Origin of the sequence: Streptomyces sp. NPDC017943, assembly GCF_044328425.1 — a bacterium.
GTDB lineage: Bacteria > Actinomycetota > Actinomycetes > Streptomycetales > Streptomycetaceae > Streptomyces > Streptomyces djakartensis_A.
In genome coordinates, this window is sequence record NZ_JBIRHH010000002.1 from 429941 (window position 1) to 650921 (window position 220981).

232 protein-coding genes, 4 pseudogenes and 1 riboswitch (1 of these 237 only partly in view) are annotated in these 220981 nt (G+C 73.7%); of the genes and pseudogenes, 153 read left to right on the top strand and 83 right to left on the bottom strand.

Going from position 1 to position 220981, the window contains the following annotated elements:
* Nucleotides 1–678 (bottom strand): HAMP domain-containing protein (locus tag ACH4C6_RS06755; protein WP_398107431.1); only part of this gene is annotated, 678 nt, incomplete at its 3' end.
* Nucleotides 679–1013: 335 nt separating this feature from the next.
* Between ACH4C6_RS06755 and ACH4C6_RS06760 the strand changes: the two genes are divergently transcribed.
* Nucleotides 1014–1670, top strand: a complete 657-nt coding sequence (locus ACH4C6_RS06760) for a class I SAM-dependent methyltransferase (RefSeq protein WP_398107432.1) — start codon at nt 1014–1016, stop codon at nt 1668–1670.
* Nucleotides 1671–1709: 39 nt separating this feature from the next.
* On the opposite strand, the gene ACH4C6_RS06765 is transcribed toward ACH4C6_RS06760, so the two are convergent.
* A complete protein-coding gene (locus ACH4C6_RS06765; protein ID WP_398107433.1) occupies nt 1710–2414 on the bottom strand; it encodes a GNAT family N-acetyltransferase in 705 nt (234 codons plus the stop codon).
* Nucleotides 2415–2556: 142 nt separating this feature from the next.
* Here ACH4C6_RS06765 and ACH4C6_RS06770 point away from each other — a divergent pair, with 142 nt between their 5' ends.
* Nucleotides 2557–3162, top strand: coding sequence for a dihydrofolate reductase family protein (locus ACH4C6_RS06770; protein ID WP_398107434.1), 606 nt, complete (start codon nt 2557–2559; stop codon nt 3160–3162).
* Nucleotides 3163–3169: 7 nt separating this feature from the next.
* Here ACH4C6_RS06770 and ACH4C6_RS06775 read toward each other — a convergent pair whose 3' ends face one another.
* On the bottom strand, nt 3170–3808 hold the full coding sequence (locus ACH4C6_RS06775; protein WP_398107435.1) for a 1,4-alpha-glucan branching protein: 639 nt from the start codon (nt 3806–3808) through the stop codon (nt 3170–3172).
* A gap of 216 nt (nt 3809–4024) precedes the next feature.
* Between ACH4C6_RS06775 and ACH4C6_RS06780 the strand changes: the two genes are divergently transcribed.
* The 6 genes from ACH4C6_RS06780 to ACH4C6_RS06805 all read left to right on the top strand — a co-directional run bounded on the left by ACH4C6_RS06780 (nt 4025) and on the right by ACH4C6_RS06805 (nt 10053).
* Entirely contained in the window at nt 4025–4279 is a 255-nt protein-coding gene (locus ACH4C6_RS06780) for an EF-hand domain-containing protein (RefSeq protein WP_398107436.1), read from the top strand.
* A gap of 409 nt (nt 4280–4688) precedes the next feature.
* A complete protein-coding gene (locus tag ACH4C6_RS06785; protein ID WP_398107437.1) occupies nt 4689–5024 on the top strand; it encodes a hypothetical protein in 336 nt (111 codons plus the stop codon).
* A 107-nt stretch (nt 5025–5131) separates the two neighbouring features.
* Complete coding sequence (locus ACH4C6_RS06790; RefSeq protein ID WP_398107438.1) at nt 5132–6280, top strand: hypothetical protein; 1149 nt, start codon at nt 5132–5134, stop codon at nt 6278–6280.
* A gap of 91 nt (nt 6281–6371) precedes the next feature.
* Nucleotides 6372–6902 carry a (2Fe-2S)-binding protein gene (locus tag ACH4C6_RS06795; protein ID WP_398107439.1) on the top strand — a complete coding sequence of 177 codons (531 nt, stop codon included), beginning with the start codon at nt 6372–6374 and terminating at the stop codon, nt 6900–6902.
* Entirely contained in the window at nt 6899–7903 is a 1005-nt protein-coding gene (locus ACH4C6_RS06800; protein WP_398107440.1) for an FAD binding domain-containing protein, read from the top strand. Before ACH4C6_RS06795 ends, ACH4C6_RS06800 begins: the two co-directional genes overlap by 4 nt.
* Complete coding sequence (locus tag ACH4C6_RS06805; protein ID WP_398107441.1) at nt 7900–10053, top strand: xanthine dehydrogenase family protein molybdopterin-binding subunit; 2154 nt, start codon at nt 7900–7902, stop codon at nt 10051–10053. The genes ACH4C6_RS06800 and ACH4C6_RS06805 overlap by 4 nt, the downstream gene beginning before the upstream one ends.
* A gap of 3 nt (nt 10054–10056) precedes the next feature.
* Here the strand turns inward: ACH4C6_RS06805 and ACH4C6_RS06810 are convergent, their stop codons facing one another.
* Entirely contained in the window at nt 10057–11640 is a 1584-nt protein-coding gene (locus ACH4C6_RS06810; protein WP_398107442.1) for a hypothetical protein, read from the bottom strand.
* A gap of 246 nt (nt 11641–11886) precedes the next feature.
* Here ACH4C6_RS06810 and ACH4C6_RS06815 point away from each other — a divergent pair, with 246 nt between their 5' ends.
* The 3 genes from ACH4C6_RS06815 (at nt 11887) to tgmB (ending at nt 13521) form a co-directional block, all read left to right on the top strand.
* Nucleotides 11887–12198: a YkvA family protein gene (locus ACH4C6_RS06815; RefSeq protein ID WP_398107443.1), complete on the top strand. Its 312-nt coding sequence runs from the start codon at nt 11887–11889 to the stop codon at nt 12196–12198.
* Nucleotides 12199–12330: 132 nt separating this feature from the next.
* Nucleotides 12331–12522, top strand: coding sequence for a putative ATP-grasp-modified RiPP (gene tgmA, locus ACH4C6_RS06820; protein WP_333933193.1), 192 nt, complete (start codon nt 12331–12333; stop codon nt 12520–12522).
* Between the two features lie 15 nt (nt 12523–12537).
* Nucleotides 12538–13521, top strand: coding sequence for an ATP-grasp ribosomal peptide maturase (tgmB, locus tag ACH4C6_RS06825; protein ID WP_398107444.1), 984 nt, complete (start codon nt 12538–12540; stop codon nt 13519–13521).
* Nucleotides 13522–13536: 15 nt separating this feature from the next.
* Here tgmB and ACH4C6_RS06830 read toward each other — a convergent pair whose 3' ends face one another.
* Nucleotides 13537–13740: a hypothetical protein gene (locus tag ACH4C6_RS06830; RefSeq protein WP_398107445.1), complete on the bottom strand. Its 204-nt coding sequence runs from the start codon at nt 13738–13740 to the stop codon at nt 13537–13539.
* Nucleotides 13741–13890: 150 nt separating this feature from the next.
* Entirely contained in the window at nt 13891–14361 is a 471-nt protein-coding gene (locus ACH4C6_RS06835) for a hypothetical protein (RefSeq protein ID WP_398107446.1), read from the bottom strand.
* 200 nt (nt 14362–14561) lie between these two features.
* Between ACH4C6_RS06835 and ACH4C6_RS06840 the strand changes: the two genes are divergently transcribed.
* Nucleotides 14562–15533 (top strand): GlxA family transcriptional regulator, encoded by a 972-nt coding sequence (locus ACH4C6_RS06840; RefSeq protein WP_398107447.1) that lies wholly within the window; start codon nt 14562–14564, stop codon nt 15531–15533.
* Nucleotides 15534–15577: 44 nt separating this feature from the next.
* Here ACH4C6_RS06840 and ACH4C6_RS06845 read toward each other — a convergent pair whose 3' ends face one another.
* Nucleotides 15578–15829 carry a DUF5133 domain-containing protein gene (locus ACH4C6_RS06845; protein WP_398107448.1) on the bottom strand — a complete coding sequence of 84 codons (252 nt, stop codon included), beginning with the start codon at nt 15827–15829 and terminating at the stop codon, nt 15578–15580.
* A 446-nt stretch (nt 15830–16275) separates the two neighbouring features.
* On the opposite strand from ACH4C6_RS06845, the gene ACH4C6_RS06850 reads away from it, so the two are divergent.
* Both ACH4C6_RS06850 and ACH4C6_RS06855 read left to right on the top strand, forming a co-directional pair.
* Entirely contained in the window at nt 16276–16506 is a 231-nt protein-coding gene (locus ACH4C6_RS06850; protein WP_333933201.1) for a hypothetical protein, read from the top strand.
* 70 nt (nt 16507–16576) lie between these two features.
* Nucleotides 16577–16990 (top strand): VOC family protein, encoded by a 414-nt coding sequence (locus tag ACH4C6_RS06855; RefSeq protein WP_398107449.1) that lies wholly within the window; start codon nt 16577–16579, stop codon nt 16988–16990.
* Between the two features lie 50 nt (nt 16991–17040).
* On the opposite strand, the gene helR is transcribed toward ACH4C6_RS06855, so the two are convergent.
* Complete coding sequence (gene helR, locus ACH4C6_RS06860) at nt 17041–19200, bottom strand: RNA polymerase recycling motor ATPase HelR (RefSeq protein ID WP_398107450.1); 2160 nt, start codon at nt 19198–19200, stop codon at nt 17041–17043.
* Between the two features lie 203 nt (nt 19201–19403).
* On the opposite strand from helR, the gene ACH4C6_RS06865 reads away from it, so the two are divergent.
* The gene (locus ACH4C6_RS06865; protein WP_398107451.1) at nt 19404–20303 is read left to right on the top strand and encodes a Gfo/Idh/MocA family protein; all 900 of its coding nucleotides are present in this window, start codon (nt 19404–19406) and stop codon (nt 20301–20303) included.
* Between the two features lie 77 nt (nt 20304–20380).
* On the opposite strand, the gene ACH4C6_RS06870 is transcribed toward ACH4C6_RS06865, so the two are convergent.
* On the bottom strand, nt 20381–21277 hold the full coding sequence (locus ACH4C6_RS06870) for a GNAT family N-acetyltransferase (RefSeq protein ID WP_398107452.1): 897 nt from the start codon (nt 21275–21277) through the stop codon (nt 20381–20383).
* A 364-nt stretch (nt 21278–21641) separates the two neighbouring features.
* On the opposite strand from ACH4C6_RS06870, the gene ACH4C6_RS06875 reads away from it, so the two are divergent.
* Both ACH4C6_RS06875 and ACH4C6_RS06880 read left to right on the top strand, forming a co-directional pair.
* Nucleotides 21642–22838 (top strand): glycoside hydrolase family 64 protein, encoded by a 1197-nt coding sequence (locus ACH4C6_RS06875; protein ID WP_398107453.1) that lies wholly within the window; start codon nt 21642–21644, stop codon nt 22836–22838.
* 103 nt (nt 22839–22941) lie between these two features.
* Complete coding sequence (locus ACH4C6_RS06880) at nt 22942–24063, top strand: PP2C family protein-serine/threonine phosphatase (protein ID WP_398107454.1); 1122 nt, start codon at nt 22942–22944, stop codon at nt 24061–24063.
* A 103-nt stretch (nt 24064–24166) separates the two neighbouring features.
* On the opposite strand, the gene ACH4C6_RS06885 is transcribed toward ACH4C6_RS06880, so the two are convergent.
* Complete coding sequence (locus ACH4C6_RS06885; protein WP_398107455.1) at nt 24167–24403, bottom strand: chaplin; 237 nt, start codon at nt 24401–24403, stop codon at nt 24167–24169.
* Between the two features lie 203 nt (nt 24404–24606).
* Between ACH4C6_RS06885 and ACH4C6_RS06890 the strand changes: the two genes are divergently transcribed.
* Nucleotides 24607–24813: a hypothetical protein gene (locus ACH4C6_RS06890; protein WP_398107456.1), complete on the top strand. Its 207-nt coding sequence runs from the start codon at nt 24607–24609 to the stop codon at nt 24811–24813.
* A 130-nt stretch (nt 24814–24943) separates the two neighbouring features.
* On the opposite strand, the gene ACH4C6_RS06895 is transcribed toward ACH4C6_RS06890, so the two are convergent.
* The 4 genes from ACH4C6_RS06895 to ACH4C6_RS06910 form a co-directional block, all read right to left on the bottom strand.
* Complete coding sequence (locus ACH4C6_RS06895; RefSeq protein WP_398107932.1) at nt 24944–25435, bottom strand: DUF5709 domain-containing protein; 492 nt, start codon at nt 25433–25435, stop codon at nt 24944–24946.
* A 139-nt stretch (nt 25436–25574) separates the two neighbouring features.
* Entirely contained in the window at nt 25575–27065 is a 1491-nt protein-coding gene (locus ACH4C6_RS06900) for a hypothetical protein (RefSeq protein ID WP_398107457.1), read from the bottom strand.
* A gap of 154 nt (nt 27066–27219) precedes the next feature.
* Nucleotides 27220–29574 (bottom strand): glycoside hydrolase family 65 protein, encoded by a 2355-nt coding sequence (locus ACH4C6_RS06905; protein ID WP_398107458.1) that lies wholly within the window; start codon nt 29572–29574, stop codon nt 27220–27222.
* Nucleotides 29571–30311: an HAD family hydrolase gene (locus tag ACH4C6_RS06910; RefSeq protein WP_398107459.1), complete on the bottom strand. Its 741-nt coding sequence runs from the start codon at nt 30309–30311 to the stop codon at nt 29571–29573. Before ACH4C6_RS06910 ends, ACH4C6_RS06905 begins: the two co-directional genes overlap by 4 nt.
* A gap of 112 nt (nt 30312–30423) precedes the next feature.
* Here ACH4C6_RS06910 and ACH4C6_RS06915 point away from each other — a divergent pair, with 112 nt between their 5' ends.
* Together ACH4C6_RS06915 and ACH4C6_RS06920 are read left to right on the top strand one after the other, a co-directional pair.
* On the top strand, nt 30424–31080 hold the full coding sequence (locus tag ACH4C6_RS06915; RefSeq protein ID WP_398107460.1) for a nucleoside/nucleotide kinase family protein: 657 nt from the start codon (nt 30424–30426) through the stop codon (nt 31078–31080).
* Nucleotides 31081–31147: 67 nt separating this feature from the next.
* Nucleotides 31148–31639 carry a GNAT family N-acetyltransferase gene (locus ACH4C6_RS06920; RefSeq protein ID WP_398107461.1) on the top strand — a complete coding sequence of 164 codons (492 nt, stop codon included), beginning with the start codon at nt 31148–31150 and terminating at the stop codon, nt 31637–31639.
* A gap of 112 nt (nt 31640–31751) precedes the next feature.
* Here ACH4C6_RS06920 and ACH4C6_RS06925 read toward each other — a convergent pair whose 3' ends face one another.
* Together ACH4C6_RS06925 and ACH4C6_RS06930 are read right to left on the bottom strand one after the other, a co-directional pair.
* Entirely contained in the window at nt 31752–32153 is a 402-nt protein-coding gene (locus ACH4C6_RS06925) for a DUF3662 domain-containing protein (RefSeq protein WP_398107462.1), read from the bottom strand.
* A 49-nt stretch (nt 32154–32202) separates the two neighbouring features.
* A complete protein-coding gene (locus ACH4C6_RS06930; RefSeq protein ID WP_398107463.1) occupies nt 32203–32364 on the bottom strand; it encodes a hypothetical protein in 162 nt (53 codons plus the stop codon).
* Between the two features lie 158 nt (nt 32365–32522).
* Here ACH4C6_RS06930 and ACH4C6_RS06935 point away from each other — a divergent pair, with 158 nt between their 5' ends.
* The 5 genes from ACH4C6_RS06935 (at nt 32523) to ACH4C6_RS06955 (ending at nt 37188) form a co-directional block, all read left to right on the top strand.
* On the top strand, nt 32523–33440 hold the full coding sequence (locus ACH4C6_RS06935) for a MurR/RpiR family transcriptional regulator (protein WP_398107464.1): 918 nt from the start codon (nt 32523–32525) through the stop codon (nt 33438–33440).
* A 266-nt stretch (nt 33441–33706) separates the two neighbouring features.
* Entirely contained in the window at nt 33707–34084 is a 378-nt protein-coding gene (locus ACH4C6_RS06940; RefSeq protein WP_398107465.1) for a hypothetical protein, read from the top strand.
* Nucleotides 34085–34127: 43 nt separating this feature from the next.
* Nucleotides 34128–34547, top strand: a complete 420-nt coding sequence (locus tag ACH4C6_RS06945; protein ID WP_398107466.1) for an antibiotic biosynthesis monooxygenase — start codon at nt 34128–34130, stop codon at nt 34545–34547.
* 3 nt (nt 34548–34550) lie between these two features.
* Nucleotides 34551–34694, top strand: a complete 144-nt coding sequence (locus ACH4C6_RS06950; protein ID WP_398107467.1) for a hypothetical protein — start codon at nt 34551–34553, stop codon at nt 34692–34694.
* Nucleotides 34695–34800: 106 nt separating this feature from the next.
* The gene (locus ACH4C6_RS06955; RefSeq protein WP_398107468.1) at nt 34801–37188 is read left to right on the top strand and encodes a SpoIIE family protein phosphatase; all 2388 of its coding nucleotides are present in this window, start codon (nt 34801–34803) and stop codon (nt 37186–37188) included.
* 387 nt (nt 37189–37575) lie between these two features.
* On the opposite strand, the gene ACH4C6_RS06960 is transcribed toward ACH4C6_RS06955, so the two are convergent.
* Both ACH4C6_RS06960 and ACH4C6_RS06965 read right to left on the bottom strand, forming a co-directional pair.
* Nucleotides 37576–38064 carry a flavin reductase family protein gene (locus tag ACH4C6_RS06960; protein WP_398107469.1) on the bottom strand — a complete coding sequence of 163 codons (489 nt, stop codon included), beginning with the start codon at nt 38062–38064 and terminating at the stop codon, nt 37576–37578.
* Between the two features lie 48 nt (nt 38065–38112).
* Nucleotides 38113–38826: a peptidoglycan-binding protein gene (locus ACH4C6_RS06965; RefSeq protein ID WP_398107470.1), complete on the bottom strand. Its 714-nt coding sequence runs from the start codon at nt 38824–38826 to the stop codon at nt 38113–38115.
* Nucleotides 38827–39029: 203 nt separating this feature from the next.
* Between ACH4C6_RS06965 and ACH4C6_RS06970 the strand changes: the two genes are divergently transcribed.
* Both ACH4C6_RS06970 and ACH4C6_RS06975 read left to right on the top strand, forming a co-directional pair.
* On the top strand, nt 39030–39785 hold the full coding sequence (locus tag ACH4C6_RS06970) for a TetR family transcriptional regulator (RefSeq protein ID WP_398107471.1): 756 nt from the start codon (nt 39030–39032) through the stop codon (nt 39783–39785).
* Between the two features lie 174 nt (nt 39786–39959).
* Nucleotides 39960–40373 (top strand): Zn-ribbon domain-containing OB-fold protein, encoded by a 414-nt coding sequence (locus tag ACH4C6_RS06975; protein ID WP_398107472.1) that lies wholly within the window; start codon nt 39960–39962, stop codon nt 40371–40373.
* A 39-nt stretch (nt 40374–40412) separates the two neighbouring features.
* Here the strand turns inward: ACH4C6_RS06975 and ACH4C6_RS06980 are convergent, their stop codons facing one another.
* Both ACH4C6_RS06980 and ACH4C6_RS06985 read right to left on the bottom strand, forming a co-directional pair.
* Nucleotides 40413–40793 (bottom strand): PPOX class F420-dependent oxidoreductase, encoded by a 381-nt coding sequence (locus tag ACH4C6_RS06980; protein WP_398107473.1) that lies wholly within the window; start codon nt 40791–40793, stop codon nt 40413–40415.
* A 43-nt stretch (nt 40794–40836) separates the two neighbouring features.
* The gene (locus tag ACH4C6_RS06985) at nt 40837–42015 is read right to left on the bottom strand and encodes a MalY/PatB family protein (RefSeq protein ID WP_398107474.1); all 1179 of its coding nucleotides are present in this window, start codon (nt 42013–42015) and stop codon (nt 40837–40839) included.
* A 198-nt stretch (nt 42016–42213) separates the two neighbouring features.
* Between ACH4C6_RS06985 and ACH4C6_RS06990 the strand changes: the two genes are divergently transcribed.
* Nucleotides 42214–43569, top strand: coding sequence for a S1 family peptidase (locus ACH4C6_RS06990; RefSeq protein WP_398107475.1), 1356 nt, complete (start codon nt 42214–42216; stop codon nt 43567–43569).
* 106 nt (nt 43570–43675) lie between these two features.
* Here ACH4C6_RS06990 and ACH4C6_RS06995 read toward each other — a convergent pair whose 3' ends face one another.
* The gene (locus ACH4C6_RS06995; RefSeq protein ID WP_398107476.1) at nt 43676–43861 is read right to left on the bottom strand and encodes a hypothetical protein; all 186 of its coding nucleotides are present in this window, start codon (nt 43859–43861) and stop codon (nt 43676–43678) included.
* A gap of 162 nt (nt 43862–44023) precedes the next feature.
* Nucleotides 44024–44719 (bottom strand): L,D-transpeptidase family protein, encoded by a 696-nt coding sequence (locus tag ACH4C6_RS07000; protein ID WP_398107933.1) that lies wholly within the window; start codon nt 44717–44719, stop codon nt 44024–44026.
* 250 nt (nt 44720–44969) lie between these two features.
* Here ACH4C6_RS07000 and ACH4C6_RS07005 point away from each other — a divergent pair, with 250 nt between their 5' ends.
* The 4 genes from ACH4C6_RS07005 to ACH4C6_RS07020 are packed head-to-tail and all read left to right on the top strand — an operon-like array spanning nt 44970 to nt 47685.
* The gene (locus tag ACH4C6_RS07005; protein WP_398107477.1) at nt 44970–46052 is read left to right on the top strand and encodes a glycosyltransferase family 2 protein; all 1083 of its coding nucleotides are present in this window, start codon (nt 44970–44972) and stop codon (nt 46050–46052) included.
* 18 nt (nt 46053–46070) lie between these two features.
* The gene (locus ACH4C6_RS07010; protein ID WP_398107478.1) at nt 46071–46244 is read left to right on the top strand and encodes a hypothetical protein; all 174 of its coding nucleotides are present in this window, start codon (nt 46071–46073) and stop codon (nt 46242–46244) included.
* Between the two features lie 57 nt (nt 46245–46301).
* Nucleotides 46302–46928, top strand: coding sequence for a class E sortase (locus ACH4C6_RS07015; protein ID WP_398107479.1), 627 nt, complete (start codon nt 46302–46304; stop codon nt 46926–46928).
* A gap of 40 nt (nt 46929–46968) precedes the next feature.
* Nucleotides 46969–47685, top strand: a complete 717-nt coding sequence (locus ACH4C6_RS07020) for a TetR/AcrR family transcriptional regulator (protein ID WP_398107480.1) — start codon at nt 46969–46971, stop codon at nt 47683–47685.
* 27 nt (nt 47686–47712) lie between these two features.
* Here ACH4C6_RS07020 and ACH4C6_RS07025 read toward each other — a convergent pair whose 3' ends face one another.
* The 3 genes from ACH4C6_RS07025 to ACH4C6_RS07035 all read right to left on the bottom strand — a co-directional run bounded on the left by ACH4C6_RS07025 (nt 47713) and on the right by ACH4C6_RS07035 (nt 50434).
* The gene (locus ACH4C6_RS07025; protein ID WP_398107481.1) at nt 47713–48627 is read right to left on the bottom strand and encodes an SDR family oxidoreductase; all 915 of its coding nucleotides are present in this window, start codon (nt 48625–48627) and stop codon (nt 47713–47715) included.
* Nucleotides 48628–48716: 89 nt separating this feature from the next.
* Nucleotides 48717–49346 (bottom strand): MBL fold metallo-hydrolase, encoded by a 630-nt coding sequence (locus ACH4C6_RS07030; RefSeq protein WP_398107482.1) that lies wholly within the window; start codon nt 49344–49346, stop codon nt 48717–48719.
* Complete coding sequence (locus tag ACH4C6_RS07035; RefSeq protein WP_398107483.1) at nt 49346–50434, bottom strand: S-(hydroxymethyl)mycothiol dehydrogenase; 1089 nt, start codon at nt 50432–50434, stop codon at nt 49346–49348. Before ACH4C6_RS07035 ends, ACH4C6_RS07030 begins: the two co-directional genes overlap by 1 nt.
* 162 nt (nt 50435–50596) lie before the next feature.
* Between ACH4C6_RS07035 and ACH4C6_RS07040 the strand changes: the two genes are divergently transcribed.
* On the top strand, nt 50597–52351 hold the full coding sequence (locus ACH4C6_RS07040; protein WP_398107484.1) for an ABC transporter ATP-binding protein: 1755 nt from the start codon (nt 50597–50599) through the stop codon (nt 52349–52351).
* A gap of 58 nt (nt 52352–52409) precedes the next feature.
* Here the strand turns inward: ACH4C6_RS07040 and ACH4C6_RS07045 are convergent, their stop codons facing one another.
* Nucleotides 52410–52697 (bottom strand): hypothetical protein, encoded by a 288-nt coding sequence (locus ACH4C6_RS07045; protein ID WP_369192854.1) that lies wholly within the window; start codon nt 52695–52697, stop codon nt 52410–52412.
* A 173-nt stretch (nt 52698–52870) separates the two neighbouring features.
* Between ACH4C6_RS07045 and ACH4C6_RS07050 the strand changes: the two genes are divergently transcribed.
* Complete coding sequence (locus ACH4C6_RS07050; RefSeq protein WP_398107485.1) at nt 52871–53236, top strand: nuclear transport factor 2 family protein; 366 nt, start codon at nt 52871–52873, stop codon at nt 53234–53236.
* A 21-nt stretch (nt 53237–53257) separates the two neighbouring features.
* Here ACH4C6_RS07050 and ACH4C6_RS07055 read toward each other — a convergent pair whose 3' ends face one another.
* Both ACH4C6_RS07055 and ACH4C6_RS07060 read right to left on the bottom strand, forming a co-directional pair.
* Complete coding sequence (locus ACH4C6_RS07055) at nt 53258–54355, bottom strand: CU044_5270 family protein (protein WP_398107486.1); 1098 nt, start codon at nt 54353–54355, stop codon at nt 53258–53260.
* Nucleotides 54356–54516: 161 nt separating this feature from the next.
* Nucleotides 54517–55083 carry an RNA polymerase sigma factor gene (locus tag ACH4C6_RS07060; protein WP_398107487.1) on the bottom strand — a complete coding sequence of 189 codons (567 nt, stop codon included), beginning with the start codon at nt 55081–55083 and terminating at the stop codon, nt 54517–54519.
* Nucleotides 55084–55189: 106 nt separating this feature from the next.
* Between ACH4C6_RS07060 and ctaD the strand changes: the two genes are divergently transcribed.
* Both ctaD and ACH4C6_RS07070 read left to right on the top strand, forming a co-directional pair.
* The gene (gene ctaD, locus ACH4C6_RS07065) at nt 55190–56800 is read left to right on the top strand and encodes a cytochrome c oxidase subunit I (protein ID WP_398107488.1); all 1611 of its coding nucleotides are present in this window, start codon (nt 55190–55192) and stop codon (nt 56798–56800) included.
* Nucleotides 56797–57156 (top strand): hypothetical protein, encoded by a 360-nt coding sequence (locus ACH4C6_RS07070; RefSeq protein WP_398107489.1) that lies wholly within the window; start codon nt 56797–56799, stop codon nt 57154–57156. Before ctaD ends, ACH4C6_RS07070 begins: the two co-directional genes overlap by 4 nt.
* A 353-nt stretch (nt 57157–57509) precedes the next feature.
* Here ACH4C6_RS07070 and ACH4C6_RS07075 read toward each other — a convergent pair whose 3' ends face one another.
* Nucleotides 57510–58169 (bottom strand): TetR/AcrR family transcriptional regulator, encoded by a 660-nt coding sequence (locus ACH4C6_RS07075; protein WP_398107490.1) that lies wholly within the window; start codon nt 58167–58169, stop codon nt 57510–57512.
* A gap of 144 nt (nt 58170–58313) precedes the next feature.
* Between ACH4C6_RS07075 and ACH4C6_RS07080 the strand changes: the two genes are divergently transcribed.
* Entirely contained in the window at nt 58314–59567 is a 1254-nt protein-coding gene (locus ACH4C6_RS07080) for a YncE family protein (protein ID WP_398107491.1), read from the top strand.
* A gap of 133 nt (nt 59568–59700) precedes the next feature.
* Here ACH4C6_RS07080 and ACH4C6_RS07085 read toward each other — a convergent pair whose 3' ends face one another.
* The gene (locus ACH4C6_RS07085) at nt 59701–61674 is read right to left on the bottom strand and encodes a GTP-binding protein (RefSeq protein ID WP_398107492.1); all 1974 of its coding nucleotides are present in this window, start codon (nt 61672–61674) and stop codon (nt 59701–59703) included.
* Nucleotides 61675–61862: 188 nt separating this feature from the next.
* On the opposite strand from ACH4C6_RS07085, the gene ACH4C6_RS07090 reads away from it, so the two are divergent.
* Entirely contained in the window at nt 61863–62969 is a 1107-nt protein-coding gene (locus tag ACH4C6_RS07090) for an XdhC family protein (protein ID WP_398107493.1), read from the top strand.
* Nucleotides 62970–63155: 186 nt separating this feature from the next.
* On the opposite strand, the gene ACH4C6_RS07095 is transcribed toward ACH4C6_RS07090, so the two are convergent.
* The 6 genes and pseudogenes from ACH4C6_RS07095 to ACH4C6_RS07120 form a co-directional block, all read right to left on the bottom strand.
* Nucleotides 63156–63692 (bottom strand): metallophosphoesterase family protein, encoded by a 537-nt coding sequence (locus ACH4C6_RS07095; RefSeq protein ID WP_398107494.1) that lies wholly within the window; start codon nt 63690–63692, stop codon nt 63156–63158.
* A 107-nt stretch (nt 63693–63799) separates the two neighbouring features.
* The gene (locus tag ACH4C6_RS07100; protein ID WP_398107495.1) at nt 63800–64603 is read right to left on the bottom strand and encodes a class I SAM-dependent methyltransferase; all 804 of its coding nucleotides are present in this window, start codon (nt 64601–64603) and stop codon (nt 63800–63802) included.
* Nucleotides 64590–65477, bottom strand: a complete 888-nt coding sequence (gene rfbD, locus ACH4C6_RS07105) for a dTDP-4-dehydrorhamnose reductase (protein WP_398107496.1) — start codon at nt 65475–65477, stop codon at nt 64590–64592. Before rfbD ends, ACH4C6_RS07100 begins: the two co-directional genes overlap by 14 nt.
* A 137-nt stretch (nt 65478–65614) precedes the next feature.
* Nucleotides 65615–65701 (bottom strand): annotated as a pseudogene (locus ACH4C6_RS07110) (sugar phosphate nucleotidyltransferase); the annotation flags it as partial.
* 104 nt (nt 65702–65805) lie between these two features.
* Nucleotides 65806–65988, bottom strand: coding sequence for a hypothetical protein (locus tag ACH4C6_RS07115; protein ID WP_398107947.1), 183 nt, complete (start codon nt 65986–65988; stop codon nt 65806–65808).
* 176 nt (nt 65989–66164) lie between these two features.
* Entirely contained in the window at nt 66165–67100 is a 936-nt protein-coding gene (locus ACH4C6_RS07120) for a LysR family transcriptional regulator (protein WP_398107497.1), read from the bottom strand.
* A 159-nt stretch (nt 67101–67259) separates the two neighbouring features.
* On the opposite strand from ACH4C6_RS07120, the gene ACH4C6_RS07125 reads away from it, so the two are divergent.
* Nucleotides 67260–67955, top strand: a complete 696-nt coding sequence (locus ACH4C6_RS07125; protein WP_398107498.1) for a type 1 glutamine amidotransferase domain-containing protein — start codon at nt 67260–67262, stop codon at nt 67953–67955.
* A gap of 18 nt (nt 67956–67973) precedes the next feature.
* Here the strand turns inward: ACH4C6_RS07125 and ACH4C6_RS07130 are convergent, their stop codons facing one another.
* Nucleotides 67974–70433, bottom strand: a complete 2460-nt coding sequence (locus tag ACH4C6_RS07130; RefSeq protein ID WP_398107499.1) for a SpoIIE family protein phosphatase — start codon at nt 70431–70433, stop codon at nt 67974–67976.
* A 226-nt stretch (nt 70434–70659) separates the two neighbouring features.
* Between ACH4C6_RS07130 and ACH4C6_RS07135 the strand changes: the two genes are divergently transcribed.
* A complete protein-coding gene (locus ACH4C6_RS07135) occupies nt 70660–72807 on the top strand; it encodes a SpoIIE family protein phosphatase (protein ID WP_398107500.1) in 2148 nt (715 codons plus the stop codon).
* A 119-nt stretch (nt 72808–72926) separates the two neighbouring features.
* Here the strand turns inward: ACH4C6_RS07135 and ACH4C6_RS07140 are convergent, their stop codons facing one another.
* Nucleotides 72927–74324 carry a S1 family peptidase gene (locus ACH4C6_RS07140; RefSeq protein ID WP_398107501.1) on the bottom strand — a complete coding sequence of 466 codons (1398 nt, stop codon included), beginning with the start codon at nt 74322–74324 and terminating at the stop codon, nt 72927–72929.
* 651 nt (nt 74325–74975) lie between these two features.
* Here ACH4C6_RS07140 and ACH4C6_RS07145 point away from each other — a divergent pair.
* The 4 genes from ACH4C6_RS07145 (at nt 74976) to ACH4C6_RS07160 (ending at nt 81164) form a co-directional block, all read left to right on the top strand.
* Nucleotides 74976–75191, top strand: coding sequence for a type A2 lantipeptide (locus ACH4C6_RS07145; protein WP_398107502.1), 216 nt, complete (start codon nt 74976–74978; stop codon nt 75189–75191).
* Nucleotides 75192–75305: 114 nt separating this feature from the next.
* Nucleotides 75306–76112, top strand: a complete 807-nt coding sequence (locus ACH4C6_RS07150; protein WP_398107503.1) for an HlyD family efflux transporter periplasmic adaptor subunit — start codon at nt 75306–75308, stop codon at nt 76110–76112.
* Nucleotides 76109–78337 carry an NHLP family bacteriocin export ABC transporter peptidase/permease/ATPase subunit gene (locus ACH4C6_RS07155; protein ID WP_398107504.1) on the top strand — a complete coding sequence of 743 codons (2229 nt, stop codon included), beginning with the start codon at nt 76109–76111 and terminating at the stop codon, nt 78335–78337. The genes ACH4C6_RS07150 and ACH4C6_RS07155 overlap by 4 nt, the downstream gene beginning before the upstream one ends.
* A gap of 1 nt (nt 78338) precedes the next feature.
* Entirely contained in the window at nt 78339–81164 is a 2826-nt protein-coding gene (locus ACH4C6_RS07160; RefSeq protein WP_398107505.1) for an NHLP bacteriocin export ABC transporter permease/ATPase subunit, read from the top strand.
* 3 nt (nt 81165–81167) lie between these two features.
* Here ACH4C6_RS07160 and ACH4C6_RS07165 read toward each other — a convergent pair whose 3' ends face one another.
* Both ACH4C6_RS07165 and ACH4C6_RS07170 read right to left on the bottom strand, forming a co-directional pair.
* Nucleotides 81168–81695 carry an SRPBCC family protein gene (locus ACH4C6_RS07165; RefSeq protein WP_398107506.1) on the bottom strand — a complete coding sequence of 176 codons (528 nt, stop codon included), beginning with the start codon at nt 81693–81695 and terminating at the stop codon, nt 81168–81170.
* A 6-nt stretch (nt 81696–81701) separates the two neighbouring features.
* The gene (locus tag ACH4C6_RS07170) at nt 81702–82043 is read right to left on the bottom strand and encodes an ArsR/SmtB family transcription factor (protein WP_398107507.1); all 342 of its coding nucleotides are present in this window, start codon (nt 82041–82043) and stop codon (nt 81702–81704) included.
* A 102-nt stretch (nt 82044–82145) separates the two neighbouring features.
* On the opposite strand from ACH4C6_RS07170, the gene ACH4C6_RS07175 reads away from it, so the two are divergent.
* The 5 genes from ACH4C6_RS07175 (at nt 82146) to ACH4C6_RS07195 (ending at nt 85406) form a co-directional block, all read left to right on the top strand.
* On the top strand, nt 82146–83153 hold the full coding sequence (locus tag ACH4C6_RS07175; protein ID WP_398107508.1) for a Ppx/GppA family phosphatase: 1008 nt from the start codon (nt 82146–82148) through the stop codon (nt 83151–83153).
* A 31-nt stretch (nt 83154–83184) separates the two neighbouring features.
* Entirely contained in the window at nt 83185–83373 is a 189-nt protein-coding gene (locus ACH4C6_RS07180; RefSeq protein ID WP_398107509.1) for a hypothetical protein, read from the top strand.
* A gap of 163 nt (nt 83374–83536) precedes the next feature.
* Entirely contained in the window at nt 83537–84544 is a 1008-nt protein-coding gene (locus ACH4C6_RS07185) for an iron-containing redox enzyme family protein (RefSeq protein WP_398107510.1), read from the top strand.
* Nucleotides 84545–84565: 21 nt separating this feature from the next.
* Nucleotides 84566–85219 carry a HemK2/MTQ2 family protein methyltransferase gene (locus ACH4C6_RS07190; protein ID WP_398107511.1) on the top strand — a complete coding sequence of 218 codons (654 nt, stop codon included), beginning with the start codon at nt 84566–84568 and terminating at the stop codon, nt 85217–85219.
* A complete protein-coding gene (locus tag ACH4C6_RS07195) occupies nt 85200–85406 on the top strand; it encodes a CDGSH iron-sulfur domain-containing protein (RefSeq protein WP_398107512.1) in 207 nt (68 codons plus the stop codon). The genes ACH4C6_RS07190 and ACH4C6_RS07195 overlap by 20 nt, the downstream gene beginning before the upstream one ends.
* Nucleotides 85407–85564: 158 nt before the next feature.
* On the opposite strand, the gene ACH4C6_RS07200 is transcribed toward ACH4C6_RS07195, so the two are convergent.
* Nucleotides 85565–85999, bottom strand: a complete 435-nt coding sequence (locus ACH4C6_RS07200; protein WP_398107513.1) for a protease inhibitor — start codon at nt 85997–85999, stop codon at nt 85565–85567.
* Between the two features lie 424 nt (nt 86000–86423).
* Here ACH4C6_RS07200 and ACH4C6_RS07205 point away from each other — a divergent pair, with 424 nt between their 5' ends.
* Entirely contained in the window at nt 86424–87593 is a 1170-nt protein-coding gene (locus ACH4C6_RS07205; RefSeq protein ID WP_398107514.1) for a lactate 2-monooxygenase, read from the top strand.
* A gap of 31 nt (nt 87594–87624) precedes the next feature.
* Here the strand turns inward: ACH4C6_RS07205 and ACH4C6_RS07210 are convergent, their stop codons facing one another.
* The 5 genes from ACH4C6_RS07210 to ACH4C6_RS07230 all read right to left on the bottom strand — a co-directional run bounded on the left by ACH4C6_RS07210 (nt 87625) and on the right by ACH4C6_RS07230 (nt 93458).
* Nucleotides 87625–89241, bottom strand: coding sequence for an RICIN domain-containing protein (locus ACH4C6_RS07210; RefSeq protein ID WP_398107515.1), 1617 nt, complete (start codon nt 89239–89241; stop codon nt 87625–87627).
* 339 nt (nt 89242–89580) lie between these two features.
* Nucleotides 89581–89958 carry a toxin Doc gene (locus tag ACH4C6_RS07215; protein WP_398107516.1) on the bottom strand — a complete coding sequence of 126 codons (378 nt, stop codon included), beginning with the start codon at nt 89956–89958 and terminating at the stop codon, nt 89581–89583.
* A 3-nt stretch (nt 89959–89961) separates the two neighbouring features.
* Nucleotides 89962–90207, bottom strand: a complete 246-nt coding sequence (locus ACH4C6_RS07220) for a hypothetical protein (protein ID WP_333933272.1) — start codon at nt 90205–90207, stop codon at nt 89962–89964.
* Between the two features lie 134 nt (nt 90208–90341).
* On the bottom strand, nt 90342–91133 hold the full coding sequence (locus ACH4C6_RS07225) for an alpha/beta fold hydrolase (protein ID WP_398107517.1): 792 nt from the start codon (nt 91131–91133) through the stop codon (nt 90342–90344).
* 69 nt (nt 91134–91202) lie between these two features.
* Entirely contained in the window at nt 91203–93458 is a 2256-nt protein-coding gene (locus tag ACH4C6_RS07230; protein ID WP_398107518.1) for a glycoside hydrolase family 9 protein, read from the bottom strand.
* A gap of 259 nt (nt 93459–93717) precedes the next feature.
* Here ACH4C6_RS07230 and ACH4C6_RS07235 point away from each other — a divergent pair, with 259 nt between their 5' ends.
* A complete protein-coding gene (locus tag ACH4C6_RS07235; protein WP_398107519.1) occupies nt 93718–96105 on the top strand; it encodes a SpoIIE family protein phosphatase in 2388 nt (795 codons plus the stop codon).
* Nucleotides 96106–96379: 274 nt separating this feature from the next.
* A complete protein-coding gene (locus tag ACH4C6_RS07240; RefSeq protein WP_398107520.1) occupies nt 96380–97609 on the top strand; it encodes an SLC13 family permease in 1230 nt (409 codons plus the stop codon).
* A 90-nt stretch (nt 97610–97699) separates the two neighbouring features.
* On the opposite strand, the gene ACH4C6_RS07245 is transcribed toward ACH4C6_RS07240, so the two are convergent.
* From ACH4C6_RS07245 to ACH4C6_RS07265, 5 genes are all read right to left on the bottom strand, one after another.
* A complete protein-coding gene (locus ACH4C6_RS07245) occupies nt 97700–100144 on the bottom strand; it encodes a ricin-type beta-trefoil lectin domain protein (protein ID WP_398107521.1) in 2445 nt (814 codons plus the stop codon).
* Nucleotides 100145–100581: 437 nt separating this feature from the next.
* A complete protein-coding gene (locus tag ACH4C6_RS07250) occupies nt 100582–101550 on the bottom strand; it encodes an aldo/keto reductase (RefSeq protein ID WP_398107522.1) in 969 nt (322 codons plus the stop codon).
* 143 nt (nt 101551–101693) lie between these two features.
* Nucleotides 101694–102233, bottom strand: coding sequence for a flavoprotein (locus tag ACH4C6_RS07255; protein WP_398107523.1), 540 nt, complete (start codon nt 102231–102233; stop codon nt 101694–101696).
* Nucleotides 102234–102263: 30 nt separating this feature from the next.
* A complete protein-coding gene (locus tag ACH4C6_RS07260) occupies nt 102264–102464 on the bottom strand; it encodes a ferredoxin (RefSeq protein WP_398107524.1) in 201 nt (66 codons plus the stop codon).
* Nucleotides 102465–102477: 13 nt separating this feature from the next.
* A complete protein-coding gene (locus ACH4C6_RS07265; protein ID WP_398107525.1) occupies nt 102478–103674 on the bottom strand; it encodes a cytochrome P450 in 1197 nt (398 codons plus the stop codon).
* A gap of 350 nt (nt 103675–104024) precedes the next feature.
* Here ACH4C6_RS07265 and ACH4C6_RS07270 point away from each other — a divergent pair, with 350 nt between their 5' ends.
* A complete protein-coding gene (locus tag ACH4C6_RS07270; protein WP_398107526.1) occupies nt 104025–104657 on the top strand; it encodes a LysE family transporter in 633 nt (210 codons plus the stop codon).
* Between the two features lie 104 nt (nt 104658–104761).
* Nucleotides 104762–105211 (top strand): nitroreductase family deazaflavin-dependent oxidoreductase, encoded by a 450-nt coding sequence (locus tag ACH4C6_RS07275; protein ID WP_398107527.1) that lies wholly within the window; start codon nt 104762–104764, stop codon nt 105209–105211.
* 126 nt (nt 105212–105337) lie between these two features.
* Here the strand turns inward: ACH4C6_RS07275 and ACH4C6_RS07280 are convergent, their stop codons facing one another.
* Complete coding sequence (locus ACH4C6_RS07280; protein ID WP_398107528.1) at nt 105338–106258, bottom strand: cation diffusion facilitator family transporter; 921 nt, start codon at nt 106256–106258, stop codon at nt 105338–105340.
* Between the two features lie 140 nt (nt 106259–106398).
* Between ACH4C6_RS07280 and ACH4C6_RS07285 the strand changes: the two genes are divergently transcribed.
* Nucleotides 106399–107430, top strand: a complete 1032-nt coding sequence (locus tag ACH4C6_RS07285) for a glutathione S-transferase family protein (protein ID WP_398107529.1) — start codon at nt 106399–106401, stop codon at nt 107428–107430.
* A 112-nt stretch (nt 107431–107542) separates the two neighbouring features.
* Nucleotides 107543–107839, top strand: a complete 297-nt coding sequence (locus tag ACH4C6_RS07290; RefSeq protein WP_142156611.1) for a DUF4235 domain-containing protein — start codon at nt 107543–107545, stop codon at nt 107837–107839.
* A 129-nt stretch (nt 107840–107968) separates the two neighbouring features.
* On the opposite strand, the gene ACH4C6_RS07295 is transcribed toward ACH4C6_RS07290, so the two are convergent.
* On the bottom strand, nt 107969–108361 hold the full coding sequence (locus ACH4C6_RS07295) for a VOC family protein (protein WP_369192811.1): 393 nt from the start codon (nt 108359–108361) through the stop codon (nt 107969–107971).
* Between the two features lie 88 nt (nt 108362–108449).
* Entirely contained in the window at nt 108450–109400 is a 951-nt protein-coding gene (locus ACH4C6_RS07300; protein WP_398107530.1) for a GlxA family transcriptional regulator, read from the bottom strand.
* A gap of 71 nt (nt 109401–109471) precedes the next feature.
* On the opposite strand from ACH4C6_RS07300, the gene ACH4C6_RS07305 reads away from it, so the two are divergent.
* The 4 genes from ACH4C6_RS07305 to ACH4C6_RS07320 all read left to right on the top strand — a co-directional run bounded on the left by ACH4C6_RS07305 (nt 109472) and on the right by ACH4C6_RS07320 (nt 112682).
* Nucleotides 109472–110422: an NADP-dependent oxidoreductase gene (locus ACH4C6_RS07305; protein WP_398107531.1), complete on the top strand. Its 951-nt coding sequence runs from the start codon at nt 109472–109474 to the stop codon at nt 110420–110422.
* 341 nt (nt 110423–110763) lie between these two features.
* Nucleotides 110764–111144 (top strand): anti-sigma factor antagonist, encoded by a 381-nt coding sequence (locus ACH4C6_RS07310; RefSeq protein ID WP_398107532.1) that lies wholly within the window; start codon nt 110764–110766, stop codon nt 111142–111144.
* Nucleotides 111145–111237: 93 nt separating this feature from the next.
* Entirely contained in the window at nt 111238–111900 is a 663-nt protein-coding gene (locus ACH4C6_RS07315) for a DUF4230 domain-containing protein (RefSeq protein WP_398107533.1), read from the top strand.
* 236 nt (nt 111901–112136) lie between these two features.
* A complete protein-coding gene (locus ACH4C6_RS07320) occupies nt 112137–112682 on the top strand; it encodes a VanZ family protein (protein ID WP_398107534.1) in 546 nt (181 codons plus the stop codon).
* A gap of 122 nt (nt 112683–112804) precedes the next feature.
* Here ACH4C6_RS07320 and ACH4C6_RS07325 read toward each other — a convergent pair whose 3' ends face one another.
* The 3 genes from ACH4C6_RS07325 to ACH4C6_RS07335 are packed head-to-tail and all read right to left on the bottom strand — an operon-like array spanning nt 112805 to nt 114921.
* Nucleotides 112805–113041 carry a hypothetical protein gene (locus ACH4C6_RS07325; protein WP_398107535.1) on the bottom strand — a complete coding sequence of 79 codons (237 nt, stop codon included), beginning with the start codon at nt 113039–113041 and terminating at the stop codon, nt 112805–112807.
* Nucleotides 113042–113083: 42 nt separating this feature from the next.
* A complete protein-coding gene (locus tag ACH4C6_RS07330) occupies nt 113084–114100 on the bottom strand; it encodes a DNA topoisomerase IB (protein ID WP_398107536.1) in 1017 nt (338 codons plus the stop codon).
* An 11-nt stretch (nt 114101–114111) separates the two neighbouring features.
* Nucleotides 114112–114921 carry an SDR family oxidoreductase gene (locus ACH4C6_RS07335; RefSeq protein ID WP_398107537.1) on the bottom strand — a complete coding sequence of 270 codons (810 nt, stop codon included), beginning with the start codon at nt 114919–114921 and terminating at the stop codon, nt 114112–114114.
* 124 nt (nt 114922–115045) lie between these two features.
* On the opposite strand from ACH4C6_RS07335, the gene ACH4C6_RS07340 reads away from it, so the two are divergent.
* The 4 genes from ACH4C6_RS07340 to ACH4C6_RS07355 all read left to right on the top strand — a co-directional run bounded on the left by ACH4C6_RS07340 (nt 115046) and on the right by ACH4C6_RS07355 (nt 119451).
* Nucleotides 115046–116074: a PHP domain-containing protein gene (locus ACH4C6_RS07340; protein ID WP_398107538.1), complete on the top strand. Its 1029-nt coding sequence runs from the start codon at nt 115046–115048 to the stop codon at nt 116072–116074.
* Nucleotides 116075–116112: 38 nt separating this feature from the next.
* The gene (locus ACH4C6_RS07345) at nt 116113–116769 is read left to right on the top strand and encodes an HAD family hydrolase (protein WP_398107539.1); all 657 of its coding nucleotides are present in this window, start codon (nt 116113–116115) and stop codon (nt 116767–116769) included.
* Between the two features lie 169 nt (nt 116770–116938).
* On the top strand, nt 116939–118120 hold the full coding sequence (locus ACH4C6_RS07350) for an aromatic acid exporter family protein (protein WP_398107934.1): 1182 nt from the start codon (nt 116939–116941) through the stop codon (nt 118118–118120).
* Nucleotides 118121–118422: 302 nt separating this feature from the next.
* Nucleotides 118423–119451: an SDR family oxidoreductase gene (locus tag ACH4C6_RS07355; RefSeq protein WP_398107540.1), complete on the top strand. Its 1029-nt coding sequence runs from the start codon at nt 118423–118425 to the stop codon at nt 119449–119451.
* 120 nt (nt 119452–119571) lie between these two features.
* Here the strand turns inward: ACH4C6_RS07355 and ACH4C6_RS07360 are convergent, their stop codons facing one another.
* The 3 genes and pseudogenes from ACH4C6_RS07360 to ACH4C6_RS07370 form a co-directional block, all read right to left on the bottom strand.
* Nucleotides 119572–119859 carry a hypothetical protein gene (locus tag ACH4C6_RS07360; protein WP_398107541.1) on the bottom strand — a complete coding sequence of 96 codons (288 nt, stop codon included), beginning with the start codon at nt 119857–119859 and terminating at the stop codon, nt 119572–119574.
* 94 nt (nt 119860–119953) lie between these two features.
* A complete protein-coding gene (locus ACH4C6_RS07365) occupies nt 119954–121243 on the bottom strand; it encodes an ROK family protein (RefSeq protein WP_398107542.1) in 1290 nt (429 codons plus the stop codon).
* 152 nt (nt 121244–121395) lie between these two features.
* Nucleotides 121396–124574, bottom strand: a pseudogene (locus ACH4C6_RS07370) (cytochrome P450).
* Nucleotides 124575–124726: 152 nt separating this feature from the next.
* Between ACH4C6_RS07370 and ACH4C6_RS07375 the strand changes: the two are divergent.
* From ACH4C6_RS07375 to ACH4C6_RS07400, 6 genes are all read left to right on the top strand, one after another.
* The gene (locus ACH4C6_RS07375) at nt 124727–125524 is read left to right on the top strand and encodes a PAS domain S-box protein (protein ID WP_398107543.1); all 798 of its coding nucleotides are present in this window, start codon (nt 124727–124729) and stop codon (nt 125522–125524) included.
* A 103-nt stretch (nt 125525–125627) separates the two neighbouring features.
* Complete coding sequence (locus tag ACH4C6_RS07380) at nt 125628–126122, top strand: FBP domain-containing protein (protein WP_398107544.1); 495 nt, start codon at nt 125628–125630, stop codon at nt 126120–126122.
* Between the two features lie 87 nt (nt 126123–126209).
* Nucleotides 126210–127466 carry an aromatic acid exporter family protein gene (locus tag ACH4C6_RS07385; protein ID WP_398107545.1) on the top strand — a complete coding sequence of 419 codons (1257 nt, stop codon included), beginning with the start codon at nt 126210–126212 and terminating at the stop codon, nt 127464–127466.
* A gap of 46 nt (nt 127467–127512) precedes the next feature.
* Nucleotides 127513–128649, top strand: coding sequence for a hypothetical protein (locus ACH4C6_RS07390; RefSeq protein ID WP_398107546.1), 1137 nt, complete (start codon nt 127513–127515; stop codon nt 128647–128649).
* 179 nt (nt 128650–128828) lie between these two features.
* Nucleotides 128829–129137 (top strand): hypothetical protein, encoded by a 309-nt coding sequence (locus tag ACH4C6_RS07395; protein ID WP_398107547.1) that lies wholly within the window; start codon nt 128829–128831, stop codon nt 129135–129137.
* A 190-nt stretch (nt 129138–129327) separates the two neighbouring features.
* Nucleotides 129328–130521, top strand: a complete 1194-nt coding sequence (locus ACH4C6_RS07400; protein WP_398107935.1) for a lactonase family protein — start codon at nt 129328–129330, stop codon at nt 130519–130521.
* Here ACH4C6_RS07400 and ACH4C6_RS07405 read toward each other — a convergent pair.
* Both ACH4C6_RS07405 and ACH4C6_RS07410 read right to left on the bottom strand, forming a co-directional pair.
* A complete protein-coding gene (locus ACH4C6_RS07405) occupies nt 130489–131217 on the bottom strand; it encodes a DUF2470 domain-containing protein (protein ID WP_398107548.1) in 729 nt (242 codons plus the stop codon). The genes ACH4C6_RS07400 and ACH4C6_RS07405 overlap by 33 nt on opposite strands.
* Before the next feature lie 84 nt (nt 131218–131301).
* Complete coding sequence (locus tag ACH4C6_RS07410; protein WP_398107549.1) at nt 131302–131910, bottom strand: TetR/AcrR family transcriptional regulator; 609 nt, start codon at nt 131908–131910, stop codon at nt 131302–131304.
* Nucleotides 131911–132019: 109 nt separating this feature from the next.
* Here ACH4C6_RS07410 and ACH4C6_RS07415 point away from each other — a divergent pair, with 109 nt between their 5' ends.
* Nucleotides 132020–133519, top strand: a complete 1500-nt coding sequence (locus ACH4C6_RS07415; RefSeq protein ID WP_398107550.1) for a cytochrome P450 — start codon at nt 132020–132022, stop codon at nt 133517–133519.
* On the opposite strand, the gene ACH4C6_RS07420 is transcribed toward ACH4C6_RS07415, so the two are convergent.
* The 3 genes and pseudogenes from ACH4C6_RS07420 to ACH4C6_RS07430 form a co-directional block, all read right to left on the bottom strand.
* Nucleotides 133481–134323, bottom strand: coding sequence for a pentapeptide repeat-containing protein (locus ACH4C6_RS07420; RefSeq protein ID WP_398107551.1), 843 nt, complete (start codon nt 134321–134323; stop codon nt 133481–133483). The genes ACH4C6_RS07415 and ACH4C6_RS07420 overlap by 39 nt on opposite strands.
* 13 nt (nt 134324–134336) lie before the next feature.
* Nucleotides 134337–135309 (bottom strand): annotated as a pseudogene (locus ACH4C6_RS07425) (sigma-70 family RNA polymerase sigma factor).
* A 37-nt stretch (nt 135310–135346) separates the two neighbouring features.
* Nucleotides 135347–135460: pseudogene (locus ACH4C6_RS07430) on the bottom strand (PIG-L family deacetylase); the annotation flags it as partial.
* A 39-nt stretch (nt 135461–135499) separates the two neighbouring features.
* Here ACH4C6_RS07430 and ACH4C6_RS07435 point away from each other — a divergent pair.
* Entirely contained in the window at nt 135500–137032 is a 1533-nt protein-coding gene (locus ACH4C6_RS07435; protein ID WP_398107552.1) for a recombinase family protein, read from the top strand.
* Between the two features lie 773 nt (nt 137033–137805).
* Here ACH4C6_RS07435 and ACH4C6_RS07440 read toward each other — a convergent pair.
* Nucleotides 137806–138630: a helix-turn-helix domain-containing protein gene (locus ACH4C6_RS07440; protein WP_398107553.1), complete on the bottom strand. Its 825-nt coding sequence runs from the start codon at nt 138628–138630 to the stop codon at nt 137806–137808.
* A 149-nt stretch (nt 138631–138779) separates the two neighbouring features.
* Here ACH4C6_RS07440 and ACH4C6_RS07445 point away from each other — a divergent pair, with 149 nt between their 5' ends.
* The 52 genes from ACH4C6_RS07445 to ACH4C6_RS07700 all read left to right on the top strand — a co-directional run bounded on the left by ACH4C6_RS07445 (nt 138780) and on the right by ACH4C6_RS07700 (nt 175562).
* Nucleotides 138780–139028, top strand: coding sequence for a helix-turn-helix transcriptional regulator (locus ACH4C6_RS07445; protein WP_398107554.1), 249 nt, complete (start codon nt 138780–138782; stop codon nt 139026–139028).
* On the top strand, nt 139025–139210 hold the full coding sequence (locus ACH4C6_RS07450; protein ID WP_398107555.1) for a hypothetical protein: 186 nt from the start codon (nt 139025–139027) through the stop codon (nt 139208–139210). Before ACH4C6_RS07445 ends, ACH4C6_RS07450 begins: the two co-directional genes overlap by 4 nt.
* A 92-nt stretch (nt 139211–139302) precedes the next feature.
* Entirely contained in the window at nt 139303–140256 is a 954-nt protein-coding gene (locus ACH4C6_RS07455; RefSeq protein WP_398107556.1) for a hypothetical protein, read from the top strand.
* Nucleotides 140257–140300: 44 nt separating this feature from the next.
* Nucleotides 140301–140870, top strand: coding sequence for a hypothetical protein (locus ACH4C6_RS07460; protein ID WP_398107557.1), 570 nt, complete (start codon nt 140301–140303; stop codon nt 140868–140870).
* The gene (locus ACH4C6_RS07465) at nt 140867–141154 is read left to right on the top strand and encodes a hypothetical protein (protein ID WP_398107558.1); all 288 of its coding nucleotides are present in this window, start codon (nt 140867–140869) and stop codon (nt 141152–141154) included. The genes ACH4C6_RS07460 and ACH4C6_RS07465 overlap by 4 nt, the downstream gene beginning before the upstream one ends.
* A complete protein-coding gene (locus ACH4C6_RS07470; RefSeq protein ID WP_398107559.1) occupies nt 141151–141666 on the top strand; it encodes a hypothetical protein in 516 nt (171 codons plus the stop codon). Before ACH4C6_RS07465 ends, ACH4C6_RS07470 begins: the two co-directional genes overlap by 4 nt.
* Nucleotides 141660–141878 (top strand): hypothetical protein, encoded by a 219-nt coding sequence (locus ACH4C6_RS07475; protein WP_398107560.1) that lies wholly within the window; start codon nt 141660–141662, stop codon nt 141876–141878. Before ACH4C6_RS07470 ends, ACH4C6_RS07475 begins: the two co-directional genes overlap by 7 nt.
* Nucleotides 141879–142094 (top strand): hypothetical protein, encoded by a 216-nt coding sequence (locus ACH4C6_RS07480; protein WP_398107561.1) that lies wholly within the window; start codon nt 141879–141881, stop codon nt 142092–142094.
* Nucleotides 142095–142170: 76 nt separating this feature from the next.
* Nucleotides 142171–142794 carry a hypothetical protein gene (locus ACH4C6_RS07485; protein WP_398107562.1) on the top strand — a complete coding sequence of 208 codons (624 nt, stop codon included), beginning with the start codon at nt 142171–142173 and terminating at the stop codon, nt 142792–142794.
* On the top strand, nt 142791–143006 hold the full coding sequence (locus tag ACH4C6_RS07490; protein ID WP_398107563.1) for a hypothetical protein: 216 nt from the start codon (nt 142791–142793) through the stop codon (nt 143004–143006). The genes ACH4C6_RS07485 and ACH4C6_RS07490 overlap by 4 nt, the downstream gene beginning before the upstream one ends.
* Nucleotides 143003–143572, top strand: a complete 570-nt coding sequence (locus ACH4C6_RS07495; RefSeq protein WP_398107564.1) for a hypothetical protein — start codon at nt 143003–143005, stop codon at nt 143570–143572. The genes ACH4C6_RS07490 and ACH4C6_RS07495 overlap by 4 nt, the downstream gene beginning before the upstream one ends.
* Before the next feature lie 273 nt (nt 143573–143845).
* On the top strand, nt 143846–144016 hold the full coding sequence (locus ACH4C6_RS07500; protein WP_398107565.1) for a hypothetical protein: 171 nt from the start codon (nt 143846–143848) through the stop codon (nt 144014–144016).
* Nucleotides 144013–145443, top strand: a complete 1431-nt coding sequence (locus ACH4C6_RS07505) for a glycosyltransferase family 2 protein (RefSeq protein WP_398107566.1) — start codon at nt 144013–144015, stop codon at nt 145441–145443. The genes ACH4C6_RS07500 and ACH4C6_RS07505 overlap by 4 nt, the downstream gene beginning before the upstream one ends.
* A 61-nt stretch (nt 145444–145504) precedes the next feature.
* Complete coding sequence (locus tag ACH4C6_RS07510; protein WP_398107567.1) at nt 145505–145906, top strand: hypothetical protein; 402 nt, start codon at nt 145505–145507, stop codon at nt 145904–145906.
* Nucleotides 145903–146157, top strand: a complete 255-nt coding sequence (locus ACH4C6_RS07515) for a hypothetical protein (RefSeq protein ID WP_398107568.1) — start codon at nt 145903–145905, stop codon at nt 146155–146157. The genes ACH4C6_RS07510 and ACH4C6_RS07515 overlap by 4 nt, the downstream gene beginning before the upstream one ends.
* Nucleotides 146129–146386, top strand: a complete 258-nt coding sequence (locus ACH4C6_RS07520) for a hypothetical protein (RefSeq protein ID WP_398107569.1) — start codon at nt 146129–146131, stop codon at nt 146384–146386. The genes ACH4C6_RS07515 and ACH4C6_RS07520 overlap by 29 nt, the downstream gene beginning before the upstream one ends.
* A 104-nt stretch (nt 146387–146490) precedes the next feature.
* Nucleotides 146491–147879: a helix-turn-helix domain-containing protein gene (locus tag ACH4C6_RS07525; RefSeq protein WP_398107570.1), complete on the top strand. Its 1389-nt coding sequence runs from the start codon at nt 146491–146493 to the stop codon at nt 147877–147879.
* Between the two features lie 16 nt (nt 147880–147895).
* Nucleotides 147896–148228, top strand: a complete 333-nt coding sequence (locus ACH4C6_RS07530; protein ID WP_398107571.1) for a hypothetical protein — start codon at nt 147896–147898, stop codon at nt 148226–148228.
* Nucleotides 148225–148605 (top strand): hypothetical protein, encoded by a 381-nt coding sequence (locus tag ACH4C6_RS07535; RefSeq protein WP_398107572.1) that lies wholly within the window; start codon nt 148225–148227, stop codon nt 148603–148605. Before ACH4C6_RS07530 ends, ACH4C6_RS07535 begins: the two co-directional genes overlap by 4 nt.
* Nucleotides 148602–148874, top strand: coding sequence for a hypothetical protein (locus ACH4C6_RS07540; RefSeq protein WP_398107573.1), 273 nt, complete (start codon nt 148602–148604; stop codon nt 148872–148874). The genes ACH4C6_RS07535 and ACH4C6_RS07540 overlap by 4 nt, the downstream gene beginning before the upstream one ends.
* Nucleotides 148875–148991: 117 nt before the next feature.
* Entirely contained in the window at nt 148992–149396 is a 405-nt protein-coding gene (locus ACH4C6_RS07545) for a hypothetical protein (RefSeq protein WP_398107574.1), read from the top strand.
* Nucleotides 149389–150096: a hypothetical protein gene (locus ACH4C6_RS07550; protein WP_398107575.1), complete on the top strand. Its 708-nt coding sequence runs from the start codon at nt 149389–149391 to the stop codon at nt 150094–150096. Before ACH4C6_RS07545 ends, ACH4C6_RS07550 begins: the two co-directional genes overlap by 8 nt.
* A 237-nt stretch (nt 150097–150333) precedes the next feature.
* Complete coding sequence (locus tag ACH4C6_RS07555) at nt 150334–150573, top strand: MerR family transcriptional regulator (protein WP_398107576.1); 240 nt, start codon at nt 150334–150336, stop codon at nt 150571–150573.
* Nucleotides 150574–150692: 119 nt separating this feature from the next.
* Nucleotides 150693–151043: a hypothetical protein gene (locus ACH4C6_RS07560; protein ID WP_398107577.1), complete on the top strand. Its 351-nt coding sequence runs from the start codon at nt 150693–150695 to the stop codon at nt 151041–151043.
* A gap of 393 nt (nt 151044–151436) precedes the next feature.
* The gene (locus tag ACH4C6_RS07565) at nt 151437–151655 is read left to right on the top strand and encodes a hypothetical protein (RefSeq protein WP_398107578.1); all 219 of its coding nucleotides are present in this window, start codon (nt 151437–151439) and stop codon (nt 151653–151655) included.
* 93 nt (nt 151656–151748) lie between these two features.
* Nucleotides 151749–151949 carry a hypothetical protein gene (locus tag ACH4C6_RS07570; RefSeq protein WP_398107579.1) on the top strand — a complete coding sequence of 67 codons (201 nt, stop codon included), beginning with the start codon at nt 151749–151751 and terminating at the stop codon, nt 151947–151949.
* Between the two features lie 22 nt (nt 151950–151971).
* Nucleotides 151972–152562, top strand: a complete 591-nt coding sequence (locus ACH4C6_RS07575) for a P27 family phage terminase small subunit (protein WP_398107580.1) — start codon at nt 151972–151974, stop codon at nt 152560–152562.
* On the top strand, nt 152534–154276 hold the full coding sequence (locus ACH4C6_RS07580; protein WP_398107581.1) for a terminase large subunit: 1743 nt from the start codon (nt 152534–152536) through the stop codon (nt 154274–154276). The genes ACH4C6_RS07575 and ACH4C6_RS07580 overlap by 29 nt, the downstream gene beginning before the upstream one ends.
* 19 nt (nt 154277–154295) lie before the next feature.
* On the top strand, nt 154296–155768 hold the full coding sequence (locus tag ACH4C6_RS07585) for a phage portal protein (protein ID WP_398107582.1): 1473 nt from the start codon (nt 154296–154298) through the stop codon (nt 155766–155768).
* Nucleotides 155765–156739 (top strand): hypothetical protein, encoded by a 975-nt coding sequence (locus tag ACH4C6_RS07590; protein ID WP_398107583.1) that lies wholly within the window; start codon nt 155765–155767, stop codon nt 156737–156739. The genes ACH4C6_RS07585 and ACH4C6_RS07590 overlap by 4 nt, the downstream gene beginning before the upstream one ends.
* 66 nt (nt 156740–156805) lie before the next feature.
* Entirely contained in the window at nt 156806–157549 is a 744-nt protein-coding gene (locus tag ACH4C6_RS07595; protein ID WP_398107584.1) for a hypothetical protein, read from the top strand.
* Between the two features lie 42 nt (nt 157550–157591).
* Complete coding sequence (locus ACH4C6_RS07600; RefSeq protein ID WP_398107585.1) at nt 157592–158536, top strand: major capsid protein; 945 nt, start codon at nt 157592–157594, stop codon at nt 158534–158536.
* 20 nt (nt 158537–158556) lie between these two features.
* Nucleotides 158557–158889, top strand: a complete 333-nt coding sequence (locus tag ACH4C6_RS07605) for a hypothetical protein (RefSeq protein WP_398107586.1) — start codon at nt 158557–158559, stop codon at nt 158887–158889.
* Between the two features lies 1 nt (nt 158890).
* On the top strand, nt 158891–159451 hold the full coding sequence (locus ACH4C6_RS07610) for a hypothetical protein (RefSeq protein WP_398107587.1): 561 nt from the start codon (nt 158891–158893) through the stop codon (nt 159449–159451).
* A gap of 4 nt (nt 159452–159455) precedes the next feature.
* Complete coding sequence (locus ACH4C6_RS07615) at nt 159456–159797, top strand: hypothetical protein (RefSeq protein WP_398107588.1); 342 nt, start codon at nt 159456–159458, stop codon at nt 159795–159797.
* On the top strand, nt 159794–160129 hold the full coding sequence (locus ACH4C6_RS07620) for a hypothetical protein (RefSeq protein ID WP_398107589.1): 336 nt from the start codon (nt 159794–159796) through the stop codon (nt 160127–160129). The genes ACH4C6_RS07615 and ACH4C6_RS07620 overlap by 4 nt, the downstream gene beginning before the upstream one ends.
* The gene (locus ACH4C6_RS07625; RefSeq protein ID WP_398107590.1) at nt 160126–160530 is read left to right on the top strand and encodes a hypothetical protein; all 405 of its coding nucleotides are present in this window, start codon (nt 160126–160128) and stop codon (nt 160528–160530) included. Before ACH4C6_RS07620 ends, ACH4C6_RS07625 begins: the two co-directional genes overlap by 4 nt.
* Before the next feature lie 61 nt (nt 160531–160591).
* Nucleotides 160592–161569: a hypothetical protein gene (locus tag ACH4C6_RS07630; RefSeq protein ID WP_398107591.1), complete on the top strand. Its 978-nt coding sequence runs from the start codon at nt 160592–160594 to the stop codon at nt 161567–161569.
* A gap of 107 nt (nt 161570–161676) precedes the next feature.
* The gene (locus ACH4C6_RS07635; RefSeq protein ID WP_398107592.1) at nt 161677–162000 is read left to right on the top strand and encodes a hypothetical protein; all 324 of its coding nucleotides are present in this window, start codon (nt 161677–161679) and stop codon (nt 161998–162000) included.
* Between the two features lie 113 nt (nt 162001–162113).
* Nucleotides 162114–162422 (top strand): hypothetical protein, encoded by a 309-nt coding sequence (locus ACH4C6_RS07640; protein ID WP_398107593.1) that lies wholly within the window; start codon nt 162114–162116, stop codon nt 162420–162422.
* A gap of 5 nt (nt 162423–162427) precedes the next feature.
* A complete protein-coding gene (locus ACH4C6_RS07645) occupies nt 162428–166777 on the top strand; it encodes a phage tail tape measure protein (protein WP_398107594.1) in 4350 nt (1449 codons plus the stop codon).
* Between the two features lie 10 nt (nt 166778–166787).
* The gene (locus tag ACH4C6_RS07650) at nt 166788–167681 is read left to right on the top strand and encodes a hypothetical protein (protein WP_398107595.1); all 894 of its coding nucleotides are present in this window, start codon (nt 166788–166790) and stop codon (nt 167679–167681) included.
* The gene (locus ACH4C6_RS07655) at nt 167681–168826 is read left to right on the top strand and encodes a phage tail protein (RefSeq protein WP_398107596.1); all 1146 of its coding nucleotides are present in this window, start codon (nt 167681–167683) and stop codon (nt 168824–168826) included. Before ACH4C6_RS07650 ends, ACH4C6_RS07655 begins: the two co-directional genes overlap by 1 nt.
* A gap of 4 nt (nt 168827–168830) precedes the next feature.
* Nucleotides 168831–169766, top strand: a complete 936-nt coding sequence (locus ACH4C6_RS07660) for a hypothetical protein (protein WP_398107597.1) — start codon at nt 168831–168833, stop codon at nt 169764–169766.
* An 11-nt stretch (nt 169767–169777) separates the two neighbouring features.
* Nucleotides 169778–170401 (top strand): hypothetical protein, encoded by a 624-nt coding sequence (locus tag ACH4C6_RS07665; protein ID WP_398107598.1) that lies wholly within the window; start codon nt 169778–169780, stop codon nt 170399–170401.
* A gap of 10 nt (nt 170402–170411) precedes the next feature.
* Nucleotides 170412–172886 carry a right-handed parallel beta-helix repeat-containing protein gene (locus ACH4C6_RS07670; RefSeq protein ID WP_398107599.1) on the top strand — a complete coding sequence of 825 codons (2475 nt, stop codon included), beginning with the start codon at nt 170412–170414 and terminating at the stop codon, nt 172884–172886.
* A 71-nt stretch (nt 172887–172957) separates the two neighbouring features.
* The gene (locus ACH4C6_RS07675; RefSeq protein ID WP_398107600.1) at nt 172958–173200 is read left to right on the top strand and encodes a hypothetical protein; all 243 of its coding nucleotides are present in this window, start codon (nt 172958–172960) and stop codon (nt 173198–173200) included.
* Entirely contained in the window at nt 173200–173991 is a 792-nt protein-coding gene (locus ACH4C6_RS07680; RefSeq protein WP_398107601.1) for an N-acetylmuramoyl-L-alanine amidase, read from the top strand. The genes ACH4C6_RS07675 and ACH4C6_RS07680 overlap by 1 nt, the downstream gene beginning before the upstream one ends.
* A 7-nt stretch (nt 173992–173998) precedes the next feature.
* On the top strand, nt 173999–174220 hold the full coding sequence (locus ACH4C6_RS07685) for a hypothetical protein (RefSeq protein WP_398107602.1): 222 nt from the start codon (nt 173999–174001) through the stop codon (nt 174218–174220).
* 9 nt (nt 174221–174229) lie between these two features.
* The gene (locus ACH4C6_RS07690; protein WP_398107603.1) at nt 174230–174517 is read left to right on the top strand and encodes a hypothetical protein; all 288 of its coding nucleotides are present in this window, start codon (nt 174230–174232) and stop codon (nt 174515–174517) included.
* Entirely contained in the window at nt 174514–175203 is a 690-nt protein-coding gene (locus tag ACH4C6_RS07695) for a collagen-like protein (protein WP_398107604.1), read from the top strand. Before ACH4C6_RS07690 ends, ACH4C6_RS07695 begins: the two co-directional genes overlap by 4 nt.
* Nucleotides 175204–175349: 146 nt before the next feature.
* Complete coding sequence (locus ACH4C6_RS07700; RefSeq protein WP_398107605.1) at nt 175350–175562, top strand: hypothetical protein; 213 nt, start codon at nt 175350–175352, stop codon at nt 175560–175562.
* Here the strand turns inward: ACH4C6_RS07700 and ACH4C6_RS07705 are convergent.
* Nucleotides 175559–176608 (bottom strand): helix-turn-helix domain-containing protein, encoded by a 1050-nt coding sequence (locus ACH4C6_RS07705; protein WP_398107606.1) that lies wholly within the window; start codon nt 176606–176608, stop codon nt 175559–175561. The genes ACH4C6_RS07700 and ACH4C6_RS07705 overlap by 4 nt on opposite strands.
* Nucleotides 176609–176933: 325 nt before the next feature.
* Here ACH4C6_RS07705 and ACH4C6_RS07710 point away from each other — a divergent pair, with 325 nt between their 5' ends.
* Nucleotides 176934–177302 carry a hypothetical protein gene (locus ACH4C6_RS07710; RefSeq protein ID WP_398107607.1) on the top strand — a complete coding sequence of 123 codons (369 nt, stop codon included), beginning with the start codon at nt 176934–176936 and terminating at the stop codon, nt 177300–177302.
* A 342-nt stretch (nt 177303–177644) separates the two neighbouring features.
* Here the strand turns inward: ACH4C6_RS07710 and ACH4C6_RS07715 are convergent, their stop codons facing one another.
* Entirely contained in the window at nt 177645–178400 is a 756-nt protein-coding gene (locus ACH4C6_RS07715; protein ID WP_398107608.1) for a PIG-L deacetylase family protein, read from the bottom strand.
* Between the two features lie 49 nt (nt 178401–178449).
* Entirely contained in the window at nt 178450–179751 is a 1302-nt protein-coding gene (locus ACH4C6_RS07720; RefSeq protein ID WP_398107609.1) for an alpha/beta fold hydrolase, read from the bottom strand.
* 207 nt (nt 179752–179958) lie between these two features.
* Between ACH4C6_RS07720 and ACH4C6_RS07725 the strand changes: the two genes are divergently transcribed.
* Genes ACH4C6_RS07725 through ACH4C6_RS07740 form a run of 4 tightly spaced genes read left to right on the top strand, consistent with a single transcriptional unit; the run spans nt 179959 to nt 183124 of the window.
* Nucleotides 179959–180243 carry a hypothetical protein gene (locus ACH4C6_RS07725; RefSeq protein ID WP_398107610.1) on the top strand — a complete coding sequence of 95 codons (285 nt, stop codon included), beginning with the start codon at nt 179959–179961 and terminating at the stop codon, nt 180241–180243.
* Nucleotides 180244–180261: 18 nt separating this feature from the next.
* Entirely contained in the window at nt 180262–181017 is a 756-nt protein-coding gene (locus ACH4C6_RS07730; RefSeq protein ID WP_398107611.1) for a (Fe-S)-binding protein, read from the top strand.
* Nucleotides 181014–182492, top strand: a complete 1479-nt coding sequence (locus ACH4C6_RS07735) for a LutB/LldF family L-lactate oxidation iron-sulfur protein (RefSeq protein WP_398107612.1) — start codon at nt 181014–181016, stop codon at nt 182490–182492. Before ACH4C6_RS07730 ends, ACH4C6_RS07735 begins: the two co-directional genes overlap by 4 nt.
* Nucleotides 182489–183124, top strand: a complete 636-nt coding sequence (locus ACH4C6_RS07740; RefSeq protein WP_398107613.1) for a lactate utilization protein C — start codon at nt 182489–182491, stop codon at nt 183122–183124. Before ACH4C6_RS07735 ends, ACH4C6_RS07740 begins: the two co-directional genes overlap by 4 nt.
* Nucleotides 183125–183141: 17 nt before the next feature.
* On the opposite strand, the gene ACH4C6_RS07745 is transcribed toward ACH4C6_RS07740, so the two are convergent.
* Nucleotides 183142–183936 carry an SDR family NAD(P)-dependent oxidoreductase gene (locus ACH4C6_RS07745; RefSeq protein ID WP_398107614.1) on the bottom strand — a complete coding sequence of 265 codons (795 nt, stop codon included), beginning with the start codon at nt 183934–183936 and terminating at the stop codon, nt 183142–183144.
* A gap of 157 nt (nt 183937–184093) precedes the next feature.
* Between ACH4C6_RS07745 and ACH4C6_RS07750 the strand changes: the two genes are divergently transcribed.
* The gene (locus ACH4C6_RS07750) at nt 184094–184879 is read left to right on the top strand and encodes an ABC transporter ATP-binding protein (protein ID WP_398107615.1); all 786 of its coding nucleotides are present in this window, start codon (nt 184094–184096) and stop codon (nt 184877–184879) included.
* A gap of 3 nt (nt 184880–184882) precedes the next feature.
* A complete protein-coding gene (locus ACH4C6_RS07755) occupies nt 184883–186193 on the top strand; it encodes an FtsX-like permease family protein (protein WP_398107616.1) in 1311 nt (436 codons plus the stop codon).
* Between the two features lie 38 nt (nt 186194–186231).
* Here the strand turns inward: ACH4C6_RS07755 and ACH4C6_RS07760 are convergent, their stop codons facing one another.
* On the bottom strand, nt 186232–186807 hold the full coding sequence (locus ACH4C6_RS07760) for a TetR/AcrR family transcriptional regulator (RefSeq protein ID WP_398107617.1): 576 nt from the start codon (nt 186805–186807) through the stop codon (nt 186232–186234).
* A 142-nt stretch (nt 186808–186949) separates the two neighbouring features.
* Here ACH4C6_RS07760 and ACH4C6_RS07765 point away from each other — a divergent pair, with 142 nt between their 5' ends.
* Entirely contained in the window at nt 186950–187807 is an 858-nt protein-coding gene (locus ACH4C6_RS07765; RefSeq protein ID WP_398107618.1) for an AAA family ATPase, read from the top strand.
* A complete protein-coding gene (locus ACH4C6_RS07770; RefSeq protein WP_398107619.1) occupies nt 187804–189162 on the top strand; it encodes a VWA domain-containing protein in 1359 nt (452 codons plus the stop codon). Before ACH4C6_RS07765 ends, ACH4C6_RS07770 begins: the two co-directional genes overlap by 4 nt.
* On the opposite strand, the gene ACH4C6_RS07775 is transcribed toward ACH4C6_RS07770, so the two are convergent.
* From ACH4C6_RS07775 to ACH4C6_RS07800, 6 genes are all read right to left on the bottom strand, one after another.
* Entirely contained in the window at nt 189163–189864 is a 702-nt protein-coding gene (locus ACH4C6_RS07775; RefSeq protein ID WP_398107620.1) for an SDR family oxidoreductase, read from the bottom strand. It lies immediately after the preceding gene.
* A gap of 159 nt (nt 189865–190023) precedes the next feature.
* Nucleotides 190024–190383 carry a cupin domain-containing protein gene (locus ACH4C6_RS07780; RefSeq protein WP_398107621.1) on the bottom strand — a complete coding sequence of 120 codons (360 nt, stop codon included), beginning with the start codon at nt 190381–190383 and terminating at the stop codon, nt 190024–190026.
* 61 nt (nt 190384–190444) lie between these two features.
* Nucleotides 190445–191428: a pyridoxal-phosphate dependent enzyme gene (locus ACH4C6_RS07785; RefSeq protein WP_398107622.1), complete on the bottom strand. Its 984-nt coding sequence runs from the start codon at nt 191426–191428 to the stop codon at nt 190445–190447.
* Nucleotides 191425–192102, bottom strand: coding sequence for a transcriptional regulator (locus ACH4C6_RS07790; protein ID WP_398107623.1), 678 nt, complete (start codon nt 192100–192102; stop codon nt 191425–191427). Before ACH4C6_RS07790 ends, ACH4C6_RS07785 begins: the two co-directional genes overlap by 4 nt.
* A 123-nt stretch (nt 192103–192225) precedes the next feature.
* The gene (locus ACH4C6_RS07795; RefSeq protein WP_398107624.1) at nt 192226–192843 is read right to left on the bottom strand and encodes a sigma-70 family RNA polymerase sigma factor; all 618 of its coding nucleotides are present in this window, start codon (nt 192841–192843) and stop codon (nt 192226–192228) included.
* A gap of 211 nt (nt 192844–193054) precedes the next feature.
* Nucleotides 193055–193738 (bottom strand): hypothetical protein, encoded by a 684-nt coding sequence (locus tag ACH4C6_RS07800; protein WP_398107625.1) that lies wholly within the window; start codon nt 193736–193738, stop codon nt 193055–193057.
* 261 nt (nt 193739–193999) lie between these two features.
* On the opposite strand from ACH4C6_RS07800, the gene ACH4C6_RS07805 reads away from it, so the two are divergent.
* The 13 genes from ACH4C6_RS07805 to ACH4C6_RS07865 all read left to right on the top strand — a co-directional run bounded on the left by ACH4C6_RS07805 (nt 194000) and on the right by ACH4C6_RS07865 (nt 206839).
* The gene (locus tag ACH4C6_RS07805; RefSeq protein WP_398107626.1) at nt 194000–194806 is read left to right on the top strand and encodes an SDR family NAD(P)-dependent oxidoreductase; all 807 of its coding nucleotides are present in this window, start codon (nt 194000–194002) and stop codon (nt 194804–194806) included.
* 139 nt (nt 194807–194945) lie between these two features.
* The gene (locus ACH4C6_RS07810) at nt 194946–195743 is read left to right on the top strand and encodes a VOC family protein (protein ID WP_398107627.1); all 798 of its coding nucleotides are present in this window, start codon (nt 194946–194948) and stop codon (nt 195741–195743) included.
* 384 nt (nt 195744–196127) lie between these two features.
* Nucleotides 196128–197561, top strand: a complete 1434-nt coding sequence (locus ACH4C6_RS07815; protein WP_398107628.1) for a protein kinase — start codon at nt 196128–196130, stop codon at nt 197559–197561.
* A gap of 102 nt (nt 197562–197663) precedes the next feature.
* A riboswitch (cobalamin riboswitch) is annotated at nt 197664–197849 on the top strand.
* Between the two features lie 29 nt (nt 197850–197878).
* Complete coding sequence (locus ACH4C6_RS07820) at nt 197879–198580, top strand: energy-coupling factor ABC transporter permease (RefSeq protein ID WP_398107629.1); 702 nt, start codon at nt 197879–197881, stop codon at nt 198578–198580.
* Nucleotides 198577–198942, top strand: a complete 366-nt coding sequence (locus ACH4C6_RS07825) for an energy-coupling factor ABC transporter substrate-binding protein (protein WP_398107630.1) — start codon at nt 198577–198579, stop codon at nt 198940–198942. Before ACH4C6_RS07820 ends, ACH4C6_RS07825 begins: the two co-directional genes overlap by 4 nt.
* A gap of 6 nt (nt 198943–198948) precedes the next feature.
* On the top strand, nt 198949–199698 hold the full coding sequence (gene cbiQ / locus ACH4C6_RS07830; RefSeq protein WP_398107631.1) for a cobalt ECF transporter T component CbiQ: 750 nt from the start codon (nt 198949–198951) through the stop codon (nt 199696–199698).
* Nucleotides 199695–200570 (top strand): energy-coupling factor ABC transporter ATP-binding protein, encoded by an 876-nt coding sequence (locus tag ACH4C6_RS07835; protein WP_398107632.1) that lies wholly within the window; start codon nt 199695–199697, stop codon nt 200568–200570. The genes cbiQ and ACH4C6_RS07835 overlap by 4 nt, the downstream gene beginning before the upstream one ends.
* Before the next feature lie 209 nt (nt 200571–200779).
* Nucleotides 200780–201436 (top strand): maleylpyruvate isomerase N-terminal domain-containing protein, encoded by a 657-nt coding sequence (locus ACH4C6_RS07840; protein WP_398107633.1) that lies wholly within the window; start codon nt 200780–200782, stop codon nt 201434–201436.
* 60 nt (nt 201437–201496) lie between these two features.
* Nucleotides 201497–202300 (top strand): alpha/beta fold hydrolase, encoded by an 804-nt coding sequence (locus ACH4C6_RS07845; protein WP_398107936.1) that lies wholly within the window; start codon nt 201497–201499, stop codon nt 202298–202300.
* Complete coding sequence (locus ACH4C6_RS07850; RefSeq protein WP_398107634.1) at nt 202300–203628, top strand: PP2C family protein-serine/threonine phosphatase; 1329 nt, start codon at nt 202300–202302, stop codon at nt 203626–203628. Before ACH4C6_RS07845 ends, ACH4C6_RS07850 begins: the two co-directional genes overlap by 1 nt.
* Nucleotides 203625–203957 carry an STAS domain-containing protein gene (locus tag ACH4C6_RS07855; RefSeq protein WP_398107635.1) on the top strand — a complete coding sequence of 111 codons (333 nt, stop codon included), beginning with the start codon at nt 203625–203627 and terminating at the stop codon, nt 203955–203957. Before ACH4C6_RS07850 ends, ACH4C6_RS07855 begins: the two co-directional genes overlap by 4 nt.
* Before the next feature lie 225 nt (nt 203958–204182).
* Nucleotides 204183–205997, top strand: coding sequence for an ABC transporter ATP-binding protein (locus ACH4C6_RS07860; RefSeq protein WP_398107636.1), 1815 nt, complete (start codon nt 204183–204185; stop codon nt 205995–205997).
* Nucleotides 205998–206104: 107 nt separating this feature from the next.
* On the top strand, nt 206105–206839 hold the full coding sequence (locus ACH4C6_RS07865; protein WP_398107637.1) for a hypothetical protein: 735 nt from the start codon (nt 206105–206107) through the stop codon (nt 206837–206839).
* A gap of 3 nt (nt 206840–206842) precedes the next feature.
* Here the strand turns inward: ACH4C6_RS07865 and ACH4C6_RS07870 are convergent, their stop codons facing one another.
* Nucleotides 206843–208348, bottom strand: coding sequence for an MFS transporter (locus ACH4C6_RS07870; protein ID WP_398107638.1), 1506 nt, complete (start codon nt 208346–208348; stop codon nt 206843–206845).
* 183 nt (nt 208349–208531) lie between these two features.
* Here ACH4C6_RS07870 and proP point away from each other — a divergent pair, with 183 nt between their 5' ends.
* The 3 genes from proP to ACH4C6_RS07885 all read left to right on the top strand — a co-directional run bounded on the left by proP (nt 208532) and on the right by ACH4C6_RS07885 (nt 210861).
* Nucleotides 208532–210028 (top strand): glycine betaine/L-proline transporter ProP, encoded by a 1497-nt coding sequence (gene proP, locus ACH4C6_RS07875; protein WP_398107639.1) that lies wholly within the window; start codon nt 208532–208534, stop codon nt 210026–210028.
* A 105-nt stretch (nt 210029–210133) separates the two neighbouring features.
* Nucleotides 210134–210550 (top strand): SRPBCC family protein, encoded by a 417-nt coding sequence (locus ACH4C6_RS07880; protein ID WP_398107640.1) that lies wholly within the window; start codon nt 210134–210136, stop codon nt 210548–210550.
* Nucleotides 210547–210861, top strand: coding sequence for a hypothetical protein (locus ACH4C6_RS07885; protein WP_398107641.1), 315 nt, complete (start codon nt 210547–210549; stop codon nt 210859–210861). The genes ACH4C6_RS07880 and ACH4C6_RS07885 overlap by 4 nt, the downstream gene beginning before the upstream one ends.
* A gap of 12 nt (nt 210862–210873) precedes the next feature.
* On the opposite strand, the gene ACH4C6_RS07890 is transcribed toward ACH4C6_RS07885, so the two are convergent.
* The 4 genes from ACH4C6_RS07890 to ACH4C6_RS07905 form a co-directional block, all read right to left on the bottom strand.
* A complete protein-coding gene (locus tag ACH4C6_RS07890; RefSeq protein ID WP_398107642.1) occupies nt 210874–212061 on the bottom strand; it encodes a Rieske 2Fe-2S domain-containing protein in 1188 nt (395 codons plus the stop codon).
* Nucleotides 212062–212347: 286 nt separating this feature from the next.
* Nucleotides 212348–215284: a hypothetical protein gene (locus ACH4C6_RS07895; RefSeq protein ID WP_398107643.1), complete on the bottom strand. Its 2937-nt coding sequence runs from the start codon at nt 215282–215284 to the stop codon at nt 212348–212350.
* Between the two features lie 2 nt (nt 215285–215286).
* Nucleotides 215287–217143, bottom strand: coding sequence for an HSP90 family protein (locus ACH4C6_RS07900; protein WP_398107644.1), 1857 nt, complete (start codon nt 217141–217143; stop codon nt 215287–215289).
* 347 nt (nt 217144–217490) lie between these two features.
* Complete coding sequence (locus ACH4C6_RS07905) at nt 217491–218477, bottom strand: hypothetical protein (RefSeq protein ID WP_398107645.1); 987 nt, start codon at nt 218475–218477, stop codon at nt 217491–217493.
* 201 nt (nt 218478–218678) lie between these two features.
* Between ACH4C6_RS07905 and ACH4C6_RS07910 the strand changes: the two genes are divergently transcribed.
* From ACH4C6_RS07910 to ACH4C6_RS07925, 4 genes are all read left to right on the top strand, one after another.
* The gene (locus ACH4C6_RS07910) at nt 218679–219101 is read left to right on the top strand and encodes a DUF350 domain-containing protein (RefSeq protein WP_398107646.1); all 423 of its coding nucleotides are present in this window, start codon (nt 218679–218681) and stop codon (nt 219099–219101) included.
* Between the two features lie 194 nt (nt 219102–219295).
* The gene (locus ACH4C6_RS07915; RefSeq protein ID WP_398107647.1) at nt 219296–219778 is read left to right on the top strand and encodes a MarR family winged helix-turn-helix transcriptional regulator; all 483 of its coding nucleotides are present in this window, start codon (nt 219296–219298) and stop codon (nt 219776–219778) included.
* Nucleotides 219775–220221 (top strand): MarR family transcriptional regulator, encoded by a 447-nt coding sequence (locus ACH4C6_RS07920; protein ID WP_398107648.1) that lies wholly within the window; start codon nt 219775–219777, stop codon nt 220219–220221. The genes ACH4C6_RS07915 and ACH4C6_RS07920 overlap by 4 nt, the downstream gene beginning before the upstream one ends.
* 73 nt (nt 220222–220294) lie before the next feature.
* Entirely contained in the window at nt 220295–220654 is a 360-nt protein-coding gene (locus tag ACH4C6_RS07925; protein ID WP_398107649.1) for a tetratricopeptide repeat protein, read from the top strand.
* Nucleotides 220655–220740: 86 nt separating this feature from the next.
* Here the strand turns inward: ACH4C6_RS07925 and ACH4C6_RS07930 are convergent, their stop codons facing one another.
* On the bottom strand, nt 220741–220981 hold the 3' portion of the coding sequence (locus ACH4C6_RS07930; RefSeq protein WP_398107650.1) for a PepSY-associated TM helix domain-containing protein. Its footprint extends 1169 nt past the window's final position; only the last 241 of its 1410 coding nucleotides appear in the window; its start codon lies off the right edge, out of view; the stop codon is at nt 220741–220743.

The following is a 220981-nucleotide window of genomic DNA, read 5'->3' on the forward strand; positions in this document are numbered from 1 at the left end:
GCGCGCGTCCACGGTGATCTTCTGGGACAGGTCGCCCTCGGCCACCGCCGTGGTGACCTGTGCGATGGAGCGGACCTGGCTGGTGAGGTTGCCCGCCATGTGGTTCACGGAGTCGGTGAGGTCCCGCCAGACGCCCGCCACGCCCGGCACTTGCGCCTGGCCGCCGAGGCGTCCCTCGCTGCCGACCTCGCGGGCCACGCGCGTGACCTCGTCCGCGAACGCCGACAGCTGGTCGACCATCGTGTTGACGGTCTCCTTCAGCTGCAGGATCTCGCCGCGCGCGGGCACGTCGATCTTCTGGGACAGGTCGCCCTTGGCGACCGCGGTGGCCACCTGGGCGATGTCCCGGACCTGGGTGGTGAGGTTGCCCGCCATGGCGTTGACCGAGTCGGTCAGGTCGGCCCAGGTACCCGAGACGCCCGGCACCTCGGCCTGGCCGCCGAGCGTCCCCTCGGTGCCGACCTCACGGGCGACACGGGTCACCTCGGACGTGAAGACGGACAGCTGGTCCACCATGCCGTTGAAGACCTTGGCGATGTCGCCCATGAGGCCGTCCGCGTCGTCCGGCAGGCGGGTGCCGAAGTCACCGTCCCGTACGGCCGTCAGGCCGGCCAGCAGGCGCCGCAGCTCCTGGTCGCCCGGCACAGCGTCGACGACCCCCGTGCTGTCGCTGGTCATGCGCACCCTCGTTCCGCTCCCCGGGAGCCCTCACAGCCGAGGACTCGGAACCACCCTGTGCCGGACCGACGGCTCGGCTGTCGTGCTCCGCCCCACGGTCACGTACGTGTGTGTGATGTGGAAATACGCCGCAGGTTAACCCACGTTTCACGACCTGAACAAAGCGCGGGTGGGCACCGGGAGCGGGCCGGCCGCGCCGCTGCGGCAGCGAGCGGCGACGGGGTGGCCGGCAGGGCGACGTGCCGCCCGGTGGCCGCGGGGAGGCGCTCTTGTCCGCGGCTGCGCTCCGGTGGAACGATGCCCGGCACCGTATCGCCCCACCCGGAGGGACCGTCGTGACCGATCAGCAGGAACGCCCCCGGCCCGGCGCCGTGTTCGACGCGCTGGGCAGCGCCTACGAGGCGGCGTTCGCCGGGTCGCCGGCGCACCGGCGCTCCCTGGAATGGCTCCTGGAGCGGCTCGCGCCGGGCAGCCGTGTGCTGGACGTGGGCAGCGGGACGGGGGTGCCGACCGCGCGGACGCTGGCGTCGGCCGGACACGAGGTGCTCGGCGTCGACGTCTCCCCCGTCATGGTCGAGCTGGCGGCCCGTCAGGTGCCCGCCGCGTCCTTCCGGTGCGCCGACATCCGTGACGTACCACTCCCCGACGGTGCGTTCGACGCGGTCTGCGTGTACTTCTCGCTGCTCCAGATGTCCCGCGCGGAGCAGGCCGACGTGGTGGAGCGGCTGGTGCGGGCGCTGACCCCGTCGGGTCATCTGGTCCTGGCCACCGTGCCGATCGACCTGGAGGACGTCGAGGGCGTGTTCATGGGGCACCCCGTGCGGGTGAGCAGTTTCGGCGCGCAGGACTTCACCGCGCTGGCGCAGGAGGCCGGCCTGGAGGTGCTGGACAGCGAGGAGATCCTGTTCACTCCCGAGCACCCGGACGCGCAGCCGGAGCCGCATCTGTTCCTGCACTGCCGTCGGCAGCCGGCCGCCGCCCGGGCGGAGTGACGGGGTGGCGGGGCGGCGCGGGAGCCGGCCCGCGGCGCCTCAGGGGGTACGGAACCCGCGGAACGTCACCGGTCTGCGGGTGGTGAACCCGAGCCGTTCGTAGAGGGCGATCGCAGCGGTGTTGGCCTCGGCCACGTGCAGGAAGGGACGTTCGCCGCGGGCCAGGATCCGGGTGACGAGCGCCCGGATCAGACGGGCCGCGCAGCCGCGTCCCCGCGCCTCGGGTGCCGTGCACACGGCGCTGATCTCCGTCCAGCCGGGGGGCCGCAGCCGCTCCCCCGCCATCGCCACCAGGGTTCCGTCGTCGCGGAGGCCCAGATAAGTGCCGAGTTCGCGGGTGCGGGCCCGGAAGGGCCCCGGCCGGGTCCGCTCGACGAGGGCGAGCATGTCGGGCACGTGCCCCGCGCCCAGTTCGACGACGCCGGGGTCGGGCGCGCCGAGGGGTCCCGGGTCGTCGGCCCCCGTCCAGATCATCTGGCGGCCTTCGAGGACGAAGACCGGGGGCCAGTCGGGCGGCGGCAGGACGGGACAGCCGAACATGTCGGCGAACGCGCCCCCGCCCAGCAGTGCGGCGAGGTCGTCCCACGCGGCGGCACCCGTCCCGGCCGACACCGCGGAGAACGTCGCGACGTCCGGCACATAGGTGACGGCACCGCCCAGCCGCCGAGCGAGATGCGCGTGGTGACCGTGGAGCGACGCGGTGACGGGATCGTCGAGTACGGCCGTGTCCCCGGGACCCGTCATCGTGCTGCGCCCCTCCTGCCCTGGAGCGGGCCGGCCCGGCGGACCGGCCCCGTGTCGGCGGATGCCGGGGATCCATCGTAGTCAGCCGATGAGTTCCCTCCGTCCGCGCGGTCCTTCCCTCGACACGAAGGGAGAACGCATCATGCGCAAGGTAGTCATCTGCACGTTCCTGTCGCTGGACGGCGTCATGCAGGCACCCGGTGGTCCGGACGAGGACACCGGGAGCGGCTTCGAGCACGGCGGCTGGCAGAAGCCGGTGTCCGACGAGGAGGTCGGCGCGGCCGTCGTCGGCTGGTACGAGCGGTCGGACGCGCTGCTGCTCGGCCGCAGGACGTACGACATCTTCGCGGCGTACTGGCCGGCCGCCGACCCCGCCGACCCGTTCACCGGGCGGATGAACGGGATGCGCAAGTACGTGGCGTCGCGGACCCTGACCTCCGTGGGATGGGAGAACTCCACGCTGCTCCAGGGCGAGGTCACCGACGCCGTGCGCGAGCTGAAGACCTCGGAGGGAGGTGACATCAACGTCGTCGGCAGCGGCGACCTCGCCCAGACGCTCATGCAGCACGGCCTGGTCGACGAGTACCGGCTGACCATCCATCCGGTGATCATCGGCAGCGGGAAGCGCCTGTTCGCCGGCGGAGCGGTTCCCACCGCCCTGGAACCGGTCCGCGTCTCGACGACGAAGAGCGGCACCGTCGTCGGTGTCTACCGGCCGAGCGGCGAGCCGGGTCACGACAGTTACTAGGCGTGCCTCACAGGGTGACGATCGGGCCCCGGACCCGGTCGCCCTCGACGGTGCGCCACACGGCGGTGACACGGCCCGCCGCCTGCCGCTCCGCGAGCGGGGAGCCGTCCTCCGGCCGCAGGACGCGGTGCAGGCGCAGCACCGTGCCCCGGGGCGAGGCGAGGAGGGTGCCGTCCCGGTCGTCGGTGGCGGTGAGGTCGGTGGGCAGGGGGCCTTCGCCCGTGAAGGAGACACCGACCTCGTGGTCGGGGGTGTCGCTGGCGTCCTGGTCCTGGGCCTGCGCCCGGCCCTCGATCAGGGCCGGCAACCGGTCGAGCAGCACCGGGTCGTGGCAGCCGTCGTAGGCCCAGCGCGGTCCGAGCACGCCGTGCTCCATGGTGCCGACGAGCGCGTGCCCGGCGCCGTCGAGGGGAGCGCCGCGGTAGGTGAGGGGCACGAGGTAGGTGACCGGTCCGGCGCCGGAGGTGTCGGTGACCACCAGGAACTCGATACCGACCTCGCCCCGGGGGTCGTCCAGCCGGAACCCGCCGGCCCGGGACAGGTGCGGGGTGCCCGGTCCGCCCCGGTACCAGGGGCGGGAGGGCAGCCACCCGGTCAGCAGCTCCAGTTTGGTCGGCTTGAGCTCGGTCTGGTGGACGACGGCCATGGTCTGGGGTCCTTCCGGTGACGCCGCTGCGTTTCCTGACACCTTCGCATTCCGCGGGTGCCGGAGGGGCGCTGTCCCGGCCCGCACCGGCTGCGGGGGGGGGACGGACCGGGCGCGGGCTTCCCCGGGGTCGGCGCAACCCCGGCCGCGCGCCGGACGTCCTCCCGTCAGAGCAGGACGGACCGACCGCCTGCCGGAGACACGACGGGGACGAGGATGAGCGAGAAGGGCCGCGCCCTGTTCGAGGCGCTGGATCTCGACCAGGACGGGATGCTCACCCGCGAGGAGGTGATCGTCGCGCTGCGCAGGAAGGGACCCTCCCTCGCGGCCTCGGGCGTGCTGCCGCTGTGGGGCGTGCAGGACGCCGAGGCCTCGTCCGCGCTGTTCGACACGGCGGACCAGAACGGCGACGCGGTCCTGACCGTCGAGGAGTTCACGGCGGTCGTGGACCGCCGCTTCGGCTGGAGCTGACGCCGCCGTCCACCCCGTGCCGGCCCGGGACCCCGCCGCTTCGTGCCGCCGTCCCGATCAGGCCGGAGCCGGGGCCGGGCCGACCAGTTCGGTGAGGACGTCCTCCCTCGTGACGAACCCGATCACCTTGCCCCCTTGCGCCTCCTGTGGGCGGGTCCGGCCGTCCGGCCCGGCGGGCAGGGCACGCCCCGGTGCGGATGGTGGGCGGGCCCTGCCCGTGCGGACCATTCTGGGGACCGGCGGGGCGCACGGCCATGGGTGAGACCGTCCGGTGTGTGCGCGCCGCGCACACCCCGCGCGCGGGACATCGCTGCGGTGCGCCCGGGCTCCGGCCCGGGCGCACGGCCCGCCTCGCATCGCGCCGCCGCGGACCCACATGGCACGACTCGGCATGGGTACGCGGTCCGGCATGACCGAGGAAAACAAGGAAAACACTCCAGAACGCAACGACCGGACCCGTGAGGTGGAGCAGGCGGAGGAGGAGCGCGCCGCCGCACGCCCCTTCAGCTACCCCCACCCGGAGCGGCGCGCGGGTGTGCGCGCCACCCGTCACATCAGCCGCGAGGAAGCCGACGCGGACAGCGTCCCCGGCGTGCCCGGCGGCTACGGCACCACCGGCGGCGGCCAGGCGGGCGGTCGCGCCGCGCCGCGACCGGGCGGTGAGGACACCGCCGAGGAGTCCGGCGTGACCGGCGTCGTCCCGGGAGGCACGCCGCAGCCCGACCGGGAGGGTGAGGACTCGTAGACACGTACGTCAACAGGGCGCCCGGCCCGGTGCGACCCCGGGTGGCACCCGCCGGTCCGCGGCGACGATACTGGCAGCCGCACGTGCCCCCGTTCCCAGATGGACTCATGCCGACCTCCTCCCCCGCCCGTTTCCCGACCCCCGCCACGGTGTGGCCGGCACGCGGCCGGCACCCGCAGGGCGACGCGCCGGACGTGCTCCGCCGATCGTTGCAGCAGCGCAAGGACAGCGGGGCGATCGACGACTTCCTCGAACTGCCCGACGACCCGGCGGCACCGGGCGAGAAGGTGTTCCAGGCCCGCTGGCGGGCCGGAGCCGACGTGACCGTGCGCGCCCGGATGAGCGTGCGCACCGGCCCGGACGACGGGCCGGGGCAGGAGTGGATGCTGATCGCCGAGGCGGAGCAGCCGTGGGACCACGCGTGGCCCTCCCCGACCGGCCTGTTCTGGCCGCAGGAGCCGGAGACCGCCTGGGACCGGGACGCCGCCGTCCGCCTGTCGACGGGCGGGATCAACCCGCTGCCGGAGGACGACAAGGAGACCCGCCGGCTGCTGCGGAACGCGGTGCGCGGCGGCTGGCACATCCACGTGGTCGTGCACGAGGCGATGACCACCGGCGAGCACGGCCGGGTCCCGCTGGCCAGGTGGCTGCCGCCGGGGCTGCGCCACCGCGTGGTGGAGCACCGCGCCGCCCCGCAGCAGCACCGCGGCCTGAACTGGGCCCTGCGCGACCTCGGGGTGCAGGTGCCGCGCGGCGGCGCCGTGGTGCTGCCCTCCGGCCCCGCCCCGGAGGGCTACGCGGCGGAGGACTTCTCCGTGCGGGCCGTGTACCTCGACGGCTCGGAGCCGGTCGACCTGGTCCACGCGGTGAGGCGGTTCGCCGCCCTGCCGGCGCCCCTCCCGGACGACGCCTTGCCGGCCCTCACCGCCCTGCGGGAGGACTGGCACCTGCTGACGGTCCACGAGGAGCTGGAGCGTCAGCGCGGCCTGGTGGCCATGTACGCCGAGGCCCTGGAGGCCATGACCACCTCACGCGACCTGTACCGCGAGGCGGCCGAGCGCGCCCACGAGGCGCTGGCGGCCTACCAGGAGGCCGGCGAGGTCCCCGCCCCGCGCCGGGAGCCGTCGCAGGCACCGGTCGCCTCCCCGTTGCAGCAGCTCACCCGGACCCTGGAGCGCTTCAAGCCCCGTCGTCCGGCCGCCGCGCCCCAGGACGACGAGGGTGCGCGACCGGAGCGGGCGACGTCCCGGTCCTGAGGTCTCTTCCCGGGCACGGGTGTCAGCCGGGCCCTCCTGGATACGTGGTGCGTACGGCAGTACGCCCCGCCCCGGGAAGGTCCTCCACGACATGGGCAATCAGCGACACCACTCCCCGACCACGCTCCGCGTCAACGGCAAACCCCACACGCTCACCGTCGACCACCGGCGGGTCCTGCTCGACCTCCTGCGCGAGGACCTCGGCCTCACCGGGGCGAAGAAGGGCTGCGACCACGGCCAGTGCGGCGCCTGCACCGTCCTGGTCGACGGGCGGCGCGTCAACAGCTGCCTGCTGTTCGCGGTGGCCCTCGACGGATGCGAGGTCACCACCGTCGAAGGGCTCGGCGCCGACGGTGAGGAACCGCACCCCTTGCAGCGGGCCTTCGTGGAACGCGACGCCTTCCAGTGCGGCTACTGCACCCCGGGGCAGCTCTGCTCCGCGGCCGGGATGCTCACCGAGGCGGCCGCCGGCCATCCCTCGCACGTCACCGACCCGGCGGTGCCCTCGGGCGAGCCGGTGGCGCTGGACCGGGAGGAGATCCGGGAGCGGCTGAGCGGCAACCTGTGCCGGTGCGGCGCCTACCCGCGGATCGCCGAGGCCGTCGAGGACGTGATCCCGTGAAGGAGTTCGCCTACGTCCGCGCCGGGAGCGTCGAGGAGGCGACCGCCGCGTACGCCTCCCACAGCGGCGCACGCTACCTGGGCGGCGGGACCAACCTCGTCGACCTGATGAAGCTCGGCGTCGAGACGCCCGCCGCGCTCGTCGACGTCACCCGGCTGCCCCTGGACACGGTGGAGGAGCTGCCGGACGGTGCGCTGCGGATCGGGGCCACCGTCCGCAACAGCGACCTCGCGGCCCACCCGCTGGTGCGCGACCGGTACCCGGCACTGTCCCAGGCGGTGCTCGCGGGCGCCTCCGGCCAGCTGCGCAATGCGGCGACCACCGGTGGCAACCTCCTCCAGCGCACCCGCTGCCCGTACTTCCAGGACCTGTCCAAGCCGTGCAACAAGCGCGAGCCCGGCACCGGCTGCGGCGCGCGGGACGGCGTCCACCGGGACCACGCCGTGCTCGGGCACTCGCAGCACTGCATCGCCACCCACCCGTCGGACCTGGCGGTGGCCCTCGCCGCCCTCGACGGGCGGGTCGAGCTGCACGGGCCCGAGGGCGCCCGCAGCCTCCCGGCCGCGGAATTCCACCGGCTGCCCGGGGACCGGCCCGAGCAGGACACCGAGATCCTCCCCGGTGAGCTGATCACCGGCGTGGTGCTGCCCGCCGCCACCGCCGGGCTCGCCTCGGCCTACCGCAAGGCCCGCGACCGGGCCTCCTACGCCTTCGCCCTCGCGTCCGTCGCGGCGGTGCTGCGGGTGGAGGACGGAGTGGTCGCGCAGGCCGGCCTCGCCTTCGGGGCGCTGGCGCACCGGCCCTGGCGGGCCCGGCGGGCGGAGGAGGCGCTCGTGGGGGCCGCCCCGACCGCCGCCGCGTTCGAGCACGCCGCCGACCTGGAACTGTCCGCCGCGCAGCCGCTGCGCGACAACGCCTACAAGGTGCCGCTGGCCCGGAACCTCGCCGTGGACGTGCTGTCCCGGGTGGCGGACGCGGCGCTCGCGAGGAGGACCTCATGACCGGCAGCCTGGGCGCCCCCGCCGCACGCCTGGAGGGGTACGCGAAGGTCGGCGGCACCGCCCGCTACGCCGCCGAGTTCCCGCTTCCCGGCCGGGCCCACGCCTGGCCGGTGCCGGCGGCCGTCGCGCGCGGCCGGGTGACGGGCGTCGGCACGGACGCCGCCCTGGCCGTGCCGGGAGTGCTCGCCGTCCTCAGCCACGAGAACGCGCCGCGGATCGCGGAGCCCGACGACGCCACCCTCGCCGTGCTGCAGAGCCCGCACGTCCCCCACCGCGGCTGGTTCGTGGCCCTGGTGGTCGCCGAGACCCTGGAGGCGGCCCGGGCCGGAGCCGCCGCCGTCCGCGTCGACTACGCCGCCGAGGCGCACGACGTGGTGCTCAGCGAGACGCACCCCGGCGCGTACGTGCCGGAGAACGCCAACGCCGGCAACCCCGCCGTGCGCGAGCAGGGCGACCCCGGCAGGTTCGCCTCGGCACCCGTCACGGTGGACGTCGCCTACCGGGTGCCGCCCCTGCACAACCACCCGATGGAGCCGCACGCCAGCACCGCCCACTGGGAGGACGGCCGGCTCCTCGTGCACACCTCCAGCCAGGGCACCAACGCCGTGCGCGCCGCGCTCGCCACGCTGTTCGACCTGCCGGAGGAGCGGATCACCGTCACCGCCGAGCACGTCGGCGGCGGTTTCGGCTCCAAGGGCACACCGCGGCCGGACGTGGTGCTGGCCGCGATGGCCGCCCGGCACACGGGACGGCCCGTGACGCTGGCCCTGCCGCGCCGGTACCTGCCGGCCGTCGTCGGCCACCGCGCCCCCACGCTGCACCGGCTGCGGCTCGGCGCCGGCACGGACGGCCGCCTGGCGTCCCTCAGCCACGAGGTGACGACCCACACCTCCCGCGTCAAGGAGTTCGTCGAGCAGGCGGCGGTCCCCGCGCGGGTGATGTACGCCTCCGCCCACCTGCGCACCGCGCACCGGGTCGTGGCCCTGGACGTGCCGTCCCCGTCGTGGATGCGGGCACCGGGCGAGGCACCGGGCATGTACGCGCTGGAGTCCGCCGTGGACGAACTCGCCGATGCCCTCGGCATGGACCCGATCGAGCTGCGCGTGCGCAACGAGCCCGACGTCGAGCCCGACAGCGGCATGCCGTTCAGCAGCCGGCACCTGGTGGAGTGCCTGCGCGAGGGCGCCCGGCGCTTCGGCTGGGCCGGGCGCGACCCCCGCCCGGGCGTCCGGCGGGAGGGCCCGCTGCTGCTGGGGACGGGCGTGGCCGCGGCGACCTACCCGGTCATGGCGGCACCCTCCACCGCGGCGGCCCGCGCCCTGCCCGGCGGGACCTTCGAGGTGCGGATCAACGCCACCGACATCGGCACGGGCGCCCGTACCGTGCTCGCCCAGGTGGCCGCCGACGCGCTCGGGGTGCCGCTGGAACGGGTGCGCGTCGACATCGGCTCCACGGACCTGCCGTCGGCCCCGCTGGCCGGCGGGTCGTCCGGCACCGCCTCCTGGGGCTGGGCCGTCCACGAGGCCTGCACCGCCCTGGCCGGGCGGCTGGCGGAGCACACCGGGCCGCTGCCCGAGCAGGGCCTCGACGTCCGGGCGGACACCCAGGGCACGGCGGACGCCGAGCCCGACCGGGCGCGGCACGCCTTCGGGGCGCACTTCGCGGAGGTCGCCGTCGACACCGTCACCGGAGAGGTCCGGACCCGCCGGCTGCTCGGGGTGTACGCCGCCGGGCGCATCCTCAACGCCCGGACCGCTCGCTCCCAGTTCGTCGGCGGCATGACGATGGGGCTGGGCATGGCGCTGACCGAGGGCAGCACGATGGACGCGGAGTTCGGCGACTTCACCGAGTCGGACCTGGCGTCGTACCACGTGCCCGCGCACGCCGACGTGGCCTCGGTCGAGGCGCACTGGCTCGACGAGGAGGACTCCTTCCTCAACCCCATGGGCAGCAAGGGGATCGGCGAGATCGGCATCGTGGGCACGGCGGCGGCGATCGGCAACGCGGTGCACCACGCCACCGGCGTCCGCCTCCGCGAACTCCCCCTCACACCGGACCGGGTGCTGGCCGGCCTGCTCGGCCACCGTACGCCGGACGCGGGCGGGACCGGGTCCGCGGTGAGCGGATCCGGTCCCGTCCGGACGGCGTAGGGCCTACTCCGCGGGGGCGCCCGCCTCGGCCGGCGCGGCCGTCCACTGCCGGGCCGCGATGGGCGCCAGCACGCGGAAGACCAGGGCGACGAGGGACAGCAGCGCCGCGCAGACGGCGACCGCGGCGGCGAGCCACGGCGGGGCGAGGGCCAGGTCCACGGCCCGGGACAGCGACGCGGAGGGGAAGGAACTCCCGTACGCCTGGGCCCCGGCCAGCACCGTGGGCACGAGCACCGCCCCGGCCAGCACCAGCGCCACCGGGCGCAGGGCCAGCAGCAGCGCGAGCACCGTGCACAGCACCGACAGGCCGAGCGCGAACGCGTGCATCCGCAGCGACGCGTCCCCGCGGTCGAGCGGGAAGTGGACCACGGCGCAGGCGGCCAGGGCCAGGGCGGCGAGCCAGCCCGACCAGGACACGTACCGGCCGAGCCGGTCCGCCGCACGCTCCTCGCGCGGAGCCTCGGGCATCCGGGGCGCCGCGGCGGCCGCCTGGGCGCGCGCCGCGCGGCGGCTCGCCCTCGCGGGCCTGGCGGGAGCCGGTTCGCCGCCCGTGCGGGACGGCTCGGCGGGCCTGCGGCCCTCGCGGTCCAGGCGTTCGAGGCCCAACCGGTCGATAAGTTCGACCAGTTCGCCGACGGACCGGCCGGTGGCGGCCGCGCGCAGGGCCTCCTCGCGGACGTGGGACTCCTGCGGCTCCTTGTGCAGCAGGGTGACCAGCCGGGTGACCTCCTCCACCGGGCGGTGGGCGGCGGCGGCCCGGATGGCCTCGTCCGCGCAGTCCGCGTCGCGCGGCGGCTTCGTCAGCAGCGCGATGAGCCGGGAGACGTCCTCCACGGGCCGGGTCACCCCGGCCGTGCGCAGCGCGTCGACCTTGGCCTGCGTGTGGTCGGGCGACTCCTCCAGCGAGGTGATGAGGTCGACGACCTCCTCCAGCGGCCGGTCGGCGACGGCGGCGTGCACGAGGTCGCTGACCGCGTCCCCGTAGGGGGCACCGCCCACCGGGCCCGTGCCGGGCCGGAGTTCGACCGGGTTGTCGTCGAGGGAGCGGATGACGAACGGCCGGGGGCGCGGTTCGCCGGCCTCCTCGGCGCCGGGTGCCGGCTGCTGCGCCGCCTCGTGCGCGGCGGCGTCGGGCTCGGCGGACGGCCGGTCCGGCACGGCCGCGGGCCGATGCTCCGGGTCGGCCCGGACCGTCCCGTCGGCTGGGGAAGGAGGTGCCTCCGCCGGGTCGAACCAGTCCTGGCCGGGGGGCGCGGGGGGCGCAGGGGGCGCCGGTGGCGGGTCGGGCAGGTCGGTCCGGTCCACGCCCGGCGGGGCGGCGGCACCCGGCTGGGCGTGCGCGTCGGCCGCCGGCTGCGCGGGCGCGGCCGGGTGGAAACCCGGGGGCACGGGCGGCGGGGCCGGGTAGCCGGCCGGCGGCGGTCCGTACGCCCCGTACGGGCCGGGCGCGGGCTGCTGCACGCTCGTCTGCGGAACCCGGTACGCGCCGGTGGCGGCAGTGGTCTCGGCGGACGGCTGGGCGGGCCCGTTCGGCTCGCTGGGTATGGCAGGTTCGTTCGGCCGGGGTGATGAAGAGCAGGTGGTCATACTCGCCTCCGTGGGAAGAGTGCGGCCGCTCCTGCGCCCCCCGTCGTGTGACGAGCGACGTTACGTGGACCATTACTAGGCGCCCGTGTCACGCGGTGCCACTCGGGTGGGCCACCGGGATGACCCCGCGCGCGGGGAGGCCCGCCGAGGGGCCGACATGTCGGGCTCGGGCGCAATACAGGCGCCGGAAACGGGAATCCAGGAAGGGACACCCCGTGTCGCGGCATGCCTTGAGGAGGGCGACCCGTGGAGACGACCACACTGGTGATCATTCTGGCCGCTGTGCTCGCGGCCGTCGTCCTGGCCGTCGCCGTCGGCGTTCTCGTGCGACTGGTGCGGACCCGGCGCGATCTGCGGCGCGCGGGGCTGCCCGCGGGTCCGCGCTGGGTCTTCTGGGGTGCGCTGCTGTATTTCGTGCTGCCCGTCGACCTGGTGCCCGATCCGGTGTACCTGGACGACATCGGTGTTCTGCTCCTTGCTCTGCGCACTGTCCGCGGCTCCCTCGGCGAACGGGAGCGCAGTACGGATCACCGGCCGGACCGGCTTCCGGCCCGATGACTACGGAAAGTAAGGAAACCAACCACCCGTTCGATTCGTATAAGTCTCTGGAAGCCGATTCCCGTCGGCGGAGCGGGCGTTCACGCCCCTGCTGCGCCGACCGGTCGGCGCAGCACCGACGAGGGAGAGACGATGCAACCGTTCGCGCTCAACTACGCGCGCCCGGCAGTGGAGTTGGACGCTGCCATTCCGTACGTGTACGACGCCGGACAGCAGTTGAACGTGCTCCGTGACGGCCGGGTCGCCGCCTGCGACTTCGCCCTGCTGCGGGAGTTCGGCACCACGACGTCCACCGCCGGTTCCAAGACGCACTTCGACGACTGATCACGGGCCGCGAAGATGACCGTACTGATCCTCACCTGTGAGGAGGACGTCACCGCGGACATGGTGGTCGTCCACCTGAACGCGACGGGGGTCCCGGTGGTCCGGATCGACCCCGCCGACCTGACCCGCGGCGTGGCCCTGTCGGGTGAGTACGTCCACGGCCGGTTCCGCGGCCATCTGTCCGCCGGGGGGCGGCTGGTGAGTCTGGCCGGGCTGCGGTCGGTCTGGGTGCGCCGTCCCGGCACTCCGGCCGGGAACGCCGACCACCCGTCCGCCTGGCTGACCGAGGAGGCCTCCCAGGCTCTCTACGGCATGCTGCGGGGTACGAACGCGCGCTGGATGAACGATCCGGACGCGGCCCGCCGGGCCCGGCACAAGCCCTGGCAGCTGCGGCTGGCCCAGCAGTGCGGCCTGCCGGTTCCGGCGACGCTGATCACGACGTTCCCGCGCGCCGCCCGGGAGTTCGCCGAGCGCTATCCGGATCTGGTGGTGAAGCCGGTGTCGGGCGCGCATCCGCAGGATCCGCCCCGGGCGGTGCCGACCAGCCGGGTCGCACCGGACACGGACTTCGCCGCCGTCGCGTTCGGGCCGACGCTGCTGCAGCGGCGGATCGGCAAGCGGGCCGACATCCGGCTGACCGTGGTCGGCGAGCGGATGCTGGCCGCCCGCATGGAGACGGCGCGGGACGCCGATCCGGACGAGGTCGACGTGCGGTTCGCGGCGCCGGGCTCGCCGTGGCGTCCCGTGGAGGTGCCGGCGTTCATCGGGCCGGGCGTCGAGGCGTACATGCGTGAGGCCCGACTGGCGTACGGGGCCTTCGACTTCGCCGAGGACGCGGACGGCGACTGGTGGTTCCTGGAGTGCAACCAGTCGGGTCAGTTCGGGTTCGTCGAGGTGGAGACGAACCAGCCGATCGCCCGCAGCATCGCCGAGTGGCTGGCGCGCCCGCTCCCCGTCGTGCCGTCGCAGTTCAACGGCTCGTCCACGACGGTCCGTTGACGCCGGGCCGGGGGATCACTGGGGGCGCGGGCCCGGCAGCATGCCCGCGCGCTGCCAGCCCATGCCCGGGGAGTGGGGCCGGTCGTAGCCGAGGGACTGCGAGGGCCGCATGACCAGCTCCAGTTCCCTGCTCACACGTTCGGCCTCACGGCGCACCTGTCCGGGGACGTCGCCGCGCTCCGCGATGAGTCGGTCGTAGATGGGGGAATCCTGGAACACCCGTCAACGTGCCTTTCTGCTCGTCGGCTCCGTACGGGGCCGAGACTGCGAGTGTAGGCGGCGGGGAGTCCCGGAGTGTGAATTCCGGGGGATGACTTGACGCAGACCGGACATCCGTGACGGGCGAACGCCCGGGCCCGCGACGGAACATCAGGCTCCGGTGGTGGATCCCGGCCGGACGATCATCAGGACGGTGACCGTCGCCCAGAGCAGGTTGAAGATCCCCGTGAACATGGCGAGCTGCACGGTGTCGCCGTGCTCGACGGCCTGCTCGCCCCGGAGTCTGCCGAGGAGTTCCTCCTGGCGCGGCAGGACGAAGGCGAGCAGGACGCCCGCGGCCGCGGCCGTCAGCGCGATGGAGGTGACGAGCCATCCGCTGCCCAGGACGCCCATGGCGGCACCGGTGGCGAGGCCGAGCACCGGGACGGTCAGGCCGACGGCGGCGTACACGCGGCAGATGCGGTGCAGCAGCGCGACGGTACCGACCGCGGCCGTGGCGGGGCCGCCGGCGACCGGCACGGCGCGGCGGGCGGCCGGCGGGAACATGCTGGCCGCGACGGTCACGGGACCGATGGCGACGATGGCGGCCAGGACGTGGAGAGACAGCAGGATCTTGGTCACCGGGACTCTTTCCATGGGTGCGATCAACGGTGCCGGGTCCACGCTAGGCAGCGCGGCCGTGATCGCCCAGGGGCCGGAACGACAGCTTCCCACGGATTCCCGCCAACACCACCGACCTGGAGCTTCGCCAGGTGACCGGCTGCGGACGCCGCCCGGCCTGGTCGTGCACGGGTGGCGGGAATCCGCCTAGGGTGGCCGTCATGCACTCCGTGGCGATCCTGGTTCTCGACCGAGTGGTGCCGTTCGACATGGCGGCTCCGCAGCAGACGTTCGCCTGGACCCACCTGCCGGACGGGCGGCCCGCCTACCGGGTGCGGCTGTGCGCGGAGACACCGGAGGTGCGCGCCGACGGCGGTTACACCCTGCGCGTCGAGCAGGGTCTCGAGGCGCTGGCGGAGGCCGACACCATCATCGTGCCGGGCTGCTCACCGCAGGCCGACCCGCCGTCCGCCCGGGTGCTGGCGGCGCTGCGGGAGGCGGCGGCGGCCGGTACGCGCATCGCCTCGGTGTGCGTCGGGGCCTTCGTGCTGGCGGAGGCCGGCCTGCTCGACGGGCTGCGCGCCACGACGCACTGGGTGGCCGCGGCCGAACTGGCCCGCCGGTTCCCCGCGGTCGAGGTGGAGCCGGACGTGCTGTACGTCGACAACGGGCAGATCCTCACCTCGGCCGGGGCGGCCGCCGCGCTGGACCTGTGCCTGCACATGGTCCGCCGGGACTGGGGGTCGGCGGTCGCGGCGAACATCGCCCGGATGTCGGTCATGCCGCTGGAACGGGAGGGCGGGCAGGCCCAGTTCATCGTGCACGCGCATCCGCCGGTGCCCCGCGGGTCGGCGCTGGAGCCGGTGCTGGAGTGGATCGAGGACCACCTGGCGCACGAGGTGACACTGGCCACACTGGCGGCGCGGGCGGGGATGAGCGAGCGCACCTTCAGCCGCCGCTTCCGCGAGCAGACGGGCACCACTCCCCTGCAATGGCTGTTGCGGGCGCGGGTGCGGCGGGCGCAGTACCTGCTGGAGAACACCGACCACTCCGTGGAGAGGATCGCGCGCCAGGCCGGGTTCGGCTCGCCCACGGCGTTCCGGGAGCGGTTCCGCAAGGTGGCGGGGACCACACCGTACGCGTACCGCACGGCGTTCCACGGGAAGACCACCGCCCCGGCGGTCCCTTCCTAGGGCCGCCGGGGCGGGACATCCGGTGCCGTCGTCCCTCGCCGCTGTCAGCCCACCAGCTTCAGGCCGTTGTCCCCGTCCGCGTCCGCCGCGTCGGGCCTGCCCTCGGTGAGCAGCAGGACATCCGCCTTCGCGATGGCATCGCTGATGTCGGACGTCCCCATCATCACGCACAGCGTGTAGCTGACGTCGTCCAGTTCGCGTGCCGCCGTCGGCACGTGCCTCTCCGCCTGAGCGATCCTCAGCGACGCGTACCGCGTCAGCAGCTCCCTGACGATCTTCCGGTCCGGTACCAGCACGTAAGCGCCCCTCTCTCTTTCCGACGCGTATGCCCGAACCGCACACATCCATTCACACGTTTTTCGCACCTGGGGCGGATATGACGAGAACTGATCGGATGCGCAGGGGGCCGGCTGAGCCGGCCGTCGTCCGGGACCACCGTCGACAGGCCGCGGACCACGACGAACACCGGGCGCCCGCGCGGCGGCCGCAGCGCCGCGGGGACTCGTCCTCCGATCCGTGGCCCAGGATGACCGAAGGAGGGCGGGTCATTTCGGTCAAGGCCGTAGCCCGCCCTCCGGTTGCCGTGTGCGAGGGCGAAGGGTCCCGGCAGACATCGGGCGGCGTCCGGCTCCGCCCGTTCCCGCGGCGCCGGGTGTGAGGCCGGCGGGGCCGCCGGCGGACTGCTACCGCTTCCGGGTGCCATCGAGCTGCGAACCGGCCGTCCCGGGGGCATGGTGGGGCTATGGACGGTCAACCCCCTGTGGTCGTACAGCCGCCCGCGACGGACGGCGGACGGCTGGTGACCATCCGCGGCGAGAGCAAGGGCGTCGCCTACAGCCTGTTCGACGTGCTCGACCTGGTGCACCGCGAGGGCCTGCCCACCACCGACACGGCCGTGGACGACACCGAGCTGATCGAGTGGCGGGGCGGCGGCCCGTACGACTGGAACAGCGGGGCGGCCGAGGAGAGCTGAGCCGCCGTACGGCGGTCGGTGCCGTACGCTGCCCGAAAAGGGTCTTTCATCCCCTTTCGGGAGGTTTCTCATGGTGACGCGTCTCAACCCGTACCTCACCTTCAACGGCGAGGCCCGGCAGGCGATGGAGTTCTACCAGGAGGTCTTCGGCGGCACGCTGGACCTCAACAGCTACGGCGCCTTCGGCCAGGCGGACGCCCCGAACGCCGACAAGATCATGCACGGCATGCTGCAGACCCCGAGCGGCTTCACCCTGATGGGCGCCGACAACCCGCCCGGCATGGAATCCGCACAGGGCAGCCCCTTCTCGGTGAGCCTGAGCGGCGACGACGAGGCCGAGCTGCGCGGCTACTGGGAGAAGCTGTCCGAAGGCGGCTCGGTGGCGGTCCCCTTGGAGAAGCAGATGTGGGGCGACGTGTTCGGCATGTGCACGGACCGCTTCGGCGTCCCGTGGATGGTCGACATCAGCGGATCCGAGGGCTGAGCCGCGCTGCCGTGGGCCCGGTCACCGGACCCCCGGCAGCGCCTGACGGGTCAGGAGCCGGTGAGGACGACGAGCTGCTGCGTCGCCCTGGTCATGGCGACATAGCGGTCGACCGCTCCCCCGGTGCCCGCGCCCTGCCGCTCCGGGTCGACCAGCACCACGAGGTCGAACTCCAGCCCCTTGGACAGCTGCGGGGTCAGCGACCGCACTCGGGAGGACGCCGGCCGGAACGCCGGGTCGCCGATGACGCAGACGGTCCCCTCGGGGTGGGCCTCCAGCCAGGTGCCGAGGATCGGTTGCAGCTCCGCGGTGGACCCGTGCCGGACGGGGACCCCGCCGCGGCGGACGGACACCGGCACGTTGGCGTCCGGCAGCACCGCGCGGATGACCGGCTCCGCCTCCGCCATGATCTCCTCGGGCGTGCGGTAGTTGATGCTCAGCGTCGCCGTCTCGATCCGGTCCAGGCCGACCCGCCGCAGCCTCTCCCGCCACGACTCGGCGAAGCCCTGCCGGGCCTGGGCGCGGTCCCCGACGACGGTGAAGCTGCGGGAGGGGCAGCGGTGCAGCAGCATCTGCCATTCGGCGTCGGTCAGTTCCTGCGCCTCGTCGACGACGATGTGCGCGAACGGCCCGGCGAGCCGGTCCGGGTCGGCGGTGGGCAGGGCGCTGTCGTCGACGAGGGAGTCGCGCATGTCCTGCCCGTGCAGCATCACCAGCACCCCCTCGCCGTCGTCGTAGGTGTGCGCGTGCAGCAGGTCGTCCACGACGTCGGCCATGCGCTCCCGCTGTGCTGCCAGGGCCGCCTCCCTGCGCCGCTCGCGCCGGGACGCGTGCGGGTCGCCGAGCCGCCGGCGTGCCGCGTCGAGGAGCGGCAGGTCGGACACGGTCCAGGCCCGTGGGTCCTGCCGTTGCAGCGTGCGCACCTCGTCCCGGCCGAGCCAAGGTGCGCACAGCCGCAGGTAGGCGGGGACCGACCACAGGTCGCCGACCACGTCCGTCGCCTCCAGGACGGGCCAGGCCCGGGCGAAGGCCCCGGCCAGCTCGCGGTCCCTCGCCAGGTGCGTGCGCAGCACCTCGGCCGCGACGTCGCCGCCGTGGCGGCCGGCCAGGATCGTGAGCAGTTCCTGCCAGACCTGCTCCCGTGCCTCGTTGTGCGGCGTGCCGGGTTCCGCCGCGTCGAACGCGGCGGCCCAGTCGTCGGCGCCCACGTGGACGTCGGTCCACGGTGTGGTCACCGTCAGGGCGCCGGTGGGCGGCTCCTCGTAGAAGCGGACGGCTGTCTCGACGGCCCGCACCATCTCCGCTGAGGCCTTCAGCCGGGCCGCCTCCGGGTCGCTCTCCTCCCCCGCCGTGGCCCCCTCGTCGACCAGGTCGCGCAGGATGCAGGTCTGCACGCCCTCCTCGCCGAGGCTGGGCAGGACGTCGGAGACGTACGCCAGGTAGGGCCGGTGCGGGCCGACGAACAGGACGCCGCCCCGGCGGTGCCGGGCCAGTCGCGGGTCGGAGTGGAGCAGGTAGGCGGCGCGGTGCAGGGCCACGACGGTCTTGCCGGTGCCGGGGCCGCCGTCGACGACGAGGGCGCCGCGCGAACCGGCGCGGATGACGGCGTCCTGGTCGGCCTGGATCGTGCCGAGCACGTCCCGCATCCGGGGTGAGCGGTCGGCGCCCAGGCCGGCGATGAAGGCGGACTGGTCGTCGAGCGCGGCGTGGCCGCCGAGGGCGTCCGGGGAGAACACCTCGTCCCAGTAGTCGCCGATGCGGCCCCGGGTCCAGCGATAGCGGCGGCGGGCGGCCAGGCCCATGGGGTGGGCGTGGGTGGCGCCGAAGAACGGTTCGGCGGCGGGGGAACGCCAGTCGACCAGCAACCGGCGCCCCTCGCTGTCCGTGAGGCCGAGCCGCCCGACGTACACGGTTCCCGAGCCGTCGTCGGCGACCATGCGCCCGAGGCACAGGTCGAGGCCGAAGCGCCGCAGGGCGCGCAGCCGGACGGTCAGCCGGTGGATCTCGGCGTCCCGGTCCATGGCCTGGCGGCCCTTGCCGCCGGGCGCCCTGCGCTCGGCCTCCAGACGCTCGGTCAGCTCGGCGATCGACTGCTCCAGGCACTGGGCGAGGGCGGTGAAGTGGCGCTCGTCGTCGGCGATCAGTTCCGGTCGGGCCTTGTGTGCGAGGCGGTCGGGGAGATCGAAGGCGCTCGTGGTCGCAGGGGTCACGTCATGCTCCCGTTTCCGCAGGTCATCGGCTCAGGCCGGACATTGTGCGGGAAGCCGGGGGCCTTGCCGCAAGGCCCCCCGTGCGCTATACCTTGAGAGTGGCGAGGAGAGGACTCCTCGCCTTTTCCGTTGCCCGCCCCTCCCCTCGGCCGCCCGTCCGCGTGTGTCAGGCTCTCCTTCCAGGCACTGGGAAAGGCGGCGGCATGCGCATAGGACTGCTCGGCACCGGACCATGGGCGCAGATGGCCCACGCACCCGCTCTGAGCGGGCACGACGGGCTGGACTTCGCCGGCGTGTGGGGCCGTTGCCCGGAGGCGGCGAAGGAACTGGCGCAGCGGCACGGTGTGCGGGCCTACGACGACGCGGACGAGCTGTTCGCCGACGTGGACGCGGTCGCCGTGGCACTGCCCCCCGAGGTGCAGGCCGCCCTGGCGGTGCGGGCGGCGCGGGCCGGGTGCCATCTGCTGCTGGACAAGCCCCTCGCGCCGACGGTGGAGCAGGGGCGGGCCGTGGTCGAGGCGGCGCGGGCGGCCGGCGTGGCCTCGGTCGTGTTCTTCACGACCCGCTTCCAGCCGGAGCCGCGGGCGTGGATCGAGGAGCAGGCGGCGGTGCCGGGCTGGTTCACGGGCCGCGCGCAGTGGCTCGGGGCGGTCTTCACCGGTGAGAGCCCCTTCGCGACGCCGTGGCGGCGGGAGAAGGGCGCGCTGTGGGACGTGGGCCCCCACGCCCTGTCGGTGCTGCTTCCGGTACTGGGCGACGTGCGGCGCGTGACGGCGGCGGCGTACGGGCCCGGGGACACGGCGCACGTCGTCCTCGACCACACCGGTGGCGCCTCCAGCACCCTCACGCTCAGTCTGACGGCGCCGCCCGCCGCGGCCGGTGCCGCCGTGGAACTGCGCGGCGAGGCGGGCGTGGCGCTGCTGCCGGAGAGCTCCGACGGCGCGGTGCCCGCCCTGCGGCGCGCCGCGGACGCCCTGCGCGCCGCGGCGCGGACCGGCCGTCCCGACCCGTGCGACGCGGCGTTCGGCCTGCGCGTCACCGAAATCCTCTCGGAGGCACAGGAGTTGCTCGACGGCGACTCGCTCCCGGCTGCCGCCGGCTGAGGATCCCGCCGTGAGCGGGGAGTGCGCCCGGGTGAACACGGCCCGGGCGCACTCCCGTTCCTTGCCCGGCAGGTCCGTCAGGCAGTGCGCGGCGGATCGAAGTTGAGCCGCTCCTTCACGATCGGATAGCCGGCCTTGGCGAAGTGGGCTGCCATCGGGGCGTTGCCCCGGTCGGTGGCGGCCGCGACGAACTGCGCACCGCGCTCGACGAGGAAGTGCGTGCACTCGGCGAGGAGGTCGTAGGCGTAGCCGTGCCCCCGCTGTTCGGGCAGGACGCCGATGAAGCCGACGCACGGGCCGGACGGGTTGTGCGCCGGGATGTGGATGCCGGCCGGCTCGCCCTCGGCGGTGTGGGCCACCTGCCACCACTCGCGCGGTGACGGGCACCAGTGGAAGAAGTCGAGCTCCTCCTGCGCCGCCCGGTCGAGTCCGCCCTGTTCGATCGCCTTCAGCGCGTGGGCGTCGAGAGTGGCGGAGTGGATGCGGCGCAGCGCGTCGAAGAAGACGGCGTCGTCCGGTTCGGCCCGGAAGGTGAGGCGCCCGGGCCGCTCGGGCAGGCCGTCGGCGGGCGTCCAGCGGTACAGCAGGCGTTCGACCAGCAGCTCGTAGCCGGCCCGGCGGGCGGCGGTGGCACGGGTCCGGGCCGCGGCGCGCAGGGCGGGATCCTCGCGCCAGCCGGCGGGCAGGTTCACCTCCAGTTCGACCTGCCAGGGCGCCGAGCGCAGCAGGGCCGCGCCCGCGTCCTCCTCGCCCTCGGCCACGTCGAACCAGTTGACGTTGAGGGGGTGCGTGTCGTCGGGGCCGCCCCACCAGGCGCCGCGGGCGACGACCCGGCCGTCGCGCAGGGCCACCCGCTTCCAGTCGGGGCGGTGCCGGGTGCGCCGGTGGCCCTCCCGGGCGCCCAGCGGGTCGGGCAGGGAGTCGAAGAGTGCGGCGTCGCTCGCGTCGAGCGCGCGGATGACCAGGTCGGTCATGGATGTCCTCCGGGACGATGCTGCGTGGAGCGCTCCCGGGGATCAGTCACTGCACGCCGGGACCACGGGGAGGGAGCGCGGGGTCGATGTGAACAGCACGGCTCTGCCCTCCTTCCGCTGGTCTCGGGGCGTGGTGCGGGCCACGTTACGCACTCGCATCCGGGGCGTCCACCGCATTACGACGAAGCTCAAGTGGCCCTTAAGAGCGGCTCAAGGGAGCCTCATCAGCCCCAAGTGCTGCCTGCTTTCACGGGATTTCCCCAGGGGACGGGTTGGCCGCCCGGCGGCGCGTCCGTAGCATCCGGTGCCGAGAACGGGCATGAGAGCGCTCTCATGCCGACCCGTACCACAGGAGGCCCCCCACATGACTCCTCGTCACCAGCGTCCCCTCAGCCGCCGCAAGCTCCTCGCCGGACTGGGCGGTGCCGCCGTCGCCGTCCCCGCCGCCGCCGCGCTGGCCCCCCACGCCCTCGCGGACAACGCCCCGCGCTCCCCCCGGGCCGCGGGCGCTCTCCCCCTCACCCTGGTCAACGACAGCGGCTCGTTCGGCAACGCCGACGTCCACGTCTACGTCGTGGGCAACGCCGACGGCCGTCAGGTGCGGCTCACACCCGACGGCACCCTGGCCCCCGTCGCCCTGGCCGACAACGGCCCCGACGGCTTCACCGACTACGCGATCGGCCTGGCCGGCAGCGGCGAGACCCGGCTGTCCCTGCCCTACATGTCGGGCCGCATCTACGTGTCGCTGGGCGCCAGGCTCAAGTTCAAGGTCGTCACGGACGGAGCGGGCAACCCGGCCCTGCAGTACCCGGCCGGCTGGGTGTCCTCGGACCCCAACTACCCCGTGCTGCACGACTGCGCGGAGTTCACCCACAACGCGTCGGGCATGTTCTGCAACACGACCATGGTCGACATGTTCAGCGTGCCGCTGAGCATCCGGCTGACCGGTGCCCGGGACCAGACGACGGGCACGCTGCGCGACGGCGGCCGGGCCGCGGCGTTCGACGCCGTGCGCCGGGTCCCGGAGTTCGAGCGGCTCGTGGTGGACGACACGCGCATCATCGCGCCCGGCCACGGGCTGGACGCCGGGCTGTTCCCCAAGGACTACCTCGCTCCGTACATCGACGAGGTGTGGAGCACGTACACCGGCCGCGACCTGAAGGTGACCACCGACGCGGGCACGTTCACGGGCCGCGTCCGCGGCGGGCGCTTCTCCTTCACCGGCCCCGCGGAGGTCTCCTTCGGCAAGCCGTCCACCCGTGACGTCCTGTTCTGCGACGGCGCCCTCGCCGCGCCCAACGACGGGACGACCGGTCCGGTGGCGGCGATCCTGGGCGCCGGGTTCAACCGGTCCACCCTGCTCGCCTCCGCCGCGCAGCCGACGACCGACCCGGCGGCCTTCTACGGGACCGGCCTGACCAACCACTACGCCAAGGCCATGCACGCGGCCGCCCGGGACGGCCGCGCCTACGGTTTCGCCTTCGACGACGTGGCGGACTTCGCCTCGTACATACAGGACACCGCGCCCACCGGCCTCCGGCTGACGCTCACGCCCTTCTAGGGCCCGTCGCCCGGACCGTCCGGGCGTCGCCGGGCCCGGCACGTCCGCCGCCGGGTGGGGGGCCCGGCGTGCGGCGGGCGGTCCGGCGTTGCAGCGTGGTGGTGTGAGCGGAGCTCGTGTCCGGCTGCCGCCGCGCCGGGAGCGGGACGGGGACCGGCGCGGCTGGCTGCGCGGCGCCCCGCCGCCCCTGTGGGCGCGGGTGCTGCCGTCGGCGCTGCTGGTCGGGGTGTGCGTGGCGGAACTGGTCAGTCCCGAGCCGCTCGACATCGGCTTCCTGCTGGGCGCCATCCCCCCGCTGGCCGTCCTGGCGCACGGACCGCTGCTGACGGCGGTGCTGGGGACGCTGGCGGTACTGGTGCTGGCCACACCGATCTTCGAGCTCAACGATCCCGGAAACACCGATCTGCTGACGGTGTGCTTCGTCTCGCTGCTGAGCGTGCTGCTGTCGTTCGTCCGCAGCAGACGCGACGCCCAGCTGGTCACCGAGCGGACCGTCGCCGAGGCCGCACAGCGGGCCGTGGCGCCGCCGCTGCCGGAGCGGGTCGGGCCGGTGCGCTGCGCCGGGCTGTACCGGGCCGCGCAGCGCGGCACGCTCGTCGGGGGCGACTTCTTCGACGTGCGGGCGGGCCCGTACGGCGTGCGGGCGGTCATGGGGGACGTGCAGGGGCACGGCCTGTCGGCCGTCGCCACGGTGGCCTCACTGCTGGGCGCCTTCCGCGAGGCCGTGCTGGACCAGCCGGACCCGGGGGCCGTCGCCGCGCGGCTGGACCGGAGGCTGACGGTGGACTCCGCGCACGACCCGAACGCCGAACTGTTCGCCACGGCGCTCCTGCTCGACTTCTCCGCCGACGCACGGACGGTGCACGTCGTGGCGTGCGGGCAGGCCGGGCCGCTGCTGCTGCGCGACGGCGGGGCCCGGGAGCTGGACGTCGAGCCGGGCACCCCTCTCGGTCTGGGACTGGCGGGGGCCGCCCCGCCCGAGGTGGTCACCGTGCGGCTGCACCCCGGGGACCGGCTGTTCCTGGCCTCGGACGGGGTGTCGGAGGCCCGGGACGCCTCCGGGACCTTCTATCCGCTGGCCGAGCGGCTGCCGGTCCTGGCCCGGGAGGACCCGTCGGCCCTGGCCGAGCACGTGTGGTCCGACCTGCTGCGGCACTGCCCGGACGTGCAGGACGACGTCACGATGCTGGTGCTGGCGCCCGAGCCGGAGGCGCCGGAGCGGTGAGACCGGCCCGGCCGCGCCGCCCGCCCGTGCCGGGACACGAAGCGGCCGGCGGCGGCCCGCGGGATCGCGCGGGCCGCCGCCGGCAAGCCGTACGGCCGGGACGTCAGTCCTTGATCTCGCAGACGTTGCCGAACGCCGGGTTGAGCAGGCCGATCACGTTGATCGAGTTGCCGCAGACGTTGGCGTTGATGTCGATCGGGATCTGGACGACGTTGCCGGAGAGAACGCCGGGGCTGTCGGTGGCGATCCCGACGGGGCCCGAGTCGGCGCTCGCCGTACCGGCGAAGGCCAGCAGGGCGGCGCAGGCCAGGCCGGCCGCGGCGGTCACACGTGTGCGCATGGAAAAGCTCCTGTCAGTCGCAGGGACACGTGACTCCACCGTCACCCGGCGTAGCGCGGCGCGACATTCATGGGGGTCCGAACGGGGTGCGCGGGCCCGTCACGCCCTCTCCGGATGCACGCGGCGCTCCGGCGGGCAATGGTGAGAGCGGACCCTTTTCAGCACCGGGGCCATCAGCGAGCCGGACCCTAGGAGCAGAAGCCATGTCGACCTCACAGCCCGCCGCGAGCCAGTCCCCCGAGGACCGTTGCACCCCGGACCGTCTGCTGCACGCCCGCACCGGCACGGATGTGTCGGCGGAGGACCTCGTCCTCGCCTCGGGCAAGGACCTCACCCCGCACACCATCGAATGGGCCGAGCGCAAGCTGGCGGAGGAAGGGCCGGCAGCCATGGAGAAGCTGCTTCCCTAGCCGCGCGCCCGCACCGAGGAGGCCACCGTCCGGAATGCTCCGGGTCGGTGGCCTCCTCGGTGCGGGGAGGGCGGCGGCGTCGGCGGTCTCGCCCCGAGCAGGTGCGGGCCGCGCGTCACCGGCGCGCGCGTCACACCCTGCCGTCGTCCTCGGGCAGGGCGGTGTCGTCCTCCACGACGTGCATGGCGGCCTCCTCGGCCCCGGCCGCTCCGCCGTCGATGCCGAGGTCGGAGGCGACGGCGTCCTTCTCGGTGTCCTCGTGGGCCCCCTCGTCCGGGGCGACCAGACGGCCGGCGCGGTCGGTGCCCGCCTCGGGGTCCACCGGTTCGCCGTCGCTGTCGGGGCTGTCGCCCACTCCGTCGCCCACCGGCTCGGCGGACACGTCCGGGACCTCCTGGGACAGCCGCTCGTCCAGCGTCTCGCCCTCGTGCTGCTCGGCCGCGGTGACGCCGGGCTTGGTGACGCCCAGGGGCTTCTCCGGCGGGGAGTAGCCCTCCTCGAGCATGTCGTCGTAGGTGCGCTCGTCGAGGGCGTCCTGCATGTCCAGCGGCGAGGCGTCCTCCTGCTCCTCGTTGGTCCCGGTGGGCTGGTACGCGTCGTCCGCCATCTGTTCGGAGTCCATCCGTTCCGTGCCCATCACTTGCCTCCCTGTCGCGCCCTGCGCGACGTGTCCGATCGGGTCTGCTCGTTCCGCGTTTCCCGTTCCGCGGGCTCTAACCTCGGCGGATGCCCGGCCCCGGCCGCTGAGCACCCGCCGGTGCTCAGCGGCCGGCGTTGCGCCCCGGGCCGGGCGCGAGGCGGACGTCCAGGTCCGCGACGCGGTGCACCGGCCAGTCGCGGGCGTAGCGGGGCGCGGTGCCGCCCGCCGGTGCGAGGTAGGCGACCGGGACGCGGTCCGCCGTGCGCAGGACGCCCGCGGCGGTCATGTTCTCGTTGTTGCCGGACGTCACACCCGAGGAGCACCCGGTGTAGTAGCCGATCGGGATGGACTCGTGGCCGGTGAGCAGGCACGGCGGCCGGACGCCGAGGCGGTGCAGGGCGTCGGCGGTGCGGTCCCAGTCGACGCGGTTGGCGGTGTTGCGGGCGACGGCTCCGTGCAGCACGGCGAGCTGCACCGCGAGGTGCCCGGCCAGGCCGAGTGCGACCACGGTGGCGGCGACCGGCCGCCATGTCCTGCGCGGCGTCCTGACCAGGTACCACAGGCCGTCGGCCACGGGGATCGCGAGCAGGGCGTAGGCGGGCTGGAGGAAGCGGGGCGCAGCGTAGCCGATCATGAACAGGTACGGCAGGGCCGCCGTGGCGGCGCAGGCCAGCGGGACCAGGGTCCGTTCCAGGCGCCGGGCGCGGCCCGCGACGACCAGGCCGAGACCGGCCAGGACCGGCAGCGTGAACCACCAGGCGACGACCACCGGCTCGGGCATCGGCCCGGTGCAGGGGCGGCACAGGGCCCGGCCGCCCAGGCTGCGCAGCTGGTCGTCGACGGCGATCTGCCAGCCCAGCCCGCCCTGGATGCGCGACGCCTGGGCGAGCCGCTCCCCCAGGCCGCCGAAGCCGGCGTACGCCTCGATCACCCAGGGGACCGCGCCCGCCGCCAGTCCCGCGGCCAGCGGCAGCAACAGGCGCCGGTGGCGGACCAGGGCGAGGACCAGCAGGGGCACGCTCACCCAGACCGCGTCGGTGGGCCGCATCCACGCCATGAGCGCGGCACCGGCGGCGACGCCCCACAGCGCCCGGGGGGAACGGCCCGCCCGGGCCCGCAGGAAGCAGCCCACGGCGGCCAGGGCCCCGAGGGCGACCCAGTAGTTGGGCATGGCCTGCGGTCCGTAGAAGACGGTCACCCACAGGGACGCGAAGAGGGCGCCCGCGGTCACCAGGACCCGCGTCGGGAACAGGCCCCGCCAGCAGCGCAGGGCGAGGTAGAGGCCCAGGCCCGACAGCAGGGCCAGGTAGACGCGCAGCAGCGGGACGGACGGGGACCAGGACGCCACCGGCGCGACCAGCAGCGGGACGCCGCGGGAGCGAGGGGCGCTGAAGAAGGCCGCGGGGTGGTGCGAGGTGACCTGGCTGACGTAGACGATCTCGTCCCAGCCGAGGCCCAGCACGGGGCGGACGAGGGCGAGCTGGGCGAGGGTGAAGACCACGGCGAGCAGGGCGAGCGGCCGGTCCACGCGGCGCGGGCCGCGCGCACCGGAGGGTCCTGCCTGTTCACGTCGTCGCCCGCGGACGAGGAGGGCGTTCGCGCCGTCGGTCATCGTCCACCCCTTCCCCCGCACGCCGACGGGCCGCCCGCGGCCCCCGGCCCGCCCGGGGCCGAGAGCCGAATGATCATCAGTACGGCCAACGTAACCCGAACGACGGGGGGACGAGGGGTGGAATACGGCCGAATGTCCGACCCGGCCGGAGCCGTCAGCGGGCGTTCGGGGCGCGGTGCGGGGGCTGCACGGGCGCCGGGCGGTGGGTGGGGGCGGGAACGGCCCGCTCGGCGGGGGCGTCCTCGCTCACCGTCAGCTCGGTGCCGTGGTGGTGGATCGTCAGCGGTGGGCCGGAGTGCAGGGTGTACGTGGCCCGGTCGCCGGTCAGCTCCACCCGCAGGCACCGGCCGAGGAACTGGACGGTGAAGGCGAGCCTGCTGTACCGCTCGGGCAGGCGCGGCGAGAACCGCAGGGTGCCGTCGGTGCAGCGCATGCCCCCGAAACCCGCCACGAGTGCGAGCCAGGTGCCGGCCAGCGAGGCGATGTGCAGTCCGTCGCGGGTGTTGTGCTCCAGGTCGCCGAGGTCCATCAGCGCGGCCTCGGTGGTGTACGCGCGGGCCAGCTCCAGGTGCCCGGTCCTGGCGGCCATGACGGCCTGCACGCAGGCGGACAGCGAGGAGTCCCGTACGGTCAGCGGCTCGTAGTAGGCGAAGTTGCGGGCCATCTGCTCCTCGTCGGCGAACTCCTCGAAGAAGCTGTCGCAGGTGTACATGGCCAGGACGAGGTCGGCCTGTTTGACGACCTGCTTGCGGTACAGGTCGAAGTAGGGGAAGTGCAGCATCAGCGGGTACTGGTCCGGCCGGGTGCCGGCGAAGTCCCAGCGCTGGTACCGGGTGAAGCCGGCGTGCTGCTCGTGCACGCCGAGCTCCTCGTTGTACGGGACGTGCACGGCCTCGGCGGCGTCCCGCCAGGCCGCCCGCTCCTCCTCGTCGGCGCCGAGCTGCTCCGCCCGGTCGGGGTGGCGTTTGCAGGCGTCGGCCGCGGCCAGCAGGTTCGCCCGGGCCATGAGGTTGGTGTACGTGTTGTCGTCGGCGATGGCGCTGTACTCGTCGGGCCCGGTCACGCCGTCGATGTGGAACACGCCCCGGTCGTCGTGGTGGCCGAGGGAGCGCCACAGGCGGGCGGTCTCCACGAGCAGTTCGACGCCCACCTCGCGCTCGAAGGTCTCGTCACCGGTGGCGGCGACGTAACGGACGACGGCGTCCGCGATGTCGGCGCCGACGTGGAAGGCGGCCGTACCGGCGGGCCAGTACGCCGAGCCCTCCGAGCCCTCGATGGTGCGCCAGGGGAACGCGGCGCCGCGCAGCCCGAGTTGGGCCGCGCGCTCCCGGGCGGCCGGCAGCGTCTCCAGGCGCCAGCGCAGGGCCTCGGCCGCGGACCGGGGTGCGGTGCAGGTCAGCAGCGGCAGCACGAACGCCTCGGTGTCCCAGAAGGCGTGGCCGTCGTAGCCGGAGCCGGTGAGGCCCTTGGCGGGAATGGCCCGCTGCTCGGCGCGGGCACCGGCCTGCAGGACGTGGAAGAGCGCGAAGCGGACGGCCTGCTGGATCTCCTCGTCGCCGTCGACCTCGACGTCGGCCCGGGCCCAGAAGTCGTCGAGGTAGGCCCGCTGGTCCTCCAGCAGGCCCTGCCAGCCGCTGTGCGCGGCCGCCGCCAGGGCCGCCTCCACCTGGTCGCTCATCGCGGGCCGGGACCGGGCGCCCGACCAGCCGTGCGCCACCAGCTTCTCCACGCGCAGCCGCTCCCCCGGCTCCAGCACGGAGGTGACGGTCAGCCGTGCGACGTCCACGTTGCTCTCGCCGGCGGTGGTGGTGCGTTCCGGGCCGGTGACCGTGTGGTCCGCGGCCACGGCGACGCGCAGGCCGCTGCGGCGGGTGCGGTGCACCAGCCGCAGCCGGTTCCCGGAGGCGTGGTCCTCCTCGGCCTCCAGGGGCGACTTCAGGGCCTTGGCCGCGCGCGGGTCGCCGTCCGGGCCGGGCAGGCTCTCGTTGGCGACCAGCTCCGACTGGACGACCACCCGGGTGCGGCGGTCGACGGGCTCCACCTCGTAGGCCACGGCGGCGATCGCCCGCTGCGTGAGCGAGACCAGCCGGGTGGAGCGCACGCGGACGGTGGAGCCCGCCGGGGAGGTCCACTCGCAGACCCGTTCCAGTACGCCCCGGCGCAGGTCGAGGGTCCGCTCGTGGGTGACGAGCCGCCCGTAGCGCAGGTCGAACGGCTCGTCGTCGACCAGGAGGCGCAGCACCTTGCCGTTGGTGACGTTGATGACGGTCTGGCCCGACTCCGGGTAGCCGTAGCCCGCCTCGGCGTAGGGCAGGGGGTGCAGCTCGTGGACGCCGTTGAGGTAGGAGCCCGGCAGACCGTGCGGTTCGCCCTCGTCGAGGTTGCCGCGCCAGCCGATGTGCCCGTTGGACAGGGCGAACACGGACTCGCTCTGCGCCAGCAGGTCGAGGTCGAGTTCCGTCTCGCGCACGGCCCAGGGTTCGACGCCGTACGCCCGCTGGGTGATCACTGCTCGCCTCCCAGTTCGCCGAGGTCCCGCACCACGACGTCGGCGCCGTGCGCGTACAGGGCGTCGGCCTGCCCGACACGGTCGACCCCGACGACGTAGCCGAAGCGCCCTGCACGGCCGGCGTCCATGCCGGCCAGGGCGTCCTCGAAGACCGCCGCCGCGGACGGCTCGACGCCGAGGTCCCGGGCGGCGGCCAGGAACGTGTCGGGGCGGGGTTTGCCGGGCAGGTCGCGCTCGGCGGCGACCACGCCGTCGATGCGCACGTCGAAGTAGTGCTCGGCGCCGATCGAGCGCAGCACGTCGCGGCAGTTGGCGCTGGAGGACACGATCGCGGTGCGCAGCCCCTGGGCGCGGACCCCGTCCAGGTAGCGCAGGGTGCCGTCGTACGCCTGCACGCCGTCCGTGCGGATCTTCTCCAGGACGAGGTCGTTCTTGCGGTTGCCGAGGCCGTGCACCGTCCGCGCGCCGGGCGGGTCGTCCGGGTCGCCGTCGGGCAGTTCGATGCCGCGCGAGGCGAGGAAGGTGCGCACGCCGTCGGCGCGAGGCCGGCCGTCGACGTACTCGTCGTAGTCGCTCGCCGCGTCGAACGGCCGGAAGTCCTCGCCGTCGCGTTCGCGCAGGAAGGCGTCGAACATCTCCTTCCAGGCGGCCGCGTGCACGACGGCCGTCCTGGTGACGACCCCGTCGAGGTCGAACAGGCAGGCGTGGATGTGTCCGGGGAGACCGAGCTGCGTCATAGGGGACCCGTTCCCCGTAGCGGGCCGGTCCAGTGAGTGGCGCACGCCACACCCCTCCCGGGCGGGCGGGCGGCAGGGCGGGGGGCCGCGTCCGGGTGACACACTCTCCCTCGTGCCGCTCACCTTCGACGATCTGGTCCACCGTGCCCGAGCCCTCCCCCGAGGCGGCCGGCGCGCGATCCTCGGTGTCGCCGGCAGCCCCGGCGCGGGCAAGTCGACGCTCGCCGCGTCACTGGTGCGGGAGCTGAACGGGGCGGGCGAGCCCTGGGTGGCGCACGTCCCCATGGACGGCTTCCACCTCGCGGACGCCGAACTGGAGCGCCTGGGGCTGCGGGACCGCAAGGGCGCTCCGGAGACGTTCGACGCCGCCGGTTACGCGGCGCTGCTGCGGCGGCTGCGCGACGACGACCCGGCGGAGACCGTGTACGCGCCCGGCTTCGAACGCGTGCTGGAGCAGCCGCTGGCGGGGGTGATCCCGGTTCCTCCCGCGGTCCGGCTGGTCGTCACCGAGGGCAACTACCTTCTGCTGGACCGCGGTTCCTGGTCCCGCGTCCGCCTCCTGCTCGACGAGGTGTGGTTCTGCGAGGTGCCGGAGCGGGAGCGTCTGCGCCGGCTGATCGCCCGGCACGAGGAGTTCGGCAAGAGCCACGAGGAGGCGGTGTCGTGGGTCCACCGCTCGGATCAGCGCAACGCCGAACTGGTCGCCGGGAGCCGGGACTTGGCGGACCTGGTGGTGCCGGAGCCGGCCCTGCCGCGGCCGGCGGGCTGACGCTCGACCGGGCCGGAACCCGGGGCCGGGGTGCGCGCGCCGGGCGCTTCGGGGCAGGATCGACCGCATGATCAGGTCCGCAACCGTCGACGACGTCCCCGAGATCCGGACGATGATCCGCGAACTCGCCGCCTACGAGAAGGCCGTGGAGCAGGCCCGGTGCACCGAGGAGCAGGTGCACGCGGCGCTCTTCGGCGAGCATCCCGCCGCCTTCGCGCTGATCGCCGAGGACGACACGGGCGCCACCGTGGGCTACGCCCTGTGGTTCCCGCGCTTCTCCACCTGGACGGGCAGGCGCGGCATGCACCTGGAGGACCTGTACGTGCGGCCCGGGGCCCGGGGCGGCGGCCACGGCAAGGCCCTGCTCGCGCATCTCGCCGCCCTCTGCCGGCGCCACGGCTACGACCGGTTCGAGTGGTGGGTCCTGGACTGGAACGAGCCGGCGATCGGCTTCTACCGGTCGATCGGCGCGCAGGTGATGGACGAGTGGAAGGTGTGCCGCCTCAGCGGGGACGCCCTGGCCCGGCTCGCGACCCAGGCACCCGCCGGCGACGTCTGACGGCGGCCGCCACGACGGGGCGGCCGCCGGACACGTCTCCGGCGGCCGCCCCGTGGTTCGCGACGGTCCCTCGGTCACGGCCGGTCGTCGTCGAGGGACCCGCCGGGCTCCGTCAGTGCGCCGCCCGGGAGAAGCCGTCGGCGCTCACGTGGGGCATCACCCTGCCGGCCACTCGGAAGCGGCCGTTGGGGACGTCGGGGCACCTCGCCACGTGGACGGTCAGCGGTCCGGCCCATGCGTAGCCGCGGCGTTCGGCGTGCCGGGACAGGCTGTCGGTGAGGGCCTGCCCCACCTCGGTGCCGCTGCGCCCGAGGTGCTCGTGCACCTCGTCGGGCAGTTCCACGTCGTAGGCGTTGGGGACCATCACCCGGCCCTTGCCGCACACCACGGCGTTGTCGTCGCACTCGCGCCGCAGGGCGTCGACGACCTCGACGGGCTCCTTGTCGAGGAGGCGTGCCCACAGCGCCTCCCATCGGTTCTCGAGAGTCTGCTCCAGCGCGCTCAGGGCGCCCATGCGTTGCTCACCTGCCGGGAAGTCGTCGGTGCGGCCGCGGGGGCCGGGCTCACTTCTCGTCGAAGTCGTCGGGGCGTACGTGGGCCTCCTCCAGCGCCTCGCGCATGGTGCGGCCGGTCGCGCCCTGCTCCTTCGCGGCGTCCTCGTCGTGCTGCTGCAGGACCTCGTCCGTGGTGTGGGTCTTGGGCCGGCTTTCCTCGGGGGTGCTCATGGGGGTGTCTCCTCTCAGGATCTGCTGCGGCGGCGGGTTCCCGCCCCGGCCCCGGGTATCCCAGCTCGCGGCAGATCATGTGCACCCGCGAAGAACCCCTGGTCACCACGGTGGGTGAGCTATGTTGAACGTCCGTGGGGAACGAAGGAGGCGTACCGGTGCCATCGCCGCAGCAGGCACGCGCACAGGCATCCGCCATCACCTCGGGGAAGGCCGCCCCGGAGACGGAGGTCTCCCCGTCCTCCCGGCTGCGCACGCTCTTCGACCGGCCCCGGCTGTCCCCGGGGCAGCGGCGGATCGCCCAGTACCTGATCGAGCACATCACCGAGGCGGCGTTCCTGTCGATCACGGACCTCGCCGACCGGGTCGGGGTGAGCCAGCCGTCGGTGACGCGGTTCGCCTCGGCGGTCGGCTTCAGCGGCTATCCGGCGCTGCGCGAGAGGCTCCAGTCGATCGCGCTCGGCACGCTCGCGGGCGGGCCGGCGGAGGAGAACCGGGGCAACGAGCTGCAGGCGGCGGTCGACGCCGAGATCGAGAACCTGGAGAACCTGCGGCGGGACTTCGCGGACCCGGCCCGGGTCATCGACGTCGGCCGCAAGCTGTCGTCGTCCACTCCGCTCACGGTCCTGGGCCTGCGCATCTCCGGTTCGCTCGCCGAGTACTTCGCCTACGCCGCGCGCCGCATCCACCCGGACGTCCGGCTGGTGACCCGGGGCGGCAGCGTCGCCTACGACGCCCTGCTCCAGTCGCGTGAGGCGGGCGGCACCTGGGTGCTGGCCTTCTCCATGCCGCGTCACGCCCAGGAGACCCTGACGGCGATCCGGGTGGCGCGCGGCGCCGGGCTCAAGGTCGCCCTGATCACCGACCTGGCGCTCGGGCCGCTCGCGGACGAGGCGGACGCCGCCTTCGCCCTGGGGACGGGCTCGCGCCTGGTGTTCGACTCCTACGCCGCCCCGGGCGTGATGTGCTCGGCGCTGCTCCAGGCCATGACGGACGCCGACCCCGAGCGCACGCAGGCCCGGCTGGAGGAGTACGAGCAGGTCGCCGACCAGCACCAGTTCTTTCTCAAGGACTGACCGCACGCACGGACACCGGCGTGCGCACCGGGACCTTCCGCAACAAAGCGCGCATGAATGTTTTCATGCTTCTTGCAAACCGGAAGGCATATATAAATACTGCTCACGGATCGCGACCCGGCCCTGTCCGGATCGGTTCCGCACCCGAGGAGCCGGGTCCTACCCACTCCGGCCTCGCGGGTGTCCGTGGGCGGCCCCGGTCATCCCCTAGGTCGGGGCCGCCCCGACCCGTCGTCCACCCTCACGACGCCGCACACCCGGAAGCGATGATCATGTCCATGACGTCCACGCGCATCAGCCCGGACTGGCCCTGCCAGGTCAAGACCCCCGGGAGTTTCGACTGGGAGCGCTCGGCGGCCAAGTGGCTGCGCGAACTGGTACCCACCCGCTACGCGGGCTACCCCGTGTTCATCCGTCACCCCGTCCTCCTCGCCCGGCACGCCCAGATCCAGGTCCAGCACGAGATCCGCGTCGCCCGCACCGCGCTGCAGACCGCCCGCGCCGACCTGCCCGGCCTCGGCCTGCACGAGGGCGTCATCGAGCACACGATCAAGCTGTACGCGGCCGAGGTCATGCAGTTGCAGCACATCGCCCGCAGCGTCCGCGCGGTCACCCGGGCGCTCAGCGAGTCCGGCCGCCACTGACCCGGGGCGCATGACCCGCTCCCCGCGTGGCACCCGGTGAGGGATGAGCACCACCGAAGCACGCCGGGCCGAACCGGTGACCACGGTGCTGACCTGGCAGGTGCGTCCCGGCCGGGAGCGGCAGTTCGAGGAGTGGACGCACGGCATCACCCGCTGCGCCCGGCGCTTCCCCGGCAACGAGGGCGTCTCCTGGCTCACGCCGGAGGACGGCCACCGCTACCACGCGGTGCTGCGCTGGTCGGACCGGCACCGGCTCGCCGCCTGGCTGGAGTCGGAGGAGCGCGCGCACTGGCACCGGCAGATCCACGACATCGCCGTCGAGATCAGCAGCGAGCGCCAGTCGACCACCGGCCTGGAGACCTGGTTCAGCCTGCCGGGCACGACCGTGCAGGCCCCGCCCCGGTGGAAGATGGTCCTCACCACCTTCCTCGGTGCCTATCCCTTCGTCCTGCTCGTCCAGTAGCTGGTGACCCCGTCGACCGCCGGCTGGCCGCTGCCGCTGCGGGCCGTCGTCTTCCCGCTGGTGCTGCTGCCCGTACTGACCTATCTGGTGATGCCCGGCCTCAGCCGGGTGCTGCGCCAGTGGCTCTATCCCCGCGACGGGCGCTGAACCGCCCGGCACGTGTCGGGGCGGCCGGGGGAACGCATGTGAAGAGGGTGCGTCACCTGCCCACAAGGCGCTCTTCCGATCCGCCAGGGTGTGCAATGCTCGACGCGTGACGAGCGAGCCCGTGACACCGGCACAGCCGGGTGCCGCACCGGACCTGGTCGAGCTGGCCAGGATCGTCGCCCGGCAGCGCGCCGAACTGGACCGGCTGCGCGACCAGGCGGCTGTTTCCGCTGTCGTCGAACGGGCCAAGGGCGCGGTCATGGCGCTGACCGGCTGTACCGCCGACGCGGCGAGCGAACAGCTGCGCCGCAGGGCCAAGGACGCGCGCCGCACCCTGCTGGAGGAGTGCTGGATCACGCTCGGTGCGCTCGGCCCGGCAGCACCCCCACCGGCCGCGGCGGACGCCCGCGGCAGCCGTGACGCGGCCGGCCCGGACATCCCCGGCCCCGGGCAGGACGCCGTCCCGGACGACCTCGCCGACTCCCTGGCCCGCCTCGGCCAGGCCCTCGTTCGGGTGATGACGCCGCAGGACCTCGCCCGGTGCCTGCTGGAGCACCTCGCACCCGACATGGCGGCGGACGCGGTACTGGTCTACCGCCGCCGGGCGGACGGCGGCCTGCGGCTGATCGGGCACGCGGGAGTCGACGACCGGCTGGCCGACCAGTGGCGCCAGGTGCCGCCGCTGAGCGGAGTGGCGGCGCTGGACGCCCTGCGGGCGGGCGAGCCGCGCTGGCTGGAGGACTTCGACACCGACGCCAAGCGGTACCTGCTGATAGGGGACCCTCCCGAGCGGTGGCGCTCGCGCGCCTGGCTCCCCCTGTCCGGGACGGGTCCGGCCGAGGTCTGCATCGGGGTGCTGCGCACCCGTGCCGGTGAGTTCACCGCCCGGGACCGCGCGCACCTGAGGGGCGTCACGGGGTTGTGCACGGGCCGGCTGCGTGCCTTCGACGCCCCGCCCGAGCGTTCCGCCGACCCGGGCACGGACGCCGTGCAGGCCCTCTTCGAGGCGCTGCCGCTCTCGGCGATGCTGCTCACTCCGCTGCGGACCACATCGGGCGACGTCGAGGACTTCCTGATCGAGGCCGCGACCACGCAGGCCGGCGACCTGCTGGGCCGCACCGGCGAAGTGGCGGCCGGGCGGCGGCTGCTCGAACTGCGCCCGGCGATGCCGGCGGAGCCGCTGTGGCAGGGCTGCCTGCGGGTACTGGCCACCGGTCAGGAGTACGAGAGCGACCCCTTCGCCCACGAGGAGGTCGTGGCAGGCATCGCGGCCCTGTTCATCTACACGGTCCGGGTCGCCCCGCTCGGCGACACCCTGGTCGTCTCCTGGATCCGCCACGGCTCCTCCGACCGGCAGGAGCAGCGCCTGGCCGACCTCCAGCGCCTGGGCAATCTCGGCTGGGCGAACTGGAGCCTGCACGCTCCGGAGGTCTCCTGGTCCACCCAGGTGTTCGCGCTGCTCGACCGGGACCCGGCGCACGGGCCGGTGCCGCTGATCGACGTGCCGGAGCTGGCCCTGCCGGAGGACGCACCCGCGCTGACCCGCGCCGTCGCCGACCTCGTCCAGCAAGGGCAGTCCGTCGACGTGCCGTTCCGGATCCGGACCACCCACGGCATCCGCCATCTCCGGCTCACCGCCGAGGCCGTGTGCGACCGGCACGGCACGCCCGTCGAGGTGCACGGGTTCGTGCAGGACATGACGGCCCGGCGGCGGGCCGAACTGGCCCTGGTCGAGAGCGAGCGGGCCATCCTCACCCAGCACGACGTGCTGCGGGCCGAGCGGACCCTGGCCTCCCGGCTCCAGCACGCCCTGCTGCCGATGGCCAACCGGCCGGTGCACCTGGCCGGGCTGCGGGTCGAGGTCGCCTACCTGCCCGCCCAGTCGGGTGTGCACGTCGGCGGTGACTGGTTCAGCGCCATCGAACTGCCCGACGGGGACGCCCTGCTGGTCGTCGGCGACGTCGCGGGGCACGGGGTCGACGCCGTCGCCACGATGGCCCAGCTGCGGTTCACCGCCAAGGGCATGGTCATCACGGGCTCGTCCCTGACCGGTGCGCTGGCCCGGCTGAACACGCTGCTGCTGCACTCGCGCGACACGTACGCCACCGCCACGATGGTCCTCGCCCGCTACAACCCCCGCGACCGCCGGCTGATCTGGGCGCAGGCCGGGCACCCGCCGCCCCTGCTGCTGCGGGACGGTGAGCCGCGGTACCTGGACCGCCCGCGCGGCATGCTCATCGGGGCGTCCACCACCCCGGTCTTCGAGGAGGCGGAGTGCCGTCTCGAACCGGGTGACCGGCTCATCCTGTTCACCGACGGGCTGGTCGAGCACCCGCCGGAGAGCATCGACCGAGGGCTGGAGCGCCTCGGGGAGGCCGTGGCCGCGCCGCACACCGACCGGCCCGGGTCGCTGGGGCCGCTGCTCGCGCGGATGCTGCCGGACGAGCGCAGGGACGACGTCTGCGTCGTGGACGTCCGGGTGCCGGAGGTGTGAGGGTAAGCAGGCGGGCAGGCGCGGCCGGCGCCATATGGGCACGGCCGTGCGGGCAGGGCGCTGCGGCGCGGGTGACCCGACGGCGGCTCAGGAGTCGCCGCGGTGCCGCCAGTACCACCACAGGCCGACGAGCAGGGCCAGCAGGAACAGTGTGGGCAGCACCAGTCCGGGGATGCGGGAGCCGTTCATGGGCGGGGCCTTCGGGTCGCGGCGGACTCCGGCGGGGGGCGCCGGCGGGGCGGGGCGGCGCCGAGCCGTCCGCGACGGGCCGGTGTGGCAGGTGCTGGTGCTCGTGGAGTCGCCCCGGGCCAGGGTGACGCATCGCGGCGCTGCCGTACCGCCGCTTTTGCCTTCCGTTGCCGGGGGTTCGAGCAGCGGGACGCGTCGTCAGTCGACCGGGTGACCCGGTGCTATGTCGAGGGCGTCGGACAGGCGCAGCAGGGGGCTGTCCGGACGGGTCCGGCCGCCCCACTCGACCGGGGCGAGGACGAAGCCGACGTGGTCGCCGCCGCCGACCCGCGTCACGATCCGGCCGACGAACCAGCCCGGCGCGTCCTCGAGGACGAGCGCCCCGCCGTGCGCCTCGCGCAGCGCGACCCCGCGGAACTTGTCGGTGTCGTCACCGGTCTGCCCGCCGAACCGCTCGGCGAGGGCGTGCTGTTCCCGGGTGAGCTGGTGCACGGCGAGCACGTCGGCGTTGCGGGCGACCCGGAGGGTGTGGTTCAGCTCGGAGAGCCACACGGCGAAACGCACCGGCCGCATCGAGCACTGCGAGGCGAACCCGACCAGGCAGCCCGCCCGTTCACCGGCCGCGGCGGCCGTGACCACGTACATGTCGGGGTTCAAACGGTCGATGAACGCGTCCATGCCCGTCATGTTCGCATCGGCCTCGTCCTCGGGCGGACGCGGGGCGGCCCGGCGGCGTCAGCTCGTGACGGGAGCCGTCCGGGACTCCAGAGCGGCCCGGGTGTCGTTGCCGTAGACGCCCGTCTCGTCGCCCCGGATCCCGTACCAGAGCTGGAAGCGGGCCACGGCGGCGGTCAGGACCTGGTCGTAGCGGCCGCTGGTGGAGCCGTCACGGTAGACGTCCGGGATGCCGAGCAGGCGCTGCTGGAGCTCGGTCACCTCGGGACCGCTGGCTCCCTCCCGCAGCGTTCCAGGACCGTCGGGATCGGAGCGGGGGACGGACGGCGTGGGCGCGGGGGTGGGAGCCGCGGCGGGGGCGGACGCGGGCGGCCGGGGCGCGGGGGCCGCGGTGCCGCCGCCGTGGTCCCCGTGGACCAGCAGCGCCCCCGCGAAGCCGGCCCCCGCCGCGGCGAGGACGGCCACGGCGACGGTGGTGCGGCGCCGTGCGGTCGCCGCACGGCCGCGGGAGTCCGAGCCGGTGGCGGGCGTGGTGCCGCGCCCGCGGTCCCGCCCGACGAGGCCGCCGACGGGCGGGAGTTCCCGCGTCTCGTCCTCGGAGCCGGGCTGCGGGGCCGGCAGGGCGCGGGGCTCCGGGGCGGGTTCCCGGCCCGTCTCCCGGTGGAACTCGCGCATCAGTTCCGCCAGGGCGTCGGTGCGCCGGGGCCGCAGGACGCGGATGGGTTCCAGGACCGGGCCGTCGTGCGGCGGCCGGGGCTCGGACGGTGCCGGCACTCCGCTCTCCTTCCGTCCGGGCCGGGGCGGCTGGCACCCGGGCCGTGGATCGTCCTGCCCCTGGATACGCGACCGCCGCGCCGCCTGTTCATCCCGCGGGCCCGGCCGCGGTGCACCGGAACCTCACCCGAGGCGCGGCTGCGGGGGCCCGGCTCGCGGCACCGAGTGCCATATGAGGTCGTACGGGTGCTACGTTGCAGATCATGAGCTCCGGGAAAGCCGAGACGGGGGCCGGCCGGCCGCCCATGCGGGACGCGCTGGTGGCGGCGGCCTTCCAGCTGTTCCTCGAGCGGGGGTACGAGCAGACCACGGTCGACGACATCGTTGCCCTCGCCGGCGTCGGTCGCCGCTCGTTCTTCCGCTACTTCCCGTCCAAGGAGGACGTGGTCTTCCCGGACCACGAGCGCTGCCTGGCCGACATGACGGCGTTCCTCGAGAACGGCTCCGGCGACGAGGAGCCGGTGGGGCGGGTCTGCGACGCGGCCCGGCTGGTGCTGCGGATGTACGCCGAGAACCCCACGTTCTCCGTCCAGCGCTACCGCCTCACCAAGCAGGTGCCGGGGCTGCGTGCCTACGAGTTGTCGGTGGTGTGGCGCTACGAGCAGGCGCTCGCCGCCTACCTGCGGCGCCGCTTCGCGGCCCGCCGGGAGGGCACCCTCCGGGCCGACGTGATCGCCGCGGCCGTGGTCGCCGCGCACAACAACGCCCTGCGGTCCTGGCTGCGTTCGGACGGACGGGGCGAGGCGGACGCCGCGGTGGACCACGCGCTCGCCTACGTCCGGTCGACGTTCGGCGGCACCCCGGCGCAGGCGGCTCCCGCCCCGGCCACCTCACCGCCCTCGCTCACGTCCCCCGCGGCCGGCGAACGGCCCGACGACGTGGTCGTCGTGGTGTCCCGTCGTGGAACGCCCCTGTGGCGGGTGGTGCAGCAACTCGAATCGGCCCTCGGCCGGACCTGAGGATCCCCCGCAGGACCCACGAGCCGCATTCCGGATCGAGGGTACGGAGTGCCTTTACGAGTGGCACTGAGTGCCATACTCTGTGCTGCGTGCACGGTGGCACGGCGAACCGGGCACACGTGTGCGCGGGCGACCCCGCACACGCATTCCGGGCGAGTGCAGGGAGTTGACAGCGTGTACCACCACTCAGGAAGCGTCGCTCAGCAGACGGCCGGCTCCGCGACGGGCCTGCTCGACCCCCAGGGCAGGGACAGGGACGCCCTCCATTTCCAGCGCTGCACCTGGTGCGGCACGGCCATGTACCACCGGCTGCTGTGCCCGGTCTGCCGGGGCAGCGACCTGCGCACCGAGCGCGCCGAGGGCACCGGCACGGTCCGCCACTCCACGGTGGTGCACCGCAACACGCCCGCGGCCCGCAACGTGTCCATGGTCGAGATGGCCGAGGGCTTCGTCGTGCGGGGCCGGGTCATGGGACCGCCCATCGGCATCCACAGCGGGGACCGGGTGCGCCTGTCCACCGCCAAGGACCCGGTCCGGGGTGAGCCGGTCTTCCAGCTGCTGGACGAGCCCTACCGGGCCTGGACCTGACGGTCCGTCAACTCCCGTCCTGAGCAGCAGCGTCGACTCTCACAGGGTGACGCGGATGCCCACCGTGCCGTCGGTGCCCCGCCGCAGGCGGCTGCCCAGCAGGGTCAGCCGGCCCATGAGGCCGTACTTGCGGGCGATCAGCTTCCGGTAGCGGGCGGTGGTGGCCGCGTCGGCGATCTCGGCGGTGGCGGGCACCTGATCGCCCGTGGGGTTGCCGCGCAGATCGCACGGGCCGACCAGGATGCCGGCGCGGTTGCGGATGCGCTTGACCTTCCAGGAGTCGGCGGCCGTCCAGACGCCCAGCGCGTCCCCGTCGCGCACCACCCAGACCGGGGTGGCGACCGGTGTGCCGTTCTTGCGGTAGCTCGTGATCAGCACGTACTTGCCCGAGCCCAGCCGGTCCAGCGCCCTGTCGTCCATGACGGGCAGTCTACGAGCGTGTCCTCCGTGCCGCAGGTACCCGTCAGCGGGCCGCCGTCGCCATCCTGCGGACGGCCTCCGTGATCACCTGCGCCGAGGCCGCCAGGTTGAAGCGGGCGTGCCCGGCCCCGCCGGTGCCGAAGGGCACCCCCGAGGTGAGGGCGACGCGGCCGCGGCGCAGGAAGACCTCCGCCGGGTCGTCGCCCAGGCCGAGTGCCCGGCAGTCGAGCCAGGCCAGGTAGGTGGCCTCCGGCGGGCGGTGACGCACCTGGGGCAGGTGCTCGGCCAGCAGTCCGGCGAGCAGGCGCCGGTTGTGGTCGAGCCCGGTCAGCAGTGCGTCGAGCCAGGCGGTGCCGTCGCGCAGGGCGGCGGTGTGGGCGAGGATGCCGACGTGGCTGGGGCCGTGCCCGACCTCCTCCGGCATCCGGGCCAGGTCGCCGGCGGCCCCGGGCCCCGCGATCGCGAGGGCGGCCTTGAGCCCGGCGAGGTGCCACGCCTTCGAGGCCGACATGAGCGACAGTCCGCGCTCGGCGCCCGGCACGCTCAGATACGGCACGAACGGGGTGTCCCCGAGAACCAGAGGGGCGTGGATCTCGTCGGCGACGACGCGCACGCCGTACCGCTCGGCGAGCTGCGCCACGGCGGACAGTTCGTCCTTCGTGTGCACGGTGCCGGTCGGATTGTGGGGGCTGCACAGGAGGTAGGCGGCCCGCCGCCCCGCCCCGACGGCCCGCCGGAAGCTCTCCCGAAGGGCGTCCGGGTCGAGCCGGCCGTCCGGCCCGAGCGGGGCTTCGACGACCCGCCGGTCCAGGTGGGAGACGAAGTGGAAGAAGGGCGGGTACACCGGCGGGTTCACGACCACGGCGTCCCCGGGGCCGGTGACCAGTTTGAGCATCTCGACGACGCCCAGCATCACGTCGGGCACGATCGCGGTGCGTTCCACGGCGAGCCCGTCCCAGTCCCAGCGCTTGGCGGCGAAGGCGGCCAGCGCCTCGGCGTAGCCGGTACCGGCGGGGTAGCCGGTGTCCCCCAGTTCCATCGCGCGGGTCACCGCCCGTACCACCGCCTCGGCCGGCGGGACGTCCATCTCGGCCACCCACACCGGCAGCACGTCCTCCGGGTAGGCGCGCCACTTCGTGCTGGTGCGGAGCCTGAGCCGGTCGAGCGTGAGGATCTCCAGGGGGTTCGGTTCACCGGACGACTCGCGCGGGGTCCTGGTCATGTCCCCACCCTAGGGGCCGTACGACCGCCGGGCAGCGCGGGAACGGGCCGTGCCGGGGAGGGCGAGCCCTTTCCGGTCTCGAAGAGATCACCTGCGCGGTGAACGCGGCGCGGGCGCGCGCCGTATGGGTGGAGGGCGTTCAACTCCGGGAACGGCCTGCGGTGTTCGCACCGTGATGTTCGGGTTCGGGAGCCATGCATGAGGCACGCACGACGACGGGTCGTCCGGCGAGTGACACGACTGGCGGCCGTCGGCGGACTCCTCCTGGGAGGAGCGATGGTCACGAGCGCCGTGGCGAGCGAGCCGCCGGCCGCGGTCATCGGCGTCCCGTACGCGGCTCCCCCATCCACCGGGGACGGCACCGGCCTCGCGGCCCGGCTCGGGGCCTCGCGCACGGGGGGCAGCTGGGTCGACGCGGCCGGGCGGCCGGTCGTCGCCGTCACCGACGAGAAGGCGGCCGCCGAAGTCGAACGGGCCGGGGCGCGGGCGAAGGTGGTCCGCCACAGCCTGGACGACCTCACGTCGGCGACGGCCACGCTGCGTTCGGCGCCCCGGGTGCCCGGTACGTCCTGGGCGCTGGACTACAAGCGCAACGAGGTCGTCGTGCGGGGCGACAGCACCGTCACGGCCGCCGCCTGGGCCCGGCTGACGAAGGTCGCGGACGGCATCGGCGGCTTCGTGCGCATGGAGCGCACCGAGGGCACCTTCACCACGCGGCTCAACGGGGCGCAGCCCATCCTGTCCACGGCGGGGCGCTGTTCGGCCGGGTTCAACGTGACCGACGGCACCAGTGACTACATCCTGACGGCCGGGCACTGCGGGCCCGACGGTTCGCTCTGGTTCGCCGACGACCGCGGCCGCCGGCAGGTCGGCACCTCGCTCAGGGGCAGCTTCCCGGGCGACGACTACTCCCTGGTGAAGTACGACGGCGGCCGCGCGGGCAAGGGCGCGGACGTGGTGGCGGTGGGCGACGGCAAGGGCGTGCGCATCACGGGTGTCGCCGATCCGGAGGTCGGGCAGAGGGTGTTCCGCAGCGGCAGCACCAGCGGGCTGCGGCAGGGGGAGGTGACCGCGCTGAACGCCACGGTCAACTACCCCGAGGGCACGGTCACCGGGCTCATCGAGACGGACGTGTGCGCCGAACCGGGCGACAGCGGCGGCCCGATGTTCGCGGACGGCATCGCGCTCGGGGTGACCTCGGGCGGCAGCGGGGACTGCACCGCGGGAGGCACGACGTTCTTCCAGCCGGTGACGAAGGCGCTGACCGAGCTCGGCGTCAAGCTGATCGTCGCCGAACAGGCCGGCGGCGCCGGTGCCGCTCCGGCACCCTCGGCGTCCTCGGCCTCCCCGGGCGCCGCCTCCCCCGGCACCTCGGCGCCGATCACCGGTGAGACGGTGTCGACGCTGCTGGGCCGGCTCACGGACCCGCGCAACGTCGGCCCCGGTCTGCTGGTGATCGCGGGCAGCCTCGTCGCCCTGGTGGCGACGCGGTTCATCCGGGCGGAACAGGACCGCAAGGCCTACCGGCGGCACTACTCGGCGACTTGGGGCTGAGGGACCGCGGACATGCGAAAGGGCACCCATCGGATCAAGGGTGCCCTCGGCCGAGGAGCCGGTGCGGCCGGTGATGACCGGCGCGTCAACGGGGACCGGGTGGCGGTCAGGCCGCCGGCGCCGACTGCGGGGCCGCTGCGGCCCACTCCAGGACGAGCCGCTGGTACTGCTCGCGCTGCTCGACGCTCAGTGTCCCGCCCGACCGGCGCCACAGGGCCCGGATCTCCTCGTTGACCTCGTCAGCCGATCGCTCGGATGATGATTCAACAGTGGTGGACATGCTGTGAAGCATACGTCGCCCGACGTGAAGACGATGTGAGTAATCCCCAGCCAAATGGACATTCCAGACAGTGGCACTGATCACGTCCATCTCCCGGTAAACGTGAGGCTGTTCACATCATCCGCCTGCGACTACCCCTTCGCCGACCGGGAGTTCACCGCGAATCGCCGGTGATCAGGTGCCCGGCTTGCGGCCGTAGACGTAGACGTCGTCGCCCTTCTTCAGCAGCGACCAGTACTTCTTGGCATCCGTCTTGGTCATGTTGACGCAGCCGTGCGAGCCCGGCGGGTTCCACATGCTGACGCCGACCGAGTGGAAGGCCTGGCCGCCGTCGAAGAACTGCGAGTAGGGCATCGGCACGTGGTAGATCGACGAGACGTGGTCGATGTTGCGCCAGTAGATCTTCTTCAGGCCGGTGCGAGTCTCGTAGCCGTCACGACCGGTGCGCACCGGAACGGGGCCGTAGACCAGCTTCTTGCCGTCCTGGATCCAGCTCAGCTGGAGCGTGAGGTTCACGCAGGCGATGCGGCCCTTGTTCACCGGGCACTTGCCGTCCTTGTTGGGGTTCGTCCCGACGGCCTTCTGCTTCTGCATCAGGTCCATCACACCCCAGGTGACGGGACCGGCGTAGCCGGCGTTCGGGGAGATGCCGTGCTTGGTCTGGAAGGCCTGGATGGCCTTGCAGTCGGTGGTGGACTGCTTCCCGTCGACCGGCCGGCCGAGGAACTTCTCCACCTGCTTCTGGTACGGGCCGGCCTGTGTCGTGCAGCTCGCGGCCTGCGCCGGTGCGGCGCCGAGCGCGAGCGTGAGCGGCGCCACCAGTCCGGTGATCCCGAGTGCGACGGCACCCCGTCTGCGTACGTCCCCCATGAGCGAGTCCTGCCCTTTCGCGGAAGTGGTCACATGGTTGCGATCCCTGCCACCTAGACGGGCGGACGGGCGGTTCGGTTGTACGGCGGGGGGCGCTGGAACCGATCGGTGACATTTCACACGGACCCGAGACGGTGTACACGCGAAGTGGACGAGTGCAGCGACTCTCGTAAGTTGCACATATACGCTTACAACGTAAGGTTACGGACATAGGGCAGCACGATCCCGGTATCACCGTCCGGAGCACGCCATGAACGAGACGTCCGCACAAGAAGTTCGCCGGGTGGTCGTGCTCGTGCCGGCCTACCGCGAGGTGGACACCCTCCCGGGGGTGCTCCGGGCGCTGGACCGGCAGACGCACCGCGCCGACCGGGTCGTGGTGACGCTCGACCCGCACCGCGACCCCGGGCGGACCGTGCGGCTGGAGCGGATCGCCCGCGCCGCCGGGGCCGAGGTCTGGCACTCGGTGGACAACCGCCACAAGAAGGCCGGCAACCTCAACGGCGCCCTCGACCGGCTGCTGCCCCGGCTCTGCGACGAGGACGCCGTCCTCGTCCAGGACGCGGACCCCTGCCTCGACCCCCACTTCATCGAGGTGACCCGCCGGAAGATGGCCCAGGGCTACGGCGCCGTCGGCGGGAACTTCCGGGGCCGGAGCGGCGGCCGGCTGTGCGGGGCCTTCCAGCGCAACGAGTACGCCCGGTACGCGCGGGACACCGCCCGCAAGCACGGCCGGGTGCTGTGCCTGACGGGCACGGCGTGCCTGTTCCGGGCCGGTGCCCTGAAAGACGTCCTGGCAGCCCGCAGGTCGGGCCGGCTGCCCGCCGCCGACGGGGTCTACGACACCAAGGCCCTCACGGAGGACAACGAACTGACCCTGGCGCTCAGACACCTGCGTCACCGCATCGTGGCACCGTCCCGCGCCACCATGACGACCGAGGTCATGGAGACGTGGAGCTCCCTCGCCAGGCAGCGGCTGCGCTGGAAGCGGGGCGCGCTGGAGAACCTGATCGACTACGGCCTCACCCGCTACACCACGGAAGGCTGGGCCCGCCAGCTCGTCGCCTTCCTCGGGGCGTCCGTGTCGACCGCCTACGTGGGGTCCGTGATCTGGTTCCTGGCCACCGGCGCCGGCATACGCATCGCCCCCTTCTGGATCGCCTTCACCGGCTTCTACGCCGTCGAGCGGGCCGTCACCGTCAGCTCCCGGGGCTGGCGGGCGGCCCTCGCCTCGATGCTGGTCGTGCCCGAGTGGTGCTACGACCTGTTCCTCCAGGGGGTCCACATCCGTGCGCTCGCGGACACCGCGCTGCGCAGGGACCGCAGTTGGTGAATCGAGAAGGGAACAGTCATGGCGAACTACACAGGCGCCGGCGCCACAGCCGGAGGAGCCGGAGGAGCGGGTCTGCTGCCGGTCACCGGAGGCCCCGGCGGCGTCTGGTTCTGGATCGTCGTCTTCGTCCTGGTCTCGGCGGGATGCGCCGCACTGCGGCTGATCCCCCGCAAGGCCGGCGACGACGGCTGACAAGGCACCGGGGCGGGGCCGCGGCAACGGCCCCGCCGAAGAGGCGGGAGCCGCACCATGAGACGACTCGTGATCCGCCTGCTGGGCGTCGGCCTGATCGTCACGGGTCTGGCCCTCGGGGGCCTCGCACTCCTCCACGACCGGCAGGCCGACGGCGCCTACGACCGCGCGCAGCAGTCGCTGCGGCGGGACCTGGGGCAGCCGTCTGCCGACTCCGCGGCGGACCGGCCGCAGCGCCCCGCCCCGGGTGCCGGAGAGGCGTACGCGGTGCTGCGGGTCCCCCGCTTCGGCCCCGGCTTCGCCCCGGTGGTCGTCGAGGGCGTCTCGTCCGGGGATCTGCGCAAGGGTCCCGGGCACTTCCCGGGGACCGCCGGGCCGGGCGAGAAGGGCAACTTCGCCGTCGCGGGGCACCGGACCGGTTGGGGGGAGCCCTTCCGCCGCCTTCCGGACCTGCGCAAGGGGGACGCGCTGGAGGTCGAGCGCGAGGGAAGGGCGTACACCTACCGGGTCACCCGGACGAAGGTCGTCGAGCCGTCGGACGTCGCTGTCGTCGCCCCGGTGCCGGGACGTCCGCACGCCCGCCCCGAGAAGGCACGGATCACCCTGATCACCTGCGCGGACCGCGGCTGGGACGGGACCTACGCCCACCGGTTCGTCGTCTGGGGCGAACTCGACACACCGTGACGCCGGGCGCGGCGGCCGCCGCGGAGCGAGGAGGCAGGCGATGACGCACGGTCCCGGAGCGGGTGACGACGAGGACGGCCGGCAGGGCCGTCTGACCCGTGAACGGGTGCTCGCCGCGGCCCTGGACCTGGTCGACCGGGAGGGTCTGCCGGCGCTGACCATGCGCCGGCTGGGGGCGGAACTCGGCGTGGAGGCCATGTCGTTGTACCGCTACGCGCCCGGCAAGGACGCGCTGCTGGACGGCGTCCTGGAGGCCCTGCACCTGGAGCTGGAGGACCGCCTCACCCGCGGCCCCGCCCCGCGGCCCGCCCCCGGGGTCCCCGCCTGGCGGGCGGAACTGCACCGGATCGCGCGCCTCACCTACCAGGTGTGCCTCGACCACCCGGAAGGGGCGCTCCTCGTCTTCAGCCGCATGACGGGAGTGCCGCTGGCCCGAAGGTCCGCGGCGGTTCTCCGCAGGGACGAGCAGGTGCTCGCCCTGCTGCGGGACGCCGGGTACGGGGAGGCCCGCTCCGTGCGGCTGTGGCGTGCCTTCACCGGCTGGGTCCTCGGCTACGTGTCGGTCGAGCTGCGCGCCGTCGTGGACAACCCGGCCGAACCGGACCCCGCGTTCCGGCTGGGTCTGTACCGCATGCCGTTCCAGGAGTTGCCCGTGCTGCGCGCGACCGCTCCGGCCCTGGCCGAGCGAGGCGGGCCCGAGCAGCTGGCCAGAGGGCTGGACGCGCTGCTCGACCGCTTCACCGGGAAGGAGGGGTGACGCCGGTGTCGCGGGCCGGCGGGCCGGTCACCGGTAGCCGGTGGTGTCCGCCGGCTTGCCGGGGTCCTGGACCTCGACCAGGTAGCGCCAGGCGTCCGGGCGGCTGCCGTCGAGGTCGGTGAATCCGTACTCGCGGGCGAGGCCGCCGCTGGAGAGGGACCGGCCGTTCAGGCGTGCCACGTCCGGGTCGGCGGCCAGGGCGGCCACGGCCCGGCCGACGTAGCGGGGGGTCTCGGAGATGGCGAAGTGGGGGACGCGTTCCAGGGCGTCGCGCCAGTTGTCCTCGCTCACCCCGAAGGTCTCCAGCATCAGCTCCGAGCGCATCCAGCCGGGGGTGAGGGCGACGGCGGTGGCGCCGCGCGGGCCGAGTTCGTGGCCGAGGGCGAACGCCATGCGCAGGACGGCGCTCTTGGCGAGGTCGTAGAAGAAGTTCACGCGGTAGTGGTCGCGGTTGTAGTCGGCGGTGCCGTCGGTGACCTCGACGACCAGACCGCCGGGGTGGCGCAGCAGCAGGGGCAGCGCGTGGTGGCTGGTGACGGCGTGCGTCTCGACGGCCAGGCGCAGCAGCCGCAGTCCGTTGTCGAGGTCGTGCTCCCACAGCGGGCTCTCCCACTCGAAGAGCTTCTCCCCGCCCCAGATGTCGTTGACGAGGACGTCGAGGCGGCCCTGCTCCCGCGCGATGCGGTCGACCAGGGAGCGGACCTGGGCCGGGTCGAGGTGGTCGGCGGGGACCGCGATGCCCTTCCCGCCGGCCGCGGTGACCAGGTCGGCGGTGTCCTCGATGGTCTCCGGGCGGTCGTACTCCGAGCGACGGTCCCGGGTGGTGCGGCCGGTGACGTAGACCGTGGCTCCGGCCGCGCCGAGTTCGACGGCGATCCCCCGTCCCGCTCCCCGGGTCGCCCCCGCGACCAGTGCGACCTTGCCCTCGAGCTGTACCGGCATGTCCGGCCTCCCGTGTCCTCGACTGTGTGCCGTGTCCAGGGTGACGGGTAAGCCGGACATCTTCTGTCGCCTTTTACGGGGACACGCGCTCAGTGACCCCGGGTGATCCATTCCTGGAGATGCGGGGTCTCGGCGCCGATGGTCGTCGAGTCGCCGTGCCCGGTGCGCACCGTCGTCTCGGGCGGCAGGGTGAGCAGCCGGTCGCGGATGGAGTCGATGATGGTCGGGAAGTGCGAGAAGGACCGGCCGGTGGCGCCGGGCCCGCCCTGGAAGAGGGTGTCGCCGGTGAAGACGGTGCCCAGCCCGGGGTCGTGCAGGCAGACGGCGCCGGGCGCGTGCCCGGGCGTGTGGATCACGCGCAGGTCGGCGCCGCCGGCCTCGATCACCTGGCCGTCGACGAGCCAGGCGTCCGGCTCGCGGTCCGGGTGGGTCTGCTTCCACAGCGGCAGGTCGTCGCGGTGCAGCCAGATGGTCGCGCCGGTGCGCTCGGCGAGCGCCGGGGCCGCGTCGATGTGGTCGTTGTGGGCGTGCGTGCACACGATGGCCGTCAGCCGGCGGTCGCCGAGGGCCGCGAGGATGGCGTCGGCGTCGTGGGCGGCGTCGATGACGACCGCCTCGTGGTCGTCGCCGACGATCCACACGTTGTTGTCCACGTCCCAGGTGCCGCCGTCGAGGTGGAACTGCCCGGAGGTGACGAGGTGTTCGACACGCGTGGTCATCACAGCACCACCACCGAGCGCAGCACGTCGCCGTGGTGCATCCGCTCGAAGGCCTTCTCCACCTCGTCGAGCTGGATGGTCTCGGTGACGAACGCGCCGAGGTCCAGGCGCCCTTGCAGATGCAGGTCGATCAGCATGGGGAAGTCGCGGGAGGGCAGGCAGTCGCCGTACCAGGAGGACTTCAGGGATCCGCCGCGGCCGAAGACGTCCAGCAGCGGCAGTTCGAGCTTCATCTCGGGGGTGGGGACGCCGACGAGGACGACCGTGCCGGCCAGGTCGCGGGCGTAGAAGGCCTGCCGGTACGTCTCGGGACGGCCGACGGCCTCGATGACGACGTCGGCGCCGAAGCCGCCGGTCAGTTCGCGGATCGCCTCGACGGGGTCGGTCCCACGGGAGTTGACGGTGTGCGTGGCGCCCATGGAGCGGGCGGTCTCCAGCTTGCGGTCGTCGATGTCGACGGCGATGATCGTCGCCGCTCCGGCCAGCCGCGAGCCGGCGATCGCGGCGTCGCCGACCCCGCCGCAGCCGATGACGGCGACCGAGTCGCCGCGGCCGACGTTGCCGGTGTTGATCGCGGCGCCGATGCCGGCCATCACACCGCAGCCCAGCAGCCCGGCCACCTGCGGGGCCACCCGCGGGTCGACCTTCGTGCACTGCCCGGCCGCGACCAGCGTCTTCTCCGCGAAGGCGCCGATGCCGAGCGCCGGGGACAGCTCCTGGCCCGTCGAGGCGAGGGTCATCCTCTGCCGCGCGTTGTGGGTGTCGAAGCAGTACCAGGGCCGCCCGCGCAGACAGGCCCGGCACTTCCCGCACACCGCACGCCAGTTGAGGATGACGAAGTCGCCGGGCGCGACATCGGTGACGCCGTCGCCGACCGCCTCGACCACGCCCGCGGCCTCGTGGCCGAGCAGGAAGGGGAAGTCGTCGTTGATGCCGCCCTGCTTGTAGTGCAGATCCGTGTGGCACACCCCGCAGGCCTGGACGCGGACGACCGCCTCTCCCGGGCCGGGGTCGGGCACCACGATCGTCTCGATCCGCACCGGTTCGTCCTTGCCGGGCGCGATCACACCGCGTACTTCCTGGGCCATGGTGCTGACTCCTTCGTCGGCCGGGTTCGTTCCCTTCCGACCCTACGCGCGACTGATCGCCGAGGGGCGCGGATCGGCCTGCCGCGGGCCGGGAAACACCAGGCCGGCCGGGTCGGCGCCGACGTAGCCTGAACCGTCCGTCCGAGGCGCCGAAGGAGCGACGTGAGCATCGCAGAGACCGAGACCGCCGTACCGCCCTGGCGGTTGCTGCTCGGATACGTCCGGCCGCACCGCTGGTCCCTGCTGGCCGGTGCGGTGCTCTCCCTGGTCACCGGGGCGACCGGGCTGCTGCTGCCGCTGGTCGCGCGCGGGCTTATCGACGACCTGTCGCACGAGCGGGCCATCACCGGGGCGCTGCTGGCGATGTCCGCCCTGGTGATCACCAACGCGGCGCTGGGCGCGCTGGGTTCGTACGTGCTGCAGCGCACCGCCGAGTCGGTGGTGCTCGGTGCGCGCCGGGCGCTGTCGTCGTACCTGCTGCGGCTGCGGGTCGCCGCGGTGGACCGCAGCGAGCCCGGGGACCTCATGGCCCGCATCACCTCCGACACCACCCTGCTGCGCTCGGTCACCACGAACTCGCTGGTGGGTCTGGGCACCGGTGGGCTCACGCTGGTGGCGACGGTGGTGATGATGGGCCTGGTGGACGCCGTGCTGCTGGGGGTGACCCTGGCCGTGATCCTCGCCGCGGGCGTGGTGCTGGGAGTGATCGTCCCGCGTATCAACAAGGCGAGCCGCCGGGCGCAGGACGCCATCGGCGTCATGGGCGCCTCGCTGGAACGCACCCTGGGCGCGCTGCGCACCGTCAAGGCCTCCGGCGCCGAGCACCGCGAGGAGGTCACGCTGCACGAGGCCGCGCGGGAGTCGTGGCGGCAGAGCGTGCGGGCCGCCAAGTGGTCGGCGGCCGCGGGCAACACGGCGGGACTGGCCATGCAGATCGCCTTCATCACGGTGCTCGCGGTGGGCGGCGCGCGCGTGGCGACCGGAGCCGTCGACGTGGGCACGCTGGTGGCGTTCCTGCTCTACGTCTTCTATCTGATGTCGCCGATCCAGCAGGTCGTCGGCGCGGTCACGCAGTACCAGACGGGCGCCGCGGCCCTCACCCGCATCCAGGAGGCGCTGCGGCTGCCCGCCGAGCCCGCCGCCGCGCCCGCTCCGCTGCCCGGCCCGGACACCCGGCCCGCCGCCGTCGCCTTCGCGGACGTCCGCTTCCGCTACGCCGACGACCTGCCGCTCGTCCACCACGGGGTGACGTTCACCGTGCCCGCGCAGGGCATGACGGCCTTCGTCGGCCCGTCCGGCGCCGGCAAGACCACGGTCTTCTCCCTGATCGAGCGCTTCTACGACCCCGAGTCCGGCGTGATCACCCTCGACGGGCGCGACCTGGACGACTGGGAGCTCCCCCGGCTGCGGGCCTCGATCGGCTACGTGGAGCAGGACGCGCCGGTGCTGTCGGGGTCGCTGCGGGACAACCTGCTGCTGGGCCGTCCCGACGCCGACGAGGACGCCCTCGCCCGGGTGCTGAAGACGACCCGGCTCGACGAACTGGTGGCCCGGCTGCCGGACGGGCTCGACACGCTCGTCGGGCACCGGGGGACGAAGCTGTCCGGCGGGGAGCGGCAGCGCGTGGCGATCGCCCGCGCGCTGCTGCGCCGCCCGCGGCTGCTGCTGCTCGACGAGGCGACGTCACAGCTGGACGCGGTGAACGAGGCGGCGCTGCGCTACACCGTCGCGGACGTGGCCAGGACGACGACCGTCCTGGTCGTGGCCCACCGGCTGTCGACCGTGACGATGGCCGACCGGATCGTGGTGATGGACGCCGGCCGGGTCCGTGCGGTGGGCACCCACCGCGAACTGGTGACGGCCGACCCGCTGTACGCGGAGCTGGCGGCGACGCAGTTCCTGGCGGCGGCGGACTGAGCCCGGACGCACCTGAGGGCCGCCCCCGGAAGGGGCGGCCCTCGTCCGGGCGCGGCCGTCAGCGGACGTTCGGGAGGAACCCGAAGACCGGGGAGACCAGGCCGACGACCTGGTTCAGCTGGTCGAGGTCGTTGAGACGGTTGAGTCCGGCCAGCTGCGAGGAGGGCCGCAGGATCTCGTCCTTGTGCTCGGCGGGGATGTCGCTCACGGCCAGCGAGTCCAGGGTGGCCATGGGGCTGAGCGGGCTCTTGGCTCCCGTGTCGGCCGCCTGCGCCATCGGCGCGGCGAGACCGGTCACCCCCGCGGCGAGACCAACGGCGGCGACGATACGTCGTGTTGAGATCATGCCTGTCGCAACGCGGACGGGTCCCCCGCGGACACGGGTGCACCGCTCCCCTCACCCGTCAGGCCCAGCGCTCCCCGGGCTTGCCGCGTGCGCCGCGCGGGAGGAGGCTCGAGGTGGGAAGGCCCCACGCGGCCCGCCTCCGACCGGGCCGCGGCCCTGCCGAGGAGGTCATCATGGGCACGTCGACAGACTCCGCCTTCGACCGGGAGACACTGCGCCGGGGCCTTGAAGGCGGCACTCCGGACCTGCTGATGTCCCTCTACGCCGACGACGCCGAACTGCGCATCGTCGACCGGACGGCCCAGCCCAGTCACCCGAAGGTCCTGCACGGCCGGGAGGAGATCGGCCGGATGCTGGAGGACGTCTACAGCCGCGACATGACGCACCGGCTGGAGCACTGCGTCATCCAGGGCGACGAGGCGGCGTTCAGCGAGAGCTGCGAGTACGCGGACGGTGTGCGCGTGCTGTCCGAGTCCATGCTGTCGCTGCGGGACGGCAAGATCGCCGAGCAGACGCTGGTGCAGGCCTGGGACGAGTAGCCGGCGGCGGAACCCGGGCCGTCAGCGCATCCAGGCGCTGTAGGACAGGACGGCCCCCTCCCGTACGCCGTACCGCGGGTCGGGGGCCGTCAGGGTGCTCTCCAGGCCGAGCACGGCCCCGGTCGCCGGATCCATGATCAGCATGCGGCGGACGCCGCGTGCGTCGTGCACGTACGCCTGGCCCCGCCGGCCGAGCCGGTCGGTCACCTGCCCGGCCGGGCGCAGCCCGGCGGCGTGCTGGAGGAGCCGGGCCAGGGCGGCGTTCTCCCGCTGGCCGAGGGTCCAGTGGTCCAGCAGGGTCGCCGCCGCGTCCAGCAGGTCGGGCGTGGTGAGCGGCGTGTCGGTGTGCCGGACCTCCATGAGGTAGGCCCGCAGGCGGCCGGGGTCGTGGGGCGGGGGTGACTGGGGCGGTGCGTCGCTCCAGCTGGGCGGGTAGGTCCGGTCGAGCAGGACGGGTCCGTCCCCGTCGTGCCGCGGCACACCGCCCTCGTCCGAGAGGACGGGGCGGCCGGGGTGTTCCGGGCCGGTCTCGACGACGAGTTCGGTGTGGCTGCCGTCGGGCCGCCAGCGCACGAGCCGCTCCTCGGGCAGGGTCACCGGAGGTGCGTCCTCCGACATGCCGAGGCTCCAGGACCGTACGTGGGTGCCCTTGCGCAGCCGGGGTGCGCCCGTGGCCCCGATCGCGGCGGAGGCCCGCTCGGCCAGCCGGTCCAGGGGCAGGGCCGCGGAGCCGGTCCGGACGACGAGCGGCCGGGGCGCGGCGAGGGCGGGCGGGGTGCCCGGGCCGCTCAGCACGAGGGCGAGGGTCACGACGGTCACGACGGCCGTGGCCAGAAGCCCCCAGGCCAGCGAGGCCCGGCCGGGGGCGGGCAGCCACCGGTGCCGCCGCGTCGCGCCGGCTCGCGCCGGGGGCGCTGCCGTCCACCGGCTGCGCGCCGGCCGGGCGCGGCCGGGTGCGGGCAGCCGCAGCCGCGGGTTCCGCCGGAGCCGGGGCGGCCTCTCCTTCAGCAGGTCCTCCAGGCGGCGCTCGGCCCGGTGGTCCAGGGGGCCGTCGCCGAAGCGGGAACCGTCGGCCGGCACCGGGTCGGCGCCACGCAGGAGATCGAGTTCATCGGCCACGGCGGTGCTCCTCGGGAACGGTCACGCACGGGTGCTCGGGGGTCGGCACGGGAGTCACGGGACGCGGGCGGTCACGTCCGGGAGCCGCGGCGCTGCTCTCCCGCACGCTCGCGCCCGCGTGCTCGGCGATCGGGGACGGGAGACGCAGCCCGCCGTGTCCGTCACTCACGACCGGGCTCCCCCGGGACGGCCGCGCACGGGCGCCCGGGGGCCGGGACCGGCGCCGGGGGGCGCAGGCGGTCGATCTCGGCTCTGAGGCGGCGCCGGGCGCGGTGCAACCGCATCGCCGCGGCCCTGCTGCCGCAGCCCAGGGCGACGGCCACCTCGTCGATGCCGAGTTCCTCCCAGGCCGTCAGGCGCAGCACCTCCTGGTCGGCGGCGGAGAGCCGGGCGAGGGCCTCGTGCACCCAGGCACCCGGGGTGTCCGCCTCCGGGCCCGCGGTGATGTGCCGCCGGTGGGCGGTGTCGTCGTTGCCGAGCCGGTCGAGCAGCCGACGGCGGCGCCCGTGCCCGCGGACGGTGTTCGCCAGGCAGTTGCGTGCCACGCCGTACAGCCAGGGCAGCGCGGCGGCCGGCAGGTCGGCCCGGCGGCGCCAGGCGACCGTGAACACCTCCGCCACCACTTCCTCCACCTCACCGGCCCGCCCGTCCAGCCGCCGCGCCACATAGCGGCTGACCGCCCAGTAGTGCTCGCGGTAGGCAGCGGCGAAGACCTCGTCGTCGCTCATGTCCCGTCCGTGTCCGGCACTTCCCCGATCGTCACACCCGGTTGCGGTGACGTTCGTCGCGTCCGTGCAGTGTGACCTCCGGCCGGGGCGCGGACACAGGCGGGGCATGAGGCATCTCAAGTGGCTGACGACCACGGATCACAAGACGATCGGCACGCTGTACCTGGCCACGTCGTTCGCGTTCTTCGTCATCGGTGGCGTGATGGCCCTGTTCATGCGCGCCGAGCTCGCCCGGCCCGGTCTGCAGATCATGTCGAACGAGCAGTTCAACCAGGCGTTCACGATGCACGGCACGATCATGCTGCTGATGTTCGCGACGCCGCTGTTCGCGGGCTTCGCGAACTGGATCATGCCGCTGCAGATCGGCGCGCCGGACGTGGCGTTCCCGCGGCTGAACATGTTCGCCTACTGGCTGTACCTGTTCGGCTCGCTCATCGCGGTCGGCGGCTTCCTCACGCCGCAGGGCGCGGCCGACTTCGGCTGGTTCGCCTACAGCCCCCTGTCGGACGCGGTCCGCTCCCCGGGTATCGGCGCCGACATGTGGATCATGGGTCTGGCCTTCTCCGGCTTCGGCACGATCCTCGGCTCGGTCAACTTCATCACCACCATCATCTGCATGCGCGCCCCGGGCATGACGATGTTCCGCATGCCGATCTTCACCTGGAACGTGCTGCTGACCGGTGTGCTGGTCCTGCTGGCCTTCCCGGTGCTGGCCGCGGCCCTGTTCGCGCTGGAGGCGGACCGCAAGTTCGGCGCCCACGTCTTCGACTCGGCCAACGGCGGAGCGTTGCTGTGGCAACACTTGTTCTGGTTCTTCGGCCATCCAGAGGTGTACATCATCGCGTTGCCGTTCTTCGGCATCATCAGTGAGGTCATCCCGGTCTTCTCCCGCAAGCCGATGTTCGGTTACACGGGTCTGATCGGCGCGACCATCGCGATCGCGGGTCTGTCCGTGACGGTGTGGGCCCACCACATGTACGTCACCGGTGGTGTGCTGCTGCCGTTCTTCTCCTTCATGACGTTCCTCATCGCCGTCCCGACCGGCGTGAAGTTCTTCAACTGGATCGGCACCATGTGGCGCGGGAGCCTGTCGTTCGAGACGCCGATGCTGTGGGCGACCGGCTTCCTGATCACGTTCGTCTTCGGCGGACTCACCGGCGTGCTGCTCGCCTCGCCGCCCCTCGACTTCCACGTCTCCGACTCGTACTTCGTCGTCGCGCACTTCCACTACGTCGTCTTCGGCACCGTGGTGTTCGCGATGTTCTCCGGATTCCACTTCTGGTGGCCCAAGTTCACGGGCAGGATGCTGGACGAGCGCCTGGGCAAGATCACCTTCTGGACGCTGTTCACCGGCTTCCACGGCACGTTCCTGGTGCAGCACTGGCTGGGCGCCGAGGGCATGCAGCGCCGGATCCCCGACTACCTGGCCGTCGAGGGCCTGACGACCCTCAACATGGTGTCGAGCGCCTTCTCCTTCCTGCTCGGCCTGTCACTGCTGCCGTTCTTCTACAACGTCTGGAAGACCGCCAAGTACGGCAAGCCCGTCGGCGTCGACGACCCATGGGGCTACGGCCGCTCCCTGGAGTGGGCCACCTCCTGCCCGCCGCCGCGGCACAACTTCCTGGCCTTGCCCAAGATCCGCAGCGAATCCCCGGCGTTCGACCTGCACCGGCCCGCGATCGCGGCCGAGGCCACACGGGAGCTGACGCTCCGGTGACCGCGCCGGACGGCACCCCGCCGGACCTGCGGGCGTTCCACAACGACGTCCAGGGTCATCTGCTCGTCGCCGCGGCGCACCAGGAGGCGCGCACGGCCGCCGCCCGGTGCGCCGCGGCCCTCGACTGGCTGACCACGGCGCAACGGGCCGAGGTGGAACGGCGGTTCGCTCAGGAGCACCTGGCGCTCACCCGCGTCTCGTGGGAGCGCACGGCCCGCCGCGGCGAGGAACTGCGGGCCGAGTACGAGGCCGTCTACCGCGCACTCCGCGCGCGGCTCCTGGCCGGGCTGCTGCTGACCGGCGCGCTGGTGGCGGCGGTCGGCTGCGTGGTGCTGTGGGCGGGTGGGCCGCACTGACCGGCAGCACAGCGGCTGCGGCACCCTGCGCCGGTCCTGCGGGCACCCCGTCCGCGCCCGCAGCGCCGACGGGAAGACCCGGTAGCCTGCGCCGGCCGGTCGAGGCGGGCCGGGGCTCGGAAGGGCCGGGCCTCGGGAGGCCGGGGCTCGGAAGCGCCGGCGCGGGCCCGTGAGGTCAGCGGGAGCCCGTGAGGCTGGGGCGGGCAGGTCAGGGCGGGGCCAGGAGGCCACGTCCGGCCCGTGAAAACCAGGGTTAAGGCCCAGTTCCAGGCCGGACCGAGGTCCCTGGGCGGCGGGGGGCCCGGGGCGATCCCGGGCGGGCCCGGAGGACCGGTACTCGCGCCCCGCGCGTTTCAGCCCCGACCCCGCCACCCCGGTGGCCTGAGGATGGCCAGGAGCTGGCGGACCAGTTCGTCGACGACCTCGTCCAGGGTCGCGTCGACCCAGCCGGCGCTCCAGTCGTGGAGCAGGCCGTTGACGCTGCCGATGAAGGCCGTCGCCGCCAGCCGGTAGTCCCGGGGCGCCGCCTCGCCGCGGGCGGCAGCCGCGTCGGCCTCGGCGCAGATGAGGTCGACCCAGCCCGCCCGGCGGGCGAGCCGCTGCTCCTCCAGGCGCCGGCTGACGCCGATGATCTCCACGAATGTGATGCGGATCCGGCGCGGGTCGGCGGTGACGCTGCGCGCGTAGGCCCGGAAGACCGCAGTGACGCGCTCGGTGAGCGGCAGGTCCGCCGCACCCGCCGCCGCCTCCAGCACCGCCGCCTCCGCCCAGCCGTTGACCTGCAGGTGGAGCGCGGCGAGCACGTCCTCCAGGGTGCGGAACTCCTCGTAGAACTGACGGGTCGACAGTCCGGCCGCTTCGCTCAGCGCGGCGACCGTGGTGGCCCGGTAGCCGGGGGTGCCGCCGAAGAGCTGGAGCGCGGCGTCGAGGAACCGCCGGCGCCGCTCCGCCTGCCGTTCCTCGGCCGTCCTGCCGCCGTAGCGGCCCGTCGGCGCTCTGAGTCTGCCCGGCACCCGCTCTCCCCTCGTGGCCCGCTCACAATTTTGTCGTGTACGCGGTCTTGTGGAGAAGGGCACCCCCTCCTTACTTTTCAGTAAGTTCACTGTGAAAGCACGTGTGTTCAGATTCCTCACCCCACCGCAGAGGAGGGATCAGCCATGTCCGTCTCCCGACGACGGCACCTGTGCTCCCTGACCGCCGCCCTGGCCCTGACCGCCGCCGTCCCCGCCACCGCCGCCGCGGCGCCCCCGAGTTCGCCCGCCGCGCTGCGCGAGGTAATGTTCGTGGGCAACAACTGGGACGGCACCGCCGATGTCATCGCGTCCAGCGGTGACTTCGGGAGGATCGGCCGGATCGACGTCGTCCCCGACAAGGAACAGCGGATGGCGGAGATCAACGCCAACCCCATCAAGTGGATCTACTTCATGGCGATCCGCAACAGCGTCGGCGAGGGGCACGACCAGTTCGTCGACGACATGTACTCCACCCCGGACGGCACGGCGATGGTGGTCTCCCGGCCGAGCTTCGCCGACGTCGTCTCCATCGACCTCGCCTCGGGCCGCATCAACTGGCGCTTCCCCGTGTCGGGTTACCGCTCCGACCACATGGCGGTCTCCCCCGACGGCAGGCGCGTCGCGGTGTCGGCGTCGACGTCCAACACGGTGCACGTCCTGGACATCGTCTCCGGCAAGGAGCTGGGCAGGTTCGCCACCGGCGACAAGCCGCACGAGAACATCTTCACCCAGGACGGCAAGTACATCTACAACATGGCGATCGGCGACGTGAACACCCAGACCGACGCCCCGTGGCTGGACTGGACGAAGGGCGACCGCCGCATCACCGTCGTCGACGCGACCACGTACAAGCAGGTCAAGGTCATCGACATGCGCCCGCAGCTGGACGCGCTCGGGCTGAAGGACTTCTCCGACGCGGTCCGGCCCGCCGTCTTCTCGCCGGACGAGTCGAAGCTGTACTTCCAGGTGTCGTTCTTCAACGGCTTCTTCGAGTACGACGTCGCCTCCGGCAGGATCACCCGCACGAAGACCCTGCCGGAGAACCCCGCGACGAGCGACGACCGCACCACGTTCGTCAACGACTCGCGCCACCACGGCATCTCGATGAGTCCCGACGGCAGCAAGCTGTGCGTGGCGGGCACCATGGACGACTACGCCACGGTCGTCGACCGGACGACGCTCCAGGAGGGCCCGCTGATCACCGCCGCCAAGCCCTACTGGGCCACGATCAGCGGCGACGGCAAGTCCTGCGTGGTGTCGGAGAGCGGCACCGACCAGGTCACCGCCATCGACTTCGCCACCGGCAGGAAGGTCGTGTCCGTGCCGGTCGGCGACCATCCCCAGCGGGTGCGGCTCGCCCGTGTCCCGGCCGACTGGACCGGCCCCGGGGCCCGTTGACCCCCTCCGGCGTCCGTCGGTCACCTGCGCGGTGCGGACCCCGGACACCCCGCACGGTGACCGGCGGGCGCCGGCCGGCACCGCCTGCCGCCGGCACCGCCGGCCGCCGGTGCCATGGGCGTTCCCGCCCTGCTCAGCCGCTCACCCGGCGCGTCACGTTCAGCAGGTACTCCTTCCTGTTCAGCGGGTTGTGGTCGGTGCGCGCACGCTCGGGGACCGCGCCGTGCGTGACGGGCGCGTAGTGGGAGAACGCGCTCTCCAGCTCCCCCTCGCCCCGGGTCGGTGCGGGCAGCCGCTGCCCCAGGTCGTGCACCCGGGCGGCGGGCACGGTGCCGTCCAGGACGCACACGTCGTCCCGGGTGTGCGTCGTCTCCGGTACGGCCCCGAGCCGGGTGAGGACCGGCAGCAGGGCCCCCAGGGTGTCGGCGGGCGCTTCGAGGCGGAAGCGGTGCACCGGCTCGTGCACACGCGTCCCGGCCCGGCGCAGCGCCTCGGTCAGCACCAGCGGGGTCAGGCCCCGGAAGTCGGCACCCGTGCTCGACATGCTCTTGTCGAACCCCTGGTGGGCGTGGCTCTGCCGGGGCCAGTAGCCGCAGTGGGTCAGGGTCACGACGCAGTCGGGAACCCGCCAGCCGTGCAGGCCCTGCTCCAGGGTCTCGCGCACGGTGTCCTCCACGGCCTTGAAGAAGGCGTACGGCATGGACCCGAGCTCCACCTCCAGCCGGAAGCCGACGCCCGAGCCGGCCGGTGCGGGCTCGACGCGCAGACCCACCGTGGCGAGGAACGGGTTCGGGTCCTTGTCGATGAACTCCACGGCCTGCCCCGTGCCGGTGAGCCGCTCGACGCACAGCGGGGTGGTTTCGCGGAAGCCGACGTCGAGGCCGTACTCCTCGGCGAGCGTGGCCTGGACGACCTCCTTCTGCACCTCGCCGTACAGGGAGAGCGAGCTCTCCCGCCGGCGCTCGTCGTACCGCAGGCCGATCAGCGGGTCCTGCTCGGCGAGCTGGGTGAGCGCCAGGTGCAGCGCCCCGCGGTGCGCACCGGGTCCGGGGACCACGACCGTCTCCAGCGTCGGCGGGGCGAAGACGTGCGCGTACTCCGTGCCCGCCTCGCCGACCGGGTCGCCGATCCTGATGCCGGTCAGGCCGGTGACGCGCGCGATCTGCCCGGCGCCGACGCGGTCCGCGGGGGTGTCGGTGCCCCGGGCGAAGACGCTGATGCCGGTGACCCGGCCCTCGGCGCCGTCCGTCCCGAAGGGGATCCGGTCGCGGGTGCGCAGGGTGCCGGAGAACATCCGCACGTAGGCGATCCTCTCCCCCGCCGGACCCCGCTCGACCTTGAACACGGTGCCGGACAGCGGCCCGTCGCCGTCGCCGTCCCCCGGGGGCAGCAGCCGCCCGATCCCGGACAGCAGCGCGTCCACGCCGGCGCCCGTGGCCGCCGAGCCGAACCAGAGGGGGTGGACGAGCGCCTGCCGGGTCTGCGCGGTGAGGGAGCGGTGCAGGAGCGCGGGCGTGACCGCGTCCTCGACGTAGGCGGTCAGCAGGGCGTCGTCGTGCTCGGCCAGCACGTCCAGGGCGGCGGCCGGGCCGGGCCCGGGCGTGGCACGGGCCGCGCGGGTGCCGAGGCCGGCGACGGAGCCGAGGGGGACGACGGCCGGGGTCAGCCGGGCGGCGATCTCCCGCAGGACCTCCTCGTGGCGCGCCCCGCCGCGGTCGATCTTGTTGACGAACAGCAGCGTCGGGATGCGCAGCCGCTCGAGGGTGCGCATCAGCACCCGCGTCTGCGCCTGCACCCCTTCGACGGCGGAGATCACCAGGACGGCGCCGTCGAGCACCCCCAGCACGCGCTCCACCTCGGCGATGAAGTCGGGGTGCCCCGGGGTGTCGATGAGGTTGACGCTCACGCCGTCCAGCGGGAACGACACGACGGCGGACTTGATGGTGATGCCGCGCCGGCGCTCCAGCGCGAGGGTGTCGGTGCGGGTGCTGCCGTCGTCGACGCTGCCGATCCGGTCGATGACCCCGGCCGAATGGAGCAGCCGCTCGGTCAGGCTGGTCTTACCGGCGTCGACATGGGCGAGGATTCCGAGGTTGAGCGTGGGCACGAAGCGTCATGTCCTTCGAGAAGAGAACCGTGTGGGACCGGAGGGACATGAACGCTGGACGCATCTGTGCGGCTCCTCGGACTCGATGACGCGCTGTCCTGAGCAGTGCAGCAGATCGTCCCGGGGGGCAGCAACGGCTTTGTCCGCCGCGGGGGGTACCCGGGGGCGGTCGAGGAGAGGAGCGGTTCGTGCGGGATCTGCTGCCGGTGCTCGGCCGCTGGTACGCGGCCGGGATCCCGTTCGGCCTGGCGACGGTCGTCGAGGTCAGCCGCAGCGCGCCGCGCGAGGCGGGCGCCGCGATGGCGGTCGGGCCGGACGACGAGGTCGTGGGCAGCGTGTCCGGCGGCTGCGTCGAGGGCGCGGTGTTCGAGCTGGTCCGGGAGGCGGTGGCGGACGGCGAGGCGCGGCGGGAGACGTTCGGCTACAGCGACGAGGACGCCTTCGCCGTCGGACTGACCTGCGGCGGCGAGATCACCGTGCTGGTGCGTCCCGTCACGCCCGCGCTGGACCCGGCCCTCGGCACGGTCGCGGACTGCGTCGCGGCCGGCGCGCCGGTGACGCTGGCGACGATCACCGGGGGGCCGGCACGCCTCGGTGCGGCCCTCGCCGTCCGTCCCGACTCGGTATCGGGCACGTTGGGCGCGAGCGGGCTGGACGCGGCCGTGACCGCCGACGCCCGCGGGGAACTGGCCCTGGGCGCGGGCGGTCTGCGGCACTACGGGCCCCAGGGGCAGCGCCGTGAGGACTCCGTCGGGGTCTTCCTTCAGTCCTTCGCGCCGCCGCCGCGGATGCTGGTCTTCGGTGCGATCGACTACGCCGCGGCCGTGGCGCGGATCGGCCTGTTCCTCGGCTACCGCGTCACCGTCTGCGACGCCCGCCCGGTCTTCGCCACGCCCCGGCGCTTCCCCGAGGGTGTCGAGGTGGTCGCCGAATGGCCGCACCGGTACCTGCGCGGCACGGACACCGACGAGCGCACGGTGGTCTGCGTCCTCACCCACGACCCCAAGTTCGACGTGCCGCTGCTGACCGAGGCGCTGCGCCGGCCGGCCGCGTACATCGGGGCGATGGGCAGCCGCCGCACCCATGCCGAGCGGGCGGAGCGGCTGGCCGCGGCGGGCCTGACGCGGCGGGAGCTGGCACGGCTGCGCTCACCGGTCGGGCTGGACCTCGGGGCGCGTACCCCGGAGGAGGTCGCGGTGTCCGTCGCCGCGGAGATCGTGGCGATGCGCTGGGGCGGCAGCGGAGCACCGCTCAGTACGACGCGGGGCGCCGTACACCCGCCCGTCGACGGCTGACCCCACGGTGCGGTGCCAACTGCCTTGCGGCCGAATGCCGATCCTCGGCGAGCCACAGCAGGCGTGGTGCCCCCCGATCTCCTCGTCCGTGGCAAGGCCCGCGGCGACGAGCCGGGCCCATCCCCGTCGGACAGTGGCGGCCTGCCGGTTGTCCGGGGCCGGTGCTCGTCCCGGCCCCTGGGCGGATCACGCCACGTCGCCGCGCCTGCGCGGTCGGGCCGGTGCGCGGGGCGGGAGGCGGTGGAGTTCCACTTCGCCGAGCCGGCCGTCGGTGACCCTGGCGGTCATGTACGTGCAGTGCGGCTGCCGGCGGCGGTCCGTCGGCGAGCCCGGGTTGAGCAGGCGCAGACCGGAGGGGGCCGTGGTGTCCCACGGAATGTGGCTGTGGCCGAACACCAGCACGTCGAGGCCGGGGAACCGGGCGGCGCAGCGTGCCTCCCGCCCCTGCTTGGCCCCGGTCTCGTGGATCACCGCGAAGCGCACCCCGCCGAGCTCGGCGTACGCCACCTCGGGCAGCCGCGCGCGCAACTCCGGGCCGTCGTTGTTGCCGTACACCGCGACGAGCCGGCGGCAGCGGTCCTCCAGCAGGTCGAGGGTGTCCGCGTCGACCCAGTCCCCGGCGTGGAACACGACGTCGGCCCGCGGCAGTTCCTCGAGAAGCGGGGCGGGCAGCACCTTGGCCCGCTTGGGCAGATGGGTGTCGGACATGAGCAGCAGACGCACGTGCTCAGCGTACGGCCGCCGCCGGAGGTCCGCCGGGGCACGGGGTTGCGGACGCGCCGCAGGCCCGGACGCGTACGGCGTCCGGGCCTGCGGCGTGTCCGGTGCGGTCAGCGGCTGACGCCGACCTGCTCCAGCGAGCGGCGCAGCGGCTCCCAGCCGATCCTGCGGGACAGGCCGCGGTTGCGGGCCTGGGTGAGCGGACCCCAGAAGCCCGCCTCCAGCAGGGCCTCGGGGCGCACGGCACCGGCCCGTTCCAGGATCGCCTCGGGCACCTTCTGCGGGTCGGGCACCTTGTACTCGGCCATGATCTCGTCGTACTTGTCGTGCAGCACCCGGTTGGCCGGGTCGGCGCCGAAGACGAGGAGCTGCCCGGTGGGGGCGGTGTCCACCAGGACCGTGACCAGGTCGGGGCGGTAGCGCGCCAGCACCTCGGTGATCTTGTAGACGTCGCCCGTCCAGGCGTCGGTGTGCCGGTCCCGGGCCGCCTCGTCGACGCTGCGCGGCAGCATGTCGTCCAGAACGATCACGCTCGACCAGTCCGAGTACTTCTCGACGTTCATGAAGTCGCGCAGCGCGAACTCGAACAGGTGCATGCCGTCGATGAAGGACAGGTCGAGCGTGGTGCGGCGCCAGTAGCCGATCGGGCTGCGGCCGCGGCGCAGGTTGCGCAGCGGGTGGCGGCCGCCCTTGAGGTGCTGCAGGGGGTTGTCCCGCGCGAAGAAGTCATCGCTGGTGGCCTTCACCAGGTGGACGTCGCAGCGCAGTTCGGAGACCACCTTGAAGGCGGGGTCGATCGCGATGCTGGGCACGCGGGACAGCGTCAGGCTGCGCCCGTCGTTGACGCCGATCTCCAGGTAGTTCCGGTTGGCGCTGACCTTGTGCAGTTCCCGGAGGAACTCATGGCGTTTCACGAGGGAGACCTTCCTTGCGGATACGGGGCAGTGCTTCGTGCAGGGCGGTGCGCCAGTCACGTGGCCGGGGCAGGCCGATCTCCGGCCACCGGCGGTGTGCGAGGGCGCTGTACGCCGGGCGGGGCGCGGGCCGCGGGAAGGCCGCGCTGCTCGTGGGGCGCACCCGGTCGGGGTCGGCGCCGATGAGGGAGAACACCTCGCGGGCCAGCTCGTACCAGCTGGCCTCGCCGCGGTTGGTGGCGTGGAAGACGCCGTGTCCGCCGGTGGCGAGCCGGGGGCCGAGGTCGGCGATCCGCTCGGCCACGTCGGCGCTCCAGGTGGGCTGCCCGCGCTGGTCGTCGACGACGTCGAGGGTGTCGCGGCGGGACTCCAGCTCGATCATGGTGCGGACGAAGTTGCGGCCGTGGGCGCCGTAGAGCCACGCGGTGCGTACCACGGCGCTCGCGCCGGGCAGTTCCTCCAGCACGGCCTGCTCCCCGGCCAGTTTGCTGCGGCCGTAGGCGGTGCGCGGGCCGGTGGGGTGGTCCTCCGGGTAGGGGGTGGTGCGGGCCACGCCGGAGAAGACATGGTCCGTGGAGACGTGGATCAGGCGCGCGCCGTGCGCGGCGCAGGCCCGGGCCAGCAGCCGCGGGCCGTCGCCGTTGACCTCCCGCGCCCGCGCCTCGGCGGTCTCGGCGTCGTCGACGGCCGTGTACGCGGCGCAGTTCACGACCACGCCGGGGCCGTGCTCGCGCACCGCCGCATCGACGGCGCGGGGGTTCGTGATGTCGAGGGCGGCGCGGTCGAGCCCGGTCACGGTCCCGCCGCGGCGGGTCAGCTCCTCGACGACGTCGCGGCCGAGCATGCCGCCCGCGCCGGTGACCAGCCACCTCATGCGCGCCCTCGGGCGCCGTGCCGCTTGGGCGGCTTCCCGCAGGCCCGTCCGCCCGGGCACCGGGCGACGGTCCCGGTGCGGCGGGCGGTGAAGTCGCGGCGCGCGGACGGCCGTCGGGGGGTGCGGTGGGTGCCGGTGGCCACCGGCAGGAGCTGTGCGGCCGACGTGTGGGTGATCGGCCTCAGCCGTGCACCTGCACCACCGGACAGCACGAGAGCCTTCATTGGGCTCACCTTAGTCGCGATCCGGCGGTTGTGAACATCACTTCGGCGGGTTGCCGACGTGCGGAGTTGCCCGGATCGTCACCGCGCGTTCGTCCGGCGGGCGGTCAGTCCTCACCCCGGACTATGTTCCACTCCGGCCCGGCGTGGGCCGCTCCTGCCGTGGCCCGGTCCTCGACGGCCGGCAGGCAGGTGCGCACCGGGCTCTTGCCGTGCAGGCGGCGTGCCGTCGACCAGCCGGTCTCGGGGCGGCGGGCGGCGGGCTTCTCGGGGAGGTCCATGGACGTCACGGCTCATCATCTTCCTTCTGTTTCCGCTCCTCTTCGGGTGTCCGGTGACGAACCGGGCAAACACCCGCGGCCCGCACGGGACGGTCATCGCTCCGACTCCCGTGCGGTGTACGCCCGTTGACCCGGGGTCGCCTGTCGGGCACCGGTGCAGGGCCACCGGTTCCGGGCCCGCCTCCTCACCAGTCGCGGGCCGCTGCCAGCAACCGGTCACGGACGAGGACCACGTGCGGGTTGCCGGGGGTCCCGGGCCGCTGGACGAGGAAACCGGTGTTGATCGGCGCGTCCTCGGGGTCGTCGAGCAGGACGAGCGCGCCGGAGTCCAGTGCGGCGGCGCACAGGTAGCGCGGCAGCACACTGAAGCCGGCTCCCGCGGCGACCAGCGCGAGGACGGCCCTCAGGTCGGGCGCGGAGACGGCGGCGCGGCCGTTCAGGCGGCGGCCGAAGACGTGCCGCCAGTAGCGCCGCACGATCGGCAGGTCCTCGGCGTACGCGATCAGCGGGACGTCGTGGAGGGCGGCGGGCCCCTCGGCGGCCAGGCGCTCCCGGACGCGGCCGGCCCACTCGGGCGCGGCGACCAGGACGAACTCCTCGTCCGTCAGCGGCACCGCGGACAGGGTGCGGCCGCGGGGCCGGGTGGTGGAGACGACCAGGTCGTGGCGTCCGGCGCGCAGCTCCTCCAGGAGCGGTTCCGTCAGGCCCGTGGTGACGCGCAGCCGCACGCCGTCGGTGACGAGCGGGGCCAGGGCGGGCAGGGCCCGGGTGGCGAGCAGCTCGGCGGGGCCGGCCAGGTGGACCGGCTCGGCGGTCGCCTCGCGTCGCCGCCCGTGGCCGGTCACCTCGGCGAGCGCGTCGAGCGGGGCGGCGACGCGGGCCGCGAGGTCGTGGGCGACCGCGGTGGGGGCGACGCCGCGGTGCAGGCGTTCGAACAGCTCCCGGCGGGTCTGCCGCTCCAGCGAGCGGATCTGGGTGGTGACGGTCGGCTGGGACAGGCCGAGCAGCTGTCCGGCGGCCGTGAAGGACCCGGACCGGTAGACGGCCAGGAAGGTCCGCAGGAGGTTGAGGTCGGGCTGGGCGGGCGTACCGGCGGAGCCGACGGGGTCGAGAGACTTCACGAGAGCCGACAGTACCGCTCGGTGCCATGGAAATTCCTATGGCAGGTATGGAAAGTTCCATTGGAAGGCCGGGGGTCCACGGTCCTACGGTCGTCACTGTCCGAGTCATCGCCGCGGTGTCCGACCGCGGCTCGTATCCCTGGTCCCTGGAGTTCCCCCATGTCGAAGATCCTCTTCGTCGTCACCGGCGCCGACACCTGGACGCTGGCCGACGGCACCGCCCACCCGACCGGCTTCTGGGCCGAGGAGGTCGTCGCCCCCTTCGAGGCCTTCCGGGACGCCGGCCACGAGGTCGTCGTGGCCACGCCCGGTGGGGTCGTGCCCACCGTCGACCGCGCGTCGCTCGCCCCGGAGGTGAACGGCGGCCGGGAGAACGCCGACCGGATCGCGGCGGCCCTCGCGTCCTTCTCCGGGCTGCGCCGGCCGGTGCGGCTGGAGGACGTACGGGTGGAGGAGTTCGCGGCCGTCTTCTACCCCGGCGGTCACGGCCCGATGGAGGACCTGGCCGTGAACGGCGACTCGGGGCGGCTGCTCGTCCGCGCCCTGGAGTCGGGGATGCCGCTCGGTGTGGTCTGCCACGGACCGGCCGCGCTGCTGGCCGCCGTCGGGCCCGACGGGGTGAACGCGTTCGCCGGCCACGAGGTCGCGGCGTTCACCAACGCCGAGGAGATCCAGGGCGGTCTCGCCGACCGTGCCCCCTGGCTGCTCCAGGACCGCCTCACCGAGGCCGGCCTGCTCGTCCGCGCCGGTGAGCCCTGGGCGCCGCACGTGGTCACCGACCGCAACCTCGTCACCGGCCAGAACCCGGCGTCCTCCGCGCCGCTGGCGCAGGAGCTGCTGAAGCGGCTGGGCTGACCCGCGGGCCCGGGGCGCTCAGCGTCCCAGCGGCAGCTCCGCCCACACCTGTTTGCCGCCGCTGACCGGCAGCGTCCCCCAGGTGGCCGACAGCGCCTCGACGAGCAGGATCCCGCGGCCGCCGGTGGCCTCCCAGCCGATGCTCCTCGGTCGTACCGGGGTGCGCGGGGAGGCGTCGGCGACGGCGATGCGCAGGCGGTCGTTGATGAGGGTGAGGTCCATGCGGACCTGCCCGTCCGTGTGCACCAGGGCGTTGGTGACGAGTTCGGAGACGACGAGCAGGGCGGCGTCCTGGTCCGCGGTGACGCCCCAGGAGCGCAGCGTGCGCCGGGCGAAGCGGCGGGCGTGCCCGACCGCCTGGGGCACCCGCCAGACCGTCCAGCTCTCCCGCAGCGGGCGCAGGTCCATGCCGTCGTAGCGCAGCAGGAGCAGGGCCACGTCGTCGCTGCGCGGGGCGTTGCCGAGAAGGGCGTCGGCGACCAGTCCCAGATCGGTGGGGGCGGTGCGGGCGAACTGCGCGGCCAGGCGGGCCATGCCCTGGTCGATGTCCGACTCGGGCGTCTCGACCAGCCCGTCCGTGGCCAGGGCGATGAGCGTGCCGGGCTGGAGGCGGAGCGGGCTCATCGGGTACTCGGCCTGGGTGATCACGCCCAGCGGCGGGCCGCCCTCGGCCTCCGCGATCTCGGTGCGGCCGTCCGGCTGGCGGAGCACGGGCGGCAGGTGCCCGGCGCGCACGCACCAGGCGGCGCCCTCCTCCAGGTCGACGTCGACGTAGCAGCAGGTGGCGAACAGCTCGCTCTCCATGTCCATCAGCAGCCGGTTGGCGTGCGCGACCACCACGTCGGGCGGATGCCCCTCGACGGCGTAGGCGCGCAGTGCCGTGCGCATCTGGCCCATGAGCGTCGCCGCGCCGGCGCTGTGCCCCTGGACGTCGCCGATGACGAGGGCGACGTGGTGGTCGGGGAGCGGGATGACGTCGTACCAGTCGCCGCCCAGTTCCAGCCCCGCCGTGCTGGGCAGGTAGCGGGCGACGGCCACCGCACCCGGCAGCCGGGGCAGGCGGCGGGGCAGCAGCTGGCGCTGGAGCATGCCGACCAGCTCGTGCTCGGCGTCGAAGGCCCGGGCCCGCATCAGGGCCTGCCCGGCGAGTCCGGCGCAGGCGGTGAGCAGGGCGCGCTCGTCGGAGCCGAAGTCGTGCGGGGTGTCCCAGCCGATCAGGCAGGCGCCGGCCATGCGGTTCCCGGCGGGCAACGGCAGGACGGCCAGGCCGCCGGGACCGACCTCGGCGAGGGGGGGCTCCAGGGGGCTGCCCGCGGGCCAGCTGCGGGCCCGGCCCTCGCGCAGCGCGGCGGCCAGGGTCGGCATGGAGCGCACAGGCGCGTCGGGCCACTCGCCGCGCCACTCGGTGCGCCACACCTCGGGCCAGGCCTCGGGTTCGGGCGGGTCGAGGACGGTGACGACCAGCCGGTCACCCTCCAGCTCGGCGAGCGCGATCCGGTCGGCCCGCAGCGGGCGGCGCAGGGCGGCGACGACGGCCTTGCCGACGTCGCGGACGGTGACGGCGGTGGCCAGGGCGGCGGCGAGACGCTGGACGCGGGCCACGTCGGTGACGTCGGAGCGCAGCGTGGACACGTCCGCGACGGTGCCGACGAGCCGGGCGGGGCGGCCGTCCCCGCCGGGCACCAGGCGCCCGCGCAGCCGCAGCCACTTCGGCGGTCCGCCGGGCTGGAGCACCCGGAACTCCAGCTCCCGGTCGCCGATGGACATGTGGTCGGCCTCCACGACCGACATCAGCGACGGCAGGTCCTCGGGCACGGCCAGCCCGAGCAGGGTCTCCACCCGGCCGTCGAACGCGGCCGGATCCAGTCCGAACAGGGCGAGCAGATCGTCCCCGACGCGGACGCGACCGCTGTCCATGGCGAGGCTGAACGCCCCCGGCGGCAGCTCCGCGCCCTCGGCGGGGGCCGTGGGGGCGGTGAGGGCGACCGCGTCGGCGACGCGTTCCAGGCAGGCCCGGTCCTCGGCGCCGAACCCGCCGGCGCGTTCGGTCACGGCGAGCAGGCAGCCGCCCTCGTCGGCGCCCGAGGCGGGCAGCGGCAGGGCGAGGAGGTGGAAGTCCCCGGCGGCCACGCGCCGTGCCTGGGCGTGGCCGGCCAGGTCCACCGGGTCCAGCACGACCGGCCGTCCCGTGCGCCGCGCCTCGGCGACCGGGGAGCGTCCGGCGCGCGGATAGCTGTCGCGCAGTCCGTACAGGGTCCGCGGTGCTCCGGCCGACTCCACCAGGCACAGCATGTCGCCCTCGTTGCCGGGGGCGTACACGGCGGCGAGGACCGCACCCGCGTAGACGAGGGCCTGTTCGAGGACGCGGCGCACCCGTTCGGGTGATTCCTGATCGGCCGCGATCGCCTGGAGGGCACCTTCGACACGCGAGGTCCGCGTTCCGCGTTCTGGGGCGCCCTGACTGACCACGTTGGCCATTACAGCGCTTATGGGACCCCTGCGCAGCCCCTGTGGGCGGTCCGTGCACGGGCCTCGCGGACGCCGCCGCCGAGGGGGCACCGGACGCGTCGCCGCTCCCGGTACGGGGCCGGGGAGTCCCGGGCGGCCCGCGTGCGGCGGCCGGTGCGGCGCGGTTCGTCGTGCGGGACGGCCCGCCAGGGGGCAGATTTGTTCTGGGCCCGGCGGGTGCGAGGAGGTGGTCGGCGTGTCCGACGGTCAGGCGTCCCCGCAGGCGCCGGCGACCTCCAGGATGCCGGTCGGACGCCCCCTGCTGTCGCTCGCGCTGGCCTCGATGATGGACGAGGTGCACGCCCACTCCGGTGCGGTCTACCTGCTCGCACGGGACCAGCCGGTGCTGGAGATGGCCGTGATGGCCGGTCTGCCCCGGGCGTTCGCCGCCCCCTGGGAGCGGGTGGGGCTGAGCGCACCCATCCCGGTGGCCGACGCGGCCCGCGAGCGGCGTCTGGTCTGGGTGGGCGGCGAGGAGGAGATGGCCCGCCGCTACCCCCGCATCGCCATGGTCCTGCCCTACCCGTTCGCGCTGGCGGCCGTGCCGGTCGCCACCGACTCGACCGTCTACGGCGCGGTGTTCGTGACCTGGCCGGGGGCGCACCCGCCGCAGCTGTCCGACCACGAGCGCGACCATCTGACGGCGGCGTGCGGGCGGCTGGCCGTACGGCTGCAGCGGGCCGCCGAGCACAGCGTCCCGCCGCACCCCGAGACGGACCTGGTGGCCGCTCCCCTGGTGGGCGGCATGGCGGGCTCGCTGGGCACGGTCGAGGCGGCCCGGATGGTCGGCCGGCTCCCCTACGGCCTGGTCTCCCTGGACCTGCACGGCCGGATCGGCTTCGTCAACGCGGCGGCGGCCGAGCTGCTGAACGTCCCCGTCAGCCGGTTGCTGGGCACCCAGTTGTGGGCGTCGGTGCCCTGGCTCAACGACCCGGTGTACGAGGACCGTTACCGGGCCGCCCTGATGAGCCAGCACAGCACCTCGTTCGTGGCGCTGCGCCCGCCCGGTGAATGGCTGTCCTTCCGGCTCCACCCGAGCACCACCGGCCTGAGCGTGCGCATCACCCGTTCCCGGGCCGTGTCGGAGATGAACCGCGCGGTGCCGCCGCCCGAGGGGACGCCCTCCCGGCTGGTCACCATCTCGCAGGTGCTGAACCTGGCCGGCGCGCTCACCGAGGCGGTCGGGGTGCAGGACGTGGTGCAGCTGGTCGCCGACGAGATCGCCCCGGCCGTCGGCAGCCAGGCCCTGGTGCTGCTGGGGTCGCGGGCGAACCGGATGCGGGTGCTCGGGCACCGCGGGTACCCGGACGCGCACGTGGTGGAGCAGTTCGACGGCCTGCCCCTGACCGAGCCGACACCCGGCACCCAGGTGCTGCGGACCGGCGTGCCCGCCTTCTTCGAGTCGCAGGAGCAGCTGGAGCGCCTGTATCCGGCGCGCCACGCCACTCCGGACGGCTTCGCCGCGTGGGCCTACCTGCCGCTGATCGCGCAGGGGCGGCCCGTGGGGACCTGTGTGCTCTCCTACGCCGAGCCGCACCCCTTCCCGACCGAGGAACGGGCGATCATGACCAGCCTGGCCGGGCTGATCGCCCAAGCGCTGGAGCGCGCGCTGCTCTACGACGCCAAGCACCGGCTCGCGCACGGCCTGCAGGAGGCGCTGCTGCCGCACTCGCTGCCCGCGCTGCCCGGCATCGAGGCCACCGGCCGCTATCTGCCGGCCACCCGGGGCATGGAGATCGGCGGTGACTTCTACGACCTGGTGGGCAGTCAGGGCCTGGCCGCGGCGGTGATCGGGGACGTGCAGGGCCACAACGTCACCGCGGCCGGGCTGATGGGGCAGGTGCGTACCGCGGTGCGTGCGTACACCACCGTGGGCCAGGCGCCGGAGGAGGTCATGCGCAGCACCAACCAGCTGCTGCTGGACCTGGGTTCCGACCTGTTCGCCAGTTGCCTGTACCTGCGGCTGGACCCGGCGCACGGCCGCGCGGTGATGTCCCGGGCCGGGCACCCGCCGCCGCTGCTGAGGCGCCCGGACGGCCGGGTGCGCGTCCTGGACCTGGCCGGCGGCCCGCTCCTCGGCATCGACGCCTCCGCGGTGTACCCGACGACGGAAGTCGCCCTGCCGCCCGGCTCGCTGCTCGTCCTCTACACCGACGGGCTGGTGGAGTCGCCCGGCACGGACTTCGAGGACGCCCTGGCGGACCTGGGCCGGCGGCTGGCCGAGGCGGGTGACCTGCCGCTGGACGAACTGGCCGACCGTCTCGTGCGCGAGGTCCGGCGCGAGGTGGACGGCGACGAACGCCTCGACGACATCGCCGTGCTGCTGATCAGGGCGGTCGGCTAGGGCCGGGCCCCGGGGGCGGTCTGTGCCACGTCGGGCCGGAACGCCGACGGGCCGGTCCGGCCACCGCCGCGGGAAGGGGGCGGGGTCCGGACCGGCCGTGCGGAAGCGGCTGCCGCCGGTTACCGGGACCCGGTCGGCTCGGAGTGGTCTCCGGTCTCCCGGCCCGCGTCCTGACCGGCACCCGCACCGGCCTCGCCGCCGCCGGCCTGCTCACCGGCGCCCGCACCGGCCTGCTCACCGGCACCCGCGTCCTGACCCGCGCCGGCCTCCTGACCCGCGCCCGCTTCCTGACCGGCACCGGCGCCGTTCCCGGCACCGGCCTCCTCGCCCGCTCCGGCTTCCTGACCGGCACCGGCCTCGTCCCCGGCGCCCGCTTCGCCGCCCGCGCCGGCACCGCCGCCCGCGCCGAGGGTCGCGCCGACCGCCTCCAGGGCGGTGGTCACCGGCTGGAAGAACGTCTCGCCGCCCGACGTGCAGTCGCCGCTGCCGCCGGAGGTCAGGCCGATGGCGAGGCCGTCCTGGGTGAACAGCGAGCCGCCGCTGTCGCCGGGCTCGGCGCACACGTCGGTCTGGATGAGCCCGGTGACGGTGCCCTCGGGGTAGTTCACCGTGGCGTCGAGACCGAGCACCTGGCCGTCGTTGAGCCCGGTGGTGCTGCCCATCCGGAACACCTGCTGGCCCACGGTCGCCTCGGCGGCCCCGCTGATCTGGACGGTCTGGTTCCCCGCGTCGACCTCACTGGGCGCCTGGGTCGCGGGGTCGTTGTACTTCACGAGTGCGAAGTCGCCGTTGCCCGGGAAGGTCGACTGGTCGACCGTGGCGATCGGTGCGCCGCCCTGCGTGTCGGACCACTCGTTGCCGCCGAGGGTGCAGTGACCGGCCGTCAGGAAGGCCGGGGAGCCGTCGCCCGCGGTGACGTTGAAGCCCAGGGAGCAGCGCGAGCCGCCGGCGAAGATGGCGTCGCCGCCGGAGACGAACGGCTTGAAGGTGCCGGAGGACTTCTTCAGGGTCGCCATGCCGGAGCCGAGGCCGCGCACGGTGGACTCCAGCCGGTTCCACTTGGCACCGGTCACCGTGCTGTCGGCGGTCACCAGGAGCTTGTTGGTGCGCGGGTCGATCGACCACGAGGTGCCCGCGATGGTCGCCTCGGACTTGAGCGTCGACGCCCCGTCCTGGAGCTCGGACCAGCTGTTGTCCACCTCGCGGACCTGCGCGCCGGCCGCCTTGGCCTGCACGATCACCTTGTTGTTGTCGCCCGGTACGACGTTGACGACGAGCTGCTTGCTGTCGCCGTCGTAGTAGGAGCCGCCGAACGCCTCTCCGAGGAGACCGGACAGCTGCGCGGCGAGTTCCGAGGCGTCGCCCGCCTTCAAGGTCCTGGGCGCGGCCGCCGCGTCGCCGGACGAACCGTCCTGCGAGGCATTGGCGTTGGGGAGCAGGATCGCTGCCGCGCCGAGCGCCACCACGCTGCCCGCCGCTATCGCGGCCTTGCGCTTGGGGATTCGCTTGTGACTCAAACTTCTCTCCTCCTGAGGGACGGAGCGGTGCCGCCGTCCGGCAGCGTCTTGGGGGGCGCCTGGATGGCTGTTGGTACGCAGCGGCCGCGCGGGGCGTTCAATCCCGATTGCAAGTGCTTCCCCCGGCTCACGGAATCGGCCGGCTTCCGTCGTGACGGCCTTTCAGCGGACCGCGCCGCCGTTCCGCCGGGATGCACGACGGTCCGTGTCCGCCGGGCAACGCTGGGTCGTGAACACGAAGTTGAATCCCGGCTTCCGCGAATCTGCACATCGGCTGCTCAACCCGGTCACCGTGCGCCGGGTTGTCCACAGGCGTGATGGGTCGCTCACGCCTTTGGGGCGGGAGTGCCGGATTCGCCGCCGGACGGCACAAGGGCCGGGATGCGCCGATGCCGTGGGGCATGTGAAGAAGTCGCCGCCGACCCGTGCGCGGATCTGCACGGTCGGGAGCCTCCGGCACACAAGTTGCCTGGTGAGACGGTTGATTGATTGGAAGCCCGCGCCTGCGGCGTGCTTTGATCCATCGCACCGCGGGGGCCGCGGAGGGCGTCCGGAAACGTGCGCCCGGCACTCGTGGTCGCGGCCGTCGTCTGTCCCCAGAGGGGGCCGCTCCCCCCTTGATGAGTTATCCATACGAAGGGAAGTTCCATCATGAACTCCACCCCCCAGGTCGAGACCGTCGAGATCGCCGACGCCGAGCTCGACGCCGTTTCCGGCGGTCTGTCCGTGAACGCCGTGAACACCGTCACCGACACGGTGAACGGCATCGCCCCGGTGGCCGGCCTCCTCGACACGGCCGTCGGCACCGTCGAGGGCGTCACCGGCCTGAACACGGCCCCGGTCACCAACCTGGTCGCCGGTCTCTGATCGAGCCCCAGTGCCGACTCCCGGAGCCGCAGCCGGCGGTTCCGGGATCTTCGGCTGCCGTGACCGTCCCCGTCACGGCCGTCAGTACCTCTTCTACGGGTGAGGGAAGTTCCCTTGCAGTTCCGCCAACAGGCCCTCGCCAAGCTCCAGTCGCCGGAGGAACTCGACCTGCCGGTGCGCTTCGCCCGCCCGCAGGGCTGGCTCGTGCTGTCCGTGACGCTGGTCGTGATGGCCGCCGCCTCGGTGTGGGCGCTGACCGGTTCGGTGGCCTCCACCGTCTCCGCGCCCGCCGTGCTCACGCACGGGCAGGGCAGCTACGTCCTGCAGAGCCCCGTCACGGGACAGGTCACCGAGGTGCTCACCGAGCAGGGCCGGCGGCTGCCCGCCCGCTCCCCCGTGCTCAAGGTCCGTACCGCACAAGGGGAGGCCGTGGTGCGCACCCTCGACGCCGGGCGGGTCTCGGCGCTCGCCGCGACCGCCGGGCAGATCATCCGGACCGGAGCGGACGTGGCCGCCGTGGAGAAGGTCGCGCGCGCCTCGGACGCGCTGCGCGCGACCGTGTACGTCCCCGCCCAGGACGCCGCGTCCATCCCCGACGGCGCGGCCGTCGACCTCACCGTGCAGTCGGTGCCGACCCAGGAGTACGGCGTGCTGCGCGGCCACGTGACGTCGGTGGACCGCTCCGCGCAGTCCCCGCAGCAGATCGCCGCGTTCCTCGGTGACAGCCGGCTCGGCGAGCAGCTCAGCGAGAAGGGCAGGCCGGTGGCCGTGACGGTGACGCTGGACAGGTCGTCCGCCACGAGGAGCGGCTACCGGTGGTCCTCCGCGGACGGACCCCCCTTCCGGCTGGAGTCCATGACGCAGGCCTCCGCCTCGATCCGGCTGACCGACCGGCGTCCCGTCGACTGGCTGCTGCCGTGAGCGCGACCGCGCAGCGCAGGAAGGGCGGCGGGCGCCGCGCCGCGCCGTCCGCGCGCAAGGTGCCGAAGGCCGCGGCGAGGACCGTCCGCACCCCGACCGTGCTCCAGATGGAGGCCGTCGAGTGCGGCGCCGCCTCGCTGGCGATGGTGCTCGGCCACTACGGCAAGTACGTGCCGCTGGAGGAACTGCGCATCGCCTGCGGTGTCTCCCGCGACGGCTCGCGCGCCAGCAACCTGCTCAAGGCCGCCCGTTCTTACGGCCTGACCGCCAAGGGCATGCAGATGGACCTGGCCGCCCTCGCCGAGGTGACCGCGCCGGCCGTGCTGTTCTGGGAGTTCAACCACTACGTCGTCTACGACGGCATGGGCCGGCGCTTCGGCCGCCGCGGCGTGTACATCAACGACCCCGGCAAGGGCCGCCGTTTCGTCCCCATGGAGGACTTCGACGGGAGCTTCACCGGCGTCGTGCTGGTGATGGAGCCCGGCGAGGACTTCACCCGGGGCGGGCGCAGGCCCGGGGTCCTGGGCGCGATGCCGGCCCGGCTGCGCGGGACCGCGGGCACCCTGCCGGCCGCCGTGCTGGCGAGTCTGCTGCTGGTGGCGGTCGGCGCCGCCGTGCCCGCGCTCAGCCGCACCTACATCGACGAGTTCCTGATCGGCGGCAGGACCTCGCTGCTGGGGGTGCTGTTCACGTCGATGGCGGCGTGCGTGCTGCTGACCGTGGTGCTGACCTGGTTGCAGCAGGCCAACCTGCTGCACGGCCGGATCATCTCCTCCACGCTCTCCAGCGCCCGCTTCCTGCGCCATCTGCTGCGGCTGCCGGTGACGTTCTTCTCCCAGCGCAGCCCGGCCGACCTGGTGCAGCGGCTGCAGTCCAACGACGCCGTGGCCGAGACCCTGTCCCGCGACCTGGCGGCGGCGGGCGTCGACGCCATCGTCGTCGTGCTGTACGCGGTCCTGCTCTACACCTACGACCCGCAGCTGACCTTCGTCGGCATCGGCGTGGCCCTGCTGAACATCGTCGCCATGCGGGTCGTCGTACGGCTGCGCGCCACCCGTACCGCGAAGCTGCGCGCCGACACGGCCCGGCTCACCAACACCGCCTACACCGGGCTCCAGCTCATCGAGACGATGAAGGCCACCGGCGGCGAGGACGGCTACTTCCGCAAGTGGGCCGGGCAGCACGCCACCACGCTCGAGGAGCAGCAGCGGCTCGGCGTGCCGAGCGCCTGGCTGGGCGTGGTCGCGCCGACGCTCGCCACCGTCAACAGCGCGCTGGTCCTGTGGATCGGCGGCATGCGCGCCGTCGAGGGCCACATCTCCGTCGGTCTGCTGGTCGCCTTCCAGGCGCTGGTCACGCGGTTCACGGCGCCGCTGACCCGGCTGAACGGCGTGGCGGGCCGCATCCAGGACTTCGCCGCCGACGTGGCCCGGCTGAAGGACGTGGAGAACTTCCGGGCGGACCCGCTCTACGGGCGGCCCGGCGCGGGCGAGTCGACGCGGCGGTTGCAGGGCCATGTGGAGCTGGAGAACATCGCCTTCGGCTACAGCCCGCTCGACAAGCCCCTGCTGAGCGGCTTCGACCTGAGCGTCGGCCCGGGGCGACAGGTGGCGCTGGTCGGCGGGTCCGGCAGCGGCAAGTCCACGGTGTCCCGGCTGATCTCCGGTCTGTACGCGCCGTGGGAGGGCGTGATCCGCATCGACGGGCAGCGCATCGAGGACATCCCGCGCGGGGCGCTGGCCGCGTCCGTGTCCTTCGTCGACCAGGACGTGTTCCTGTTCGAGGGCACGGTCCGGGACAACGTGGCGCTGTGGGACCCGTCCGTGCCCGACGAGGCGGTGGAGGACGCGCTGCGCGACGCCGCCCTGTACGACGTGGTCGCGCGCCGCCCGGGCGGCATCCACAGCAGGGTCGAGCAGGACGGGCGGAACTTCTCCGGCGGGCAGCGCCAGCGCCTGGAGATCGCGCGGGCGCTGGTACGCCGCCCGAGCATCCTGGTGCTCGACGAGGTGACGAGCGCACTGGACGCGGAGACCGAGCTGGTCGTGATGGACAACCTGCGCCGGCGCGGCTGCGCCTGCGTGGTGATCGCGCACCGGCTGAGCACCGTGCGCGACAGCGACGAGATCGTCGTCCTGGAGCACGGCACGGTCGTGGAGCGGGGACGGCACGAGGACCTGGTGGCGCGCGGCGGCGCCTACGCGGCACTGGTCAGGGAGCGGTGAGATGACGGCGGTGCACGAAGGGCACCACGGTGACCTGGTGCTGGGCGCGTTCGGGCAGCTGGGCTCGCGCGTCGACTGCGCCGGGTCCACCCGCCTGGACCTCGAGGGCCCGCAGGTGCTGTGGCTGGTCGCGTCCGGCGCGCTGGACCTGTTCGCGGTCGACGCCGGGCAGCAGGGCCACTGGCACCACCTCGGACGGCTGGAGGCCGGGTCGCTGGTGCTCGGGCCGGTGGCGGGCCCGCAGCACACGCTGGTGGCCCGGCCCCTGCGGGACTGCGTGGTGCACCGCATCGGCCTGCGCGAGCTGTACCAGCCGGCGAACACCGCGACCTGGTCGTACGACGAGTACGGCACCCCGCAGTACGTGCCGCCGACGACGAGTCCGCTGGAGTACGCGCTGGCCCTCGGGGTGGGCCGCAGCCTGTCGATCCTCTTCCAGGCTCCGATGGCCACGGAGCGGGCCGCCGCGCCCACCGACGACGACGTGTTCTGGATGCAGGTCCCGCCGGGCAGCGTGCAGTACGGCTCCCTGTACGGCGCCGAGGCGGCGGCGGACCTGCTGATGGACCCCGCGTTGTGGCAGTCCATGGTGGACCAGCAGTACCGGCTGCTGACCACGCTCGACCGCTGGATCGAGCAACTGGAGCGCACTCACGAGAACCGCACGGCCGAAGGCATCAAGGCCGGTGAGGCGGTGCGCGCCGAGGCCGACCGGACCCTGCTCGCCTCCATCGGCGGGCGCTCCGCCCGGACGGCCACCGCCGCGGACGCCGACGCGACGTACGCGGCGTGCAGGCTGGTCGGCCGGGCGGCGGGCATCCCCCTCGCCGAGCCCGCCCAGAAGGGCACGGGCGGGGACCGCCTCGACCCGGTGGAGCAGGTCGCCCTGGCCTCCCGCGTCCGCACCCGGGCGGTACGGCTGGACGGCCGCTGGTGGCGGGACGACGTGGGTCCGCTGGTCGGCCGGCGGGCCCTGTCGGGTGCGCCGGTGACACTGCTGTGGAGGCGCGGCGGCTATGTCGCGGTGCATCCGTCGACGGGCCGTGAGACGCCGGTCGAGAAGGCCAACGCCGACGAGTTCGAGCCGCGGGCGGTGATGTTCTACCGTCCGCTGCCCGAGCGCGGACTGGGGCCGCTGGGGCTGCTGCGGTTCTGCGTGCGGGGCATGCGCGGCGATCTGACGGCCCTGCTGCTCAGCGGCCTGGTCACGGTGGCGATCGGGGCGCTGGTGCCCATCGCCACGGGCAAGGTGCTCGGCGAGTTCGTGCCGAGGGCGCAGACCGGGCTGATCGTGCAGGTGTGTCTGGCGGTGATGCTGAGCAGTGTGGTCGCCGCCGCCTTCATGCTGCTGCAGAACCTGACCATCCTGCGGCTGGAGGGCCGGATCGAGGCCACGCTCCAACCGGCCGTCTGGGACCGGTTGCTGAGGCTGCCGACGACGTTCTTCACCGAACGCTCCACGGGCGAACTGGCCAGTGCGGCCATGGGCATCAGCGCCATCCGCAGGCTGCTGGCGGGCGTCGGGCCGACCGTCGCCCAGTCCGTGACGGTCGGGGCGATGAACCTGGGGCTGCTGCTCTGGTTCAGCGTGCCCATGGCGATGGCCGCGATCGGCGTGCTCGTCGTCATCGCCGCCGTGTTCCTGGGGCTGGGGCTGTGGCAGGTGCGCTGGCAGCGGCGGCTGGTGGTGCTGTCCAACAAGCTGAACAACCAGGCGTTCCAGACCCTGCGGGGCCTGCCCAAGCTGCGGGTGGCGGCGGCGGAGAACTACGCCTACGCCGCGTGGGCGTCCCAGTTCGCGCGCAGCCGGGAGCTCCAGCAGAAGGTGGGCCGGATCAAGAACGTCACCTCGGTGCTGGGCGCGGTGTACCTGCCGCTGTGCACCCTGCTGATGTTCATGCTGCTGGCCGGTCCGGCCCGCGGCTCGATGTCGGCGGCGGCGTTCCTGACGTTCAGCACCTCGGTGACGATGCTGCTGACCTCGGTGACCCAGCTGACGGGTGCGTTCGTCTCGGCGGTGGCCGCGCTGCCGCTGTTCGAGGAGATCAGGCCGGTGCTGGACGCCACGCCCGAGGTGCGCGCGGCGAGCACCCGGCCGGGCCCGCTGACCGGCGCGATCGAGGCCCGGCGGGTGTCCTTCCGGTACACGGACGACGGTCCGCTGGTGCTGGACGAGGTGTCGTTCGAGGCGCGGCCGGGCGAGTTCGTCGCGATCGTCGGCCCGAGTGGCTGCGGCAAGTCGACCCTGCTTCGCCTGCTGATCGGTTTCGACCGCCCGGTGTCCGGCAGTGTGCTGTACGACGGTCAGGACCTGGCGGCTCTGGATCAGTCGGCGGTGCGCCGCCAGTGCGGTGTGGTGCTGCAGCACGCGCAGCCGTTCACCGGCTCGATCCTGGACGTCATCTGCGGCACCGAGCCGTACACGCCGGAGGAGGCGATGGCGGCGGCCGAGATGGCGGGCCTGGCCGAGGACATCAGGCGGATGCCGATGGGCCTGCACACGATCGTCTCCGGCAGCGGGGCGGTCTCCGGCGGCCAGCGCCAGCGGCTGATGATCGCCCAGGCGCTGATCCGCCGGCCGCGCATCCTGTTCTTCGACGAGGCGACCAGCGCCCTCGACAACGAGACGCAGCGCACCGTCATCGAGAGCACCAAAGCCCTCAACGCCACGCGCGTCGTCATCGCGCACCGCCTGTCCACCGTGCTGGACGCCGACCGGGTGGTGGTGATGGAGGACGGCAAGGTCGTCCAGCAGGGCCCGCCCGCCCAGTTGCTCGCGGAGACCGGTGGCCGGCTGCACGAGCTGGTGCGGCGCCAGATGGCGTGACGTTCACTCCTGCCCGGGGACCGGGGCCCCGGACGGGAGCCCGGCGGCGACGTACGCCTCGTAGAGCCCCTTCCACGGTGCCTCGGCCCCGGCGTGGGGCCCGGGGTTGTCCGCGCCGCGGGCCCGGGCGTCCAGTGCGGCCAGGCAGAGCTCCCAGCCCGCGCCGTTGCGGGCGGCGGTGTCCGCGGCCGCGAGCACGTTCGTGAGGGTGAAGCGGGTGCGCCCGTCGTCGGTCGCCTCCAGGTCGAAATGCACCTCGTCCCCGCTCCACTCGAACGACAGGTGCCGGGGCGGGTCGACGGCGATCACCCGGCCCGTGGAGTCCGCCAGGTGCGGATCGCCGCTGAAGGTCACGGCGCCGCCGGGACGCAGCTCGATCTCGGCTCGGGAGGGGAACCAGCGCTCCAGCTCGTCCGGGTCGGTGACGAACGCCCAGACGCGCTCGACGGGGTGGTCGTAGGTGCGGGTGAAGCGGACGGCGGGGCGCCCGTCGTCCAGGGTCAGATAGGTACCGGTCACGTCGGCGGTCATGGTGGATCAGTCCTTCGGTGGGGGCGGCCCGGGCGGCCGGTCCGCCTGGTCGAGGCGGCGGCCCAGCGCGTCGAGGCTCTCGTTCCAGAGCGTGCGGTAAGGGGCGAGCCAGGCGTCGAGCGCGGCGATGGGGGCCGGGTCCAGCGCGTGGACCCGGCGCTGCGCGTCCTGCCGCACCCGGACCAGGCCGGCGTCGCGCAGCACCTTCAGATGCTTGGAGGCGCTGGGCTGGCTCAGTCCGCACCGCTCGGCGATCTCCCCGACGGGCCGGGGCCCCTCCAGGAGCAGCGCGACGATGGCCCGCCGGTGCGGATCGGCGAGCGCGGTCCAGAGGGCGGCGTCGGACATGACACCGACTATGCCTCGCGCGTTATATGCCAGTCAAGGAATGTAAGGACAGTCGGGAGGGTGACCCTGTTGGTACGCCCGGTAAGTGGGTACCCACCGGCCATGCGGATCAGCGTGGTGGACGTGGGATCGAACACGGTCAGACTCGTGGTCGCGGACGCGGTGGGCGGAGTCCCGCTGCCCGTGCACACCGCCAAGTGGCGGCTGAGGCTGTCCGAGCAGGTCCCGCCCGGGGGTGCCATCCCGGAACAGGCCGTGGAGTCGCTGGTCGACGCGGTCGCCGAGGCCGGCCGGACCGCCGCCCGGTGGGGCGCGGGCGGGCCGCCGGCGTTCGCGACCGCCGTGGTGCGCAACGCGCCGAACCGGCAGGAGGTGCTGCACGCCGTGCGGTCCCGGACCGGCGTCGACCTGTGCACGCTGCCCGGCGAGGTCGAGGCCGAGCTGACGTTCCTCGGCGCGCGGCGGTGGATGGGCTGGCGGTCCGGGCCGCTCGCCCTGCTCGACATCGGTGGCGGCACCCTGGAGGTCGCCTTCGGGCGCGGCCGGCTGCCCGACTTCGTGGCGTCCCTGCCCCTGGGCGCGCGGCGGCTCACCCACGACTTCTTCGAGGACGAGGACCCGCCGTCGCCCGAGCAGGTGCGCCGGTTGCGCCGCAAGGTCCGCCACGAGCTGCGGGACGTGGCGGCCCGGATCCGCTGGGAGGGTCCGCGCACCGCGGTCGCCACCTCCCGCACCTTCCAGCAGCTCGGACGGTTGTGCGGCGCGGCCCCCGGCCGCCGGGGCCCGTTCGTGGAGCGGGAGGTGAGCCGCGCGCGGCTGCGCGAGGCCATCGGCCGGCTGGCTGCCCTGCCCGCCGCCGAGCGGGCCTCCCTGCCCGGCATCTCCGCGCCGCGGGCCGCCCAGAGTCTGGCCGGCGCGGTCGTCGGGCACACGGCGATGAAGCTGAGCGGCATCAGGTCCGTGACGGTGTGCCCCTGGGCGATCCGCGAGGGCGTGCTGCTGCGGCACATCGAGGACGGACCGTCCTGGTGGGCCGAGGTGGCCCGGCAGGAGGAGGTACCGGCTCCCGCCGAGGCGGTGCCGCTGCGCATCGCCACCGCCTCGCAGTGAACGACGGAGAAGAACGCAGAAAGGAGAACCCGTGTCCCACGACAAGCACGGCGACAGCTCGGACGAGAAGCCCGAGACGGCATTCGACGAGGTCATGAGCGAGATCGAGGACGCCGGGACGCGCACGCACGACGACGCCCGGCAGCGGCGCCACCGGGGCGAGGCCGGGGAGGCCATCACCCCGAACGCCCGCGCCCAGGAGGAGTCCGAGGGCGACTGAGCGGGACCACGGACCCGGGCCCGGGCCGGCCGGACACACCCTCCGGACCGACCCGGGCCCGGGCGCGTCCGCGGGCAGGACGAGCGAGCGGCACATCCTGGCCGGGAGTGACGGCTGCTCCTGCCGCGGGTGACCTTGGGCGCTGGGCGGGTACCCGGGGGCCATGGAGCACGAAGGACCACGACTGCCCACCCCGCGCGGCCCGCTGAGCAGGGGTGTCGAGGCATATCTGCGGGGCGCCGGCCAACTGCCCCGGCCGGAGGAGGTCGCCCGCGCCGAGGTGTACGGCGACGACCTCCAGCTCGCCCTCTACCTGTGCTACGAGCTGCACTACCGCGGGTTCGGGGCCGTGCCGCCCGAGCGCGAGTGGGACCCGGACCTGCTGCGCGTCCGCGCGGCGATGGAGCACCGGTTCCTGTCCGCGCTGCGCTCCGACGCCCAGGTGCACGACACCGTGGACGATGCGCTGGCCCCCCTCCTGGTCGAGCCCGTCGACGGCAAGGGCGTCAGCCACTTCCTGCGGGACGAAGGCGAACTGTGGCACCTGCGTGAGTACGCGGCCCAGCGCTCCCTGTACCACCTGAAGGAGGCCGACCCGCACGCCTGGGTGCTGCCGCGGCTGTGGGGCCGGGCGAAGGCGGCGATGGCCGCGGTCGAGTTCGACGAGTGGGGCGGCGGCCGGGCGGAGCGCGTGCACGCCCGCCTGTTCGCGGACCTGATGACGGACCTCGGCCTGGACACCACGTACGGCCGCTACCTCGGTGCCGCCTCGGCCGAGGCCCTGGTCACGGTGAACATGATGTCCCTGTTCGGCCTGCACCGCAGCCTGCGGGGCGCCCTCGTGGGCCACTTCGCCGCGGTGGAGATCACCTCCTCCCCCGGCTCGCGGCGGCTGGCCGAGGCCATGCGCCGGGCGGGCGCCGGACCGGCCGCCGAGCACTTCTACGACGAGCACGTGGAGGCCGACGCCGTCCACGAGCAGATCGTGCGGCACGACGTGATCGGCGGGCTGCTGGAGCAGGAGCCGTACCTGGCCGCGGACATCGCCTTCGGCATCGACGCCACCGAGTTCGTCGAGGAACGCTTCGGCGCCCGCCTGCTGGCGGACTGGCGCGACTCCCGGTCGTCACTGCGGGAACCGCTGGCCCGGGAAGTGACTCATATCTCCTGAGCACCGGGGTACTCGGCGCCCGTGATTGCACTGGTACCCCCGGGCGTCTACGCCCCGCAGGAGGACACCGAGCTGCTGGCCGGTGCCCTGTCCGACGAGCCGCTCCCCCAGGGGGCGGAAGTCCTCGACGTGGGCACCGGGTCCGGTGCCCTGGCCCTGGAGGCCGCACGCCGGGGCGGCCGTGTGACCGCCGTCGACGTGTCCTGGAGCGCCGTCTGGGCGGCCCGGCTGAACGCCAGGCTGGCCGGCCTCACCGTCCGCATCCGCCACGGGAACCTCTTCGACCCCGTGCGCGGACAGACCTTCGACCTCGTCCTGGCCAATCCGCCCTACGTGCCGGCGCCGAACGGCCATCACGCCCCGCGGGGCGCGGCCCGGGCCTGGGACGCGGGCGGCGACGGGCGGCTGGTCGTGGACCGGATCTGCCGGGAGGTGCCCGCACTGCTGCGGCCGGGCGGGGTGCTGCTGCTGGTGCAGTCGGCGCTCGCCGACCCGGACCTCACGGTCGTGCAACTGCGTGCGGCCGGGCTGAAGGCCGCGGTGACCCGCCGGCAGCGGATCGCCTTCGGCCCCGTGCTGCGGGGCCGGGAGCGCTGGCTGCGCGAGCGCGGTCTGCTGTCCGACGCGGAGAACGACGAAGAGCTGGTGGTGGTCCGTGCCGAACTCCCCGTCTGACCGCTCCGAGGCCCCGCGCCGGGTCTCGATCCAGCGCAAGGGGCCGCTGCTCGTGGAAGGCCCGGTGGAGGTGGAACTGGAGGACGGCACCGTCGTGTCCTCGGACCGCTTCCGGGTCGCCCTGTGCACCTGCCGCCGCAGCCGCCGCTACCCGTGGTGCGACACGAGCCACCGCGACCGGGCCTGACGCACCGGCCCCAGAAGAGTCCGGAAGCCGGCGGGCGGCCCCACTCCGCCCGCCGGCCTCCTTGTACGAGATCGCGGCTCCCGTGACAGCGGCCCGGCTCCCCAGCCACGGTCCGCTGCGCTTCACGGGGAACACACGATCCCGGTCCATGGGGTCCCCTAGAAGGAGAAGACGCCCGTTCCCAGGGCGTTCTTCATGCAGTCGTTGGAGAACGTGCGCTCGTACGAGACGCGCTTGCCCTGCCAGACTCCGTCGACGGTGACGACGACGGGGTCGTACTGCTTGGTGCACATGACGCCCTCCTTCGCGGTCAGGGCGTCGAAGTCGCCGCTCACGCCCTGCAGTTCCGCACAGGCGGGGCCGGCGGCCGGGTGGGTGCCCGAGGGCCTCGGGGCACAGGTCAGGGTGACCGCGCGTTCCGGGGTGGTGGCGATCGCGCTCTGTCCGTGGCCGACCGTGAGGACCAGGGCCGAGGGGGCGTAGAGCGCGGTGGGGGCCTGACCCGGGTCGGCGAGCGCGGCCTCGGAGAGGGGTCCGCAGACGGCGGTGGCCGTCAGTCCGACAGTCATGGCCCAGCGCGCGGGGGTCCGCATTGTGTGCATCCTTCCGCTCGATGACGATGTGTGCCGACCCGTGCTCGGATGGTGCCCGGAGCGGCGAGCGCGAGTCTGCCGAGTCCGCCGCCGAAACACACATCGACCCCACGGGTTTCAGTAACATTGCGTATTGAAGCAGTGGCGTGAAGTTACGGAATCTGCACGTGCGAAGCCCGTAACTGCGCGGTCTCCGGTGGCCCGAAGCGGCCAGATGGCTGATTTGCCTGCGCTCCTCAATAGGCCGGAAACATTCCGATTCCGCTCTCTCGTGGCCACTTTGCAACCGCTTGCGTTCATGCTCCCGACGCGTAACCGCCATCGGACGGCATCGATGATCACCGCCGATCGTCCGGCCGCATACCGCTCGGTATCCTCGGCCCGGCGGTCTCGACGAGGAGACGACGAGAAGGCGGGGCGTGGCGTGGGCAAGCACTGGGCGGACTTCCAGTACGAGATCTACCTGAACGGCATGACGGGCGCCGTGCCACGGCTGCCCACGGACCTGACGCGCCTGGAGGAGCTGACCGAGCAGCGGCTCGGGCCCGGTCCGGTCGGTTACGTGGCGGGCTCGGCGGGCGACGGCAGCACGGCCCGGGCGAACCGGGCCGCCCTGGAGCGCCGCCGGATCGTGCCGCGCATGCTGCGGGACGTGCACGAGCGGGACCTGTCGGTGCAGGTGCTCGGCCGGGCCCTGCCCGCCCCGCTGGCGCTGGCCCCGGTCGGCGTCCTGTCGATCATGCACCCGGAGGCGGAGACCGCTGCGGCCCTGGCCGCCGCCGCGCAGGGTGTGCCGTACATCCTGTCCTCGGCGTCCAGCACCCCCATGGAGCAGGTCGCCGAGGCGATGGGCGATGCCGAGCGGTGGTTCCAGCTGTACTGGCCGAAGGATCCGGAGGTGGCCCGCAGCTTCCTCGGCCGTGCGAGGGCCTGCGGGTTCAGCGTGCTGGTCGTCACCCTGGACACCCCGCTGCTGTCCTGGCGGCCCCGCGACCTGGACCAGGCGTACCTGCCGTTCCTGCACGGCGTCGGCACGGCCAACCACTTCTCCGATCCGGCCTTCCGCGCGGGGCTGGCCAAGCCGGTGCACGAGGACCCGAACGCGGCGGTGATGCACTTCGTCGGCATGTTCTCCGACCCGGCCAAGACCTGGCCCGATCTGGCGTTCCTGCGGGAGAACTGGGACGGCCCGATCGTGCTGAAGGGCGTGCTGCACCCGGACGACGCCCGGCGGGCCGCCGACGCCGGCATGGACGGCGTGGTCGTCTCCAACCACGGCGGACGGCAGGTGGCGGGCTCGGTCGCCGCGGCCGACGCCCTGGAGCGGGTCGCCGATGCCGTCGGCGACCGGCTCACCGTGCTGTTCGACAGCGGCGTCCGCACCGGCGACGACGTCTTCAAGGCCCTCGCCCTGGGCGCCCGGGCCGTGCTGCTGGGCCGCCCGTACGTGTACGGCCTGGGACTGGACGGCCGGGCGGGCGTGGAGCACGTGATCCGCTGCCTGCTCGCCGAACTCGACCTCACGCTCGCCCTGTCGGGCCACGCCACGCCGCACACGGTCGGCCGCGCCGACCTCGCGGAGGACCCGGCCTGAGGGGAGGAAGGAGAGGGCCGCGGGCGGCGCCTCAGGACGTCCGGCCGCCCGGCACGGCCACCTGCCGGGACGACGACCCGTCCTGCTCCTCGATGGACAGGGACCCGGCCGTCGTCGGCAGCGGCTCGGCCTGCCAGCGCTGGGCGTCGGTGCGGTCGCGGACCTTGACCACGAGGTCCGCGCCGGGCTTGTCGCCGGCCGGGGCCAGGGCGAGCTGCTCGTCCCAGCGGGGCAGCAACTCCCCCTGCACGGTGAGGTCGTAGCGCACGTCGTCGCCCCGCTCGGCACCCTCGTCGGCGCAGGTGCCGAGGACGACCACACCGGCGTCCTTGTGCGAGTCCAGGCACAGCCCCGGGTCGGCGACGCTGCGCAGCAGCCCGTCGTCCTCGACCGTCCACTGCTGGGTCCACACCGACGAGCACGCCGCCAGTTCGGTGCCCGAGCCCTCCTTGGGCAGGCCGCGGACGTCGAGGCACAGATCGGCCCCGGTGTTGCGCAGGCGTGCCACGTCCAGCGCCGCGGGCAGGCCGGCCGTGCCGGGGGGCGCGGCGGAGGTGGCACCGTTGTCGCCGGTGCTGCCGGAGCCCGCCGGGTCGGCCCCGCCGCCGTCGTAGGGGTTGAGGCCGGCGATGAGCACGGTGGCCAGCACCCCGGCCGACACCGCGCCCAGCCCGGAGAGCAGCGTCCGCGACGACGGCAGCGCCACCGCCACCCGGCGGACGGGCACCGGGAACCGGGACAGCAGCCCGTGCCGTCCGCCGCCCCGCCGCCCACCGCGTCGGCCCGCGCGGGTGCCCCGGGCCCCGTGCGACGCCCGCCCGGGGCGGGAGTCGAGGTAGCGGCGGGCACCCCAGCCCAGCACCGCTTCGGCGATCAAGGGACCCAGGGGCCCGTCGAAGTGGCTGAGTTGCTCCGCGGCGTTGCGGCAGTGGCGGCACTCGCCGAGATGGTCCTGGACGTCGGGCAGCAGGGCCCCGCCCCGGCGGATCGGCACGTCGAGGAGACGGTTGTGGAAGCGGCAGTCCTGCGTCGGGGCGAGTTCGCGGTGGGCGCGCACGCAGCCTGCGCGGAACGTGTCACGCGCCTGGTCGAGGGCGGCCGACGCGACCTCGGTGTCCATGCCCAGCAGTCCGGCCGGGACGTGCAGAGGATCGGCCTCGACCTCCGCGTGCCACAGCAGACAGCGCGCGGCGGCGGGAAGGGCCTGGAATGCCCGCTCCGCGAGGACGCGGTTCTCCGGTGTCATGGACGTCGCGGCGCGAAGTCCGCGTCCGCCCGCGGGTTTCTGCAGGGCGGGCAGTACGGCGGATATGCGATCGTCGCCCGACCACTCGCGGATCGTGTCGCGCACGGTGACCAGAAGGGCCGGGCGCAGCGCGACGGCGGACTCCCCGAACGCGAGACGGTTGAGGGTCCGGTGGAACGCCGTCCCCGTGACCATGGAGGCGACTTTCGCCGAGGAGGCGAGGCAGATGACGGCGTACTCGTGCGCCGGCTGCCAGTGCCGCGCCATCAGCAGGGCGACGGAATGGGCGGCGACCCCGCCCTCCGGACTGCCTCGCAGCGGCGCGGCGAGACTCTCGTCGGAGTCCCCCGGGCCCCCGCCGGGCGGGGGGTACGCAGGACGAGGGGGGTGGGGGGTGGGCACTGAGATGGTTCCTTCCCACGCGTGCGACACACAGAAGTCCTGTCGCCGAAAAGGAGGCCCGATGGGTGCGTCCCTTTTTGGCGCGGCGCGGGAGGTGCGAATTCGCCGGCGGCGATTCGGACCCGGTCGACTATGCGCGTGCGACTCCTGGCCATTCCCCCCGCACGCGTGGTGCACTCTTGCACAACCCCCGCAGGAGCAACAAGGCGCGCGGGCCACATATGCGCCATTGACAGAAAGTCAGAAAGAAGGGAACAGCCGCACGTACCTCGCACCTGCTTTCGACATTTCCCGGTGCTCGGCGGGAAAGGCACCCGAGGGGGCCAAGGGCGCCGCGTCTCAGATCTGCCAGGAGCGCAGCCGGTCCGCGGCGCCGTAGACGTCGGCGGTGCCGGACATCAGGTCGCGGGCGAGGTCGACCAGGGCACCGTAGGGCGGGTCGATGCCGACCCCGCTGACGAACATGTACGCCACGGCCGTCGCGCAGGCGAAGCGGGCGTTGGCCGAGGGCAGCGGACGCAGCACGGCGAGGGTGTGCAGCAGGGCGGCGGCCCGCCACGCCGGGTCGGAGTCGACGCCGAGGCGCGGCGGGTCGACGCGGTGCCGGGCGACGGCGGCGACCAGGGCGGAGAAGTCGTTGACGGTGGGCTGGTCCGGCAGGACCTCCTCGTGGCGCTGCAGCAGCCAGGGCACGTCGATGTGGAGGACGGATGCCATCGGTCAGGCGGCCCGCCCCTCGCCCCTGCCGGGCGGTTCGTCCTCGGGGAACGCGGCGGCGAACTCGTCGGCATGGGTGGCGAAGAACCGCCGGAAGGCCTCCGCGCCCTCCTGCAGAGCCCGGTGCCGGGCGATGTCGGCGGCGGCCGCCTCGCGCACCAGGGCCTTCATGGACGTACCGCGCTCCTTGGCGATCTGCCGCAGGTCCTCAAGTTCACGGTCGCTGAACTCGACGTTGAGAGCTGGCATGCGTTCACGGTACCGCTCGGGTACTGGCGCGTAAATAGCCCCAGGTCAGGGCGGTCGGGCAGGGGTACCTCCTGCCGGGACACCGGGGCGGTAGGGCGACGCGGGTCACATCCGGCCGGGCGACGCAGCGCCCGTCACGAACGGGTGCGGCAGAACTCGCGGACCGTCCGGTTGAACGCCTCGGGCGCCTCGAGGTTGCTGAGGTGCCCCGCGCCGGGGAGCACCACGAGCGTGGCCTGCGGCACGGCGTCGAGGAAGCTGCGGGCGACGGGCTCCACGGGCGAGCGCGCGTCCAGCTCGCCCCACAGCAGCAGGGTCGGGACACCGATCCGTGGGAGCAGACCGCTCAGGTCGGCGTCGGCCATGGCGGCGAGTTCCGCGCGCATGCTGCGGCGGCGCGTCTGCGCCGACATCACCGACAGCAGACGCACCACGCCCGCGGGCGGCGCCTCGGCGAACAGCCCCGGCAGGCTGGGGGCGAACGCCTCGTCCGGTACGGCGAGCGTCCGCTCCGCGCCGCGGATCCGCGAGCGCACCTCCGCCGCGCTCAGCGAGCCCTTCCAGCCGGCATAGGTGTCGGCGAGCACGAGCGTGCGGACCAGGGAGGGGTGGAGCCGGTAGAGCTCCAGGACCACCGTCCCGCCCCAGGCGAGGCCCAGCACGTGGGCCGGGCCGAGACCCACGTCCTCGATGACGGCCGCCAGGCAGCGGGCGTAGCCGGCGAGCGGGAAGACGGCCGGCACGTCGGAGGAACGGCCGGCGCCCGGCTCGTCCCAAGCCACGACGGTGAACTCGTCGGCGAGGTCCTCCATCTGCGGCCGGAACAACCGCGCGTCGCTCGTGGCGCCGTGCGCGAGCACGAGGGGCGGGCCGTGGCCCACCCTGTCGTACGCGACCCCGATGCCGTCGACCCGCACCGCTGGCATGTTCCCAGGCTACGCGCGCGTGCCGGGGGCGGCCTGTCGTCGGCCCCGCCCTCCGGCACGCGCGCGCCGTCACCCGAGGTGGCGGCCCTGGTCGGCCGCGAAGGAGGCCATGCGGGCCAGGGCGGCGTTCCAGTTGATGGTGTGTTCGTTGGTCGACCAGGACTGGATGTCGTCGATGTAGCAGAACTGCCCGACGCAGCCTTGCAGCTTGCTCTGCGCGTAGGGGTCTTGGATGTGCGAGTTCGGTCCGCCGGCGAGGGTGCCCGGGGGCGGGTTCGGCAGGTCCGGATCGAGCTGCCGGGCGTACCAGCGGCTGTGCTGGTTCTGCGCGCTGACCTCGCCGTAGCCGGTGACGTAGGAGATGTTCAGGGCGTTGCGGCCCAGGACGTAGTCCAGGCTCTGCAACGCCCCGGCGCGGTACCCGGAGGCGCCGGTGAGGTCGTAGGCGGTGGCGAGGACGACGGCGTTGTTCAGGATCTGGTGGCTGGAGCCCCAGTCGTAGACGTTGCCGTCCGGCGCGTACGGGATGCCGTAGGGGTGGTCCTTCAGGGTCGCGAGGTAGCGGTCGGCGCCCTTGATCACGGACCGGCGGACCTTGTCCCGGCCGGGCAGCGCGTTCGGCACGGTGGCGAGGTCGAGCCGGCCGGCCGCGCCGGTGCGGGCCCAGTCGAATCCGAGGGGCTGGAACAGGTCGGCGGTGTGGACCGGGGAGGTCAGCACGTACTCCTCGAACTGCCGCTCCCCCGTGGTGAGGTAGAGCTCGGCCGCCGCCCAGTAGAAGTCGTCGGCCACCTCGCGGTCGGGGTAGGCGCCGCCGCCGACGCCGTCGCTCTCGGAGGCGAGGAGGTCGGGGTGGGCGAGCGCGGCGGTCCAGGCCGTGCGGGCCGCGGCCAGGGCCCGGCCGGCGAACGCCTTGTCCCAGGGGCGGTAGAGCCGGGCGGCCTGGGCGGCCGTGGCGGCCAGGTTCAGGGTCGCGGCCGTGGACGGCGGGTGCAGCTCACGCTTCTGGGGGTCGTCGTGGGGCATCAGCGGCAGTCCGGTCCACTGCTCGTCGTGCACCTTGTGGTGGGCCATGCCGGCCAGCGGCTCGCCCGGGGGCACCTGCATCCTCAGCAGGAACTCCAGTTCCCAGCGGGCCTCGTCGAGGAGGTCGGGCACCTTGTTGCCGCTCTCGGGGAGGGCGAGGGAGCCGTCGCCGAGCGGGCCGGTCCGGCCGGTGCGGGCGTGCAGGGCGCGCTCGTAGGTGCTGAGCAGCTCCCAGGTGGAGATGCCGCCGTTGACGACGTACTTGCCGTGGTCGCCGGCGTCGTACCAGCCGCCGCTCACGTCCAGCGTGTAGTCGCAGACGCCCGGCCGGCAGGGCACCTCGGTGTCGCCCTTGTTGGGGGCCGCGCCCACGTGGCCCGCCGGGCGGCCGTAGCCGGGGCGCAGGTCGTCGCGGATCGGGGTGCCGCTGCGCTGGGTGTAGTAGTACTTCGCCGCGTCCAGCCGGAGCCGGTCGTAGACCCGCGCGTCGAGGTCGAAGGGGCGGCTGGTCTCGCCGTCGGCGGTCAGGGTGAAGCCCGTGCCCTTCGCGCGGTACGCGCCGAAGTCGATCGAGTGGACGTTCTGCCCGGAGGAGGCGTCCACGCCGCGCGGGACGGTCGTGCCCCGGGCGACCACCGTGCCGCGCGCGTTCCTCAGCTCCCAGGGCAGTTTCGTCGTGGCGTCGGTGACGAGGGTGGCGTTCTTGGGTCCGGCGGGCAGGTAGCCGACCTGGTTGACGCGGACCCGGGGACCGGTGTCGGGCTCGTAGGGCTCCGGCGCGACACCGCCCAGCAGGGAGACGTCGTCCATGCAGAAGCGCCAGGGGTCCGCGCTGCCGCCGAGCTGGAAGCCGACCTGGCCCCGGGCGGTGTCGACGGGCGAGGTGAAGGTGTAGGAGTAGGTGTCGCCGGAGACGCTGAGCTGCGGTGTGACCTCGTGGTAGGTGTCGTACGGCTCGACGGACAGGCCCACGATCGCGCGGACGACGTGTCCGGCGGGTGTCCCGGTGGCGCTGAAGGAGAAGCGGTAGGACTCCCCCTTCACCAGGGTGATGTCGTTCTGCCCGACGGCGGCGTCCCAGCGGTTGGTGGTGCCGCCGGGCACGTCGGCGCACAGCCGGCCGTCGGACGGCGCCGCCGTGACGTTCGCGGTCGTCCACCAGGCTTCCGTGGAGGTGTCGAAGGTGCCGTTCCTGACCTGCTCGGTCTCCTCGGCCCCGGCCGGCGCGGCGGGCAGCGCGGTGAGCGCCGTCGCGAGCAGGGCTGTCAGGGACAGCAGGGCGGTTCTGCGTCGGTGCACGTCTGGACTCCTCGGCGCAGGGGCGGGCGGCGCTCCTATGGGAGCGCTCCCAGGGTGCGGACGCCCGCCATGGTCGTGCCGAAGTGACGCCCCGTCAACGGTCGGGGCGGAACCGGCTGTCACCGCGTGGCTGCCGTGCCGTGCGGCCGGGCGGGCCGGGCGGCCCCGGGGTTACCGGTTCACACCGGGCGCCCACGCACTAGTCTGGGACTCTGGTGGCGCTTCCGTTCACTGAGAGTGTCCGTATGGAGTGGCGACGATGAGCCCGGACGATCCGTTCGACGACGGGGTGACCGCCCGCGCCGTCATCGCCGTCGACGGCACGCTCACCGAGTGGAGCGAGGGCGCCCGGCGCCTGCTGGGCCACACCGCCGAGGAAGTGGTGGGACGCCCCGCGACCGAGCTCCTGGCCGACGGCGCCGAACCGCCGCGGGTCGAGGACGGCCACCGCTGGAGCGGCACCCTCGCCCTGCGCCATCGCGACGGGCGCGCGGTGCCGGTGTGGGTGCTCGCCCACCGCAGACCGCCCGACGGCCCGGAGACGACCGACTGGCTGGCCGTGGCCCCGCCGCGGGGCCCGCGGCACGGGCTGCCGGACGACGACCCGCTGGTGCGCGGGGCGCTGCGCCAGTCCCCCTGCGCGACGATGATCTACGACGAGGAGCTGCGGCTGCGCGGGGTCAACGACGCCATGGCGGACCTCGTCGGCCTGCCCGCGGAGCGGCTGCTCGGCCTGCGGCCCACCGACATCGGCAGCCGCCCGCAGAACCGGGAGCTGGAGGAGCGGCTGCGCCAGGTGCTGAGCACCGGCCGGCGGCAGGACATGCAGACGTACATGAAGGCCGGGGGCGAGACCCGCGGGCCGCACGCGTGGCTGGCCCGGATGGCGCCGCTGACCGACGCCGCCGGCCGGGTGCGGGGCGTCTGCGTGACCGCCCACGACTTCTCCGACCAGTACCGCTCCCGCGAGCGGCTCCAGCTCGTCAACGAGGCGAGCGTGCGCATCGGCAGCACCCTCGACGTGACGCGCACCGCCCAGGAGCTGGCGGACGTGTGCGTCCCGGCCCTCGCCGACTTCGTCAGCGTCGACCTGCTGGACCCGCAGGAGCACGGCGAGGAGTCCGCCGGCCCGCCGGTGCCGCCCGTGACCCTGCGCCGGGCGGCCCACCGGTCGGTGAACCCGGGCAGTCCCGAGGCCGTCGCCGAGCCGGGGCGGACGGACCGCTACCCGGAGACCTCCCCACAGGCCGCGTCCCTGTCGGCGGGCCGCACCGTCGTCGCCTCGGGCTCGGAGGACGACCTGGAGCGGTGGCTGGCCTGGGACCCGGCCCGGTTCCGGCGGATCCGCGAGGCCGGCATCCACTCCACGATGTCCGTCCCGCTCCAGGCCCGCGGCACGACCCTCGGCGTCGCCGTGTTCACCCGCTTCCGGCGCCCCGAGCCCTTCACGGACGACGACGTGCTGCTGGCCGAGGAGGTCACCGCCCGGGCCGCCGTCTGCATCGACAACGCGCGGCGCTACTCGCGGGAGCGCGAGACGACCCTCACCCTTCAGCGGAGCCTGCTCCCGCGGACGCTGCCGCGCACGGCCGCCGTCGAAGCCGCCTCCCGCTATCTGCCGGCCACCCGCTCCGGCGTGGGCGGCGACTGGTTCGACGTCATCCCGCTGTCCGGGATGCGGGTCGCCATGGTCGTCGGGGACGTCGTCGGCCACGGCATCCAGGCCTCGGCCACCATGGGCAGGCTGCGCACCGCCGTACGCACCCTCGCCGACATCGACCTGGCCCCGGACGAACTGCTCACCCACCTCGACGACCTGGTGGTGCGGCTGTCGCAGGAGTCGGGCGGCGACGCGGGCACCGGCGAGGTCGGCGCGACCTGCCTGTACGCGGTGTACGACCCGGTGTCCCGGCGCTGCTCGCTGGCCCGCGCCGGGCATCCGCTGCCGCTGCTGGCCCCGCCCGACGGGCCGCCCCTCCGGCTCGACCTGCCCTCGGGACCGCCGCTCGGCGTCGGAGGGCTGCCGTTCGAGAGCGTCGACGTGGAGCTGCGCGAGGGCAGTGTCCTGGTCTTCCACACGGACGGGCTGCTGGCCAGCCGCGAGCGGGACGTCGACACGAGCGCGCAGATGGTGCTGGAGGCCCTCTCGGTCCCCTCCGGCTCCCTCGACGAGACGTGCGACCGGGTCCTGCGCTCCCTGCTCCCGCCGGGCGGCTCGGCCGACGACGTGGCCCTGCTGCTGGCCCGCACCCGCGGTCTGCCGTCCTCCCAGGTGGCGACGTGGGACATCCCGGCCGACCCGTCGCTGGTCGCGCCCATCCGCAAGCAGGTCGTGGACCAGCTCGAACGCTGGGGGCTGGTCGAGGCCACGTTCACCGCGGAGCTGGTGGTGAGCGAACTGGTCACCAACGCCATTCGCTACGGCGCCCCGCCCATACGGCTCCGGCTGATCCACGACGCCGCGACGCTGATCTGCGAGGTGTCCGACACCAACCACACGGCGCCGCACCTGCGCCGGGCCAAGACCTGGGACGAGGGCGGCCGCGGTCTGCTGCTGGTCGCCCAGCTCACCCAGCGCTGGGGCAGCAGGCACACCGCCGAGGGCAAGACGATCTGGGCGGAGCTGGCGCTGGTCGAGGAACTCTGACCGGCCGCCCGCCGCCGGGCGAGCCGGGCGGCGGGGCGGTGTGGACCGGCGGACGACCGGACGGTCGCGGCCGGACCAGCGGAGCGCGGGCGGTCGGGGCGCGGGCGGTCGGGGCGCCCGGGGCAGCCACGGCGGCACCTGGCCGGGAGCCGTACGGGGTCCTGGGCAGGGCTCTCGCGGAGTTCTTACCGTCGCCTGGTTTCATGGGCGGGCACGTCGCGATCTCGTCCCGGAGGACCCCGCCCTGAACACCCCGCTCGCCGCAGTCCTGTCCGTGACGCTGCTGGTCGCCGTGCTCGTCTGGGCCGTCGCCCGGCCCCGCGGGCTGCCCGAGGCCGTGCTGGCGGTGCCGGCCGCCGCGCTCGCCGTCGCAGTGGGCCTGATCTCCCCGGACCACGCCTGGGAGGAGATCCAGCGGCTCGGACCCGTGGTGGGCTTCCTCGCGGCCGTGCTGGTGCTCGCCCACTTCTGCGACGTCGAGGGACTGTTCACGGCGTGCGGGGCGTGGATGGCCCGCCGGGCGCAAGGCCGGCCCGTCCGGCTGCTGGCCGCCGTCTTCGTCCTGGCCTCCCTGATCACGGCCGTGCTCAGCCTGGACGCCACGGTGGTCCTGCTCACCCCGGTGGTGCTCGCCACGGCGACCCGGATGGGCGTCGAGGCCCGCCCGCACCTGTACGCCTGCGCCCACCTGTCGAACACCGCCTCCCTGCTGCTGCCGGTCTCCAACCTGACCAATCTGCTGGCCTTCGCGGCGAGCGGCCTGACCTTCACCCGCTTCGCGGCCCTCATGGCACTGCCGTGGCTGGTGGCGATCGCGGCCGAGTACCTGGTGTTCCGCCGCTTCTTCGACCGGGAGCTGGCGGCGCCCCCGCCCTCCGCCGGCCCGGCCGGGCCCGAGGAGCCGCTACCGCTGTTCGCGCTCGTCACGGTGGGCTGCACCCTCGCAGGGTTCGTCGTCGCTTCGGCCGCCGGGATCTCCCCGGCGTGGGCCGCCCTGGCCGGTGCCCTGGTGCTGGCCGGGCGCTCGCTCGTACGGCGGAAGGCCACCCCCCTGACCGTGGTGCGCTCGGCGGCCCCGGTGTTCCTTGCGTTCGTGCTGGCACTCGGCGTCGTGGTCCGGGCGGTCGTCGACCACGGGCTCGCCGACGCGCTGCAACGGGTCCTGCCCGGCGGGACGGGCCTGCCGGCGTTGCTGGCCGTGGCCGTGCTGGCCGCGGTGCTGGCCAACCTCATCAACAACCTGCCGGCCGTGCTGGTCCTGCTGCCGCTGACCGCCGGGGCGGGCCCCGGGATGGTGCTGGCCGTGCTGATCGGGGTCAACATCGGCCCCAACCTGACCTACGCCGGATCCCTCGCGACGCTGCTGTGGCGGCGGATCGCCCAGCAGCAGGGGCACCGGATCGGCCTCGGGGAGTTCACCCGGCTGGGGCTGCTCGCGGTGCCGGCCGCGCTGGTGCCGGCCGTCGCGGCGCTGTGGCTGTCGCTGAACGTCGTCGGACCGTGACGGCGTCCGGCACGTCCGGTGCCTCTGGCGCGTCCTGCACGTCCTGCACCTCCTGCCCGTCCGGTGCGTCCGGCACGTCCGGCGCGCCGGTCAGCGGCGGCCGTCTCGGTCGTGCCCGTGGCCGCCGTACCCGCCCTCCGGGTAGCCGTGGTCCGGATACCCGGGGCCGGGCTGTTCGTAGCGGCCGTCCTCGTCGCAGTAGCCGTAGCGGTGGCACGGGGCCTCGGTGGGCTCCTGCGGGGCCGGGGAGGTCCGGGGCGTGACGTCGGACGGCGTCGGCGCCGATGCGGGTCCCGCCGGTGGGGTGGACACGGCGACGGGTGCGGGCGGACGGGCCGAGGCGGGCTCGTTCCAGGTGACCGCCTTCATGCGCAGATCGGCCTTGGCGGTGTCGATCACCCAGCGCTGCACCGCGTCGTCGGCCCGGGCCTTGAGGACCAGCGCGCCCGAGCCGTCGGTCGCGGACGGCGTCAGGGCGAGATCCTGGTCGGACCGGGGCACGAGGGCGCCCTGGAGGGTGAAGTCGTAGCGGACGTCCTCGGTGTCCGCCCCGGAGGGCCCCGCGCAGGGGGTGAGCCGCACCGAGTAGCCGAGGCCGGAGTCGAGACAGAGCCCCGGGTCGGCACCGCTGCGCAGCAGCCCGTCGGTCTCGTAGGTCCACTGCCGGCCGGGAGCGGAGTCGCAGTCGGTGAGCACGGCCTCCGCGCCCTCGACCGCCTTGCCGCCGTCGAGGCCGACGCACAGGCCGGAGTCGGCGTTGCGCAGCCGGCCGCGCAGCGTGTCCTTCCCGGCCTCGCCCGCACCGACCCAGGACGGCGCGGTGGTCGGTTCCTCCACGTCGGGGGCCTCTCCGGCCGGCCGTTTCCCGCCCTGTGGGGCGCTGTCACCGGAGCCGCCGACGGTCCACAGGACGAGCGGCAGCACGACGAGACCGCCGGCGGTCAGGACGCCCGCGGTGAGGTTGCGGCGGCGTGCGGCGCGGCGGGCCGCCTTCCGGCCCGCGCGGCGGGCGGCGGTGCGGGGGCCCACGGCGCGCGGGCCGGGCGCGGGCGCGTCCGGCGGCGGCGGAGTCGCGGGTGAGGAGGGGGAAGCGTCCGGGCCGTCCGGGCCGGGGCCGGCCGTGGCCGCGGCCCGGGCCGAGGGCCCCGGCCGGGGCGGCACGGGGGCCGGTGCCGGGCCGCCGGGGTCGGTGAACGACTCCCCCGTCGCACCGGCCAGCGCCACAGGGTCGACGGGAGCGACGGGATCCGGAAAGGCCGCCTGCGCCAAGGCGACCGGATCGGGGGCGGACCGCGGAACGGGCGGCGGGGTGCGGAAGCCGATGCCGTCGCCGCCTTCGGGGCCGTGGGCCGCCGCATCGTGACCGCCCTCGCCGTGGCTGCCGAGGCGGGGAGCCGCCCCACCGGGGCCGGCCTCGCCGGGACTCCCGGGAGCGGGTGACGCCGCAGCCCGGCCGGCCGCGGTACGGGTCCCGAAGCCGGAGGCCGCCGTGCCGTGGGCGGCGTGGGCGCTCTCCTCGAAGCCGACGGGAGCCGTCCCGCCGCCGAACGCGTCGCGGCCCTCGGCGGCGAGGCCCGGGCGGTGCTCCGCGGGGCCGTCCGCGCCGACGGCGGGCGGGGACGGGAATCCGTCGGGAGCCGGGTGCGGGGCTGATACGGCGGACGCGGCGGCGGACGAGGCGGTTGACGGGCCGGGTTCCGCGGCGGAGCCCGTCCTGCTCGACGCGTACTCCGCCCCGCCCCAGCCGAGAACGGCCTCGGACAGGGCCGTGCCGAGTCCGTGGTTGAAGCGGTCGAGCTGGTCGGCGGCGGCGCTGCAGTGCCGGCAGCCCTCGATGTGCGCGCGTAGATCCGGGTCGATGGTCCGGCCGCCCCTGCGGTACGTCACGTCGAGCAGGCGCAGATAGCGGCGGCACTCCTCGTCCGGGGCGAGTTCGCGGTGCAGCTGGAGGCACTCCTCGCGCAGCCGGTCGCGGGCCCTGCCGAGTTCGACACGCGCCCCCTCCTCGTCGAGGCCGAGCAGCCCGGCGGGGGAAGCGAGCGGCTCCCGCTCGACCTCGATGTGCCAGAGCAGGCAGCGCGCGGACTGGGGCAGCCGCTGGAACGCCCCGGCGAGCAGGCGGCGGTGCGCCACCGGCAGCAGCCGCGCGGCCGGCCGCAGGCCGTCGGCGTCCCCCGTCAGCAGAGCGGGGTGGAGCATCTCGCGGCGGTGGTCGTCGCACCACTCCGCCGCGATCCGCCGTACGGTGACGAGGAGATGGGGCCGCCATGCCGAGGTCGGGCCGTTCTGGCGCAGGGTCTCGCCGAACAGGCGGGTGAACGCGGCGGTGGTGAGCATGCCCGCGGGCCGGGTGCCGTCGGTGCACAGCCGGGCGTAGGCGAAGGCCGCCTCCCAGTGGCGGTCCAGCAGTTCGCCCACGGGGTGCAGTGCGGGTGTGGCACCGGTCCACTTGCGGAGCTCGGCGCTGAGCTGCTCGTCCGTCGGACCGTACCTGCGGGCCGGGCCCGGGGAATTCGACGGGCCTGCGTCTTTCACACTGCATTCCTCTCAGGGACATGCCGAATTAGTCCATACCAAGGGGTATGCCGACCGTGGGGCCGCGCGCGCACGAAAGATCGGCGTGTTGTGGACACGCCGACAGGGCACACCTTTGCACAGGTCAGCGAAGCGGAACAAGCGATCCCGCGTTTTCCGCCACGGGCCGACCGGCCGGGCCTTTTTGACAGAATGTCAATCGACGCGACCGCGGAGATCGCGGTATTGGCCATCTTGTTCCGGCCGCCGGGTATTCACCTCGGACCCGGCGGCGGGAAAAACCATTGGCCGCCGTGGCCCCGCCGGCTCACGCCCCCACCTGTGCGCGGAAAAGGCCTTCCCACCCGCCCTGTTCGACCTTTGGGCAGCCGGCCCGCCCGGGAATGCGGCCGGCGGGGCCCCGCCGGATGCCCGGCCGGGGCCCCGCCGACGCGGGATCAGTGCCCGGCGACCGGATGCGGCGTGTAGGGGCCCTCCAGCTCCTCGCGCTCCTTCTCGCCGAGTTCGAGGTCCACGGCGGCCACCGCGTCGCGCAGGTGCTCCGGCTTGGAGGCTCCGACGATCGGGGCGGTCACGGTGTCCTGGGCGAGGAGCCAGGCGAGGGCGACCTGGGCGCGCGGGACGCCCCGTTCACCGGCGATGCGGGTGACCGCCTCGACGATGGCGCGGTCGCCCTCCGGGTAGAGGGTGCTGCCGAAGGTGTCGGTGGCGCTGCGCCCGGTCGTGGTGCCCCAGTCGCGGGTGAGCCGGCCTCGGGCCAGCGGGCTCCAGGGCAGCACCCCCACGCCCTGGTCCGCGCACAGGGGCAGCATCTCGCGCTCCTCCTCGCGGTAGAGCAGGTTGTAGTGGTTCTGCATGGAGACGAACCGCGTCCAGCCGTTCAGCCGCGCGGTGTACTGCATCTTGGAGAACTGCCAGGCGTACATCGAACTGGCCCCGATGTAGCGGACCTTGCCTGCCCTGACGACGTCGTGCAGGGCCTCCATGGTCTCCTCGACCGGGGTGTGCGGGTCGAAGCGGTGGATCTGGTAGAGGTCGACGTAGTCGGTGCCGAGCCGGGCGAGGCTGTGGTCGAGCTCGGTGAGGATCGCCTTGCGGGACAGTCCGCCGCCGTTCGGCCCGGGCCGCATCCGGCCGTGCACCTTGGTGGCGAGGACGATCTCGTCGCGCCGGGCGAAGTCGCGCAGGGCCCGGCCGACGATCTCCTCGCTGGTGCCGTCGGAGTAGACGTTCGCCGTGTCGAAGAAGGTGATGCCCTGCTCGACCGCCTGCCGGATCAGCGGACGGGAGGCGTCCTCGTCCAGGGTCCACTCGTGCGTGCCGCGGTCGGGCAGGCCGTAGGTCATGCATCCCAGACAGATCCGTGAGACGTCCAGGCCCGTCGAACCGAGCTTCACGTACTGCATCGCTGCTGCTCCTGCCTTCCGGGAAGGGGTCACCGCGAGCGTACGGGTTCGTGCGGACTCGAAGCCGGGCCCGGCGGGCCGCGGCCGGCGCGGCGCGGGGCCCGTTCGTGCGCCGCACGTGCCGTGTCCGCCCGCGGCAGCACTCAGTCGCCCGCGAGCAGGTCCAGTGCCCGCTCCCAGCCGAACTCCGCCCGGCCGCCGTCCTCGCGCGGCTCCCCGGTGTACGGCTCACCGAACCGCACCCCCATGCCGCGCAGCCGCCGGAGGCTCTCCGCGTAGGCCGGGTGGGCGGCCAGCGCACCGGCCACACAGGGCAGGACCGCGATGGGCACGCCGAGCCCGGCCGCCTCGCACAGCGTGCCCAGGGCGAGGGTGTCGGCCAGACCGGCCGCCCACTTGTTGACGGTGTTGAAGGTGGCGGGTGCCACCACGACGGCGTCGGGGGCCGGGAACGGGCGCGGCTCGCCCGGGGTGCGCCAGGCCGACCGGATGGGCCGGCCGGTCAGGGACGCGACGGCACCGGTGTCGAAGAAGCCGTTCATCGCCACGGGTGTGGCGATGACACCGACCTCCCAGCCCCGCTCCTGCGCCGCGGTGATCAGCTTGCCGACCCCGGAGGCGACACCGGCGGCGCAGACGACGACGTGGAGGAAGGGTGCGCGGGCGGGAACCTGTTCGGTCATCCCGCACACCCTAGGGGGTGGCCGGCCCGCTCAGGCGACCGGCTGGGAGACGGTGATGGCACTGACCGGGCAGGCCCGGGCGGCCTCCCGCACCAGGGGACTGCCGCCGCCGTCCTCCCGGCCGGGCAGCAGCGTGCTGTAGCCCTCGTCGTCCTGGGTGAACACGTCCGGCGCCGTCAGGGCGCACTGGCCCGCGCCGATGCAGCGGTCCCGGTCGATGTCGATGTCCACGGGCACGCACCCCCTACCAGGTCACGGGGAGTTCCAGCATCCCCTGGATCGTGTCGCCGGGCTTGAAGGGGATCTCCTCGGGCGGCGCGGCCAGCCGCAGCCCGGGCAGCCGCTCGAAGAGGCTGCGCAGGGCGATCTCCAGCTCCGCGCGGGCGAGGTTCTGGCCGAGGCACTGGTGGATGCCGAAGCCGAACGCGACGTGGTGCCGGGCGGAGCGGTTCCAGTCGAGGGCGTCCGGGTCCGGATACACGGTCTCGTCGCGGTTGATGACCGAGGTCGCGAAGACCACGCCCTCGCCGCGCCGGATCGTCGTCCCGGCCACGTCGATGTCCTCGACGGCCACGCGCAGCATGCCGTCCGCGATCGACAGCATCCGCATGAGCTCCTCCACCGCGTCCGGCAGCAGCTCCGGGTCGGCGCGCAGTTCGGCCAGCCGCTCGGGGTGCCGGAGGAGGGTGAAGGTGCCCAGCGAGATCATGTTGGCGGTCGTCTCGTGGCCCGCGACCAGCAGGATGAGGGCCATGGCGGTCAGCCCCTCCCGGTCCAGGGCGCCGTCGTGCAGCTGCCGTCGCACCAGGTCGTCCAGCAGGCCGGTGCCGGGCTCGCGTCGCTTGCGCTCGATCAGCCGGCCGAAGTAGGCCTCCAGCCGGTCGCGGGCGTCCATCACGTCGGCGGTCTCCGGGCCGCGCAGCAACCGGCGGGACTGGGTCTCGAAGAAGTCGTGGTCGGCGTACGGGACGCCGAGCAGGGCGCAGATCACCATGGACGGCACGGGCAGGGCGAAGGCGCCGACCAGGTCGGCCGGCGGTCCCTGGGCGATCATCGCGTCGAGCCGCTCGTCGACGATCTGCTGGATGCGCGGCCGCAGTTCGACGGCCTTCTTGAACGTGAAGTCGCCGACGACCATGCGCCGCTGGGCCCGGTGCTCGGGGTCGTCGACGCCCAGCAGTGCCGGGCGGCGGTTGCGGATCCCGGCGAAGCGCCGGGTGGTGGCGGGGAAGCCGGGGCGGTCGCGGTCGGACGACAGCCTCGGGTCGGCCAGCAGGGCGCGGGCGGTGGCGTGCCCGGTGACCAGCCAGGCCTCACGGCCGTCGTAGAGGGCGATCCGGGTCAGGGGCCGTTCGGCGCGCAGCGCGTCGTAGGCGGCGGGCGGGTGGTAGGGGCAGGTCCGGCTCTGGGGGAAGGCGACGGGTGCGGTCGTGTCCGTCATGAAGACCTCGCAGACGTGTAGTGCGTGGTGCCGCTCCTCATTAGATGCCTCAGGCACCTATGGGGCGACGGGAAGTTCGGCCAGATCGCCCACGGCGGCAACATGGCCGGGGATGGCCGTCCTTCCGTTCGACGGCCGGGTGCGTGCGCGGGCCTGCGGGGCGCGCCCGGGCCCGGCAGCGGCGGAGCACCGCCGAGCCGGGGCGAAAACCGGTTGTCGGCGAGGTGGGGCAGGCCCCAGGATCCAGCCATGTCTCCGTACGCTCCTGTGCTGCCGCTGTCCGTCGCCGCCCGCGCCGCGCGCCGACAGCAGCAGTCCGGCCACCGTGAAGGGCCGACCCCGCCGCGCTCGTGACCGCCGCGCTCGTCGCGGGGCTGCTCGCCGGCTTCGGCATCGCCGTCCCCGTCGGCGCCGTCGGGACCTACCTCGTCTCCCTCACCGCCCGGACGACCCTGCGCACCGGGGTCTGCGCCGCGCTCGGCGTCGCCACCGCCGACGGGCTCTACGCCCTCGCCGCGACGCTCGGGGGCACCGCCCTGGCGACCGCGCTGCGGCCGGTGCTCGGCCCGCTGCGGTGGGTCTGCGTCGTGGTGCTGCTGGCGCTGGCCGTTCGGGGCGCGGCCGGCGCGCTGCGGGAGTACCGCGGCCACCGGCTCGCCACCCGGTCCGCTCCTCCTCCCCCGGGCCCGGCCCGGGCCTACCTCGGCCTGCTCGGCATCACCCTGCTCAACCCGACCACCGTGATCTACTTCGCCGCCCTGGTGCTCGGCACCCGGGCGACCGGACCGGCCGGTCCGGCGGAGCAGGCCGTGTTCGTCCTGGCCGCGTTCGCCGCCTCGGCGAGCTGGCAGGTGGTGCTGGCCGGTGGCGGCGCGCTGCTGGGCCGGGCGCTGACGGGTCGTCGGGGGCGCCTGGCGACGGCATGGGTGGCGAGCGGGGTGATGACGGCCCTGGCCCTGCGGATGGCGGTCGCGCCGGGGTGAGGGCGCTGGTGCGGACACACCCCGCGTGGTTGCGGATGATGCGCGTCCGGGGTGGTGTTGTCTTCGGTGCAACAGCCCGGCACACGACGATGGGACGACACGCCATGCCTCTCGAGGGAGAGTACGAACCCAGTCCGACGGAGTGGGTGCGCAAGCAGGTGGAGCTGTACGAGAGCTCCGGCGGCACCGAGGGGACGACCCTGCAGGGGACGGGACTGCCGGTCGTGGTCCTGACCTCCCGGGGCGCCAGGAGCGGCAAGCTGCGCAAGACCCCGGTGATGCGCGTGGAGCACGAGGGGCGTTACGCGGCGGTCGCCTCCCTCGGCGGCTCGCCCAAGCATCCGGTCTGGTACTTCAACCTCAGGTCCCACCCGCAGGTGGAGGTGCAGGACGGTCCGGTGAAGCGGGACATGACGGCCCGTGAGGTCACGGGTGCCGAGAAGGCCGAGTGGTGGGAGCGCGCCGTCGCGGCGTACCCCGCCTACGCCGACTACCAGAGGAAGACGGACCGGGAGATCCCGGTGTTCGTCCTGGAACCGGCCGAGGCGGGCTGAGCCCCGGCCCCGCGGGAGGGCGGGCCCAGGGCCCCGCACGAAGGGCCGGCCGCGCCGTGAGCGCGGCCGGCCCGGGGACGTTCCGCCTTCAGGGGCGTGAATCCGCGGCGGCGGGGCATGCGTCCGTCAGGCCCCGCCGCGCTCCCCCGTCGCGGCGGGGCTTTCCGCCGCCTCGCGAGCCGGCCGGTCGGTGACGTCCAGGAAGATCTGGTGGGCCTCGGGCACCGTGTTCGCGATCGAGCGCTTGATGCGCACGGAGACCTCCTCGACCCGCTCGCTGTCCAGGCCCGGCACCAGGTCGATACGGGCGGCCACCAGAGCCGTGTCCAGGCCGGTCTTCATCGTGAACAGCGCCTCGACGCTGTCGATCTCCGGCTGGGCCTTGAGCAGTGCCTGGATCCGTCCGCTGGCCTCCGGGTCGGCCGCCTCGCCGATCAGCTGGTCGCGCGCGTCACGGCCCAGCCGGTAGGCGACGTACACGAGCAGCCCGCCGATCGCCAGGGACGCGGACGCCTCGTAGATCACCTCGCCGGTGGCCATGTGCAGGGCCATGCCGATGATGGCCAGGGTCACGCCCAGCACCGCGGTGCCGTCCTCGGCGACGACCGTGCGCAGCGCCGGGTCGCGCATCCCGGCGGCCGCCCCGCCCTGCCGGCGCACCTGGTACAGCGCCCGCAGGAGTGAACCGCCCTCCGCCAGCAGGGCGATGCCCAGCACGATCAGACCCGCCACGTAGCCGCCGAGGTCCTCCTCGCCTTCGTTCAGCAGGGCCTCGACGCCCTGGAAGAACGAGAAGCAGCCTCCCATCACGAAGATCCCCACGGCCGCCAGCAGCGACCAGAAGAACCGTTCCTTGCCGTAGCCGAAGGGATGGCGGCGGTCGGCGGGCCGGCGGCTGCGGCGCAGGGCCGCGAGCAGGAACACCTCGTTGAGGCTGTCGGCGACGGAGTGCGCCGCCTCCGACAGCAGTGCGGGTGACCCCGCGGCGAGGCCGCCGACGGCCTTCGCGGCCGCGATCACCAGGTTGGCTGCGAGCGCCACCAGCACGGTGACGCGAGTCCTGTGGTCAGCTCCTTCTTCAGTCACCTCCGCCGATTGCCCCGGTCGGCGGTGCTCATACCGTGCCGTCCGCGCAAAACGGGGAACGCGTTCACCAGGATCCACGCACGGCAGAGGAGGTCACCCCCATGAGCCGCGACGACGGCGACGGCGACGGCGGCAACAGCGCCTACGGGAGGAAGGCGTTCAAGCGGTCCACGGCGCATTTCGCCGACCGGATCACGGCCGACGGCCGGGACGGCTGGCCGGTGGAGGCCGGGCGCTACCGTCTGGTCGTCAGCCGGGCCTGCCCCTGGGCGAGCCGGTCGCTGGTCTCGCGCCGGCTGCTCGGCCTGGAGGACGCGCTGTCCCTGGCCGTGACCGACCCGATCCAGGACGACCGCAGCTGGCGTTTCACCCTGGACGCGGAGGGCCGTGACCCGGTCCTCGGCATCCGCTACCTGAGCGAGGCCTACGACGCCCGCGAGACCGGCTATCCGGGTGGTGTCAGCGTGCCGGCGATCGTGGACGTGCCCAGCGGCGAGCTGGTCACCAACGACTACCAGCAGCTCACGCTCGACCTCGCGACCGAGTGGACGGCCCTGCACCGCGAGGGCGCTCCGGACCTGTACCCGGACGGGCTGCGCGACGAGATCGACGAGGTGATGGCGGACGTCTACGAGGACGTCAACAACGGCGTCTACCGCGCCGGTTTCGCCCACACCCAGGAGGACTACGAGGCCGCTTGCACGGCTGTGTTCCGGCGTCTGGAGCGGCTCGCCGAGCGGCTGGAACGGCAGCGCTACCTCGTCGGCGACACGATCACCGAGGCGGACATCCGGCTGTTCACCACCCTGGTCCGGTTCGACGCGGTGTACCACGGCCACTTCAAGTGCAACCTCTGGAAGCTGGCGGAGAACCGGGTGCTGTGGGGGTACGCGCGCGACCTGTACCAGACGCCGGGGTTCGGCGACACCGTCGACTTCGACCACATCAAGCGGCACTACTACCAGGTGCACACGGGCATCAACCCGACCCGGGTGGTGCCGCTCGGACCGGACCTGTCCGGATGGCTGACCCCGCACCACCGTGCGGAGCTCGGCGGCCGTCCCTTCGGCGACGGCACCCCGCCCGGTCCCGTCCGCGCCGAGGAGCGCGTCCCGGCGGCGCACACCCCCTGACGAACCGTCACCTCTCCTTCCCTCTCCCCACGACCGACGCGACCGACACGACCGACACGACCGAAGCAACCGAAGCAACCGAAGCAACCGAAGCAACCAAGGAGACTGCCCGATGGCCAAGAAGAAGAAGATGTCCCTCGCCTACCAGCCCCTGGGGTTCGTGCTCGGCTGGTCGGGCGGCTGGCTGGCCGGCCTCGCCTTCCGCAAGACGTGGATGGCGATCCGCCACGAGGAGGACGCCCCCGACGCGCTGGACAAGGACCGCGGCTGGGGCGAGGTCCTGATGGCCGCCGCGATCCAGGGCGCCATCTTCGCGGTGGTGCGCAGCGCGGTGGACCGTGCGGGTGCGAAGGCGATCGAGCGCTCGACCGGCACCTGGCCGGTCGGCGAGAAGGGCGGACGGGACTGAGGACACCTGGCCCCGCCGGACCCACGGCGGCTCGGCCCCGCCCGGTTATCCACCGGGCGGGCCGAGTCGTGTGCGGGGCGGCGGGAGCCTCATGGCACCCGTGCGCGCGGGGAGGGCGATCGGCCGGGCTCAGCCCTGCTTGGGCGCCGTCGGCGGGGTGCGGCGCAGGGTGAAGGAGTGGCCTGCCGGATCGGAGTAGCCGCGCTCCTCCAGCGGGCCCGAGGCGTCCTTGGCCTCCAGGGGGCGCCCCCCGAGACTGACGACGCGGCGCTCCACCGCGTCGAGGTCGTCCACCACGAACTCCAGGTGCGCCTGGAGGGAGTTCTCGGGGCGCGGCCAGCTCGGCGGAGTGGCGTTGACGTCCCGGCGCAGCGCGATCCGGAAACCGTCGGCCGTCTTGATCTCCACCCGGTTCGCCGTCGCGTCCGACTCCTCTCCTTCGAGCAGTTCCTTGTAGAACACGGCGAGTTTCTCGGGCTCGGCGCAGTCGAGCACGAGGACCCCCGCTTTCACCAGTGCCATGTCTCCTCCGCAGGATCCTGGCCGCGGAACGGTCGTGTCCCCGGCCCCTGTTGTGCGGATATCCCGGCCCGGCCGAATCAGTCGGTCCTCAACCCCGGGCGGCGGTCTGGAACGTGCGCCGGTACGCCTGCGGCGACACCCCGATGGCCGCGTGCAGGTGCTGACGCAGCGACGCCCCCGTCGCGAAGCCGACCCGGCCGGCGATCTGGTCCACCGTGAGGTCGCTGGACTCCAGCAGGTGGCGGGCCCGGGACACGCGCTGCTGGATCAGCCAGCGGCCGGGGCTGAGGCCCACCTCGTCGTGGAACCGGCGGGCGAAGGTGCGCAGGCTCATCCGGGCGTGGCCCGCGAGGTCGGCCAGGGTGAGCGGGTCGTCCAGCCGCTCGAGGGCCCAGGCGCGGGTGGCCGCGGTGCTCGCGGCGCCCTGCTCGGGGACGGGCTGCTCGATGTACTGAGCCTGGCCGCCGTCCCGGAAGGGCGGGACGACGCAACGCCGGGCGACGCTGTTGGCCAGCTCGCTGCCGTGGTCCTTGCGGACGAGGTGCAGGCAGACGTCCACGCCCGAGGCGGCTCCGGCGGAGGTGAGGAACGGGTGGTCGTCGACGAACAGCACGTCCGGGTTGAGGTCGACGTAGGGGAACATCCGCCGGAAGTGGTCGGCGACCTGCCAGTGGGTGGTCGCCCGGCGCCCGTCGAGGAGACCGGCGGCGGCGAGGACGAAGGCGCCCGTGCAGATCGAGACGATGCGCGTGCCGGGGCGGATGAGGGCCAGCGCGGCCAGGACCTTCGCGGGGACCTCGTCGCTCAGCCGGTCGGGCGCGACGGGCGCGATCACCACCGTGTCGGCGGTGGCCAGGGCCTCCGGGCCGTGCTCCACGGTCACCCCGAAGTCCGCGTTGGTGCGTACGGGGCCGCCGTCGACCGAGCAGGTCAGCACGTCGTAGCGGCCGTCGGCCGCGCCCAGGATCCGGCTGGGGATGCCGAGCTCGAAGGGATAGACCCCGTCCAGGGCCAGGACCACCACTCGCTCACGTCGCATGGCACGATTCTATCGAAGGTTGGCAATCGTGCCATTGGCGGACCGTGCGCGGACCGGCACGCTTGATGACCATGAGCACACAGAACACGATGCGAGCCATCAGCCAGGACGTCCTCGGCGGCCCCGAGGTCCTGAAGGACGTGGAGATCGAGCGCCCGGAGCCCAAGCCGAACGAGGTACTGGTCCGGGTGCGGGCCGCCGGGGTCAACCCGACCGACTGGAAGCACCGCGCCACCGGCGGATTCCTGGGCCGGCCGCCCTTCGTCCTCGGCTGGGACGTCTCGGGCGTGGTGGAGGCCGTCGGCATCGGCGTGGCGGCGTTCGCGCCCGGGGACGAGGTCTTCGGCATGCTGCCCTACCCCTTCGGTCACGGTTCGCACGCCGAGTACGTCATCGCCCCGGTGCGCGCCCTCACCCGCAAGCCGGACGGCGTCGACCACGTGCAGGCGGGCGCGCTGCCGCTGGTCTCCCTGACCGCCTGGCAGGCGCTGACCGAGCACGCCGGCCTCCAGCCGGGGCAGCGGGTGCTGATCCACGCCGCGGCGGGCGGCGTGGGGCACGTGGCGGTGCAGATCGCCAAGGCGCGCGGCGCCTACGTCATCGGCACGGCGAGCGCCGGCAAGCACGACTTCCTGCGCGAGATCGGCGTGGACGAGGCGGTCGACTACCGCGAGACGGACTTCACCGAGGTCGTCAAGGACGTCGACGTCGTGCTGGACACGATCGGCGGGGACAACGCCCTGCGCTCCCTGCGCGTGCTGCGACCCGGCGGCGTCCTGGTGTCGATCCTTCCGGGCGGCTCGGACGAGCTGTACGAGGAGGCCGGGCGGCTCGGCGTGCGCGCCCTGCGCATGCTGGTGGACGCCGACCGCGGCGGCATGGAGGCGGTCGCGGACCTGCTGCGGACGGGCAAGCTGCGCGCCACGATCGCCGGCACGTTCCCGCTGTCCGCGGCGGCTCGGGCGCACGAGCAGGGTGACACCGGCCGGACCACCGGAAAGCTCGTCCTGGTGAACGACTGAGCACGGTGACGGAGGGGCGGCACACCGGCCGGGCGGCGCAGCCCGGCCGGTGTGCCGTACGTCCCGCGCACATCCCGCCCGCATCCCGGGCTCATCCCGCCCGCGCCCCGGGTTGATCCCTGGTTCGTCCCGGGCGCATCCGCGCGCGCTTCCTGCCTCGCGCCCGCGCTCGCGCCCGCGTGTGTCCCGGCGTGAACTTCTGCCAACACGGCCTGAATTCAATGACATATGTCAATCGAACATGCTCAGATTCACTCGTTCGGGGGTAACTTGCAGGGCGGGGCCGGACGTGGTGCCGTACCCCCTTCCCACGCACGGAGCAGGCTGGAGGCGATCTCGTCGTGCGGCAGGAACCTGCACCGCTCACCCGTCACTTGCGCGTCCGCCGGGAACGGGGGCACACGGTGCTGGAACTCCGGGGCGAGATCGACCTCGCCGCGGCCGCGGAAATCACCCCGCATCTGGACCGGGAGACCGACCGCCCCGGCGCCCGGGTCGTCCTCGACCTCAGCCGTATCGAGTTCTTCGACTGCTCGGGACTGCGCCTGCTGTACCGGGCCCGCAGCCGGGTCCTCGACCGGCAGGGCCGGCTTCTCCTGGTCTGCTCCCACCCGCTGACCCTGCGCATCCTGCGGATCACCGGCCTGTCCCGGCTGCTGCCGCCGCACCCCACGCTGGACGCGGCACTGCACCGGTCCGAGGCCACCTCCGGCCCGGTGTGATCCCCCGCCGTCCACCGACCCGGCCCGTCCCCAACTCGGCTGTCTGACAAGGGGCGTGGCGGGCATCCGGACGGTAGGAAGGAGGGCCGTCGCATGACGACTCCCGTCAAGCGCCGCGACAGGCGCATGCCCGGCTGGGCGAAAGTGGTGACCGCGTTCGTGCTGGTGCTCGTGGTGTTCTTCGCCGGGCTCCGGCTCAGTGTGCTGCCGGGACTGAAGGACCTGTTCGGCAGCGAGACCCACGACCGGTCCGGCCCCGCGCTGCTGAAGTCGATCCAGGACATCAGCCGCTACGACGCCGCCTCCGGCAACTTCCAGGTCGTCGTGGACCTGGAGAAGGACGCGAAGTTGCTGCCCGACGCGATCCGCGGCACCCGCACCCTGTACGTCGGGGCCGGCACCGTCGACGCCTACGTCGACCTGGGCCAGGTCGGCGAGAACGACGTCCGGGTCGACCAGGACCGCACGTCCGCCACGCTCCGGCTGCCCCACGCCCGGCTGGGCAAGCCGGCGCTCGACCCCGACCGGTCCTACGCCGTGTCCAAGCAGCGCGGCCTCTTCGACCGGCTCGGTGATCTCTTCTCGGACAATCCCAACGGCGAGCAGGCCGTGCAGAAGCTCGCCGTGCGGCACATCGGCGACGCGGCGAAGGAGAGCGAACTGACCGCCCGCGCCGAGGCGAACACCACCGGCATGCTCGAAGGCCTGCTGCGGTCCCTGGGCTTCAAGGACGTGCGCGTCACGTACGGCGACTGACCGCCGCCGCCACGTCTGCGGGGCCCGCAGGGCGCGACCGCGTGCCGGGCGGGCCCCCGTCATGCCCGCGCGGGCGCCGCCGCGGGGCGCCCGCAGCGGCTCGGCGGACCCTCCCTGGAGTGCTCCGCGGAACCCGGGGCAACCGAGGGTGAGGACGGCCGCCGGCGGGCAACCCCCGGGTTCCCCGGGGTAACCGCCGCGTCACATACGGAAGTTGAAGACTGGAGGACGACGTCATGGCCGGTACCGCCTCACACCCCCCGACCGCCGGGTCCGGGACCGAGCGACGCCCGCTCCCCCTGCCCGTCCGGCTGCTGGCCGTGCTGTGCGCCTTCGTGTTCATGGTGGCCTTCGCCGTGGTGCTGGCCCGGCTGACCCTGCAGCCCTCGCCCGCCTCGGAGGCGCTGACCCACACCAACCTCCAGCCGGGCGACTCCCTGAAGACCTACCTCAACCAGCCCGAACTGCGGGACGCCGTCCGGCAGGTCGGCGGCAACATCCTGCTCGGCGTCCCCTTCGGCATCCTCGTCCCGGTCGTCGCCCCCCGCACCCGCGGCATCCTGCGGGTGCTGCTGCTGACCGCGGTCGTGATGCTCCTGGTGGAGTTCGCCCAGGGCGCCCTGGTCACCGGCCGCGCCTTCGACATCGACGACGTCATCCTCAACACCACGGGCGCGCTGATCGGTTACCTGCTCCTGGGGCGGCGGCTCAGCCGGGCGGTGCACGCGCGCAAGCCGCGCGCGGCCGCGGCGCGGAAGCGGGAAGCGGCCGAGAAGGTCTAGGGCCGGCCCGTCGCGGCCGGGACCTGTCGTCCGGACCGGACCGGCCGCACGGCCCGGCTGCGGTCGCCCGGCTCCGGTCGACCGCCCCGCCCCGCGACGCCGGGACGATCCGGACGCAGGCCCTAGCGCACGGTCCAGGTGAACTTGTCGCCGCCGACCCAGCGGACCACGTCCGGGTCGTCCAGGTCGTGGACCGTGATGCCGAACGCGGCGGCGGCCATCAGGACGTCGGTGACGGCCTTGGCCTCACCGACGACCTGGCCGTCGATCTCCACGATCCGGAACGGCGGCGTGCCCGGCTGTACCCCGAGCACCATGATCCGGGGGGTCGCCATGTGCGGGCTCGAGATTTCGGTCATGCATCGAGCGTAGAGCGGAACCGGCCGCGGCGCGGGTCCGGGTCAGCGGTCGAGGAGCTCCAGGACGGCCGCCTCCACGGCTCCCTGGGTGGCGGGGCGCCCGAAGTCGCCGTGCTCCCCCAGCCGGGTGAGCGCGGGCGCGATGGTCTCCCCCTGTTCGAACAGCTCGAAGACGCGCGGGTCGATGTAGGAGGCCCGGCAGACGGCCGGGGTGTTGCCCAGGTAGTGGCTGACCTCGCGGACCACCCGCGCCGTCTGCCGGCGCCGCGCCGCGGCCGTCTGCCGGACGGCCTCGGTGGTGACGGCCAGCGCGACGGCGGCGAGCACGGTGGCGTGCCAGGTCCGGAAGTCCTTGGCGGTGATGTCGACCCCGGACAGCCGGCGCAGCGCCTCGTTCAGATCGCTGCTGTGCAGCTCGTGCCAGGCACGTCCCTCCCAGTACGCCAGCAGCCGCTCCCCGTCCTGCCGGCGGCGCAGCAGCGACCGGACGACGGCGTGGGCGTCGTCGTCGACGAGGGCCCGGACGAGGTCGACGCCGCCCTTGGCCGGGTAGCTGAACGCGATCTCGCCGCGACCGCACCGGACGTGCTCGCGCAGCATCGTGGTCAGGCCGAAGGTCCCGTTCCGGCGGGTGTGCTGGTCGCTGCCGATGCGGAAGAAGCCAAGGTCCAGCAGGCGCACGGCGCAGGCCGTGACCCGGGCCCGGCTCAGCCCCCGCCCGGCGAGGTCCTCGGCGACCCGGGCGCGCAGGTCGGGCAGGGTCCGCGCGACCTGGCGGACGTGCTCGTGCTTGGCCTGCTCCTGCTGGGCGCGGAACTCCTCGTGGTACAGGTACTGGCGGCGCCCGGCGTCGTCGGTGCCGACGGCCTGGAGGTGGCCGTTGGCCCGCCGGCAGATCCACACGTCGCGCCAGGCGGGCGGGATGACCAGGGCCTTGACCCGGGCGAGCTGCTCGGGGTCGGTGAGCGGCTCGCCCTCCGTGTCCAGGTAGCGGAAGCCCCGCCCGTGGCGCAGGCGGCGGAACCCGGGCTCGTCGCTGGAAGTGGTGCGCAGTCTCACGGCGGCCCCGCTCAGGGGCGTCGCCAGTCGTGGCCCGGCAGGTGCGACCCGGCCTGCGGACCCATGCGGAGCATGCCGCCGTCCACGCTCCAGGAGGCGCCGGTGACGTACGAGGCGTCGGGTCCGGCCAGGAAGGCGATGACGGCGGCGACCTCGCGGGCGTCACCGGGCCGGCCCAACGGGATGCCCGGGCGGCTCTCGGTGTGCGGGTCGGTGTCCTCCTGCCCGGTCATGGGCGTGGAGATCTCGCCGGGGGCGACGGCGTTGACGGTGATGCGGTGCTCGGCGAGTTCGAGCGCCATGACCTGGGTGAGCAGCCCGAGTCCGCCCTTGGCGGCGCAGTAGGGCGCGGCCCCCACGCGGGGCTGGTGCTCGTGCACGGACGTGACGTTCACGATCCGGCCGCCGTCGCCCTGCCGGATCATGTGCCGGGCGGCCTTCTGCCCGCACAGGAACGGTCCCACGAGGTCGACGTCCAGCACCTCGCGCACGACGGGCAGTTCCAGGTCGAGGAACGGGGTCATGGTGCCGGTACCCGCGTTGTTGACCAGGACGTCGATGCGGCCGAGCCGCTCGCACAGGTCGTCGACGGTGCCGGCCGCCTCGGGCAGCCGGGTGAGGTCCATCCGGGCGACCTCGGCGCGCCGTCCGTACGACCGGACCTCCTCGGCCGTCTCCCGGGCGCCCTCCTCGTCGCTGTGGAAGGTGATGCCGATGTCCAGGCCCGCCTGTGCCAGCCGTACGGCGGTCGCCCGGCCGATGCCGGAGTCGGCGCCGGTGATCACGGCGACCTTGGCGGGTGGCGCGGTGGAGGCGGGCATGACGGCTCTCCTGTCGGCTCGTTCGGGGCGAGGGCGTTGCAGTACCCGGCAGTGATCGGCGCAAACCGCGCGGTCCGTCGTGCGCGCCGCCGGGCGCTGGGCAACCCTTGAGGAGGAGGTGGCGATGGACCCCGTCGAGGCACTGGAGCGGATCGCCTTCCTGCTGGAGCGGTCCCTGGCACCGACCTACCGGGTGCGCGCCTTCCGGACGGCGGCCCGCGTGCTGAAGGACCTCGGTGAGGACGAGGTGGCCCGGCGCGCGGCGGACGGTTCCCTGGAGCGGCTGAAGGGCGTGGGCCCGAAGACCGCGCAGGTGGCCCGGGAGGCGCTGGCCGGGCAGGTGCCGGGCTATCTGGAGAAGCTGGAGGGCGAGGCGCACGAGCCGCCCACCGTACGGGGCGGACAGCGGCTGCGGGCGCTGCTGCGCGGGGACTGCCATCTGCACTCGGACTGGTCCGACGGCGGCAGCACCATCGAGGAGATGGGCCGCGCGGCGGCGGCGCTGGGCCACGAGTGGGCGGTGCTGACCGACCATTCGCCGCGGCTGACCGTGGCGCGCGGGCTGTCACCGGAACGGCTGCGCGAGCAGCTCGACGTGGTGGCGGAACTGAACGAGCGGTGGGCGCCGTTCCGGCTGCTGACGGGCATCGAGTGCGACATCCTCGAGGACGGCTCCCTCGACCAGGAGCCGGAGCTGCTGGAGCGGCTCGACGTCGTGGTGGTGTCGGTCCACTCCAAGCTGCGCATGGACGCACGTGCGATGACCCGCCGGATGGTGGCCGCCGTGCGGAACCCGCACGCGGACGTCCTCGGGCACTGCACGGGCCGGCTGGTGACCGGTCGGGGGCGGCCGGAGTCGGAGTTCGACGCGGACGAGGTGTTCGCGGCCCTCGCGGAGACGGGCACGGCCCTGGAGATCAACAGCAGGCCGGAGCGGCTGGACCCGCCGCGGCGGCTGCTGCGCCGGGCCGTGGACGCGGGGGTGCTGTTCTCCGTCGACACCGACGCGCACGCGCCCGGGCAGCTGGACTGGCAGATCAACGGATGCGCCCGCGCCGAGGAGTGCGGGGTGCCGCCCGAGCGGGTGGTGACGGCGTGGTCCCTGGAGGACCTGCTGGCCTGGACGCGGGAGCGGCGAGTGCCCACGGGCTGACGTGGTACCCGCACCGCTGAGAGGAAGGAACCGCATTCATGGAACGCGCTGCCGTGTTCGACGTCGACGGCACCCTGGTCGACACCAATCATCTGCACGTCGTCGCCTGGTGGGAGGCTTTCCGGCAGGCCGGGCACGACGTGCCGATGCACGCCGTCCACCGGGCCGTGGGCCTGCCGTCCACCGACCTCGTCGCCCATCTGCTGGGCGACGAGCGGGACAAGGACCAGGACGCGGACATCAGCGCCGGGCACAAGGCGCTCTACGGGCAGTACTTCGCCCGGCTGCCGGCGCTCCCCCGGGCCGGGGACCTGCTGCGGCGCCTGCACCGCGACGGCTGGACGGTGGTGCTGGCCACGTCGGCGGGCGGTGCCGAGCTCAGCGCGCTGCGCCGGGCGATCGACGCCGACGAGGCCATCGCGGCCACGGCCAGTGCCGACGACGTCCAGGAGGGCAAGCCCGCCCCCGAGCCCGTCGAGCACGCGCTGGAGCTGGCCGGGGTGCCGGCCGAGCGGGCCGTGTTCGTCGGGGACACCGTCTGGGACATGCGCGCGGGCAGCCGGGCCGGTGTCCGTTGCGTGGGCGTCCTGTGCGGCGGCATTCCCCGCGCGGACCTGGAGAAGGCCGGCGCGGACGCCGTCTACGCCGACCCCGCGCATCTGCTGTCCGCCCTGAACGACGGACCCTTCGCATGAGCCGGGGTGAAACGGCCGGTCAGGCGGATACCCACGAGCCATGACGCGTGTGAGGAGTGTGCTCAGGCGGACGGCGGGGGCCGTCCGCCCGGGCAGGGACAGTGGTAAGGCGGACGGCACGGCAGGGACGGCGGGCACCGGCACCGGCGCGGCGCCGCAGGGCGGGACGATGCGCGACCCGCAGCGCGGGGTGGGCGCGGTGCGGCCGGTGGAGGCGGTACGGCGGGAGACCCGCAGCGCCTGGGACGCGATGCGTGCCGCCTGGCGGGGTCCCGGACGGGAGCGGGACCTGGTCGTCCAGTCGCTCAAGGCCGCGCTGGCGGCGGTGATCGCCTGGCTGGTCGGCGGTGTCTGGATGGACGATCCGCTGGCTCTGATGGCGCCGTGGGTGGCGCTGGTGCTGGTGCAGGCCACCGTCTACAGCTCACTGGTGCAGGGCGCCCGGCAGTTCGGCGCGATCGTCGTGGGCACCCTGCTGGCCTCGGCGGCGCAGGCGGTCACCGGCGACACCACGGTCGCGATCGCCGTGTCCGTGCCGGTGCTGATGCTGCTGGCGAACTGGCAGCGCTTCGGGGACCAGGGCATCTACGCGGCGACCACGGCCCTGTTCACGATCGCGGCGGGCACGGTGAGTCTGAGCGGGGCAGGCCACCGGGTCGGCCAGGCGGCGATCGGCGCCGTCATCGGCGTGGCCGTGAACGCGCTGATCCTGCCGCCGATCCATCTGCGCGACGTGCGCGAGAACCTGGCGGCGCTCGCCCGTGAGGTGGGGGACGTCCTGTGCACGGTCGCCGGCGACCTGCGCGAGGGCGAGTGGGACGGGCAGACCGCCGCCGGCTGGGTCAGCGCCTCGGCGGGGCTGGACCACCGGTTGCAGGCCCTCCAGTCGGCGCGCCGCTGGAGCCAGGAGAGCCTGCGCCTGACCTCGGGGCCGCTGCGCGCCCTGCACCGCGTCCCGCACGTCGCCGCGCTGCCGCCGGTGGAGGAGGACGAGCGGCTCGGCCGGATCACCGGGCACGTCACCGCGCTCACGCGGGCGCTGGCGGTGTCCGTGGACGACAACCGGACCCCCGCCCCGCCCCAGGGCGAGGCGCTGCGCTCGTACGCGCGGCTGCTGGAGCTGATCGGGGAGGCCTGCCACGCGCAGGCGGAGAGCCTGTGCGAGGGCAGCCTGGAGGGCCGCCCGGACGACGCGACCGAGAAGGCGATGCGCGAACTGCACGAGGAACTGCAGGACCGGCTGCGCCGGCACGCCGAGGAGGGCGCGGAGCAGACGGCGGTCCTGGGCACCCTGCTGCTCCAGGCGGAGAACCTCTGGGCGGAGACCGTTCCGGCCGCCGAGGAGCAGTGACGCAGCTCACGGCGGAGAGGGCCCGTGGGCGGAACACCCCGGGGTGGTTCGCCGTTGAACAACACGTGGGTGCGGATGGGACAGTGTCCCCGGGCCTCACCATCCGCCCACAGGGACGATCGTTCGGCTGAAGCCCTGTGGAGCCTTTCGCCGAGAGGCGACCGCCATCCGTGCCCACCTCGATACCGCCCCGGTCGTGATTCCCCCGTCGCGGCCGGGGCTTCCCTCTGCCCACGTGCAATCCCTCCCACCCGGGTACTCGGCCCGCTCCCGCGCAACCGCCGGGCCGAGAGGAGCCAGAGGTGAGCAGTACAACGGGCATGAAGGTGGTCGTCACGGGCGCCACGGGCAACGTGGGCACGAGCGTGGTGCGTCTTCTCTCCGAGGATCCGGAGGTCGGCTCCGTCCTGGGGCTGGCCCGGCGGCTGCCCGACTGGTCGCCGCCGAAGACCGACTGGGACGCGGTCGACCTGGCCGCCGAGACGTCCGACCTCGTCGAGCGGTTCCGGGGCGCGGACGCCGTGGTCCATCTGGCCTGGGCGTTCCAGCCCACGCACGATCCGGCCACGACCTGGCGCACCAACGTGCTCGGCAGCATGCGCGTGTTCGAGGCGGTCGCGGCGGCCGGGGTGCCGGCACTGGTGCACGCCTCGTCGGTCGGCGCCTACTCCCCCGGGCCGAAGGACCGGACGGTGGACGAGTCCTGGCCCACGCACGGCTGGCCGGACGCCGCGTACTGCCGGGAGAAGGCGTATCTGGAGCGGGCGCTGGACATCTTCGAGCGCGACCACCCAAGTACGCGCGTGGTGCGGATGCGGCCCGCGTTCCTGTTCAAGTGGGAGTCGGCGAGCGAGCAGCGCCGGATCTTCGGCGGCACGTTCCTGCCCGGGCCGCTGGCCCGCCCGGACCTGCTGCCCTTCCTGCCCGACGTCCCCGGGCTCCGGATGCAGGCCCTGCACACCGACGACGCGGCGCACGCCTACCGGCTGGCCGTGCGCCAGGAGGTCCGGGGCGCCTTCAACCTGGCGGCCGAGCCGGCGGTCGACGCGCATCTGCTGGGCGAGATGCTGGGTGCGCGCCCGGTGCGACTGCCGCGCACGGCGGCCCGCTCGGCGATCGCCGCCGCGTGGGGCCTGCGTCTGCTGCCCGCCTCCCCGCACCTGTTCGACGCGGTGCTGCGGCTGCCCCTGATGGACTCGTCCCGGGCCCGTACGGAACTGGGCTGGGAGCCGCGGCGCACGGCGACGGAGGTGCTGGAGGAGTTCCTGCGCGGGATGCAGCAGGGCGGGGGCGCGCGGACGGAACCGCTGCGGGGACGCAAGGTGGGGTGAGCGCGGAAGGGTGGTCCCGGCATAGGGGCCGGGACCACCCTGCGCGCGGCCGGGCATGGTGGAGGGCCGCAGCCGACCCCCACAGTCGGCTGCGGCCCTCGGTGGGTGCCCTGCCCGGCCTCAGCCGGAGGGCTCGTCGGGTACCGGGTTCTCGGTCTGCTCCGTGCCCGAGCTGGGTGTTCCCTGTCGGCCCGTCCCCGCCTCGTCGGTGTCGGGGACGTCGCCGGCCGCGTCGTCGTCCGCTTCCGCGTCCGCACCTGTGTCGGCTTTGGCGTCGCCGTCGGCGTCGGCCGAGAAGCGCGGTGCGACCTCCCACGGGTCCTCACCGGCGTCGGCCTGCTGGTCCGGCATGTCCCGCGGAACGGGCTCACCGTTCTCGCCGGGTGCGTCGAGGCGGTGGTCGGTCACGAGGTGCTCCCTTCGGTCGTCCGGCGTCACGCGGGTACCCCGCGCCGCGCCGCGCAACCTCGGCGCGGGCGCCCGCGTCCCCGGTGCCGGACGTTCAGCGCGGCGCCCGTTCCTGCAGCGCCGTGCGCCAGGCCGGGAGCGGGTTCTCCGGTTCGGGATCGGGACGCCTCCCACCGCGGGCGAAGAAGTCGGCGAGCGGCAGGATGGCGGCGCCGACCGTGACCGCGTCGGGCCCGAGCCGGCCGAGCTCGACGGTCACCTTCCCGGCCGGATGGCGCAGGGCGTAGGACACCGCGTGGCGGCGTACCGCGGGCAGGAAGCGGGAGCCGAGCGCCAGGCCCGCCCAGCCGCCGATGAGGATGCGCTCGGGCTGGAAGAGGTTGATCAGGTCGGACAGGCCGGCGCCCAGGTACTCGGCGGTCTCCTCCAGCACGGCGAGGGCGACCGGGTCGGCCTCCTCCCCCGCGGGCGGGTAGGCGGCGGCGAGCATCGCCGTGAGGGCGGTCTCCTCGTCGGTGCCGTCCGGGGCCGGGCCGCCCTCCTCACGCCAGCGGGCGAGCAGCGACTCGGCGCCGGCGTAGGCCTCCAGGCAGCCGAGCGACCCGCACCGGCAGCGGCGGCCGCGCACGCGCACCGTCAGGTGCCCCCACTCCACGGCCCGGCCCTGCTCCACGTCCGGGGTGACGAGGCTCGCGCCGACGCCGGAGCCGAACAGGACCACGACGGCGTTGCGGGCGCCGCGCCCCGCGCCGAACCACATCTCGGCCTGGCCGAGCGTCTTGGCGCCGTTGTCGATGAAGTACGGGACGGTGTCCGGCAGCGGGGAGCCGGTGCGCAGCAGCGCCTCCAGCTCGACGGCGTCCCAGCCGATGGTCTGCCCGTGCACGACGGCACCACGTTCGGAGGTGCGCTCGACGATGCCGGGGACGCCGATGCCGACGCCGAGGAGCCGCTCGGGCGCCAGCCCCGCCGCGTCGAGCACCTCGGCGATGCCGTGGCGGATGTGGTCGACGATGACCTCGACCTCGTAGCGCTGGGGGGTCAGGGGGCGTTCGGCGCGGGCGAGTTCGGTGAGCGTGAGGTCGAACAGCTCGACGCGGACGCGGGTCTCGCCGACGTCGACGCCGATCATGTGGCCGCTGCCGGGGGCGACACGCAGCAGGGTGCGGGGGCGGCCGCCGTCGGAGTCGACGCTGCCGGCCTCCTCGACCAGTCCGTCGGCGACCAGGTCGGCGACGACGTTGCTGACGGAGCCGGAACTCAGACCGGTGGCCGGGCCGAGTTCGAAGCGGCTGAGCGGTCCGTCGAAGTAGAGCCGCTGCAGCACGGCCGTGCGGTTGGCCCGCCTGAGATCGCGCACCGTGCGCCCGTTCCGCCCCGCCATGCGGTTCCCTCCACATCCCCGGTCCGACCTGCAACATACCGTCGGCGCGGGCCCGGCGCGACATTCCTCCAACCCTTATTTCATGATGTGAGCGAACCGACGGGGCGCCCCGGGCCGTCCGATGCGGCCCGGGAACCACCCCGGCCGGCCGGTCAGCCGGCCGCGTACACGTCCTCCACGTACCGCCCGTCCGCGATCAGCCCGTCGAGCCACTGCGCGGCGGCCGTCTCGTCGGCGTCCGGGGTGTGCTTGCGGAAGAGCGTACGGAACGCCTCCCGCACCCCGGGCGCCATGCGCGAGCCGTCCCCGCAGACGTACACCCGCGCCCCGGCGTCCAGCAAGGCCCAGACCTCCTCGGCCTCGGCGGCGATCCGGTGCTGCACGAACCGCACTTCGCCCTCGGGCTCCTCGCTGAAGGCGGGGCGCAGCGAGACGGCCCCGGCGGCCTCCGCGGCGCGCAGTTCCCGGGCGTGCAGGAAGTCGGCGCCGGGGGCGTCGCAGCCGAAATAGCACAGCGCGGGCGCGAGTCGGGCGCCCGATGCCGCGGCCGCCGCCCGGTCGGCGACCACACCGCGGAACGGGGCGAGGCCCGTACCCGCGGCGACCATGACGACCGGTCCGTCCGCGGTGGCGTCGATGCGGAAGTCCTCCCGGCACGGCTGCACGCGCGCGTACACCGTGTCGCCGGGGGCCACGGCGGCGAGGTGGCCCGAGCCGGTGCCCCGGTACACCCCCCGGCCGGAGCGGGCGGGCGCCTCGAGCAGCGAGACCATCAGGTCGACGTGGCGGGGGTCGGCCGCGGGCGAGGAGGAGATGGAGTAGTGGCGCGGGCGCAGCGGGGTGAGCAGGTCCAGCAGCAGCGGCCAGTCCAGGGCGCCGCGCAGGGCCGGGTGGTCCTCCAGGATCTCCACCAGCGTGCGGGGGTCGCCGGTGAGGGCGGCCAGGGCCGCGCGCTCGGGCGGGCACGGGTTGGCGGCGGCGAGCGCGGCCAGCTGGGAGGAGCTCGGGCGTTCCTGGAGCTCGACGTGGTGGGTGAGGAGCTGGCGTACCGTCACCGGCCGGTCCACGGCGATGCCGTCGCGCCGCGGGCGGGCCGGGCGGATGTCCAGGACGGTGCCGAGGTCGGCGCCGAGGGCGGCGGCCGCGCGGGTGACGAGGTCCGGGTCGTTGGCGGGCAGGACGCCGAGGTGGTCGGCCGTGCGGTAGGTGACGCCCTCGGGCAGGGCGAGGCGGACGAACCGCTTGCGGCGCGGATGGCCGGGCGCGGTGAGGTCGTACACCTCGGTGACGCGCAGGGGCTGGAGCCCGTGCCGTTCGGCGAGGGCGTCCAGGGGACCGCCGGTGAGGGTGCGCACCTCGTAGGCGGTGCCGGGCTCGCCCGCGCCGGGCGTGGTGGCGCCCGGGTCGCCGTGGCGTTCCAGCAGGGCGGTGCGCAGGGACGCGGTGAAGGAGCGGACGCTTCCGGCGAGGTCGCCCGAGGCGTCGGCGGCGGCGCGCTCCAGCAGCCGCGTGGCGCCGGACCGCGCCAGCCGCTCGTCGATCCGGGCGGGGACGTGCTGGTAGGTGGCGGCCCAGGTGCGGTCGCCGACGCCGAGGACGGCGTACGTCACGCCGGCCAGGTCGCGCTCGTCCTCCAGGCGGGCCGCGAAGGCCGCGGCGTCGTCGGTGGGCCTGCCGTTGTAGGAGGCGGCCGTGATGACGACGGGCCGGTCGGTGGGCAGGCCGTCGGCGTAGGCGTCCAGCGGGGCGACCTCGGTGGCACAGCCGAGTTCGGCGGCCTCGTCGGCCAGTCGGGCGGCGAGGTCCCGGCAGGTGCCGTAGTTGCTGCCGTGCAGGAACAGGGCGGAGGTGCCGGGGCGGACCCGCGCGGGCAGGTGCCGCGACCGGCCGGTCTCCGACGGGAGGGGGGGGCGGCTCCGGGCAGCAGTGGGTGGACGCGGTCGGCGGAGGTGCGCGGGGTGAGGGTCAGGGTGAAGCCCTCGGGCTTGAGGGTGAGGGTCTCCTTGACGGTGAGCCGGTATCCGGCGTGGTCGTGCAGCCGGTAGCGGTGGACGAGCATGGCCAGCAGCATGGTCGCCTCGTGCAGGGCGAACTGCCGCCCGATGCAGGCGCGTTCCCCGGTGCCGAACGGCTTGAAGGCGTGCACCGGCCGCCGTGCCTCCGCTTCGGGCGTGAAGCGGGAGGGGTCGAACAGCTCGGGGTTGTCGCCCCACACGGGCATGCGGTGCAGCATCGGCGTGAGCACCAGGGCGGCCTGCCCGGCGCGCAGCGGGATGCGGCCGCCGAGCAGCGTGTCCGCGCGGGCCTCGCGGCCGAAGACGGCGGCCGTCGGCCACAGCCGCAGTGCCTCGTTGAGGACCTGCCGGGTGTAGGTCAGCCTGCCGACCTCGTCGAACGTCGGCTCGGGGTCCGCCCGGTCGCCCCACAGCGCGTCGGCCTCGCGCTGCACGAGCTGGAGCGCGGCGGGGTGCTTGGCGAGGTGGTACAACGCGAAGGACATGGCGCCGGAGGTGGTCTCGTGCCCGGCGATCAGGAACGTGATGACCTGGTTGCGGATGTTGGCGGTGTCCAGCGTGGTGCCGTCGGCCGGGTGCTCGGCCCCGAGCATCAGGCCGAGGAGGTCGTCGCCACCGCCCGCGCCGGCGGCGCGGGCGGCGATGACGTCGTCGACGACCCGGGCGAGGTGGGCGGCGTCCTCGCGGAAGGCCGCGTCCTCGGCGGCGTGGTCCCCGCCGGGTGTCCGGGCCAGGCGGGTCATGCTCCACTCCAGGCAGCGCACCATCGACGCGACGAAGGGGTGCGGCTCGTCCCGCTCGAAGGAGCCGAAGTCATAGCCGAAACCGGCGAGGCCGATGGTGTCGAGCGTCATGCGGGTCATGTCGTCGGGCACGTTCACCGGCCGGCCGGCGCGCGCGTCGCGGTCCCAGGACGCGATGAGCCGGCGGGCCACCGTCAGCATCACGGGGTGGTAGGCGCGCATCGAGCCGAGGGCGAAGGCGGGCATGAGGATGTCGTGCGCCTTGGCCCAGTTGGGCTCGTCGTTGTAGGCGGTGAACAGGCCGTCGGCGGCGAACGCGCGCACGTTCTCCAGCCCCGGGCCGATGTGCTTGGCGAACCGCTCCTCGTCGGCGAGCTCGGCCACGAGGTCCGCGTCCCCCACGAACAGCGTGTCCCGCCCGTGCAGCCGCCGCACGAACACGGGCCCGTGCCTGCGCATGAGGTCCATGGCCTGCTGGACGGGCGCGCCGCCCGGGCCGGTGGCGGAGATGTCGGCTACGGGGACGCCGGGGAAGGGGGCGGTGGTGGGGGAGGTCGGTGCGGTGGGGCGCATGACGCGGCAACTGCCTTTCGCGGTACGGACGTACTGCCGTCCAGCGTGATCCACGGGACCCGGCGGGCGGGTGCACGGCACTGCATGATTCTGTAGTGGCCGGCGGATGCGTCGCTCTTGCGCGGAGCGGCCCGGCGTGGCAGGAGAGACATGTGGACCCGGCCCGGCTCGAGGCGGTGACGTGGCGCAACCGCGCACTGCTCCTGTTCGACCGGGTCGCGATGCCGGTCGCGGTGTGCGACGTGTACGGGGCGGTCCTGCTGGCGAACCCGGCGATGGCGGCCGAGTGCGGGACGACGCCGGGGCGGTTGCGCGGCCGTGACGTGCTGGAGGTGTTCCGCCCGCGGGAGGCCACGCAGGTGGAGCGGATCGCCGAGGCGCTGCGGTTGCGGCACCGCTCCCGCTACCAGGTGTCGGTGTGCTGGCGGGCCCCGGACGGGGCGGAGCGGTACGGCGACCTGACGGCGGACCCGGTGAGCGACACGGTGGAGGACACCCCGGCCCTGCTGGTGATGCTGCGGGCCGACACCCGGCGCGAGCCCCTGGCCGGCAATGACGGCCGACGCGAGCCCTCTGCCGGGACCGACGGCCGGCGTAAGCCCCTTCCCAGGACCGACGGCCGGAGCGAGCCCCTTCCCAGGAGCCACCGCCGGCGTGAGCCCTCTGCCGGGACCGACGGCCGGCGCCTGCCCTCCGCCTCCTCCCCGGCCGCGGAGGGGGCCCGGGTCTCCCCCACCGAGGCGCGGGTGCTGGCCCTCCTGGCCGGCGGCGCCACCACCGCCCGGGCGGCCCGGGAGACCGGTCTGACCGTGGACGGGGTGACGTACCACCTGCGCCGGCTGTCGTACCGCTGGCACGCGGCCACCCGCACGGAGCTGGTGGCCCGGGCCTACGCCCTGGGGGTCCTCCGGCCGGGGGTGTGGCCACCGGAGGCGGCGGGGACGCGGTAGGGCGAAATCCGCTGGCCCCTGCGCGCGGCCGGTGCCTACCCTGGCCGCCGAACCAAAACCTAGGACCCCTAGGTTGACGCAGCGCGATTCTCAGGAGCCCTCCGTGCGACCACTCACCGAGCAGGACATCCGCAGCTCGTTCATCAACTGCTCGAAGGGCGAGGCGAAGCGGCTCGCCGTGCCCCGGGACCTCGCCGAGCGCCCCTGGGAGGACCTCGACTTCCTCGGCTGGCGGGACCCGGGCGCGCCCGACCGCAGTTATCTGGTCACCGAACGCGGGGGGCGACTGGTCGGGGTGGCGATGCGGTTCCAGCCCGCGCAACGCGGGTTCCTGCACCGCAGCATGTGCTCGCTGTGCCTGACGACCCATCCGCGCGGCGGTGTGTCGCTGATGACGGCGCGCAAGGCGGGTGCGGCGGGCCGCGAGGGGAACTCGGTGGGGGCCTACATGTGCACCGACCTGGCGTGTTCCCTCTACTTGCGGGGCAGGAAGGTGCCGGAGACCGGGGCGCGGTTCGAGGAGAGCCTGACCCTGGAGGAGCAGATCGAGCGGACCATGGGTCATCTCGCCGCCTTCCTCGACAAGGTCCACGGCTGACCCTCCTCGGTCGCCCGCGGTTTCCCCCGGCACTAACGTCCTTCATGGACGACTTCAGGACACCAGGGGAAGGGGAGCAGCCCGAGCATGCGAGAGGCAGTACGGGACTGGACGGCACGCGCCACGCGGATCGTGAGGAAGCGCCGGGACCCCGTGGTGGTCCAGACGCTGCGGTCCGCGACCGCGGCGACGATCGCGTACGTCATCGCGCTCAGACTCAGCCCCGAGGCGGCGCCGCTCACCGCTCCCCTGACGGCCCTGCTGGTCGTGCAGGTGACCCTGTACGCCACCCTCACCAACGGCTTCCGGCGGGTGAACGCCGTGGTGACCGGGGTGCTCGTCGCCATCGCGTTCAGCCTCCTGGTGGGCCTGACGTGGTGGAGCCTCGCCCTGCTCCTCGTGGCCTCGCTGGCCGTGGGGCGGCTGGTCCGGGTGGAGGAGTACGTCCCCGAGGTGGCGATCAGCGCCATGCTCGTCCTCGGCGTCACCACCGTGGGCGACACCGCCTGGGCGCGGGTGGTGGAGACCCTGATCGGCGCGAGTGTCGGGCTCGCCTGCAACCTGCTGCTGGCCCCGCCCGTGTGGGTGGAGGAGGCCGGTGAGTCGATCGACGACCTGGCGCGCCGGCTGCGGCAGCTGATGCTCCGCATGGGCGAGGAGGCCGCGGGCGGCACGCCCGTGGACCGGGCGGAGGAGCGGCTGTACGAGGCGCGGCAGCTGGACCACGACATCTCCGAGGTCGACGCGGCGCTGCGGCAGGCGGAGGACAGCCTGCGGCTCAACCCGAGGGTGCGGGAGGGGACGCTGCACCGGGTGGTGCTGCGCACCGGCCTGGACACGCTGGAGATCTGCACGGTCGTCCTGCGGGTGCTCGCCCGTTCCCTCACCGACCTGACGAAGGTGCGGCAGCCGGAGCCGCTGCTCGAACCCGAGACGGGAGCGGTGCTGCAGCAGTTGCTGTCCGAGATCGCCGACGCCGTGGTCAGCTTCTCGGTGCTGGTGACCACCCATCTCAGCGCGAGCGCCGAGTCGGCGGAGGAACGTCTTGCCTCCGAGCTGCGCACCGCGGCGGCCACCCGCGACAAGCTGGCCAAGCTGCTGCGCGAGGACGCCGACCGCGACGCCGGTCACTGGCAGCTGCTCGGGGCCGTGCTCACGGAGATCAACCGGATCCTCGACGAGCTGGACACCGAGCACCGTACCCGGCGTCTGTTCGAGGAACTGGACCGGGTGTCGACGGAGCAGCGTGCGCGGATGCCCCGTCTGACGCGGTTGCGGGAACGCCTGGGCGTCACGGAGCAGATGTGGCGGAACCGCGCCGGGTTCCACGAGCGTTCGCGCTGACGAGATGCCGGCCCGACGCCGGCACCACGGAGGAGGGGGCGGGCCGATGGCCGACTCGAGCGTGCGGATCGACGGGAACACGCTGCATCTGCCGGGAGGTGCGCTGGTGCGGTTCATCCGCACCCTGCGCCTTCCGGAGACCGGCACGCATCCGCTGCCGCCGGGGCTGGGCGAGTTCCCGGTCCGGCGGGTCGCGGACTACGGCGACCGGGTGCCCGAGGCGATGCGGGCGCGCGGCGGTGTGATGCTGCCGGTGTACCTGCGCGAGGCGATGTGGCTGAGTTTCGCCGGCACCCCGGAGCCGGCCGCGCTCCAGGTGGGCGTCGGCAAGGTGTGCGCGGTCTCGGGGCGGCCCTGGAGCGACGAGCTGGCCCGCGACCCGCAGAACTACGTGGTGCTGCCCCGCCAGCCCTGGCTGGACGGCATCAACTCCGGCACGGGCACGGTGCGTCAGTTCGTGGCCGTCCCGCTCGGCCTGGGCGCCACGGTCGAGGGGCAGGTCACGGGCGAGGAGGTGTGGGGCGGGGTGCAGCTTCAGTCGTTCCCGCTGGACGACGCGGAGCTGGCGCGCTGGCGTGAGGCCGAGCGGCGCCGGCGGGAGCGGACGCCGTGGCCGCCTCCGGGCGCGTACGGCGCCGCGATGCCGCCGGCGGCGCCGCCCGGGAGCAGCGGCTTCGGTGCGGCGATGCCGGTGTCGGCCCCGCCCTCGGGCGGCGTCCACGGTGTGCCGATGCCGATGGCGGCACCGCCCGCGCCGGGGGCGGCTCCCGCGGCCGGGGCCCCCGCGGGCCCGCCGCGTGCGGCCGCCATGGGGCTGGGCGTCGGGGGTTCCATGCGGCAAGAGGTGTACCAGGACGAGCGGCCGCTGTCGCACTGGGCGCCGCGGCCCGCGGGCCGAGTGTTCGTGCACCTGGTGACGCCGCCGGAGTGGCGCCGCATCACCGGCGAGCCCGCACCCCCGTCCCCGGTCGACCGGGCCGCGTACACCCGGGCGGGCCTGCCCTGGTTCGACTACTACGACGAGGACGCGCAGGACCTGGCCCCCACGGACACGCTCCACGCCGTCAAGCCGGTCGGCGACTGGCTGGGCGACGACCACGAGCCCTGGCAGCAGCCCACACCGGGCCAGACCCACCCCCTCAAGGACGCCCCCGGCAGACCGGTCTCCGACGGCGAGTGGTGAGGGCGGGGCGGGCACCGGCGGCTGGGGCGACGGGGCGCGACAACTCGAAGCGGCACCGGCCGAGCGGCGCTGACCTCATCGGCAAGGGACGTGTGTCCGGTCGCCTCGGCGGTGTGCCGCGGCGGGAAACATCTGAGTGCACAGGGGAGGCGGCAGCGGAGGCGGGCACTCGGCACGGCATGGACGACAACGACAGGCAGCAGATCGACGACCAGCAGAGCGGGACCGTCGAGCGGCTGGTGCGGGCATGGCTGGCCGAGACCGAACACCACGACGAAGACGCCGCCGGCAAGGCCCGTGCCGGCTGGGAACGGGGCTCCCTCCCCGAACCGGCCGCACAGGACCTGGCGACGTGGGTCACCGCACGGGTCACGGACACGGCGTTCAACGAGGACGAGGGCCCGGACGTCGAAGGCGACGTCCGGATCACCCCGGCCGACAAGGACACGGTCCACCGCTGGCTGCGGTCGCAGGGGCACGCGGTCTGACCGGGCCGGGAACCCGGCCGTCGCGGCCCGCCGGTCCGCGTGTGGCCGGCGTGGCCGTGCGGCGATCCGGGCCTGCCGGGTCCGGGCCAGGCCCTGCCCGAGCCGCGCCGCCCGGCGTTGTTGCACCCGGCGTGCGTTCCGCGCGAGGGTGGCTCTCGCGACGGCGGTGGCGGACGAGTCGAGGGGCGACATGGGCAGTGGTGGCTGGAGCAGGCGCCGGTTCGCCGGAGCGCTGGCGGGGGCGGCCGCCGCGGCGGTCCTGCCGTCCTGTGACGGCGGGGCGCGGTCCCCGGCCGCGGACGCCGGCGACCGGGACGCGAGCGCGAGCCCGTCCCGGGAGGCCCGGCGCCCCTCCGGCCCCCGGCCGCTCCTGATCGGCACGTACACCTCCGCCGAGGGCGGCGGCAAGGGGATCGCCCTGGCGGCGTACGACCCGTCGACCGGGCGGATCACCGGCAACGGCACCGTCGAGAACGTGGGCGACCCGTCCTACTTGGCGCTCCATCCGGACCGGCGCACGCTGTACGCGGTGAACGAGCGGGAGGACGGCGCCGTGACCGCCGTCCGGCTGGCCGACCACAAGGTCCTGGGCAGCCGGAGCACCGGCGGCGCGGCCCCCTGCCATCTGTCGGTGCACCCCTCGGGCCGCTGGCTGCTGAGCGCCAACTACGGCTCGGGCAGCGTGGCCGTCCACCCGATCGACCCGTCGGGGTCCCTCGGTGAGCGCACCGATCTGGTGACCCATGCGAGCCCGCCGCCCGGCCCCGGCCAGGACGGCCCGCACGCCCACCAGATCGTCACGAGCCCGGACGGCGGCCATGTCCTCGCCGTCGACCTCGGCACCGACACCGTGTACACCTACCGGCTCGACGAGCGGGCGGGCACGCTCGCCGAGGTCGCCCGGGCCCGGACCCCGCCGGGCGCCGGCCCGCGGCATCTGACCTTCCACCCCGGCGGCCGGTACGCCTACCTCGCCGACGAGGTGGACAACACCGTGGCCGTGTGCGCGTACGACCCGGCCACCGGGCGGCTGCGCGTCGGCGAGGCGCAGTCCACCGGCACCGGCCCGGGCACCAGCTACCCGGCGCAACTGCTGGTCACGGCGAACGGCCGGTTCGCCTATCTCGCCAACCGGGGTGACGACAGCCTCACGCGCTACGCGGTCGAGGGGGACGGCGCCCGGCTGAGGCTGCTGGACACGGTGCCGGTGGGCGGGGAGTTCCCGCGGCAGATCGCCCTCTCCCCCGAGGGCACGCTGCTGTTCGCGGCGAACCAGAAGTCCTCCACCGTGACCGTCTTCCACGTGGCCGAGGAGGACGGCGGACTGCGCCGGGCCGGGGAACCGTTCCCCTCAGCCGTCGCCGTCTGCGCGCTGCCGCTGTAGGGCACGCGGGCAGGACGCGGCGGCGGCCTGCCCGAGCAGCACGTGCATCCGCTCGGTGAGCTGCGCGACGTCGTCGGCGGGCGCGTGGAAGGCGAGCCGGACGTCGCCGTGGGTGCGGGCCCTCTCGATGCGCAGGGTCAGCCCGTGCCGGTCGACGGCGAGCGGCTGGACGCGCACCGCCCCGTGCAGGCTGTCGGGCTCGACGAGACGGGTGAGGCGCTCGACCGCGTCGGCGTGGCAGTCGGCGAGATGGGTCAGTAGCCGGGCCTCGGCCGTGGTGAGCGGGTCGGGCACGGCGGCGGCGAAGTCGCCGAGGTCCACGACCACCGCCCCGGACGTCCGGCGCAGCACCACCCGCGTCGGTGTGAAGGCCAGGCGGCCCTCCTCCACGGCGAACCAGCCGGCGAGCCACAACCGGGCGCGGACGCGGGTGCGTACGGGGACAGGGGCGACGTCGGCGAACTCCAGCACCGCGGACGGCTCGCCGCGGGGCGCGCAGATCGCGGCGGTGAGCAGGGCGCTGTCCCCCGGCACCTCCACGAGCACCCGGCCGTCGTCCGTGACCGTGTGCGCCCCGACCAGCTCCTCGCGCGTGCTCTCGGCGGTCACCGAGCAGGACCACGCGGCGGCGAGCACCGAGCGGGCCCGCTCCGCCGCCGAGGGAGCGGCCGTCCAGCTGTGCCTGTCGTCACCCATTCCAGACCTCCTTAGGTAAGGCTCACCTAACCTATCGGAGATCAGGGCGTGAGCCAACAAGGTCCGCCCGTCCCGGTGGGATCGTCAGGGGGTGAGAACACCCAGCAGGGCGCGGGCGCACACCTCGCGCACCTGGTCCCGGCTCACCTCCGTGCCGCGCAGCCACTCCAGGCAGACCGCCGTGGTGAAGGCCAGCCAGCCGCGCACGGCCAGGCGGACCTCGGGCCGCACGCCGACCTCGGGCCCGAACTCCGGGTCGGCTGCGAGCGCGGCGAGGATCTGCCGCTCCTGCGCGGCCAGCGCCCGCCGGTAGACGCGCCGCACCGCCTGGTCACCCGCCGCGTCGGCGCGGTGGAAGGCGCGGTACCCGTGGGCGTGCTCCCGCACGTACTCCAGGAACGTGTCGAGCCCCTCGGTGAGTTGCTCGCGCACCGGCCGGCCCGGCACCGCCGCGGTCATCCGCAGCATGCGCTCGCTCTCCCGCTCGACGACCGCCGCGAAGAAGTCCCGCTTGGTCGGGAAGTAGTGGTACAGCAGCCCGCGCGAGACCCCGGCGATCTCGGCCACCTGCTCGATCCACACGTCGTCGTACGGGCTGTCCGAGAACAGCCGCGCCCCCACCGCCAGAAGCTGCTCCCGGCGCTCCTGCGTGCTGAGCCGGCGGCGCGTGCGCCCGCCCTGGTTCGCGGCCATGCCCGCACTTTACTTGACGCCGGTTCAACAACGGCACCAGACTGAGGCGCGCTGTTGAACTCGCGTACAACACGGGCGAACAGGCCGCAGGAGCAAGGGAGATCGCGTCATGCCTCAGGCGCCGGAAGGGGCACGGCGGCCCAAGGGTTTCCGCAGTGCCGAGCTGGACTGGCCGGAACTGGACCGCATACCGCACCCGCCGCACCGCGTCCCGCTGCTCGGTGACGTGCTGGGCGTGAACCGGAGCACCCCGATCCAGGACTCGATGCGCTACGCCCACCGGCTCGGGCCGGTCTTCCGGCGCCGGGCGTTCGGCAAGGAGTTCGTCTTCGTCTGGGGCGGCCGGCACGCGGCCGACCTCGCGGACGAGTCGCGGTTCGCCAAGCACGTGGGGCTCGGGGTCGCCAATCTGCGGCCGGTCGCCGGGGACGGGCTGTTCACGGCGTACAACCACGAGCCGAACTGGCAGCTGGCGCACGACGTGCTCGCCCCGGGGTTCTCCCGCGAGGCGATGGCGGGCTACCACCCGATGATGCTGGCCGTCGCCGGGCGGCTGACGGAGCACTGGGACCGGGCGGCCGCGGCCGGCCGCACCGTGGACGTGCCGGGCGACATGACCAAGCTGACGCTGGAGACGATCGCGCGCACCGGCTTCGGCCACGACTTCGGCTCGTTCGAGCGCTCCCGGCCGCATCCCTTCGTCACCGCGATGGTCGGCACCCTGACCTACGCGCAGCGGCTCAACACCGTGCCCTTCCCGCTGGCCCCCCTGCTGCTGCGCGGCGCGAGCCGCCGCAACGCGGCCGACATCGCCCACCTCGACCACACGGTGGACGAGCTGATCCGGGCCCGGCGGGCGGGCGGACCGGGGGACGGCGACCTCCTCGACCGCATGCTGGACACGGCGCATCCGCAGACCGGTGAACGGCTCGCCCCGCAGAACGTCCGCCGTCAGGTCATCACCTTCCTGGTCGCCGGGCACGAGACGACCTCCGGCGCGCTCTCCTTCGCCCTGCACTACCTCTCCCGGAACCCGGGGGCCGCCGCCCGGGCCCGCGCCGAGGTGGACCGGGTCTGGGGCGACGCGGCGCAGCCCGCGTACGACCAGGTGGCGCGCCTGCGCTACCTGCGCCGGGTACTGGACGAGTCGCTGCGGCTGTGGCCCACCGCGCCCGCCTTCGCGCGGGAGGCGCGCGAGGACACGGTCCTGGCCGGGGAGCACCCGATGCGGCGCGGGGCGTGGGCGCTGGTGCTGACGCCCATGCTGCACCGGGATCCCGACGTGTGGGGCGCGGACGCGGACCGCTTCGACCCGGACCGCTTCGAGGCGGCGGCGGTACGGACCCGCTCGCCGCACACCTTCAAGCCGTTCGGGACGGGTGCCCGGGCGTGCATCGGCCGCCAGTTCGCCCTGCACGAGGCCACGTTGGTGCTGGGCCTGCTGCTGCGCCGCTACGAGCTGCTGCCCGAGCCGGACTACCGGCTGCGGGTGACGGAACGGCTGACGCTGATGCCGGAGGGCCTGCGACTGCGTCCGCAGCGCCGCACCGCGGCGGCGCCGGAGCGGGTCTCAGCGCCGCGCCTCCCAGTGCCCGGGGCGGGTGACTGAGCCGGGCAGCCGCGTCTTGGCGCTCCCCCGGGCCGCGTTCAGCTGCGGCTGGGTGAGGAAGAACGCCCCGGTCAGATCGGCGTCGGTCAGGTCGGCGTCCCGCAGGTCCGCCCCGATGAGGTCGGCGTCCCTGAGGTCGGCCCCGGTGAGGTCGGCGGCGATGAGGTACGCGCCGCGCAGACTGGCCCCGCGCAGATCGGCGCCCTTGAGGCGGGCGCCCATCAGGTCCGCGCCCCGGCGGTCCTTCCTGCGGCCCTTGACCCCGGCGCGGGCCAGCTCGCTCGTCCTCAGCAGCAGGACGTTGACCTCCTGGCGGTGGGCCGCCACGTCGAGCGCGGCGAGCTGCTCGGGACTCCCGCCGGCCAGTTCCCGGGTCCTGCGCAGCGCCTTGCGCACCTCGGGGTGCACCGGCCGGGCCGCGGGCAGGGTGAGCGCCTCGGTGAGGTACCAGAGCAGTTCGTGCAGCTGCCGGACGACCGGGAACACGTCGAACATGCGGCGGGCGTGCTCGGGCGGCCCGGCCCGCCACCCCCGCCCGCCGAAGGTGATCTGCGAGACCTGCTGCCCGGCGCCGAAGCAGTCGTAGACCGTGCAGCCGGTGAATCCCGTCTGCCGCAGCCGGGCGTGGATGCCGCAGCGGTGGTCCTCGCCGAGGTTGCGGCAGGGCGTGCCCGCGGCCTTGTCGACGGCGAAGTCGGCCGAGGCGGCGAAGGGCAGGGCGACGCAGCACAGCCCGAAGCACCGCTCGCAGTCGCCGCGCAGTTCCGCTCGCGCGGCGTGGGGATCTCGCATGCCGTTCAGCATACGAAACGACCGGTCACCGCTCGTCTGCCGGCTCCGGGTCCTCCGGCAGCCGTACGCGCTCCAGCCGCTCGGGGTCGGCCAGGACGTACAGGCCGGTGATGCGTCCGCCGTCGATCGTCACGCCCATGACCGAGCGCAGCCGGCCCCCGGGCGCGTCGACCACCCCGACCGCGCCGTTGACGAGCATCAGCTTCGCGGACCGCGCGATGCGGGCGAACAGCAGCGCCTGCTCCGCGACCGTCCTCGCGCCCCGCACCAGCTTGGAGGCGGCCGCACCGCGCACCAGCGCGCCGGAGTCGGCGCGCAGCACCACGTCGGGGTGCAGCAGCGCCAGCAGCGCCTCGAAGTCCCCGGCGCGTGAGGCCGCCAGGAAGGCGTCGAGCACCTCCTTCTGCCGCCCCAGGTCCGGTTGCGACGCCGGCGTGGCCCCGCGCACCCGGCGGCGGGCCCGGCTCGCCAGCTGCCGGGTCGCGGCCGGAGCGCGCTCCACGATCGGGGCGATGTCGTCGAAGGGCACGGCGAACAGGTCGTGCAGCACGAACGCGAGCCGCTCGTCCGGAGCCAGGTTCTCCAGCACCACGAGCAGGGCCAGGCCCACCGCGTCGTCCCGCAGGACCGCCTCCGCCGGGTCGGGGCCCGGCAGCGGTCCCAGCACCGGGTCGGGGACGAACACGGCCGGCAGGTCCGCCGAGTCGCCCATCGGGTCCTCACGGCGTGCCGCGCGCGAGCGCAGCAGGTCCAGGCAGATGCGGCCGGTGACCGTGGTGAGCCAGCCGCCCAGATTGCCGATGCCGTCGTCACCGGCCCGGCTGAGCCTCAGCCACGCCTCCTGGACGGCGTCCTCCGCCTCGGCCGGTGAGACCGAGCATGCGGTGGGCCACCGCCCTGAGCCGTCCCCGGTGCTCCTCGAAGCGGGCGGCGAGCTCCTCGCCGCCCGTCGTGGTCTCCCCCGTCGTGCTCTTTCCCGTCGTGCTCTTTCCCGCCATGGTCTCCCCCGTCATGATGCCGATCCTTCTCGTCAGGTCATCTGGCGAACACTTCGAACGCCACGGCCGGGCGGCCCCCGAACCGCTCCCCCATGGTCTGCGCGTGCTGCGTCAGGAAGCCGCGCACGTACGTCTGCGGGTCCTCGTCCGAGGGCCTTACGCAGGGACCTTTGTCGGGTACCGTCTGCCCATGCCCATCGCACCGGAGTTCCTGCACCTGGCCTACCCAGGCGAGCAGTTCAACGCTTACCTGTACGGCCGTGCCTCTCGCGACCCGAAGCGCAAGGGCCGCAGCGTCAAGTCTCAGCTGGACGAGGGCCGCGCGACGTGCCAGGACAACGGCTGGCCCATCGCCGGCACTTTCGAGGACGTCGACCGCTCGGCGTCCGCGTACGCGCGCAAGACCCGCGATGACTTCGAGGAGATGGTCAAAGGTATCGAGAACGGCGAGTGTCGCATCCTCGTCGCGTTCGAGGCCTCCCGCTACTACAGGGATCTCGAGGTCTACGTGCGGCTGCGCCGGCTGTGCATGGAGAACAACGTCCTGCTCTGCTACAACGGCCAGGTCTACGACCTCACCAAGAGCGCCGACCGCAAGGCCACCGCCCGGGACGCGGTCGACGCCGAGGGCGAGGCCGAGAGCATCCGTGAACGGAACCTGCGCACCACCCGCCAGAACGCCAAGCGCGGCGGTGCGCACGGCACCGTGCTCGACGGCTACCGGCGCCGCTACGACCCCGACACAGGCGACCTCGTCGCCCAGGTGCCCGACCCCGAGCGAGCCTCGCTGTGGATCAGTACGTTCCGGCGCGTGGCGGAGCTCGAGTCGCTGCGTTCCATCCTGATGGACCTGCGGGCGCGGGGCATCAAGACGCACCGAGGCAAGGAGTTCCAGGAGTACCACCTGCGCGAGGCCCTGCGGAACCGCGGCTACATAGGCCGACGCATGCACAACGGCGTCGACGTGGGCAAGGCGATCTGGCCTCCGCTGTCGGACGACGACACCAGTGCGGAGGAGTTCGTCGAGCTCTTCCAGCAGGTGCAGGAGGTCCTTAACACCCCCGGCCGCAACGCCTCCCCCGGCACCGGCCTGGCGCACCTGCAGACGCACATCGCGGTGTGCGGTGAGCACGCGGACGAGCCGCCGCTGCGCTGGCACAAGAACGCCGGCATCCCCTCCTACGGCTGCTCGACTCAGTTCGACACTTCCATCGCCGAGGCCCGCATGGACGCCTACGTGGAGGAGGGGGTCATCGCCTGGCTCGCGTCCGAGCAGGCCGCCGAGGCCTTCCGCCGCGGCCGTGACGACGACAAGAGCCGCAAGGCCCGCATCCGGCTGAAGACGCTCAACGAGCAGCTGGCGAACGCTCGCCGTATGGCGCGGACACTGCGCGCCGACGGCCGGGGCATGCAGCTGTCGATCGAGTCTCTCGCCGACCTCGAGGCAGACCTGCAGCCGCAGATCGACAAGGCCCGGGCAGAGGCCGATCCGGCACCGGACCTGCCGCTGCTGGGCCGGATGCTCGGCCGGCCGCGGCCCGACGTCGACGAGGCATGGAACACGCTGACCCTCGCGCGGCGCCGCACGGTGCTGCGCCGGGTGGTCACCATCCGCCTGTTCAAGGCGCGCACGCGAGGTGTGCGGGCCATCGAGCCCGGGCGCATCACGCTGTCCTTCTACGGCGAGCCCGGCTTCAAGCCGCTCAAGAAGGCGAGGACGTAGCCGCCCCCAGGCTGCCGCCTTACCGGCGGACGGGGGGCGGCAAAAACGTTACGGCACGGCCAGTGGCGCTGGCGGCTGCAGCGTCGGGTCGAGGAGCTCGCCAGGTGGCGCTGGCGGACACCGGAACCAGCACTGCAGGTACACCCCCTTGCACGACAGGGCGTAGAGCATGTCGTTCACGTCGTTCTGCAGCCTGTGCGTGCACTTGTCCTCGGTGACGAGGAAGATGCAGCTGCCAGCCTCCTCGACTGCAGCTACGAGCCATCCCGTTGGCAGGCTCGCTGCAGGAACGCGTTCCCACCGAGTGACCGAAAGCCAGTGCCCATCCGGCAGTCCAGGTCCATCGTGCCGCCAGGACCCGCTGGCGACTTGGTGGCTAGATATCAGCGTCAGCTGTCCCGTGAGGTCCTCATCGATCTCGGGCGGCGAAAACAGCACGTCCACCCGGCCACGAGGGCGGGAGCGCATGCTGACCGTGCAGCCCGGATCCAGCTCTCCAGTCTGCGCCGGCCGATACTGCACGTGCATACGGGGCGTGTAAGACACACAGCCTCCTTGAGCTGCCACACGGCCGCACCACACAAGGGAAGGCCGCGCGTAATCGAACGGTTTCGCTGCCACGCGAGGAGGAGTCATCATGCACACGACCGACTACTTTTGGCCACGGTGTAACTACGGTTAGCCCAGACGGGTTATCCGAAACGTTGAAGAGTCAGGCAAGTTGCAGTGGCGGAAACCGGGACCTCGGCCCGGAAGACAGGTCAAGCGCCCCGTTACTGCCGCGGCGCGCGCCGATACTTCTGCATGAGGACCTCGAGCTTCTCGCGATCCTCAGCGCTCACGGGCCCGACGCCTAGCGCCCTGGACTGTCCGTCCCGGCTCCACAGGCTGTAGACGTTCATGAACTGGACGCCTGCCGCCTCCTGGAGGCGCGCCGGATCTAGGTGCAGGGCGTACACCAAGGCGTCCAGTTGCGGATACTCAGGCAGCTCGTCGGGCGCGAGCGTCGCACGTTCGAGGCGGTCCAGCCAGTCGGCCTCGAGCCCCGCCACAGCTCCGGGCGCACTGGCGGTGCGAGATGCAATCTCCTGCAAACTCAGCCCGGCGGCCAGCCGCGCCTCTCGCACCATGTCCGACAGATCGGTACGAGCCGGCGTCACATCTTGCGAGACGCGAGCCATCTTGGACGACTTCACCTCCTGCAGGTCTCGCAGCGCCAGCTCGACCGCCTGCGCGAAGGCTTCCACCGTGACACCCAACTCCAGGGCGGACGCCCGGATGACGCGCCGCAGGGCTTCGCTAGCCGATAGACCCTGCTCCTCGACTGATGGAGAGATCTCGCTCACCGGAGCAGCCCCGCGATCGGACGCCGGCGCGGCATCACCCCCGGCCAGGACCGCGTGCACACTTCCAGGACGCCACTGCAGGGCCATATCGAGCGCCTGGGCGGTCAGCTCGGTCGGACGGTAGTCACCGCGCCGAATGGCACGAAGAGCCGTGTACGAGATACCCGCCGCCTCGGCGACCTGACGCCAGTTCATGCGCAGCTCTAGGCGACGCGCGTTCATCGCCTGATCCAGCCGTTCGGACGGCTCCATTACCCGATTCCTCCGCACCGCAAGCCCGTGTGTGAAACGCAACTTTACGCAAGAGGGCGCAATGCTGCGCCCGCCCGAGCATCAAGGTTGCGGCAACTTTTCTTGCTCGCTTATTGCTTCTTGCGTCCTAAGTCGTTAGGTTGCGTCTCATGCCCATTGAAGCAAGAAGCCCAGTCAAGCAAGGACGGCTTCGCCGCGGCATGACTCTTCGGGATCTGGCCGAGAAGTGCGCTGCGGACGGTGTCCCTGTGGGCCAGTCGACGCTCAGCCGAATCGAACGAGGCAAGCAAGTGCCACGGCCCAGGCTCAGGAGCGTGCTCGCCACACTTCTGGACCTGGACGTGGAGGACCTCGAGCCGAGGCCGCGACCGGACGACAGGCCCGGGAGCCTCGCATGACACGCGAGGAACGGCAGCGGATCCTCAGCCCGGCGGAGATCGCCGACGCCCGTGCTCAGGCCGAGCGAGCTCTGAACACGGTCGGCATCCCGCAGCAACTGATCGAGTCGCTACGCCCGATCCTCGCGCCCGCTGCCGAGGCCAGCGCGCAAGAGGCCGCTACCCAGCCCGCGGCCGCCTGACCACACGAAGACGGGGCCGCGCCCGGCTCGACCCCGGAACGCGACCCCTACGGCACACCCACACCCAAACCCTAGGCAGAAGTGGATCACCCGTGACCACATACTCTCAGACCCCGCCCGGCGCGATGCCGCCCGAGGCGCCCTTCCCGGCGGTGCGGCCCCTGCACGAGGCCGCGTTCGCGACGTTCGGCCTTGCGGTGCCGGCACCCGCCGGACCGGCCGAGCCCGCCCACCAGCCCGCGACGGTGACCGAGGCGGCGGCCGCGGTGCTGCAGAAGACCATGGAGCGCGAGGGCGGCGCGACCGGCGCCGAGCTCGCCGAGGCCGAGCGCGCTGCTGGGATCCTGTTCGACCCGGCCCGTATCGAGGCCGTCGAGTCGGCCGCCCGCGAGCAGGCCTACGCCGAAGCCGCCGTGGACTTCGAGGGCGTGCGGGCCGAGCTGCAGGAAGCCCGCACGCAGCTCGCCCAGCTGGCGGGTGATCACCGTCGTCTGCAGGCCGTGATGCGGCTGTGCGAGGGACATCGTGGCGATGACCTGCTGCTGGTGTCCACCGTGGCGGTGGCCGCCGAATGCGGCACCACCGCCCTCGACGGCCTGCCCATGACGCTCACCTGGGATCGAACTGCAGACGTCCTCAGGTCCGCCGTCGACGTCCGGCGCGTCACCGTGCACTGCCAGTCGTCCTACGGCGGCCGCGCCGACCTGATCCTCCGTGGAGAGGACCGCACCGCGCTCGCCTCGCTCCTCGACCCGCAGGTGGTGGCTGACAACCACGCCACCTGCAGCACCGACAGGTGCGGCACCGCCGACGATTGGGACGCCTCCGACCCGGACGTGTTCGGCTGGATCTGCATCGAGGTCGCCGGCATCGACGGTGGCCCGCGCTGGTACTGCACCCCGCAGTGCGTCTCTAGCGCGCTGGTCGAGGCCGGGCGGGAGCTCGCCGCGATCGAGGATCAGGCCAAGGACCTCGTCCTTGTCGACCAGGACGAATACTCCGCTGAGTACGCCGGAGATGACCAGACGGCCGGCGGTGAGCAGTGACCTCGGCCCTCGAGACATACCTGGGGTGGGACACGCCCCAGCACATGAAGGGCTGCAAGCGGCCTGCCTGGTCGGTGGACGTGCGTACCGACGACGGCGAGCTTCGCGGACGACATGGCGGCGAGGCCCACGCGTGCTGCAACGAGGACTGCGACCACGGCGACCGCTACGAGCGCACCACGGTGCGTATCGTGTGCCGCTCCTGCCATGCCGGCCTCCTCGTCGAGGGCGAGAACGCCTCCGTCTCCCGCGGGGCGCACGCCGTTCAGGGCTACGGGAAGCCGCCGCGCACGATGGCCGGTCTGCTGCTATGGCCGGGTGAGCCGTGGCTGGACTTCGGCCGCCTCACCAGTGATGAGCCGTTCGACTTCGTCGTCACCCGCAAGGGCGTGAGCCGGGTGACGGAGGCCGATGTCGTCGGGGTCATCACTCAGGGCCGCGGCAAGCGCCGCGGCATGATCTGGCGGGCGGCCGCCTGGCCTACCCCGGCCAAGTACGGCCGGCTCAACTGGGGCATCACGAACGAGGCGACGCCCGCCCGCACGGTCGCCGCGGCCGCCAAGTGGATCGCCGCCCGGCTCGCCGAGCAGCAGGCGGGCGGTGACTCCGCATGAGCGTCCCTCACCTCAGCCCGCACCCGCGGGCGAGGCAGCCCGTCACCGTCGACGCCGAGCTGCACATGACCGTTCCCGGCCCCCACCAGTTCGTCATCGAGGACTGGGCGGATCGCGTCTTCGGCCAGTCGTGGATGTCCATGAACGGCAACCCCGCGGCCCTGATCTACGCGATGCGGTCGGCTACGGCTGGGCTGCCCATGGACGACGAGGTCGTGTATGGCAAGTCACTCTCGGGCCGGGGCCACCTGGTCCACGTCCGCGAGATCGGCGGTGCGCAGTGACCGCCGTCAACGAGGCCCGCGCCGGCCTGATCGGGAAGAGCACCCGGGACAGGAAGCTGTCCGTGGGCGAAGCCACCCGCATCCTGGTCCTGCCGCAGCTGCCCTACGCCGACGCCGTGCACGCCGCGCTGCGCGCGGTGTCACTGGAACCGGCCTGCTTCGAGGCCGGGTTACGGCGCGGCCGCACCGGCACCCCGGAGCTGTACGTACGGGCCGTGTGGCCGGCCGGTTCCCCGGCCCTGACCGACGCGGCTCGGGCAAACGGGCTGACGGTGGCCTGGTCGCACGTGACCGGCTGGTCCGCGCACGACGCCGAAGAGCACTGCGCTCTGCTCGACGTCGACGCGCTCGCCGCGCCGGAGCTGGTTGCCGACGCCGCCCGCCACTACGCCCGCCGCGGCCTCGACGAGACCCGGCCCTGGGTACCGCCGGCCGACGGCCGCTGGTCGGAGGCCGTGTACCTCGACATCGCTCTGGCCCGCTTCGAGGAGCGGACGGACCATCCGTGGTGATCCTGCTGCTGGTCTGCTGCTACGGCGTCGGCATCGCGGTCGTGTTCACGGTCGCGATCGTCGCCGACCACCTGATCGACCGCCGCAAGCGCCCGCCGGAGCGCTGGTGCGTCCCGATCCCGGGCCAGTTCCCCGCCTACGTCCGCCAGGACTACGCCCGAGCCCGCCAGGCCCGAGCCACCCGCCACCGCCTCAGCACACCGGAGGAGTAGATGCCCCGCACCGGGATCGTCGTCGAGGCCGCCATCGTGGTCCTCGCCGACAGCCTCGCCCGCGAACTGCCCGGCCTGGACCAGGCTGAGATCCGCCGGATCGCCCGCGCGCAGACCGCGGAGATCGTCGGCGCCGGCTACCGCATCACGGTCCCGGTCGAGGCCCTGCCCGCCACCGTGCGCCGCCTCAAAGCCCAGCGCGAACGCACCTCCTGATCCCCGGGCGGGCGGCCCGTGACCTGACAACCGTGCCGCCCGCCCGGCCACCAACCACCCTCTCTGGAGTACCACCGTGCGTCCCACCGTGCGGCGCGATGACCCGCGCCTGCAGATCATTACCGAGACCCTTCAGAAGCTGATCCCCGGCGCCACGCCAGCGTTCCTGTCCGTGGACGTCATCGAGGCGCTGCCCGGCCCGGGCGAGCCCTGCAACCGGTGGACCGGCACCCCGGCCGGGCTCGCCGAGCGGATCTATACCGCCCTGTACGGCCGCCCCGGCCGCCCGCGCCCGGATGAGCAGCTCAGCCCCCTGGAGCGTGCTGAGGACGCCAAACGGCGCCGGGACCTCGACGGCGAGATCTCCGCGCTCGTGCAGGGCCACACCGCGCTCACCTCCGCGCCCTGGTACCCGGCCCGCCCCGGCGACCTGGTCCACGTCCACTACGAGGCCGGCGGCACGGTGCCCGCGTTCGGCGAGACGTACCTCATCGCGGCCGGCATCAGCGAGGGCTTCCTGAGCATGCAGATGCTCGCCCACACCCTGCCCGCCGATACCGAGTTCCTCGACGGCATGGTCGGCTGCTTTGCCGTCAAGGACGACCCCGACCCGCTCATGGAGCTGTGGTTCGAGGCCGGCCCGCACACGCTGACCATCATCCGCGACGGACGCCCCGTGCACATCGGCGGCGCCCGGTGAGCGACATCCAGTACGCCAAGGGCGATGACCCGTACGCCAATTCGCCGGAGGCCGGAGACGACAGCGCCTGCGACTGCCACGGCGCCTGGCATGCAAGGTTCCAGCACTGTGTGGACTGGCCCTGCCCCGGCTGCGACCCGTACCGCATCTGCTCGGCCGAGCCCGGCGTGGCGGATGTCGAGGACGACGAGCCGGACGGGGTGGCGCAGTGACGCGCGCCGACCGCCTCGAGCTGGTGCGCCAGTTGCGAGTCGAGGGCTTGAGCCAGCGGGCGATCGCCAAGCGGCTGAAGGTGTCCAAGGACACCGTCCGCCGTGACTTCGACCTGCTGGACGCCGAGGATGCGCCAGGTGGTGAGCCGGGCGATGAGCCTCCCACGAGCCCGGACGATCCGGGTGCGCCGCAGGTCACGGCAGGCGACCGACCGGAAAGCGAAGCGGACGGTGCGCCGGGCGATGAGCCACCCGGTGAGCCGGTGGCGCAGCTGCCGCGCCGGGAGCCGGGTGGGCGGCTCGTCGTCGACCTGGCCGGCCGGTCGGGCCTGCGCCGCGACCTGGCCGATCTCGGCGCGCACATCGATCGCAGCCCGCAGGACCTGGTCGAGATGGCCGTGCACGCCCTGGCGGTCGGCTACCGGCAGGGCGTGAAGGCCGGGGACGTCCTGCCCGGCCGGCCATTCCAGATCACGCGTGTGTCGGTGGCGTCGCTGGGCCTGCCCGGCCGACGTATCCCGGCCATGCGTACCGCCCCGGCCGCACCCGACGGGGGCGGGCAGTGACCGGGCCGGCCGCCCCGCCTCCCCCTGCCCCGGGGCGGCCGGCCCCCATCTCCTACCCGTGGCGGTCCGGGCAGCCGGTCCCGCCCTGCCAGGTCCCGACCGGCTGGCACTCCCTCACGAGGGCGCGCCTGTACGTGTCCGGGTGGCTGTGCGACCGGCACAGCCCCTGGCACCGCGCCGGCCGCCCCGACCCCACAGCACGACCCACCCGCCCGGGCGGACAGCCGCCCGGGCCCACCACCACTCACATCACCGAACAGGAAACCGACTCTCGTGTCTGACAACGCCCAGCTCGCCCGTACCGGCACCGCCGGAGCTCTCGTCATCGGCACCACCGTCGTCACCGGCTACTGGCTGCTCGCCGTGGCCGCCGGCCTGGTGGTGGTCGGCGCGATCGTGCTGCGAGTGGGCTTCCGCCGCGGCAAGAGCGCGGGCCAGCAGTGACCGGCCAGCGCACACCCTTGGACGCCCGGGTGCACCGCTCGGGCACCGTCCTCGCCGCGGCGATCACGCTCGTCGCCGCGGCGGTGTGGGCCGGCCACCACGGCCTGCAGGCCGCCACCCACGGCGACGCCACGGGCAGCCGCCTGGCCGCCGTGTGGACCGTCACCTTCCTGATCCTGCTGGCCAGCACGCTCATGTACCACCTGGAGCGGCCCCGCCGGGTCACCGCCCGGGCCCGCCGCCGCCTCGACGCGCTGCACGTCGCGGTCCTGCTGCCCGTCTACAACGAGGACGAGGGCTACCTGTACCTGGGGCTGGAGTCGTTCCTGACCCAGACGCGCCGCCCGGACTCCGTGCACGTCGTCGACGACGGCTCGACCTCGAGCGACTACGCCCAGGTGCGCGGCTGGTGGCTGCGCCACGCCCGCGAGGCCGGCATCGCCACCACATGGCAGCGCACGGCCAACGGCGGCAAGCGCCACGCCCAGGCCGCCGGCGTCGCCGTGTCCCCGCACGCGGACGTCTACGTCACGGTCGACTCCGACTCGTGCCTGGCACCCAACGCCCTCGAGGAACTGCTCAAGCCGTTCGCGAAGGCGCGGGTGCAGTCGGTCGCCGGGATCGTCCTGGCCACCAACCACCGCACGAACCTGCTGACGAGGGTGACCGATCTGTGGTTCACCACCGGGCAGCTCACCGACCGCTCCGCGCTATCCGCGATGGGCGCCGTCCTGGTCAACTCCGGCCCGCTCGCCGCCTACCGGGCGCCGGTGGTGCGCGACAACCTCGACTCCTACCTGGGCGAGACCTTCCTGGGCCGTCCGGTGATGTTCTCCGACGACTCCCTGCTGACCCTGTACGCACTGCTGCGCGGCCGCACGGTCCAGCAGCCGTCCGCCGTGGTGTTCACCGCGCTACCGGAGAAGGCCTCGCACTTCCTGCGCATGTACATGCGATGGATGCGCGGCTCCACCATCCGGTCGGTGTGGCGCATGCGCTACCTGCCCCTGACCGGCTGGGCCTACTGGGCGCACCTGCTCAGGTGGTTCCAAGTCGCTTTGTCGACGGTGGTCATCGGCTGGCTGCTGGTCGTCGAGCCGCTGCGCTACGGCCACACCCCGCCCGCCTCCTTCCTGGTGGTGCCGTTTCTGATCGGCTGGGCGCAGGCCCTGCGCTACCTCAGCGTCGTCCGCTCCGACGAGCGCATGCGGGCCCGGGCGGTGACGTGGCTGCTGATGCCGCTGGCCGTGATCGGCGCCTGGACGGTGCTGCGCGTCATGCGCTGGTACGGCGCCGCCACCTGCGCCCGAACGGGCTGGGGGACGCGCCAGAACGGCGCCGAGGTCTCCCTGACCACCACCACGCCACCGACGGCCGAGCCGGACGCCGAGACCACCCTGCAGCTCGCCCTGCCCACCGCCCGCTGACACCGGCCGGGCCCCGCCCGGGCCCGGGCCTTCGCACCACCGACACACCTGTGAGGAACCGATGACCGAAGCACCCGTCAGAGCCATACCGTCCCCGGCCGCCATGGCCCCGCGGCCGCGGCCCGCGTTCGACCGCGCCCGGTGGGAAGCGGCCGACATGGCCAGCACCCTCAGGCCGTACGCCCGCCTGGTCGCCCTGGTCCTCGCGCACAGCGCGGGCCCGGCCGGCTACCTGCCGCCCGACGGCCCGCAGAAGGCCCGCCGCGTGGCCGAGCGGGCCCGGCTGAACCTCAACCAGGCCCGGATCTCCATGCACGTGCTGGAGACGGCCGGGTTCCTGCAGCGGCCGGCCGCCGAGACCTGGCACCCCACGGACATCGCCCGCCCGATCACCCTGACCTTCCCCTCACCCGCCGCCCAGGCCGCCGACCCCGGGCCAACGCACCCGGAGGCAGAGAGGTGAGCGGCGAGCAGTTACCGCTGCTGCCCGCCGACCCTCCCCGCTGGGGCGGCCCCGCGGCCGTGACCGCCGACCCGATCGTCACCTCCGGCCGCACCGAGTACACCGTCCGCTGCGACGGCCCCGGCGGCTGCGGCCACCTACACCGCCACACAGGCCCCGGCATCCGCACCGGCCCGTGCGGCGCCACCTACACCGTCCCCGACCACGACGAGGGAGCAGCCGATGCCGAAGAGCAGGCACAAGCGCCGTAGCCAGACCGTGCGCCGCAACAAGGCCGGCGCGCCGATCCTCGCCGGCCACGCCTCGACCTGCGCCTGCGGCGTGTGCAAGGCGATGCGCGGTGAGGTCCCGTTCCCGTACGTCTGCGCGCACTGCGACGAGGTCGTCGTCGAGATCAACGTCACCGACCCGGCACAGCGCCGGATGGCCAAGCAGCGCACCCGGCTGCACGAGACGCACTGCCAGGGGCCGGCTGCCTGATGCTGCTCCTGCCCGCTGCCGCTACCGAGCCTCGCCACGTCTGTGGCGAGGCCGGTGGTGCTGCGCGGGCAGACGAGTACGCCCCAGCCTGGCTGAAGCAGAAGGTGAAGGTCCCCAAGCGCGTGTGGGGCAGCGGCGCCTACTCGCACGGCGCGATCGCCTACTGGGCGCAGGTCGCCGCCCTGGCCCAGCGCGCCGAACGCTGCCGCGCCACCGTGGCCACCCTCGCCGGCTACATGGGCGACGCCAAGCGCACCGCCGAGCGCTACCTGGCCGAGCTGTCGGCCCCGGGCCCCGACGGCGAACCCGAGCTCCACACGATCCGTCACACCGACGCCGCCGGCGACGGCGAGAGCGGCGAGCGCTGGTGCCGCGACGTCCAGCGCGGCGAGCACTTCGCCTACGTGCCCGTCCTCGCGGTCAAGACGCTGCGCCGCCCGCTGTTCGTCCTGTACTGCGCCCTCACCTACGCCACCGCCACCCGCACCCCGGTGACGGCCGCCGAGCTCGCCGAGCTCCTGGGCGTCACCGAACGCTCCGCCCGCCGCCTGGTCGACGAGCTCGAGGCGCTCGGCTGGATCACCGTCCACCGCCGCGCCGGCACCCACGGCCGCCACCTCTACACCGTCCACGACTCACCCCTGCACGCGGTCGACGACGAGCCCGCCCGACCGGACACAGATGGCGGATCGGGTCCGGACACGATCGGCGGATCCCTCGCGTCTAAGGAAGACACTGGATTGACAGACGAGAGCACCACGCAGGCCGGTGGGGCTTTCCGCCGTAGGCGAGGTGACCGTAAGTGGGTCGCGCCGCCTGTGGATAACTCCGTCTCCTCGGTCGCTTCGGTCGCTGCCACCTTCCGCCCTGCCCCCTGCCCGCAGGCCACCACAAACGGCCCTGCACGCCCCGCTGCGCCCCGTACGGGCGTTCGGGAGCCGGTGACCCTCACCGCAGCCGTGTGGGCCGTCCTGGAGCCCGTACGCGACCTCCTGCCCGGCGTGCGGCCGTTCGTCCTGCGCCGCATCGGCCGCGAGGTCACCCGCCAGCTCGACGCCGGCGTCCTGCCCGAGGACCTCACCGACCAGCTGCGCGTCATGCGCGCCTGGACCCCCCACGAGCAACTCACCGACCCCGGCCGCTGGCTCCTCGGCGCAGCCCTCCCAGCACGCCCCGGCCCCTGCGGACTCACCGACTGCAACCGCGGCTTCATGCGCCACACCGGCGCCCCCTGCAAGGCCTGCGCCGACCACCGCCCCACCCCGGCCGCTCACGCGCCCGTACCGCCACCACGACGTCCCGCTCCGCCACCCCGCGCCACCCCACCCCCACCCGGGCCACCGACACCCAGCCGCATCGGACCGCCACCGGCCGCCGGCGGCTGGCGAGCACTCGTCGCCCGCGAACGCCCCCAGGACGCCGCCCGCACCTACCGCAACCGCTGGACCGGAGACCACGCCCACCTCCTGCCACCCGACACCACCACCGCCTGAAAGGACGCCCCCTGCGATGCCCTACCCGATACCGCGCCCGCCCGCCCCCAACGGCCCAGGACACTGCCCCAGATGCCTCGCCGAGGTGCTGTGGTGCATCACCGCCAAGGGCCGCGTGCCGTTCGCCGTCAACCCCCAGCGCGACGACCAGGGCAACCAGGCCGTGCGTCAGGACCACACCGGCCGCTGGCTCACCCGCCAGCTCACCCGCGAACGCCCCACCCCCGAGAACGACGAGCACCTCCACATGCCCCACCTGACGACCTGCACCGCCCCGGCACCCCGCACCCCGCGGCCGCCCGCCGGACGCACCACCCGCGGCGTACGGCCCGTCAGGTGGCAGCGATGAGCACCAACCGCATAATCAACGCCCGCCGCGTCGTCGCTGACGCCCTGTGGAGCTGGTGGATCACCACCGACCCCGTCAAGCCGTTCGACCCCGACGCCCTCGCCGCCCACATCGACCAGCACCTCTACGCCTGCGGCCTCACCATCGCCCCCGACCTCAGGAAGCACCGCATGCCCACCAGACGCGCCATCGCCGGGGCCGCCCTCATAGCCCTGCTCTGCGCCGGCTCCGCCATCGCCTGCGCCGCCCGCGGCGAATGGTGGTGGGCCGCCACCGGGTCCGCCGCCACCGTCTTCATCACCCGTGAGGCCGCCCGCGACTACACCACCCGCCGCCTCACCAACCTCCACACCCGCCAGAAGGGAGCCACCCGATGACTGCCACCCCGCCCCCGCCCTGCATGACCCCCAGCCAGGTCACCGGCGTCGCCGCCATCGGCGGCACCGCCGCCCTGATCGCCCTGGTCCTCATCGCCCTCCTGGCCATCGGCATCTACCGCATCATCACCCGCATCGCCACCTGGTCCGACGCCTACCGAACCCGCCGCGCCCACGCCCGCGAGCAGGCTCGCGAAACGGCCGCCGAACTCGCCATATGCCAGGCCATCTACGCCCTACCCACCACCCGCCACCCAGCCGAAGACTGACCCATCGCCTCGCGCGCGCACACGCGCCTGCGTTCCGCGCGCGCGATCGCAGGCGCGCGAGACACCCACCCCTACCCGCCAGTACACATGACCCACGCCCACCGACCGGAGACCCCCATGGTCAACTTCCAGTTCGTCAACCCCACCGACATGCTCCTCGTCCACCAGACCGGCGTGCAGAACACCCCCGACTCCTTCTGCACCCACGGCCAACCCGCCGTCTACCTGCTCCTGATCGGCTCCCACCGCTCCCAACCCACCAAGACCGAACGCGTCAACGCTCTGGTGCCGCGCTGCGCCCTCGCCGAGGCCATCGGGTCGCTCCAGGCACAGATCCGCCACCAGGAAGGCGAGACGGCCCTGCAGGCCTTCCACGACGAGGTCACCGCCCACACCGAGGAGAAGACAGCCGCGCTCGAGGAGCTCGCCCGCCGGCAACGCGACTGCTGCGAAGCCGGGTTCCGCACCGACGGCGCCGAACACACCTGCGGCCGCAACACCACCGGAGCCGACCGTGAGTAACTGCACCATCTGCCGCCGCACCACCGACACCGGCCTGCACGCCTGCCCACGCCACGCCACCGAGCTGCGCCTGTGGCTAGCCGAACTCCCCGGACAGGCCCGCCTCCTCAGCCAGTTCCTCACCCCCACCAGCGCACCCGCCACGGGGCGCCTCGGCGGCACCGGCCGCGCCACCGCACCCATCCCCGTCGACCTGCGCGTGCTCACCCTCCTCGGCCCCGGCCATCCCGACGCCAACCACCCCGACGACGACGGCACCGTACCCATCCGAGCATTCCTCGGCGGCTGGGCCGGCTACATCGCCTACACCCACCCCGCCGTCACCCGCGACCCCCACGGCACCACCCACATCCACCCCTGCGAACAGGCCTGGCCCCGCGAAGGCGAGACCATCACCGGCTGGTGCACCTGGCTCAACCGCTACCTCCCCTACGCCCTCACCCAGCCCTGGATCGGCGACCTCCACCGCCAGCTCGGCGACCTCAACGCCCGCATCCTCGACCTCACCCACGCCACCCCCCACACCCACGACCGCGCAGCGCCCTGCCCCCAGTGCGGCACCTTCGACCTCGTCGCCATCGACGGCCAGGCCGACATCCTGTGCAAGACCTGCGGCCACCAACTCGACCCACAGGCCTACGAGCAGTACGCCGCGGCGTACCTGCACTCCCACCAGACCGCCACCGACACCGCCGCCTGACACCCCACTGTCAGAGCCCCATGCCACACTGCGTCTCGGCACTCGACTGGTCCCGGTCGACGCTTCACACGGCCCGCCCCTGACCTGAACAGGGGCGGGCCGCCGCGTCTCGTAGTTCACCGCTGGACAAGATCGTGACTTAGCGCAACACTGCTGCCAGCAGAACACGTGTGCCCATCCGGCCCCGGCGCCCATCCCCCCGGCCCCGGGGCCGCGGCATGCACACAGGAGGTGACCATGACCCACCTCACCACCACCGAAGCCGCCCAGCTCGCCACCACCTGGCGCCGCCTCGTCTCCGCCGGCGCAGCCGCCGTCACCCCCACCACGATCCGCTCCTGGGCCCACCGCGGCCACCTCACCCCCCGAGGCCTCGACGAACGCGGACACCCCCTCTACAACCGCAGCGACCTCGCCCGCGCCGAACGCGCCACCCGCGACCGCGCCCTACGCCTCGTCGACACCGACCGCACCTGACCCACAAGCCACCCCGGCGGCAGGGGTGGAGGGGAAAGGCCGCCCCGGGAACGCGCAGACCCGGGGCGGCCACCCTCCAACGCCGCCCCCGGACACCGCCGCACAGGAAGGTCGTACACATGCCGCTGCACACGACCCCGCACAAGGCCCTAGCCCAGCTCCTGCGCAGAGACCAGGACGGCGTAGCCCGCTACCGAGCCGAGCTGAAGTACTTCCACGTACCCCAGCGCGCCATCCTCGGCATGACCAACGCCTACCAGGTCCTGGACGAAGGCTTCACCCTGGTGGACGACCCAGTGCTTCGGCAGGCAGCGGTCTACGGGCCGGAGTTCGTCGACGAGATGCTGGGGATGAGGCAGGCCATGCGGGACGTCTCGCAGAAGCTACTCACCGAGGCAGGCGTACCCCAACCCCTCAGGCCCACCCCTACGCCCCCTCAGGCCCACCCCCATGCCCTCCCGCCCCCGTAAGCCCTGCTCCGTACCCGGATGCCCCGAGACAGTCACGCAGGGCAGATGCGAAAAGCACACACGCCAGGCTGAGCAGATCAGGGGCAGCAGCTCAGAGCGCGGATACGACAGCAGATGGGCAAGGCGCAGAGCCAACTACCTGTACCACCATCCGTGGTGCGTGCTGTGCGGACGCCCAGCCAAGACCGCGGACCACTACCCCGTGAGCCGCAAGGACCTCGTAGCCCGAGGCGAGCCCGACCCCGACGCAGACAAGCACCTCAGGCCGCTCTGCGTGCCTTGTCACTCGTCCGAGACCGCACGCCATCAACCCGGAGGGTGGAACGCCCGGTGATCACTCATCAGCCGACCCCAGAGCAGCTTGAACGACTCGCACAGGCGCGCCTGGCGGCCTTGCACACTGATGCGGCCGTGGCCGAGGCCCGCGCGACGCTCGCTCAGGCCCTCGCCGAGCACTCCCTGGCCTTTGCAGCGCTCCAGGCGGCCATCGACACCGTTCTGTACGGCCCGCTGGACGACGGCGAGACGCTGCCCGACATCACCCACAGCAACGCATCGCTGCCCCCGCTCGTAGCTCAGCCCCCCTCGCCGGCGCCCGCCCCTGGGGGGTGACTCCCCCCAGGGCCCGGAGGCCACCCGCCGGGGAGGGAAAATCCTGCGCCCGCGAATCGCAGGGTTCTGATCACGGGAAGAGAGGCCCCGACCGTGCGACTGACCGTCACACACGGTGACAACCGAGTTGAGATCGTCGTCGACGGCGAGGACGCCGCCACGCTCGAGGCGGCCGAAGGCACCGCCCGCCGGCTGCTCGCCGACGCGCCCCGCTGCCCACCCCCGCAGCCCGGGCCGGCCGAGCCGTTCGGCTTCGGCCTGTCCTCCGACACCGAACGGCTCCCCGAGGAGTAGCCCCTGCAGGAGGGAGACCCCCATGGCCGTACCCGGACGCAAGCCCAAGCCCGCCCTGCAGGTCGTGCGCGAGGGCAACCCCGGCCACCGGCCCGTACGCGAGGGCTCCCGCGTCCCGCCGAGCGAGCTGGCCGAGCCGGACTGGACGGAGTACTTCCCCGAGATCAAGGTAGGGCGCAAGCCGCGCGCCCCGCGCGGCGCCGACGACCTGGAGCTGCAGGAGTACAAGGACGAGGTCGCCGCATGGATGCGGCTGAAGCTGGCGGCCGAGGCCTCCGACGCCGGCCGCGCCGCGGCCGCCCGCGAGTGGGCCACCGTCATCCCCGTCCTGCAGCGCGCGATCGGCCTGGCCGGCGTCGACCGGTCGGTGGCCGTGGACTACTGCGTGTGCGTGGCACGGCTGGAGTGGTGCGAGCGGCGCCTGTCGGTGGAGGGACTGATCACCATGGGGCAGCGCGGCCCGTGCAAGAACCCGTTGACCACAGTCGCGGCGCAGTACCGCACGCAGCTGAAGGCGTACGTGGGTGAGCTCGGCCTGAGTCCCAGCGCGCGCGGACGGATCGCGCCGCCGGAGGGCGGGGACGATGACGACGACGGATCCGTCTTCGACTGAGCGGTACCACCTCACCTTTGAGGACGAGGCCGACGAGCTGCCGGTGCCGCGCGCCGCGCTGCACGCCCTGGGCATGAGCGACGACGAGATCGCCGAGGCCCTCGCGTCCAGGCCGCTGGTCGTCGCCCACCAGGCGCACCTGAAGCCCGGGGCGTGGTTCGACGTGCCGGCCGCGCGGCGGGCGAAGCACGCCATCGAGTCGTTCAAGCACACCAAGGGCCGGTGGGGCGGCACCGCGCTGCTGCTCGCCCCGTGGCAGTTGGTGTGGGTCATCGCGCCGGTCTTCGGGTGGCTGTACGACGACGAGGAGGCCGGCCGGCCGGTCCGCGTCATCCGTACCGCGTGGGTGGAGGTGCCCCGCAAGAACGGCAAGTCGACCATCTCGTCCGGCGCGGCGCTGACGCTGCTGCTGGCCGACCGTGAGATCGGCGCCGAGGTGTACGCGGCGGCCGGCTCCCTCGAGCAGGCCCGCCGGGTGTTCGACGACGCCAAGCGCATGGCCCAGACGTCCCGGGCCGTGCGCGGGCGGGTGGACCCGCGCGCGGCCGCGCTGCTCACCCCCCGCACGGGCGGCGTGCTGCGCGCCCTGTCACGGATCGCTGAGACGGCGCACGGCCTGAACGTGTCCGGCGGCGTCATCGACGAGGTGCACGTCCACAAGTCCCGCGACCTGGTGGACGCCATCGAGACCGGCACCGGCGCCCGCGACCAGCCGCTCATCATCTTCATCACCACCGCCGATGAAGGCGACGAGGGCACCATCTACGACGAGAAGCACACGTACACCGTGCGCGTCGCCGAGCTGGTCGTCGAGGACCCGTTGCACTACGGCGTGATCTGGGCCGCCGAGGAGAACGACGACCCGTTCGCCGAGGAAACGTGGCACAAGGCCAACCCGGGCCTGGGCGTCAGCCCGACGCTGGCGTACCTGCGCAAGGAGGCCGCCAAGGCCAAGGTCACGCCCAGCTACTTCCCGACGTTCTGCCGGCTGCACCTGAACCGGCGGATGCGCTCGAAGGTCCGCTGGATCCCTATGCCGCTGTGGGACGCCAACACCGGAGAGCTCACACCGGCCCGGCGCCAGCGGTTCCAGCCGGCATGGGGAGGCCTGGACCTGTCGGCCGTCTCCGACCTGTCCGCGTGGGTGCTGGTGATCAAGTCCCGCCAGCGCGGCAAAGAGCTGGAGATCATCCCGAGGTTCTGGGTGCCGGAGGAGCGGTGCGACGACCTCGCGCACCAGCTGCAGGTGCCGCTGCGGGAGTGGGCCGAGGCCGGCCTGCTCACGCTGACCGAGGGCGACGCCATCGACTACGCCGCGATCGAGGACCAGATCCTGGCGGACTCGCGTACCTACCGGATCCAGCGCGTGAGCTATGACCGGATGTTCGCCGGAGGCTCGCTGCAGCGGATCGAGGCCAACCCACGCATCGGCGAGGTCCTGCCCGTGTCGCAGACATACCTCGGCATGGGACCCCCGGCCAAGGAGACCGAACGCCTGCTGCGTGAGCGGGCGTTCGTCCACGACGGCCACAAGGTCATGCGCTGGAACGCCAGTTGCGTCGAGGTCATCCGCGACGGCAACGACAACATCCGCCCGGTCAAGCCCAAGCGCGACGAGTCCACATCGCGCATCGACGGCATCGCCGCCCTGGTGCTCGCCGTCGACGGCTACCTGCGCCGCAAGCAGATCCGGGACACCGCAGACAGCGCCTGAGGCGCAGGAAGGGGGCGCAGTGTTCACCGACACGGAGAACCGGCTGGCCGACACGGACAGCCCGGAGACGATGATCCGCAAGCTGCGCGCCCGCCTGAACAAGCGGGACACGAAGGTGCAGGAGTGGAACTCCCTGTACGAGGGAGACCGGCCGCTGCGCTTCGCCAGCCCGGAGTTCTCCGAGCAGGTGGGCGGCCTGTTCGACGACTTCTCCGACAACTGGTGCAAGACCGTGCCGGACACCCTGCGCGAGCGCCTGGCCGTCATCGACTTCGAGGGCGAGGACGGCACCTCCGACAAGGAAGCGATGAAGGCGTGGAAGCGAACCCGCGCGGACGTCGAGGTCGGCCTGGCCCTGCTGGACGCGCTGGTCGTCGCCCGCTCGCACGCCATGGTGTGGAACCCGGGCGGCGAGTCCGACATCACGTTCATCCCCGCCGGGCAGGCCATCGTCGACTACGTGCCCGGCAGCCGCGGCGTGCGCCGTGCAGGCCTGCGCGTCTGGTCGGACGGCAGCCACGAGTTCGCCACCCTGTTCGTGCGCGCGCTCGAGGGCCGGCCTGCCGCCGTCTACCGCCGTCAGCGCACCGTGGGCGGCGGCGAATGGGTCACGCGCACGATCGGGCTGCGCCGCTCCGAGCAGGTCGACATGGCCAACCCCATGGGCGACGAGGTGCCGCTGGTGGAGATCGCCAACCGGGCCCGCCTGCACGGCAAACCGACCTCGGAGATCGCCCAGGTGGCGCCGCTGCAGGACGGCGTGAACACCCTGTGGGCGCACCTGTTCACCGGCGCCGACTTCGCCGCGCTGCCGCAGCGCGTGGTCCTCGGCATGGACCGGCCCACCAAGGACATCATCGACCCCGAGACCGGCGACATCCTCGACGTCGAGGACGTGCCCCTGGGGCAGTACTCCAAAGACCGCCTGCTGTGGCTGTCCAAGGAGAGCGCGAGGATCGCCCAGTTCTCCCCGGCCGACCTCGACGCCTACCTGAAAGTGATCAGCCAGTGCGTGCGGCACATCGCCGCCCAGACCCGCACCCCGCCGCAGTACCTGCTGGGCGAGATGGCGAACATCGCCGCCGACGCGCTGGAGTCCGCCGAGTCCGGGCTGGTCGCCAAGGCCATGGACAAACAGCTCTATTTCGGTGCCGACCTACGCGAGATCGTCCGGCTGGAGGCCCTCGCCGCCGGCGACCGCACCCGCGCGGCCTCCCTCGCCATGGGCCGCACCGTGTGGCGCGACGCGCAGTTCCGATCCGTCGCCCAGTACGCGGACGCCCTGACGAAGTACAAGGCGCTCGGCGTGCCGGACGAGGCGCTGTGGCGGATGATCCCCGGCGTGCGGCCCGAGCAGGTCGAGGAGTGGATCCGGCTGCGCGACGAGCAGGCCGCCGCAGCGGCCGCGGCCGCCGCCACGGCGTTCGGAGCGTTCGGCCCGAAGGAGAGCGACGAGGGCGCCGAGGAGGACCCGGAGGCCGAGGCGGCATGAGCGACGTCGCCGACGCCCGGTACCGGCAGGTGCAGGCCCTCGCCCTGGCCGTCGTCGCCCGCGTGCAGTCCATCTGGTCGGGCCTGTCCGCGGAGAACATCCTGGCCTCCCTGCAGGGCGACCAGGGCGCCGCGATCCTCGACGCCGTGGTGGCCGGGCAACTCACCGCCGCGCAGGGCGCCCAGGCGTTCGTCGGCCAGGCCATGGCCGAGCGGGGCGCGGCCGCGCGGATGGCCGCCGAGGTCGACCCGGGCGCGCTCGTGGGCGTCGCCTCCGACGGGCGGCCGCTGACGAGCCTGCTGTACGTGCCGGCCATCACGACGTACACGACGCTGGCGGCCGGCGCCGACCCGGGCACCGCGCTGCTGGCGGGCATGAACCAGATGGCCCGCATGGTCGCCACCCAGGTCGCCGACACCTCCCGTGCCGCGACCCAGGTGGCGATGGTGACGCACCGCCGGTGCATCGCCTACGTCCGCGTCGTGAAGCTGCCGGCGTGCGGCCGGTGCATCATCCTCGCCGGCCGCCAGTACTCCTACAGCACCGGCTTTCAGCGGCACCCCAAGTGCGACTGCGGCATGGACCCCATCGACATCGAGCGATGGGGCGACGTTCCCAGCCCCGAGCAGCTGGTCGCGCAGATGACGCCGGAGGAGAAGCGGCGCCGACTCGGCGCGGCCGCGGTCGACGCCCTCGACAAGGGCGCGGACCTTGCGCAGGTCGTCAACGCCCGGCGCGGCATGCAGACCATGACCGTCCACGGCCGGAAGGTCCAGGCGACCACCAAGGGCACCACCGTGCGGGGCATCGCCGGCAAGCGGCTCACCATCGACGCCGGAGCCTCGAAGGTGCCCGGCGAGCGGTACCGCATCGCCAAGCGGCCGAGGCTGATGCCGGAGGAAATCTTGCGCCTGGCCGACGACCGCGACCACCAGCTGCGGCTGCTGAAGCTGCACGGCTACATCTACTGACTTCCCGGGCGCGAGGCCCGGGCGCGCGCGGCGCGATGCCGCGCGGAACACCGAAGGAGGAGCGCGATGCTCCGCACACGCAAGAACACCCTGGCCGTCATCGGCGGCGGCTGGTCCCACCCCTACAGCACGGGCCCTTTCGACCCGTACCTGTACGCCGACGGAGGGGCCGGCGCCGGCTCCGGATCCGGAAGCGGTGACGGCGGCGGCGCCGGTGCCGGTGCCGGTGGTGGGGGCGGCTCCGGCTCGGGTTCCGGGGACGGCGGCGGCTCCGGGGACGGTGGCGACGGCGCGCTGGGCGAAGCCGGGAAGAAGGCCCTGCAGACGGAGCGTGATGCCCGTCAGGCGGCCGAGGCCCGGGTGCGCGAGCTCGAGGCGCGACTGTCGCGCAAGCCGAAGCCGGAGGCCGGTAAGGACGGTGAGGGCAAGGGCGGCGACGGCAAGGGCGATCCTGCGCCGGACGTCGAGGCGATCAAGAAGGAGCTGCGCGAGGAGCTCACCGCCGACACCAACGCCCGGCTGATCCGCGCCGAGGTGAAGGCGGCCGCGGCCGGGAAGCTCGCCGACCCGTCCGACGCCCCGAAGTTCATCGACCTCGCCAAGATCAAGATCGGTGAGGACGGCGACCCCGACGCCAAGCAGATCAAGAAGGCGATCGAGGACCTGCTGAAGGACAAGCCCTACCTCGGCGTCGCCGGGCAGGGCTGGGGCGATGTCGGCGGCGGCGGCCACACCACCCCGCCGGCGGACGTCGAGCCCGGGCTGGGGCGCCTGAAGCACGCCTACGCCACCGAGTCCAAGACCAAGTAACCCGGCCCGCGCGACGGGCCTACCTACGAAAGGGGGCCCGTCGTGGCCGTCACCCTTGTCGAGGCAGCCAAGCTGTCCCAGACGAACCTGCAAAGGGGCGTCATCGAGACGTTCGTGCAGGAGTCCGCGATCCTGGACCGCATCCCGTTCCTCAACATCGAGGGCAACGCCTACGCCTACAACGAGGAGGCTACCCTCCCCGGGGTGGCGTTCCGCTCGGTGAACGAGGCGTACACCGAGTCCACCGGCACGGTGAACCAGAAGAGCGAGTCTCTGGTGATCCTCGGTGGCGACGCGGATGTCGACAAGTTCATCGTCCGCACCCGCGGCAACCTCAACGACCAGCGCGCGGTGCAGACCCGCATGAAGGTCAAGGCCGCCAGCTACAAGTTCCAGGACACGTTCTTCAACGGCGATGTGGCCGTGGACCCGAAGAGCTTCGACGGCCTGAAGAAGCGCCTGGTCGGTGCGCAGGTCATCGACGCCGCCACCAACGGGATGGGCCCGGTCGCCGGCGGGCACGACTTCTTCGACCTGCTCGACGCGCTCGTGGCGCAGGTCGACGGCCTGAACGGATCGAACGGCGCGATCTACGCCAACCGCTCCGTGATCGCCAAGATCAAGTCCTCGGCGCGGCGCCTGGGCGGCGTGGAGATGGTCCGCGAGGCCCTCACCCAGAAGATGATCGCCACCTTCAACGGCATCCCGCTGCTGGACCCGGGCCAGACCGCGGCCGGCGCCGACATCCTGCCGCGCACCGAGACGCAGGGATCGAGCTCCGTCGCGTCCTCGATCTACGCGGTCAAGTTCGGCCAGGACGAGGGCGACAAGGCCGTCACCGGCCTGACCAACGGCGGCGTCCAGGCCTACGACCTGGGCGAGCTGCAGGAGAAGCCCGCGTACCGGACGCGCATCGAGTTCTACACCGGCCTCGCTGTTTTCGGCGGCAAGGCCGCAGCCCGACTCCGCGGCGTCCTGGCCGCCTGACCCTGAAGGGAGACGGCCCCATGGCCGCATCCAGCAAGAACACCGGTACGCCGACGGAGACCCGGCTCGACGAGCACCTCGACGCCCCGTCGACCACCGCCCCCGGCGACGGGCCGGCGGACACCACCGACCCAGACGAGCGCGCCAGCTCCGCGACGCCGGACAAGGGCGCGGCCGCGCGGGCCGGGCACGGCACCGTCAACGCCGTCGTGCCGCTGCCCAAGCGCGTGGCGAAGAAGACCGCCGAGTCCAAGCCCCGCACGGAGACGTACACCGCGACCCGCCCGGACGGGACCGAGGTGACCGTCGAGCGGAACATCGAGACGGGCGAGTCGTCCGTCAAGGGGAGCTGAGATGGCGCTGCCTCCGCTGGCTACCCTCACACAGCTCGAGGACTGGCTGCAGGTGCCGCGGGGCAGCGCTCCCGTCAACACGGTGAACCTGGCCCTGGACATCGCCTCGGACATGGTCCGGCGCGAGGCCAAGACCACGTTCACCGTGCGGACGTTGACGGCCTGGCGGCTCATCGAGGACGGCCGGATCCTGCTCGCCGGGCCCGTCCAGTCCGTCGGCGACGTCGCCCTGGACGGCCAGAGCCTGACCGAGGACACCGACTGGCGCCTGGAAGGCGACAGCGTGCAGCTCCTCGCCGCGCACCGGTGGCGTACCTGCAGGCGCGCGCGGGTGACGTGGACGTTCGGCTGGCCGGTCGTGCCGATGGAGGTCGTGGGCCTGGTCCTCGACGTGACCGCGCGGGCGTGCGTGAACCCGAAGAACCTGCGGCAGGAGTCGACCGGGCAGCGGGCGGTGACATTCGCGTCCGAGACGCTGGCCACCTCGCTGGCCGAGGTGGAGAAGGACAAGCTGAAGCGCTACCGGCCCGCGGCAGCGCTCACCTCACGCTTCGGGAGGTGACCCCTTGTTCGGCCAGTCCCCGCTACTGGACCATACAGTCCTGCACATCCCCCGCGAGTACGGGGAGGACGACCGCGGAAACGACGCCTGGGTCGAGGGCACCCCGGTCGAGGTCGCCAACTGCTCGGTGCAGCCGCTCGACTCGGCCGAGTACCTGACCAGCGCGTCCGACCACATCGTCTCCCGCTGGCAGTTCTTCGGCCCGCCCGACATGGACCTGAAGGCCACCGACCTGATCCAGGTGGGCGAGGACAAGTACGAGATCGACGGCAAGCCGGGCAAGGCCAGGTCCGTCAGCCCGTTCCTCGCTCACACCACGGCCGTGCTGAAGGAGTACACGGGATGAGCAGAGTCCGCATCGTGTGGGACAACCGCGGCCTGGAGCAGATCATGCGGCATCCGGAAGTCCGCGCTGCCCTGCACAACAAGGCCGAGGAGATCGCCGCGCGGGCCCGCACCATCGCGGCTGCCGAGATCGACGACGATTTCGCCTCCGAGATCCGCGTCTCGGACGAGACGCGCCCATCGGGCCGGCCGGTCGCCAAGGTCGAGGCCACCCGCGATGATGCGCCGGACCACGAGTGGGGCAGCAGCAACACCCAGCGCCGCCGCGTGCTGGGCCGGGCCGCCGGCGTCACCCCGGAGACCATCTTCCGCGACCGGGCGAACCCCTCGTGAGCTGGCCCGAGCACGACTGGGGCGACATCGAGCAGGCCACCGCCGTGTGGCTGCGCTCGAGGCACACGGGCGTGCGTATCACCAACGAGCTGCCCGCCGACCTGGACAAGAAGCTGCCCCTGGTGCAGGTGCAGGTCACCCCCGGCGGCGGCGAGGAAGGCACCAGCGCGGTGACCCTCATCGATGTCGAGACGTTCGCAGGCACCCGCACAGCGATGTGGGACCTGGCCCGCCGGGTGCACACCAGCATGCTCGCCCTCGCCGGGCAGTACGTCGGCGCGCTGGTCATCGACAGCGTTTCGACCGACAGCCGGCCAGCACCCGTCGATTACGGCAACCCGGCCCTGCGCCGGGCGGTCGCCACCTACCGGCTCACCAGCCGCGCCCAGGCGCCCGCCTGACGCGCAACCAACCATTAGCCCCCACCGCGTGGTGGGGGCTTCGTCATGGAAGGGGGGCGGCATGGTCGCCGCCGACTTCACCGCGATGGCGGAGCTCCGCCAGTCACTCATCCGCAAGGCCCTCAAGTACGCCATCTTCGCGGCCGACATGTCCGCGCCGCCCGTCACCGCACCGTTCGACAGTGCCGGCGTTCTGCAGACGGCGCCCGGCGGGGGCGCCTACCTGCCGGTCGGCTTCACCACCACCGACGGCGTCACCTTCTCCGGCGACCTGTCCAACAGCGACGTGGAGTCCGGGCAGTCCGCCTCCCCGACCCGCTCCGACGTGGAGACCGACACGGCCACCGCGGCGTGGGTCCCTCAGGAGACCAACGCCGCCGCAGTCGCGCTGTACGAGAACCTGCCCCTATCGGGGACCGGTTCGCTGCCGGAGCTCGGCACGGAGACGTGGACCTGGTCGCGGCCGAAGACCCCGCCCACCCGCTACCGGCGGCTGCTGTTCATCGCCCAGGACCTCAACAAGAAGACGGGTAACCCGATCTACATCGTCCGCCACTTCCCCAGCGCGCTGCGCACCGGGCGTGAGGACGAGCAGTGGACCCGCACGTCCGAGATCTCCCGCGGCGTCACCTACCAGGCGTACATCGACGACGACCTCGGCACCGACTCCCTCACCTGGATCGACGGCCCCGGCTGGCGTGACCTGGCCCCGCTGTCCGACGAGGTTCAGCGCGTCACCATCACCGGCGGCCCCACCGGCGGCACCTACACCCTGACGTTCTCCGGGCAGACCACCGCCGGCATCCCCTACAACGCCACCGCGGCCACCGTGCAGTCGGCCCTCGAAGCCCTGTCGAACATCACCGACGGAGACGTCACCTGCACCGGCGGACCCCACCCGGGCACGCCCGTCGACGTCGCCTTCGGCGGCCAGTATGACGGCGAGGACGTTCCGCAGATGACCGCCTCCGCAGCGGGCCTGACCGGCGGCACCAGCCCCGCCGTCACCGTCACCACCACCACGGCCGGCGGCGCGTGACAGCCCCCCGCAAACCGGCACGGCAGACGCGGACCCGGGTGAGCCCTGCGTCTGCCGTGCCTTCACCCGCTCACCCACCGGCCACCCAGAAGCGAGACGAGAGAGCCATGAGCAAGCCCAACAAGAAGCGCTACCGCCTCTCCGAGGTGAAGCAGCAGATGACCGACGCCGTCGGCGGCGCCGAAGTCGAGTTCGAGACCGACGCCGGCGACGTCCTCACCTTCCCTCACCCGCTGTTCACGGACGACGAGTGGGACGAGCGTGTCGACGGGGCGGAGAACGCCCACGACAAGGCCGTGGCCATCCTCGGTGAGGAGCAGTACGAGAAGTACCGCGCCGCCGGCCACAAGGACGGTGACATCGCCCTGCTGATGCTGCGCATCCAGCAGGACATGCAGGACCAGGTGAGGAAGCGCCCTACACGGTCCTAGACGTCCTCGGGCCCCATCCCGAGGCCGTCGAGGCCGACCTCAATCACCACTACGCGCCGCGCCGCCCGATCCGGGAGTACTGGCGCGGCGAGACCACACTGCGCGAGCTACGCGTGCTGGTGGAAGGCCTGCCACCGAACGGGGCCCTGGCCCGCAGGGTGGCAGGCCACCCCTTGCAGTACGCCGACTTCCGCCTGGCCGACCTCGTCGACCAGATCGGCATGCTGCTGACCGACTTCCGCAACGCCAACCGCGGGGAGAAAGACGCCCCGCAGCCCTACCCCGAGAAGGTCTGGCGGCCGGAGAAGCGCAGCGCGAAGAAGAAGCGAGCCAAGAAGGCCGCCCGGCAGGCCGCGGCGGACCGCTCCTGGTACCAGGGCCTGGTCGCCCAGGTGACACCTGAACACGCAGAGAAGGGGTGAGATCCATGCCCCGCGCTGCATCCGTGTGGCTGGACGTCCTGCCGTCCATGGCGGAGTTCCGCCGCGAGCTGCGCCAGCAGCTCGAAGAGCCGGTCCGCGAGTCCGCCACCCGGGCGGGCCAGCAGGGCGGCGAAAGCCTCATGGCGGGCCTGTCCGGGAAGATGAAGGCCGGAGCACTCGCCGCCGGCGCGGCGGCGGGTGTTCTGGTCGCCCAGGGCCTGCAGGAGGCCATGGAGAAGCAGGCCGCCACCGGCAAGCTGAAGGCCCAGCTGGGCCTGTCGCCCAAGGAGGCCAAGACCGCCGGCGCCGCCGCGGGCAAGCTCTACGCGGGCGCCGTGACAGAGTCCATCGACGAGGGCGCAGCAGCGGTCAAGGCCATCATGTCCGCGGGCCTGGCCCCGGAGAAGGCCACCACCAAGCAACTCGCCACCATCGCCACGAACGTCCAGGACGTGGCCACGCTGTTCGAGGTCGACCTGGGCCAGGCCGCCAACGCCGCCGGGCAGATCATGAAGACCGGCCTGGCGAAGAACAGCAAGGAAGCCCTGGACACCATCACCCGCGGCTTCCAGATCATGGGCCCCCGCGCCGATGACCTGATGGACACGTTCAACGAGTACTCCACGATCTTCCGCTCCCTGGGCCTGGACGTGAAGGTCACCACCGGCCTGCTCGCCCAGGGCATGAAGGCCGGCGCGCGCGACACCGACACCGTCGCCGACGCGCTAAAGGAGTTCCAGATCCGCACCACGGACGGCTCCAAGGCCTCCGCGGAAGCGTTCAAGCTGCTCGGGATGAACGCCGAGCAGTCCACGGCCCTGTTCGCCAAGGGCGGCGCCGGAGCGGCCAAGGGACTGCAGAATGTCCTGGACCGGCTGCGCGCGATGAAGGACCCCGTCGACCGCAACGCGGCCGCCGTCGGCCTGTTCGGCACCAAGGCCGAGGACCTCGGCCAAGCCCTCTTCAGCCTCGACCCGTCCAAGGCCGTCGACGGCCTGGGCAAGGTCAGCGGCGCGGCCAACAAGGCCGGCAACGACCTGCGCAACAACGCCGGCGCGCAGTTCGAGCAGTTCAAGCGCAAGGCCCTGATGGCCCTGGGCGAAGCCGTGGGCAAGTACGCCCTGCCGCCCCTGATGCGGTTCGGGGCGTTCCTGAACAACGACGTGGTGCCGCCCGTGAAGGACGTCACCATGTGGCTGGCCGACCGCCTGGCGCCCGTCTTCGCCGGCGCCGCGGACGCGGTGCGCGGCACGATCCGCTGGTTCAAGGAGTGGGGCATCTGGCTGACCCCGCTGGCCATTCTGATCGGCGGCGTCACCCTCGCCCTGTCCGCGCAGGCCCTGGTGACCGGAGCGGTCATCGGCGTGATGTCCGCCTACTCGCTCGCCAGCCGCGGCATCGCCCTTGTCACCCAGGGCTGGGCGGCCGCCCAGGCGCTGCTGAACGCCGTGATGGCCCTCAACCCCTTCGTCCTGGTCGCCATCGCCGTGGTCGCCCTCGGCGCCGCGCTGGTCATCGCCTGGAAGAAGTCCGAGACCTTCCGCGCGATCGTCATGGGCGTCTGGGAGGCCATCAAGACCGGCGCCATGTGGCTCTGGACCAACGGCATCAAGCCCATGGTCGACGGCTTCATGGCCGGGCTGCGCTGGGTCGGAGCGGCCGCGTCGTGGCTGTGGAACACCGTGCTGAAGCCCGTGTTCTCCGCCATCGACACCGGCGCCCGCATCCTCGCCACCATCCTGACGATCGTTGTGTTCGGGCCGATCTACCTTGCGGTCAAGCTGCTCGGCGCGGTCTTCTCCTGGCTCTGGTCCAACGCCATCAAGCCTGTGTTCGGGTGGATCGCCGCCGGAGCGAAGTTCCTCTGGGCCGGGGCACAGGTCGTCTTCGGCCTCTTCATGGCCGGCGTGCGCGCGCTCGGCGCGGTCTTCTCCTGGCTCTGGCGCAACGCCGTGAAGCCCGTCTTCGGGTGGATCACCGCCGGGGCGAAGCTGGTCTGGGCCGGGGCGAAGGTCGTGTTCGGGTGGCTGACGGCCGGGCTCAAGACCGTCGGCGGCTGGTTCAAGTGGCTGTACGACCGCGGCGTGAAGCCCGCGTTCTCCGCGATCCGGTCCGTGATCTCGACCGTCTACACCACCGGGATCAAGCCCGTGTTCGAGCGGCTGAAGGGCGCCACCCGCAGCGTCGCCGCCGCCTTCGACACCGCCCGCGGCGGCATCAAGACCGCCTGGGACAAGGTCAAGGGCATCGCCAAGACGCCGGTGAAGTTCATCATCGACACCGTCTACAACGGCGGCATCGTGCGGGTGTGGAACAAGGTGGCGGACGTCTTCGGCGCCCCCACCCTGGACCCCATCAAGGGCTTCGCCCGGGGCGGCGTGCTGCCGGGGATGTCCTCGTACCGGCAGGGCGATGACCAGCTGGTGCCCATGCGCAAGGGCGAGGGCGTCTACGTGTCCGAGGCGATGCGCGACCCGTATGAGCGGGCCCGGCTGTTCGCGGTGAACCGGGCCGCGATGCGCGGCCAGTCCCTCGCCCAGTACCAGGGCGGCTTCGCCGAGGGCGGCATCTTCGGCTGGGTGAAGAGTGCGGCGTCCAAGGGCGTCGACCTCGCGAAGACGGGCGTGGGCTGGCTGAAGGACGGCGTCAAGGCCTCCGCCGAGGCGGGCCTGAAGAGCGTCGTCGAGCCGCTCATCGACCGCATCGCCGGATCGTCGTCGGTGTACCGGGACATGATCTCCGGCATCCCGCGCCGGATGATGAAGACGATCCTGGGCTACTCCGGCAAGGCCGACAGCAAGCTGGAGGCCGCCGGCATCGGCGGCAAGGGCTTCAAGGGCGCCCTGTCCTGGGCGCGCACCCAGCACGGCAAGCCCTACCAGTGGGGCGGCAACGGCAACCCCTCCTGGGACTGCTCCGGATTCATGTCCGCGATCGAGTCCGTGATCCGCGGGCAGAAGCCGCACCGCCGGTGGGCCACCGGCGCCTTCTCCGGCGCCACGGCCCCGCCCGGCTGGGTGCTGAACAAGCGCTCCCCGTTCATGATCGGCATCACGAACAGCGGCGTGGGCCACACCGCGGGCACCATCAACGGCGTCAACGTGGAGAGCAGGGGCGGGGACGGCGTGATCGTCGGCCCGCGCGCCCGCTCCTACCGCGACTCGCTGTTCACCCACCGGTACGGTCTCGCGGCCAAGGGCTACGCCGACGGCGGCAAGCCCCGCGCCGGGGAGATCGCCTGGGTGGGCGAGCAGGGCCCGGAGCTGGTGCGCTTCCGGGGCGGCGAGCAGGTGTTCAACCACGCCGACTCGCTGCGGATGTGGGAGGGCATCGGCGCCCGCGGCTTCGCCAAGGGCACCGCCGCCACCCGGGCCAAGGCCCGCAAGGACATCCCCGGGGACCTGCGCAACTTCAGCAAGAGCCTGACCGGTTCGGCGGCCGACATCTCCAAGGCGTCCAAGGAGCTGGTGAAGGACCTCTCCGCGGCGGGCGGCGGCAAGTCGCTGCTGTCCTCGGTGAGGAAGGTCTCCGCCAAGCTGCAGGCGATGGCCAAGCAGCGTGACGGCGTCGCCGGCCGGATCGCCGCCGCCAAGACGGCGGCCGCCGACCAGAAGAAGACGGCCGCTGACTACCTGGGGCTGTCCAACCTGGCGGAGGCCACCAGCATCAGCGATGTCCTGGGCGGCATGCAGGCGCGCCAGAACACGCTGGCCGGCTTCCAGAAGACGATCGCCGGCCTGTCCAAGAAGGGCCTGTCCCAGGACCTGATCAGCCAGCTGGTGGCCATGGGCCCGGACAGCCAGTTGGCCGGGATCCTGGGCGGGGCCAACTCGGGGCAGATCAAGCAGCTGAACGCCATGGCGAAGAGCGGCGCGAAGCTGTCGACGTCCTACGGCCGGACGATGGCGGACGCGATGTTCGACGCCGGTGGCTCGGCCGCGAAGGGCTTCCTGACTGGGCTGATGAATCAGGAGAAGGAGATCCAGGCGGCCATGGCCAAGCTGGGCGCCGGTGCCGTGAGAGCGATCCGCTCCAAGAAGGGCATCGACGCGCACTCTCCCTCGAGGAAGGGCGAGCGGGCCGGTGCCGACCTCGGGGCGGGCCTGGTGGCCGGCATGGCCGCCGCCGGTCCGGCCATCGAGTCCGCGGCCGCCCGCATGGGCGCCGCGGCAGCCCCGGCCCGAGTCGTCCCGGCAACCTCCGGCACCGCCCGCCCGACCGCACCCAGCGGCCTGAACGGCACGCGCCTGTACTTCGTCCTGGACGACGGCACGCAGCTGTCCGGCTACGTGTCCGACCGGGTCGACGACGCCCTGACCGACGTGCGCCGCGCCAAGCGGTCCGGCAAGAAGTAGGAGGCCCCGCATGCCGATGATCGTTGACCCGTCGGCGCCGCAGGTCACCCCGCCGCCCACCATCACCAGCCCCGACGGGTGGCTGACCGCGGTGGTGGACGAGCAGTGGGCGGGCGTCTACCTCGCGGTCGACTACCGGGACGGGGCCAGCCCCCTGACCGGCGTCACCCAGGTCCGCAAGGCGCAGATCACTCGGCAGGACCCCGGCGCGGCCGCACCGGTCGCGGTCCGCTCCGGGGACCTGGCGTGGGCCATCGAGGGCGTCGGCCAGGCCTACGACCACGAGGCGCCGCTGGGCGTCGGCGTGGTCTACAGCGCCCGCCCGCAATATGCCGACGGCACCTGGGGGCCAACGTCGTCCGTGGGCCTGGTCGTGCCGGCCCCAGCCCCGGCGGCAACCAAGGACCTGTGGCTGAAGTCCCTCGACACCCCGGGCATGTCCATGCGGGTGATGCTCGGCCCCGCGCAAGGCACCACCAGCACCGCCCGGCAGGAGACAGCGGCCCGCTCCGGCACGCCCTACACCGCGGTCGCCTACGACACGGCATCCGCCCCGGCGGAGACCGTGACGGTCGACGTCCTGGCCGAACAGATCGAGCAGTTCCGGAAGCTGATCCGCTCCGGAGTGCTACTGGCGCAGGTGCGGCCCGGCTACCAGAAGCCGGACCGCTTCTTCGTTCCGGCAGACGTCACGGAGCAGCCCACCGGCAAGCTCGGGTCGACGGGCGGCTACGCCGTCACCTTCGACATCGTGCCCATCGAGCGGCCTGACACAGCCAGCCAGCCGATGCTGGCCCCCGGCTGGTCCTACGACGCCATGGCCGCCCAGTTCGCCACCTACGAGGCCGTGGCCGCCTCGTACCCGTCGTACCTTGCGCTGGCCACGAACGGCGCGGTGACTTGATGCTGCCCATCTCCGCGGCCGCGCTGGCCGCGCTCGCCCACTGCCGGCGGCCGGTGCGCGCCGAGTGGTCCAACGACGGCGGGCAGACCTGGACACCCGCCCGGTTCGGCTCCGGGGGCGTCACCCCGGACCGCACCGCGGAGTGCCGCTACTCGGCCTCGGTGGAGCTGTTGGACGCGCCCCGGGGCCGGCACGGCATCAACTCCATCACCACCGAGGTCCGCCTGTTCCAGGGCCTGGGGGTGCCGCGCCGGGATGTGGAGTGGATCCCGGCCGGCCGCTACGTCATCGACCGCCTGGCCCGTACCCGGCTCGGCGTCTCCCTGGACCTGCTCGGCCGCGAGGAGATCATCCGGGGCGCCGATCTGCCCACCGCGCGCACGGTCGGCCCGGACAGCGCGCAGGCGTGCGCCGAGCGGCTGATCGGCGAGGCACTGCCCGGCGCCCCGATCGCCTGGCGCGAGGGCGTCAACGCGGCCACCCGGCTGCCGGCGTTCGTCGTGGACGAGGACCGGTGGGCGGCCCTGTCCGGCGGCACGGACAACTCCGGCACGTCCACCGGCATCGCCACCGCGCTCGGCGCCGAGGTCTACGCCGACGCCTCGGGCACGCCCACCTTCGCGCCGGTGCCGACCCTCGACCAGCCGGTGGTGTGGCGCATCCCGCGCACCCTGGCCACCGCCGAGCCCTCGGTCGAGGAGAGCGCGGAGAACGTCCGCAACCTCTGGGTGGTCACCGGCGACGCCGGCGACGGCCGCGCGGTCGTCGGCCCGGCCTACGCCTGGGACGACGACCCCGACTCGCTCACCTACGCCGGGCCCGACCCGGTCAGGGACCCGCTGGCGCCGCAGCGTCTGGGCCTGCCTGGCGTGCGGGTGCGCACCGGCCGCTACACCTCCCCGCTGGTCACCAGCAAGGCGCAGGGCACCGTCGTGGCCCGGGCGCAGCTCGCCGACTCCCTCGGCGTGCAGACCTCCCTGTCGTTCACCTTGGTGTGCAATCCGGCGTTGGAGCCGGGCGACGTCGTCGAGGTCGAGGTCGAGGACGGCGTGTGGGAGCGGCACCTGCTCGACTCCGCGCCCTACACGCTCGGCGGTATCGCCATGACCTGCCAGACCCGCACCAGCACCCGGAAGGAGACGTGACCCCGTGGGCATCCGCGACGACCTCGGCAAGGACCTCGACACCCTGGACAAGGCGGCCGGCGGCGGCCTGCAGACCGTCTCCGCCACCGTCACCGACGTGACCGACGAGGGCACCGTCCACCTGGTGATGGGCGGCGCCGAGTTCTACGACGTGCAGTGCACCGACGCCTACCGCAACCGCAAGGCCGGGGACACCGTCGCCGTGCGCCGCGGAACGGTGCCGGTGGTGCTGTGGCGGCTCGGCGACGACCCGGCCGACGCGGACACCGCCCGCACCATCGAGGTCGCCCAGGACGCCGCCCAGGACCTCATCGCCATCTCCGCCTACACCTGGGGCACCGGCGCCCCGCCCGGCACCGGCTGGCAGTCCGTCACGCAGCTGTTCACGAAGAAGGACGCCGCGGGCAAGGGCGTGCTGTACGCGCAGCTGGCCTCCGCCACCGACACCTCACCGGACGCCCCGGCCACCCGGGCCCCGAAGTCGGCGACCATCTCGCCCACCGACTCGGGGACGTGGCGGCGCGGCCGCCCCGACGACTACGCCGACAGCCCCACCCAGGGTGACTGGACCGGGCGGGGCGACCGGCGCGGCGCCTGGTTCTACGGCACGAAGATCGCCGACGCCTGCGCGGGCAAGACCGTGGCGAAGATGACCGTGGCGTTCACCCGCAGGCGCGGCGCCGGCATCAACGGCAAGGTGCGCATGCGCCTGTACCTGCACAACTACACCTCCGCGCCGGGCGGCCAGCTGAACCTGGGCGACGGGCCCGAGGAGCTGCTGTCCCTGGCCGTCGGCGCGAAGGGCACCGCCACGCTGCCACCTGCGTGGCGCTCGGCCCTGGCCTCCGGCAGCGCCCGCGGCCTGGCCATCTCCGGCCACGGCCAGAGCCAGTACGCCGCGTTCACCGGCGGGCGCATCACCATCACGTTCTCGACCTGAAGGAGGGGCCTGTGGCCACCCTCGGATATGCCGAACTGCCCGTCCCGGGCGGCGGCCAAGCCCCCGCAGTGCCCGCCGACTTCGCCGAGCTCGCCCAGGCCGTCGACCCGCACCTGGTGCAGTTCGTCGCCAACAAGGCCGAGCGCGACACGAAGTACGCCACCGCGCCCGTGCACACCATCGTCTCGGCCGCCGACGGCACCGTGTGGAAGAAGACCTCCAGCAGCAGCAACACCTGGGTGACCTGGTGGGAGCCGCAGCCCGTATGGGACCGCACCCTCACCCTGAAACCGGCGTTCCAGACCGGCGACGTCTCGATCGGGCTGATGCTGCTGGACGGCGGCCGCCGCGTCGAACTCAAGGGCCGCATCGAGCGGATCGACGGCACGAACATCACCGACCCCAACGCCGTCAACCTCGGCGCCGTCCCCAGCGACTGCATCCCGCCCGCCCTGCGCACCTGGCCGGGCACCTGCTCGATGGCCGGCGACACCACCGACGGCGCCGGCCGCCTCGAAGTGCTCGGCGACAACTCCTCCAGCGCCTACGGCGTCGCCGGGGACCTGCTGTGGTGGTACCAGGGCACCGGCGGCACCCCCTGGGTGGACATCTCCGGCTACTACTGGCGCATCTGAAGGGACCCCCGTGGCTCAATACACCTTCGGCGGCAACCCCAGCGCGGTCCTCACCACCGTCACGGGCGACGTCGTCCCCGACTATCCGCTCATCGTCCGCGCGGCCGGCACCGGCAGCATCATCACCGCGCTGTTCGAGGAGGACGGCGTCACCCCGATCGCGCAGCTCCGCACCAACCCCGCCGACTCCGACACCCCGGGCGCCATCCGCACCTTCAAGGTCGAGGGATACGGCGCGATCCAGTACGAGTACAACGGACCGTCCGGGCAGCCGGTCCCCTGGTACGAGGTCGGCCGCGAGGTGCCCAGCTCGGCCCTCGAGGGCCTGAACACCAAGCTCGACAAGTCCGGCGGCACCGTCACCGGCGACCTCGATGTGACCGGCACTCTGGACGTCACCACCCTGCTGGTGGGCGGGCAGCCGATGGAGACCGGCGCGGACTTCTCCCAGGCCGGGATCATCGTGCCGACCGCCAAGACGCAGGCAGCCGTGCAGGCGGCGCTGAACACGGCGCGGGACGCGGGCGGCGGATGGGTCATCGTCCCGCCCGGCACCTACAACGTCGCCATGGCAGGGACGCCCCTGCGGATCTACCGCAACACCCGTCTCACACTGTGCGAAGGGGCGGTCATCGGCCGCGCCGGCAACGGCACGATGCTGCTCAACGGCGACGCCTCCCAGAACTACGGCGGCTACACCGGACACGGCAACATCATCATCGAGGGCGGCGTGTGGGACGCCCGCGCCACGACGTTCCCGACGTCCGCGATGTGCATGAGCTTCGGCCACGCCGAGAACATCACCATCCGCAACACCCTGATCAAGGACGTGTGCGGCTACCACGGCATCGAACTCAACGCGATCAAGACCGCCCGCATCATCAACGTGCGCGGCCTGGGCTACCTCGACCCCGGCGGCCGCGACTTCTCCGAGTTCATCCAGCCCGACCTCGCCAAGGGCAGCGCGTACTTCGGCGGATTCGGGCCCTACGACGACACCCCCTGCACGGACATCCTCGTCCAGGGCTGCACCGTAGGCCCGTCCGGCACCGCAGGCACCACCAGCTGGCCGCGCGGCGTCGGCTCGCACTCCGCCAGCCCCAGCAAGGCCCACACCGGCATCGTCATCGAGGACCTGTACTGCGACGGGCTCACCCAGTGGGCCGTCGGCGGCTACACCTGGCAGGACTCACGGGTATCCGGGCTGACGCTGAAGGACTGCGGGGCGGGCGTGCGCATGCGCACCCTCGACTCCGGCACCGCCTCCCACCGCACCCCGGCCGGCGCCGGATCCCCCTCAATCGCGGGCAGCCAGGCGCTGCGGAACATCGCCGTCGAGGACGTCGTGATGTACGGGGGCGGCACCTACGACGCCGCCGTGCGCATCGAGGGCGAGGACACCGGCTACGTCCAGGGCGTGAGCGTGGACCGCATCACCGTCCGCGACGTCGGCTCCCAGGCCGTGCGCCTGATCGACGTCGAGGACTACACGCTGGACCACATCGTGGCCCGGGGCTGCGGAGCTACCGCCGTGTCCACCCTCGGCACCCGCCGCGGCCGGATCACCGCCCACGTCAACGGCGCCACCGGCGCCGGCATCACCGTCGACTCCCGCTCGACACCGGCCGCCACCGCGACCGACGTCACCGTGGCCCGGAGCTCCGTCACCGGCACCACGGCCAATGGCATCCACATCTGGGACGGCACCGACGTCGTCGTCGACGACTGCGACCTGTACGCCCTGACGGGCTACGGCGTGCAGGTCTCGACGAACACCGTCCGGCCGCTGCTGCGCAACGTGCGCACGAGGGACACCACCCTGCCCGGGTGCAACATCACCTCGACCATCACCGGGCTGCGGCGCTGGGGGAACACGTTCGGCTCCGTCGCCGACGCCAGCACAGGCGCCGAAGTCAGCCCGTTCGACTCCGGCTTCGGCTCGCTCGAGAGCGTCATGCGCCCGGCCGGCCGATACGAGACCACCTCGCGCCTGCGGCTGGGAACGTCGTCCACACCGACCAGCGGCACGCTGTACCTGGTACCGATCTGGCTCCCCAAGGGCCTGGTCGTCTCCAACATCACCTTCATCTCCGGCAGCACTGGAGCCACCACCCCGACCAACTGGTGGTTCACGCTGCACGACTCGACGAAGAAGGCCCTGGCCAGAACCGCGGACCAGCTCACCGCGGCCTGGGCGGGAAACACCATCAAGACGCTCGCCATCGCGCAGACCACGGCCGGCGCCGCGACCAGCTACACCACCACCTACACCGGCCTGCACTACCTCGGCGTGATGGTCAAGGCGACCGCCAGTCCCACCCTCGTATCCGAGGGCTCCATGGCCGACGTCGTCGCCCAGGTCGCCCCCGGCCTCGGCGGCACCGACGCCGGAATGTCGACACCGCCCACCGTCTCCGGAGCCGGCTTCACCGCCGGGCCCTTCGGCACCGGCGCCGGAATCCTCGCCTACGCCTACGTCACCTGACCCCAGCCCCACCCCACCCACGCCCCGAGCCATCCGGCCCGGGGCGTTCGTCATTCCCGAAGGAGCTCACCGTGGCTGTTCGCGCCAAGTTCCGCTGCACTTTCGAGACCCACAAGAAGTGGGGCCCTGAAGAGACCCAGGCCACACGCTCGTACGAGTTCATGGCCGTGTACGACCCCGAGACGCCCGAGGACCAGCGGTACGCCAAGGCCACCCCCTCCGGCAGCCTCACGATCCAGGTCGACAACCCGGCCGTCACCTTCGAACCGGGCAAGACCTACTACCTCGACTTCACCTCGGCGGAGGCCTCCTGATGGCCGTACCACTGACCGCTGACCGGCTCGTGGCCGCGCTGCGTGCCGAGGGCTGCACCGTTCACGAGGTGCCCGGCTGGCGCACGAACAACCGCAACCACAAAGGCCCGTGGGGACCGGTGCACGGTGTCCAGGTCCACCACACGGTGACGGGCCCGAAGGACGACGTGGTCGGCCTGATCTTCCGCGGGCACAGCACCCTGCCCGGGCCGCTCGCGACCGGCTGCATCACCAAGGACGGCGTGGTCCACCTGACCGGCAACGGCCGCGCCAACCACGCCGGCGGGGGCGACCCGGCCGTGCTGCAGGCCGTCATCGGCGAGTCCTATAAGACCCGCCCGCCGGCCCCGACCGAACATGACGGATCCGCCGGCGCCGTCGACGGTAACGCCCGCTTCTACGGCTGGGAGTGCGAGAACAAGGGCGACGGCAAAGACCCGTGGCCGCGCGTGCAGTACGACGCCATGGTGAGAGCCACCGCCGCCGTCTGCCGCGCGCACGGCTGGAACGCCCGGAGCGCTATCGGCCACCTGGAGTGGTCGAACTGGAAGGTCGACCCGCGCGGCATCGACATGGCCGTGTTCCGGCGCGACGTCGACGAGCTCCTGGCGCACGAGCCCGGCTGGTCGACCGGCAGCACGTACACCGTCGCCGCCGGGGACACCCTGTGGTCCATCGCCGCCAGCCGGCTGGGCGACGGCAACCGGTGGCGGGAGATCGCCACCCTCAACCAGCTGAAGCGCCCCGACGACATCACACCCGGCCAGAAGCTGAAGCTCCCCAGAAAGTGAGGCACCCGTGAGGATCTCGCGTATCGCCAAGTCGATCGTGTCCGGCGTCGCCGCCGGCGCCGCGGCCGCCGTCACCGCCGTCCAGGACGATGTGATCACCACCGGCGAGGGCATCACCATCGCGCTCGCCGTCCTCGGCGCCTGGGGCATCACCTGGGCCGTCCCCAACCGGCCTGGGCCGAACGCCGATGCGGACCTGGCGCGGGCGGCGCGCCGGCACGGCCAGTAAGGAGCCACCTTGGACGCCACCACCCTCGGCAGCCTGCTCGTAGGGCTCGGCGCGGTCGTCGGCGCGGTGGTGGCCTACGTGGGTAAGCGAGGAGAGAACGCACTCACCGGCTACTCCTCGCTCACCAACGACCTGCAGGAAGAACGCGACAACCTGAAGTCGGAGCTCACCGCGGTCAAGGCGGAGCGCGACGGCCTCAACACCAGGCTGGCCGAACAGGCCGCCCTACGCGCAGCAGACCAGGCGGAGATCGCCCGGCTGCGCGCCCTCATCGTCCACCTCGGAGGAGAGCCGTGACACGTGCCGAGCGCACCCTGGCCCGCCGGTGGCGCAGCGTGCTGCTCGTGTGCACGCTCGTCGCCCTGAGCGGGGCCGTCCTGATCATCTGGTCGCGCATCGAACATGAGGCGGCCCGGGCCGAGGAGCTCGCCGTGGAGGCCGACCGCCGCGGCGAGGCGGTGAGTACCCTCGCCGGGGACGTGCGGCTGCTGCGCGCCCAGGTGAAGAACGAGGGCGCGACGCCGGCGGCGCCGGACCCAGCCGACGCGATCGAGGATCTACCGGCCCGGGCTGAGGTGCCGGTGCCAATCCCGGGCCCGCGCGGCCCGTCAGGGCCGTCCGGGGTGCCTGGGAGGGACGGCCAGGACGGCAGCGACGGCGAGGCGGGCACTACAGGCGAGGACGGCAGCCCGGGCCGCGACGGACAACCCGGTGAGGCCGGCAAGGACGGCGCCCAGGGCGCCACCGGGCCTGTGGGCCCTGCAGGACCGCCCGGGCCCGCGGGTAAGGACGGCGCAGACGGCAAGGACGGCGCCCCGGGCCGGGACGGGCAGACCTGCCCCGACGGCTACAGCCTGCAGACGCCCTCGTGGGACGCTGAAGCGCTCGTCTGCAGACGCGACGGCGCGCCGGACCCGGAACCCTCCCCGGGCCCCGGGCCGCTGGCCGCCGGCCTCGAACCGTATCGACGGCAGTACGCGTGACGATGCCCCTGCACAGCCCTCCGTGGGCTGTGCAGGGGCATCTGTGCCGTTCTGGAGTCGCTGCCGGTGCCGCCCCGCTATGCTGCTGGGTACCGCCCCGGGGCCCGACCCCCGGGGCGTCGTGCTGTCGGGAGTGAAGGACCACCATGGAGTACCGCGTCGCCTACAAGGTGTTGCCCGCCGGCGTCGGCCCGGATGACTACGAGTCGGCCGACCTCGAGGCCCGGGTAGACACCGTCGACCTGCCGGAGCCCGGCGACGGATACGGCCCGCACATCGAGGACGTGAAGGACGCCCTGCGCGACATGCTCGACAGCGGGGCGGAGCCCATCGCGATCCGCTTCCTGTACGACGACTAGGCGCGCCGCTCGGCCTCCTCAAGGCGAGCCCGGTAGTACGCGTAGTCCCGGGGGTAGCCCGCCAGGGCGGGCAGCGCCTCCCTGAACCCGGCCGCGGCCTCAGCCCATTGACGGCAGGCGTACGACGCATCCGCGTGCTGCAGGCGCGCCCGCTCCGGGCTGAGCCAGTACAGCCACCCGGGCCGGTCCGGCTCGTCCGGCGCCCGCACCGCCAGTTCGTGCGCCTCGTCCGCCAGCCGTCGGGCCTTGTCCCGCTCCGCGCACGCGGCCGCCGCCATCGCCGCCTGGTGCACCGCCACCGCCTCGGCCGCCGGCGACAGCGGGCCAGGCCCGGCGTACCGGGCGGCCTCGGCCGTGCGCAGAGCCCGCACCGGGTCGCCGTGCGACAGGCTGTAGTACGCGCGCACGCGCTGCGCCCACGACGCCATGTCGACATGCCCGGCGTCGACAGCCCAGCCGTGCGCCAGGTCGATCCACGTGAGCGCCGGCCCCACGCGGCGGGCCTGCCAGGCCACCCACGACAGCCAGTGCGCATGCTCCGCGGCGAGCAGCATCAGCCGGTCGGCAGCCTCGCCGGAGGCCTGCGGGATCAGTTGGGTGACCGTGTCCAGCTGCGAGCGGACAACGGGCCACAACTCCTGCCCGCCCACCTCGTCCTCGGCGCGGCGGTGCGCGGCGAGGACCTGGTGGATCCAGTCGGCGGTGCGCAGGTCCGTTCGCCCTGTGCTGCTGGCGTGCGCTATCCGTTCCCGCAGCTCAGGCGACGGCGCCCACTGCGGTTCGTCGTGCGCGCTGCGGCGTACGCCGCCTAGTTCGTTCGGCACGTGCAGTCCTTCTACAAACCGGGCTACGACGTCCTCACTGGTCACCCGCGCCCGCCCGCGTTCCAGGCGGGACACGTAGCCCTGATCCATCCCGACGAGCTCGCCGAAGCGGCTCTGTGAGATGCCCGCCAGGGCCCGGTACCGGCGGATGAGCGTGGGCCAGTCACGGGCCGCCCACGCAGCGCGCAGACGTCCGTCCGCCCAGAGTTCCCGACTACTCATACAGCGACGATACGACTGCGCCATGTAGCCGTTACATGGAATCGCCGCAGTTCCCTCCTCACGATGTTGTCTCCGCCACACCGAGTCGGGTCGGAGAGAGACAGCCATGCCCCACCGCCATGCAGATCAGAGAGCCCTTGCGCCCGCCGGGCGCGCCCCGAGAGGTGTCGAGCGAACGAGGTCAGACCAACGGCAGGAGTGCGAAGCCTGGCTGCTGTCGGCCCACCCCACACCGAGCACGGCTCGACAGGCATGGGACGACGATGGGGTGGCTCTGCTGCCCCTCGGAACACGGTTCGCCGCCGTCCGAATCCCGCGCGACGTAGTGCTGAGCGCGATCCGTCTCGAGACGGCTCGCAACGCAACCCTGGACCGGTTCCTGTCCGAGATGCTGTGGGGCGGGCCCGTCATCTGCGACCAGCACGGGCAGCGCTACTACGCGCTGGTGCCCGCAGACATGCCCCTCGTGTGGCACAAGGCAGCCGCCGACTGGACCCGGCTCAACGTGGAGATCCTGGGCCGCGACACCCACCTCGGGGTGCCGCGCCTGGCCCTCGAGCATCTGCTTCCGCGCATCTCGCCGTCCTACTGGGCCGTCCCCATGAGGCGCCCGGGCGAGCTGTGCGACCCCAACGCCGTCGCACGCCTCATGGCCGCTGCGATCCAGACGTTGTCGAGCGTGGACGAGACGTGACGACTGCACCTGTACGCGTGTCGGGCCCGCTGTCCGCTGAGTGCCAGCTGGCGGCGCGGCCCGGCTACCGGGACCTGCACCGCGAGTGCCGGCAGATCGACGACATCCCGCTCCCGCACGGGCGCGGCATCCTCCTCCAGCCGCGCTGCAGCTGCAGCTGTCACCGCGGTCGATAAGGCTCCCGCCCCGGCCCCCAACCCTGGACAGGTCGAGCGCCGGGGCGGGCCTCACCACTCGTCTGCACCCCCCTGATCGGCCCGCCCCAGACCTGCTGCCACGCGGTAGGGGCAGGGCCGCGGCGCCCCTGGCCCTCGGGCCGGGGGCGCTGTCGTCGTGCCGGGCTCAGCGGCTGAAGAGCTCGAACGCGACAGCCGGCCGCCCGCCGAAGCGAGGGGCAACCGACTCTGCCTGACGCGTCAGGAAGCCACGGCAGTAGTCCTCAACTGACGTACTTCCCTTAGTCGGGTTGTCGTCGGTCAGCACCTCGATGTAGCTGCGGTGCTCCAGCAGGGAGGCCACGGCCCGCTCCATGCCCGGCGACGCGTCCACGGCGTGGGTGGGGGTGGCGGAGCCCGCGACCGCGACCCAGCGCACCCCGTCCCAGGGGGCGAGGCCCTGCTCGGCCAGTTCCGGGAAGATCCACCGGTTGCCGGCGTCCCCGGCCGCGTCGAGCGTGGCCCGGCCGACGGCCACGTGGTCGGGGGTGTTCCAGGCGACACCGCCCCAGGTGTCCCGGTGGTTGAGGGTGATGACCAGTTCGGGGCGGTACCGGCGGATCGCGGCGGCGATGTCGCGGCGCAGGGCGGTGCCGTACTCGATCACCCCGTCGCGGTGGTCGAGGAACTCCACCTCCGAGACACCGACCACCGCCGCACTGGCCCGCTGCTCCCGCTCGCGCAGCGCACCGCACCGCTCGGGCTCGATCGTGTCGATCCCGGCCTCGCCCCGGGTCGCCAGGACGTAGGCGACCTCGCGGCCCTCGTCGGTCCAGGCGGCGATGGCCGCGGAGCAGCCGTACTCGAGGTCGTCCGGATGGGCCACGACCGCGAGCGCGCGCCGCCAGTCGTCCGGCATGGGCTTCAGTTGATCGGTCGTCATGTCCGCAGACTAGTGCGCGGACCGCCGGCGCTCGCCGTCCGGCGCGGCCTCAGACCTCGTCCCGGGCCAGGGCCAGCAGCCGGTCCAGGACGCGCGGGCCGCCGGCGCGGACGCCGTCGTGCTCGAACTCGTCGGTGACCCAGGTGCGCAGGCCCCGGACCGTCCGGGCGGTGCGCAGCGCGTGTGCCGTGTCGACGTACATGTCGTCGTGGTAGACGGCCGCGGCGACGGGGACGTCGTTGGCGGCGAGGCGGGCCGGGTCGTACAGGGGCGTCCAGTCGGTGCGGGCGGCGAGCAGCTCCGCCGTCTCGCGCAGCGGGCGCAGGGCCGGGTCGCACGCGAACATCCAGGGGTGAATCGATTCTCCGGTGAACAGCAGCGGTTCGTCGCCCGCGAGCGCCTTGGCGGCGTCGAACTGCGGGAACTCGGCGCGGACCCGCTCGGCCGACCAGTCGGTGGGCCTGCTGTCCTGGCCGTAGATCGACTCATGGACGAGGGCGTAGAGGGGGTGGCGGGCGAAGGACAGCTGGGTCTGGACCTGCTCCAGGAAGGCGTCGGAGAGGGTGGGGCCCTGCGGGGTGCGGACGAAGGCGTCCTCCAGCAGGTGGTGCAGGCGGTGGGTGCCGTCGCCGGTGCCGAGGAGGATGCCGAGCGTCTGGAAGGCCTCCACGGTGAACCGGTAGCCGTTCGGCAGGAGCACGTCGTGCGTCAGGAGGTGGTCGGCGATCCGGCGGGCCCGTTCGACGTCCTGCGGGTAACGGGCGTAGTGGGCCATGACCTTGCGTTCGACGCGCGGGTAGGCGGCCCGGTAGACGTCGTCGGCGTGGGCGTCGAGGGAAGGCAGCCCGCCGGTGACGAGCGCGGTGGCCAGTCCCTCGGGGGCCAGGGAGAGGTAGCTGGTCACGCAGAACCCGCCGAAGCTCTGCCCGAGCACGGTCCAGGGCCTGCCGCCCGTGACCCCGGCGCGGATGGCCTCGCAGTCGCGGACGATGGAGTCGGCCCGGAAGTGCGTGAGGTAGTCGGCCTGCTCGGCGGGGCCGCCGCGCAGCGGGAGCGTCTGGCGGGTGGCGGGCGTGGAGTGCCCGGTGCCGCGCTGGTCGAGGAGCAGGACGCGGTACTCCTTCAGGGCCCGGCCGAGCCAGCCGGGCCGGCCGACGGAGCGGTCCGCGCCGAAGCCGGGTCCGCCCTGGAGGTAGAGCAGCCACGGCAGGTCGTGCCCGGCCCTGTCGCTCGCGACGGCCTCGCGGGCGTACAGCTCGATCGTCTCGCCCTCGGGGCGGCCGTGGTCGAGGGGGACGGTGAAGCGGCGGTCGGTGAGGACCACTCCGGGCTGGCGGTAGCTGAGGGTCAACGAGGCTCCCGGGACGGACGGATTTTCGGACCGCGTCCCAGTTCATCACAGGCGACGTCCGGCCGGAGGCCCTTCGATCATGAAATCCTGCTGAACGGCCGTTCAGGCCGGGCGTGCGGACGGGCTGCGTGGCCGTCGCCGGCCCGGACGGCGGCAGCGGGCCGTCGCCGCGGAGCCGCGCGCCCCCGCCGGGCCGTCGCCCTCACCGTGGGCGCCACGCCCGAGGGACGGACCGCCGAGGCGTTCCGTCAGGCGGTGCCGGTCTTCGGCGGCGTGGACCTCGCGGTCGGCGACGCGGGCCCGTCGATGTCCGAGTCGCTGCCGGGGGCCTCCGCGGCGGACCGGGACCCCGCCCGTGCGCACCCGGGCGCCGACGCGGCGCGGACCGCGGGGCGCGACCGCGCGGTGGTGTGCCGCACGGCCCGCCCCGCCGCTCCCGACGGGCTCTCCCCCGGGCCCGCCGACCGCAACTACGCTGCACACGTCCGATGATCGGCCCCGAGGAGGACGATGCGCGTCGCCCTGTTCCTGACCTGTGTGAACGACACGCTCTATCCGGACACCGGACGTGCCGTGGTGAAGCTGCTGACCCGGCTGGGCGTCGACGTCGACTTCCCCGCGGGGCAGACCTGCTGCGGGCAGGCGCACTACAACACCGGCTACCGGCACGAGGCCGAGCCCCTCGCCCGGAACTTCGCCGAGGTCTTCGGCGGCTACGAGGCGATCGTGACACCGTCCGGATCGTGCGGGGCGATGGTGCGGGAGCTGTACCCGCGGATGGGCGAGCGGGCCCGGGCCGAGGGGCGGGGCGGCACCCTCGCGGCCACGCTCGCGCCGGTGGTGCCGAAGACGTATGAACTCACCGAGTTCCTGGTGGACGTGCTGGGCGTGACCGACGTCGGCGCGTACTACCCGCACAAGGTCACCTACCACCCGACCTGCCACGGGCTGCGCGCGCTCGGGCTCGGCGAGCGCCCGAAGCGGCTGCTGCGGGCGGTGCGGGGACTGGAACTGGCCGAACTGCCGGGCGCCGAGGAGTGCTGCGGTTTCGGCGGCACCTTCGCCCTGAAGAACCCCGACGTCTCGGCGGCGATGGGCGTCGACAAGGTGCGCCACGCCGAGTCGACGGGCGCCGAGGTGCTGTGCGCGGCCGACAACTCCTGCCTGATGCACCTCGGCGGGACGATGACCCGGCTGCGGACCGGCATGCGGCCGGTGCACCTCGCGGAGATCCTGGCGAGCACGGAGGAGGAACCGGCACGGTGAGCGGGACATACCTCGGGATGCCGGCGTTCCCAAAGGCGGCACGGGAGGCGGTGGCCGACGACCGGCTGCGCGGCAATCTGCGGCACGCCACGCACACGATCCGCGCCAAGCGGGCCAAGGCCGTGGCGGAGCTCTCCGACTGGGCCGGGCTGCGCGAGGCGGGCAAGCAGATCAAGGACCACACCCTGCGCCATCTGGACCGCTACCTGGTGCAGTTGGAGGAGGCGGTCACCGCGGCGGGCGGTGTCGTGCACTGGGCCGCCGACGCCGACGAGGCCAACGAGATCGTCACACGGCTGGTGCGGGCGACCGGCGAGTCGGAGGTCGTGAAGGTCAAGTCGATGGCCACGCAGGAGATCGGGCTGAACGAGGCGCTCGAGGCCGCGGGCATCCGCGCCTACGAGACGGATCTCGCCGAGCTGATCGTGCAGTTGGGCAGGGACCGCCCCTCGCACATCCTCGTCCCGGCCATCCACCGCAACCGGGGCGAGATCCGCGACGTCTTCCGGGACCGGATGGCCTCCTGGGGCCGCCCGGCCCCCGACGGCCTGACCGACACGCCCGCCGAACTCGCCAAGGCGGCCCGGCTGCACCTGAGGGAGAAGTTCCTGCGCGCCAAGGTCGGCATCTCGGGAGCCAACTTCATGGTCGCCGAGACGGGCACCCTGGTGGTCGTGGAGTCCGAGGGCAACGGGCGGATGTGCCTGACCCTGCCCGAGACGCTGATCTCGGTCGTCGGCATCGAGAAGACCGTGCCGACGTGGCAGGACCTGGAAGTGTTCCTGCAGACCCTCCCCCGCTCCTCGACGGCCGAGCGCATGAACCCGTACACCTCGACCTGGACCGGCACGGCCGACGGGGACGGCCCCCGGGCGTTCCACCTGGTGCTGCTCGACAACGGCCGCACCGACACCCTCGCCGACGAGGTCGGCCGGCAGGCCCTGCGCTGCATCCGCTGCTCGGCGTGCCTCAACGTCTGCCCGGTGTACGAGCGGGCCGGAGGGCACGCCTACGGCTCGGTCTACCCGGGGCCGATCGGGGCCATCCTCAGCCCGCAACTGCGCGGCACGGGAAGCGAGATCGACGCCTCCCTGCCGTACGCGTCCTCCCTGTGCGGGGCGTGCTACGAGGTGTGCCCCGTCGCCATCGACATCCCGGAGGTGCTGGTGCATCTGAGGGAGCGGGTCGTGCAGGGCGGCGAGGCGGTCCGCGGGGGCGACAAGGTGGTCCTGCGGCCGGCCGAGGGGCACGCGGCGGAGCGGGCGGCGATGCGTGCGGCCCGCTGGGCGCTGACGCACCCGGGTGTGCTGCGCACCGGCCAGCGGGCCGCCTCCCGCACCCGGCGCTTCCACCCCCGCACCCTGCCGGGACCGGGCCGGGCCTGGAGCGGGACGCGGGACCTGCCGCGGGTGCCCGCCGAGCCGTTCCGGGACTGGTGGCGGCGGACGGACGGCGGGAAGGGCGGCGCGACGTGAGCAGCAGGGAACGGATCCTGGGCCGGGTGCGGCGCGCCCTGGCGGACCTGCCGGACGACGAGCCGCCGATCACGCGCGCCTACCTGCGGGAGCACGGCCGGCGCGGGGTCGCGGAGACGGTGGAGCTGCTGGCCGAGAACCTGGCGGACTACCGGGCCGTGGTGCACCGCACGGACGGCGACGGACTGGCCGGGCTGATCGCCGCGCTGCTGCGGGAGCGCGGATCGGCGTCGGTGCTGGTGCCGCCCGGGGTTCCGCCGGGGTGGCTGGCGGCGACCGGCGTGCCGCGGGTGGCGGACCGGGCGGAGAGCACCCCGCGGGAACTCGACCGGGTGGACAGCGTGGTCACCGGCTGCGCCGTCGCCGTCGCCGAGACCGGCACCCTCGTACTGGACGGCTCGCCCGACCAGGGCCGCCGGCGGATCACCCTCGTCCCGGACCACCACATCTGTGTGGTGCGCGTCCCCGGCCAGGTCGTCTCCTCCGTGCCGCAGGCGCTCGGACGCCTCGACCCGGCGCGTCCGCTGACGTGGATCTCCGGGCCGTCGGCGACCAGTGACATCGAGCTGGACCGGGTCGAGGGGGTGCACGGCCCGCGCACGCTGGAGGTGGTGCTGGTGAGCGAGGGCTGAGCGGGCCCGGCCGGGCGTCAGGGCAGGATCGAGTCGACGTAGCCGCCGTCGACCCGCAGGGCACCGCCGGTGGTCGCGGAGGCCTGGTCGGAGGCGAGGTAGACGACCATGTGGGCGATCTCCTCCGGTTCGATCAGCCGTTGCAGCAGGGACTGGGGCCGGTGCTGCTTCATGAAGGCGCGCTGGGCCTCGTCCCACGGCAGGTCGCGGTCGACGAGCTGGTAGACGAAGTCCTCGACGCCGCCGGTGTGGGTGGGGCCGGCGATGACGGAGTTCACCGTCACGCCGGTGCCGGCGGCCTGCTTGGCGAAGCCGCGGCCGACCGCGAGCAGGGCCGTCTTGGACATGCCGTAGTGGATCATCTCGGCGGGGATGACGACCGCCGAGTCGCTGGCGACGTTCTGGATCCGTCCCCAGCCGCGCTCGGTCATGCCGGGCAGGACGAGCCGGGTCAGGCGCACGGCGGACAGCACGTTCACGTCGAAGTAGCGGCGCCACTCGTCGTCGCTGATCTCCAGTGGATCGGCGGACCCGAAGATGCCGAGGTTGTTGACGAGGATGTCCACCTGCCCGAGCGTGTCCACGGCCTGCCGGGCGCCCTCGTCGCCGGTCACGTCGGCGGCCACCGGGACCAGTTCGGCGCCGGGCGCCTCACCGCGCATCCGTTCCACCGCCTGCTGCACCCGCTCGGGCGAGCGGCCGTTGACGCCCACCCGGGCGCCCGCCCGGGCCAGGCCCGTGGCGATGGCGGCGCCGATGCCCTGCGTGGAGCCGGTCACCAGAGCGGTGCGGCCCTTCAGATCGATCTGCATGCCGTTCCAACCCTTTCCGTACGGGAGTGATCAGGTACCCCGGGGGTGTCGCTGAGTACACCCCCTGATACGGGTTCTGCGGCCAGTGTGGCCACGCCCCGTTCTCCGTAGCGTCGAGGCGGGACACAGGGCGTGTCGGACGAAGGGGGACGAGGAGATGTTCCGCACCGGGGCACGACAGGAGCAGGACCGGGAGCCCGCCGCCGAGGCACTGCGGCTGGTCGAGGTCACCAAGACGTACGGCAGCGGCGAGGGTGCCGTGACCGCGCTGGACGGGGTGACGCTCGGGCTGGGGCGCGGCACGTTCACGGCGGTGATGGGGCCCTCGGGTTCGGGCAAGTCGACCCTGTTGCAGTGCGCGGCGGGTCTGGACCGGCCCGACAGCGGGATCGTGCGGGTCGACGGCACCGAACTGACGGGCGGCGGCGAGGCGGAGCTGACGAGGTTCCGCCGCGGCCAGATCGGGTTCGTGTTCCAGCAGTACAACCTGCTGGAGACGCTGACGGTCGCGCAGAACACGGTGCTGCCGCTGAAGCTGGCCGGGCGGCGCGTCGACCGGCGCCGCGTGCGGGAGGTACTGGCGGCCGTCGGTCTCGGCGACCGGCTCGGGCACCGGCCGGACCAGCTCTCCGGAGGGCAGCGCCAGCGGGTGGCGATCGCCCGGGCACTGGTCACCGAACCGCGGGTGATCTTCGCGGACGAGCCGACGGGCGCGCTGGACTCGCGCAGCGCCCGGGACGTGCTGCGGCTGCTGCAGCAGGCGGTGCGGGTGCACGGCCGGACGGTGGTGATGGTGACGCACGACCCGGTCGCCGCCTCCTGGGCCGACACCGTGCTGTTCCTCGCGGACGGCCGGCTGGCGGGCCGGCTCCGGGCACCGACGGCGGACGCGGTCGCCGAGCGGCTGGCGCACCTGGGCGACGACGCGACGGCGGGGGTGTGAGCGATGTTCGTACTGGCGATGCGGTCGGTGCGGCAGCGGCCCGGGCGGTTCCTCGCGACGCTGCTGTCCGCGTTCCTGGGCGCCGCGATCATCATGGCGTTCAACGCGCTGCACGACACCGCCGCACGGCCCGGGGTGGACCCGGTCAGTGCGCAGACCCTGTCCACGGCGGCGGGCGTGGTGGGCGGCTACGGCACCCTGCTGGTGTTCTTCGCGATCGCCTCGACGCTGACGGTGACCGTGCGTCAGCGCGCAGCCGAACTCGACCTGCTGCGTTGCTCGGGGGCGACGCCGGGGCAGATCAAGCGGATGGTCGTGGGTGAGGCGGTGGCCGTGGCCCTGGTGGGCGCCGCGCTGGCCGTGGGCCCGGCGGTGCTCGGCGGCCGGGCGCTGCTCGAGGTGTTCCGGGACAGCGGGCAGGTCGCGCGGTCGGTGGAGTTCTCCTTCGGGCCGGTGGCCTCCTCGACCGGGTTCGGCATCACCCTGCTCGCCGCGGCGGGCGCCGCCTTCCTCGCCGTGCGGCGAGCCTCCGGCCGCGGCCGGCAGCGGGGGCGGGCGAGGGCGGTTCTCGCGTACGCGGCCCTGGCCTTGGGTGCCGCGTCGGCGGGTTCGACGTTCGCGTTCTCGGCGTCGGACGCCGCGCTGATGGCGCCGCCGGCCTACGGGGCGATCCTGCTGTCGGTCGGCGCCGCGCTGAAGGCGCCGAGGCTGCTGGCGGTGGTCCTGGACCGGCTGCCGCTCACCGGGGCGAGCGGGTGGCTGGCGGTGCGCAACCTGCGGGAGCGGGCCGGGCAGCTCGCCGGGATTTCGATGTCGCTGATCCTGTTCACGGCCGTCGCGACGGCGACGCTGACGATGCAGGCGGTGGAGAGCGACGCCGTCGCTGCTTCGGGGGCGGTGAAGTCGGTCGACGCGAAGAACCTGGAGACGCTCAACGTCACGGTCGTCGGCATCATCGTGGTCTTCGTCTGCGTCATGCTGGTCAACTCCCTGTACGCGGCGACCTCCTATCGTGAGCGGGAGTTCGGGCAGCAGCGGCTGGCCGGGGCGACCGTCCGGCAGGTGCTGGGCGTGGTGGGCGCCGAGGGGCTGGTGCTGACGGTGACCGGCGTGTGCTGCGGCACGCTGGCCGCCCTGGCGGGGATCGTGCCCTTCACCGTGGTCCGCACGGACGGTGTGCTGCCCGGCCAGGTGTTCGGCGTGTGGCTCGGGGTGGTGGCCGTCGCCGCGGCGGTGACTCTCGGGACCGGCCTGGCGACGGCCCGGCGGGTGCTGCGCACCGACCCGGTGCGGGCGGTGGCGGCCGCGGCGTGAGCGGGCAGATGCGGAGGGCGGTCGCGGCGCGGCCGTCCTCAGCGCGTCCCGGAGGCGTCCAGCAGCGCGGTCACGGTCGCGGTGGTGAGCCCGTCCAGGGTCTCGATCCCCGCTCCCGCCCGGGCGCTGGCCCCGTCGAAGACGAGCATCAGCTGACGGGCCAGCAGCTCCGGGTCACGGGCTCCGCCTTCGGCGGCCCGGGCGCGGAAGAAGCCGCGCAGCCGCTCCTTGGCTCCTCGGGCGACCGTGCTCGCCGGGTGGGCGGGGTTCTTCAGCTCGACGAGCGCCGCGAGGTAGGGGCAGCCCAGGTAGGCGGGGTCGGCGGCGGCCTTCTCCAGCCGCTCGAAGACGCCCAGGATGCTTTCGCGCGGTGTGCCGGGCGGAGCCTCCTCCGGGGCGGGGGCGAGGCGCGCCTCGTACTGCGGGAGCAGCCGGTCGAGGCTGGCGGCGAGGACCTCGTCCTTGCTCGCGAAGAGCTGGTACATGGAGCGCTTGGAGACCCCGGCGCTGCGGCACAGCGTCTCGACACCGATGGAGACGCCCTCGCGGTAGAAGAGGTCGGCCGCCGCGTCGAGCAGCCGGTCGCGGGTGGACGCCTTGTCAGTCGTGGCCATGGTGGCGAGGGTACCGCGCACACCACCCCGGGGGAAACCGATCGGTTTTGACCTGCTGCGGGCCGGCGGACTCGTGACAGCGACGGTGAACAAGCGCTTAGATAGTGCCGTTCGCCGCTCCCACCCAGCCCGGAGGTCTTCGTTGTTCACATCCGTCGACGAGGTCTCCGCCCGCCTGGCCGAGGCCGGCTATCTCGCCTCCCCCGCCGTCGCCACCACCGTCTTCCTCGCCGACCGCCTCGGCAAGCCACTGCTGGTGGAGGGGCCGGCCGGGGTCGGCAAGACGGAACTGGCCAAGGCGGTCGCCCGGATCGCGGGCGCCCGGCTGGTCCGCCTGCAGTGCTACGAGGGCGTCGACGAGTCCCGCGCACTGTACGAGTGGAACCACGCCAAGCAGCTCCTGCGCATCAGCGCGGGCCGCGACGAGACGTGGGACGAGACCCGCACGGACATCTTCAGCGAGGAGTTCCTCCTCACGCGGCCGCTGCTGACGGCCATCCGGGGCGACGACCCGACGGTGCTGCTGATCGACGAGACCGACAAGGCGGACGTCGAGGTGGAGGGCCTGCTCCTGGAGGTGCTCAGCGACTTCCAGGTGACAGTCCCGGAGCTGGGCACCATCACCGCGACGCGCCGGCCCTTCGTCGTCCTCACCTCCAACGCCACCCGAGAGCTGTCCGAGGCGCTGCGCCGCCGCTGCCTGTTCCTGCACATCGGCTTCCCGGACGAGGAGCTGGAGCGCCGGATCGTACGGCTGCGGGTGCCCGGGCTGGACGAGGCGCTGGCCCGGTCCGTCGTCCGCGTCGTCGGGGCGCTGCGAGCGATGGACCTGCGCAAGGCCCCGTCGGTCGCCGAGACCGTCGACTGGGCGCGCACCCTGCTGGAACTCGGCGCCGGCACCCTGGACGGGTCCGTCGTGCGGGCCACGCTCGGCGTGCTCCTCAAGCACCAGGACGACGTGCTGAAGGCCTCGGCCAAGCTCGACCCGGAGGCCCTGTGAGCGCAGCGGCCGGTGTCGCGGAGCGGCTGACCTCCCTGGTAGGGGCGCTGCGCGCGCACGGCGTCCGGATCGGCACCGGTCAGACGGTGGACGCCGCGCGGGCGGTGGAGGAACTCGGCCTCGCCGACCGGGAGCTGCTGCGCGAGGGCCTCGCGGCGACCCTGCTGCACGGGCCGGGGCAGCGGGGGGTGTTCGACGCCGTCTTCGACCTGTACTTCCCGCGCGGGGTCGGCGCTCCCACCGGGGAGCCCGCCGGGCGGGAGGATCTGCGCGACCGGCTGGCGGGCGCGCTGGCCGCGGACGACCGCGCCCTCCTGGGCCGGCTGGCGATCGAGGCCGTCGACGGTTTCGGCGGCTACGGCTCCTCGCCCGAGTCGGACGGCTGGTCGTCGTACCAGGCACTGGAGCGGCTGCGGCCGCAGACCCTGATGGCCCGCGTGCGGGACCAGGTGCGCGGCGCGGGCGCCAGCCAGGGCTTCGCGGACCGGCTGCTCGAGGACGAGATCCGACGGCGGATCGAGACCTTCCGCGCGCTGGTGACCGCGGAGGCCCGGCGCCGCGTCGCCGAGCGGCGGGGACGCGACGAGATCGCCCGGCGGGCGGTCGCCCCGACCGCCGACCGGGTCGACTTCCTCTTCGCGGGCAAGGACCGGCTGGCCGAGTTGCGCCGCACGGTCCAGCCGCTCGCCCGCAAGCTCGCGACCCGGCTCGCGGCCCGGCGCCGCCGCGCCTCCCGCGGCGCGATCGACCTGCGGCGGACGCTGCGCGGCTCGCTCTCCACGGGCGGGGTGCCGATGCGTCCGGTGCTGCGCCGGCGCCGCCCCGCCCGCCCCGAGCTGGTGCTGCTGTGCGATGTGTCGGGATCGGTGTCCGGCTTCTCCGACTTCACCATGCTGCTGGTGCAGGCACTGCACGACCAGTTCAGCAAGGTGCGGGTGTTCGCCTTCGTCAACCGGATCGACGAGGTGACGGGCCTGCTCCGGCACGGCGCCGCCGACCCGGAGGGACTCGGCGTCCGCATCCAGGCGGAGGCGGCGGTCACCGGCCACCACGGCAGCAGCGACTACGGCATGGCGCTGGGCGAGTTCGCCGAGCACTGGGCCGACGCGGTCGGTTCGCGCACGACCGTGTTCGTCCTGGGGGACGCGCGCACGAACCGCAGCGATCCGAACCTGCCGGCGCTCGCCCGGATCGGTGAACGGGCCCGCCGCGTGTACTGGCTCAATCCCGAGCAGCGCGACCGCTGGGGCACCGGCGACTCGGTCGCACCGGCGTACGCCGAGCTGGTGGAGATGCACGAGTGCCGCAACGTCCGGCAGTTGAGCGCGCTGGTGGCGCGGCTGCTGCCGGTGTGATCAGGCGGCGAGCTGCGGGTAGAGCACGGCCGGGTCGGCCGACAGTCCGGCCTTGACCCGCCGCGTGAGGTCGTCGGCCAGGACCTCGTGGGCGCCGGACGCGATGCCGTCGAGGGCCTGGGCGGCGACGCTCTCGGCCGTGGACTTGGGCGCGTCGACCCCGGCGGCCATGTCGGTGTCGACGTAGCCGACGTGCAGGCCCGTCACGTCGATGCCGCGCGGCTTGAGGTCGAGGCGCAGCGAGTTGGTCTGCGACCACAGTGCCGCCTTGGAGGCGCTGTAGGAGCCGGCGACCCCGATCCAGGACAGCACGGAGTGCACGTTGAGGAGGTGGCCGCCGCCGTTGCGCTCGATGACCGGGACGAAGGCCCGGGTGACCAGGAGCGGACCGTAGAAGTTCGTCTCGAACTCGCGCCGGACGTCCTCGACGGGCGAGTCGAGGAAGCTCGCGCTCACCGCCGCGCCCGCGTTGTTGATCAGCAGGGTGACGTCCTGGGCCCGCTCGGCAGCGGCGGCGACGGACGCCGGGTCGGTGACCTCCAGGGCGAGCGGCACGGCGTCGGGGTGGGTGACGGTGCGCGGGTCGCGGGCGGTCGCGTAGACCTTCCGCGCACCGCGCTCGTACAGGGCGGCGACCAGGGCGCGGCCGATGCCGCGGCTGCCGCCGGTGACCAGAGCGACGGAACCTTCGATGGCGGTCATGGGTGTCTCCCTCGACATGGCACACAACGGGAAACCGATCAGTTTCCCGTGTCCGGAAGGGTAAACCGATCGGTTTCCGAAGGGCAAGTGCCGGCCCGCCGGCGGGCGGGAGGCCTGCGCTCCGCCCCCGGCGGGCCCGGGGTGAGGGGATGGTGGGTGCTAGTCCGTCTTGGCGTACGCCTTGGCCATGCCGCCGGCGAAGTCGTACACCACGCACTGCTCGTCGCCGACGACCCAGGCGTCGTGGCCGGGCGAGCAGACGAACACATCGCCGGGGCCTACCTCGCCCTCGGCGCCGTCGTCCATGCGGATGTGCATACGGCCGGACACCACATAGCCGTTGTGGTGGATCCGGCAGCTGTCGGTCCCGGCGAGCGGGGCCACGGACTCCGACCAGCGCCAGCCCGGTTCGAACGTGGCCACGGCGAAGTCCAGTCCACTCATGTGGACGGCTTCCAGGTGGCCTCGGGGGTAGTCGCGCCGCTCGTCCGGCTTGTCGAGCGTCTTCATCTCCAGCATGACGCTCCTCCTCGATGAGGCTGTGCCTCCATCGTCCGTCCGCCCGACGGGCGGCGCCAGCTCAGGCGCCCTCCTTCGCGCACAGGTCGGCGAAGCGGCGCGCGTCCACGTTCCCGCCGGAGACGATCACCCCGACGCGGGGCGGGAGGGGGCCCGCCCGCCCGGTCAGCAGGGCGGCCAGCGGGGTGGCGCCGCTCGGTTCGACGACGATCTTCAGGTGCTCGAAGGCGAACCGCATCGCCTCCCGGATCTCGTCGTCACCGACCAGCTCGATCGCGTCCACGAGCCGCCGGTTGACGGAGAAAGTGAGCTCTCCGGGCGTGTGCAGCGCCTGACCGTCGGCGATCGTGCGCGGCACCGGGACGCTGACGCGCCGCCCGGCCGCCAGGGAGCGCCTCGTGTCGTCCCCCGCCTCCGGTTCGATGCCGATCATCCGGATGCGCGGGTACATCGCCTTGGCCACCGTGGCACTGCCGGCCATCAGCCCGCCCCCTCCGACGGGCAGCAGCAGCGCTCCCAGCTCCCCTGTCTCCTCCAGCAGTTCCAGCGCTGCCGTGCCCTGCCCGGCCATGACGTGCGGATGTTCGTAGGGCGGGATGAGCGTCAGTCCCCGCTCGGCAGCGAGGGCCTCGGCGACGACGACACGGTCGCCGGTGTACCGGTCGTAGGTGACGACCTCGGCGCCGTAGCCCTCGGTGGCGGCGCGCTTGGAGGGCGGGGCGTCCTCGGGCATGACGATGACGGCCGTGGTGCCGAGCTCGCGGGCGGCCAGGGCGACGGCCTGGGCGTGGTTGCCGGAGGAGTAGGCGGCGATGCCGCGGGACAGCCGCTCGGGGGTGAGCCGGGAGGCGGCGTTGAAGGCGCCGCGGAACTTGAAGGCTCCCACCCGCTGGAAGTTCTCGCACTTGAGGTGCACCTCCGCGCCGGCGAGCGCATCGAGGGTGCGGGAGCGCAGGACGGGCGTGCGGTGGGCGACGCCCTTGAGCCGGGCCGCGGCGTCCCGGACGTCGGCGGGGGTGACCGGCGGGGTGGTCGTGGTCGTCACGCGGATCCTCCGGAGGTGTCGTGTGCGGCCCTGGCCTGGGAGAGGTAGCTGTAGGCGGAGGCGCGGGAGATGCCGAGCCGGCCGGCGACCTGCTCGACGGCGCCGCGCACGGCGAAGACCCCACGGGCGTCCAGGCCGCCGAACAGCTCCAGGCGCTCCGCGCGGTCGAGTTCGGCCCAGCTGCCCCGCTGTTGCGACCGGTGGGCGTCGACGAGGGCGTCGACGACGGAGTCGATGTCGTTGCCGAAGGTGGTGGTGGGCACCTCCGCGGGGACGGGGGCCGCACCGGCGAGGGCGCCGAGCAGCCGGTGCGCCGCACCGACGGCGCCGATGTCGAGGTTGACGCAGAGCGCGCCGAAGACGGCACCGGTCGAGTCCCGCAGCACCATCGTGGAGGACTTGAGCAGGCCGCCGTCGCGGGTGCGGGTGACGTAGTTCAGTTCGTCGCCCGCCCCGTCACCGCCGGCCAGGACGCGCATCCCGATCTCGCTCATCGCCCCGCCCACCTTCCGGCCGGTCACCGAACCGGCCACGGCGACCACCGACCTCTCCGGGTCGCGGTAGTCGTGCAGCACCGCTTCGCAGACCGGGCCGAAGGTGGCGGCGATGCCGTCCACCACGGGTGTCATCGCCGCGAGGATCGCGTCCCGTTCGGCGTCCAGCGCATGGTCCATCCCGTCTCCTCCCACCGCCTCCACACCACCCACCTTAGACGAGCAGTCCAGGTCTTGGATAGAGCGTCCAGACATGACGGTGCCCGCCGGGCAGGCCGGCGGGCACCGGTGGTGCGGTTGCCGTCAGGCGGCCAGGGCGGGCTCGGACGGTGCCGCCGCCTCGGCCTCCGTCTCGGCCAGCAGGGCCATGAGCGTGGCCCGGGCGCGGGCCACCCGGGAGCGGACCGTGCCGATCGGGCAGCGGCTCAGCGCGGCGGCCTCCGCGTACGGCAGTCCCAGCACCTGCGTGAGGACGAACGCCTCACGCCGTTCCTCGGGCAGCCCGTCGAGCAGTTCCCGCAGCGCCACGCCGTCGTCGAAGCCGGGCAGGCCGCACGGCTGGGCGCGTTCGGCCGCCAGCTCCCAGTCCGGCAGCTCGGCCCGGCGGGGACGCACGGCCCCCGACCGGATGCTGTCGGCGACCGCGCGCCGGGCGATGGCCAGCAGCCAGACGCGCGCCGAGGAGCGGCCCTCGAACCGGTGCAGGCTGCCGAGCGCCCGCAGGAACGTGTCCTGCGCGAGATCGTCCACCGCCTGCGGATCGGCGCACAGGTGCGCGACGTACCGGATGACGTCGCGGTGCAGGGCCCGGACGAAGTGCTCGACGGCCACGGAGTCGCCGCCGCGCGCGGCCAGCGCCCAGGCGGTTATCGACGCGTCGGCGCAGGCCGATCCGTCACGGGGCAGGGCAGGAGTGATCACCAGGTGTCCTTCTCGGGGGTCCGGGACCACGGAAGCGCGCGGGCACACTGCTCCGGCGGGCAACGCACGGGCGCGTGGTCCGGTGAGTGGGGAGGGGCGCGCCCGTACGGCACCCCGGTGGCCGTGAGACGGGCCGGAGCGCACGAAGTACGGGCACGGGACGCGGACCGGAGCGGCGCGAAGGCCGCCCCGGGACCGGCACCGGCTGCCGTCAGGCGGCAGCGGCCCCCACGGGCGGCCCTCGGGAGGTGATCGCGTGGACGAGGAGCAGCAGCCGCGGCCTGCGGTCGCCGGGCCGGCGGCGCACAGGCGCCGGCGGGGGCGGCGGCGCGGGCCGGGCGAACAGGAGCCGCAGCGGAGCGGCGAGCCGGGCGCCGAGGGCGCGCAGCAGACGGAAGACGGCCCGCTCCCCGTGGGCCAGCCACAGGCCGCAGAGCAGGGCGGCGAGCAGGTGCGCGGCGAGCATCCCCAGGGACGAGTCGTCACCGGGGCCGTGCGCGGCGTGCCCCGCGGCTCCCGCGCCGTGGCGCATCCCGCTCGCGCCCGCACCCGCGTCCGGCCCGGCACCCATGTTCATGTGCATGCCCATGGGCATGGGGTGGGCGCCCGCGGGGTGCGCTCCCCCGGCCGTCTCCCGGGCCCCCTGCGGGGCGAGGGAGAACGCCGAGTGCAGGGCGGTCTGCACGGCGACCGCGACGGCGACGACCACCCCGGGTCCGCGTTCACGGCCCGCCAGGCTCCAGCCGGCCGCGCCGGTGGCGGCCCAGCCGGCCGCCATCACCCACGGCGGCACATGGTCGCCGGACATCATGACGTGGCCCAGGGCGGCGAGCACGACACAGACGGCCGCGAACACCGCGGCCCGTACCGTGCGGACGCACCACCCAGCTGTCATGGCGCCTCATCCTCGCATCCGGCCCCCGTTCTGCACCCATGCGTACGCGCGGCACCCGGTCCGGGCACTCAATCCCCGCCATGTGATCCAGGCCACTACGAGGGACGGGCACCCCTCGGGTTCGGCCGCCCGTCCGGCCGCCCGCCCGCATGGTGGGCACATTGCCCCACCCCAGCGCCGTGCCGATCATGCAGTGCCGCGTCGTCGCCTTCCCCGCCGTACCCCAAGAGGCGGCCCTGCCCCCACCTAGAGTGGGGCGGCATGACGAACCAGCCGACGCACAGCACCCCGACGCCGCCCGCCTACCTCGCCGAACTGTTCTCCCTGGAGGGCCGCGTCGCGCTGGTCACCGGCGGCAGTTCCGGCATCGGGCGCGCCATCGCCGTGGCGCTGGCCCGCGCCGGGGCGAGCGTCGTGATCGTGGCCCGGAAGGAGGGCGAACTCGCGGCAACAGTGGCCGAGTTGACGAACCTGGGCTGCCGGGCCGCCTGGGTCGCGGCGGATCTGAGCACCCGGGAGGGCGTGCGGGCCGCCGCCGACGGCGCGGTGGGGGTGTTCGGCGAACCCGACATCCTCGTCAACAGCGCGGGGATCAACCTGCGTCCGCCCATGGACGAGCTCACCGAGGACGTCTGGGACGCCACGATGGCCGTCAACCTCGAGGCCCCTTTCCGGCTGGGTCAGCGTTTCGGCCCCGGCATGGCGGAGCGCGGCTACGGGCGGATCATCCACATCAGCTCCCAGCAGGCGCATCGCGCGTTCATCCAGAGCGGGGCCTACGGCGCCTCCAAGGGCGGACTGGAGGCGCTGGCCCGCTCCCAGGCCGAGGCGTGGTCGCCGCGCGGCGTGACCTGCAACCTGCTCGTGCCGGGCTTCGTCATGACGCCGCTCAACGCCCGCCTGCAGTCCGACACCCAGGCGGTGGCGGCCCTGGCCGCCCGGACCATGATCGGGCGCAACGGCCTGCCCGGGGACTTCGCGGGCGCGGCCGTGTTCCTGGCGAGCCCGGCCTCCGCGTACGTCACCGGCCAGTCGGTGTTCGTGGACGGCGGCCTGTCCGTCCACTGACCCACCCCGAGATCCTGCGCAGTGCTCGCGGCGGCACCCCGCCCGGCCCCCGGCGTCCCCCGAGTGGAGAGCGGCGGCGCGCGCCGCCGGGTGCCCGGTGTCACGCTGGGCCCAGGACTCGCTGAAGGGAAGCACCGCCATGATCACCACGGAGTACGCCCCCGGCTCACCCTGCTGGCTCGACCTCGGAGCTCCGGACGTCCGGGCCGCCGCGTCGTTCTACAGCGCCGTGCTCGGGTGGGAGTACGAGTCCATGGGCGAGAGCGAGGACTTCGAGGGCGGGATGTTCAAGAAGGACGGCAAGGTCGTCGGCGGCCTCGGCAAGCTGACCGAGGAGGGCGCGCGCCCGGCGTGGATGCTGTACTACAGCGTCCCCGACGCGGACGCCACGACCGAGGCCGTGCGGCAGGCGGGCGGCACCGTCCGGGTCGAGCCGATGGACCTCGACGAGTGGGGCCGGATGGCCCAGTACAGCGACCCCCTGGGCGGCCAGTTCGCCGTCTGGCAGCCGGGGACGAACGCCGGCCTGGACCTGGTGGACGAGCCGGGCTCGCTGTCCTGGGTCGAACTGTTCACGACCGACGCGGCGGCGGCCAGGGAGTTCTACGGCGGCCTGTTCGACTGGCAGTTCAGCGACATGCCGCTGCCCGGCGGCGCGGGCACGTACACCCTCATCACGCCGGCGGGCCTGCCCGAGGACCGGATGCACGGCGGGCTGATGGAGATGGACGCGCAGGACCTGACGCTGACGGACGGACGGCCGTACTGGCACCCGGTCTTCGCGGTCGAGGACTGCGACGCCGCGGCCGCCCGCGTCACGGAGAAGGGCGGCGAGGTGCAGATGGGGCCGCAGGACATGGAGGGCGTCGGCAGGCTGGCCGTCTGCCTGGACCCGGCGGGAGCGGAGTTCGTGCTGCTCGCCCCGTCGGAGGACTGAACGCCCCACGGCGCCGGGCCTCTTGACGGGGCCCGCGGGCCGCCGCTGATCACAGGGGCTTACGCCGTGACGCCCGCGGCCCCGGTCGGGCCACGACGGGCCACCCGGCCCCCGACCGCCGGGCCGACCCGCCCCACCCCGGCCGCCGGCAGGCCCCCGCCACCACACCGCGAGAGCACGTCCTGCGGGGCCGCGGGCCGCGTCCGGCCCCTGGTGGTCAGCCCGCCCTCCCGGGCGTGGAAGGGCCGCCTCCGCCGGGGGATCGCGGGGGCGCGCGGCGCCAGTATCCTGGGGCGGCTGCGGCAGCCCTCGGCAATCTCCGTGCATGCGCGGGGAGTTCGGTCTGCGGCGGCGGACCTTCCCCTGAGCGTGAGACGAGGACGAGTGCTGCTAGCGGGCCGCTACCGGCTGGATGTGGAGATCGGGCGCGGTGGAATGGGAGAGGTCTGGCGTGCGTACGACGAGACGCTCGCCAGAGCGGTGGCCGTCAAGCTGCTGCTGCCCCAGGACACCGACGCCACCGCGACCTCGCGGTTCCGGCTGGAGGCCCAGACCGCCGGGCGCCTGAACCACCCCCACGTGGTCGGCGTGCTGGACTTCGGCGAGTTCGACAACCGGCTCTACCTGGTGATGGAGCTCGTCGACGGCGACAGTCTCTCCCAGCTGCTCGCCACGTCGGGCGCGCTGCCCGCCGAGCGCGTGGCGGTCCTGGCGGCACAGGCCTCCGCCGGCCTCGCCGCCGCGCACGCACAGGGCATCGTGCACCGGGACGTGAAACCCGCCAACCTGCTGCTCGACGCCCGCGGCACCCTGAAGATCGGCGACTTCGGCATCGCGCGCTTCATGGACGACCCCGGCGCCGCGCTCACCGCCACCGGCCAGATCGTCGGCACGGGGATGTACCTGGCCCCCGAACGCGCCCTGGGCAAACCCGCGGGCCCCGCCTCCGACATGTACTCGCTGGGCTGCGTGCTCTACCAGCTCCTCAGCGGCCGCCCCCCGTTCGAGGCGGACAGCGCCGTCGCCCTGCTCCACCAGCACCTCGACGCCGCTCCGGTGCCGCCCCGCGAGCTGGGCGTCTCCGGTCTGCCGCCGGCGTTCGAGAACTACCTGCTCGGCCTGCTCGCCAAGCAGCCCGAGGACCGGCCCACCGCGCAGCAGGCGGCCGAGTGGTTCGCGGGCGGCGCCTGGCGGGGGCTGCCCGAGCCGCTGCCGGAGATGTCGGCGCCCGGGCGGTCCCGGCCCCGGCCCGCACCGGCCGCTCACGGCACCCCTGCGGGCGCGGGGGCGAGCAGCCCGACCACGTACGCGCTGCCGGCGGCACCCGGGTCGCGCAGCGCGGCCCGCGCGGCGCAGGCGGCGCGTCCCGGGCGCGGTGGGCGACGCGGCGGGGGGAGCGGAAACCGTTCGAAGGCCGTCGCCGCGGTCGCGGCCGCGGCGCTGTTCGTCGCCGCGATGCTCATCGGCATGCAGTGGTTCTCGCCGGACGACACCGCCACGGAGGGCACCGACCCGGGCCCCTCGCCCACCGCGAGCACCCCCACCGCCGCGGCGAGTTCCGGCCCGGCGTCGGGATCGCGGCCGGACTCCGGCCCGGCCGCCGCCACGCCGGCCACCGGGACGGTGGCCGATGTCACCCCGCCCGGCACGACGCCGGTCGAGCAGGCCCCGCCCTCTCCGGCCGCCGAGAGCACCGCACCCCCGCCGGACGCGGGCGCCGAGCCACCGGCGGAGGCGGAGCAGCCGGAGCAGGAGCAACCGCCCGCGCAGCAGGGGGACGGCGAGGCCGAGGACGGCGGGGACGAGGGCGACGACTGACCCACGAGGCGTTCCCCCGGCGGAGCCCCAGGTGCGCCGGTGTGCGAGGGGGCGCCCCTCGCGCGCCCCCGGGTGCGGGTTGTGCTCGTCCTGATCCGGGCCTTATTGTCACCTGGCCTTGGTGAACGGGAAATCCGGTGTGATGCCGGTGCGGCCCTCGCCACTGTGAATCGGGAAGTCCGGCTCCGGCCCTCGCGGGCAGCCACTGGGTCCTTGTGACCCGGGAAGGCGGAGTCCGGGCGGTGGTACCCGTCAGCCAGGAGACCGGCCAAGGCGCGTCAACCATCCACGAGGTGCTGGAGAGGGTCTGCTGAGCCATGCACATAGCCGAGGGTTTCCTTCCTCCGGCGCACGCGGTCGCCTGGGGCGTCGCGTCGGCGCCGTTCGTCGTCCACGGGGTCCGGTCACTCACCCGTGAGGTGCGCGAGCACCCCGAGAGCACCCTGCTCCTCGGCGCCTCCGGCGCCTTCACGTTCGTCCTGTCCGCGCTGAAACTGCCCTCCGTCACGGGCAGTTGCTCCCACCCGACGGGCACGGGCCTGGGGGCCATCCTGTTCCGGCCGCCCGTCATGACCGTGCTCGGCACCATCACCCTGCTCTTCCAGGCGCTGCTGCTCGCCCACGGCGGGCTGACCACGCTCGGCGCCAACGTCTTCTCCATGGCGATCGTCGGGCCCTGGGCCGGGTACGCCGTGTACAAGCTGCTGCGGCGGTTCGACGTGCCGCTGATGGTGACGGTGTTCTGCGGCGCGTTCGTCGCCGACCTGTCCACATACTGCGTCACCAGCGTGCAGCTGGCGCTCGCCTTCCCCGACCCGGGCAGCGGTTTCCTGGGCGCGCTCGGCAAGTTCGGCTCCATCTTCGCCCTCACGCAGATCCCGCTCGCGGTGAGCGAGGGACTGCTGACGGTCCTCGTGATGCGGCTGCTGGTGCAGTCCAGCAAGGGCGAGCTGACGCGGCTCGGCGTGCTGCTCACCGCCAAGGAGACGCGCGACGAGACCGAGGCGGTGGCCCGATGAGCCGGAACACGAAGATCAACCTGCTGCTGCTGTTCGTCGTGGCCGCGCTCGCCGTGCTGCCGCTCGTGCTCGGCCTCGGCGACCACAAGGAGGAGCCCTTCACCGGCGCCGACGCCGAGGCCGAGACGGCGATCACCGAGATCGAGCCCGACTACGAGCCGTGGTTCTCCCCCCTGTACGAACCGCCGTCCGGGGAGATCGAGTCGGTCCTGTTCTCCCTCCAGGCCGCGCTCGGCGCCGGTGTCCTCGCCTACTACTTCGGGCTGCGCCGGGGACGACGGCAGGGCGAACAGCGGGCGCTGGAGCGGGAGGCGGCGGCCGCTCCCCCGGCCGCCGGGGAGTCCGTCTCCGCGAAGGACTGAGCCCGGGTGCTGCCGATCGACGCGGCGGCGCACAGCAGCCGCTGGCGCCGCCGTCATCCCGTGGACAAGGCCGTGCTCGGACTGGGCCTGACCGTGCTGGCCGTCTGTCTGCCGCCCTGGCCGGGCGCGGCCCTGGTGCTCGCCACCGCGGTCGTGCTCCTGCTCGGTCCGGCCGGTGTGCCCGGGCGGCGCCTGTGGCGGGCCTACCGGGTGCCGCTGGGCTTCTGCGCGACCGGCGCGCTGACCCTGCTGGTGCAGGTCGGCGGGCCGGGCGGGTTCGTCTCCCTCGCCGCCGACGGTCCGCTGCGGGCCGGGGAGTTGATGCTGCGCACCTCCGCGGCCTCGCTGGGCGTGCTGCTGTTCGCCTTCACCACGCCCATGTCCGACCTGCTGCCGCGCCTGGTGCGCGCGGGGGTCCCGGCGCCCGTGGTGGACGTGGCGCTGGTGACGTACCGGATGAGCTTTCTGCTGCTGGACTCCGTGCGCCGCATCCGGCAGGCCCAGGCGGCCCGGCTCGGTCACACCGGCCGCCGCGCCGAGTGGCGCTCCCTGGCCGGTCTCGGTGCCACGGCGTTCGTGCGGGCCTTCGACCGGGCCTCCCGCCTCCAGGCCGGTCTGGCCGGGCGCGGCTACGACGGCACGCTGCGCGTCCTGGTCCCCGAGGCGCGTGTCTCCGTCCGTTTCACGGCCGTCAGTTGCCTGCTGCTCGCGGTGCTGGCCGCCCTCACCTTCCTCCTGGAAAGGCCGCCGCTGTGAGCGAGCCAGCCCTCGTCGCCCTGCGGGGCGCCTCCTTCGCCTACGAGGACGGCCCGGCCGTGCTCAGCGGTCTGGACTTCACCGTCACCGAGGGCCGCGCACTCGCGCTGCTCGGCCGCAACGGCAGCGGCAAGACGACCCTGATGCGGCTGCTGAGCGGCGGACTGCGCCCGACCCGGGGCGAGTTGAGCCTCGAAGGGCGGGCGGTGACGTACGACCGCAAGGGGCTGACCCGGCTGCGGACGACGGTGCAGCTCGTGGTGCAGGACCCGGACGACCAGCTGTTCGCGGCCTCCGTGGAGCAGGACGTGTCGTTCGGGCCGCTGAACCTCGGTCTGCCGGACGGGCAGGTGCGCGAGCGGGTGGCGGAGGCGCTGGCGGCCCTGGACATCACCGCGCTGGCCGACCGGCCCACGCACCTGCTGTCCTACGGCCAGCGCAAGCGGACCGCCATCGCGGGCGCCGTCGCGATGCGTCCGCGGGTGCTGATCCTGGACGAGCCGACGGCCGGGCTCGACCCGGAGGGCCAGGAACGGCTGCTCGCCACCCTGGACGGACTGCGCGCGAGCGGCACCACCGTGGTGATGGCCACCCACGACGTCGACCTCGCCCTGCGCTGGGCCGACGACGCGGCGCTGCTCACCCCGTCCGGCGTGCGCACCGGGCCGGCTCCGGTGGCCCTGGCGCGCACCGATCTGCTGCACGCGGCGGGACTGCGGTTGCCGTGGGGAGCCGCGGCCGCTCACCTGCTGCGCGCCCACGGCCTGGTGACCGGCTCGCAGCCCTGCCCCCGCACGCCGGAGGAGCTCGCGGCCCTGGTCGCCGGACGAGCGGATGCCGTGCCGGAGGGGTCGCCGGTTCGGTCGACGTAGGACTGCACGGGTCCGCGGCGGCGGACGAAACCCGGGGGTTCCCTGACCGCCGTGGCCCACCGGTCCGTCCGGGTGGGGCTCGCAGTGCCGGAACGTGCCTCGTGCGCGAGGGGATCACCGGCGACGCACCCCCGCGACCGCCCCGTCACCGGTTCGACTGCCCCGAAAGGCGCTTGTCCCTCCCCGCCGGACCCCACTACGTTCCGGGGGTGGATCTCTTCTCCCCGTCCTGGACGGCGCTGCGCGGGGCGGTCGCCGCCCTGGACGACGTGGACTTCGGACGCCCGTCCGGCTGCACGGGCTGGCTGGTGCGCGACCTGGTGTGCCATCTGGTCATCGACGCGCAGGACGTCCTCATCACCCTGGCGACCCCGTCGGACCGGGAGCCGACCCGGGACGCGCTGACGTACTGGGAGGTCTCCGCCGCGCCGCCCACCGGCGACGACCCCCTGGACGCGCTGACCGTCCGGCTGGCGTCCGCGTACGAGGACCCGCGCCTGCTCGCGTTCCACCTGGACGACGTCGGCTCCGCCGCGGGCCGCGCCGCCCTGCTCGCGGACCCGGCCCGGCGGGTGGGCACCCGTGGCGAGGTCCTCACGGTGGCGGACTACCTGTCGGCGTACGTGCTGGAGTGGACCCTGCACCACCTCGACCTGATCGCGCACGTGCCCCGCGCGCCGCAGCCGCCGGCGGCCGCGCTCCGCCGGTCGCGGGAGATGCTGGAGGGGATCGCCGGCTCGCCGTTCCCGGCGTCCTTCAGCGACGCGGACGCGCTGCTGATCGGCACCGGCAGGCGGGCCCCGACCGGGGCGGAGCAGGCCGCGCTGGCGGAGCGGACGCCCCGCTTCCCGCTCCACCTGGGCTGACTCCCCTTCCCGTGTCGCCCGCCGTCGTGGCGGATCCGGCGGGATGGGACCATGGCCGGTATGGACATCCGCCGCAGGAACAACGTGAACGTCATCGGGCAGGCTGATGCCCCCGTGCTCCTCCTCGCGCACGGGTTCGGCTGCGACCAGAACATGTGGCGCCTGGTACTGCCGGCCCTGGCCGAGCGGTACCGGGTCGTGCTGTTCGACTACGTGGGCTCCGGTGGATCGGACCTGTCGGCGTGGAGCGAGGAGCGCTACTCGTCGCTGGACGGCTACGCGCAGGACGTCGTGGACGTCTGCGAGGAGCTGGACCTGCGGCAGGCGGTGTTCGTGGGCCACTCGGTCAGCTCCATGGTGGGTGTGCTGGCCGCCCGGTCCGTGCCGGAGCGCATCGGGGCCCTGGTGATGGTGACGCCCTCCCCCTGCTACATCGACGACGAGGGGTACCGCGGCGGTTTCAGCGCCGAGGACATCGAGGAACTCCTCGGCTCCCTGGAGGCCAACTACCTGGGCTGGTCGTCCGTCATGGCTCCGGTGATCATGGGCAACCCGGACCGGCCCGAGCTGGGTCAGGAGCTGACCAACAGCTTCTGCGCCACCGACCCGGACATCGCCCGGGTCTTCGCCCGGACGACCTTCCTGACCGACAGCCGCGAGGACCTCAAGGGCGTGTCCGTGCCGACCCTCGTGCTGGAGTGCGACCAGGACGCGATCGCGCCCCGCGAGGTCGGGGCGTACGTGCACGCGGCGATCCCCTCGTCGCGTCTGGTCACCCTCGACGCCACGGGTCACTGCCCGCAGCTGAGCGCGCCGGAGGCGACCACCGGGGCGATCCTCGACTTCATGGAGTCGCTGCGGTGATGTGCCGTACGACCGGCGCGCCGGAACCCGCGGGGACCGGGGACGAGCCGAGCACCGACGCGGTGTTCACCGCCTTGCTGGAGGACAGCGCGGAAGACCTCTACGAGTCCGCCCCGTGCGGCTACCTGTCCACGATGATGGACGGCACCATCGCCAAGATCAACAGCACGCTGCTGGACTGGCTCGGCCTGGACCGCGCGGAGGTCGTGGGGCGCAAGCGTTTCCCCGACCTGCTGACCGTGGGCGGCAAGCTGTACCACGAGACGCACTTCGCGCCGCTGCTGCGCATGCAGGGAGAGCTGCGCGGCATCGCCCTGGAGATGCGCCGCGCGGACGGCGGACGGCTGCCGGTGCTGGTGTCGGCCGTGCTCAAGCGCGGCAGCGGGGGCGATCCCCTGCTCACCCGCATCACCGTCTTCGACGCGTCCGACCGCCGCGCCTACGAAGAGGAACTGCTGCGCCGCCGCAAGGAGGCCGAGCGCGCCCGCGCCGAGGCGGACGAGGCACGGCGCCAGGCCGAGGCCGATCGCGCCCGCCTCGCCGACGCCCTGGCCGTCCTGCAGAAGTCCCTCGTGCCGGACTCGCTGCCCGTCGTCCCCGGACTGGAGACGGCCGTCCACTACCACACGGCCTCTCCGGACCAGCTGGGCGGCGACTTCTACGACCTGTTCCCGGTCGACGGCAACCGGTGGGCGTTCTTCCTGGGCGACGTGTGCGGCAAGGGCCCCGAGGCGGCCTCGCTCACCTCGCTGACCCGCTACACGCTCCGGGCCGCCGCGCACCACGACCCCGAGCCCGCATCGGCCCTGGCCACGCTGAACGCCGTGCTGCACGAGCGGTACACGGCAGGCGGCGACCCCCGGTACTGCACGTGCATCTTCGGGATCGCCGAGCCCGGCGGCCCCGACGGTTCGGTGACCGTCCGCATCGCCTCCGGCGGCCATCCCTCGGCGCTCGTCCTGCGGGCCGGCGGCGGTGCCGATTTCCTGCCGACCCCCGGCGGTCTGCTCGTCGGCGTCCTGCCCCGCGCGCCGATCGGCAAAGCCGAGACCGTCCTGGCCCCCGGCGACACCATGGTGCTCTACACCGACGGTCTCACCGAGGCCCGTCTCGGCCCCGGCCGCGACGACCTGTACGGCGAGGACGCCCTGCTCGCCTTCGCCGCCGAGCGGGCGCCCGCCTCGCCCCGCGAGGTGATCTCCGCGCTGACCGGACTGCTGCGGGGCTTCGGCGACGGGCTGGACGACGACACCGCCCTGCTCGCCCTCGGCGCCCCGGCCACCGACGGCCCCGCCCGGACCGGCCCCACCAGTGGGTCCGCCTCATGAACGCGCTCACCATCAGTCACCACGACACCGCGACCGGCCCCGCCGTCCGCGTGGCGGGCGACCTGGACTACGACCGGGCCCCCGAGCTGCGCCGCCGGGTCGAGGAAGTCCCCCTCGCCGCCGGGCAATGCCTCACCCTGGAGCTGTCCGGTCTCGACTTCTGCGACTCCTCCGGCATCACCGCCCTGCTGGCCGCACGCCAGCACGCCCTGGCCGCCGGGGCCGACGTCGTCCTGACCGGCGTGCCCGCCCACCTGATGCGCGTGCTCACCATGGTCGGCCTGGACCGCGTCTTCACCCTGCGCCCTCAGGCCGAAGCCGCGTCCTGACGGCGGCGGGGACCCGGCGCGGGCGGCGGCTGCCGCGCCACCGGTCCCCGCCGACGCGCGCCCCGGTGCTCCCCGGGCACCCCCGCCCGGCCGGAAAAGGCTTGGACCGGACGACCGCCCGCGCGGGACACTTCCGGACTCGACTCTCGATCCACACATCCGTTGCGGCGACGGCCCCTGCCCGCACACGCACGGCGGTCGGCCGCGGAACGACACAGGGGTGGGATGGAAACGCCGGAAACACACAGGGTTTTACCGGGCAGGCGTTCGGTGCTCCTCGCACTGCGCCACTACGGACGGGAGCTGGCCCGGCTGCGCCGGTGGACGGCTCCCGCGATGCTGCTCATGGCGCTGGGCAACATCGGGATCCAGTACGTCGCGCCACTGATCGTCGCCAAACTCGTCGGCGAGCTCGCCGGTGACGGGGACGTCTCCCTCGACTCCGCCCTCCCGTACGTCCTCGGCTTCGCCGGCGTCCTGCTGGTCGCGGAGGCGCTGTGGCGGGTGGCGCTGCACTGCCTCAACCGGCTCGACGCGCTCGGCATCGAGCGGCTGTACGTCGTCGGGATGGACGAGCTGTTCGCCAAGGACGCCACGTTCTTCCACGACAACTTCGCCGGGTCGCTGACCAAGCGCGTCCTCAGCTTCGCGGCCCGCTTCGAGCAGTTCGTCGACACGCTGACGTTCCAGATCGTGGGCAGCTTCGTGCCGCTGCTGTTCGGTGCGGTGGTGCTGTGGCGCTACGAACCGCTGCTCGTCGTCGGCCTGCTGGCGATGATCACGCTCACGGGCGTGCTCGTGGCGCCGCTCGTGAGGCGCCGTCAGGCCCTGGTGGACCAGCGGGAGGAGGCGATCGCCCGGGTGTCGGGCCATGTCGCCGACAGCCTGATGAACATGGACACGGTGCGGGCCTTCGCCGCGGAACGGCGCGAGGCCGCCGAGCACCGGTCCCGGGTCGCGCGCTCGCGCCGGCTCACCCTGCGCTCGTGGGACTACGGCAATCTGCGCATCGACACCCTGGTCGCGCCGATGTCGGTGCTCACGAACGCGACGGGGCTGCTGCTCGCGGTCGCGCTCGGCGGGGGCGCGCACGGGGTCGAGGCGATCGTGGTCGCCTTCGCCTACTACAGCAACGCCACGCGGATCATGTTCGAGTTCAACCAGATCTACCGGCGGCTGGAGAGCTCGATGACGGAGGCCGCCCAGTTCACCGAGCTGCTCCTCACCCCGCCGACCGTGCTGGACCCGCCGGCCCCCGAACCGCTGCGGCCCCGCGGCACCGACGTCCGCTTCGAGAAGGTCACGTTCGCGCACCGCGGCGGCCGGCCGCTGTTCGAGGGACTCGACCTGACGGTGCCCGGTGGCAGCAGGATCGGCCTGGTCGGGCGGTCCGGCGGCGGCAAGACGTCCCTGACGCGGCTGCTGCTGCGGATGACGGACATCGACGGCGGGCGCATCCTGATCGGCGGCCAGGACATCAGCCGGCTGCGCCAGGCCGACCTGCGCGGGCAGATCGCCTACGTGCCGCAGGACCCGGCGATGTTCCACCGCACGCTGCGGGACAACATCGCCTTCGCGCGGCCGGACGCGAGCGACGCGGAGGTCCGCCGGGCCGCCGAGGCGGCCCACGTGACGGAGTTCGCCGACACGCTGCCGGACGGCTTCGACACCATGGTGGGCGAGCGGGGCGTGAAACTGTCGGGCGGCCAGCGCCAGCGGGTGGCGCTCGCCCGGGCCATCCTGCGCGACGCGCCGATCCTGCTGCTCGACGAGGCCACCAGCGCCCTGGACTCCGAGAGCGAGCTGCTCGTCCAGGAGGCGCTGTGGCGGCTGATGGACGGGCGGACGGCGCTGGTCGTGGCGCACCGGCTCAGCACGGTCGCGGGCATGGACCAGCTGATCGTCCTCGACCGGGGACGGATCGTGGAGCAGGGCACGCACGAGGAGCTGCTGGCGGCGGGCGGCGCGTACGCCAAGCTGTGGCAGCACCAGTCGGGCGGCTTCCTGGACGACACGGCCGGGCGGGCGGAGGCGGTGTAGCGGCGCGGCCGCCGCCCGCCGCGACCCCCTTGGCGGTGGCCGGCGGCGGGCGCGTCCCTATGATCGGGTGAGCCGGTGCGGGGGCGCCGGGGAGGGGACGGGAGACGGTGGATTCTCCGCGAGGCCGGGTGGCCCGGTCCGTTCTGTGGGCGCTGCTGGCGCTGGTGATCCTCGGCGTGGGCGTGGTGTCGGCGTTGCAGGTCCGTGGCGCGCTGGACCGCGAGCGGGAGTACCGGGCCGCGCGAGCCTGCGCCGCCACGCCCGTGCGGGCGTCCGGGTGCGTGTGGGAGCAGTCGTTCACCGTGCGCGAGACGGACCTGCACCGCGGTGAGCGCGCCGCGTCGCCCGAGGCCCGGCTGGTGCTGCCGTCGGGCAAGGTGTGGCGGGTGACGTTCCCGCGCGCCGAGCCGGTGCTGTCGGGGCTGGAGCCGGGCGACCGGGTCACCGGCGTCGTCTGGCACGGCCGGGTCGTCGAGGTGCGGGAGCCCGGGGGCGCGCGGCAGCAGACGTCCGACGGACCCGTGGGATGGCCCGCGGACCGGCTCGGCGGCGCGCTGGCCTGCGTCTCGTTCGGCCTGGCCGGTCTCGTCGGCGGGCTGTGGTCCCTGGTCGCGCGCGGCGAGCGGCACGCGAAGGCCGGGCGGGTGGTGCGGTGGCACGGCGTCGGCCTGGGGGCCGCCGCGGTCCTCAGCCTCTGGGCACAGACCGCCAACGACTGGCCGATCTGGGCGATTCTGGCGATCTGGGGTCCGCTCGCGCTGCTGGTCCTGGCGTCCATGACGGCGTTCACGATCGCCGCCCTGCGCGGTGAACTGGGGGACGAGGCTCCCGTGGCCGCCTGAGGGTCAGGACTGCCGGGAGTGCACCGGGCTGTGGGCGACGTCGTCGGGGCAGGTGCGGTGCGGCTCCCGCGTACGGCGGTCGCGCCGCCAGTCGAAGGCGGCGAGGGCGAGCGAGGCGGCCATCCCCAGGATGCCGGCGCCCAGCGCGACGAAGAGGGCGCCCCGGTAGTCGTCACCGCGGTGGGCGAGCACCAGGTAGAACAGGCCGGGCAGGGCGGCGGTCCCGACGGCGGCTCCCAGGCGCTGCCCGGTCTGGAGCGCACCGCCCGCCGCTCCCGCCATGCGCATCGGCACGTCCCGCAGCGTCATGGTGATGTTGGGCGAGATCACACAGCCGCCGCCGAGGCCGCCGACGAACAGGGCCGGGGCGGTCAGCCAGGGGGCGATGTCCAGGGGCGCGAAGCGCAGCAGCAGCGCGGTGCCGCCCAGGCCGGCGATGACACCCGTCAGTCCGCCCACGGTGAGCAGCCTGCCGAGCCGGTCCACCAGCCGCCCGGACACCGCTGCCGCGCAGGCCGAGCCGACGGCGAAGGGCGTCACCGCCAGGGCCGACCGCAAGGGGGACCAGCCGAGGCCGTGCTGGTAGAAGAGGGCGAAGACCAGCCAGATGCCGCTGAACCCGATGAAGTACAGGGCGCCGACGCCCGCGCCCACGGCGTAGCCGCGGACGGTGGTGAACAGGCGGGGATCGAGCAGCGGCTGGGTCCCGCGGGCCAGCAGCCGGTGCTGGCGGCGGGTGAAGCCGAACAGGAGCACGCCTCCGACCGGGAAGAGCCACCACAGCCCGGTCAGACCGCCGGCCTCCGCCTGCACCAGCGGGTACATCAGCGCGAGGACGCCGAGGCCGAGGAGGACGACCCCGGGCAGGTCCACGTGCCCGCGTCCGGACGTGGCGGTGCGGGGCAGCAGGCGGCGGCCGAGGAGCACGGCGAGGACGCCGATGGGGACGTTGACGTAGAAGATCCACCGCCAGCCGTCGGGGCCGTCGGCCAGGGCGAGGATCAGGCCGCCCGCGAGGGGGCCGACCGCGGAGGAGATGCCGACGGTGGCGCCGAAGAAGCCGAAGGCGCGGCCGCGCTCGGCGCCCCGGAACATCTGCTGGATGAGTGCCGAGTTCTGCGGTGCCATGAAGCCGGCCGCCAGGCCCTGGGCCAGGCGGGCCACGACCAGCAGCGTGATGCTGGGGGCCGCTCCGCAGGCGGCGCTGAAGAGCACGAAACCGCTGAGGGCGAGCAGGAAGATGCGCCGCCGGTCCAGGGCGTCGCCGAGCCGGCCGGCGCTCACCAGGGCGAGGGCGAAGGCGAGGGCGTAGCCGGACACCACCCACTGCACCTGGGCGGCCGAGGCGTGCAGTTCCTTCTGGACGGTGGGCAGGGCGACCGCCACGATCGACACGTCCAGCAGGCTCATGAAGCCGGCCACCAGGGTGACCCACAGGGCCCGCCAGCGGTTCGGGTCGGGCTCGTACCCGGTCTCCTGGCTCCCGCCGTCCCGCGCTGACGCTGCCACTCGCGCTCCTCTCACCGGGCCGGACGGGCCGGTCAAGTTCCCCGGCGAGGGCGGGGGCACACACCCGGTCCGTGGTCAACACGCTGCGTGATCGACCGTACGCCGCGCGAACGGGTTCGTTTGAGCGCGCGCGTTCGGTGCAGGCGCTGTGGTTGGAACGACGTACGGCGAAAGGAACCGATGATGGCGGCGACCGGCAAGGACGAGTCGGTGGACCCGGCGGCGGTGAGAAGGCACCGGGTGCTGTTCCGGGCGATCGACCAGCGCCGCCACCCGAAGCTGCGCCGCAGCGACATCACGGTGACCGACGAGGCGGCGGTCAAGCGCGCCACGAAGGCCGCCGCCCTGGGCAACGCCATGGAGTGGTACGACTTCGGCATCTACAGCTACCTGGCGTCGACCATCGGCAGGGTCTTCTTCCCCTCCGGCAACGACACCGCCCAGCTGCTCAGCTCCTTCGCGACGTTCGCGGTGGCCTTCCTGGTGCGTCCGCTCGGCGGCATGGTCTTCGGGCCGCTCGGGGACAGACTCGGCCGCAAGCGCATCCTGTCCCTGACCATGATCATGATGGCGGTGGGCACGTTCGCCATCGGCCTGATCCCCTCGCACGCCGCCATCGGCCTGTGGGCCCCGGCGCTGCTGATCCTCTTCCGCATGGTGCAGGGCTTCTCCACCGGCGGGGAGTACGGGGGCGCCTCGACCTTCATCGCGGAGTACGCGCCCGACAAGCGGCGCGGCTTCTTCGGCAGCTTCCTGGAGCTGGGCACGCTCGCCGGCTACGTCGGGGCGTCCGGCCTCGTCGTGCTGCTGCAGACCCTGCTCAGCGACGAGCAGATGCTGTCCTGGGGCTGGCGCGTCCCCTTCCTCGTCGCGGCCCCGCTCGGCCTCATCGGCCTCTACCTGCGGCTGAAGCTGGACGAGACGCCCGCGTTCCAGAAGCTGGAGGGCGGCCAGGGGAAGGCCGCCGACGCGGCGGAGGGGGTGGAGACCTCGGCCACCGCCGACCTGGGCCGGATCTTCACCCGCTACTGGCGGCCCCTGCTGCTGTGCCTCGCGCTGGTCGCGGCGTACAACATCACCGACTACATGCTGCTGTCGTACATGCCCACCTACCTGTCCGACGAGCTGGGCTACGCGACCAACCACGGGCTGCTGATCCTGCTCGTGGTGATGGTGCTGCAGATGTGCGTCATCAATCAGGTGGGCCGGCTGTCGGACCGTTTCGGGCGCAAGCCGCTGCTCATGACGGGCATGCTCGGCTTCCTGCTGCTGTCCGTGCCGTCGTTCCTGCTCATCCGGCAGGGCAGTGTCGTCCTGATCACCCTGGGACTGCTGCTGATGGGCCTGTCCCTGGTGATGATGCTGGGCACGATGTCGGCGGCGCTCCCGGCGATCTTCCCCACCCATGTGCGCTACGGCTCCCTGTCCGTCGCCTACAACGTGGCCACGTCGGTCTTCGGCGGTACGACACCGCTGGTGATCACCGCGCTGATCAGCGCCTTCGACTCCACCCTGATGCCGGCGTACTACGCCACGGGCGCCGCGGTCGTCGGTGTCGTCGCCGTGCTGTGCATGCGGGAGACCGCGAACAAGCCGCTGGCGGGGTCCCCGCCCTCGGTCGAGACGGAGGCGGAGGCCGCGGAGCTGGTGCAGGCGCAGTCGCCCCGGCCCCGGTTCTGACCGCCGACGGTCCCCGTCCACCCGGGCGGGGCCCGCGCGGTTGGACCGCGGCGCGCAGGGAACGCGGGAGTGCCGTACACCGAACGACACGAGGCCGGTGAAGCGATGTCCGAGTACGAACGCTCCCGCACGATGCCCGCGCGGCCCGAGGACGTCTTCGACCGGGCGGCGGACGTCGACCGGCTCGATGCCTGGCTCCCCGGGGCCCTGCACGTCCGGGCCGGGGACCTGCCCGCCGTCACGGTGCACGAGGACGGCACGGACGAGGACACCCCCGCGCTGCTGCGCGCACGCCCCGAGCAGATGCGCCTGGAGTGGGGCACCCGTGGACAGGGTTCCTACGCGGGCTGGCTCCAGGTCGCCGGGATCGACAGCGGCGCCAGCGAGGTGACGGTGCACCTGTCGTTCTTCGACGACGGGCACGACCCCGGTGAGCGGGCCGCGGGCGAGGCCCTGGACTCCAGTCTGCGGGGGCTGGAGGAGCAGGTGCGGCTGCGCGCCGGGCACGGGACGGGCCGATGAGCGTGGCGCGCACCAGGCAGTACTCCGTGGCCGCGTCGGGACAGTGGACCGACGAGGAGGAAGGCCGGCGGCGGCTGCCCTCCGGGGAGGTCCACGCCTGGGAGCCGGTGCGCAACGAGACCGTGTGCGGCCTCTCCCTCAGCCGCTCCCGGCTGACGCGCCTGCCGCACGTGAACTGGGTCGACACCTTCCCCGAGTCCGGCGGCGCTGCGGACCGGGTGCGGCGCCAGTGCCCGCGCTGCGCCTCGGTCGCGGGCCGCCGGGGGCTCGACGCCCGCCCGCGCTGGCGGCGCACCGACCCCCGCCCCTGACGCGTGGGACGCTCAGCGGGCGCAACCGGTCGCGGAGCCCGCCCCGTCCGGGCCGCCGCACGGCCCGGACGCGCCGCATCCGACGGCCCGGGGACGGATCGGCACACCATTGGCGCGCAGCACCTCGCGCACGTCCAGGATCAGCGAGAACACCTCCCGGTTGCGGTCCTCGCCCTGCTCGTCCCAGGCCCGCTGCTCGGCCTCGACGGCCATGCGGTCCTCGGCGAACACGCGCTCGGTGAAGCGCCGGATGAACGGCCACGCCAGGCGCAGCGCGCCCGGGACCCTCGGCTTCTCGATCATCAGCAGGCCGTAGGTGTGGCAGCGGCGCTGCTCGGCGTCCTCCGGCACGTAGGCGGCCCACAGGCGGAAGGCGGGCCGCTGCGCGTTCTCCGGGACCAGGTCGAGGGTCTGGTACGGGTACTCGGTGCGGATCGTCATGACGTCGCTGGAGTCGCTGCCGCCCAGGCCCTCCGCGGCGAGCAGGCTGGCGCCGCGGTCGCGTCTGCCGCCGGTGTGCGTGAACAGGTACCTGGCCTCCACCGACCGTGCGTCGGCGCGCTGGCCGAGCAGCTCGGGGCGGAGCCGGCCGACGACTCCGCGGTGCAGGAACTGGTGGTTCATGTCGAGCAGGTTCTCGTGCATGAACGAGTAGTGGCAGTGCACGGTCCGGGAGTAGGTCATCGTCGCGTACCGCGGGGAGCCGTACGCCGGCAGGTGGGGCAGCGGGGTGCCGTCCGCCTTGTCCGGGTCGCCGGGGAAGACGAACACCAGGCCGTAGGCCTCGCGGACCGGGTAGCCCCGCACCCCGCGCGGCGGCCGCCCGTCGCCCTTGGACAGGTAGGGGATCTGCGAGATGCGGCCGTCACCGCGGTAGGCCCAGGCGTGGTAGCAGCAGCGGAGGGTCTCGCCCTCGACGACCCCCATGCTCAGCGGCACCTGCCGGTGGGCGCACCGGTCCTCCAGCGCGTACACGGTGCCACCGGTCCCGCGGTACAGCGCGATCCGCTCCCCGGCGAACGCGGTCGCGTACGTCCGGCCCCTGCGCACCTTGCGGGACACGGCGACCGGGTACCAGTGGTCCGGGTGCGCCCCGATCCGCCGCAGGTCGGCGACGCCGGGACCGGTGTCGCGGTGCGGCGAGGGCCGGTCGCTCCCGGCCGCGGCGCGAGCGGCTCCGGCCTCGTGGGTCTCGGTCATACCTCTCCCTCGCAGGTCCCGGTCGTCGGGCGTGGGGCGGCGTGGCCGCTGCCCCCGCCGGCCGGTCCCCGGGGCGACGGGCGCCCGGGCGGCCACGCCCCATCCTGACGCCCGCGGCCCACCGGCGCCCTGCCCGGCGCGTGCGGACGGGTGAGGGCCCCGGCCGCCGGGCGGGCCCGGCCCGGTGCCGCGACCGCGCAGCGCGTTCCCGCCGGGGCGACGGGTAGCGCCCGGGGACGCGCGGTGCCGGGGCGGGTTCCGCGCCGGCACCGCACGGGGGCCGGGGTCAGTCCTCGTCGCGGAGCCGGGCCGCGAGGCTGATCAGGGCCTGCGCCTCCGCCGGGTACCCGAGGGCGGTCAGCCGGGTGACGGCCGCGTCGAGGCGGGCCAGGGCGGGGGCGGGACGCTCCAGGTAGAGGCCCTCCACCGCTCCCGCGAGACGGACGCACTCGGCCCATTCCCCGGCGCGCTCGTCCTGCGGTCCGGGCTCGCCGAGCAGCGCCAGGGCCTTGTCGAGGGCGGTCAGGGCGTCCTCGTAGGCGCCCGCGTAGGCGTTGACCCGCCCGTGCTCGTACGCCAGGGCCGTCTCCAGGGAACGGCCGTGCGGCTCGTGGCCGGCCGCGCGGGCCTCGTCGGCGACCCGGGCGGCGTCGTCCAGGAAGGCGCGGGCCGCCTCCAGCCCGTCGGGGCCCTGCTGCTGCGCCTGGAGCCGGGCCAGTTCGCGCAGGCAGTTGCTGAGCTGCTCGTGGCGCGGGTCCCGGGCGTGGGCGGCGAGGGCCCGGTCCGCCGCCTCGCGGGCCCGGCCGAACTCCCCGGACTCGGCGAGCAGCACGGCCGTCTCCGCGGCGATCATGGCATGGCTGCCCGGGTCGTCGTCCCAGCCGGCCGACTCGGCCGCGAGGGCGACGAACTCCGTGGTGGCGGCCTTCAGGTCGTCCCCCGCGTGCAGGGCCCGGGCGCGGGTGAGGCGCAGCTGGGCGGAGAGCCGGTCGTCCAGCTCGCCGGCGGCGACGTCCGGGTCGGCGAGCAGCGAGTCGAGCAGGGCGATGCAGTCCTCGACCCGGCCGAGGTCGAGGCTGAGCTGTGCGGCGTTGGAGTAGGTGCAGTACGCGTCGGTGCGGCTGCCGCGCCGCAGGTCCGCCTCCGCCGAGCGCGTGAGGTGCCGCAGGGCCTCCTCGGGGCGGCCCAGGTGCATGCAGGCCTCGGCCAGGTCGGCGTGGAGGCGGCCGGTGTCCATCGCGTCGGCCGGCCACTCGGCGGCCCGGCGCAGTCCTTCGGTGAGGTCGGCGTACGCGGCCTCGGCGTCCCGCAGGCCGAGCCGGATCCGGCCGCGCAGACCGAGCGTGCGGGGCAGGTGCCAGGCGGGGCCCTGCTCCTTCAGCCGGGCCAGCAGCTCGTCGAGAGTGGTGACGGCGGCGGGCAGGTCGCCGGACAGGGCGTGGGTGCTGGCCCGCAGCAGCAGGGCGGCGGAGATCTGCCCGGCCACATCGTGCCGGACGGCGAACGCGTGCAGGGCGTCGATCTCGGCGAGGACCGGCGCGACGTGCTCCTCGTCGCGCGTGGTCTGCAGGCGCAGCGCCAGCGCGGTGACGCGCAGGCGCAGCATCCGGGCCTCCAGGTGGGGTGCGAGGCCCGGGGTCTCCTCCTGCAGCCGGACCACCGCCGCGTGCGCGGAGGTCAGCGCGGCGGCCCCGGCTTGCCCGCCGTCCGCGCCCTGCGCGGGGCGCCCCGCCCCGGCGAGCAGCGAGCAGGCGCGGGCCAGCGCCGCGGGGCCGGGCAGGCCGGCGTCGTCGTAGAGGCCCGCGGCCTCCTCGTGCAGGGCGACGGCCTCGTCGAAGTCCTCCCGCTCGCCGGCGCGGCTCGCCTCGTCGGTGAGCAGGTCGGCGCGCAGCCGCACGAGCGGGCCGACGGCCGGGTCGGCGGGGTGGGCGTAGTCGCGGGCGGCGACGAGGGTGCGCAGCCGGTCCCAGCAGGCCCGGGCGTCCGGGTGCCCCTCCTCCTCCGCGGCGCGTGCGCGCGCGATGAGGTCGGGCAGTTCCTCGGGGACGGCGGGTGTACGGCCGGCGGGGGCGTTGACCGGGGCGGCCGGGGCCACGTCGTCGAGGGTGCGCGGGCGCAGGGTCAGTTCGAGGGTGTCCAGCAGCGGGGCGCGCTCCAGCCGCTCCCGGCGGCGGTCGGAGTGGGTGGTGGTTCCGTTGCGGGCGTCGAACCGGGCGGCGAGGTCGTCGGCCCGGCCGCGTACCTCGGCGCGCAGCTCCGCGACGGTCCAGGTGCGTCCCGCGTACCCGGCGGCGGGCACATCGCCGTGGCCGAGGCCCTCCACGCGCCGCAGGACGACCTCCACGCCGGTGAGGAAGTCGAGCTGGTCCAGGGGCGAGTCGACCTCGTCGAAGAGGTTGCGGTTCTCGGCGAGCAGTTCCAGGCCGCGGGCCTCGTTGCCGGTGAGCGCGCAGAACTCCAGATGCCGGCCGGTCTCCGCGGACATCGCGGGGTTGCGGCGGCAGGCGCGGTAGCCGGCCAGGTGCAGTTCCCGGGCCCGGTCCGCGTCGCCGGTGCGCAGCAGGGGCAACAGGGCGTACGACAGGGAGCGGGCGGGCTCCTCCTGGCAGGACTCCTTGCCGGTCAGGACGGGTTCCCAGGTGCGCAGCGCGCGGGCGTCGTCGCCCGCCCCGAGGTGGTACAGGGCCCGGTCGCAGATCTCGCACGCCTCGCAGTCGCTGAGCCGGGTGCGGGTGCGGCCCGCCCACAGTTCGAAGGCGAGGGCGGTGTCCTCGCCCACGTGGGCGGCGAGTTGGTAGGCCTGGCCGTAGTAGGGCTGGAGGCCGTGGCCGGCCTTCTCGTAGCGGTCGCGCATCTCGGTCAGCCACTGCCGCAGGCTGGCCAGCGGTATCTCCGGCAGGGCGCGCAGGGCGTTGGACACCCACTTGAACCGCCAGAACAGGGTGTGGCGCAGCCGGTCGTCGAAGACGTCGGGCTGTTCGTCGAAGAGGTTCAGCAGGCGGGCGAAGACGACGGGCGACTTGCGGGGCTCGGAGCCGTAGGTGTACGCCTCCTGAAGTTCCAGGAGCGCGTGGATCAGCGGGAGGGGCTCGTCGAACTGCTCGGCGGCATCGGCGAGTTCCTCCGCGGTGACCGTGCGGGTGCGGCCGTAGGGACGGCGGCCGTTCTCCCGGAGCGCCTGGTACAGCTCGTCGGTGCTCTGGGGGTGGGGTGCGGTGGGCATCGTCAGCTGTCCTTGCGCAGGGCGTGGGCGAGAAGGTCGAGGAAGGAGCGGTTGATCAGGCTGGACTCGGCGGGCCGGAGCGGGCGCCGGGACAGCATCACGGCCTGCCCGTAGAGGGCTTCGGCGCTGGTGCGGGCCAGTTCGGGCTCGTCGATGGTCACGGCGGTGCGGACCAGCGGGTTGAGCTGGTTGAGGATCAGCTGGGCGCGGGGGGCCTCCTGGCGCAGGGCGCCGAGGATGTCGCCCCACAGGCCGCCCTCCTGCTCGCGGGCGAGCCGGGAGCGGGTGCGTTCGTGCCGGGCCTCGCGGCTGTCGACGAGGAGGGCGGGCGCGGAGGCGGGCTGGAAGGTGCGCAGCGCGACGTCGCAGTCGAAGACCGCGAGGGCGTCGCGGGCCCGGGCGAGGTAGGCCGCGGCGGCGAGTTCGGTCTCCCGGTCGACGGGGTCGAGGTGGGCGGTGAGGGTCTCGGGGTCGAGGTCGGCGACGCTCGTCCCGGGCCGGATCTCGGGCAGCCGGTGGACCAGTTCGCGGTCGTAGGTGTAGCCGCCGTTGACGACGCCGAGCCCGGCGGCGGACGCGATCGCGGCGACCTGCCGGAACTCCTCCACGGTCGACGTCACGAGCACGGTGGCGTGGGTGCGCGCGAACTCGTCGAGGGTGGTGTGCCCGTCGGTGGTCTCGAACGGCAGCCACGGCAGGAGCATCCGCATGATCTCGTCGTCGTGCACGGCGAGCGACTTCACGGCGAGGTGGTGCGCCTGGAGGAAGCGGTGGAGCAGGTCCGGGTCGCTGGCGGCGGCCCGGGCGATCCAGTCGCGCAGCCGCCCGGCGAGGGCGTCGCGCACGGCGGCCAGCGTGTCGTCCTCGTAGAGGGACTCGCGGGAGGCGGTCGGGCGCAGGCTCTCGGCGTCGACGACGCAGCGGACGAAGAAGGCCCACTCGGGCAGGATCTCCTCGGCCTGCTCGGACAGCAGCATGCCCTTCACGTGCACGCGGTGACCGTGGCGCCGCCCGGCCGGCACCGCTTCGGGCAGCACGCAGGCGATGCCCTTGAGTCCGGCGGCCGGCAGGTCCAGTTCGATCGTGTCCAGCGGCCGGAAGCCGAAGACCTCCTCGCCGTACTCCGTCAGGGCCCGGGCCCGGGCCCCCGGGGTCGGGTGGGTGCGGGACCAGGGCGCGGGCTCGGGGTTGACGAGCGTGCCGGGGCTGCCGGGGCCGCCCGTGCCGTCGTCGAAGGTCACCGGGTGGCGCAGCAGGGAGCCGAAGTGGCGGGCCAGCGCGTGGACCTGGCCGGGGCTCGTCCACTCCCCCGCGTCGGTGCGCGGGGTCAGGGTGACGGTGGTGCCGGGCGCGGGGCGGGCGGAGGCGGGCAGGGTGCGGACGGTGTAGCTGCCGTCGCCGCGGCCCCGCCACTCGACGGCCGGGGCGCCGGGGGTGCGGGCGGAGCGGCTCAGGACGTGGATCTCGTCGGCGACCAGGAAGCAGGAGAGCAGCCCGATGCCGAACTGGCCGATGAAGTCGCCGCGTTGCTCGGCGATCCGGTCCGCCCGCTTGCTGCTGCGGCCGATCGTGGCGAGGAACGCGTGTACGTCGGCCTCGGTGAGACCGACGCCGTCGTCCTCGACGCGGACCACGGATCCGTCGGCGTACAGACGGACCCCGAAGTCGTCGGCGGGGGCGTCCGGTTCGAGGGTGTGCCGGGCGGTGAGCGCGTCCACGGCGTTCTGCATCAGCTCGCGCAGGTAGACGCGGGGGCTGGAGTAGAGGTGGTGGGAGAGGAGGTCGACGAGGCCGCGCAGATCCACCTGGAAGGTGCGGTCGGCGCCGGCCTCGTGCGCGGCGGTCTCGGGCAGTGTCATCGGCAGTCCGGGGTCGGGGAGGGCCAGTGGGCGGAAGGAGGGTGCGGGGCGGGCGGTGGACGCGGGGGCGGTGCCGGTCGGGCACGGGGTGCCCGGACCGGCGGCACGGGCGGCCGGGCGACGGGCACGGCCGCCCGGTACCCGCCGGTCCGGGCGGCGCTGCGGTGCGGGCGGTGCACCGGCCGGGAGCGACCGGGAGGCGCGGGCGGTACGCCGGCCGGGGGCGACCGGGAGGCGCGGGCCGTAGGCCGGCCGGGGACGCCGGCGGGGCGGTCACCTGGACCCCGGGCGCCGGCTGCCCGGCACGGGGTGCGTGGCGTGGACGCCCCGGCGGTGGCCCGGACGGGTCAGGCGCGGCGGTGGTGGCGCGCGAACTGCTTCTCCGGGTCCGCGAAGTACGTCCAGGGCCAGTCGGTGTAGGCGCCGTCCAGGGCGTGGAAGACGCGCCGCACCGTGTGGCGTTCGCCGGCCAGGGACAGGGCCATGGCGAAGATGTGGAAGTCGTGCTGCCAGCCGAGCGGCCACGCGTAGGCGGGGTGCAGGATGCTGTGGTCCGCCGCCTCGCGCAACCGCGCCCGGATCCCGTCCGTCTGCAAGTGGTCTCCGCGCCCGGCCTCGACCCACTCCTCGATGTACGCCATGGGGAGCACGCAGCCGAGGCGGTGCCCCGCCGGGGCCACGGCGAACGCGTCCTCGGCGAAGGCGAGGGCCTGTCCCGGCTCGCCGCCCCAGCGGGGCTGGAGCTGGGACAGCCAGGCGAGGTGGACCTGGAGGTTGAGCGGGTCGCGGCGCAGGGCGGCGTCGCGGCGCGTCTCGTTGACGGTGGAGCCCAGGGACATGCCGCGGCCGGAGGTGAGCAACTGGCGCCACGGCGCGAGCCATTCCGGTCGCAGCTCGGCGGCTTCGAGGAGCTGCTCCTCGGCGATCTCCAGCCGCTCGTGGAAGACGCGCCACTGCTCGCGCGTGACCTCGGAGGCCCGTGCGGCGGTGCGCGCCTCCCAGCCCCAATGGATGTGACGCGTTCCGGAGATGAGCAGGGCCGTCGCCCGCTGCTCCTTGTCCTCCTCCACGGCCCGGACGATCCAGTCCTGCACGCCGTCCAGTTCGACGATCTCGCCGAGCACCTCGAGGTCGCGTCCGAGGTCGAAGGGGGCCAGCGCCGCCTTGACGGCTTCCCAGTCACCGGCGTCGGCGGCCTCCACCAGTGCCAGCACGCGCGCGTCGCCGAGAGCGCGCAGCCGGTACGTCCCGCCGCGCTGCCTGCGCGGGACCGGGAGGGCGTGCGGATCCGCCACCGGTCTCTCCGCGTCCCTGCCGAACAGCTTGCCGAACATGCCGCGCCCTCCCCTGGTACCGCCTGATCATCGGGGTGCAGCATAAGCGGACCCACCGACAGGTCCTCCACCGGGTTTTCACGGTGGTTTCACGCCTCCCACCTCGGCGATCACCCCCTCCGGGATCGAACGAGTGCGCTAGATTTTGCTCCGCCTTGACCGCGATCACTCGGATCCCTCAACCATCGGAGCAGCCTCCCCATGAGCGACATCGTCAACGGACTCGGCCGGGCCACCGCTTACGGCGGACTGGGCCTGGTCCTGCTGGTCCTCGGCATCGTCCTGGTCGACGTGCTGACGCCCGGGAAGCTCGGGCGGCAGATCTGGGAGCAGCGCAACCGCAACGCCGCCCTGGTGCTGAGCTCCGCGCTGCTGGGCATCGGGGGCATCGTCTTCACGTCCATCTGGACCACCTACGACGACTTCGGCAAGGGCCTGCTGTCCACCGCGGCGTTCGGTCTGCTCGGCCTGGTGATGATGGCGGTGGCGTTCCTGGTGGTGGACCTGCTCACCCCGGGTCGCCTGGGCGAGGCCCTGGTCGAGGAGGAGCCGCACCCCGCGGTCTGGGTCACGGCCTCCTGCAACCTGGCCGTCTCGGCGATCCTGTCCGCGTCCATCGCCTGACGGCCCGTCGCCTGACGGTCGTCCGTCGCCTGACAAGCCGTCGCCTGACGGTCCGTCGCCGCCCGGGCGGGCCCGGCCCCGGCCCGGGCGCCCGGCCGCGTCACGACCGGGTCAGCGCACCCTCCCCCACGCCTGCCGCGCACCGAGCCGGAAAACAGTAGCCATGTACATAGTAGCCATGTACTGTTTTTCTCATGAGCAGAGGTACGCAAGGCGGAACGCCGGGCTTCCTGGTGTGGCGGCTGTCCATGAAGTGGCGGGTGGCGGTCGACCGTGCCGTGGCCCCCCTCGGGTTGACCCACGCGCAGTACTCGCTGCTGGCCTCCCTGCACGGCATGCAGCGCGGCGGGGAGCGCCCCAGCCAGCGGCGCCTCGCCGACCACACGGGTCTGGAGCCGCTGTACGTGTCGAAGCTGGCCCGCGCGCTGGAGACCGCCGGATTGCTGGAGCGCACCCGGGACCCACGCGATCCGCGCGCGGTGCAGCTGGCGCTGACCGAGCAGGGACAGGACGTCACCCGGCGGGCGATCACCGTCGTCCACGGGCTGCTCCAGCAGCTCCTGGAGCCGCTCGGCGGCCTGGACGGCACGCGCACCCGCGCCTTCGTCCGGGATCTCACCGCCCTGCTCGACGCACCGCTCGACCCCTTCGCCGACCACGAGACGGAGCAGCCATGACCATCGACGCGCCCCCGCTGAACCCGCGTGTCATCGCCCTGGCCCACTACGCGGGCCGGGCGGTCCTGGAGAGCGTGCTGACCCGGCTCGGGCTCACCTTCCAGCAGTCCGTCACCCTGCGGCTCGCCGCCCTCGCCGACGGGCCCGTCGGGCGGGAGGAACTCGCCGGCGGCGTCACCGGCGCGCTGAAGACCGGCGCCGCCGAGGCGCACGGCGTGATCGGGGAACTGCTCAAGGCCGGGCTCCTCACGCCGGAGGGCACGGCCGCGGTGCGGATCACGGACGCCGGGCGGGAGGCGTACACGAGGGCCTCCGGCCAGACGGCGCCCTACTCCTCGCGGATCTACGCGGGCATCCCCGAGGAGGACCTGGCCGTCGCCGGGCGGGTGCTGACCCTGATCACCCGGCGGGCCGAGGCCGAGCTGGCGGCGCTGCCCGGGTGACCCCCGACGGGCCCGGCCGAGCCGTGGAATATCGGACGCAGGGGGCGGGTTGACGGCCTCGAAGGAGGCACGAGTGAACACGACCTACGACGCCGCGTACTACGCGCACGGCACCCCGGCGGAGCGCTGGGAGCGCGCGCAGTTGTTCTTCGACGCCAAGGAGTACACCGCCGCCGCACGGGTGCTGTCCGGCCTGGTCGAGGAGGTGCCCGAGCAGACCGGGCCCCGGCTGCTGCTGGCGCGCTCGTACTACCACTCGGCCCAACTGCGCCGTGCCGAGACCGAGTTGCGCACCATCGTGGAGCGGGACCCGGTGGAGCACTACGCCCGGCTGATGCTCGGCCGCACGCTCGAGCGGCAGAACCGGCACGAGGAGGCCGAGTCCCACCTGCGGATCGCCTCCGCACTCGCGGGCGACTTCCCGCAGGACTGATCCCCCGCGCGCAGTGGATGCCCGGCTCCTCGGAGCCGGGCATCCGCACACCGGGGCCCGCGCCGGGCGCGGTGCCCTCCGGCCCGCTACTTCGCGGGCGCGCCGGGGCCGTAGGACCGCCGCCCGCGCCGGTGGGCGATCTCGCCCAGCAGGATGTCGACGGCGAGGAACACCGCGAGCGGAATGCCGAACAGGGGCAGGAAGTAGCCGAGTACGGCGACCCCCGCCAGCAGCGGCACCAGGATCTGGGGAGGCACCTGCTGCCAGGCGCCCCGCGGGATCGGCCGGCCGAAGGTGCTGCCCCGGCCGCGCTGCCACCACATGCGG

Bases quoted from the DNA above. Each gene is read 5' to 3' on its own strand.
- ACH4C6_RS06765 (WP_398107433.1), bottom strand. From the start codon at position 2,414: ATGACGGGTCCCGGGGACACGGCCGTACTCGACGATCCCGTCACCGCG.
- ACH4C6_RS06770 (WP_398107434.1), top strand. From the start codon at position 2,557: ATGCGCAAGGTAGTCATCTGCACGTTCCTGTCGCTGGACGGCGTCATG.
- ACH4C6_RS06775 (WP_398107435.1), bottom strand. From the start codon at position 3,808: ATGGCCGTCGTCCACCAGACCGAGCTCAAGCCGACCAAACTGGAGCTG.
- ACH4C6_RS06780 (WP_398107436.1), top strand. From the start codon at position 4,025: ATGAGCGAGAAGGGCCGCGCCCTGTTCGAGGCGCTGGATCTCGACCAG.
- ACH4C6_RS06785 (WP_398107437.1), top strand. From the start codon at position 4,689: ATGACCGAGGAAAACAAGGAAAACACTCCAGAACGCAACGACCGGACC.
- ACH4C6_RS06790 (WP_398107438.1), top strand. From the start codon at position 5,132: ATGCCGACCTCCTCCCCCGCCCGTTTCCCGACCCCCGCCACGGTGTGG.
- ACH4C6_RS06795 (WP_398107439.1), top strand. From the start codon at position 6,372: ATGGGCAATCAGCGACACCACTCCCCGACCACGCTCCGCGTCAACGGC.
- ACH4C6_RS06805 (WP_398107441.1), top strand. From the start codon at position 7,900: ATGACCGGCAGCCTGGGCGCCCCCGCCGCACGCCTGGAGGGGTACGCG.
- ACH4C6_RS06810 (WP_398107442.1), bottom strand. From the start codon at position 11,640: ATGACCACCTGCTCTTCATCACCCCGGCCGAACGAACCTGCCATACCC.
- tgmA (WP_333933193.1), top strand. From the start codon at position 12,331: ATGCAACCGTTCGCGCTCAACTACGCGCGCCCGGCAGTGGAGTTGGAC.
- tgmB (WP_398107444.1), top strand. From the start codon at position 12,538: ATGACCGTACTGATCCTCACCTGTGAGGAGGACGTCACCGCGGACATG.
- ACH4C6_RS06840 (WP_398107447.1), top strand. From the start codon at position 14,562: ATGCACTCCGTGGCGATCCTGGTTCTCGACCGAGTGGTGCCGTTCGAC.
- ACH4C6_RS06850 (WP_333933201.1), top strand. From the start codon at position 16,276: ATGGACGGTCAACCCCCTGTGGTCGTACAGCCGCCCGCGACGGACGGC.
- ACH4C6_RS06855 (WP_398107449.1), top strand. From the start codon at position 16,577: ATGGTGACGCGTCTCAACCCGTACCTCACCTTCAACGGCGAGGCCCGG.
- ACH4C6_RS06865 (WP_398107451.1), top strand. From the start codon at position 19,404: ATGCGCATAGGACTGCTCGGCACCGGACCATGGGCGCAGATGGCCCAC.
- ACH4C6_RS06870 (WP_398107452.1), bottom strand. From the start codon at position 21,277: ATGACCGACCTGGTCATCCGCGCGCTCGACGCGAGCGACGCCGCACTC.
- ACH4C6_RS06875 (WP_398107453.1), top strand. From the start codon at position 21,642: ATGACTCCTCGTCACCAGCGTCCCCTCAGCCGCCGCAAGCTCCTCGCC.
- ACH4C6_RS06885 (WP_398107455.1), bottom strand. From the start codon at position 24,403: ATGCGCACACGTGTGACCGCCGCGGCCGGCCTGGCCTGCGCCGCCCTG.
- ACH4C6_RS06890 (WP_398107456.1), top strand. From the start codon at position 24,607: ATGTCGACCTCACAGCCCGCCGCGAGCCAGTCCCCCGAGGACCGTTGC.
- ACH4C6_RS06895 (WP_398107932.1), bottom strand. From the start codon at position 25,435: ATGGACTCCGAACAGATGGCGGACGACGCGTACCAGCCCACCGGGACC.
- ACH4C6_RS06900 (WP_398107457.1), bottom strand. From the start codon at position 27,065: ATGACCGACGGCGCGAACGCCCTCCTCGTCCGCGGGCGACGACGTGAA.
- ACH4C6_RS06910 (WP_398107459.1), bottom strand. From the start codon at position 30,311: ATGACGCAGCTCGGTCTCCCCGGACACATCCACGCCTGCCTGTTCGAC.
- ACH4C6_RS06920 (WP_398107461.1), top strand. From the start codon at position 31,148: ATGATCAGGTCCGCAACCGTCGACGACGTCCCCGAGATCCGGACGATG.
- ACH4C6_RS06925 (WP_398107462.1), bottom strand. From the start codon at position 32,153: ATGGGCGCCCTGAGCGCGCTGGAGCAGACTCTCGAGAACCGATGGGAG.
- ACH4C6_RS06930 (WP_398107463.1), bottom strand. From the start codon at position 32,364: ATGAGCACCCCCGAGGAAAGCCGGCCCAAGACCCACACCACGGACGAG.
- ACH4C6_RS06940 (WP_398107465.1), top strand. From the start codon at position 33,707: ATGATCATGTCCATGACGTCCACGCGCATCAGCCCGGACTGGCCCTGC.
- ACH4C6_RS06945 (WP_398107466.1), top strand. From the start codon at position 34,128: ATGAGCACCACCGAAGCACGCCGGGCCGAACCGGTGACCACGGTGCTG.
- ACH4C6_RS06960 (WP_398107469.1), bottom strand. From the start codon at position 38,064: ATGACGGGCATGGACGCGTTCATCGACCGTTTGAACCCCGACATGTAC.
- ACH4C6_RS06970 (WP_398107471.1), top strand. From the start codon at position 39,030: ATGAGCTCCGGGAAAGCCGAGACGGGGGCCGGCCGGCCGCCCATGCGG.
- ACH4C6_RS06980 (WP_398107473.1), bottom strand. From the start codon at position 40,793: ATGGACGACAGGGCGCTGGACCGGCTGGGCTCGGGCAAGTACGTGCTG.
- ACH4C6_RS06985 (WP_398107474.1), bottom strand. From the start codon at position 42,015: ATGACCAGGACCCCGCGCGAGTCGTCCGGTGAACCGAACCCCCTGGAG.
- ACH4C6_RS06990 (WP_398107475.1), top strand. From the start codon at position 42,214: ATGAGGCACGCACGACGACGGGTCGTCCGGCGAGTGACACGACTGGCG.
- ACH4C6_RS06995 (WP_398107476.1), bottom strand. From the start codon at position 43,861: ATGCTTCACAGCATGTCCACCACTGTTGAATCATCATCCGAGCGATCG.
- ACH4C6_RS07000 (WP_398107933.1), bottom strand. From the start codon at position 44,719: ATGGGGGACGTACGCAGACGGGGTGCCGTCGCACTCGGGATCACCGGA.
- ACH4C6_RS07005 (WP_398107477.1), top strand. From the start codon at position 44,970: ATGAACGAGACGTCCGCACAAGAAGTTCGCCGGGTGGTCGTGCTCGTG.
- ACH4C6_RS07010 (WP_398107478.1), top strand. From the start codon at position 46,071: ATGGCGAACTACACAGGCGCCGGCGCCACAGCCGGAGGAGCCGGAGGA.
- ACH4C6_RS07015 (WP_398107479.1), top strand. From the start codon at position 46,302: ATGAGACGACTCGTGATCCGCCTGCTGGGCGTCGGCCTGATCGTCACG.
- ACH4C6_RS07020 (WP_398107480.1), top strand. From the start codon at position 46,969: ATGACGCACGGTCCCGGAGCGGGTGACGACGAGGACGGCCGGCAGGGC.
- ACH4C6_RS07025 (WP_398107481.1), bottom strand. From the start codon at position 48,627: ATGCCGGTACAGCTCGAGGGCAAGGTCGCACTGGTCGCGGGGGCGACC.
- ACH4C6_RS07030 (WP_398107482.1), bottom strand. From the start codon at position 49,346: ATGACCACGCGTGTCGAACACCTCGTCACCTCCGGGCAGTTCCACCTC.
- ACH4C6_RS07035 (WP_398107483.1), bottom strand. From the start codon at position 50,434: ATGGCCCAGGAAGTACGCGGTGTGATCGCGCCCGGCAAGGACGAACCG.
- ACH4C6_RS07045 (WP_369192854.1), bottom strand. From the start codon at position 52,697: ATGATCTCAACACGACGTATCGTCGCCGCCGTTGGTCTCGCCGCGGGG.
- ACH4C6_RS07050 (WP_398107485.1), top strand. From the start codon at position 52,871: ATGGGCACGTCGACAGACTCCGCCTTCGACCGGGAGACACTGCGCCGG.
- ACH4C6_RS07060 (WP_398107487.1), bottom strand. From the start codon at position 55,083: ATGAGCGACGACGAGGTCTTCGCCGCTGCCTACCGCGAGCACTACTGG.
- ctaD (WP_398107488.1), top strand. From the start codon at position 55,190: ATGAGGCATCTCAAGTGGCTGACGACCACGGATCACAAGACGATCGGC.
- ACH4C6_RS07080 (WP_398107491.1), top strand. From the start codon at position 58,314: ATGTCCGTCTCCCGACGACGGCACCTGTGCTCCCTGACCGCCGCCCTG.
- rfbD (WP_398107496.1), bottom strand. From the start codon at position 65,477: ATGAGGTGGCTGGTCACCGGCGCGGGCGGCATGCTCGGCCGCGACGTC.
- ACH4C6_RS07125 (WP_398107498.1), top strand. From the start codon at position 67,260: ATGTCGAAGATCCTCTTCGTCGTCACCGGCGCCGACACCTGGACGCTG.
- ACH4C6_RS07130 (WP_398107499.1), bottom strand. From the start codon at position 70,433: ATGGCCAACGTGGTCAGTCAGGGCGCCCCAGAACGCGGAACGCGGACC.
- ACH4C6_RS07145 (WP_398107502.1), top strand. From the start codon at position 74,976: ATGAACTCCACCCCCCAGGTCGAGACCGTCGAGATCGCCGACGCCGAG.
- ACH4C6_RS07160 (WP_398107505.1), top strand. From the start codon at position 78,339: ATGACGGCGGTGCACGAAGGGCACCACGGTGACCTGGTGCTGGGCGCG.
- ACH4C6_RS07165 (WP_398107506.1), bottom strand. From the start codon at position 81,695: ATGACCGCCGACGTGACCGGTACCTATCTGACCCTGGACGACGGGCGC.
- ACH4C6_RS07170 (WP_398107507.1), bottom strand. From the start codon at position 82,043: ATGTCCGACGCCGCCCTCTGGACCGCGCTCGCCGATCCGCACCGGCGG.
- ACH4C6_RS07175 (WP_398107508.1), top strand. From the start codon at position 82,146: ATGCGGATCAGCGTGGTGGACGTGGGATCGAACACGGTCAGACTCGTG.
- ACH4C6_RS07185 (WP_398107510.1), top strand. From the start codon at position 83,537: ATGGAGCACGAAGGACCACGACTGCCCACCCCGCGCGGCCCGCTGAGC.
- ACH4C6_RS07200 (WP_398107513.1), bottom strand. From the start codon at position 85,999: ATGCGGACCCCCGCGCGCTGGGCCATGACTGTCGGACTGACGGCCACC.
- ACH4C6_RS07215 (WP_398107516.1), bottom strand. From the start codon at position 89,958: ATGGCATCCGTCCTCCACATCGACGTGCCCTGGCTGCTGCAGCGCCAC.
- ACH4C6_RS07220 (WP_333933272.1), bottom strand. From the start codon at position 90,207: ATGCCAGCTCTCAACGTCGAGTTCAGCGACCGTGAACTTGAGGACCTG.
- ACH4C6_RS07225 (WP_398107517.1), bottom strand. From the start codon at position 91,133: ATGCCAGCGGTGCGGGTCGACGGCATCGGGGTCGCGTACGACAGGGTG.
- ACH4C6_RS07235 (WP_398107519.1), top strand. From the start codon at position 93,718: ATGAGCCCGGACGATCCGTTCGACGACGGGGTGACCGCCCGCGCCGTC.
- ACH4C6_RS07250 (WP_398107522.1), bottom strand. From the start codon at position 101,550: ATGCAGTACGTGAAGCTCGGTTCGACGGGCCTGGACGTCTCACGGATC.
- ACH4C6_RS07255 (WP_398107523.1), bottom strand. From the start codon at position 102,233: ATGACCGAACAGGTTCCCGCCCGCGCACCCTTCCTCCACGTCGTCGTC.
- ACH4C6_RS07265 (WP_398107525.1), bottom strand. From the start codon at position 103,674: ATGACGGACACGACCGCACCCGTCGCCTTCCCCCAGAGCCGGACCTGC.
- ACH4C6_RS07275 (WP_398107527.1), top strand. From the start codon at position 104,762: ATGCCTCTCGAGGGAGAGTACGAACCCAGTCCGACGGAGTGGGTGCGC.
- ACH4C6_RS07285 (WP_398107529.1), top strand. From the start codon at position 106,399: ATGAGCCGCGACGACGGCGACGGCGACGGCGGCAACAGCGCCTACGGG.
- ACH4C6_RS07290 (WP_142156611.1), top strand. From the start codon at position 107,543: ATGGCCAAGAAGAAGAAGATGTCCCTCGCCTACCAGCCCCTGGGGTTC.
- ACH4C6_RS07295 (WP_369192811.1), bottom strand. From the start codon at position 108,361: ATGGCACTGGTGAAAGCGGGGGTCCTCGTGCTCGACTGCGCCGAGCCC.
- ACH4C6_RS07300 (WP_398107530.1), bottom strand. From the start codon at position 109,400: ATGCGACGTGAGCGAGTGGTGGTCCTGGCCCTGGACGGGGTCTATCCC.
- ACH4C6_RS07305 (WP_398107531.1), top strand. From the start codon at position 109,472: ATGAGCACACAGAACACGATGCGAGCCATCAGCCAGGACGTCCTCGGC.
- ACH4C6_RS07315 (WP_398107533.1), top strand. From the start codon at position 111,238: ATGACGACTCCCGTCAAGCGCCGCGACAGGCGCATGCCCGGCTGGGCG.
- ACH4C6_RS07320 (WP_398107534.1), top strand. From the start codon at position 112,137: ATGGCCGGTACCGCCTCACACCCCCCGACCGCCGGGTCCGGGACCGAG.
- ACH4C6_RS07325 (WP_398107535.1), bottom strand. From the start codon at position 113,041: ATGACCGAAATCTCGAGCCCGCACATGGCGACCCCCCGGATCATGGTG.
- ACH4C6_RS07335 (WP_398107537.1), bottom strand. From the start codon at position 114,921: ATGCCCGCCTCCACCGCGCCACCCGCCAAGGTCGCCGTGATCACCGGC.
- ACH4C6_RS07340 (WP_398107538.1), top strand. From the start codon at position 115,046: ATGGACCCCGTCGAGGCACTGGAGCGGATCGCCTTCCTGCTGGAGCGG.
- ACH4C6_RS07345 (WP_398107539.1), top strand. From the start codon at position 116,113: ATGGAACGCGCTGCCGTGTTCGACGTCGACGGCACCCTGGTCGACACC.
- ACH4C6_RS07350 (WP_398107934.1), top strand. From the start codon at position 116,939: ATGCGCGACCCGCAGCGCGGGGTGGGCGCGGTGCGGCCGGTGGAGGCG.
- ACH4C6_RS07365 (WP_398107542.1), bottom strand. From the start codon at position 121,243: ATGGCGGGGCGGAACGGGCGCACGGTGCGCGATCTCAGGCGGGCCAAC.
- ACH4C6_RS07385 (WP_398107545.1), top strand. From the start codon at position 126,210: ATGCGAGAGGCAGTACGGGACTGGACGGCACGCGCCACGCGGATCGTG.
- ACH4C6_RS07390 (WP_398107546.1), top strand. From the start codon at position 127,513: ATGGCCGACTCGAGCGTGCGGATCGACGGGAACACGCTGCATCTGCCG.
- ACH4C6_RS07395 (WP_398107547.1), top strand. From the start codon at position 128,829: ATGGACGACAACGACAGGCAGCAGATCGACGACCAGCAGAGCGGGACC.
- ACH4C6_RS07400 (WP_398107935.1), top strand. From the start codon at position 129,328: ATGGGCAGTGGTGGCTGGAGCAGGCGCCGGTTCGCCGGAGCGCTGGCG.
- ACH4C6_RS07405 (WP_398107548.1), bottom strand. From the start codon at position 131,217: ATGGGTGACGACAGGCACAGCTGGACGGCCGCTCCCTCGGCGGCGGAG.
- ACH4C6_RS07410 (WP_398107549.1), bottom strand. From the start codon at position 131,910: ATGGCCGCGAACCAGGGCGGGCGCACGCGCCGCCGGCTCAGCACGCAG.
- ACH4C6_RS07415 (WP_398107550.1), top strand. From the start codon at position 132,020: ATGCCTCAGGCGCCGGAAGGGGCACGGCGGCCCAAGGGTTTCCGCAGT.
- ACH4C6_RS07420 (WP_398107551.1), bottom strand. From the start codon at position 134,323: ATGCTGAACGGCATGCGAGATCCCCACGCCGCGCGAGCGGAACTGCGC.
- ACH4C6_RS07435 (WP_398107552.1), top strand. From the start codon at position 135,500: ATGCCCATCGCACCGGAGTTCCTGCACCTGGCCTACCCAGGCGAGCAG.
- ACH4C6_RS07440 (WP_398107553.1), bottom strand. From the start codon at position 138,630: ATGGAGCCGTCCGAACGGCTGGATCAGGCGATGAACGCGCGTCGCCTA.
- ACH4C6_RS07445 (WP_398107554.1), top strand. From the start codon at position 138,780: ATGCCCATTGAAGCAAGAAGCCCAGTCAAGCAAGGACGGCTTCGCCGC.
- ACH4C6_RS07450 (WP_398107555.1), top strand. From the start codon at position 139,025: ATGACACGCGAGGAACGGCAGCGGATCCTCAGCCCGGCGGAGATCGCC.
- ACH4C6_RS07460 (WP_398107557.1), top strand. From the start codon at position 140,301: ATGAAGGGCTGCAAGCGGCCTGCCTGGTCGGTGGACGTGCGTACCGAC.
- ACH4C6_RS07465 (WP_398107558.1), top strand. From the start codon at position 140,867: ATGAGCGTCCCTCACCTCAGCCCGCACCCGCGGGCGAGGCAGCCCGTC.
- ACH4C6_RS07480 (WP_398107561.1), top strand. From the start codon at position 141,879: ATGCCCCGCACCGGGATCGTCGTCGAGGCCGCCATCGTGGTCCTCGCC.
- ACH4C6_RS07510 (WP_398107567.1), top strand. From the start codon at position 145,505: ATGACCGAAGCACCCGTCAGAGCCATACCGTCCCCGGCCGCCATGGCC.
- ACH4C6_RS07520 (WP_398107569.1), top strand. From the start codon at position 146,129: ATGCCGAAGAGCAGGCACAAGCGCCGTAGCCAGACCGTGCGCCGCAAC.
- ACH4C6_RS07530 (WP_398107571.1), top strand. From the start codon at position 147,896: ATGCCCTACCCGATACCGCGCCCGCCCGCCCCCAACGGCCCAGGACAC.
- ACH4C6_RS07535 (WP_398107572.1), top strand. From the start codon at position 148,225: ATGAGCACCAACCGCATAATCAACGCCCGCCGCGTCGTCGCTGACGCC.
- ACH4C6_RS07540 (WP_398107573.1), top strand. From the start codon at position 148,602: ATGACTGCCACCCCGCCCCCGCCCTGCATGACCCCCAGCCAGGTCACC.
- ACH4C6_RS07545 (WP_398107574.1), top strand. From the start codon at position 148,992: ATGGTCAACTTCCAGTTCGTCAACCCCACCGACATGCTCCTCGTCCAC.
- ACH4C6_RS07555 (WP_398107576.1), top strand. From the start codon at position 150,334: ATGACCCACCTCACCACCACCGAAGCCGCCCAGCTCGCCACCACCTGG.
- ACH4C6_RS07560 (WP_398107577.1), top strand. From the start codon at position 150,693: ATGCCGCTGCACACGACCCCGCACAAGGCCCTAGCCCAGCTCCTGCGC.
- ACH4C6_RS07575 (WP_398107580.1), top strand. From the start codon at position 151,972: ATGGCCGTACCCGGACGCAAGCCCAAGCCCGCCCTGCAGGTCGTGCGC.
- ACH4C6_RS07580 (WP_398107581.1), top strand. From the start codon at position 152,534: ATGACGACGACGGATCCGTCTTCGACTGAGCGGTACCACCTCACCTTT.
- ACH4C6_RS07590 (WP_398107583.1), top strand. From the start codon at position 155,765: ATGAGCGACGTCGCCGACGCCCGGTACCGGCAGGTGCAGGCCCTCGCC.
- ACH4C6_RS07595 (WP_398107584.1), top strand. From the start codon at position 156,806: ATGCTCCGCACACGCAAGAACACCCTGGCCGTCATCGGCGGCGGCTGG.
- ACH4C6_RS07605 (WP_398107586.1), top strand. From the start codon at position 158,557: ATGGCCGCATCCAGCAAGAACACCGGTACGCCGACGGAGACCCGGCTC.
- ACH4C6_RS07610 (WP_398107587.1), top strand. From the start codon at position 158,891: ATGGCGCTGCCTCCGCTGGCTACCCTCACACAGCTCGAGGACTGGCTG.
- ACH4C6_RS07620 (WP_398107589.1), top strand. From the start codon at position 159,794: ATGAGCAGAGTCCGCATCGTGTGGGACAACCGCGGCCTGGAGCAGATC.
- ACH4C6_RS07630 (WP_398107591.1), top strand. From the start codon at position 160,592: ATGGTCGCCGCCGACTTCACCGCGATGGCGGAGCTCCGCCAGTCACTC.
- ACH4C6_RS07635 (WP_398107592.1), top strand. From the start codon at position 161,677: ATGAGCAAGCCCAACAAGAAGCGCTACCGCCTCTCCGAGGTGAAGCAG.
- ACH4C6_RS07645 (WP_398107594.1), top strand. From the start codon at position 162,428: ATGCCCCGCGCTGCATCCGTGTGGCTGGACGTCCTGCCGTCCATGGCG.
- ACH4C6_RS07650 (WP_398107595.1), top strand. From the start codon at position 166,788: ATGCCGATGATCGTTGACCCGTCGGCGCCGCAGGTCACCCCGCCGCCC.
- ACH4C6_RS07655 (WP_398107596.1), top strand. From the start codon at position 167,681: ATGCTGCCCATCTCCGCGGCCGCGCTGGCCGCGCTCGCCCACTGCCGG.
- ACH4C6_RS07680 (WP_398107601.1), top strand. From the start codon at position 173,200: ATGGCCGTACCACTGACCGCTGACCGGCTCGTGGCCGCGCTGCGTGCC.
- ACH4C6_RS07700 (WP_398107605.1), top strand. From the start codon at position 175,350: ATGGAGTACCGCGTCGCCTACAAGGTGTTGCCCGCCGGCGTCGGCCCG.
- ACH4C6_RS07705 (WP_398107606.1), bottom strand. From the start codon at position 176,608: ATGAGTAGTCGGGAACTCTGGGCGGACGGACGTCTGCGCGCTGCGTGG.
- ACH4C6_RS07715 (WP_398107608.1), bottom strand. From the start codon at position 178,400: ATGACGACCGATCAACTGAAGCCCATGCCGGACGACTGGCGGCGCGCG.
- ACH4C6_RS07730 (WP_398107611.1), top strand. From the start codon at position 180,262: ATGCGCGTCGCCCTGTTCCTGACCTGTGTGAACGACACGCTCTATCCG.
- ACH4C6_RS07745 (WP_398107614.1), bottom strand. From the start codon at position 183,936: ATGCAGATCGATCTGAAGGGCCGCACCGCTCTGGTGACCGGCTCCACG.
- ACH4C6_RS07750 (WP_398107615.1), top strand. From the start codon at position 184,094: ATGTTCCGCACCGGGGCACGACAGGAGCAGGACCGGGAGCCCGCCGCC.
- ACH4C6_RS07755 (WP_398107616.1), top strand. From the start codon at position 184,883: ATGTTCGTACTGGCGATGCGGTCGGTGCGGCAGCGGCCCGGGCGGTTC.
- ACH4C6_RS07760 (WP_398107617.1), bottom strand. From the start codon at position 186,807: ATGGCCACGACTGACAAGGCGTCCACCCGCGACCGGCTGCTCGACGCG.
- ACH4C6_RS07775 (WP_398107620.1), bottom strand. From the start codon at position 189,864: ATGACCGCCATCGAAGGTTCCGTCGCTCTGGTCACCGGCGGCAGCCGC.
- ACH4C6_RS07780 (WP_398107621.1), bottom strand. From the start codon at position 190,383: ATGCTGGAGATGAAGACGCTCGACAAGCCGGACGAGCGGCGCGACTAC.
- ACH4C6_RS07790 (WP_398107623.1), bottom strand. From the start codon at position 192,102: ATGGACCATGCGCTGGACGCCGAACGGGACGCGATCCTCGCGGCGATG.
- ACH4C6_RS07800 (WP_398107625.1), bottom strand. From the start codon at position 193,738: ATGACAGCTGGGTGGTGCGTCCGCACGGTACGGGCCGCGGTGTTCGCG.
- ACH4C6_RS07805 (WP_398107626.1), top strand. From the start codon at position 194,000: ATGACGAACCAGCCGACGCACAGCACCCCGACGCCGCCCGCCTACCTC.
- ACH4C6_RS07810 (WP_398107627.1), top strand. From the start codon at position 194,946: ATGATCACCACGGAGTACGCCCCCGGCTCACCCTGCTGGCTCGACCTC.
- ACH4C6_RS07820 (WP_398107629.1), top strand. From the start codon at position 197,879: ATGCACATAGCCGAGGGTTTCCTTCCTCCGGCGCACGCGGTCGCCTGG.
- ACH4C6_RS07825 (WP_398107630.1), top strand. From the start codon at position 198,577: ATGAGCCGGAACACGAAGATCAACCTGCTGCTGCTGTTCGTCGTGGCC.
- ACH4C6_RS07845 (WP_398107936.1), top strand. From the start codon at position 201,497: ATGGACATCCGCCGCAGGAACAACGTGAACGTCATCGGGCAGGCTGAT.
- ACH4C6_RS07850 (WP_398107634.1), top strand. From the start codon at position 202,300: ATGTGCCGTACGACCGGCGCGCCGGAACCCGCGGGGACCGGGGACGAG.
- ACH4C6_RS07855 (WP_398107635.1), top strand. From the start codon at position 203,625: ATGAACGCGCTCACCATCAGTCACCACGACACCGCGACCGGCCCCGCC.
- ACH4C6_RS07860 (WP_398107636.1), top strand. From the start codon at position 204,183: ATGGAAACGCCGGAAACACACAGGGTTTTACCGGGCAGGCGTTCGGTG.
- proP (WP_398107639.1), top strand. From the start codon at position 208,532: ATGGCGGCGACCGGCAAGGACGAGTCGGTGGACCCGGCGGCGGTGAGA.
- ACH4C6_RS07880 (WP_398107640.1), top strand. From the start codon at position 210,134: ATGTCCGAGTACGAACGCTCCCGCACGATGCCCGCGCGGCCCGAGGAC.
- ACH4C6_RS07885 (WP_398107641.1), top strand. From the start codon at position 210,547: ATGAGCGTGGCGCGCACCAGGCAGTACTCCGTGGCCGCGTCGGGACAG.
- ACH4C6_RS07890 (WP_398107642.1), bottom strand. From the start codon at position 212,061: ATGACCGAGACCCACGAGGCCGGAGCCGCTCGCGCCGCGGCCGGGAGC.
- ACH4C6_RS07895 (WP_398107643.1), bottom strand. From the start codon at position 215,284: ATGCCCACCGCACCCCACCCCCAGAGCACCGACGAGCTGTACCAGGCG.
- ACH4C6_RS07900 (WP_398107644.1), bottom strand. From the start codon at position 217,143: ATGACACTGCCCGAGACCGCCGCGCACGAGGCCGGCGCCGACCGCACC.
- ACH4C6_RS07905 (WP_398107645.1), bottom strand. From the start codon at position 218,477: ATGTTCGGCAAGCTGTTCGGCAGGGACGCGGAGAGACCGGTGGCGGAT.
- ACH4C6_RS07910 (WP_398107646.1), top strand. From the start codon at position 218,679: ATGAGCGACATCGTCAACGGACTCGGCCGGGCCACCGCTTACGGCGGA.
- ACH4C6_RS07915 (WP_398107647.1), top strand. From the start codon at position 219,296: ATGAGCAGAGGTACGCAAGGCGGAACGCCGGGCTTCCTGGTGTGGCGG.
- ACH4C6_RS07920 (WP_398107648.1), top strand. From the start codon at position 219,775: ATGACCATCGACGCGCCCCCGCTGAACCCGCGTGTCATCGCCCTGGCC.